Below are 166055 nucleotides of genomic sequence, written 5' to 3' on the forward strand. Positions count from 1 at the left end.
GGCCGGGGGGGGTGGGGTGCGGGGGCCCGTTCGGGTGGGGGGGGGGGGGCGGCGGGGGGGGGCGCCGCGGCCCCCCCCCAACCGGTTTCCGCCGCCGCGCCCGCTTCTCAGTGGGCGGTGCCCGTCTCCGCGCCCGACTCCGCGTCGCCCGAGGCCGGGGCGGAGTTCGAGACGGTGTCGGACGGGGTCCCCGGGGCCTCCTCGCCCGCCGCACCGGCGCCGGGAGCCCCGGGCGACGACGAACCGCCGGGGGTGGCGGACGGCGAGGAGCTGGGGCCGACGCCCTTGAAGTAGCTGTCCGACGGGAAGACGAAGGCACGCAGCGCGACCTCGCCGGTCTTGCTGAAGGAGAAGACGACCTTCTGCGCGTCGCCGTTCTTCGCGGCCTCGCGGCCGTTCTCGATCACGGCGGAGGCGTTGCCCGAGCCGCCGAGCTGGAGCGAGCCGAGCGCCGGAACGGTGACCGGCCCCGACCCCTTGGCGGGCGCGAGCTTCACCGTGGCGCTGGTGCCCGGGAGCTTCACCGAGTCGAGGGTCTGCGCGCTCGTGTCGCTGTTGAAGACGGTGCCGGTGACGACGGCGGGACCCTCCGCGCCGGCCTCGGGCTGCGTGACCACCGTGATGTTCTGGAGGCTGATCTTGTCGACGGACGTGGCGGCGTTGTCCGGCTTGACGCCGAGAGTCTGCGCGTTGTTGCCGGCGCCGCACGCGGTGAGCGGGGCAAGCGAGAACACGAGGGCAGTGGCGGCGAGGGCGCCGCGTCGAAGGCTGCGGCTCACGGCGGCGGCATCTCCTAGGACGTACGGACGGAGGGCTGGGGGACACGGTGGTGCGGGGTACTGCGGGTACTGCGGCGGTACGGGTACTGCGGCGGTACGGGTGCGAGAAGCGAGCCGATGACCTCAAGACGGGCCAAAGGTGCGTCGGCGCCCTCAGGTTACCGAGCCGTCCCCGGCGCCCCGCACCCGACCCGCCTCCCGGCGCCACCGGCCCGTTCCCCCGCCGGCCCCGGGGTTCCGCCGATGATCGATTGACGGTCGATCTTCACCGCGTTTCGCGCGCCGTTCACATAAATCCGGTGATCAATTATCCGGACCGCCCCGCATTCCTTACGAATACCGTGGCACGCGCGGCCGTGATCGAATTCGGATTCCCGCGCACTTCCGTCGTACTTGTGTCGTACCCACGCCACACTTCCGTTCGTACGGGTGACCGGCATCCGAACGCGGAGCGGGAAGTTCCGCTGCCGGAATCCGGCAAAACGGGACGTTAGTCCTCCCTGGAGGGGGTCGCGCGCCACGTAACGTGGGCGTTTCCGCGCCCCCGCGCAGCGGCTCCGACCTGCGAATACCCCCTTCCGGAAGCCGTCCGCAGCACGTTCCTGGCGCTGTTGTCAAGCCCCGAGATGCGCCCTGACCTGCGAAAACGCCATTCAGAAGAAGCCATTCTCGTGTTACCCTGGATAGCCACGGAAGGGGTACCTGTCACATGACGTTCAAGGTTGGCGACACCGTGGTCTATCCCCATCACGGGGCCGCGCTGATCGAGGCCATCGAAACTCGCCAGATCAAAGGCGTGGACAAGACCTACTTGGTGCTCAAGGTCGCCCAGGGCGACTTGACGGTGCGTGTACCGGCGGACAATGCGGAGTTCGTCGGCGTGCGCGATGTGGTCGGTCAGGACGGGCTGGACCGGGTCTTCGAGGTGCTCAGGGCGCCGTATGCGGAAGAGCCGACGAACTGGTCCCGTCGCTACAAGGCAAATCTTGAGAAGCTCGCCTCCGGCGACGTCATCAAGGTCGCGGAAGTCGTCCGGGACCTGTGGCGCCGGGAGCGCGAGCGCGGACTCTCCGCGGGTGAGAAGCGCATGCTCGCCAAGGCGCGGCAGATTCTTGTCAGCGAGCTGGCTCTCGCGGAGAACACGAATGAAGACAAGGCCGAGGCTCTGCTCGACGAGGTCCTCGCGTCCTGAACTGAACGCGACGCACGCAGCACGCGCGATGTGAAGTGAAGCAGTGAATGCCGCGGTGCCCGCTGGCCGGCTTTTGGGGGAAAGCCGAGTCGTCGGGCACTGCGGCATGCCCGTATCGTGTCGCGACATGCTCATGCCCACATCCGCGCGCTTCATGCCCGCGCGTTTCACATCTTGTGCTGCTGCCCATGCGCGTGTCTCTGCCCACGTGCGTGTCTCTGCCCACGTGCCCCTGGATGTGTGGAATGCCGGATGTGTGGATGTCGCGTCGCGCTTCATGCGCGGCGCGTCGTGCGTTCGTACGTCCGACGCCGAGGCCCCCGAGTGGCCGGTGCGGCGATCGTCTCGACCCTGGTCACGGAAGGGTCGGGTCAAGGCGTCCCGCCCGGCTCGCTGAGCCCCTACCCATGTCGGCCGCGGAAACAAACCTGCTGGAACAAAGCCAGAACAAACCCGCCGGAGTGCATGCGATGTCTGAGGAACCCCGCCCCCACCGCACCGCCGCGGTGATCCCCGCCGCAGGCCGGGGCGTACGGCTCGGTCCAGGCGCCCCCAAGGCGCTGCGCGCGCTGGGCGGCACACCGATGCTGATCCACGCCGTCCGCGCGATGGCGGCCTCGCGCGCCGTCTCGCTCGTCGTCGTGGTCGCACCGCCGGACGGCGCGTCCGAGGTGAAGAACCTCCTCGACGCCCACGCCCTGCCCGAGCGCACCGACTACCTCGTCGTACCCGGCGGCGAGACCCGCCAGGAGTCCGTACGGCTCGGCATCGACGCCCTGCCCGAGGCCATCACCAGCGTGCTCGTCCACGACGCGGCCCGCCCGCTCGTCCCGGTCGAGACCGTGGACGCCGTGGTCGAGGCGGTACGGGACGGTGCCCCCGCCGTCGTCCCCGCGCTGCCGCTGGCCGACACCGTCAAGCAGGTCGAACCACGGGAGAAGGGCGAGCCGGAACCCGTCGTCGCCACCCCCGAGCGGTCCCTGCTGCGCGCCGTACAGACCCCGCAGGGCTTCGACCGCGCCACGCTGGAGCGCGCGCACCGGACGGTGCCCCGGGTGGGCGAGGGCGCGACGGACTGCGCCGGTATGGTCGAGCGGCTCGGCGCGCCCGTGGTGGTCGTGCCGGGACACGAGGAGGCGTTCAAGGTGACCAGGCCGCTGGATCTGGTGCTGGCCGAGGCGGTTCTCGCCCGCAGGAGGCTCACCGATGGCTTCTGAGCGCCCTGAAGGAACCCACCCCGCGCCGATGCCGCTGCCGCGGGTCGGTATCGGCACCGACATCCACGCCTTCGAGGAGGGCCGCGAACTGTGGTGCGCGGGCCTGCTCTGGGAGGGCGAGGGCCCCGGACTGGCCGGCCACTCCGACGCGGACGTGGTCGCGCACGCGGCCTGCAACGCGCTCTTCTCCGCCGCCGGCCTCGGCGACCTCGGCGCGCACTTCGGCACGGGCCGCCCCGAGTGGTCCGGAGCGCCCGGCGTCACCCTCCTCAAGGAGGCGGCCAGGATCGTCCGCGCGGAGGGCTTCGCGATCGGCAATGTCGCCGTCCAGGTCGTCGGGGCGCGGCCGAAGATCGGCAAGCGCCGGGACGAGGCGCAGCAGGTGCTCTCCGAGGCGGTCGGCGCGCCGGTCGCGGTCTCCGCCGCCACCTCGGACGGTCTGGGCTTCACCGGGCGCGGTGAGGGGCTGGCGGCGATCGCCACGGCGCTGGTGGTCCGTACGGCCCCGGCGGGCTGAGGCCCGTACCGCCCCGGCGTGGCCCCGTACCGGCGAGGCCACCGTGGCCCCGTACCGCCGAGGTACGCCGCGGGCCCGGGAACGTACAGGCCCGGGAACGCGTCCGGCCGGAGCACCGTCCGGCCGGAGCCGCGGTACCGAACCGCGCGAAATACCGGCGGGAGCGAGCGGGTTGGGCGATGATCGTTCGGTATTCATCCACCGCACGGCAGCAGCACGAAGCAGGAAGGCAGCCATGACAGCCGCACTCTCCGATGGCCTCAAGCAGCTCCTCGACACCCCCGTCTTCGTCAACATCGCCACCATCCAGCCCGACGGAAGCCCGCAGGTGTCACCTGTATGGGTGAAGCGGGACGGGGAAGACGTCCTGATCTCCACCACGGTCGACCGCCAGAAGGAGAAGAACCTGCGCCGCGACCCCCGGGTCACCGTCGTCGTGCAGCCCGCCGACGCCCCGTACACCTACGCGGAGATCCGGGGCACGGCCGCGCTCACCACCGAGGGCGGCCAGGAGCTGATCGACGAGCTGTCCGTGAAGTACACGGGCAAGCGGTACGCCGAGTTCAACCCGAGCGCCGGGGACGACGACACGCGGGTCGTCGTCCGCATCACGCCCCGCAAGGTCGTCGGCAGTCTCTGAACCGCCGCGGACCCGGCCGCCCCGACCTCCGGGGCCCGGCGCATGACCGACGTCATCAATGTCACGCTTCGGTGTCCCCGTGGCCCAAAGGGTCGCGGGGCACTGCCCCGGGCGCACTACCCTTGTCGCGTGACTATTCGGCTGTACGACACCGGCGCCCGGCAGATCCGTGACTTCACCCCGATCGCCCCGGGCTGCGTCTCGATCTACCTGTGTGGTGCCACCGTGCAGGCCGCCCCGCACATCGGGCACATCCGGTCGGGACTGAACTTCGACATCATGCGCCGCTGGTTCGAGCACCGCGGCTACGACGTGACGTTCATCCGTAACGTCACGGACATCGACGACAAGATCATCGCCAAGTCGGCGGACCAGGGCCGCCCGTGGTGGTCCATCGGCTACGAGAACGAGCGCTCCTTCAACTCCGGTTACGACGTGCTCGGCTGCCTGCCGCCCACGTACGAGCCGCGCGCGACCGGCCACATCACCGAGATGATCGAGATGATGCGCGGTCTGATCGAGCGCGGTCACGCGTACGAGGCCGACGGCAACGTCTACTTCGACGTCCGGTCCTTCCCCGGCTATCTGGAGCTGTCCAACCAGGACCTGGACGATCTGCGCCAGCCCTCCGGCGAGGGCGAGACCGGCAAGCGCGACCAGCGCGACTTCGCGATGTGGAAGGCCGCCAAACTCGGCGAGCCCTCCTGGGAGACGCCCTGGGGCCGCGGCCGGCCCGGCTGGCACCTGGAGTGCTCGGCGATGGCCCACAAGTACCTGGGCTCCGCCTTCGACATCCACGGCGGCGGACTCGACCTGATCTTCCCGCACCACGAGAACGAGATCGCGCAGGCCAAGGCGTACGGCGACGAGTTCGCCCGCTACTGGGTGCACAACGCCTGGGTCACCATGAGCGGCGAGAAGATGTCGAAGTCGCTCGGCAACTCGGTGCTGGTCTCCGAGATGGTCAAGAACTGGCGCCCCATCGTGCTCCGCTACTACCTCGGCACCCCGCACTACCGTTCGATGATCGAGTACAGCGAGGAGGCCCTGCGCGAGGCCGAGTCCGCGTTCGCGCGGATCGAGGGCTTCGTCCAGCGGGTCACCGAGAAAGCGGGGAAGTCCGTCGCCGCCGCGGACGAGGTGCCGCCCGCCTTCGCCGAGGCCATGGACGACGACCTGGGCGTCCCGCAGGCCCTCGCGATCGTCCACACCACCGTCCGCCAGGGCAACTCCGCGCTCGCCGCCGACGACAAGGAAGCGGCCGTCGCCCGGCTCGCGGAGGTACGGGCCATGCTCGGCGTCCTCGGCCTCGACCCGCTCGACCCGCAGTGGGCCGGCGAGACCGACCGCGGCGCGGAGCTGCACGGCGTCGTGGACACGCTCGTACGGCTCGTGCTGGAGCAGCGCGAGGCGGCGCGGGGCCGCAAGGACTGGGGCACGGCGGACGCGATCCGCGATCAGCTCCAGCAGACCGGACTGGTCATCGAGGACGGGCCCACGGGTCCGCGGTGGACCCTGGGACCGCGCTGACCTGCTGAAGTGTGCCGCCCGGTGGTCCGGGCGGCACACTTACGTACCCTGACATAAAACGTATGAACGCCGCGCGACCGAAGCGCCGCGTAGCCGCGTAACGAAAGCAATGAAACAGGTAGGTCATGGCCGGGAACAGCCAGCGCAGGAACCGCCGTACGTCCAACAAGAAGGGCGCGCAGGTCGGCAGCGGTGGCAAGCGACGCCGCGGCCTGGAAGGGAAGGGCCCGACACCGCCCGCGTCCGCGCGCAAGGGTCATGTCCAGAACCGCGTCGCCAACGCCAAGGCCAAGCAGACGGCCCGCCGCCAGGTCGCCCGGCGCGGCGGCAAGGGCACCAGCGAGATGGTCGTCGGCCGTAACCCGGTCTTCGAGGCGCTGCGCGACGGCGTGCCCGCCTCGATGCTCTACGTACAGCAGTTCATCGACAACGACGAGCGCGTCCGCGAGGCGCTCCAGCTCGCGGCGGACCGCGGCGGCATCCACCTCATGGAGGCCCCCAAGCCCGAGCTGGACCGGATGACGAACGGCCTCAACCACCAGGGGCTCGTCCTCCAGGTCCCGCCGTACGAGTACGCGCACCCGGAGGACCTGTCGGCCGCCGCCTTCGACGAGGGCGCGGACCCGTTGATCGTCGCGCTCGACGGCGTGACGGACCCGCGCAACCTCGGCGCCGTCGTCCGCTCCGTCTCCGCCTTCGGCGGCCACGGCGTCGTCGTACCGGAGCGGCGCGCCGCCGGGATGACCGCCGGTGCCTGGAAGTCCTCGGCGGGTACGGCGGCCCGTACGCCGGTCGCCCGCTGCACCAACCTCACCCGCACGCTGGAGGCGTACCAGAAGGCCGGTCTCACGGTCGTCGGTCTCGCGGCGGACGGCGAGGCGGAGGTCGGCGACCTCGCGGCGCTCGGCGGCCCGGTCGTGATCGTGATCGGCAGCGAGGGCAAGGGCCTGTCGCGGCTGGTGGGGGAGACGTGCGACATCCGCGTACGGATCCCGATGCCGGGCGGCGCGGAGTCGCTGAACGCGGGTGTCGCGGCGGGTGTGGTGCTGTACGAGGCGGCGCGGCACCGCGCCTGAGACGGGCCACGGGGAGGGTGCGCGGGCGGTCCGGGAGCATCCCCGCACCACTCCCGCACCATCCCCGCGTCACCCCCGTGAGGTCCCTCTTCCCGCCTCCGTACCGTCCCCCGAACGGCCCCGCTTGATGATCTTGACGGGTCTCGGACATATCGCGCGCGTCAAGGCAGTGTCCTAAACACAAGTCACTCGGTTAGATGAGTGTGGACACCAGAACGCCCCGGCCCGGGTTCGACGATCAGCCCCCGCTGAGCATGCTCAAGGTGGACTGCGATCCCGCGCAGGTCATCGTGAACCACGCCAGCTTCCGGGTGAAGCTCGCAACGCCTCAGCGCCCCAGCCCCCTGCGTATCCCCGCACTGGGCGGCGCGGCGGCCGCCACCGGCGGCAGGGCGCCACGGAGGCGGGCGCCCGTCGTCTGGAGCGGGAAGTCGGCGCCGGGCGACCCCGGGGCGACCGGGCTCCTCCAGGCCGTACGGAACTCCGCCCCGGTACCCGCGGGCGGGGCCCGAAGCCCCGGAAGACGGTACGAAGCCGGCGCCACGCAGGTCATCCCCCGGCCCGGCCTAGGCTCCGACACCGAGACGACGATGCCGACCCCCGTCGTCGGCGGCCCCCGTACGGAGGCCACACCGCTGCTGCCGCCCATGCGCCAGGCGGTCGGCGCGTACGACCTGCCCGAGCGGGGAACGGGCGCGGGCCCCGGAGCGTACGCCCGCCACCGTGGCCGCGGCGCCGACGGGGCAGACAGGGCCGAGCGGGACGACTTCGCGGACTTCGACGACTTCGACGACGACCTCGGATACGGCCCCGACGAGGGACCGCGCCTCCAGCGCCACGGCAACGACTCCGTCCGGCACGCCTACTACCCCGGCCGCCGGATGAACCTCGGCGTGGTGCTGCTCCCGCTCCGCGTCTTCCTCGGCTTCATCTCCATCTACGCCGGCATGGGCAAGCTCTGCGACCCCGTCTACTTCGACGGCGGCGAGCGCGGCTCCATGGTCAAGTGGCTCAGCTCGCTGCACCCGTGGGCGCTGGCGGAACCCCTGCGCGACTTCGCGCTCTCGCACCCGGTCGGCGCGGGGCTCAGCGTCGCCTTCCTCCAGATCGTGGTCGGCGTCCTGACCGTCCTCGGCCTCTGGCAGCGGGTCGCCGCCTCCGTCGGGACGCTGCTGTCGGCGACGCTGCTGCTGACGGTGAGCTGGCGGACCGTACCGGCGTACGACGCGCCCGACATCATCTATCTGGCCGCCTGGTCCCCGCTGATCATCGCGGGCGCGCCCGTCTACTCCGTCGACGGGCGGCTGGCGAGCGAGGCGTGGCGCACGCTCGGACCGCGCTCCGAACTCTGGGACCTGCGACGGCGCGTGCTGCGCAGGGGCACGATCGTGGCGAGCGTCGTCATCGGACTGACGCTGCTGATCGGCTCGGTGCTGGGCGGGGCCGTACGCTCCTCCGACCTGGTGCGGGTGCCGGGGCCGGGCGTCGACCCGGTCAACCAGCTCCCGGGTGTACCGCTGCCGCAGCGGCAGCGCGCCACGAGCGGCGCGTCCGGCTCCCCGGAGAGCGGGGGCGCCACCAGCGGTACGTCCTCGGCGCCCTCGGCGACCCGCTCGGGCAGCCCGTCCGCGCCGCAGTCGGAACCGGGCGCCGGTACGACGCCGGAGAGCGGCGGCGCGACCACCGGAGCCGGTACGGGGGCGGGCACCGGCCAGATGAACGGGCGACAGCAGCAGCCCAGCCAGACCCAGGGCACGGTCCAGCAGCCGCCTCGGACGGCCGACCAGGCCCCGCCGCCCTCCAGCAGCCAGGGACCGTCCTCCACGGGCGGTACGGGCGACGGGAGCGGCGGAGGCGGCGGCGACGGGGGCGCGCCCGCCACCGGCTCCTCCGGGGGCTCCTCAGGGGGCGGCGGAAACCGTAACCCCATCGGCGGACTCCTCGGCTGACGCCGCCACCGCGCCCGCTCTCGCCCGCTCCCCGACAAGGGGCGGCCACCCGGACCACGGGTCGGCCGCCCCTTCCTTCGTGCTCTTCTGCCGGTGAGAGGCTCAGCGCGCCCCGCCGGCCAGCTCCTTCGCGGCCTCCGTGAGGTCCTTCGCGGTGTCGATGGCGCGCCAGTACGCCCCGTGCGGCAGCGGGAAGCCCGCGAGACGGCGCTCCCGGGCCAGCCGGGGGAACGTGGTCCGCTCATGGTCGCCGCGGTCCGGCAGCAGCTCGTGGAAGCCCGCGGAGAACACGTACACCCCCGCGTTGATCAGATACGGCGAGGGCGGGGACTCGATGAAGTCGAGGACATGGCCGAACTCGTCGGTCTCGACGGCTCCCCAGGGGATCCGCGGCCGGGCGAGCGCGAGGGTGGCCGTCGCGTCGCGCTCGAAGTGGAAGGCGGCCATCTCGCGCAGCGAGAAGCGCGTCCAGATGTCGCCGTTGGTGGCGTACCAGGGCCGGCCGGGGTCGGGCAGCCCGGCGGCGGCGTGCTTGAGGCCGCCGCCGCGCCCCAGGGGCTCCTCCTCCACCACGGTGGTGACCCGCAGCGGGAGATCGGCGGAGTCCAGCCACTCCTGGAGGACCTCGGCGAGATGGCCGCACGAGACGACGGCATCGGTCACGCCCTCGGCGGCGAGCCAGGCGAGCTGATGGCCGATGATCGGGGTCCCGGTTCCCGGGATCTCGACCATCGGCTTGGGGCGGTCGTCGGTGTACGGCCGCAGCCGCGACCCCTGGCCGCCCGCGAGCACCACGGCCTGTGTCGGATACGTATGCATGCCGTGAACGATAGGCGGGGCGGTCGGGCGGCACGCGGTCAGGGAGCGGGGCGGCCGGTGTCCGGGGGATCAGCTCCCCGCGGCCTGCTCGGAGACGCCGTACGCGAAGGATGTGTCGCACACGGGGCGGGAGAACGACTGCGCGCGCCCCGGTCCGTACGTGGCGACTGCGGCGCGTCCGAGGGCGCGGGCGATCGACACGCAGTGCCGCGCGAGCGAGGGGCGCTCCTCGACCTGCCGCTGAAGGTGCGTCAGGGCGATCCCCGGATCCTTCTCCTGAAGCTCCACGAGGAGCTGGTCGCGCAGAACGTCCTGGGGGGTACGGGACTTGGCCCGGACCGAGGCGGTGTCCGAGGAGGCCGTCAGGACCTGCGACTCGGTGGTGGTGGTCGCCCACGGAACACGGGCGACCGCGAGGGTCCCGGAGAGCACCAGGACGACGGGCAGTACGAATGCGAGAGTTCGGCCGATACGGCGGGCTGTGTGGGTCACGCAGGCGAGCGTAGCGGTCAGTGATGATTTGGCGACATTTAGTCACTCACTTGAGGGACGGTTCGATCGGTTTTTTCGAATCGGAGGTTGACGGGCTCCATCCGAAATGGCCCCTATGGAGCGGTATTTGCGACAGGGCGACAGAATACGCGGACGGCCCCGCACCGGAGTACGGGGCCGTGCGGACGAATTCGGGCGGGAGTCCGGCGCGGGCGCGCCGAACTCCTCCCTTCGTGGTACGGGATCGGGCGGGGTCAGTCGGTGAGGCGCTCGCCCGTGGAGGTCGAGAAGACGTGCGTCTCGCCGGCGCGCGGCACGACGTGCAGCTTGGCGCCCTTGTCCGGCACGGCACGGCCGTTGACGCGGACGACGACCTCCTTGGACTCGCCGCCGACCTCGGCGGTGCCGTACACGTAACCGTCGGCGCCCAGCTCCTCGACGACGTTGACGGTCACGGCGAGACCGGCCGGGGCGTCCTTCGAGAGCGCGCCCGCGGTGCCGCCCTCCTCGACGATGTCGAAGTGCTCGGGACGGACGCCGACCGTGACGGTCTTGTCGCCCTTCTCCGAAGCGGCGGAGAGCGCCTCGCGGGAGACCGGCACGACGCTGTTGCCGAACTTCACACCGCCGTCGGTGATCGGCACCTCGACCAGGTTCATGGCGGGGGAGCCGATGAAGCCGGCGACGAAGAGGTTGTTGGGCCGGTCGTACATGTTGCGCGGCGAGTCGACCTGCTGGAGCAGCCCGTCCTTGAGAACCGCCACCCGGTCACCCATGGTCATGGCCTCGACCTGGTCGTGGGTCACGTACACGGTGGTGATGCCGAGGCGCCGCTGGAGCGAGGCGATCTGCGTACGGGTGGAGACACGGAGCTTGGCGTCGAGGTTCGACAGCGGCTCGTCCATGAGGAACACCTGGGGCTCCCGCACGATGGCCCGCCCCATCGCGACACGCTGCCGCTGACCACCGGAGAGCGCCTTCGGCTTGCGGTCCAGGTACTCGCTGAGGTCGAGGATCTTCGCGGCCTCCTCGACCTTCTTGCGGATGTCCGCCTTGTTCACACCGGCGATCTTGAGCGCGAAGCCCATGTTGTCGGCGACGCTCATGTGCGGGTAGAGCGCGTAGTTCTGGAACACCATCGCGATGTCGCGGTCCTTCGGCGGCAGGTGCGTGACGTCACGCTCGCCGATCCGGATGGCGCCACCATTGACGTCCTCAAGACCCGCGAGCATGCGCAGGGAGGTCGACTTGCCGCAACCGGAGGGACCGACGAGGACGAGGAACTCGCCATCCTCGATCTCGATCTCCAACTGGTCCACGGCGGGCTTCGTGGAGCCCGGGTAGACGCGGGTTGCCTTGTCGAACGAGACAGTAGCCATGGCGATGTGTCCCCTCACCGGCAGGAACGTGCCGGACGATCCGAGTAAAGGAATGGGTCCCCCGCCGAAGAGCGGCGGAAGATGGGTCTAGTCCACCTGGGTGAACTTCAGGTGACGCTACCCGGCCTTCGGCGATCTGTCAGCCCTCCTGCACGCAGCAAATTCCGGCGGACGGGTGATCGGCTCCGGTTACACTTCTCGGACGCGCCTCCTTAGCTCAGCTGGCCAGAGCAACGCACTTGTAATGCGTAGGTCGTCGGTTCGAATCCGACAGGGGGCTCCGCGAAACCCCAGGTCACATAGCCCGTGACCTGGGCTTTTTCCTTTGTGACGGTGGATCATGGAGGGTGGTTCGGCCTGCGGAGGATGACCTGCGTGAGCGATGCGTGAGCGGAGGGCCGGCGAGTCCTACGCCGCGTGCTTCGTCCGCTTGGGCTTCTTCGGGTTCTTCTTGGCGCGCTGGGCCTTCTTCCGGGCCTTCTCCGCCTTTCGGGCGATCTTCTCTGCCTCGGCCTTGCGCTGGAGCGGGACCAGCTTGGCGGTGGCCTCCGCACCGAGCTGCCACATCCACGTTACGGAGAGCTCTTCCGGCTCGAATGAAGCCGGAGCTCAAGCCCCTCATCAGCGGTCCGTCGATGCCTTCGGGCCCGGTGACACCCCCCCCGGATCATCAACAACAGGCGGGGGAAGTCATGCCGGACCCGAAGGCCGGAGGCCCCGTTGCGGAGCCACGAAAAAGGTGACGGAGGGGGCAGCAAGCCATGCCCTGAGTGCGAGGGAGAGAGCGCTCAACGATCGTGGCATACGAGCCCATCGGACTACTCGCAGAACCAAGTGAGTCGGCAAGCGCACAGGCAGCACCGCCTCCGAAGGAGCCGACCCGAGCCGAGCTGGAACGACGAGTCAAGGCCCTGGAGGAGAACGAACGCCTCCGTCAAGCCCCGCGGCTGAATGCGACCCTGGGCCGATCGGTTGCCTCCTCAGGGATCACGGAGATCTCTTGCCGCCTCCACGCGGGGTAGCGTTTCCATGAGGTCGACGGAGAGGACGCTCGCAACCATGCCGATGCCCGCCGGTACCCCCGAACCCACAGCCCCGCGCGGGCTCATCCTGGACTTCGCCGGAGTGCTGACCGCCGATCCCCGGCCGACCCACCGCCTGTGGGCCGAGTCCGAGGGCTTGCACGCGGAGGCGTGGCGGGCCACCCTCAACGACACCGCCGACGGGCGGCGCCTGTACGCGGCGCTGGAGCTCGGGCAGCTCGGGCAGGTCGAGTGGAATGCGCGGACGGCCGCTCTGCTCGGTACGGACGTCGATCCGGTGAACCTGATGGGCCGCGCGTGGTCCAAGGTGCCGGCGGCGGCTCGCATGGCGGCCCTCGCCCGCGCGGCGAAGGAGGCGGGCTACCGGCTCGCCCTCCTGTCGAACAGCTTCGGCCTGGACCCCTTCAACCCGTACGAGCACGTCGGCATCTGGGACCTCTTCGACGTGCACGTCATCTCCGAAGCGGTCGGCCTGGCGAAGCCGGACCCCGCGATCTACCAACTCACCCTGGACCGCCTTGGTCTTCCCGGAACGGTGTGCGTGTTCGTCGACGACCATCCGGTCAACCTTCCGCCCGCCGAGGCCCTGGGAATCACCACTGTCCTCGCGGTGGACGAGGACAAGGCGGTATCCGAGCTGGAGAGCCTGCTCGGGGTGACGGCGGCCGTTCCCGTACAGGGCTGATTTCGGCCGCCGCGTCGGATCCGGGTCGGACGCGGGGTGTCGGCCGCGCGTCAGGAGTCGGTACGGTCCACTCCTGGCGGACCGGAAGAGGATATGGCTGGCATGCAATGGTCGGAGTACACCACCGCCGAGAGGCTCAAAGCGCTCCGCAACGGCACGACGCAGGAGCAGTTGGCCGAAGCCGCCGAGGTGTCGGTCGGCGTCGTGCGGAAGCTGGAGCGCGGCGGCACCGCCTCCCTCCCCTCCCTGCTGGCCATCGCCTCCGCGCTCGGCACCGACATCGCCGTGCTCTTCGGGCAGCAGGAGCCCCGCCGTTCGATGGACCGCGACGAGCGGGCGGCCCTGCGCACGCTCTCGGCCGCGACCCACGACGCCGCCATCGGCTTCTCCTCCGACGCCGAACCTGGGACGGTCGACGAACTCCGAGCCGTCGTCCAGCACGCCGACGCGGCCTACTGGTCGGGGCGGTACACGGAGCTGGGCGCTCTGCTCGGCGCGCTGTTACCCGAGGCCCGCGCACGGTACGACGGTGCGGCCGCACACGAGAAGTCGGCGGCGGCCGGCGTACTGGCCGACACCTTCCAGACCGCCGGCATGGCCGCGAACGTATGGGGCTCGCGGGACCTCGCCTACGCGGCCCTCACCTACGGCCGCCAGATCGCCGTACAGGCGGGCGATGACCTGCGCGACGCGCATCTCGCGGCCACCACGTCCTGGGTCAACCTCCGTGACGGGCGGACGGCACTGGGCTTCTTGCTGGCCGCCGCCCAGGCCGAGCGGATCGAGCCGAAGATGTCGGAGCACGATCCCGACCGTCTCTCCGTGTACGGGCAGCTCGTCACGAACGCAGCCGTGGCAGCCTCGCGCGGCGGGTCCTCGCCGGAGACAGCCCGGGAGTACCTGTCGCAGGCGCATGCCGTCGGCGCTCGTCTCGGTGGCGAACACGCTCGCGGAGAGCACGCCCAGCCCTACGGGCCGCTCTACGCCGCCACTCAGGCCATGAGTATCGCGGTCGCTCTCGGCGATACTCCGGGAGCCCTGCGGCTGATGGACACGGTCAGGCTCGACGACACCGTCCCTCTGGCCACGCGAGCCCGCTACGGCCTGGACATCGCCTTGACCCATGTGGAGTGCCGGCGCTGGGAACGGGCCGCAGACACCCTCGAAGCCGTCTGCGCGATGGCCCCCGGCTGGGTTCAGCACCAGATGCTGCCTGGAGTGATCATCTCCCGCCTGGCCGGGCTGCCGGTCAGCCGGTTGCGCGGTCTGGCTCACGCGGCGAAGGTGCCGCTGGGCGTCCGCTGACCGCCGAGCTGTACGCCGGAAAGCGCTGACTGCCACGCCCCGTAGCAGCGGCGACGGCAGCGGCTGAAACGGCTGCCACGCTCCGTAGCACAGGCCCTCGACGCCGACCGCGTGTGCCGCCACGTGGCATGGCAGCGTGCCGCCCACGCGTCTCTCCCGCAGCCACGAGGCGTGCCTGTCACGCGCCGACCGCCGCCGCCACGCTGGGGGACATGCCGAACACCCCGCTTCGCGGCCTCGGGCAAGCCCCGGTCGCCGTCTACTCCTGTGCCGCCAGCCTGCCCCTCGCGAGCGACGCCGAGCGTCGAGCGCGCGACTACGCCGATGCTCGGCACTGGCTCGTGGCCGGTGTCTGGACCGACGACGACCCGTCCGTACTCCTCGGTGACCGACCGGGCTGGTCGGCCGTGACGGGAGCGCTGTCATCCGGCCTGATCCGCGGGATCGTCGTCGCCGCCGCTTCCCACGTCTCGCTGGACTTGGCGCACTTCGCCGCCCTCGGTGTCTTGGTCCGCGACCGCGGAGGCTTCCTCGCGGAGGCGACGGCCGAGTCACCGCGCCGCACGCCCGGTCAGCATGAGCGTCGTCGGGCGCTCTTCGAGGCCGCAGCCGGATGGATCCCGTACGGCCGCGTCGTCCCTGCGACGCCGTGGTGACCGGCCAACGCGCCGAGGTCGGCGACGTCGTCGAGGACGCCCAGGGCCAGCGGGCGATCGTCACCGACATCCGCCGGAACGAGACCTGGGTCCTGAGACCGCGATGGGGACCGACGACAGTGCAGTGGGAGACCACCGAACCCGACTCTCTCCGGGTCGTCCAATCCCGCGCCGCTCGCTTCAGCAGCGGACAGGACGCCTGGTGAGAGGCCACCGAACCGACGTCGCAGGACCCGTCGCACGGGACGGACGGATGCGCCCGGTCGACCGATTCGGCCACCAGCCCCCTGTCATCGCCCGCAGCTCCGCTCCCGCTCGAAAGGAGGCCCACTCATGTACGCGTTCGGCCTGTGCATCGACCGGAACTACCTCACCCCCGGCCTCGTGACGGTCGCCGCGCTGGCGGACAGCCTCACCCCCAGCGCCCGCCGGGGTACCGCCCTGCGCGTCCTCACCCTCGACCTCGCACCCGCGCACGTCGTCCTGCTCGCCCACCTCGCCAAGCGCGCCGGCTTCGGGTCCTTCGACGCCGCCCGTCGCTCGCCCCTGCGCACTTCGCGGATGGCCGACACCGCGTACATCTCGCTCACGACCTACCTGCGGTTCGAGTTCACGCCCGCCTTCGTCCGCCGCCCGTACCTGATCTACGTGGACGCCGACACGCTCGTACGGGGAGATCTGACCGCTCCCCTCCACGGCCTGCACCAGGGGGAGATCGGCGCGGTGCGCGACGAGTTCAACCCGGCCGTAGGAGCATCCCCCGCCCTGCCCGGAGCCGCCGAGCGCTGGCCCCACCTCAAGGCCGGCCCTACTACAACGCCGGTCTCCTGTGGGCCCGTACCTCAGAATTGGCCGTCCTCCGCGCCGGAGTCCGACGCGCCCTGTCCGAGTACCGCGAGCACATCCTGCACAACGACCAGGACGCCCTGAACCTCTGGCTCCTGCACCACGGGCGCGTCCGCGAAGCGGACCCGAAGTACAACCGGTTCGAGGTCGGCCGGTTCCTCGAACGAGGCGACTGGGTCCGCCGTGTCGTCACCCGCCCTCTTTGCCCGGATCCGGACGCCGCAGTCGTCCATTTCGTCGGCCCCGAGAAGCCCTGGCAGCCGGAGTGCCCAGCGACGGACGACGTCCGCGAGTACCGGGCGCTCCTGGGCCGCACGATGCGGCACGTCCGCGCTCTCGGCGCGGCCCACCCCGAGCCGACGGGAATGCGATGACCAGGCCGCCGACTATGGTCTCCCACGCCTGCGCCACTCTCCTTGGTGTGCCCGCCGACTCGGCGGAGCGGCTGAAGGCCGACTCGCGCAGCGCTGTGTACCGGACCGCACTGCGCGACGGCCGCCCGGTGGTCGTGAAGCTCTACGCGTCCACGGCCATGCGCAACGCCTTCACCGAGGCGACGGTGATCAGGGCTGCCGCAGCAGTCGTACCCGTTCCCGGGGTACTCGGCCGCGGCACCGTCTCCGACGAGGGGGCGACGGCCCTCGTCAGGGGATCCAACTGTCGCCACTTGGCGGATCTCGGGTAAAGCGTCCTTCTGGGTAGGCGTGCCGGATGGCATGTTGTAGCAGTTGTTGCATGGCGGAGCCCCGATCCGGGGTGACAGTGGGCCTTCTTCAGGAAAGGGTGCTCAGCCAGTCCGGCTGAGCACGGTGGAGTGCGTTCACGCCCTTGGTCATACGGTGTCTCCCCAGGGCGATGTGGACCGGGCTGGCCATCTAGCCGAATGCCGCATCGGTGAGGTCCGGTCCCCGCCCGCCGATGATGTCGGGAGTCTTGAGCCCGTGCCCCTCCGCTCGACCGTAGTACGTCGGCTCGCCGGGCTCCGCCTCGACTCCGAGCACGTGGATGAGCTCTTGCAGGGCTGACGCGAGCCGTGGCGCGTTGGCAGCATGGATGGCCGGATGGGGCTCGCCCCGGAAATCACACAGACCCCATATGTCATGGTGGACGGACAGTTCGGCCGAAGGGCCGATCTCGTCGGGTGACACCATGAGTTCGACCAGGCGGTACTCTCTCTGGCGCGTTCCGCTCGCGTCGAACCACGCGCCGGATCCCCGCACAAGGATTCCGCCCATCTCCGCCTGCGGATGGCCGATCGGCCGGCAGGCGCGGAGTTCATCGGGCAATGTTGGATCGTCGAGCGAACGCCTGACAAGGTTCAGGCGGCTATGGATACCGAGGCCGCCCTTTCCGGCCTGGAACCAGTTCCAATCAAGCGCGTCCGGCTCCAGCAGAGCGTGCTTCTGGAGCACCGCACTCATGCGCCCAGCGGTGCTGAGCGCGGACTCCAGACCAGGCTCTACCACGTCGTCCAGGTCCCAGAACCACGAGCCGCACTCTCTCGGCGCGCGCATCAGCATCCCCATCGAACTTCCTTGCCTAAGCGGCCCGTAGGAACACGACCGTGCGAGTGCCCGCGACGGGCGTGACTCAGCCCGCACCGCCTGCGTTCCCTGCGGACCTACGCTGCCGGCCATGAGCGAGATCAAGTACAGCCATGTGTGGGGGCCGGTGAACCGCCCCGAGGCTTACCTTCGGAAGGACCGGGGGCGTTACGGCGGAGCGACAGCCGAAGGAGCTCGGGGAGCCGGCTGCTTGCTGCCCACCTGGCCGCCACGGCGAGCGGAGCTGGTGCGACCGGTCCGTGCAGGTTTGTGGTTGTCCCGACGATCACAAGAGGGCGGAGTGCACACGCGTCGCCAGGACCCAGAACTCCCAGGCCTCGCGGGGTGCGGTGTTATGCGTCGAACTCGCCACGCCAGGCGAAGTCGAGGAGCGCCTCGGGGAGGTAGTCGGACTCGATGTCGAGCGGGAGGTTGTTGGCCTTGGCCAGGCAGGCTATTGCCAGCGGAGCGAGGGCCACGATCCCGTGGATGTGGAGGGCGCGGTCCTCGTTCGCGGTCCAGTACTCCTTGTGCCAGCGGACGGCGTCGGCCAGGGCCTCGTTGAAGCCGGCCACGTCGTTGCGCAGGTAGCGGTAGAGCAGCATGATCGGTGGGTAATGGAGTTTGGTCATGGTCTCCGCGTCGAGGACGCGGGCCTGCTCGGGGGCGCTCAGGTCGACGGCGCGCACCAGGTGGGTGCGCAGGTCGTCGCGGTGGAGCCAGAAGCTCTGGAGGGTCTCCACCCAGGCGTAGGTGTACTCGTCCAGCGTGCCGCCGAAGTCGCGCAGCAGGGACACCGGGATCCGCGCCAGCATGTCGAGGCGGGCTGCTTCACGGCAGATGATCGCGAGGTAGAAGGCGTCGAGCCAGGTGCTCGCGTTGAGGTAGGTCTGCGGCCCGGTGGTGGCGAGGTGGCGCTCCTCCTCGCGGATCTTGCAGGTGACCGTTTCCCCTTCGGGAGCGACGGCGGCGAAGACAGCCGAATGCGTCTGCATGGACAGCAGCCAGGACTCCCAGGTCTCCAGCATCACGGAGCCGGGGTCCCCGACAGAGCGGACCAGAGCGACGTTCAGCGACTCCATGACCGCGCCCGACCTGGAACGGTGGGAAGTCTCGATCCCCTCCAGCGCATCGGACAGCGACTCCTCCATGACGGGAACCACCGCCGCCATCGCGTCCTTCGGATAATCCTGGCGCAGCACGATCACGGACACTGTCTCCTTTGTCAGATCTTGTAGAATTCACCGATACTGTGCACCCCAGCTCGATCGAATTCCATTATCGCCACCAAGGTGGCGTGCTGTCCGCTTGTTATTCGCGATGCCAGTCGCGAATAACATTTCCCTGCTCGTCCCAGGTCGTCTCGTCCCGCAGGCTGTAGATGTCGTCGTCGAAGAATTGCCGCGACTTCAGGACTCCATTGGCATGCCATTCCCTGAACTCGCCCCTGGGCATGCCCTTTCGCACCGTTCCCAGCGACTTCCGGGAACCATCCGGGTGCCACCCCTGTGACAAGCCGTCTCGAACACCTTCGGTGTAGACGTCAAGATAGACCATCTGCTCGTCTCTGTACTCGACAACCTCACCGGTGAACAGTTCGCCCTGGTACAGCATCCGCTGCCCCATATCTGTATCAACATCTGGATCATCGATGTCGATGCGATGTACTGAGTCCATCAGGGATCCCACGCGGTCGCCTTATGTGGGGAATTCGCCGCACCAGTTGCCGGTGAGGAGGGCGGCGGGCAGGTATTCGGACTCGACCTCGATCGGGATGCCCTCGTTCCGGGCGAAGCAGGCCATGGCGAGCGGAGCGAGGGCGACGAGACCCGAGACCCGGGCCGCCCGGCCCTCGTCGGTCCAGTACTCCTTGTGCCACTCCAGGGCTGCGGCGAGAGCACGATCGAAACCGGCGTGGTCCCCGCGAATGACGCGGTGGAACATCTCCATCGGCGGATACATCAGCTTGCTCGCGGCTTCCGGATGAGTGGTGACTGCCGGGTCCGTGCCGTCGATCGCGGCCACCAGCTTCGCACTGAGGCCGTCACCACCGAACCAGTAGGTTTGCAGCGCGTCGATCCAGGCGTACTCGAACGGGTCGAAGTGCGCGTCGTTGTCCCTGAGCAGCGACAGCGGCACTCGGCACAGGGCCGTGATCCTGTCCCGCTCCCGGCACACCACGGCCAGGTAGAACGCCGTCAGCCAGGTGCCCGGTGTCACGTACTGCTGCGGGCCGGTGGCCTGGAGCGTACGGTCTTCGTGCGCTATCCGGCACCGCACCTGTTCCTCCGGCGTGGTCGCGGCGGCGAAGACGGCCGAACCGACCTGCATGGCGTTCACCCAGGCGTCCCACGTGGGAAAGATCGCCCCCCGCGGATCCGTCAGGCAGTGCACCTTGGCCACCAGGAGCGTGGTGTCCAAGGCTTCGCCCAGACCGGTCGAGTCCGCCTCCAGACCACCGATCCACCCTTCCGCGCTCTCCTTGAGCGCGGTGAGCGCTACTTCCGCGTTCTCCGTGGGGAATGGGTGGCGTGGGATGACCGAAACCAAGGCGTTTCTCCTTAGAAGAGCTCGCAGTATTTGAGTACAGCTCCAGCATACTCACCGGTGTTTTCGGAGGCCTGGACGAGGACGTAACGCAGCGTCTTGTTCTTGATGGCGTCCTCGATCTCCTTGATGTACTTGGCCTCGCCCGGTGATTCGGCGATGCGATCCTTCATGTCGGCCACGATGGTGCGGACGTAATCGAGGCTTCCCTGCTTCACCATGTAGGTACCGCCGCTGGGATGATTATTGCTTTGGCGCCATTCCAAGGTTCCCTTGGGGCTCTTGGCCTCGACGATGATGAGGTTGCCGTCCTTGTCACGCCAGAGCTGGTCGAACCTCTTCGAACCGTTCGCTGTCTCCGGCAGGTCGGTCAGCTCGTAAGCTCCTTCGAACTCCACCTGCCGGAGTATGTGTCGACGGGCGGCTTCCTCGCCGAGGGCCTCACCGAGCTTGCTGTTGTTCGCAGCGCCCTCACTGATCGCGTTGAAGTTCTCCTGCGCGTGGGCCAACATTTCGGCGTTGTCGAAGCTCGGGTTCTGCTCGAAGGCCTTCTCCCACTTGGTCAGCTCCATGCCGGCCATGCGCCTGGCCGCGACCCCGTCCAGGTGCGTGAGGTCCTCGGGCGCGACGGTGGACCGGCCCCTTTCCAAGGTGTCGAGGTGGAACCCGCCCGGGTGCGCGTACGGAATGGAGGACGCGGCCATCCAGCCGCCGCCCGGCTTCTCGACCAGTATGGGCAGGAGCTGGCCATCGACCAGTGCCTCCGCGCTGTTCCGTTTGCCGAGCCCCCACTTGTCGTAGTGCTCGGCACGCCAGATGGGGTCCTCGTTCGCCAGCCGGACGTGTTCACGGGTGATCGCCGTGCTTTCTGCGGGCGTTCGATCATTGGCTGGAACCTCACGGGCAGCCTCGTACTCCGCTTGGTGGGCTGCGCGGGTCGCCTCGTCAAGGGGTGCCGAGGGCGAAGGGCCGTCGGGGACGGCACCGCCCGTACCACCGGGACCGTCCGGGTGACCACCGCCTGTGCCGGGGCCGTCCGGGTGGAAGCCGCCTGCGGACGGGCCGTCAGGTCGGCCGACCGGGGACAGATCGTCGGGGCGGGAGTTGCCCCGGGGGGTGTTGTCCAGGTCGTTGCGCGGCGCCCCGTCCGGTGCGTGGCCGCCCGGGGTGTGGTCGCCCGCGCGCCCCGAGGGGGTGGTGTCGAAGCCGCCCCCGTGGGCGCCGTTGTCCACCGCGCCTACCGGGTCGGAGATGTCGCTGCCGACGCGGATGACGTCGTCGGCGCCTCGGCCGCCGACTCCCGCCAGGACCGGGGCCTCCTGGCGGGCAGGGGTCTCCGTTCTGGGGGTGTTCGCGTTCTCGTCGAGCTTCGGGGACGGTTCCGGCCTGGCCTCGTCGGCCTTCTGGTAGAGGCTGCCGTCCTCCTTGTAGAGGTTGCCCGCCTCGTCGGCGTACTTCGCGGGGCCGTCGAAGGGCAGCTTGACCGTGCCCGGGGGCAGGGAGGCGGTGCCCTCGGGGAGCCTGATGGTGTCGTCGTAGACCTTGACGGCCCCCGCGGGGATCGGGGTGTCCTTGGGCAGCCGAATCGTTCCGTCAGGCAGTTCCATGGCGCCCTCGGGCAGGCTGAACGCACCCTCGTCGATCCTGGGAATCTCGAACTTTCCCATGCCCTTCAGACCGGCCATCACATCACCGATCTTCGAGATACCGGCCCCGGCACCCTTGAACACGTATGTCATCGGATCGATCGCGCGACCCGTCTTGCCCGCAAGGGAAATCGCCTTCGCCGCGAGCCCGGCCTTGCCCGCGCCCGCCGCCGCACCACCGGCGCCGCCGGTGAACACCGTCGTCAACACGTTGAACGTGACCGCACCCGCCGCGCGGGAAGGGTTCGAACCCCACTGATCCCACGCGACAAGCGCCTTGCCGGTCTCCTTCATCGCCGTTCGCGAATCACGGATCCATGGCGGCAGATCCTTGTCGTCCGCCATCCAGAACGCCACCGCCGCGGGCGACGCGGTGATCACCAGACCCGTCGCGAGCTTCCCCAGCCCCGTCCACGCCTGCCCCGCCGCGTCCCAGCCGTCGAAGCCGACCAGCGTCCCCAGGCCCTTGACCGTGCCCCACACGCCGTCGACGATCAGGCCCTTGCCGAAGTCCCAGGCGTGCTCCCACACCTGCCACGCCGGAACCGACTCCTCCACCGCGTCGCCCCACGGCAGGGACTTCGCCTGCTTGAGCGCCTCGGCGTCGTAGCCGTACATGTTCTTGGCGTTGGAGCCGTCGTTCACCTTCAGCGGGGTACCGCACACCAGTGCCACGATCTTGTCGTGCGCGCTGCGCTCGGACGCCTGGAACTGCGCCCACACCTCGGCGATCTTGTTACGGCGCTCAAGGTTCTCGTCGATGAGATCGCCGTCCTCGATCCAGTCCTCGTCACGCGAGACCTTCGACCGGAACGACGCCGCCTCCGCCTTCAGCTCCTCCAGCTTCTTCACCAGAGGCCGGATCTCCTGCGAGTACGTGCCCAGGGCCCCCGCGATGGTGCACATGTCGCCACTGAACGACAGCGTGATGTCCGCGACCGGCTTGGTCACCGCGAACAACTGCTCCGCCTCGGGGGCCTGGTAATACGCCGACATCCCGCCGAACGTCGTATGGACCGACGAGCCGGCGTTCGCCAACGCGCCGCCGTCCGCCGAAAGCGCCGTCACCTTCTCGTCCAGTACCGACAACTGCCCCGTGAACACGGGGACTTCGGCGGGATCGACCGGTGCGTTGCTCACTTGGCGCCTCCCGGGGCGTCCTTCAGCAGGTCCAGGCGCACGCTCTTCGCCGCGTCCTGGGCCTCCTTGGCCGCGTCCAGGTCACCTTGGAGGTACTCGTTCGTCGCCTTGGCCGCGCCCAGGAGCGAGGCCTGGATGCGGTCCACCACGGACTTGAGGTCCGTCTGCCTCTTCTCCAGGTACTGGCTGAGCGCGGCGCCCACCGGGCCCGTGCTGCCCCGTTGCGACAACGGCACCTGCCCCGTCGGCACCGGCCCCTGCATGGTGGGTGAGGGCACCGTGGCCGCCGACCCCGGAATCGCCGTACCAGCCGCGTACGCGGCCTCCGACATGTCCGACATCAGCTTGTTCAATGCCTTTTCCAGATCACCCGCCCGCTCACCGGTGAGCTTGAGCTGGCTCTGCACACCCTGTGGCTTGATGTCCCACGACGTCATAGCTCCCCCGAAGCTCCGACAACCCACTCAGCCGATGTTGTCGACCGCGGCCCTGGCCCGCGCCAGCGTCTGCTGCGCCGTCGCGTCGTTCTTCTCCAGCGTCGTCTTGAGCAGCCGGATGATGTTCTTCACCTCTTGCGAGGCGTTCTTCCACCGCAGTTCCTTGGCGTGGTAGTCGTCCGCCACGCCGTCTGCCGCGAAGTCCGACATCGCCGCGCTCACCTGCGCCTCGCGCGCCGCGATCACCTGCTCCAACTGGCCGATGACCACTTGGATGTTGCTCTGTGCCTCGGTCGACGCACCCGCGTCGTAGGACCGACGGTCCGTGTCACCGGCCATCACACAACACACTCCCCGTGTGGTTGAAAGGTCTGAAGAGGGTCAGCGGCCGGAGAACCGGGCCGCGTCGAAGTTGCCCGCGCCCATCTGCGTGCGCGCGTTGTCGCCCTGCTCCTGGTCACCCGACCCGAAGGCCTGCTCCATGCCGGACTGGCCGCCCAGGATGGCCGCCAGTGAGGCGTTCAGTTCCTTCGTGATCCCGTCCGAGCGCAGCTTGAACGAGTCGAACGCGACCTTGCCCTGGCCGTTGAACTTGCCCTCCAGGGGCTGCGCCGCGTTGATCAACTGCTGGATCAGCGTGCCCAGGTCGGTACTTGAGGTCCGCGACCCCGACATCAGGCTCGTCAGAACCTGCGTCCCCATGTCGAACTTCATTCCACTCCCCCGTCTACTCGCCGATCGTAAGTATGTTCATTTTTATCAACTCATATGGCTGACACAGTCGGCAACCGAGTAGCTGTGACGAAGGCCTGACAAACCCGCAGACCGGTCACTCGCCCTTCAGGTGCCGCATCAACCGCTCGAAGTCGCTCCACCCCGAAAGGTCCGAAGGCTCCCCCGGGAACGGGTAGTACAGCGCCGGGCGGGCCTTCGGTCCCAGTGTGACCGGTGGCACTGACAGTGGCGTGCGCCGTGCGCGGTCGCCCGGCATCGCCCGGACCTCCTCGGAGCCCAGGACGAACGCCAACGGCACACCGGGGCCCTCGAAGCGGGCCGGCACCGCCAGGTCACGGCGGGCTTTGCGGAGCTGTACGAGCATGGAGCGCAGGGGGTGGCGGGTGGCGAGCGCCTCCGCGAGCCTCGGCAGCGCGTCCACCGGCGGCTCCTCGTGGGCCCCGTAGCCGAACGCGAGCGTGACGTCCTCCTCCACACCCGCCTTCGTACGGGTCACCCGGACGCCGGCGATGCCCGGCCGCGCCGGGTTCCCGACCACCGCGAACCAGCTGGGCTCGGGCGACCGCCCGTGGGCGACATCGGTCAACCGCGCCGGGGACCAGGGCAGGTTGGCGGGCTCGGCGGTCGCCCAGCCGGCCGGTGCCTCGCCGGTGAGCTCTCGCCAGACCGTCTCCAGGGCGCCGCCGAGGACCAGCCGGTCGTCGGCGGGGTGCACCGTCCGGAAGGAGACGGCCAGTTGGCGTTCGCCGGTGTCCGCGAACTCCCGGAACGAGTCCGCGACCGGGGTGCGCGGATCGTCCTCGGTCGCGTCCGGCCGCACGACCGTCGCGAACATGCCCTCCTGCCAGCGCAGCACGGCGCCCGAGCGGCCGTCGTAGTAGCCGTCCCGTTCGTCCCGCACGACCCAGCGCGAGGGCCAGCCGGCCAGAGCGTCGCGCACGGCGGGGGTGAGGGTGCTGCCCGCCGGGCCGACGATCTGGAGTCCGCGCTCCGAGGCGGCGGCGGCCCGGAAGGCGTCCGAGAGCCAGGCCGTCATCGCGATCACGGGCCGGTCCATGATGACGACGGCGACGTGGTCGGTCAGGACGTCCACGGCGGGTTGCGCGGCGGCCGGCGCGGGGGCGATGCCCACGCCCTCGGACGGGACCACGGCCACGGAGAGCGCGGCCTCCGGCGGCCAGGCCGTGCCACCGGCCAGCGCGGCGACCCGGGCCGCGAAGGTGCCCGCCAGATGCTCGGCCTCCGGGACGCCGGTGGTGGCGCGGGCCTCGGTCCACCAGAACGGCACCGGTGGCTCCACGGCGCCGAACAGCCGCGCGGCCTCGCCGGGGACCTGCACGAGCATCGGCGCCTCGACGGCCACCAGCGGCCGGCCCCGTGCGTCGCAGAGCTGTACGACGGCGCCGTCGCCAGTGGTGTCCACCAGCTTGTCCGGGCCGCCGGAGAGCAGCCCCGCGAGCACGCTCCAGGCGTCGGGCATCCGCGGGGTCAGGGCTATGACGTCCTTGGTCATGAGGTCGTACGGTCCTTAGTGGTGCGGCGGTTTCGTCACTCGGGCGTGTACACGGTCTGGATCAGGCGCCGGCTCTGCCCCCGTCGGACGAGCACACCGCGTCCGGCGGGCTGCTGCGAGGCGTACACACCGGGGAAGAGCTGGCCCTCGCTGCGGTCGCCCGCCATCACCACCGCCGAGGCCCCCGATTCGCGCAGCCCCTGCACCAGCGGCTCGTACATGCCGCGCGAGGCGCCGGCGACGCGGCGGGTCAGCACGAAGTGCAGGCCGATGTCGACCGCCGACGGGACGTACGGCAGGAAGGGAGCGAGCGGCGACTGCCCGGCGGTGGTGAGCACGTCGTAGTCGTCCACGAGGACCACGATCCGGGGACCGCCGCCCCAGCTACCGGGTTCCAGGTCGTCGAGGGGGGCCTTGTCGTCGGGCATCCGCCGTTCCAGCTCGGTGGCGATGCCGACGGCCAGCCCCGTGCACATCTTGGCGTTGTACGCGTAGCCCCCGTTGAACTCCTCGGGGATCGCTCCGCGCAGGGCGCGGCGCGGGTCCATGACGGCGAAGACCAGCTCCTCCTCGCCGTACCGCTCGATGAGTCCGGCCGCGATGGTCTTCAGCAGGTTCGTCTTGCCGCATTCGCTGTCGCCCATGACCAGCAGGTGCTGGTCGTGCGCGAAGAGGTCAAGCAGTACGGGCGCCAGCGCCGTCTGGTCGAGGCCGATGGGCACCCGGCGGGGCTCCGCGGCGGGTCCCGGCAGCAGGTGCGGTTCCAGGACGTGCGGCAGTACCCGTACCGGCTGGGCGGCCTCTCCGCTCCAGGTGGCGCGCACCTGGCGGGCCGTGCGTTCCAGTACGGCGCCCAGGTCCGCCTGGTCGGCGAGGCCGTCCGTGCGGGGCAGCGCGACCTGTGCGAACAGTTTGCCGTCGGTGAGGACCCGGCCGGGCTCGTCGGGCGAGAGGGTCTCGGCGAGCTTGCGCTCGATGCTGGACTCGCTGGGGTCGTTGAGGCGCAGCTCCACCCGGGTGCCGAAGTTCGACTGGGTGGCGATGCGGACGTCGTTCCAGCGGAGCATGCCCGCGACGACGTGGATGCCGTAGCCGCCGCCGCGCTTGAGGATGTCCACGACGGCGTCGTCGAGTTCCTCGAAGTCGTCGCGCAGTGCGCCGAAGCCGTCGATGACGAGGACGATCTCGGCGGAGGCCAGCTGCGGCAGCCGGCCCGCCGCGTGCAGGGTGCGCAACTGCTCGACGGAGTCGATGCCGTGGTCGCGGAAGAGGTCCTCGCGGGCGGCGAGCATGTTCCGTACCTCTTCGACGGTACGGGCCGCGCGCTCGCGGTCGGCGCGGCCGGCGACGCCGCCGACGTGCGGCAGACCCGACAGGGCCTGGAGGCCGCCGCCGACCAGGTCGAGGCCGTAGACGCCGACCTCGCGCGGGGTATGGGTCAGTGCGAGCGAGAGGACGAGGGAGCGCAGCAGGGTGGTCTTGCCGGACTGCGGCCCGCCGATGACGGCCGCGTGGCCGCCCGCGACGGTCAGGTCGAGGTACCACTCGCCCTGCCACTGCCTCGTCGGGTCGTCGAGCAGGCCCAGCGGCACGACGAGCCGGCCGCGCCGCTTGGCGAGTTGCATCCCGCGCGGGCCGGCGTCCAGCGGGCCGGCGACCGTGTCCAGCGCGATCGCGGTGGACAGCGGCGGCAGCCAGATCCGGCGCACGGGTGCGGCGGCGTGCTCCAGTTGGCCGACGATGACGCCCATCTCGGTGGGGCCGGTCTCGCGGCGCCGGGCGGAGGGTTCCTGCGGCCCCTGGTTCTCCGGCTCGGCGAGGGTGTTGAACGCCTCGTACTCCAGGGCGAGGGGGCCGGTGTCCTCCTCCTCGGTCTGTCGGACGGGCCCCCGGTAGCCGCCGGACACATAGCTCGCCTTGAAGCGCTCGTAGTGGCTGGTGTCCACCTTGAGGTAGCCGAAGCCGGGCAGCGGGGGGAGGTGGAAGGCGTCGGTGGTGTCCAGGACCGTGCGGGACTCGTCGGCGGAGAAGGTGCGCAGGCCCAACCGGTAGGAGAGGTAGGTGTCCAGGCCCTTGAGCTTGCCGCCCTCGATGCGCTGGCTGGACAGCAGCAGGTGTACGCCGATGGAGCGGCCGATCCGGCCGATGGACAGGAAGAGGTCGATGAAATCGGGCTTGGCCGTGAGCAGTTCGCCGAACTCGTCGATGACGACGAACAGGTGCGGCAGCGGTTCCAGGTCGGGCCGCCGGTCGGCGCGCAGCGCGGCGTAGTCGCCGATGTCGGCGACGTTGCCCGCGCCCTTGAGGACCTGTTGGCGGCGCTTGACCTCGCCCGCGAGGGAGGCGTGGACGCGCTCGACGAGACCGGCCTGGTTCTCCAGGTTGGTGATGACACCGGCGACGTGCGGCAGGTCCGCGAACGGGGCGAAGGTCGCGCCGCCCTTGTAGTCGACGAGGACGAGCGCGAGGTCCTCCGGCGGGTGCGTGGCGACCAGGGCGAGCACGAGGGTGCGCAGCAGTTCGGACTTGCCGGAGCCGGTGGCGCCGACGCACAGCCCGTGCGGGCCCATACCCAGCTCGGAGGACTCCTTCAGGTCGAGCAGGACCGGCTCGCGGGAGTCGCTGACGCCGATGGGGACGCGCAGGAAGGCGCGCTCGCCGCGCGGTGCCCACAGCCGGTCGAGGTCGAGGCGGGCCACGTCGTCGATGCCGAGCAGGTCGGCGAAGTCGACGGGGCCCGACAGCGGGGCGTCGACCAGGGACTCGGCGGACAGCCGCAGCGGCGCGAGCATCCGGGCCAGGCCTTCGGCGAAGGGGATGCCGACCTCGTCCACGGTGCCGTGGGCGCTGATCGGCTCCTCCTGGCGCAGGTCCTCGATGAGAACCCGGTCTCCTTCGACGGTGATCCGTACGCCGACGTGGCCGGGCTCCTGGATCCGCTGGTCGAGCAGGTGCAGGACGGTGACGCCCATCTCGCGCAGGCCGACGGCGTCGTCCGGGCGCGGCAGCTCGACGGCGTCCTCGCCGTGTCCGTCGGCGACGACGAGCAGCCGGGAGGTCATCGACAGGGCGTCCTTGCCGGACAGGCCGCGACGGACTTCGGCGGCGTAGGAAGCGCGGCGGCGCAGTTCGGGGCCGAGCCGGCGGGCGAGCTGCGCCGCCGAGGGGGCGATCCGCCGGGCGGCGACGGGGCCGTCGAACTGCTCGGTGTCGAGCAGGTGCGGCATCCACTTGGCCCATTCCCAGTCGTCGAGCCGGTCGCCGGGCACGGCCAGGGCGATGGCGACGTCGTCGGGTGCGTGGGCGGCGGCGGTCTGCACCATCAGGGCGCGGGCGACGCGCAGGCAGTCCTCGCGGGGACCGATGACGGAGACGTTGCCGATGCGGTCGAGGGGGACGGTGAGCGGGAGTTCGGTGCCGTTGCGGAACCGGGTGGTCAGGGCCGTGGCCTCGTTGAGCATGAAGAGGTCGGGCGGAGTGAGGACGGTGGAGCCCTGGTCCGCGATCCGCAGGTCGCGTACGGGCATCTCGCCGGTCCCGATGCGCACGCGCAGGAAGTCGGCGTCGGCGCGGCGGCGCTCCCACAGCCGGGCCGGGTCGCGCACGATGTCGTAGAGGGCGTGGGGCTGCGGGTTGAGCACGTCGGCGTGCTCGCCCCGTTCACGTTCCTCGGCGGCGAGTTCCTCGCGGAGGTCCTCCAGGTAGGCGAGGTACGCCTCGCGCTGGGCGCGGCGGGTGCGTTGGGCCTTGCCGCGCTGGGAGAAGACGAGACCGACGGAACCGATGACGGTGACGACGAGGATGAGTGCGCCGAGCGCGGCGAACTGGCTGTTGCGGACGACCGTCATCATCACGACGGACGACATGACACCGGCCACGGGCAGCAGCGACATGGCGATGTTGCCCGCCTTGCCCTCGGGCAGGTTCGGAGGTGCCTCTATGACGCGTGCCTCGGGGGCGGCGGGCGGCCTGACCGTCCGGGCCGGGCGGTGGATCAGTCGGGTGCTCATCTTCGTCGTCCGTCGTCGTCCGTCAGTGGCGCTTCTGGGAAAGCTGGAACGCGTCCGCCGCGATGCGGGCGGCGGCCGTCCTGGTCGCCTGGGCGAGCAGGTCGGTGCGGATCGCGCCGCCGTCCGCGAGATGGCGGTCGTACGGCAGGACGTGGACGCTCGTCCCGGTGGACCGGAGCGTGCGTACCGCCTCTTCGGTGTCGATGCCCGAGTGCGGGGCCTGTTCGGTGAGGACCACGACGGTGCCGCCGATCACGTGCGGGGGCAGGCCCCGCATCCACTGGAGCACCGCGTGCGTGCTGGCGACGCCGTCGAGGGTCGCGGGGGTGGTCAGGACGCAGGCCTGGGAGGCGGTCAGCGCGACGCGGGCCACTTCCGCGGGGAGCGTCTCGCAGTCGACGACCGTGACGCCGAAGTAGCGGCGCAGGGCGACCATGACGCGCTCGTAGGAGCGGAAGTCCAGCATGGCGCCGATCTGGCCCTGGCTGCCGGGCAGCAGCCAGGCGTTGTCGCGGAGCTGGACGAGGTAGCCGGTGATGTCGAGCAGCGACATCTGCGGTTGGACGATGTCGGCGACGTCCCCGGTGGTCCAGCGCAGTGATTCGGCACCGAGACGGATGGGCAGCGAGCCGAGGGCGGGATCGGCCTCGACGAAGAGGACGGGGTCCTGGCGGTAGTGGGCGTACGTGGTGCCCAGCAGGGCCGCGACGGTGGACTTGCCCGCGCCGCCGCGGATGGAGGTGACGGCGATCTGGCGGCCGGTGGTCACCGGCTGTTGGAGCGATTCGGCGGTACGGGAGGCCTCGGCGACCTCGCGGGCCACCGATGAGGAAACGGTCCGCCAGATCGCGCGGGCGGCCCGGACCGGGAAGGGTTCGCCGTTGCGGGGCTTGCGGCTCGCTCCGGCGAGGCTCGGATCGACCGCGGGGCGGGAGCCGGGGGTACGGGGCGTGCGGGCGCCGGCGGGGCCGTGTGCCGGGGCGTCGTTCTCCGGCCGCCGGGCGGCAGGCGGGGCCTGGGGGGCGGGGTGCGGGGGCGTGTGTGGGGTCCCCGGGGCGACGGGCAGCGCGGGATCCGGCCCCGGGCCGGGGGACGCGGGCGCGGTGGCGCCCTGCCCGGCGGGCCCGGCCCCGCCCTGGGGGGCGGGCGGCGGGCCGCCGCCCCTCAGGTCCCGCAGGACGTCACCCTGCCAGTTGTCCGCGTTCGACATGTCTGCCCCCTGACCTCTTGTTCCGGCCTGCTGCCCCGCGTGGAGCGCCTGCGCGTGGACCTCAGAATTTGTCGAGCAACTGCCCGTAGATGCCGAACACTCCGATGGCCAGCGGGAACAACCCCACCACCCCGACGGACTCGACGAAGTCGGCCATGCGCCGCAGCCGTACCTGCACGTGGTCGGACGGCTGGATCGCGAGCCCGAGCAGCGGCAGCAGCGTGGCCACGCACAGCACGGCGAGGGCTCCCGCGCCGCCGCCGTGTCCGATCCACAGCATCACGAGGCGTACGAGGAGCAACCCCGCCGCGGCGATCAGCGCCACGACCTCCGCGACCAGCGGGAAGGCCCGCGCCCTCGACAGCAGCACCACGGCGACGAGCGACGGCAGCACCACGGTCCACACGCTCGGTTCGCCGGCCAGCGTGAGCAACCAGCCGGCCGCCGCGGCGGAGACGGCCGTCGCGATCGTGGCGAGGGCGAGGCCCCGGTGCGTGGCGGCGAGCGCGTTGCCCACCTGGTGCCGGCTCACGGAGGTACCGCCGGAGCGCCGGTCGTCGAGCGCTGTCAGCCCCGACGCCATCAGCGCGAGGCGGGGCAGCAGGCCGAGCAGGACGACGGAGAACACGGCCATGACCGCGCCGAGTCGGGCCGGGTCGTCCTGTACGGAGGCGACCGCCTCCCACACGGCGGTGATCGCGGCGATGGCGGCGGCGCCCATGAATCCGCCGCGACCGAGCGGGGAGAACCAGCCGAGCATGACGAGGGTCAGGACGAGCGCGGCCGCGACGGCGGCCAGTCGTGTGGTCCCCGCCCACTGGTGGGCGTCGGCGGCCGTCCATGCCGTGAGGATGCCGAGTCCTCCGGAGGCGAGCAGGAGAGCCGAGGCCAGGCCCCGGTTTCCGTTCCCGACGCGGGCGCCGAGGGCACCGGCGGCGAACAGGAGGACGGTGACGACGAGCAGGACGCCGGCCAGGACGTCGAGTGCGAAATCGCGGCGGGCGAGCAGTGCGGCGATCACCGCCAAGGCGACGGTCGCCACTCCCGCGCTGCCCCTGCGGGCGGCGGGGCGCCAGCGCCAGGCCTGGAGGTCGAGATCGTCGGCCACCAGGTCGACGACGTCGTGAACGACGGGGGCGGGCGGCGCGGAGTGGGTCCTGACCAGCCGCAGGACCGCGCCGTCGGCCACGCCGGCGCCGGCCAGCGTGCTGTCCTGCGGCAGCGCGGAGCCGTCCGGCGTCACCAACTGGCGTGTCATGGGCCGCGAGGCGGCACGGTCGTCGAGCAACTGCAGGATGTCCGGAAGCAGTTGCCCTATGGGGGTGTCCGAGGGGAGGACCATGTCGGCCCGGCGCCGCTCGCCGACCAGGGTCACCCGGGACAGGTGCCCTCGGGAAGGCGTTGCTGTGCTCACCACTTGCGCGAACCTATCATTGCGGCGTTGCGGCCCTTCAGGGTCAAGGTTTCTACGAATGGGTCGACTTGGGCGACTTCGCCGTCGGCGACGGCGACGGCTGCGCGTACGGTTGCACGAGCCCCTGTTGTCGCTGCCTCTGTTGCTGCTGTTCGGCCTTCTGCTTCGCCAGCGTGGCCTGGATGAAGGACCATCCGACACATCCCGCGCACAGGACGGCCGCGATGGCCATGCCCGCGAACACCTTCCCGAGCCGTTCGTCCGCGGTGCGTCGCGCCCGCCCCGCCCCGAAGAGCAGCGCGTCGCGCATCCTGCGACGGCGTACCGTCACCGACTCCAGTAGTTGACTGTCGTAGTCCCGTGCCATGTGTCGTCCGTCGCCTCCCCCACTGTTTTGCCTGTGCAACATAGAACATCCGTCGGGTCCGGGCACACCCCGGGAGCCCGCGCGTCGCGGTCCGGGGAACGACGGGGAGGGACGGGCCACCCGTTCGGTCAGCTCCACGCGGGCCTGGTCGATCTTCCGGCGGATGTTCTTCTGCTGGGTGACCGCGGCCGGCGGGCTGGTTGTGCCCAGCGGGTGCGGCAACACGGAAAGCCCAGGTCGGAGATGGTCCGACCTGGGCTTTCCGTGTGCTGCGAGGGCTGGCGTCCGGCCGCCGGGATCACAGGAGGCGCTTGCGGCCCCAGGTGAGGACGAAGGCGACGACGGCGGCCGCGATCGTGAGCATGATGCCCGCTCCGAGCCACTGCATCGTCTGCATCTGGGAGATGGGGAGGTAGTCGATGGACCAGCCGATGACGTGCTGGGACTCCAGGCAGGCGGTGTGCGCCTTCTCGTTGTCGATCTGGTCGAGACAGGCGGTCCAGTCCAGGCGCTCTCCGGAGCTGGTGAGGAAGTAGGTGCCCTGTCCCTGCTGCACCGCCTGGGAGGGCAGCTCCGGGAGCCGGGCGTCGGGGCCCACGCCCTGATCGGTGTTGACCGACTGGATGTTCCCCAGGTTCAGTCGGAACCGGTCCCAGACGACCCCGATCGCCACGACGGCGCCGAGGGTGACCACCATCGACACCAGGGTGCGGCGCAGGAGCGTGCCGACCGCCACGCCCACGGCGAACGTGAGCAGGGCGTACGCCACCGGCATGACCCCAGTGACGTCGAAGAGCGCACCGCTGGTCCACTCAAGGGTGTCGGTGCGCCCCTGGGCCGGGCTCCACCACCAGTCGAACACGGCGCCGAGCGTGGCCGTGGACAGGGCGATCAGGGCGGCGGTCATGGCGAGCTTCGTGGTGAGCCACCGCAGCCGGCTGACGGACTGTGAGGTCACCAGCTTGGCCGTACCGGACTCCAGGTCGCCCGCGATGAGCGGGGCACCGAGGAAGACCCCCGCCAGGACCGGGATGTAGCCGAGGTAGCCGCCGAAGCTGAACAGCCGGCCGGTGTACTCCTCGAAGTCGGAGGGCGGACCGCCGGACTTCCCGGCCGAGGCGTCGTACGCGTCCAGGTGGTCCACCATCTGCCCGCGCAGGAAGACCATGGCGAGCGCGGCGAGGACGGTGAGGCCGATGAGGGTCCAGAACGCGGCGCGGTGCTGGCGCCAGACGAGCCAGGCCGGACCGCGCAGCCGGGGGGCGCCCTGACGGGGGGCCCGGCTGTTCCGGGAGCGCCCGGCGGGCGCCGAGTGGGCCGGGTCACGAGTGAGCGTGGTCATGCGGTCACAGCCTTCGTACGGTCGTGGGCGATGATGTCGTGGATGTCGCCGACCCGGGCGCTGGGGGCGATGAGCGCGGGCGCGTCGGGCGAGCGCAGATAGGCGAGCAGCAGCTCCTCCAGGGTGGGCGGCTCGGCCTGGCCGCCGTACTGGATCGGTGCGGCGAGACGCACCAGGAGGCCCGGCCGGCCGTCGCCGCTGCGGGAGTCGATGAGCCGGTGCGGGGCGACGGCGGGGTACGAGCCGTCCGCGGAGGCGGTGAACAGGGCGTGTGCGGCGCGCAGTTCGGTCACCTCGCCCGCGAGGCGCAGACCGCCGTCCGCGATGACCAGGAGGAAGTCGCAGATGAACTCCAGCTCGGAGAGCATGTGCGAGGACACCAGCACCGTCGTGCCGTGTTCGGCGGCCTCCGCCCGCAGGGTCGCCATCAGTTCGCGACGGACCAGCGGGTCCAGGTCGGACATCGGCTCGTCGAGGATGAGCAGTTCGGGGCGCTTCCCGAAGGCCAGCGCGAAGGCGACGCGGGTGCGCTGACCGCCGGACAGCGTTCCGATCCTCGCCCCCATCGGCACCTGGCCCGCGTGGACGATGCCCTCGGCGACCGCCTGGTCCCAGCGCGGGTTGAGTTCCCGGCCCAGCCGCAGGGTCTCGGCCACGGTGAACCGCCGGAACAGCGGCTTCTCCTGGGTCAGGAACGCGGTGCGCAGGACGGACTCCGTCGATCCCGGTGCCGCGCCGAACACCCGCAGGTCGCCGGTTGTCGGCCGGATCATGTGAGTGGCCAGACCCAGCAGGGTGCTCTTGCCGGCGCCGTTGGGGCCGACCAGCCCGCAGACCCGCCCGGCCGGGAGCCGGAAGGACACGTCCCGCAGGGCCCAGCCGCGCCGGTACTTCTTGCCGAGCCCCTGGGCCTCGATCGCGGACCCGCCGGCGCCGGCGGTGCGTGCGAACTCCGTTCCGCTTCCGTGGTGCGTCGCTGCGTGGTCCATGGGTGGCTCCTGTGCGTAAGGGGGGAAGGGAGAAGAAGGCGGCTGTGGGCCGGCGCGGGCGGCGTGTACGGCTGCCACGGTGGCCTGCCGCGCTGTGCCGGGCGGGGCGTCGCCGCGGGGGAGGGCGGTCGGACCGGTCACGTCCACCCCGTGGACCAGGACCACGCGCGGTGCCCCGCGCCCCGGCGGTTTCGCTCGGCGCGCCGCGCTCGTGAGACGGTGAGCGGGGCGGTGAACGGGGCGGTGCCGACGCGGGCTCCGGCGTCCGCGGAGTTCCCCGTCAGGGCGATGTCGGCCGTGATCATGACATGCTCCCTGGATGAGGAATGGCGACTGCCGCCCGATGGACACCACTCTTCTCCGCCGCGTTCCACGGCGGATCGGGCGAAAGACAGATCATCTGTGGCCGGCTCCGACTTTCGGCCGGTCGGAGGGAGGACGGTGAGAGCGATGGCGGAGGCGGCGGACGGAGCGGCCGCGCCCATGACCGCGGGAGGGAAGGGGCGCTCCCGGCTGCTGCCTGTCATGGCGTGGCTTGTGCTGGTCGCGTGCCTGGCCGTGCTCGGCGTGCTGGACGGGGTGGGCGGCTTCTACGCGGTCGAGGAACTCGGCCGCGCCAAGCTGATCGGCGCTGTGCTGGCCTGTGCTGCCGCCGTGCTCTCGCCCCGGCTCGGCAACCGCGCGCTGCCGGCCGTGGGCTGTGCGCTCGCGGTCCAGTCGCTGGGTGTCTCGGCCCTGCTGCGCGGAAGCAGTTCGTTCGGCAGGGAGGCGATGGGATTCGCCGAACCGGCGGCACTGGTGTGGCTCCTGCTGCTGGTCGCCCGGCGGGGGAAGCCGTCGTGGGCGTCGTTGGCCGTGTCGCTGCTCGGCATGGCGATCGTGCTGCGGCCGGTCGCGGCCGTGGCGCGGCAGTCCACCATCATCCTGGCGCTGCTCTTCGCCCTGGCGGCGGTCATGGCCCTGGGTATCGGTCTCGGGATGCGCCTGCTCCAGGTGGACCGGCGGCGGCAGGCGACGGCCCTGCGGTTGGAGCAGCGGACGGAGTTCGCCAGGGATCTGCACGACTTCGTCGCCCACCACGTGACCGGCATCGTGGTCCAGGCACAGGGCGCCCAGGCGATGGCCGAGAAGCGGCCCGACATGCTGCCCCCCGCGCTGCGACGGATCGAGCAGGCGGGCTCGGAGGCGCTGACGTCCATGCGGCACATGGTGGGGATGCTGCGCGACGCCGACGGAGAGGTGGCGCTGACTCCGCTGGCGGGCATCGGCGAAGTGCGTTCGCTGGTCGAGGAGTTCTCGTCCGTCGGCGGCGCCCGCGCCACGCTCGACCTGGAAGGGACCTTCGACGACCTGCCGGTGGAGGTGACGACCACGGTGCACCGTGTGGTGATGGAGGCCCTCACCAACGTACGCAAGCACGCGCACGGATGCACCGAGGTGCGGGTGCGCGTGGACCGCTCCGAGGACCGGGTCACCGTACGGGTCGGCGACGACGGACGGCAGCGCCATCTCTCCCACGGCGGCTTCGGGCTGAAGGGCCTGGCCGAGCGGGTGGGTCTGGTCGGCGGAACCGTCCAGGCGGGCCCGGTCACCGGCGGCGGCTGGGGCGTCGAGGCGGCGCTCCCGGTGTCCAAGGCGAAGGTGGCGGTGTCATGACGATCCGGATCCTGATCGCCGACGACCAGGCCATGGTCCGTGCCGGATTCGCGATGATCCTGGCGGCCGAGGACGACATCGAGGTCGTCGGGGAGGCCACGGACGGGGTGCACGCCCTGGAACTCGCCGAGCGCCACCGGCCCGATGTGGTGCTGATGGACATCCGCATGCCCCGCATGGACGGGCTGGAGGCGCTGCGCCGGCTGACCCGCCCCGGCACCGTGAATCCGCCGAAGGTCGTCGTGGTCACGACGTTCGACGACGACGAGTACGTCCAGCGTGCCCTGAGCGAGGGCGCCTCCGGGTTCCTGATCAAGGACTCAGGACCCGCCCTGCTGGTGGAGGCCATTCGCGCGGCCTACTCCGGTGAGGCGCTGGTGAGCCCGGCCATCACCGTACGGTTGCTGCGGCAGTTCCACGGCTCCGCGCCCGCGCCCCGCAAGCCGGACACCGCGCTCTCCGAACGGGAGAAGGACCTGGTGCGTCTGGTGGCGAGGGGGCTGACCAACGCGGAGATCGCCACCGAACTCTCCATCTCGGTGGGCACGGTGAAGACCCATCTCGGCAACGTGCAGATCAAACTGCCCGCCCGCAACCGGGTGGAGATCGCCGCCTGGGCCTGGGAGTCCGGCCTGGTCGGCGGGAGACGGTGAGCCGCGTGCGGGCGACGCGGGGGCCGGGGCGCCCGTAGGCACCCCGGCCTTCTGTCCGCTCCTCGGTCAGGACGCGGGGAGTTCGCCGCGGACCGTACGGGCGGCGGTGACCAGGTTCTCCAGGGAGGCCATGGTCTCGGGCCAGCCGCGGGTCTTCAGGCCGCAGTCCGGGTTGACCCACAGCCGGTCGGCGGGGATGGCCTTGAGGCCGGCCCGCAGCAGATCGGCGGCTTCCCGTGCGCTCGGTACGCGCGGGGAGTGGATGTCGTACACGCCGGGTCCGGCCTCGCGCGGGTAGCCGTGGGCGGCGAGTTCGTGGGCGACCTGCATATGGGAGCGGGCGGCCTCCAGGCTGATGACGTCGGCGTCGAGGTCGTCGATGGCCTGGACGATGTCGCCGAACTCGGCGTAGCACATGTGCGTGTGGATCTGGGTGTCCGGGAGCACGCCGCTGGTGGTGAGGCGGAAGGACTCGGTCGCCCAGTCCAGGTAGGCGGCGCGGCCGGCGGCGCGCAGGGGCAGGGTCTCGCGCAGGGCCGGTTCGTCGACCTGGATCACCGAGGCGCCGCCTGCCTCCAGATCGGCGACCTCGTCGCGCAGGGCGAGGGCGACCTGGCGGGCGGTGTCGCCGAGCGGCTGGTCGTCGCGGACGAAGGACCAGGCGAGCATGGTGACGGGGCCGGTGAGCATGCCCTTGACCGGGCGTGACGTGAGCGACTGGGCGTACGTCGTCCAGCGCACCGTCATGGGTCCGGGGCGGGAGATGTCCCCGGCCAGTACCGGCGGACGGACATAGCGGGTGCCGTAGGACTGCACCCAGCCGTGCCGCGTGACGAGATAGCCGGTGAGCTGCTCGGCGAAGTACTGCACCATGTCGTTGCGCTCGGGCTCACCGTGGACCAGGACATCGATCCCGGCCTTCTCCTGGAAGGCGATGACCTCCTGGATCTCGGCCTTGATGCGCTCCTCGTACCCGGCGGTGTCGATCCGGCCGGCCCGCAGGTCGGCGCGGGCGGTGCGCAGCTCGTCGGTCTGCGGGAACGAGCCGATGGTGGTCGTCGGCAGCAGCGGCAGTCCCAGGTGGGCGCGGTGCGCGGCGGCCCGCTCCGGGTACGGCTGGGCGCGGCGGCCGTCGGCGTCGGTGACGGCGGCGGTCCTGGCCCGTACGGCCGGGTCGTGGGTGAGGGGGGAATCCGTACGGGAGGCGAGGTCGGCCCGGTTGTCGGCCAGCTCGGCGGTGATGGCGCCGGTGCCCTGGGCCAGCCCCTTCGCCAGGGTGACGATCTCGGCGGTCTTCTGCCGGGCGAAGGCGAGCCAGCGCAGCACCCGCGGGTCGATGTCCCGTTCGGCCGCGGTGTCGAGCGGGACGTGCAGGAGGGAGCAGGAGGCGGCCACATCGACCCGGGCGGCCAGACCGAGGAGGGTGGCGAGGGTCGCGAGGGACTTCTCGTAGTCGTTGATCCAGATGTTGCGGCCGTTGACGACGCCCGCGACGAGCCGCTTGCCGGGGAGTCCGCCCGCGGCGGCGAGGTCGTCGAGGTTGGCCGCGGCGGCGTCGGTGAAGTCCAGCGCCAGCCCCTCGACGGGGGCCTTCGCCAGGACGGGCAGCGCGTCGCCGAGCCGGTCGAAGTACGAGGCCACCAGCAGCTGGGGCCGGTCGGTGCGGTTGCCGAGGTCGCGGTAGGCGCGGGCGGCGGCGTCCAGCTCGGCGCGCGTACGGTCCTGGACCAGCGCGGGCTCGTCGAGCTGTACCCACGCGGCGCCGGCCGCGCGCAGATCGGCGAGGACCTCCGCGTAGACGGGCAGCAGCCGGTCCAGCAGCGTCAGCGGCTCGAATCCGGCGGGCACGCCGGGGGCGGGCTTGGAGAGCAGGAGATAGGTGACGGGGCCGACCAGGACCGGGCGGGCGGTGTGCCCCAGCGTCAGTGCCTCGGTCAGCTCGGCGACCTGCCGGGTGGAGTCGGCGGTGAAGACGGTGTCGGGGCCGAGTTCGGGGACGAGGTAGTGGTAGTTCGTGTCGAACCACTTGGTCATCTCCAGCGGCGCCACATCCTTGGTGCCGCGGGCCATCGCGAAGTAGCCGCCGAGTGCGTCGGCCGCGACGGCCGCCCGGTGCCGCTCGGGTACGGCGCCGACCATGACGCTGGTGTCCAGGACGTGGTCGTAGTACGAGAAGTCGCCGGTGGGCACCTCGTGGACTCCGGCGTCCGCCATCTGCCGCCAGTTGGCCCGGCGCAGACCGGCCGCCGTCTCCCGGAGGGCGCCGGCGGTGACGCGGCCCTTCCAGTACCCCTCGACGGCCTTCTTCAGTTCCCGGTTCTGGCCCTGGCGGGGGTAGCCGTACACGGTGGCCCGTGCTGCCGCGGCCGCGGACTGTGTCGTCACGGAAATCTCCTTCGCGAGATGACTCCTGAACATCCCGGGGACGGGACGTGGGCGCGAAAGGGTGACGAACCCGACGGTCGAGACGGCGCCTCGGGCGCGCTGGTCCGTCCGGTATGTACGCCGACCCGCCCACGAGGTCACCGGGATATCCGCACGCGATCGGTCGCGTACGGGCAACGGGCAGGTCTTCGGACTCGCGGGCACGTCTGCCGGGGCAGACACCTACTGGCCGTCGCTTCCCGGACCCTGTACGTCGGATCCAGTGCGTATGACGGCGGTCGTTCCCGCTCACCGCTGCGGGGCAGTCCCGGATTCCCACCGGGTTCCCTCTTACGACGCGTCTGCCTGGATGGCAGGGCGAACCAGCTACATCCGCCAGGCTAGAGCGTGGGCAACCCGCCGGACGAATGTGTTCACATTCCGGAATGTGAGGTGGATCACGAGCCCGGCGTCTCCGCGAAGATCCAGCGGTTGGCGGCCAGCGCGTCGTCCGGCTCGGGGAGCGGGCCGCGGCCGTGGAGGCGGGTGAAATCGAACGGCGAGCGGACCGAGACCGTCCAGCCCCGCCGGGCGAGCTCGGCGGCCGACGCGGGGCGCGGATCCGGGTCGAAGAGAGCCGGCAGATCGATGTCGATCCGCGCCTTCGTCGTGGTGTAGACGGGACTGGCGCGTACGTCCGCACCCTCCAGGTTCTTGATCTCGTACGCCAGTGTGCTCCCGGGCGCGCTCAGCCGGTCCACCGTCGCGATGAGATTCCGCTCGGCCGCCGCCGGGAGGTACAGCAGCAGCCCCTCGACGAGCCAGGCGGTCGGTACGGCCGGGTCGAGCCCCGCGGCGATCAGCGCGTCGGCCCAGTCGAACCGGAGATCGGCCGCGACCGGTCTGCGCTCGGCCACGGGGACGGCACCCGACCCGTCGAGTACGGCCTGCTTGAAGGCCAGCATCTCGGCGGTGTCGATCTCGTGGACCACACAGCCGGGCGGCCAGCCGAGCCGGAACGCCCGGGAGTCCAGCCCCGCGCCCAGCAGCACCACCTGGCGCACGCCCGTGTCCGCCGTACGGAGCAGATGGTCGTCCAGGACCCGGGTGCGCAGGGCGAAGTACCGGCCGAGGCGGCCCCAGAGCGGGTCGGCGTTCCCGCCGGGGACCTGGTCGGGGCGGACCGGCCAGCCGGCCGAGGCCGGTGCCGCCCGGACGAAGCGCTCCGCGAACTCGTCCCGTGCCAGGGCGTCCGGGCGGTGGGTCTCGATGGCGCGGGCGGCGGCCACCATGAGGGCGGTCCTGCCCACGCCCCCGGCCACCCCGAGGGCCGGCTCCGGTGCCGTACCGGCGGCGGGCGGGGTCACCGGAACAGGCCCGCGGTCAGGTGGTCCCCGGGGATACCGGCCTTCTCGGGGCGGTAGAAGTCCCTGATGGCGTCCGCCCAGATGTCCACCGCGACACGGTCGTCGTCCGTGGGGTCGAGGGCGTCGAACAGGGCGTCGATGTTGGGCTGCCGGAAGCCGACGCCCCTCATCAGGCCACCGAAGACGGGACGGGTGACAAGGCCGTCCTCCTCCAGGGAGCCGAGACCGGCGAACGCCTCGGCGAACGCGTCGACCGTCGACGCGAACCGCTCCGGCGCCAGCACGCAGGCGGTGAACTCCTCCTGGCCGACCCGCCCGTCGCCGTCGGTGTCCAGTTCGGTGACGAGGGTCGTCCAGTACCGCTGGAAGGCGTCGAGCAGCGCGCGTTTCCGGGCGTCGGGTGCCGTGGGCACCGCCGCGACCACCCGGCGTCCCATCAGCTCGAAGTCGGCGGCCTCCAGATAGCCGTTCCCGTCGGCGTCGAACAGCGAGAAGACGAGCTGGACACGGTTGGTCGCCTCAACGGTACGCATGGCGCCCTCCTCTGCTCTCCGGTCTCCGGCTCTCGGGCCGCTTGCCCCTCCACTATCCGGGCGGGGCGGGCGCGGCGATACGGAAAACCCGCACCTGCACACGAACGAGCGCAATGGGCTGGGCGGCGCATGGAAGGCCACGGTTCTGGAAAGTGAGGCGCTCGCTTTGCCCGCACGTAGTATCGACGGGCGCCGCGCCGAGGCGCCGTACGCCGTACGCCGGCCACCGAGACCCGGACCCCCGGCCCCGGACCCCCGGCCCCGGACCCCCGGCCCCGGACCCCGGCCCCGGCCCCGGCCCGAGACCCGAGAGACTTCCACCATGGCATCACGCGCCCTGCTTGCGGATCCGGCCTTTCTCGCGTTCTGGGAGGAGCGGCATCTGTGCCTGCTCGCCACCCGCCGCCCCGACGGCACCCCGCACCTGGTGCCCGTCGGGGTGACCTACGACCCGCACGCCGGGATCGCCCGGGTCATCACCGGCGGCGGGACGGCGAAGGCCAGGAATGTCATCGCGGCAGGACCCGATGCGCCCGTCGCGGTCAGCCAGGTCGACGGAGCCCGCTGGGCCACGCTCGAAGGCACCGCCGTGGTCAACCGCGACCCCGAGGCGGTCGCCGAGGCCGAACGGCGTTACACCCGGCGGTACAAGCCGCCGCGAGTCAACCCGGAGCGGGTGGCGATCGAGATCACCGTGACCAGGGCCATGGGGAACTTCTGAGACCCCAGGGCGTGTTAGGCCCTAGAGCGGAAGCGTGATGCAGATGCTCTTGCCCCCGCCGTCCCCGTCCTGGCGGACGACCGCCGAGCCCGCGAGGCTCGACGTGAGTTCGACGACGGTCGCCAGTCCCGTGCTCGCGGCAGCCACGCCGGTGCCGGCCGTGGTACGCAGGGAGGGCTGATAGGGGTGGCGGTCGTGGACCGCGAAGACGAGGGTGTCGTGGCCGGCCGCGTAGCTGACGGTGAGGCTGGGGGAGACGGACGCCGCGTGCCGGACGCTGTTCGTGACCAGTTCGCTCAGGATCAGCAGGGCCGGATCGACGGCGGGGTGGTGCGGGCTGATGCCCCACTCGGCCAGCAACCGCTGGGTGGTCTCGCGCGCCGTCCGTACGGCGGCGGGCCGGGCGGGCAGCGTCAGCACATGGCGGTGGGGCAGCGGGGCGATACGGCGGCTCACCGCGCGGAGACCTCGGATTCCCGCAGTTCCTCCAGGAGTTGATGCTGACCGGCCAGGAGTTCGGTGAGGATCCGCCGCGCGGCCCGCAGCAGATCCGCGACATCGCCTCCCGCCAACTCGTAGACGACGGTCGGGCCTTCACGGCTGGAGGTGACGATGCCGGAGCGGCGCAGCACGGCGAGTTGCTGGGAGAGCGCGGAGGGCTCGATCTCGATCTCGGCGAGCAGGTCCCGTACGGGCATCGGGCCGTCCTGGAGCAGTTCCAGGACCCGGATGCGCACCGGATGCCCGAGCATCCGGAAGAACTCCGCCTTCGCCTGGTACAGCGGAATCCCCACGAAACCCTCGCTCTCCCTCTCGCCGCACCACCCCCACGGCGTGGCACACGGCCCGTACAGCATCTAGGCAATTGCAGAAGTTTGCAATTCCTGGGGCCATGGAACGGCCGTGCGATGTGTACGGGGTGGAGCGGGCCGGTCCGTACGACGCCGTACGGACCGGTTCCGCGGGCCGGTCCGGCGGACCGGCCGGCCCTGCGGCGGCCGAAGGAGGCTGCCGGATCAGACCCCTTGGATCTCCCGGGCCACTTGGATCACTCGGGCCCCTTGGAACTCCCGGGCGCCTTGGATCTCTCAGTCCTCTCGGGTCTCTCGGACCTCCTGGTCCGCTCAGTCCTGCGAGGACTTCTTCTCCTGAAGGTCTTCGAGGAAGTCCTTCGCCTTGTCGACGCCGGTGTCGAGGTGATCGCTGTACTTGCCGTCGGTCTTGTCGTCGATCACGTCGGCGACCTTCTCCAGCCCGTTCCCGATCATCTCGCCGTGCTCGCTCGCGAGATCCGTGGCCTTGTCCTTCAGGTCCTTCAGTGCGTCAAACATGGGGCCGACCTCCGGTGTGAGCTGCCCAAAGAAGTGGTCGAAGAAGTGGTCGAAGAAAGTGGTCAGCACCGGATCTTAGCGACCCGGGGGCTCAGTGGCCGGCGCAACCGAGCCAGTAGCCGAAGCCCCGGTGGGTGTGGACCAGTGCGGGTTCTTCCCGGTCCACCTTCTGGCGCAGACGGGAGACGAGCTTCTCGATCGCCTGCCCGGCGCGGAACTCGCCCCAGACGTGCCGGCTGATCTGTTTCTTCGACAGCACGCGCTCCGCGTTGGCCATCAGATGGTGCAGCAGCCGGTACTCGGCCGGGGTGAGACCGAGCGGACGGGCCCCGCGCCGCGCCCGGCACGTGACGTCGTCCAGGACCAGGTCGCCGTAGCAGGGCGGCCCCTCGTACCGGTCATGGCGGCGGGCGCCCAGCAGGGCCTGCGCACGGGCCAGCACCTCGGCGATCCGTACGGGCTTGGTGACGTAGTCCTCGGCCCCCGGGCTGAGTTCGGGGGCGAGGCGGGGGAGGGCGTCGCACGCGGCCAGGAAGAGCAGCGGGGGGCGGTCCGCCGGTACGACGCGGCGGCCCCGGGCGAAGGCCGCCAGGTCCGGCAGGGTGGCGTCCCAGACGACCAGGTCGAAGCGGTGCTGCGTGATCCGCACCATCCCCTCGGCGCCGGTGGGCGCCACGCCGACCCGGTAACCCGCCAACTCCAGGGTGGTGGTGAGCAGTTCGTTGATACCGGGATCGTCGGCGACGACCAGGACGTGCTGTCCGTCACCACGGCGGGGCGACAGCTTCTCGTTGAGGCTGCTCTGCATGACAGAACCATTCGTCATAAGGACCGGTCCGCGTGGGACGCGGCTGCGCCGTCAGGCGGAGGGCCGGGCATCGGCACTTTTCTCGGAGCGGGTGGTGAAGTCGTCGACCAGGCGGCGGAAGAGCGTGGCGAACTCCCGCAGTTCCTCGGGCGACCAGTCGGCCAGGGCCTCCTCCACGCTCCGGCGGCTCACCTCCCGTACGCGGTCGATCGCGGCCTGTCCGGCGTCGGTGAGCCGGACGCGCTGCGCGCGGCGGTCGTCCGGGTCGGGGACGCGGACCACGTAGCCGTGCTCCTCCAAGTGGCGCAACTGGCGGGCGACATGGGACGCCTCCACGGAGAGCCGGACGGCCAGCGCCCCGGGGCGCGGCGCCTCGCCGCCGTTGCCGGCCAGGCGCCGCAGGATCGCCACGGCGGCCCGGTCGAGCGGCAGTCCGGACACGGACTTCAGATGCTCGTGGTGCCGGGCCCGGCCGGCCAGGTAGGTGAGGCGGGAGAGGCCCCGTTCGATCTCGTTCAGATCCGTCGGGGCGGGCTGGGGGGCCGCCTCCGGTACGGACTCGGGGGCCGTTCCCGGCAGGGGCGCGGGGGCCGGATCCGGCGTGGGTGGGGGTGTGGGCATGGGAACACCGTAGAGCTGCTTGCCTAAGTCAATCAAGAGTTTAAAGATTGCTTGACTCAAGTAAGGCAAACCTTCCGTCGAGTTCCGGTCACGGTCAAGTAAAGTTGCTTAAGTCAATCAATCGGAATATGGTTGCGTGAGTCAAGCACACCTGAGGGTTCCCACGGAGGCACTTCCATGTCCGACACCCCGCCCACTCCCGCCCGGCCCGTCGCCGGGGGCGCCGCGCCGCCGAGGGCGAACGCCGTGGTGGCGGTCCTGGCCTTCGCCGGGATCGTCGTCTCGCTGATGCAGACCCTGGTGATCCCGATCGTCCCGGAGCTGCCGAAGTACCTCGACGCCTCGGCCTCGAACACCGCGTGGGCGGTCACCGCCACCCTGCTCGCCGCCGCCGTCGCCACCCCGGTCGCCGGGCGCATCGGCGACATGTACGGCAAGCGCCGCATGCTGCTGGTCAGCATCGCCCTGCTGGTGACCGGGTCGGTCGTCTGCGCGCTCAGCGACTCCCTGGTCCCGATGATCGTCGGGCGCGTCCTCCAGGGCATGGCCGGCGCCGTCATCCCGCTCGGCATCAGCATCATGCGGGACGTCCTGCCCGCCGAACGGCTCGCCGGGGCGACCGCGCTGATGAGCGCCTCGCTCGGGGTGGGCGGCGCGCTCGGTCTGCCCTCCGCCGCGCTCATCGCCGACACGTTCAACTGGCACGTGCTCTTCTGGACCTCGGCGGTCCTCGGCGCCGTCGCCGCCGTGCTCGTCGCGGTGCTCGTACCCGAGTCGAAGGTACGTACCGGCGGCCGGTTCGACCTGGTCGGCTCGCTCGGTCTGGCGACCGGACTGGTCTCCCTGCTGCTCGCCATCTCCAAGGGTGGCGACTGGGGCTGGACCAGCGGCACCGTCCTCGGTCTCTTCTCCCTCGCCGTCGTCGTCCTGGTGGCGTGGGGCTACTTCGAACTGCGCACCGCGCAGCCGCTGGTGGACCTCAGGACCACCGCCCGCCGGCAGGTGCTCTTCACCAACCTCGCCTCGGTGGCGCTCGGTTTCTCGATGTTCGCCATGTCCCTGGTCCTCCCGCAGCTCCTCCAGCTCCCCGAGGTCACCGGCTACGGCCTGGGCAAGTCGATGCTCTACACCGGCCTGGTCCTCGCCCCGCAGGGTCTGGTCATGATGGTGATGGCCCCGCTCTCCGCGGGCATCTCCAAGAGCAGGGGGCCGAAGGTCACCCTGATGATCGGCGCCCTGATCGTCGCCACCGGTTACGGCCTCAACATCCTGCTGATGTCCGAGGTCTGGCACCTCGTCCTGTCCTCCTGCGTCATCGGCGCGGGAGTCGGCTTCGCGTACGGGGCCATGCCCGCCCTGATCATGGGCGCCGTGCCCGCGTCCGAGACGGCCGCCGCCAACAGCCTCAACGCGCTGATGCGGTCCATCGGTACGTCGTTCGCCAGCGCCGTCGCCGGTGTCGTCCTGGCCCAGATGACCGTCACCTTCGGCACCACCGCGCTGCCCTCGCAGGACGGCTTCCGGGCGGTCATGGCCACCGGCGCCGGGGCCGCGCTCCTCGCCTTCGTCCTCTGCCTCTTCCTGCCGCGCCACCGCCCGGCCGCCGCGACGGCGGCCCCGGCTGCCGAGCCGGCCGGGGCGACGGCCGGCTGACGTCCCCGCTCGGGTGCGCTCGGGTCCGGCCCCTGGCTTCCTTGACCTGAACCCGGCTTGAGGTCGTAGCGTCCTGGCGTCGTGGCGTACCGATCACCACGAAGGGCCTGACGGCAGACGACAGGAGCGGACCCATGATCCTCGTGACCGGCGCCACCGGGAACATCGGCGGCGCGCTCGTCCGGGAACTCCGGGTGGCGGGCGCGGGCCCGGTGCACGGGCTCACCCGTGATCCCGTACGGGCACGCGCGGCCGGGCTCCCGGACGGCGTCGAGGCGGTCCACGGGGACCTCGCCAGGGCGGAGTCGCTGCGCCCCGCGCTGAAGGGGGTGCGCGCGCTGTTCCTGGTGTCCCGTGTCGGACCGGACGCGGAGATCCTGGCGGCGGCCCGGGAGGCGGGTGTGGAGCGGGTGGTGCTGGTCTCGTCCATCACCGCCCTGACCCACCCGCACCTGGGCCCCGCCCGGGAGAATCTGGCCGTCGAGCGGTCGCTCCGGGACAGCGGACTGGCGTGGACGGTCCTGCGGCCCACCCAGTTCGCCTCGAACACCCTGCTCTGGGCCGGCGCGATCCGCGCCCGGGAAACGGTGCGGGTGCCGTTCGCGGATGTCGGGCTGCCCACGATCCACCCCGCGGACATCGCGTCGGTGGCCCGTGCCGCCCTCACCGGCGCCGGACACGACGGACGTACGTACGAGCTGACCGGGCCGGCGCCAATCACGCCCCGGCAGCAGATCGGCGCCCTCGCGGCGGTCCTCGGCCGGGACGTGGCGTACGCGGAGACCGGTCGGCGGGAGGCGCACCGCCGGCTGGCCCTCCTCCTCGGCGACGAGGCCGCGGACGCGGTGCTCGACGTGACGGGCGGCGACGTCAACGACGAGCTGCTGCGGGTGCGCGACACGGTCGAGCGGATCACGGGGACCCCTGCCAGGACGTTCCGGCAGTGGGCCGGGGAGAACGCCGCCGCCTTCCGCTGAGCCCCGAGCGTCGGGCGCTCGGGGCCCGTATGTCAGATCAGACCGGCGATGCTCGGTGGCGCGAAGAGATGGCGGGCCCGGTGCTCCAGCATGAGTACGGGGGGGAACTGCTTGGCCTTGACATCCGACACACAGCGCTCGCAGCTCTCGTCCACCGCGGGGACGTCCTCCGCGTGGTCGGTGGCGATGTGCCGCGCGAGCCGGATCTGCGTGGAGACCACGGTGTCCATCGGGTCGTAGTCGATACCCGGCTCGCCCGCCGCCCGTGCCGCGTCCACCACCTGGGGGGCCCGCTTCATCGCCTTGTAGAGCACGGTGCACTCCGCGCACCCCCACATCCAGGACGGGGGCAGCGGCCAGTCCCCGGCCGGGGACTCGTCCTTGAGGGGGGCGCGCTCCACCGGTGCGCGCTCGGGGGTTTCGTCCTTGGAGTGCTCGTCCTTGGATTCCATGTGGGAAACGGTAGCGAAGGAACGGGGCGCAGCCAGCAGATCGGCCGAATCTCCCGCATCCGCCGCATCTCCTGGTCAGGCGGACGGCACGCCCGGCCTCAGACGGACAGCGCGCCCGGCGTCACGCGGGCAGCCCGCGCATCGCGATCCGTACCGCTTCGAGCAGGGTGTCCACCAGGTCGACATGGCGCGCCTCCGGGGGTGTCCAGGCGTACGCCCGGAGCGCGAGCTGGAGCGCGGAGAGCAGCATGCCCGCCTGCACCGTGGCGTCCATGCCCGGCTCCGAGCGGCCCGAACGGGCGGCGATGGCGCGGGCGACGACCGGCAGCGCCGCGAAGCTCTCCCGTATCCACAACGCGTGCAGGCTGGGCTCCTCGCGGGTCAGCCGCAGCGCGTCGAGAATGGCGCGCAGGGTCTCCTCGCCGGAGGGGCCCGTCGGCGTCAGCCAGTCCTCGCCGTCGAACGCGTCGAAGGCGTCGATCAGGGGGTGGTCAGGAGGCCAGGTGTCGAGCCGCCGCGCGATCCGCTCCGTACCGTAGGAGAACAGCGGCGTGACGCACTCCTCCTTGGACGGGAAGTGGCTCCACAGCGTGCTGGCCGGGATGCCCGCGGCGTCGGCGATGTCGGCGAGGGAGGTGCGTTCCACCCCTTTCGCCATGAACAGTCCGGTGGCGGCGCGGGCGATATCCAGCCGGTGTCCGGCCCGTACCGGCGCCGTCTGCAGGACCGTCGCTGTCCGACCCGCGTTCATGTGCACACTCCATCGTCCGGGAACCTCGGGGTCAGCGTAGTCGGACCGCCATGACCAGCTCCGTTCCGGGTTACGGACCGGACGTGGTACGGGTGTTGCGCCGGGCGCCGCGGCTCCTGCGGGCCGCGTCACGCGCCGGCGGACGGCATGCGAGACCGATGAGCACGGCCGCGAAGTGCCCCAGGTCGGTGAAGGTGCGCCCGACGATCAGCGGGGTGCCGAAGAAGATCAGAACCACGGCGAGATACGGCAGGTGCCAGGGGCGCGGAATGCGGTACGTGAGGACGGCGATCACCCCCGCGAGCGCGTAACTCACCCCGACGTCCAGGGTGTTGACGGCGGACAGCGGCGCATGCCCGTGGTGGACCGCCCAGCCCAGCACCCCCTCGCTGACCAGCGTCGCGCCGACATGGGCGAGGACGACGACCGCGAGCCAGCGCGCCGTCCCGAGCCACCGCTCGGCCGGGGCGTGGAACACCGTGTAGAGCACGGCGTACGGGAGCCACGTACCGCCGTCGATCCAGAACGCGCTGGCGATGAGGACCCGTACGGGGTCGGTGGACAGTTCATGGATGTTGGTCGAGCGCTGGCGCAGGAAGTCCTCCTCGAAGTCCGGCGACATCCAGTGCAGCGCGACGGTCGTGACGAAGAGCGCGGCGAGCCAGAGATAGGTGCCCGGCGCACTCGTGACCCAGGCGCGGACCGGACGGACCCAGGCGCGGACCGGCTGGAACCGGACGCGGACCGTGTGAAGGATGCGGCGCATGGGGCGATTCACCCATGGTCCTAGGATCGGGGACGTGATTGACATCCCGGAGGAGTTCGCGGAATCACGGTCGACAGGGGACGGCGCGGCGGGCCGGGCGTTCCTCGCGGCCCTGCCGGGGATGGCCGCCGATCTGCTCGCGCGCTGGGAGCTGCGGGTCAACGGCCCTTCGCTGACCGGCAGATGCGCGCTGGTGCTGCCGGTGGAGGGCGCGGACGGCACGCCCGCGATGCTCAAACTCCAGCCGGTGGACGACGAGACGGCCGGCGAGCCGGTGGCGCTGCGCGCCTGGGGCGGCGACGGCGCCGTACGGCTGCTGCGGTACGACGGTACGACGGGCGCCCTGCTGCTGGAACGGCTGCGCACCCGCGACCTGAACGCGACGGAGCCGCGCGAGGCCCTGCCCGTCATCGCCGGGCTGCTGGCGCGGCTGAGCGCGGTGCCCGCCCCGCCGGAGCTGCGCCGCCTCGGGGACATCGCCGCGCGGATGCTCGACGCCACCCCGGCCCTGGCGGCGACCCTGCCGGCCGGGCCCGACCGGCGGCTGCTGCGGGACTGCGCGGCGGCGGTACGGGAGGTCGCGGCCGAGCCCGGCGACCGGCTGCTCCACTGGGACCTGCACTTCGAGAACGTCCTGGCGGCGGACCGGGAACCCTGGCTGGCGATCGACCCGAAGCCGCTGTCCGGCGACCCGGGCTTCGAGCTGATGCCCGCGCTGCGCAACCGCTTCGACCCGGACGACACGCTGTGGCGCTTCGACCTGATGACGGAGACGCTGGCGCTGGACCGCGAGCGTGCGGCGGCCTGGACGCTGGGGCGCGTGCTCCAGAACCTGCTGTGGCGGCTGCGCGAGGGGGACACGGCGCCGGACCCCGTACAGGTGTCCATCGCTCGGGCGCTGCTGGCGCGCGGGACGCGGCGGACGGCAAGCTGAGGGCATGATCCGTACCGCCACACCCGCAGACGTACCCGTGATCCACGCGATGATCCGGGAGCTCGCGGAGTACGAGAAGGCCCTGCACGAGGTGCGCACGACCGAGGAACAGCTCCACGAGGCGCTGTTCGGCGAGCGGCCCGCCGCGTTCGCGCACCTCGCCGAGACGGCGGACGGCGAGCCGGTCGGCTTCGCGTTCTGGTTCCTGAACTTCTCCACCTGGCGCGGGGTGCACGGGATCTACCTGGAGGACCTGTACGTACGCCCCGACCGCCGGGGCGGCGGCCACGGCAAGGCGCTGCTGCGCGAGCTGGCGCGGATCTGTGTGGAGCGCGGCTACGAGCGCCTGGAGTGGTCCGTCCTCGACTGGAACGAGCCGTCGATCGCCTTCTACCGGTCGCTGGGGGCGCTCCCGCAGGACGAGTGGACGGTGTTCCGGCTGACGGACGGGGCGCTGGACGCGCTCGGGCGCGGCTGACTCACCCGGGGCGCCCGGCTCACCTGGCCGGTTGACTCACCCGGGCACCCTCTGTGCCTCCCGCTGCCGCTCCCGCTGCCGGGGCGAGCGGGCCGTGACCAGCACCAGCGCGAGGACCGCCGCCACCACCAGGATGAGCGCCGCCCAGCCGATGGCGACGGTGAAGCCGTGGACCGTGGCCGTGTCGACCAGCGCGGTCTTCTCCGCCGGGGTGATGCCGCCCTGGCGCGCCGCCGCCGCGAGGCGGCCCGTCAGATAGGCGGTGGTGCTGGTCGTCGCCACGGTGTTCAGCAGGGACGTACCGATGGAGCCGCCGACCTGCTGCGCCGTGTTGACCGTCGCGGAGGTCACCCCGGCGTCCTTCGGCGCGACCCCGCCCGTGGCGACCGACATGACGGGCAGGAACGTCAGCCCCATGCCGAGGCCGAGCATCAGCGTGCCGGGCAGGATGTGGCCCGCGTAGCTGGAGTGCGTGTCGATGAAGGTGAGGGTGAACAGCCCGCCCGCCGCGAGCAGCAGCCCCGGCCCCATGAGCAGACGCGGCGGTACGAAGTGCAGCAGCCGGGCGGCGATCTGCGTCGAACCGATGATGATCATCGCGCACATCGGCAGGAAGGCCAGCCCCGTCCTGAGCGGCGAGTAGCCCAGGATGTTCTGGAGGAAGAACGTCATGAACAGGAACAGCCCGAACATGCCGATCGTCGTCAGGCACATCGTGAGGACGGAGCCGCCCCGGTTGCGGTCGTGGATGATGTGCGGCGGCAGCAGCGGGCTCGGCGCGCGCGTCTGCCACCAGGCGAACGCGGCCAGCAGCGCCACCGCGCCGCAGAGCAGGCCGAGGACGAGCGGTGAGGACCACCCGGAGGACTCCGCCTCGCTGAAGCCGTAGACGAGGGCGACGAGCCCGCCGCAGCCGAGGAGGACGCCCGGGATGTCGAGGCGCGACTCCTTGTGCCCGGCCCGGTCGTGCAGCAGCGTGAACGCGCCGAAGACGGCGAGCGCGGCGATCGGCACGTTGACGTACAGGCACCACCGCCAGGACAGGAACTCGGTGAGGACACCGCCGAGCAGCAGCCCGATGGCGGCCCCGCCGCCCGCGATGGCGCTGTAGATCCCGAACGCCTTCGCGCGCTCCCTGCCGTCGCTGAAGGTGGTGGTGAGCAGGGAGAGCGCGGAGGGCGCCAGCACGGCGGCGAACGTGCCCTGGAGGGCGCGGGCCGCGAAGAGCATGGGCGGGTTCTGCGCGGCGCCGCCGAGCGCGGAGGCGGCGGCGAAGCCGATGAGGCCGACGATGAAGGTGCGCTTGCGGCCGACGAGGTCCGCGATCCGGCCGCCGAGCAGCAGCAGCCCGCCGAAGGCGAGGGTGTACGCGGTGATCACCCACTGCCGGTTGCCGTTGCCGAGCCCCAGCTCGCGCTGGGCGGAGGGCAGGGCGATGTTCACGATGGTGGCGTCGAGCACGACCATGAGCTGCGCCATCGCGATGACGGCCAGCCCCCACCAGCGGTGGGCCTCGGGATCGGTGTCGGAGGTACCGGGCCGGACGCCGGGCCCCGCGCCGGGTGTCGCCGGGTCGCTCATCGGGTTCTTCCCTCGCAGTGGCTCCGTGCAGGTCGGAGTGTGGCCGGGCCGGGCCGGGTACGGGCGGGGGCTCCCCGGGCGCCCGCCGTCGGAGCACGCGGCCGGACCTCTGGACAGGACACCACGAATGGGACGTATCCGCCTCTCGTGCCCGCTGCTCGTGCCCGCCTCTCGTGCCTGTTTCCGGGGCCGCCTGGCGGGGCCATGGTGGAGCCTGCTGCACCACTGGTCCGGGAGTGGGCCACCTCGTCGGGGCGCGGGCGCGACGGAAGGGTTGGAGCAGGCGGATCCGCCGCTCCCGACCACGTAAGGAAACGTCATGAAGTCGCTGCTCTCCTCCCGCTCCGTCCTCTGGTTCCTGTTCCTGTTCAACCTTGTCGTCGCGGTGGTCGCCCCCTTCGTCGTCGACGGCGCGCAGGGCGTGGTGACCGCGGTCGGCATGGGCGCCGTCGCGCTCGGGGCGCGGATCGGCCTCCTCCGGGACGACGCGCGGCGTCTAGGAACGGGGCGGTAGGCCGGCGCGTGCCAGGGCGCGTGCCAGGGCGGTGGTTTCCGGGAGGGTGTCGAGCGAGAGGGGCTGTGTGGCGACAGCGCCCTCGTGCAGCACGAAGAGCTGGGTGGCGAGGGTGGCCGGGTGCGAGCAGCCGGCCGTGGCGGCGAGTTCCCTGAACAGGTTCAGCAGCCAGAGTTTCTGGTTCGCGGCGATGCCGTGTGCGGGATGCGAGGGGTCCGGGAGTTCCGCCAGCGCGTTGATGAAGGCGCATCCACGGGTGTGGGTCTCGCTCCAGGTCCGCAGGGCCTCGAAGGGGGCGGTGACGGCCTCGGTGGGGGTGTCACCGGCGTCCACGGCGGCACGGACGAGCGACCGCCAGCGCTGATCGCGTTCCGTGAGATAGGCCGCCACGAGCTGGTCTTTCGAACCGAACTGGTTGTACAGGGTCCGCTTGGTCACGCCCGAGTGCTCGGCGATCAGATCCACGCCGACCGCTGTGATGCCTCGGTTGTAGAACAGCTCTTCGGCGGCTGCCACGATGCGCCGGCCTGCCGGCGTCATGGGCCGCGCTTCCCGCACGACGGGCCCCCTTCGCCGATCGGTGTGTACGGTGGAGACGTTCACAGATCAGTATACCTAGGGGAGGTCCACGCGATGAACGCGTCCCAGTCCATGCGAGCGGTGCGCATCACGAGGCACGGAGGACCGGAGGTCCTTGAACTGACGGAGGTCGCCGTCCCCGCCCCTCGGGCGGGAGAGGCGCTGGTCCAGGTCGGCGCGGTAGCGCTGAACAACACCGACCTGTGGACCCGGGAAGGCGCCTACGGCCGCCCGGAGGACCCGAAGGCGCTGTCGGGCTGGCGAGGCCCGATCGACTTCCCGCGCATCCAGGGCGCCGACGTGGCCGGCCGGGTCGTGGCCGTCGGGACCGGCGTGCCGGGGAGTCTCGTCGGACGCCGAGTGGTCGTCGACCCGGCGATCTACGACACCGAGGGGCCGGACGCCCACCCGGTGGGCCTGATGGGGAGCGAACGCGACGGCGGATACGCCGAGTACGTGACGGCGCCGGTGGAGCGCGTACACGACGTGACGGAATCTCCGCTCACGGACGAGCAGCTCGCGACGCTGCCGACCGCCTACGGCACGGCGCTGGGCATGATCGAGCGGGGCCGGCTGAGGAAGGGAGAGACCGCCCTGGTCTCGGGAGCCTCCGGCGGCGTCGGCCTCGCGCTGGTGCAGATCGCCCGTGCGCGTGGCGCGAAGGTGCTCGCCATCAGCAGCGGATCCAAGATCGACGCCGTGCGCGAAGCGGGCGCGCACGCGGTCGTCGACCGCGCGGGAGACGTCGCCGAGCAGATCCGCGCCGCCGCCCCGGAGGGCATCGACGTCGCACTGGACGTCGTCGCCGGCGAGCTGGTCGGCGAGGGGCTGCCGCTGCTGCGCGAAGGGGGCCGGTGGGTCATCGCCGGCGCCCTCGGCGGATACGGCGTGGCCTTTGACGTACGCCGCCTCTACCTGCACAACGCCCAGGTCATCGGCTCCGCGATGCACACGCCCACGCACTTCGACCTCCTCATGGACCTGGCCCGCCGGGCGGAGGTGCACCCCGTCATCGCGGCGACCTTCCCACTGGACCAGGCCGCTCGGGCGCAGGAAGAACTCGCCCGCAGGGGGCACGTGGGAAAGATCGTCATGCACCCCTGAGTTCCCAGGAGCTGGACGGCCCCGTGGTGGCGGGCCCGCCCGGTATCGTGCCGGGCGGCTGTCGCCGGGAACGAGAGGCGGAGAGACAGTGACCGACTCGCGCGTGGGACGCCTACGCGCAGAGCAAGCCCCAGCGGCGGAAGACCAATGCCAGGGGCGAGGCCACGTGGTTCAACTGGACCCAGTTACCCGGACCACGGCCCCAAGGCCGACGTGCTCGACCTCAGCCCCGGAGACAGCGTGCTCGACCTCGGGTGCGGATCCGGAGGGAACCTCGCGCACCTCGCAACGCTCGGCATGAAGGCCATAGGGGCCGACCTCTCCGCCAGGCAACTCGACAAGGCGCGCGAACGGTGGCCGGGCGTGGACGGCATGGAACTCCACCAGTCCGATGCCCTCAGCTACCTCGAAGACACGTTCACGGTCTTCGACGCGGTCTACAGCGTCTTCGGTGCCGCCTGGTTCACCGATCCGGGGCTACTGCTGCCGGTCATCCACGCGAACCTCAGGCCGGGGGGAGTGTTCGCCTTCTCCCAGCGCCCCCGGTTGAAGGCTGCTACGGCTGCCAGGCGTCGTACATCCCGCGCGGGGCCGATGTGGACCCCGCCGTCGTCAAGCGGTGGGACTACGGCACCGATACCTGGGCGCTGATTCTCCAGGACCACGGATACGTGGACGTGTCGGCCTCCGTCATCGCTCCGCCCCCGGGGACCAGAAGCACGGGAACGCTGTTGGTCCGGGGCGTCCAAGAGGGCTTGTGCTCTGACCGGACAGGGGTTCGCCGGGGTGGGGGCGGCGCGGTTGGATGTGTGGTGACGTCCGTTCCGGCTGAACCGGTGGATCACCTCCCGGACGGTGTCCTCGTCGGCCTGCACCAAGCTGGGCAATCACCGGAACCCGCTTGCCGCCCGCCGAGGCCGGCAGCATCATCGCGTGCCGGTAGCGCACCAAACTGGTGCTGCCCCGGCGCACGATCTGCTCCGGCCTCCGCCCCTCCTGGCCGGTCAGTCCGCGCACACGGACAGGCCCGACCACCGCACCTCCAGGAAGAGCTCCCTCACGTGGCTTGACACGGCGCGGCAGTCTCGGAACTGTCCCGCAACTGCCGCAGGACCGGGGCTCGAAGGGGGTCCGCGATTGAGGAACGATTGTTCTTGACTGATCGTTCCTCAAGTGCCTACTGTGGCGGCCATGGGCAGGCCAAGAGCATTCGACGAGGACGAAGCGGTGCGTGTCGCCGTGGGGCTGTTCGGCGGACGCGCGTATGACGGCGTGTCCGTTGACGACCTCGTCAGCCACCTCGGCGTACACCGCAACAGCCTGTACAAGACGTTCGGCAGCAAGCGCGGCCTCTACCTGACCGCTCTGCGCCGCCACCTCGCCGACGACGTCCGCCCTGTGCTCGACGCCCTCGCCGGCGCATCGGACGCCGCGACCGCGCTGCGGCTCGTCACGTCGGCCGACCTCGACCTGCTTCTCCTCGCGGTGATCGAACGCGCACCGGTCGACGAGGAGGTCGCCTCCGAGGTGAAGGCCGCGTTGGCCGCCGTCGACCGGGCGATCGCCGACGCACTCGGCGTTCCCGCCGACCTGGCCGCCGCCCTCACGGCCGCCGCGCTGGGCATCCTCCTGCGCGGCAACCCCGACAACGCCGCCACCGCGCTGACCCAACGCCTCGACCCCCTCACCTGAAAAGGGAACCGACATGGCAGTGATACGTATCGACGGCGACAACCTCGTCGTCGTGATCGAAGGTCTCGACAAGCTCTGGGCCTTCAAGGGCAGCCTGACCATCCCGCTCGCCCATGTCCGTGGCGCGACCGCCGACCCCGGTATCGCCACCGAACCCAAGGGAATCCGCGCGCCGGGCGCCCGCGTACCCGGTGTGATCACCGCGGGCACATTCCATCAGGATGGTGAAAAGGTCTTCTGGGACCTCAAGGATCCGTCGAAGGCTGTCGTGGTCGAACTCGCCGACGAGAAGTACGCACGCCTGGTTGTCCAGGTCGACGACCCCCGCGCGACTGTTGCCCTGGTCGAGAACGCCCTTGTCTGAAAGGAGGTAGGCCAACGTTTCGCCACTTGGCAGCGGCTTTGATGGCACTGGCCGTCGTCACCGCCACTCCGGCCGAGGCCACGCCCGGTCTCGTGCCTGCCGCCGACCGCGAGGTCGTCTTCACGGCCGACGGTACGACCGCGTACGGCACCCTGCACGTTCCCGAGCATCGTGCCGGGCAACGGCTGCGGGCGGCACTGCTGCTGCCCGGCAGCGGACCCACCGACCGCGACGGCAACCAGCAGCCCGGGTCCGCACCGGACACCCTGGCACAGTTGGCCGACGCGCTCGACAGGGACGGAATCGCCACGCTGCGGTTCGACAAGTACGGCACCGGCCGCACCGGGCTCGGCGCCTACCGGGAGCACCCGGAAGAGCTCGACTACCCGGCGTTCGTCCGCCAGGCCAGGGCCGCCTACGAGTCGTTGCGCGATCAGCCGGAGACCGACCCGCGCGCGCTGCTGGTCGTGGGACACAGCGAGGGCGCGATGACGGGACTGCTGCTGGGCGGCACCGTCCACCCGCGCCCGACCGGCCTGGCGCTCTTGCAACCGCAGGCGATCCGCCTGCTGGACCTGGTCGCGCTCCAGCTCAAGGCCCAGGTCGCCGAGGCGACCCGGCAGGGCCAGTTCACACCGGAGCAGCAACGCGTCGTCAACGCGGCCATCGATGCTGCCGTCACCTCCCTGCGTGAACGCCGACCGGTCGACACCACCGACCTGCCCCCGGCGGTCGCCCAGCTCTTCGAGGCGTTCCAAGGCCCGAGCGCCCGGTTCGTGGAAAGCGACGACGCCGTCTATCCACCGGACACCGCCGCCGCACTCCGGCCGGGGACCAAGGTGCTGCTGACGTGCGGCACGAACGACGCCCAGGTCCCTTGTGCCACAACGAACGCCCTGACGACCGCCCTGCGTCACGCGCACGCCGGCCGACCGGGCCGAGCGGCGCTGCCGGGAGTGGACCATCTGCTGCACGACGCCGACCACCCGAACACGCTCGCGCCCCCCGTGCTCGACGCCCTGCGCCGGTTCGCTCGACACTGACGCCGGCCGAGGACGTCCCGACTTCCGGTGCTCCCCTATCCGTCAGAGCGCTGGAGCAGGTGGTCGGCCTTGCCGGCCTTGATGTCGCGGATGAGGGTGGTGAGGGCTTCGCGGGTGTCGGTGAGGTAGGTGTCTTCCTGGCCGGAGACCGCTATGTAGCCGTTGCCGTTGAGGTCTGTGCCGATGCGGAAGCAGTTGTTGCCCGTGCCGCAGAACGGGTCTTCCCAGGTGATCTCGGGCATGGGGTGAAGTCCTTACAGTTCGCGGATGATGCCGTGAATGACGTCTCGGGAGGCGGGCGAGGACAGGCAGGCCTCATCCATCCAGTCCAAGTGTGCGCGGTACTTGGACAGTTGCTCTGGCGTGTGCATGAATTCCGGGCCGTGCGCCGAATCGAGTTGCACGGTGTCGAGTTGGGGAACGGCTGCCTCGGCATGGAGCAGGTTCTGTCCGGCCCCGGGGAAGCTGCCGCTTTCGATGGGCACTATCCGTACGGTGATGTTGGCCTGCTCGCTTGCGTCGATCAGGGCGCTGAGCTGCTTCTTGGTCGCTTCGCGCCCGCCGAAGCGCATCCGCAGGGCAGCCTCGTGCACGTAACCCGTGTACGTGATGGGCTGTTCGCGGGTGAGCACGCGCCGGCGGTCCATCCGGTGGGCCACATGCAGTTCGACTTCGAGGCGAGGAAGCGGGGGAAGTACCGCGTCGAAGATGCTGCGGGCGTAGTCCTCGGTCTGGAGCAGGCCAGGGATGTGAACCGTCTGGATGGTCTGGATCCGGGGCGAATTCCATTCCAGCTCTGCGATGTCCATGAGTCCGGACGACAGTTTCTTCCGGTACTCGTCCCACCAGTTTCGCTCGGGGACCTTGCCGAGTTCCACGAGGGCGTCCACGTAAGGCTCGTCCGTGCAGCCGCAGTGGGCGGCCAGCGCGCGCAGCCGTTCCGGGCTGATGTTGCGAACCCCCGCCTCGATGTTCGAGATCTTGCCCCGGTCGACGCCGATCAATTCGGCGACGCGCTCGGCGGTCATGCCCGCGGCCATGCGCAACTTCTTGATCTCGGCGCCGAGTCGCTTCTGCCGCTGCGTAGGCGTGGTCCGTGGGGGCATGGAGATCCTTCCTGTCCGATGCTCAGTCTGCCGGGCATCACATTACGGGGCTACTGGTGACGCACTATCCGGGCGTTGGGGTGGCGCATGATGCACTCAGTACCCTACCTTCGGTAGTGCGACGCTCACGCAAAGTGAGCATGGAGAGCGTTGCGCAAGCGTGCCGTACGTGTCCACCGGTACGAAACAACCACCCCACCGCCGAGCGGAGTTGTCATGCCCGAAAACGGAACCGCCCCCGCCGCGTACCCCGTCCCGCGCTTCACCCAGTGCCCCCCGCCCCCGCAGGACCCCGAGGAGCCCGCGCCCGGGAATCTCGCGTACGGGCTCGCCCTGCCCTCCGCCGTCGCCACGCCCTCCATCGCGCGGGAGGCCGCCGAGGTCATCCTCGACGTCCACGGCGTGGCCGACACCCTGATCGACCCCGCCCTGCGCCTCGTTCCGCGCGGCTCCGGCCCCCGCCGCCTGCATACCCATTTCCTCCCGTACGCGGAGGTTTCCGCCCACACCCCTGGGCATCGCCGGGCCGAGGACGGGCTCGGACTCAGGAGTCGCCGACGGGAACCCCGGCCAGCGACTTCAGCGCCAGCGACGCCGCCGTGATCCCGCTGGTGAACGCCACCTCCGAGAGCACCCCGGGCGCCGCCACCTGGTCCCCGGCGAGGAAGACACCGGAGCCGCCCCGGTCGATCCGGGGCCGGTCCCGCCAGGTGGTGCCCGGCGGGTCGACCGCGCCCGTACGGCCGTTCGCCAGGGCCTCGCGCCGCCAGACGGTGCGGTCGCGCCAGCCGGGGAACCCCAGGTCGAGCAGGTGCTCGGCGCGCGCGAGCCCTTCGGCGCGTGGTGCGTCGGGGCCGATCGGGATCTGCCCCTGGACGAGTTGTTCGCCGGCCGGTGCGAGGGACGGGTCCTGGGCGGTGAACCGTTCGAGCCACCCCGGGGCGTCCAGGTCCGAGACGACGAACGGGTCGCCCCGGCGCGTACGGAGGGCCAGGTCGATCAGGACGGTACGGCCGCTCGGCCAGCGCAGCCCGTCGTCCTTGAGGAGACGCCGGGCCGCGTCCAAGGACGTCGCCACGACGACGGGCCCGCCGGGCAGCGTGTCGACCCGGGAGGAGGCCTCGATGCGGACGCCCAGGTTCCAGGCGTGCCCGGCCATCCGCTCGCTGAGCCTGCCCCAGCCGCCGACCGGGTACCGGGCCTCCGGCGGCAGCGCGGCGGCGCGCCGCAGCCGCTCCTGGACGAAGGCGGCGGAGAGCGCCCCCGGGTCGTGGTGGAAGAGGGCCACGGCGACGTAGTGCGCGGCGGCGCGGGCGGTCGCGGGGCCGGCCCGCTCGGTGGCCCAGGTGAGGAAGTCCACGTCGACCGGGGCCTGTTCGGCGCTGCGGCGGGCGAGGGCGAACAGCCCGGCGGGCGGGATACGGCGCAGCGCCCCGCCGTGGTGGAAGCGGAAGCGCGCGGCCTCGTGCAGCGGCGGGTTCGCCAGGGGGCCCAGCAGCCCGCGCTGCCGGAGCCAGTCCCAGTGGGGGCCCCGCCGGTAGAGGGCGTGCGGGCCGTCGTTGAGCGCGTACGGGCCTTCGGCGGTCCTGGCCCGGCCGCCGAGGGTGTGGTGGGCCTCGTGGAGCGTGACGCGGGCGCCCGCCTCGGCGGCGGTGATGGCGGCGGTGAGCCCGGCGAGCCCGCCGCCGACGACGGTGATGCCGGGGCCCGTGTTGCGTCCCGGGGTGGGGCTGTGACCCATGGTGACCTCTCTCCCTCGTTGGTCCGCGTGGTCGCGTGCGGGACCGCACGCGACCGTCGACGCGGTCACTGAGGTGACGGGGGACGGCCTGTCGGATGTGACATCGGGGCGTTGTCAGTGCCGTAGGCCACCATGGGGGCATGGCGAGGAAGACGGCGAAGAGCGGGACGGCTGCGGCGCGGCGGGCAGAGGTGCGGCTCCCGCCGCTGAGCCCGTACGGCGGCGATCTGGAGCCGGACGGGGACTACGACGGCCTGGAGTTCCAGGACCTTGACCTGGGCGGCCGGAGCGGGCCGGGGGCGCGGTTCATCGACTGCGCGCTGCGGGAGTGCGGGCTGGACGGGACGGAGCTGGGGCGGGCGCGGTTCGTCGACTGTGTGCTGACCGGCGTCCGGGGGGTGGGGACGGACCTCGCGGGGGCGTCCCTGCGTGATGTGGAGGTGGTGGACGCGCGGCTGGGCGGTCTCCAGTTGCACGGCGCGGTGCTGGAGCGTGTGCTGATCAAGGGAGGGAAGATCGACTATCTGAATCTGCGCAAGGCGCGGCTGAAGGACGTGGTGTTCGAGGGGTGCGTGCTGGCGGAGCCGGACTTCGGGGGAGCGGAGCTGGAGCGGGTGGAGTTCCGGGACTGTGTGCTCCGGCGGGTCGATCTGAGCGGGGTCCGGATGAAGGACGTCGATCTGCGGACGGTCGCCGAGCTGGACATCGCGCGCGGGCTGGACCGGCTGGCGGGCGCGGTGATCAGTTCGGCGCAACTGCTCCATCTCGCACCGGCGTTCGCGGCCCAGATCGGCGTACGGGTGGAGGACTGACCGCTCCGGCGGTCGGGGGGCCGGGCGTCCTGCCGGCAGGCCGTCATGGCGCCGGGTCGTCATGCCGTTCGGCCAGTCCTGCTGTCCGGGGGTACGCCACGGTCCGGGGGTCCGCCACGGTCCGGGGATACGCCGTGGGCCCCGACCCGGGGGGATAGGTCGGGGCCCACGCGGTACTCCGCAGGCACGCCGTTTCGGTGGGGGGAGGGAAGCGGTCGCCCGCGTCCCCGGCAGTGCCCCGGCAGACTGCATCTGCCCGGGGACGCGCGATGTACGCCTGCGGATGCCCCGGAACCATGAGTGGGCTGTGTGACGACTGTGCGACGACGCTGTGGTGGCTCTGGGGCGCCACGGGCTCCAGGGTGTCCCGGGCTCCTCGGGGGAGCCCGGGACACCCGCTTCAGCAGCGGGGGAAGCGGCTCTGGAGGTCCCAGACGGCAGGGTTGTCGGCCAGTCCGTCGTGCAGGTCGGTGAGGTCCGCGATCAGATCGTGCAGGAAGTCGCGCGCCTCCCGGCGCAGCAGCCGGTGGCTGAAGGTGAGCGGCGGCTCGTCGCCGTGCATCCAGTCGGCCTCGATGTCGACCCATCCGAAGCGCCGCTGGAAGAACATCCGGTCCGCCGACTCCGTGAAGTCCAGCTCGGCGTACTGCGGTGTGGCGGCACGGCTGCCCCGGGGGTCCTGGTCGATCCGCTCGACGATGTCGCACAGGGCCCACGCGAAGTCGAGCACGGGCACCCACCCCCACGCGGTGGCCACCTCACGGTCGGCGGAGGTGTCGGCGAGGTAGACGTCCCCGCAGAACAGATCGTGCCGCAGCTCCTTGACCTCCGCGCGGCGGTAGTCGGTCTGCGGGGGATCGGGAAAGCGCCGGGAGAGGGAGTAGCCGATGTCGAGCACGACCCGATGGTGTCACGTTCGAGTGAATCGCCGCGTTTCCCTGTCCGGGGCCCGGTCCGCGCAGGCAGTGCCGTCAGGTGCGAGGGAGGTCCGCTGTGGCACCGTCCGGTCCGGAGCGCGCATCGTGTGGCTATGAATCGTGCGGCTACTCGTCGCAGTTGGAGAAGGTCCGGGGAAGGGTTCCGGCCTTGGAGGTGGAAGAGGCCTTCGGCGTCTTCACCGCCGTGGCCCCCGAGGGGGGGCGCGTGGAACTGATCGAAGGGCAGATCCACCTGTCGCCTCCGTCCGATGGCCAGCACGCGGAAATCGTCTCGGAGATCGGCGGGCAGGTCTGTGACCGTCAGCACGGCCTTCGGCTACGGGTCTGCACGGAACCACGCAGGGCCCCGGCCGGAGCCGGGGCCTGCGTCGTACCGCCGGTGATCAGAGGCCGGTGATCAGAGGTTGACGCCGAAGTCCGTCGCGATGCCCACCAGGCCCGAGGCGTAGCCCTGGCCGACCGCGCGGAACTTCCACTCCGCACCGTTGCGGTACAGCTCGCCGAAGACCATCGCCGTCTCCGTGGCCGCGTCCTCGCTCAGGTCGTAGCGGGCGATCTCCGCGCCGCCCGCCTGGTTCACGATGCGGATGTACGCGTTGCGCACCTGGCCGAAGTTCTGGCTGCGGGTCTCGGCGTCGTAGATCGAGACCGGGAAGACGATCTTGGTGATCTCCGCCGGCAGGCCCGCCAGGTTGACGTTGATGGCCTCGTCGTCGCCGTCGCCCTCGCCCGTCCGGTTGTCACCGGTGTGGACGATCGTCTGGTCCGGCGTCGCCTTGTTGTTGAAGAAGACGAAGTGACCGTCCGAGAAGACCTTCCCGCCCTCGTTCACCGCGATCGCCGAGGCGTCGAGGTCGAAGTCCGTACCGGTGGTCGTGCGGACGTCCCAGCCGAGGCCGACCGTGACGGCGGTGAGGCCGGGCGCCTCCTTGGTGAGTGAGACGTTGCCGCCCTTGGACAGGCTTACAGCCATGGGATGTCCCTTTCGTTGTCGTGTGCGGGCTTCAGGTGGCCCCGAAGCTACCGTCATCCGACATAACGCGGGCGGAGGTCCCGGAGGTTCCATCCCCCTTTACTTTCTTTACCCGGGGTCGGCACGGCGGCGCCCGCCGCTCAGGGGCCCGCTGTTTAAAGAGGTGACGAGAGGGGCGCGGACACGGGACCATAGGGGCATGCCCGGGCCTCCTCATGTCATCCGTGGTTCGGTCTCCCTGCCGGAGGCCGAACTGATGTGGCGTTTCTCGCGCTCCTCGGGGCCCGGCGGCCAGCACGTCAACACCAGCGACTCCCAGGTGGAGCTGCGCTTCGACCTGGCCGGGACGGACGCCCTGCCGCCCGTCTGGAAGGAGCGCGCGCTGGACCGGCTCGCGAGCCGGCTGGTGGGCGGCGTGATCACCGTACGCGCGTCGGAGCACCGCTCCCAGTGGCGCAACCGCGAGACGGCCTCGGTACGGCTCGCCGCCCTGCTGGCCGAGGCGACGGCCCCGCCGCCGCGCCCCCGCCGCAAGACGAAGATCCCGCGCGGGATCAACGAGCGCAGGCTGCGCGAGAAGAAGCAGCGCGGGCAGACGAAGCGCGGGCGCACCGGCCGCGACTGGTAGACGCCGTACGGAGACCTCGGAGCGCCCGCACGGGCTCCGGCACGTGCGCCGGCGGGCCTTACTCCGGCGGGCCTCAGCCCTGGCCGAACACGGGCTCCGACGCTCCGGCGGGCCTCAGCCCTGGCTCAACTGGCGGTAGCGGCCCTTGAAGTACGTCAGCGGACCGGCCTCCCCGCCCGGCAGATCCGCCGTCAGCACCCGCCCGATCACCAGCGTGTGGTCGCCGGCCTCGACCCGCTGCTCCGTACGGCACTCCAGCGTCGCCAGCGCGCCCTCCACCAACGGCGCGCCGCTCACCGTGCCCCGCCGGTACGGCAGGTCCTGGAAGAGCAGCCGGTCGCTGATCCGCCCCTTCATCGCGAACCGGCCCGCGATGTGCCGCTGGTTCTCCGAGAGCAAGGACGCCGCCCACAGCGGCTGTTCGGCGAGCAGGTCGTCCATCCGGGAGCCGCCCCGGACACTGACCAGGACCAGCGGCGGGTCCAGCGAGACCGAGAGGAAGGCCGTCGCCGTCATGCCGGCGTCCTCGCCGCGCGGTCCGTCCGCGCTCAGGGCCGGTTCATGCGCCGTCACCAGCACCACACCCGCGGCCAGCCGGGCGAGGGCCGCGCGGAACTCGTCGTCGCTCACCCCCTCAGCATGGGGGACGGTTTCGGTACGGGGGGCGGGACTCGTCTGGGACACGGGGGAGACGCTAGTCTCGTCGGTCCCGCGCCCGCATCGGGCCAAGGGACCAGCCAGGTCCTAGGACCACGCCAGGACCCCGCTCCGACCGGCCCCCGGCCGGGACTTGCGTTCCGCAAAGGCGCGGGAGCGCTTCCACCAGGCGTTCTCCCTCTCCAGGGCCGTGTGACTTGAGACACAGAGCGAGGTAATTGTTGACCCTGTGTACCTGGCGAACAGCTCGCTGTGATTCAGTTGCGAGGACAGTGCCACACAAGCGCCGATGAGAATCCTGGAGTTGCTGTCGAGGTCTCGGGGAGAGCGAGCAATGGAGACCGAGTCGGAGCCGTATGTCCGCCTTGCGACCCTGCGGCAGTTGCACGAGGCCGTCGCAGAGCTCAACACCGCCCGCAGTCTGGCGGACACCCTGCAGACCGTCGCCGACGGCGTCGTCACGGGGCTCGGCTATGAACTCGCGTGTGTGAATGTCGTCCAGGCAGACGGCGATCTCGTCGTCGCCGCCTTCGCGGGGAGCGCCGCCGCCGAGGCCCTGATCACCGGCCGGGTCGGCTCCCGTATCTCCTGGGAGCGCCGGCTCTCCATGGGGGAGACCTGGGGTGACCTGCGGTTCATACCGCACACCGAGGGCTGGGTACTGCTGGAGGACGACGTACCGCAGTGGTACACCGAAGGCCCCGAGCCCCGCTTCGAGGACGAGTGGCACCCCGCAGACCGCCTCTACGCCCCGATGTACTCGGCGGCGCGCAAGGACCCGCCGGCGCACGCCGCCGGGCGCGGCGGCGAACTCCTCGGCGTGATATCCGTCGACCGGCCGCGCGGCGGCAGGCGTCCGGGCCCCTGGGGGCAGGAAGCGCTCCAGATGTACGCGTCCCAGGCGGCCATTGCGATCAGTAACGCCCGGCTCCGAGCAAACATGCAGCGCGCCCTCGTCCGGCTGGAACGGGAACAGCAGGCGCTCCGGGCCAGTGAGGAATCCTTCCGCCAGGCCTTCGAGTACGCGCCCAGCGGCATGGCCATCGCCGAGATGGGCGGCGACCAGCACGGCAAACTGCTGCGCACCAATGACGCGCTCTGCCGCCTCCTGGGCCGCCCCGCCGCCGTGATGCGCCGCCACTCCTTCTCCGACCTCGTCCACCCCGAGGACATCGGCACGCTGCTGCGCACCTCCGCCGAGGGGGGCCGCGCCGAACTGCGCCTCGCGCGCCGCGACGGCACGTATGTCTGGGTCTCGCTGCGCAACTCCGTCGTGGCGGACACGGCGGACGGCCCCCGCTTCCTCCTCACCCACGTCGAGGACATCGAGGAGCGCAAGAGCCGCGAACTCCAGCTCGCCCACCGCGCCTCCCACGACTCCCTCACCGGCCTGCCCAACAGCGCGGAGCTGCGCTCCCGCCTCAGCGCCCGGCTCTGTTCGCGCCCGTTCGCCACGCGGGAGAAGACCGCCGTCGAGGCCCTGGACGCGGCGTACGGGGGGTACGAGGGCACGGTCCTGTACGAGCCCGGCTACGACACGTACGGCGGCTACGCGGGCACCCACAACACCGGCGGCCCGGGCGGCCCGGGTGACGCCTACCCCGTCCACGACGGCTACGAGGAGCAGGCGGGCCGGCGTGGCGGCGTACGCGACGGGGGCGTCCCGCCACCCGGCACCGGCCCCTTCGACCACCACGTCCATCTGGTCGCGCCCGCCGAGGGCGAGGCGGACGACGGCACCAAGGGGCTCGCGGTCCTCTTCTGCGACCTCGACGGGTTCAAGTCCATCAACGACCGCTTCGGCCACAACACCGGTGACGAGGTGCTGATCGAGGTCGCGCGCCGGCTCACCACCGGCGTACGCGACGGCGACACGGTGGCCCGGCTCGGCGGTGACGAGTTCGTCGTCCTCGCCGACGGCCTCGGCTCGGCGGACGCCGCCGACCTCGCCGTACGGCTGCGGAACGCGATCATCCCGCCGATCAGGGTCGACGGCAGGGCCGTCCGGGTCGGCGCCAGCTTCGGCATCAGCTGGGCGAGCTGCGGCATGTCCGTCGAGGAGGTCCTGCAATCCGCCGACCAGCGGATGTACGTCGAGAAGCGCTCCCGCAAGCAGGTACAGCGGCGGGCGGGGTAGCGGGGTAGCGGGGTGGCGGGGCGGCATCCCGGGAGGCGGCTCGGGATGCGGACCGAAACCGGTGGCAGACGCGTTTCCCGGGGTACACGGGGGACAGGGCGGCATACCTGCGGCCGGGAGGCGTGGCCGTTCGGGACCGGGCTGGGACATGTCCGCGATCGATTGTTCACCCAAGGGCCACAGACTGGCAGTCACCCGTCAAGACCCGTCCGTAGTCTTGCCCGCACGAGGTAGGCTCGGCCGGTCGGCGACGCTGGCGAGACGGTAAGGAGTGACCACCGATGACGGCCGGGAACAACGGCGCGAACAAGCCCGAGGACGACGACCCGTTCGGCTACCTGTACGAAGACGGACAGGCAGCGGCGGGCGCCGGTCAGCGGCGCCAGGGCGGTTACGGCTACCCGGGCCCGGCCACCCAGCCGGGCGTCCCCAGGACGTCGTACAACCAGGTCAGGACGGTCGGCGAGCGCCAGTACGGCCAGCAGGCGGTGCCGCCGCAGCAGGCGGCCTACGGCCAGCAGCAGGCATACGGTCAGGCTCCGCACAGCCAGCAGGCGCCCCCGGAGCAGTACGGCTCCACCACCGCCACGGTCCCCGCCCAGCGCGGCGGCGGACGCCGCGGCGGCGGCGGCCCGAACACCCGGGGCCTGCTGATCGGCGCGATCGCCGTGGTCGCGGTCGTGGTGATCGGCATCACAGCGGCGCTGCTCTCCAGCGGCGACGACAAGGACGGGAACGACGCACAGTCGTCGGACCCGGGGACGTCGGTCGGACAGTCGACGGACCCGAGCCCGTCCGCCTCCGACAAGGAGAAGGGCAACGGCGGTGACTCGTCCGCGGACGGCATCGAACTGCCCAAGCAGGACGCGGCCACCCTCAAGCTGGGCCCGCCCGCGGCACTCGCCACGGACATCGAGGGGGCCGAGGGCACCAACGGCTCGTATGTGACCGGCTTCAACACGGTCGGCGCCTCGGTGACCTGGACCGCCGACATCAAGGAAGCCGGCAGCTACGCGCTGTCCGTGCGCTACGCCATCCCGGCCAAGGACGCGAACGCCACGCTGACCGTCAACGGCAAGGCGAACAACTCTCCCCTCGGCCTGAAGAACTTCATCAACTCCGACGACCCGGATCTGTCGAAGAACTGGCAGACCACCTGGGCGCCGGTCGACCTCCAGGCGGGCAAGAACACCCTCAAGATCTCCTGCGAGCAGGGCAACCAGTGCGACGCCATCCTCGACTGGCTTGAGGTCACGCCCCCGAAGAGCTGACCGTCACGTCCGCGAAGCCTCCGCGGCGCTGACGACCCGCAGGAACCCCACCACCGTCCCGGCCATCGCCTCACGAGCCGGGACGAGGTATCTCCGGGGGTCGACCGTCGCCGGATGCCCGGCGAGATGGGCCCGTACCGCCTCCGTATACGCCGTGTTGAGCGCCGTGCCGACATTGACCTTGACCATGCCCGCGGCGACCGCCCGGCGGATCTCCTCGTCCGGGACGCCCGAGGAGCCGTGCAGGACCAGCGGTACGGGGACGGCCTCGCGCAGCGCGGCGACCAGCGTGTGGTCGAGGGCGGCCGTGCGGCGGGTCATCGCGTGGGACGAACCGACGGCGACGGCCAGCGCGTCGACGCCTGTCTCGGCGACGAAGACCGCCGCCTCGGCCGGGTCCGTCCGTACGCCGGGCGCGTGCGCGTCCAGCGCGCGTCCGCCGCCGTCCCCGGGGGTGCCGTCGCCCTCCTTGCCGCCCACCGCGCCCAGCTCCGCCTCGATCCAGACGCCGTGGTCATGGCCCCACCGCACCGCCTCGGCGGTCGCCTTCAGGTTCTCCGCGTACGGCAGCTTCGACGCGTCGAACATCACCGAGCTGAACCCCTCGGCCGGTGCGGCGCGCAGCAGTTCGGCGGACTCGACGTGGTCGAGGTGGAGCGCGAGCGGTACGGCGGCGGCGCGGGCCACGGCGGCGGTGGCGGCGGCCACGGCGGTGAGCCGGCCGCCGTGGAACCGCACGGCGTTCTCCGATATCTGGAGGATCGCCGGGACCCCGGCCCGCTCGGCGCCCTCCGCGATCGCCTCCGCGTGTTCCAGGGTGATCACGTTGAAGGCGGCGATGCCGTGGCCCCGGGCGGCGGCGGCCGAGACGAGTTCAGCGGTGGTGACGAGTGGCATGTGGTCCCCTGTTCTCCGGCTCGTTCCGGCTCATTCGGGCTCGCGCCCTCCGGTGCCCGTCACCGTGACGCGCGGCAGCAGCTCCGCGTACCCCCGCGCGTCGAACTCGCCCGCCGCCGGGGCCAGCACCGTCGCCGTCGACAGCGCGACCGCGCGGGAGAGCCTGGCGGGCCACGGCAGGCGCTCGACGAGCCCCGAGAGCAGCCCGGCCACCGCCGAGTCGCCCGCGCCCGTCGGATTGCCCCGTACGGTGTCCGGCGGCGCCGCACGCCACACGCCGTCCGGGGTGACCGCGAGGAGCCCGTCGGGGCCGAGCGAGGCGACCACCGCGTGCGCGCCGCGCCGCCGGGCGTCCTGGGTGGCGCGCTCCGGCTCGCGGGAGCCGGTGAGGCGGGCGAGTTCGTCGGCGTTCGGCTTGACGAGGTCGGGGCGGGCGGCGACGCCCCGGCGCAGCGGTTCGCCGCTGGTGTCGAGGAGGACCGGGACCCCGGCGGCGCGTGCGCGCCGGATCAGCTCGGCGTACGCGCCGACGTGGATGCCGGGCGGCAGGCTGCCGCAGAGCGCCACGGCCTCGGCACCGGTGCGCAGCAGCCGGTCGTAGTGGGAGAGGAAGCCGGTCCACTCGGCGGCGGAGACGACCGGGCCGGGCTCGTTGAGCTGGGTGGTGTCGCCGGTCGAGGCGTCCACGACGGCGATGGTGCGCCGGGTGGCCCCGGCGATCGGCAGCAGCGCGTCGACCGGACGGGCGGCGGGTGAGGGGCCGCTCCGGTCGGCGGGCCGGCCGCTGCCGCCCAGCAGCTCCCGCAGTACGTCGCCGGTCCGGCCGCCCGCGAACCCGGTCACCACCGTCCGGTGCCCCAGCGCGGACAGCACCCGTGCGACGTTCACGCCCTTGCCGCCGGGGCGTTCGACGACCTCGCTGACGCGGTGGGTGGTGTGCGGGACGAGCGCGGGCGTGCGGTACGTGATGTCCAGGGCGGCGTTGAGGGTGACCGTCAGGATCATCCATCCCCCTGCCTGGTACGCGGTCGCGTGGTGGATCGCCGGGTCGTCCCGGTCGTCCCGGTCGTCCGGTCGTCCAAAGGCCGTCGTCGGGCGCCGGAGCGCCAGAGCGCCGGAGCGATCATGTCAAAAAGAAAGCGGTTGGCCCAGCCCCCGGACCGACCGCTTCCGTACCCGCGCCGCCGGGTCAGCCGACGCGGGGGTCGATCACCCATTCGCCCTTGTGCAGCACGCCCTTGAGGGCGAAGTCCGCGTCCAGCACCACCGCGTCGGCGTCCTTGCCCGGCTCCAGCGAGCCGATCCTGTCGTACGCGCCGAGCAGCTTCGCCGGGTTCGCGGAGATCGCCCGGACGATGTCCTCCACCGGCAGCCGGTCCACCGTCGCCGCCCGCCGGAACGCGGTGTCCTGCGTCAGCGTCGAGCCCGCGATCGAGCCGCCGTCCACCAGCCGGGCGACCCCGTCCGTCACCTCGACGGCGAGCGGGCCGAGCTGGTAGCGCCCGTCGCCGAAGCCCGCCGCGTCCATCGCGTCCGTCACGAACGCGACGCGGTCCGCGCCCGCGCGGTGGAACGCCAGTTCCAGGGCGGCCGGGTGCAGATGCGTACCGTCGTTGATCAGCTCGACGGTGACCCGCTCGTCCTCCAGCAGCGCGGCGATCGGCCCGGGCGCCCGGTGGCCGAGCGGCGGCATCGCGTTGAAGAGGTGCGTGGCGACGGTCGCGCCCGCGGCGATGGCCTCGACGGTCTGCTCGTACGTGGCGTCCGTGTGGCCGATCGCGGCGATCACGCCGTGCTCCGCGAGCAGCCGTACGGAGTCGATGCCGCCCGGGAGTTCGGTGGCGAGCGTGACCATCCTGGCCGTGCCGCGCGCCGCGTCGATCAGCTTGCGCACCTCGGCCGGGTCGGGGTCGCGCAGCAGCGCCTCGCTGTGGGCGCCCTTGCGGCAGGGGGAGATGAAGGGGCCCTCGAAGTGGATCCCGGCGAGGTCGCCCTGCTCGACCAGTTCGGACAGGAGCCCGGCGCGCTGGGCGAGGAAGTCCATCTCGCCGGTGACGGCGGAGGCGACGAGCGTGGTGGTGCCGTGCTCGCGGTGCGTGCGGATGCCCTTGAGCACGTCGTCCACGGAACCGGAGGTGAAGGAGGCACCGCCGCCGCCGTGGTTGTGGAGGTCGACGAAGCCGGGGACGAGCCAGTGGCCCGTCAGGTCCAGCGTGGCGGCGTCCGCCGGGGCGTGGCCCGCGATCCGGCCGCCCTGGACGATCACCCGCCCGCCGTCCACGGTCCCGGTGGGCAGCACCACCCGGGCGCCGGTGAGGACGGTGGGTTCGGCGCGTACGGCGGATGTGTCGCGAGCGGCCATCAGGCGGTTACCTCCGGGGCGAGTGACGGGGTGTCGGACGGTCCCGCGTGCGGGGCAGAGGCGGGGGAGGTGGAGGGGGACGAGGGAGGGGCAGGGGCGGCGCCGGTGGGAGGCGAGGTCCCCGCGGCGCCGGCGGCGTCCACCAGGTCCCAGGCGAGCAGCCCCGCCCCCAGACAGCCCGCCGTGTCGCCGAGCGCCGCGGGGACGATCTCGGGGAGCCTCTGGAACGTGATCCGCTCCGCCACCGCGCGGCGCAGCGGCGTGAACAGGGTGTCCCCGGCCTCGGCGAGCCCGCCGCCGATGATCAGGGTGCGCGGGTCCAGCAGGGTGAGCGCGGTGACCAGGCCCGCGGCGAGTGCGTCGACCGCGTCGTGCCACACCCGTACCGCCGCCGGGTCGCCGGAGTCGACGGCCTTCGCGCAGTCCGCGGCGTCCGCCTCCGGGTCGCCGCTCGCCGTCCGCCACGCGCGGGTCACCGCGGCGGCGGACGCCAGGGTCTCCAGACAGCCGCGCTGGCCGCAGCCGCACGCGGGGCCGTCCGGGCGCACCACGACATGGCCGATCTCGCCCGCCGAGCCGTGCGCGCCCGCCTCTATGGCGCCGTCGATGCCGATGGCCCCGGCGATCCCGGTGCCCAGCGGTACGAACAGGAAGCGGTCCGCGCCCCGGCCCGCGCCGAGCCGCCCCTCCGCGAGGCCGCCGGTGCGTACGTCGTGCCCCAGCGCCACCGGTACGCCGCCGAGGCGCGCCCCGAGCAGGTCCCGCAGCGGCAGGTCGCGCCAGCCCAGGTTCGCGGCGTACCGGGCGATCCCGCGCTCGGCGTCGACGATGCCGGGTACGGCGACCCCGGCTGCCACCGCGCTCCCCCCGAAGTGCTCGGCGCCGTACGCGCGCAGCTCCGCGGCGAAGGCGAGGATGGTCTCGACGACGGCGTCGGGGCCGCGCTCCCTGCCGGTCGCGCGCCGCGCCTCGTACAGCAGCGCGCCGTCCGCGCCGACGAGGGCGGCCTTCATCCCGGTGCCGCCCACATCCAGGGCGATGACGTGTCTGGCCTGCCTGTCGGATCTCACGGGGACAGTCTCGCGTGTGAACCCGTGAAAGGTCTAGTCCACTACGCCCGATGCCTGCGGGTCGCGCCCCTGGTGGCCCCGGATTGTTGTCGCCCCATACAAAAGAACAGAACATTCACGCGGTGTGCACCGGGGATATCGGGCGTTGCGGAAGCGCAACCGCCGCCCGGTAGACCTCAAACCTTTGTATGGGGGAAAATCGCTTGCTCGATACCCGACTGATCCGAAACCGGCAGTCGGCGACAGTGCGTCACGGGGGACCGGTCGGGGGCCTTACGCGCAACAACAAGAAACAGCAAAGGCGGGGAACGGACCTGTGCGACCTGTACGAGAGCGCCATCAGGGATATCGCGGTCGCCGGGCCGCGGTGGCGGCGGCCGCCGCATTCGGTATGACGGTGACGCTGGCGGGGTGCGCGGGCGCCTCGGGCAGCGGAGATGTCACGCTCAGGGTGGTCGCCGCGGAGTACGGCACCAACTCCGAGGACAGTTCCCGGAATTACTGGGAGTCCGTGGCGAGTTCCTTCCAGGCGGACAATCCCGGAATCAAGATCGACATAAACATCCGGCCGTGGAAGACGATCGACTCCGATGTCGCGCGGATGGTCGAGGAGGGCAAGGCCCCCGACATCGCGCAAGTCGGTTCGTACTCCCACTACGCCAAGGACGACAAGCTCTACGCGGCCGACGATCTGCTCTCCGTACCCACCCAGGCGAACTTCCTCGACCAGCTCTCCGAGGCCGGCGAGGTCAACCGTATTCAGTACGGGATGCCGTTCATCGCCTCCACCCGGCTGCTCTTCTACAACAAGGAGCTCTTCGCGTCGGCCGGGGTGAGCGCCCCGAAGGACTGGGACGACATCAAGTCCGCCGCCGAGGCGCTCAAGGCGGACGGCGTGACGACCCCGTTCGCGCTGCCGCTCGGCACCGAGGAGGCGCAGGGCGAGGCGCTGATGTGGCTGCTGAGCGGCGGGGGCGGCGTCACGGACAACGCCGACGGCTCGTACAGCATCGACTCGCCGGCGAACGTCGCCACCTTCACCTGGCTCCGGAAGAACCTCGTCGGCGCGGGGCTGACCGGCCCGGTCGCGCCCGGGAAGCTGGACCGGGCCACCGCGTTCAAGGCGTTCACCAGCGGCCAGGTCGGCATGCTCAACGGCCATCCCACGCTGATGAAGGACGCGGTGAAGCGGGGCATCAAGGTCGGCATGGTGCCGCTGCCCGCCGAGGACGGCCCGGCGAAGTCGTCGGTCGGTGTCGCCGACTGGGTCATGGCGTTCAAGCAGAACGGCCACCGCGAGGAGATCGGCTCGTTCCTGGACTACGCGTACGAGGACAGGAACGTGCTCAGCTTCGCCGGCCAGTACGACCTGCTGCCGGTCACCTACAGCGCCAACGAGGCGATGCTCGCCGACCCGGAGCACCAGGACGTGAAGACGTTCCTGACGGCGCTGCCCGAGTCGGAGCTGTTCCCGTACGGTAAGAACTCGTGGTCGCAGGTGAGCGAGAGCTTCAAGAAGAACATCGGCAGGGCGGTCGAGCGCGGTCAGAGCCCGGGGGCGGTACTGGGGCAGATAGCCAGGGACGCGTCGGCGGCGGAGGCGTCCGAGTAGCGTGTCACTGATATGACCACGCCCGCCCCTGACCCCGACCCGGCCCCTGCCCCTGACCCCGATCCTGCCCCTGACGCCGACCCGCTCCCTGACCCCGATCCGGCCGCCGTTCCCGCCCCCGCTCCCGATGCTTCCGAGTCCGGGGCGGCCCCGGGCCTGTCCGGGCGGGACCGCGCCGTACTGGCCCTGGAGCGGCGCGGCTGGCCGGGCCCCGGCGCCAAGGAGCGGGAGATCCGCGAGCGCCTGGGCCTCTCGCCGACGCGCTACTACCAGCTCCTGAACGCCCTGCTGGACGACCCGAGGGCGGCGGAGCACGACGCGGTGACGGTGAACCGGCTCCGCAGGGTCAGGGCCGCGCGCCGCGACCTCCGCTGACCGCGGGAGCGGGCCGGGGCCGAAGACGCGGCCCCGGTTCTTGCCCGTACGGCGGTTGACGTGGATAAGGTCGGACCATGGGCAGCCACGCGTACTCCCTGCCGGAACCGACCACCACCGCCGGAGCCGACGGCCTGGCCGCGCTTCTCGCCCGGCCCGGCGGCGCCGTCGTCGCGCTCGACTTCGACGGCACCCTCGCCGAGATCGTCCCCGACCCCGAACAGGCCCGCGCCCACGCGCGCGCGCTCCCCGCCCTCGCCGCCCTCGCCCCGCGCGTCGCCTCCGTCGCGGTGGTCACGGGGCGCCCCGCCGGGGTCGCCGTACGGTACGGCGGCTTCGCCGGTGTGCCCGGCCTGGAACACCTGGTCGTCCTCGGCCACTACGGCGCCGAACGCTGGGACGCCGTCTCCGGTACGGTCCACGCCCCCGCCCCGCACGAGGGCGTCGCGGCCGTCCGCGCCGAACTCCCCGGCTTCCTCGAACAGTTCGGCGCCTGGCGTGGCACCTGGATCGAGGAGAAGGGCCGGGCGGTCGCCGTTCACACCCGCCGCGCCACCGACCCGCAGGCCGCCTTCGAGGCGCTGCGCGACCCCCTCGCCGCCCTCGCCGCACGCCACGGCCTGATCGTCGAACCGGGCCGCATGGTCCTGGAACTGCGCCCGCCGGGCGTCGACAAGGGCGTGGCGCTGTTGGAGTACGTCCGCGAGATCGACGCCGAGACGGTCCTCTACGCGGGCGACGACCTGGGCGACCTGCCGGCCTACGCGGCGGTGGAGAAACTCCGCTCCGACGGCCACCCGGGCCTGCTGATCGCCAGCGGCACCGAAGTCCCCGAACTCTCCGAACGAGCCGACCTCGTCCTCCCGGGCCCGGCGGCCCTGGCGGACTTCCTGGCGGCGCTGGCGCGCACGGCCGCCCCGTAGGGCCTCGGGCCCTGAGCCCTCGGCCCCCTGGACGAGCTCAGCCCCGCAGCGCCTCCAACTGGTCCAGGAACCACCGCTGCGGCGGCAGCGCCGTCGCAGCGGCGGCCAGGCGCTTGGCGCGGTCCGTGCGGTCGGCCGGGGGCATCGTCAGGGCCTCGTGGAGGGCGGCGGCCGTCGCGTTGATGTCGTACGGGTTGACCACCAGCGCGTCCTCGCCCAGCTCCGCGTACGCGCCCGCCTCCCGTGACAGCACCAGCGCGCAGGCGCGCTCGGAGAGGACCGGGATCTCCTTCGCGACCAGGTTCATGCCGTCGCGGATGGGGTTGACCAGCGCCACGTCGGCCAGCCGGTACGCGGCCAGGGAGCGGGCGAAGTCGTCCTTGACGTGGAGGACGACCGGGGTCCAGCCGGGGGTGCCCAGCTCCGTGTTGATCGCGTCGGCGACCCGCTGGACCTCCTCCGTGTAGGCGCGGTAGATGGCCAGGTCCTGCCGGGACGGGTACGCGAAGGCCACATGGACGACGCGCTCGCGCCAGTGCGGATGGTCGAGCAGGAGCTGCCGGTAGGAGAGCAGGCCCCGGACGATGTTCTTGGAGAGCTCCGTACGGTCCACCCGGACGATCGTCCTGCGGTCGGCCCCGTCCGGTGCGACCCCGATCTGCTCGCGCAGGGCCGCCATCCGCTCGGCCACGTCCGGGCGGTGCGCGCGCTCGCGCAGGAAGTCGCCGTCGGCGCCCAGGCCGTGGACCGCGAGATACGTCCGGCCGCCGGAGGGGCCGTTCTCGTGCGCGTACGTGAGATGGCGCCCGCCGTCCCCTGCCGCGTCCTGCGGCCAGTGCGCCGTCAGGCCCCGGTCCGCCAGCACCGAGCGGGCGCACTCCTTGAACGCCTCCGCCCACCGCCAGGTCAGGAAGCCCAGCCGGTCGGCGCCGAGCATGCCCAGCAGCAGCCGCTCCGCGATGTCGTCGGGCAGCAGCCTGAAGTACTCCGCGGGCGCCCACGGCGTGTGCGAGAAGTGCCCGATCCTGAGGTCGGGGCGGAGCGCCCGCAGCATCCCGGGGACGAGCGCCAGGTGATAGTCCTGCACCAGGACCGCCGCGCCCTCGGCCGCCTCCTGCGCCAGCGCCTCGGCGAAGGCGCGGTTGTACGTCTCGTACGCGGCCCACCGCTCACGGAACTCCGGGCCGAAGGACGGCTCCAGCGGGGTCTGGTAGAGCATGTGGTGGACAAACCAGAGGGTCGAGTTGGCGATGTCGTTGTACGCGGCGGCGTACACCTCGGGGTCGATGCCCAGCATCCGTACCCGCTGCCCGCCCGTGTCGGCCGGGTCGAGGCGGCCCTCCGTACGCCGTACGGCCTCCCGGTCGCCCTCGCCGAGCGCCGCGCACACCCAGACGGCGTCTTCTCCGGAGCCGTCGGCCCCGATGGCCGACAGGCCCGACACCAGTCCGCCGCCGCCGCGCCTGGCCTCCAGCGTGCCGTCGTCGCGCCGCGTGTACGAGACGGGGCCGCGGTTGGACGCCACCAGGACGCGGGCCGGCGCGGGGCTGACGGACTGCTCGGTAACCATGTCGCGAAACCTAGCCCGTCGCGGAAACGCTCAAACGTACGGTGCGTGTGACGTCGGGGACGCGTCCGCTCAGTCGCGCCGCCCGCGCGCCGCGGCCAGCGCGACCACCCCGGCGCCCGTCAGCGCGAACGCCATCCCGCCCAGCAGCCACAGCCGCTCGGCCGTCGACCCGGCCTGCGCCAGCACCCGCGTGAACTCCGAAGCCCTCGAAATCGCCAGATTCATGCCCATGGGGCAGCAATGTAGGCAACCGGTGCGATGATCCGACGTTACGCCGCGCGTCCGGCCGTGTACTCCGCGATCTCCCGCATCGGCGGACGTTCCTCCGTGTCCACCGCGTGCGTCCGCGGCGTGAAACCGTCCTCGCCCCGCTCGAACTGCGTGAGCCGCGGCCGTACGAGATGGCCCCGCTGGAGCCGGAGCTGCGCCGTACGGTAGATCGCCGCGGCCATCCGCCCCAGCGCCCGGTCGTCCTGGTGGCGGTGGAGCCTTACCCCCACGTCCACCTGGGCCAGCGCGTCCAGCCCCACCGTGTGCAGCGCGTCCACCAGCAGGCCCAGCTCCACGCCGTACCCCACGGGGAACGGCAGCCGCTCCAGCAGCGCACGGCGCGCCGCGTACTCCCCGCCCAGCGGCTGGACGAAGCCGGCCAGCCTCGGCCAGTGCAGATTGAGCAGCGGGCGCGCCACCAGCTCCGTCACCCGCCCGCCCTGGCCGGCCTCCCCCTCCGTACCACCGCCCAGCGGGCGGTCGTACATCGCCTTCACGAACTGCACCTCCGGCTCGGTGAGCAGCGGGCCCACGATCCCGGAGACGAAATCCGGCGAGAACTCCCGCAGATCCGCGTCCACGAAGCACACGATGTCGCCGCTCGTCACCAGCAGCGACCGCCACAGCACCTCGCCCTTGCCGGGCAGCGCGGGCAGCCGCGGCAGGATCGTGTCCCGGTGCACCACCCGCGCGCCCGCCGCCGCCGCGACCTCGCCCGTACGGTCGGTGGAGCCGGAGTCGATCACCACCAGCTCGTCGACGAGCCGCACCCGCTCCATCAGCTCCCGCCGCACGACGGAGACGATCGCGCCGACCGTCGCCTCCTCGTCCAGCGCCGGCAGGACCACGCTGACCGTGCTGCCGCGCGCCGCTTTCGCCGCCAGGAGCCGGTCGAGCGTACGGTCCCCCGCCGACCAGGAACGCCTGGTCAGCCAGTGCTCCACCTCTTCCAGCACGTTCGGTACTCCCTGCGCGATCCTTGGCCTGTGCGGTCATCCGCGGGCCGGCGCCGGGTCCCCGTGCGCCATGACGTGATCCATCTCGCGGTGCGGACGACTATCTCAACCCTCCACACCTTCGGTTACAGTCTTGAACAACACGAATGACCACCGCATGCCGGGGTCATCACGTGAACAAACGCACCGGACCCAGGCTCCGGCGCCATAGCGCTCATCCAGAGGGACAGAGGGAACGGCCCGTTGAAGTCCCGGCAACCCTCCCGCCGACCGCGAGGTCACGGTGGGGAAGGTGCCAATTCCGTCTCGTGGCGAAGTACGTCGCGAGGAAGATGAGGAGAAAGGGCCTCGCCACCATGGCTGTGCAGACCGTCCGAAGCGGTACGAACGAGACCGTCGACCTCGGCCCCGCCGCCGCACTCTCGTGCCGCGAATGCGGAGAGCGCTTCGACCTCGGCCCCCTCTTCGCCTGCGCGAGCTGTTTCGGGCCGCTCGAAGTCGCGTACGACCTGCCGAGCGGCAGCCCCGAAGAGCTGAAGAAGCGCATCGCCGAAGGCCCGGACAACATCTGGCGGTACGCGCCGCTGCTGCCCGTCCCCGCCGACGTCGCCTCGAAGCCCAGCATCAACCCCGGTTTCACGAAGCTGGTCAAGGCCGACAACCTCGCCCGTGAACTGGGGATCACCGGCTCGCTCCACATCAAGGACGACTCCGGTAACCCGACGCACTCCTTCAAGGACCGCGTCGTCGCCATCGCCGTCGAGGCCGCCCGCGCCTTCGGCTTCACCACCCTCTCCTGCTCCTCCACCGGCAACCTCGCCGGCGCCGTCGGCGCCGCCGCGGCCCGCGCCGGCTTCCGCTCCTGCGTGTTCATCCCGCACGACCTGGAGCAGGGCAAGGTCGTCATGGCCGCGGTGTACGGCGGTGACCTGGTCGGCATCGAGGGCAACTACGACGACGTCAACCGTTTCTGCTCCGAGCTCATCGGCGACCCGCTGGGCGAGGGCTGGGGCTTCGTCAACGTCAACCTGCGGCCGTACTACGGAGAGGGCTCCAAGACCCTCGCGTACGAGATCTGCGAACAGCTCGGCTGGCGGCTGCCGGACCAGATCGTCATCCCGATCGCCTCGGGGTCGCAGCTCACGAAGATCGACAAGGGGCTCCAGGAGCTGATCAAGCTCGGCCTCGTCGAGGACCGCCCCTACAAGATCTTCGGCGCCCAGGCCGAGGGCTGCTCGCCGGTCTCCACCGCCTTCAAGGCCGGGCACGACGTCGTACGGCCGCAGAAGCCGGACACCATCGCCAAGTCCCTGGCGATCGGCAACCCCGCCGACGGCCCGTACGTCCTGGACATCGCCCGGCGCACCGGCGGCGCGGTGGAGGACGTCGACGACGCGCAGATCGTCGACGCGATCAAGCTGCTGGCGCGCACCGAGGGCATCTTCGCGGAGACCGCGGGCGGGGTGACGGTCGGCGTGACGAAGAAGCTCATCGAGGCGGGCGTGCTCGACCCGTCCCTCACCACCGTCGTCCTCAACACCGGTGACGGGCTCAAGACGCTGGACGCCGTGGCGCCGACGACCGGCCCGACGGCGACGATCCGCCCGAGCCTCGACGCGTTCCGCGCCGCGGGCCTCGCCACGAGCTGACCACCGACACCGAGAAAGGCTTCCCACGATGAGCGTCAAGGTCCGTATCCCCACCATCCTCCGCACCTACACCGGTGGCCAGGCCGAGGTTCCGGCGGAGGGCGCCACCCTCTCCGAGGTCATCCAGTCGCTGGAGACGAACCACCCGGGCATCGCCGGCCGCGTCCTGGACGACCAGGGCAAGCTGCGCCGCTTCGTCAACGTGTACGTGAACGACGACGACGTCCGTTTTGAGCAGGGTCTGGAGACCGCCACCCCGGCGGGCGCGGGCATCTCGATCATTCCGGCGGTCGCCGGGGGCTGACGCGCTCGGTAACGGACACGGTCCCCTCCGCGAGAGAAGCGGAGGGGACCGTTCTACATGGTTGAGCACGGTAGAGTGTGGGAACGCCCCGCCGTCGCCCGCTCCGTACGCGAGCGAGAACGCGACAAGATGAGGGTAAAGTCCTGGAGCCTTTTGCGGCGTATGTACGCTTTGCCCGGCCCGACTTGTCCCGGAACGCAGTGGATTCAGCACTATGCGTGTTCGGCCACGCCCAGAATTCTCGTCCGATTGACCTGTTGCAGAGGGCAGTTGGGCAGATACATTCAGCCGCGGTCGACGCGTTCCGGCGCGAAGTGTGGCCCCGTGCAAGGGCCAGTAATAGGGGAGTTGGCATGGCTCAGGGCACCGTCAAGTGGTTCAACGCGGAGAAGGGCTACGGCTTCATCGCGGTCGACGGTGGTGCGGATGTATTCGTCCACTACAGCGCGATCCAGATGGACGGTTACCGCACCCTTGAAGAAGGTCAGCGAGTGGAGTTCGAGATCTCGCAGGGCCAGAAGGGTCCGCAGGCGGACATGGTCAAGCTCGCCGTCTGATCCCGGCGCGATCGGCCACCGACGCACTCAGGTACTCGGTACGGATTCCGCATCGCACTCACGCATGAGGGGCCCGCATCCCGGACAGGGATGCGGGCCCCTCATGCGTGAGCCCTCGGCGACGCCCCGCGGGCGACGAGCCGGAGGCGCTTGCACTCTCGGGGGTCGAGTGCTAATTATTGCGTTAGCACTCTGCAAGTGAGAGTGACAACTTGGGACCGGGTCGGTGAGGCCCGAAGAGCCGGCGGGGCAAGGAACCGCCGACTCTCAGGCCGTCCGTCGCGGGCGCCAGCGCGGTCCGGAGAAATCCTTCCCCAAGCTCTCAACTGCGTTCGAGCAGGGGAGACCCCATACGTCCGGGAGGACCACTTCACATGGCCAAGATCATCGCGTTCGACGAGGAGGCACGGCGCGGTCTCGAGCGCGGGATGAACCAGCTCGCCGACGCCGTCAAGGTCACCCTTGGTCCCAAGGGCCGCAACGTCGTCCTCGAGAAGAAGTGGGGCGCCCCCACGATCACCAACGATGGTGTGTCCATCGCCAAGGAGATCGAGCTCGAGGACCCGTACGAGAAGATCGGCGCCGAGCTGGTCAAGGAAGTCGCCAAGAAGACGGACGACGTCGCCGGTGACGGTACGACCACCGCGACCGTCCTCGCCCAGGCGCTCGTCCGTGAGGGCCTGCGCAACGTGGCGGCCGGCGCCAACCCGATGGCCCTCAAGCGCGGCATCGAGAAGGCCGTCGAGGCCGTCTCCGGCGCCCTGCTGGAGCAGGCCAAGGACGTGGAGACCAAGGAGCAGATCGCTTCGACGGCCTCCATCTCCGCCGCCGACACCCAGATCGGCGAGCTCATCGCCGAGGCGATGGACAAGGTCGGCAAGGAAGGCGTCATCACCGTCGAGGAGTCGCAGACCTTCGGTCTGGAGCTTGAGCTCACCGAGGGCATGCGCTTCGACAAGGGCTACATCTCGGCGTACTTCGCCACGGACATGGAGCGTATGGAGGCGTCGCTCGACGACCCGTACATCCTGATCGCCAACTCCAAGATCGGCAGTGTGAAGGACCTCCTTCCCCTGCTGGAGAAGGTCATCCAGTCCGGCAAGCCGCTGCTGATCATCGCCGAGGACGTCGAGGGCGAGGCCCTGTCGACCCTGGTCGTCAACAAGCTCAAGGGCACCTTCAAGTCCGTCGCCGTCAAGGCCCCGGGCTTCGGTGACCGCCGCAAGGCGATGCTGAACGACATCGCCATCCTCACCGGCGGCACGGTCATCTCCGAGGAGGTCGGCCTCAAGCTGGAGAACGCCGGTCTCGACCTGCTCGGCCGCGCCCGCAACGTCGTCATCACCAAGGACGAGACGACCATCGTCGACGGTGGCGGCGACAGCGACCAGGTCGCGGGCCGGGTCAGCCAGATCCGTGCCGAGATCGAGAACAGCGACTCGGACTACGACCGCGAGAAGCTCCAGGAGCGCCTGGCGAAGCTGGCCGGCGGCGTGGCCGTCATCAAGGCCGGTGCCGCGACCGAGGTCGAGCTCAAGGAGCGCAAGCACCGCATCGAGGACGCGGTGCGCAACGCCAAGGCCGCCGTCGAGGAGGGCATCGTCGCCGGTGGTGGCGTGGCTCTGCTCCAGGCTTCCTCGGTCTTCGAGAAGCTTGAGCTGACGGGCGACGAGGCGACCGGCGCGCAGGCCGTCAAGCTCGCGCTGGAGGCTCCGCTCAAGCAGATCGCCGTCAACGGTGGTCTTGAGGGCGGCGTCGTCGTGGAGAAGGTCCGCAACCTGACGGTCGGTCACGGCCTGAACGCCGCGACCGGCGAGTACGTCGACATGATCGCCGAGGGCATCATCGACCCGGCGAAGGTCACGCGCTCCGCTCTCCAGAACGCCGCGTCCATCGCCGCGCTGTTCCTCACCACCGAGGCCGTCATCGCCGACAAGCCGGAGAAGGCCGGCGCGGCCCCGGCCGGCGGCGGCATGCCGGGCGGTGACATGGACTTCTGATCGACCTGAGGCCGCCCGGACGCCCGCCGCGTCCCGTCGGCCGGTTGATCGACCGTCCTGAACGGGGGCGGCACCCCTTCTTCGAGCTTCGGCTCGGGAAGGGGTGCCGCCCCCGGGCTTTTTCCGGGCGTACGTCAACGGACGTCAGCGGGTGTAGTCCTTGAGCTTCTCGGTCTCCAGGGTGATGCCCACGGGAGCGGGGAGCTTGACCGTCTCTCCGTACCGGTATGTGTGACGGCTCATGTACGCGCCCTGCCGCGGGTCCGTGTAGACCACCAGTTCTTCGGCATCCCGGTCGATGAGCAGATAGAGGGGGATGCCGGCACCGGCGTAACCGTCACGCTTCTCCCTGCGATCGCGGCGCGCGGTGTCGCGATCGTGAGAAGTGACCTCCAAGGTCATGAGGACACCGTCGGTCGGAGCCCACTCGCCCTGTCCCGCGAAGTGGTCGAGTGGCGTCAGGGCGCCGTCCGGACGGGCGGCCGAAGTCCTCGGCGGTACGGGGCTGTTGACCGGCGGTCGAACGCCTGTCGTAGCCGGTGGGCGCCATCGGGTGAGATGCGGTGGAAGCGGGCGGGGCGGCGTGCGGCGGGCACCGCTCGGCACTAGGCTGGCTGACAGCCATGGAGATCCGGCGCTCCTTCTGAAGAATTTGCCGTTGATCTGGTGGTCAGGCCCTCGCGATGGTGCTCGTAACACCGGCGGGGGCCGTTCCACGTTCTGAGGGCACGCTGAAGCGTCGCCACTCTCTGTAGCAGACCGAACACAAACGGTCATCAGGTCATCAGGGTTGAAGTGACGGGAGGGGGCCCACCACCCGATCCTTGAAAAAACCGCTCCGATCTCAATTCTTGAGCTTCGGGCCGTAAGGATGCGCCGGGCCCATGACATCTATGGGGTGTGGAGACCTTGAAGACCGGGAGCGACCGGGACCGCGCCGCGCGGTTCACCGCCTTGTACATCCGTGACCACCCGCGGGTGTCCGCCTTCGTGCACCGGAGGTCGGGGGACCGGGCGGCGGCCGAGGAGCTGACCGCCGAGGTCTTCCGTACGGCCTGGGAGCGCATGACGGACGGCCAGGAGGTCGGCACGGGCTGGCTGTTCGGCACCGCGCGGAATCTGCTGAACAACCACTACCGCTCGATGGAGCGGCTGACGGAGCTGCACCGGCGGATCGGCGACGAGTTGGGCCGTACGCCCGCCTCCGGCCCGCACGAAGCCGTTCTCGACGCGCTCGACCGGCTGCCGTCCCACCACCGCGAGGTGCTGCTGCTCAGCTACTGGGACGGGCTGAGCGCCGCCGAGACCGGTCAGGCGCTGGGTTGTTCGGCGCCTGCCGTGTGGGTCCGGCTGCACCGGGCCCGCAAAGCGTTCCGTGATGTGTACGACCTGCCCGAGGAGTCAGTGTGATGCGCGTGAAGTCGATGATCCGGAACGCCAATCCGGTACCCGCCCCGGATCCCGGGGAGCTGTCACCGCGTGCGGCGGCCGAACTGGCCGCCCTGGTGGGGCCCGTGGACGAGGGCGCGCGGCCGGTCCGTACGGTGGCTGCCCGCCGGTCGCCCCGGCGCGGCTTCCTGACGACCGTCGTCGCGTGCGGGGCCGCCGCCGTCATCGGCGGCGCCACCCTCTTCCTGCTCCCGGACGATGCGGCGGGCCCCGGCGAGGGCCCGGGCGCCGGACCGGGTGGCGGAGCCGTCGCCGACGAGCCGTACTTCGGGACCACCGCCCGGTTGGAAGGCGTCGCGACCGTGATCGTACGGGCGAAGCTCGGCGCCGGGCGGGAGGAGAACGCCGACGACATCAGGACGACCGTCGCGACGGCGGACGTGGTGGCGACCGCCAAGGGCGAGACCCCGGGCGACTCGATCGAGGTCTCGTACACCACCCCGGGCTCCGGGCCCGAGACGGCCGGGCTCACGGCGGGCAAGGAGTACGTCCTGCTGCTGGAGGAGAGCGGCGACGGGGGGTACGTCCTGGTGAACACCACGCAGGGCTGGTACGGCGTGGGCGGCGACGGCCGGCGGGCGGTCGCCGGGAACGACAACGACGTGGCCCTGAGCCCCGGGGTCCTCAAGGCGCTCCGGCTCGCGGAGTAGAGCGGTGGGGAGTGGGGCGGTGGAACAACGGCGGGGTGTCACGGAGGGCATTGTCCTCCGTGACACCCCACCCGGGTTCGGCTCCGGTGCGGTACGTGACCGTCTACCTGGCGCTGAGCCGCCGCGTCCGGTCGGCGAGCCGGCTGACCGTGCCCGCGTGGTCGAAGCCGCCGCCCGAAACGGCCTTGACCGCACCGCCGGACCCCACGGTGTAGAGCGCCTGCTCCGGGTTGAGCAGGTCGTACGGGTTGGCGGTGCCGTTGTCGGCGAGCATCAGTACGTACTCGGTGCCGCCCCCGGCGAGCGTCGTGGTGTCCCGCTCCTTGTACGTGACGCCCTTGTACGTACCGCCGAGCTGGCTGACCTCGACGGTGTCCCCGACTGCGGCGTCCCCGGCGAGCACCTGGGAGACCTTCACCGTGGAGACGGTGACGACCACCGGGTCGGCCTCCGCCTCGGCCTCGGCCCGCGCGATCTCCTTCGGGGAGAGACCCGCCTGCGGGTTGGTGGCCGGGTCGCCGCCCGCCGATGTCTCGGGCAGCATGGGCTCGACCCGGGAGCCGACCACGGTGCCCTTGACGACGAGGTCGGACTCCTCGATGACCGCGTCGAGCGAGTCGTAGGCGGGGTAGTCCGCGTGGTACGCCACGACGTCCGCCGAGGATCCGGCCCCGGATCCGGCCGCGGATCCGGAGCCGTTCGCGGATCCGCCGTCCGAGGAGCAGCCGACGACGCCGAACGCGGCGAGGGCCGCGGCGCCGGTGACGAGAAGGTTCCGGGTCACTATCACGAGTAGATCCTCTTCACCTCGGACTTGTCGTACGCCAGCGGCTTCTGCACCGTCGCACGATTACGGCTGTGCTTCATGAGTGACGCTTTGCTGGTATTCGGGTTGTCGTCGAGGCTCAGCGCGTGCCCGAGTTCGTGCGTGGTGGTGCTGCGAACCCATTGGTCGTACTTCGAACCGGCATCCCGGTCGAGGGTCCTGGCATTTACCTGGATCTTGAATACCCGATTGGCACGAGAGCCGGACGGCGCGTAAACCCCGTACCAACTCGCGCTGTAGCGGCCCGCCGTGAACGAGGCCTTCGCAGTGGACTTCCGGCCGATCTTCGCCTTTACCCCGGCGTCGTTCCAGTTCTTGCGGCCGGTGTCGAAGTACTTGACCCACTCGTTGTTGATGCCGACGGTCTTGACGTTGAACGACCGCTTCGGCATGCCTCCGCTGTAGTACGTGGCCTGCGCGGATGTCGATCCGGCCAGCGTGCCGGCGACGGCCAGCGCGGTGCAGGAAGTGAGCACGAGCGATGCGCGTGCGAATCTCCGATTCAATTTTTTCCCCGTGAATTGGGCATGCGGCAGCGCGATGCCGCGCGCATGCACGATCGAGAATGAGGACGCGGATATATGTCACGCATCCCTCATGAGCTGAACTTCCCCTTTCGCTCCCCCGGTTGGCTCCCCCGTCGGTCAGCTCACCCGACACATCCGACCCTATGGCCCGTCAGGTCCCGTCGTCAAAGGATATCGACCGCCAAATTCACGTAATAAACAGGGGAGTTGGCTCCGCATGTAAAGAACCACCGGGCGCGTGAGGCGGTTCCGAGGCGCCCGTATGATCACAGCTGTTCGGTATTCCGGCGGCCTCTTTGCGGGGCCGCCACCGGAGAACCTGGGGGGTTCTGATGCGCACAAGAGCGTTCACCACGGCGGCCGTCTGCGCGGCCGCACTGCTCGGTGTCGGCGGTGTGACACCGGTCGCCGCCGCCGACCGTACGGGCCCGGTGGGGGGAGCCGGGGCGGACTTCAACGGCGACGGCTACCCGGACCTCGCCATCGGCGCGCACACCGCGACCGTCGACGGCGTGCGGCGGGCCGGCGTCGTCACCGTCGCGTACGGCTCGGCCACCGGTCCGAGGTACGACACGGCCTCCGTCATCAGCCAGGCCACGCCCGGCGTCCCCGGCGACCCCGCCGAGGACGGTACGTGGCGCGCGGTGAGCGCCCACGGGGACCTCGACGGTGACGGCTACGACGACCTGGTCGTCAACTGGGCGGAGCGGAACACCGTGCTCTGGGGGAGCGCCGCGGGCCTCACCGGCGGGGGCACCGCGGGCGGGGGCACCACCGTCACCCCCGGCACCTACCGGGCCCACGACCCGAAGGTCCTCGGCGGCACCGTCGGCGTGGGCGACGTCAACGGCGACGGGGTCGACGACTTCATCACGCGCGGCCACAACGGCACCGCGTACGGACTCTCCGTACGGCTCGGCCCGCTCGACCGTACGACGGGCGCGTCGGCCGGTGTCTGGTTCCGCGACACCGGTTCCCTGGACAAGCTGGGGACCTCCGTCGTCCATGTGGGCGATCTGACCGGCGACGGGATCGACGACATCGTCGTCAGCGGCGGCGTCGTCCTCGGCAACGGAACGCCCGGGGGTGTGGTGCTGAAGGGCTCCGCCACCGGCCTCGCCAAGGGCGGCGGCTTCGGCGGACCGCACGCGTACAGCACGTTCTACCCCTCGGCCTTCGGCGACCTGAACAAGGACGGCCACCAGGACCTGGTGACGGGCCACCCGGAGGACAACAGGATCTACGTGGCCTACGGCGGCCCGAACGGCATCGCCGCCACCCCGAAGGCCCGCTCCTACACCCAGGCCAGTGCCGGCGTCCCGGGACTGGACGAGGAAGGCGACCGCTTCGGCTCGGCCCTGGCCGTCGGCGACACCGACCAGGACGGCTACGACGACGTGATCATCGGCGCCTCGTACGAGACCGGCGCCGACCCGGCGACCACCACCGCCTCGGGCGCGATCACCGTGCTGCGCGGCGCCGCCGCCGGGATCACCACCGCCGGCGCGAAGTCCCTCACCCAGAACAGCAAGGGCGTCCCCAGCGCCTCGGAGAACAACGACCACTTCGGCTCGGCCCTGGCGGTGGCCGACACCGACCTGGACGGTGCCCCGGAGATCTATGTGGGCGGCAACGGCGAGGACGGCTACAAGGGCCGCGTCTGGAAGCTCCCGGCCGGCGCGTCGACCGGCGTCACCGGCGTCGGATCCACCAGCTTCCACCTGGGCACGCTGGGCGGCTCTCCGGGCGGCGGGAACTTCGGTTACCGCATGATCGGCTGACCGGATCGGCCGGGCCGTGCACGGGGGGGGGCGGACGCCCGCTCCTCGTGCACGGCCCGAATGGCCGGTCGCGGGCTCGTGGTCAGGTGCCGGGCGCGTTCCGGTAGGCCCGGTAACCCGCCTCGGACAGCATGGTGTTGACCCTGTTCGTGACTGCCTCGGCGTTTCTTCCGGCGGCGATCAGCTCACGCAGCGAGGTGAAGAAGAGGTCGTGGTCCTCCTGCTTCAGGGCGCGTTCGCAGTTCATGCTGCCTCTCTGCGCCAGGGTGCCGAGGGTGTGCCAGGCCGCCTGGGCCTCGGGATCCGGCACCCGAAAGTAGGCGCCGTTCACCCAGCCGGCGATCCTGCCGAAGTCGGCGCAGGTGGGCCGGAGCCGTGCCAGGTAGGCCATACCGGTGTTCTCGGTGTCCAGGGCCGAGCGCACCACGGCATTGATGTGGTGGAAGTCGGCCGCGGCATGCTCCAGCAGGTAGCGGCCACCGAGGCGGTGCCAGGCATGGACCTGCCGTGCCCTGGTGCTCGTGGACACCGGTACGGCAGGGACGTTCGCCCCTTGCCGGGTCACCGACTGCTGCGTCGCTGCGTCGGGGACCATGGTGTGGAATCGCGCCAGAGCGACCGGCACCATGACGGCGACCCCCACCGCCGCCGAGGCGCACACGGCCGCTGCCCCCAGACGTACGCCGAAGTGCCGGGCGCCTGCCGCCCGCCCGCCGCGCCGAGCGCTCCCGCCGTCCACCGCACGTGTCGGCCGCCTCCGCCGTGACCGTACGCGTGCGCCGAGCGACCCGGCAGCGGCCACCAGGAAGGCGGTGATGGCCGCGAGCGTGAGGGTGCCGTTGACCAGATACGCCAGTGACCACCGGAGCGACTGCCAGGCCGGTTCCCAGGAACAACTGGTCTTCAGGGTGTTCAGCGGCGCGACGCAGCCGTCCGAGGTGACGAGAAGGACCATTCCCGCCAGCCCCAGCAGAGCCGCCGTCTCCGCCGCGATCAGGGTGCCGGCCAGCCGGCGCTCCCGGTCGATCCGCGTCCCCGCGACGACGGCTGCCACCACCGTCGCCCCCACCAGGACCACGAACGTCCAGACCAGGTAGCGGACTTCGTAGACTCCGCCATCGCGCCCCCGGCCGGGCCGCGACGTGTGCAGGTAGGCCTGGACACCCGCGAGCCCGAGCCAGCACACCGCCCCGCCCAGCAGCCCCGGACCCAGGACCCGGCGCAGCGGCGGAACCGGCGGTATCGTCGGTACCGGCGCCCGGCCTGCGCCCCCCGGCAGGGCAGCGGCCACCCAGCGGGGAGTGCCCGGGGCCCCGCCGATCGCCCAGGCGGCCAGCGGCAACAGCCACAGCACCGCGACCGCTGCGGGAATCAGCGGTGAGGCGATGAAGCCGTTCAGTACCGGCCGTGTGATGGCGACGACCGAGACCACGGCCGAACGCGTCGCGTCGCCGCCCGGTTGCCCCGCGCCCGAGCCGGGCACCATCTGAAGGACCGCCTGACGTGCACCGCTGCTGCTGTACGACGCCCCGGCCGCCCACGACCACCCGTCCATGGTCCACCAGGCGAACCATGCGGACAGCGCCAGTGTGGCGCAGGTCAGGCTGATCAGCAGCGGCGGACGGAGCGAGCGCCCGCGCCAGGTAGCGGCCCACAGTTGGGCGCACCGGGAGAGCCACCAGGTGAAGGCGACCCCGGCCCCGAGGACCAGGATCAGCACCGCCGGCCGCTGGGGCAGCCATTCGGCGCCGCCCGTGCCGTATCCGGTGAACAGCCCGCCCGCGCCCAGTCCGACGCCCAGCCACAGCCCCGTCCGTCTCCCTGAGGGCACCGGGCCGCCCGTCAGGACCGCGTACGCCACCGTCCGCCACAGCGCCGTCCCGATCACCACGGCGACCAGCACGGCGGGGGCCAGCGCGACCAGTTGGATGCGCCACAGGCTGTACAGGTTGTACGTCGACAGATAGGTCAGCAGGTGAGAGTTGACCATCGAGGCCGCCGCTCCGGTGAGAAGGACCGGCACGGCACGGACACCGAACAGCGGCTTCGGGTCCGTCAAGGCGTGACGACGCTCCTCCCCACGCGGATGCGTGCCCCAGTGCTCACGCAGCGAACCGAGCACATGGCGCCATCCGCCGCCCTCCGGTGCCCGGGCGGTGGTGTCCCACCCTCGCGGGTCCGCGCCCCAGCGCACCGCTGCCAGGTCCGCGTACACCTCCCGGCTGCGCAGCACGTCCGAGCGTGCGAGATGGACGAGCGCGACGGTCATCACCGGGAGCAGCAGTCCGCGGGCCACACTCGGCGCGTCGGTCGACCACGACCACCCCTTGAGGACGTCGTGGACCCGTACGCTCTCCCAGACCAGATAGGGCGCGAGCACCAGGGCGAGGAACACCCGCCAGAGGGCGATGGTGCCGTAGGTGACGGTGACGTCCCGGTTGGCGATGTGGGCGAACTCGTGCAGCACCACCGCCCGGAAGCGCTTCGGGACGCTGTCCCGAAGGGCGAGCAGGCCGCCGTACAGACAGACGACCGGCCGCCGATTGCGGCCGAAGACCACCGCGCCGGCCGAGAGCGAGGACCGGTCCACGACCACGCGCGGCAGCCGGGCCAGGCCGGCGGTCCCCGCCAGCTCCGACAGCCGGACGCGGATCTCGCCGTCCGGGTCCACGGACTCCAGCGGAACGGCGCGGCGTCGCCGGGCCTTCCAGGCCGGCAGCAAGGCGAACAGCAGGGCGGCCGCGACGGACAGCAGCACCGGCCAGCCGTAGATCTGCCACGGCGCGGGAGGTGAGGCGTACTTGGCCATGCACGCCTGGTACGGCACCGCTTGGCTGAGGGCGTTGACCGCCGATGCCATGTCCCCGGACCGGTCCGGGTCGATGCCCAGGGCGAGTTGGCAGCCCACGCGGTCCCTGCTGTGCAGCGAGGTGACGACGGGCAGCATGATGGCCCCACTGGCGGCCAGGAGCAGGACAATCAGCAGCGCGAAGCGCGCGGTCGTACCCGCGCCCATCGCCCGTTCGTCGATCTGGGACCGAGAGGCGGGCGTACCCATCGCCGCCTCAGTCCTCTTGAGTGGTACCGGTGACGGCGGGGTTGTCCGGTCTGCCGGGGGCCGGGGCGGCCGGCTCCGCCAGCACCAGCCGGGCGACCACCGAGTCCGCGACCTCCGAGGCCCGCTGGGCGGGGAGCCCGCGCTGCTCCGCGCACTCCAGCACCAAGCACCGTACCTCGGCGAGCTGTTCGCGGGTCAGCGGGGGCATCGTGACCGGCGGCCGGCTCCTGCGGAACAGCCGGCGCAACAGCTCGGTCGACCGTTGCGACGTCACTTCCACGGCGGTGTCGGCGAAGCGTCTGGCAGCCTGGTCCAGCGTCAGCCAGATCACGGGCGTGATCAGCACCGAGATCTCGCCGATGCCGAATTCCAGAGGCTCACGACGGCTCCTCTGTCCCCTCAGACGCCGGACGGCCGTGGCGTCATCGACGTCCAACAGACCGTCAACCAGCGGCAGTTCATGCGGATGTAGGTCGGCGACCGCCTCGCGGACCAGGTCGCGTACCCGGCGTTCACCGGACAATCCTGCTTCTGAATCCATGTCATCCCCCAGAGATCACGTGAACGGTCGGTGCGGTCGGGGCGGTCTTGACCCCCGTGACGAAAACGGACCACGCCGGCGCTGGGAAGGCGAGGCCCGGCGCGTGCGGGGTCTTGGAGTCGCGGACGGGGACCATACCGGTCAGGCCGTCGGCCACCTCCAGACAGTCTCCTCCGCTGCCGCCGCTGAAGGTGGACTTCCGCCAGGTGGCCGCGCCGGGGAACTCCCTGGCGATTTCGAGGCAGTTGCCGCCGGTGCCTCCGCTGTAGCTCGACTTGTGCCAGGTCGCCGCGCTCAGGTCGTACTCACGGCTGCTGCTCGTCACGTGCGTAGTCCTCCGCCACTGATTCGACCAGGGCCAAGGATGCTCTCGGTGACAGTGCGGTGGCCCCCAGTAGATCGTAAGTCAGTTCGTATCGGGTGACCGTTGCCGGATCGTCCAGCAGTTGGCCCGATCCCGTGCTCTGGAGATAGACGAGCGGAGGCGCGTCCTCGAAGGTCATCAGCTTGAGGGCGCCCTCCATCGCCGCGTGCGCGCCGGCCCCGAAAGGCAGTACCTGGACGAGGATCCGGTGGCGCCGCGCCATGGCCGTCACATGGCGCAGCGCCTCCGCCATCACGGCCGGACTCCCCACGGGTCTGCGCAGTACCGCCTCGTCGAGCACCGTCCAAACCATCGGTTTTGTTGGGTCCTTCAACAACACGGCCCGCTCCAGCCGCGCCGTCAGCAACTCCTCCATGGCATCCTCCGGAGCCGTCGGGTGGTACGCGCGGAAGACCGCCGTCGCGTACGCCCCCGTCTGGAGCAGGCCCGGGATGAGCTGCGGCGCGTACTCGCGGATCATCGTCGCCACCGCCTCGGCCTCCGCCGCCTCGGCGAAGTGGTCCGGGTACTTGGACTTCTTCAGCGCCTCGCAGTTGCGGAGGAAGAAGCCGTCCGTCTTGAATGTCTGGTCGAAGTGGGTCGCGTACTCGGGCTGCATCCTGCGCGTACCCGCCTCCAACTGCCCGATGAACGAACCGCTGACGAACAGCGCCGCGCCCAACTCGTCCTGGGACATGTTCGCTTCGGTCCGCTGGTGCCGGAGCTCCGCGCCGAGCATGGCGCGGGGCGACGAGGAGGGATCGAGCGGTTTCGGGCCAGGCATGGGGAACTCCCGGTTCGGACAGGTGGCGCTGTTGGGACGCCTGCTCTGTTCAGGCTAACCACTCTCGGACACGCTGTGTGCACGTAACCGGTACAGAGCGTGGGAGTGGACATTGAACGCGACACGGGTCACCAGAGTCATGGATGCGACGCCCCGGACGGGCGAGACCCTGCACCGGTTCCGGCTGATCCACTGCCAGGCCGAGGGCGCGCCGGACTGCTACGCCCCGCGCTACGAGGTGCTGCGGGCCGATCCGCCGCAGGGGTGTTCGGTCGAGTGTTTCGGCGACTACTTCTGCCTCCGCTGCGAGCGTCCCGGCACCACCCTGCTCGCCGCCGTGGCGCCGCTGTGCGCGGAGATCCGGGAGGATTACGGGGTCCTCATGAACGACCTGGGGATCGAAGGGCTCTGGGACTGGACAGCCGACGGCACGGACGGCCGCGGTGCGGAGATCGTGGGGCAGTTGCTGCTGATGGCCGCCGAGCGGGGGCCGCTGCTCGGGTACGACGTGGACGACCTGGTGGAGTTCCTGCGTACGGCCGCGGGCGGGTGAGGGCCCGGCTGTTCGGGGCGTCAGATCGCGGAGGGGTTCGCGTGGGGTCGCGGCGGCGGGGACATGGGCGCCGACGCGGGTGCGGTGGTCGTGGGCGGGGGGCCAGGTGTGTTGAGGTCGGTCAGTATCGTTCGGGTGAAGCCGAACCAGTACGTGGCGGCGAACCCCGTGACATATCCGGTCAGCAGCCCGCCCCCGTACACCGCGAGCGCCGCGCCCGGACCCCGGTCGCCGGCCAGCAGCGGGAGGAGCGCCCAGCCGGACGGGCCGATCGCCGTCGAGCCGACCGCCGTGCCGAACTGGTGGAACAGGCCCACGAATCCGCCGCCGGCCGCGCCACCCGCGCACGCCGTCACGAAGGGGCGGCCCAGGGGGAGCGAGACACCGTAGATCAGGGGTTCGCCCACTCCGAGGAGGCCCGCGGGGAGGGCGGAGCGGATGGTGCGGCGCAGGGAGGCGTTGCGGGGGAGGCGTACGTAGACCGCGGCCGCCGCGCCGACCTGGCCCGCGCCCGCCATCGCCAGGACCGGGAGCAGCACGGTGTAGCCCTGCTGCTCGATGAGCGTCGTGTGGATGGGGATCAGCGCCTGGTGCAGACCCAGCATCACCAGCGGCAGGAACAGCCCGCCCAGTACCAGTCCCGCGCCGGAACCGCCGTACGTCAGCAGCCAGTTGGCGAAGTGGCCGATGGCGGTGGCGACGTGGCCGGCCACGTACATCAGGCCGTACAGCGTGGCCAGTCCGGCGACGAGGACGGTCAGGGCCGGGGTGACGAGGACGTCCAGCGCCTCCGGGACCCGCCTGCGGCACCACTTCTCGACGCGCACCGCGAGGACCGCCGCGGCGAGCGCGCCCAGCACCCCGCCCTGGCCCGGCGCGAGTTGGCGGCCGAACACATCGACATGCGCGACGCCGGGGAAGACGATGACCGCGGCGACGGCGCCGCCCAGCACGGGGGTGCCGCCGAACACCTTCGCCGTGTTGTGGCCGACGAATACCGCGATCAGCGACATGAATCCGGCGGAGAGCGCGGCCAGCGCGGGAGCCAGCGAGGGCAGCCAGCGCAGATTGGTGAGCAGCCCGCCCAGGCCCGCGATGATGCCGCAGCCGATCAGGGCGGGAATCAGCGGGACGAAGATGTCGGCGATCCGGCGCAGGAGGAGCCTGACCGGGGTGGCGTTCCTCGCCTTCCGCGACACCCTGATCGCCTCGCCCTTCGCCGCCAGGACGTCGGCGGTCGACGGCGTACGGGACGGCCGTGTCAGCAGCGCCTCGAACTCCGGGGTCACCCGCGCCACCGTCCCCGGACCCAGCACGATCTGGTACGTGTCGTCCTCCACCACCCCGAGCACCGCGGGCAGCGCCCGCAGCTCCGCCTCCCGCACCAGGGAACGGTCGTGCAGTCCGAGGCGGAGCCGCGTCATGCAGTGGGCCACGGAGGCGACGTTCCCGGCGCCTCCGACGAGCGGGAGGAGCGCTTCCGCTGTGGCGCGGTTCTTGTCCATGGGCCCTGTCTTCGTGCTTCAGGAGGTCAAGGGGTGGGGGACGGGCGGGTCCGCAGCAGCGCCGCGCGCAGGTGGCCGTCGTGCTCGGTCAGCAGCCGGGCGGCCGTCGGTCCGTCGACGGCGCCGAGGATGAGCAGGATGGCGTTCTTGACCTCGCCGCCGGTGGCGGCGAGCGCCGACTCGATCTCGTCGTCGGACGCGCCCGTGGCGAGCGAGACGATCCGGCGGGAGCGGGCGCGCAGCTTGTCGTTGGAGGCGCGGACGTCGACCATGAGGTTCCCGTACGTCTTGCCGCGCCGGATCATCGTGATCGTCGAGAGCATGTTGAGGACGAGCTTCTGCGCCGTACCGGCCTTGAGACGGGTGGAGCCCGTGAGCAGTTCGGGCCCGACGACCACCTCGATGCCGTGTTCGGCCGCCGCCGCGAGCGGGCTGCCCTCGTTGCAGGAGAGGCCGATGGTGAGCGAGCCGAGGGAGCGGGCGTGCTCGACGGCGCCGACCGCGTACGGGGTACGGCCGGAGGCGGAGACACCGACGACCGTGTCCGCCGAGGTCAGCTTTATCGCCGTCAGATCGGCCGCCGCCAGTTCCCCGGAGTCCTCGGCGCCCTCGACCGAGGTGACCAGCGCGCCGGGGCCGCCCGCGATCAGGCCGACGACCTCGCCCGGGTCGGTGTTGAACGTCGGCGGGCACTCACTGGCGTCCAGCACACCGAGGCGCCCCGCCGTGCCGGCACCCGCGTAGACCAGCCGGCCCCCGCGTGCCACCCGCTCGGCCGCGGCGTCGATGGCGGCGGCGATCCGGGGGAGCTGGGTGGCGACGGCGGCGGGGACGGTGGCGTCCTCGCCGTTCATGATCCGTGCGATGTCGAGCGTGGGAAGCCGGTCGATCTCGGCGAGTTCGGGGCGGAACGCCTCGGTGGTGAGGCCGTCGAGCTGGGCGCGGAGGTCGCCGTACGCGCCGCCGTACGCGCCGTTTTCCGTGTGGTGCGTGTGGTGCGTGTGGTTCATGTCGTGCGTGGAGGACATGGGGAAGCGGCTCTTTCTTTCCGGGGGTACGGGCGCCGGTTTCCGGGGGTGCGGGTGCCGGGTGAAGGAGGTACGCGGGCGGGGCTGCCTGGACCGGGGTGTCAGCGGGTGCTGCTGCGCGGCCGGTGGCGGTGCGCGAGCGCTTCGTACGACGCGGAGAGCGCGGGCGCGGCCGTCTCGTACGTACGCTGCGCCACGCCTATGAACAGGCAGTCGACGACGAGGAGCTGGCTGGTCCGGCTGGACATGGCGGCCGGGCGCAGCTCGCTCTCGCGGGCGGTGGACGTCGTCAGCACATGGTCGGCGTACTGCGAGACCGGACTGTCCGGGCGGCCGGTGATCGCGACCGTTGTCGCGCCCCGGTCGAAGGCGACGCGGAGCGGTTCGATGACATCGCCGGTGGAGCCGGAGTGCGTGATGGCGACGGCCACATCGCCGGGCTGGAGCTGGACGGCGTTGGTGACGGCGAGGTGCGGGTCGCTGTGGGAGTGCGCGATGAGTCCGATACGGAGCAGTTTCTGCGCCAGGTCCATGCCGACGAGGGAGGACGCGCCGACGCCGTAGATGTCGATCCTGCGGGCGGCGACGGACGCGGCGACGACGGCGCCGAGCTGGACGGTGTCGAGCCCGGCGGCGGTGTCGGCGAGCGTCTGCTGTTCGTCGTAGGCGAGCTTGGCGACGACGTCCCCGATGGGGTCGTCCACGGCTATGTCGGCGGTGACGGAGGGCGCGCGGCCGGACTGCTGCTGGGCGGCGAGGCCGGCGAGGGCGAGGCGCAGATCGCGGTAGCCGGGGTAGCCGAGGAGCCGGGCGGTGCGGACGACGGTGGCCTCGCTGGTGCCGGTCAGTTCGGCGAGGCCGGTGACGGTGAGTGCGGCGCAGCCGGCGGGGTCACCCGCGACGGCTTCCGCGACGAGCTGCATGGAGCGGGTCATGGTCGGCGCGAGGGTCCGCACCTTGGCGGCGAGGGCGGCGGGGGCGGGGGGAGCGTCACCGCTGAAACTTTCCTTCACGTCATGGGTCACCCTTGAAAGATATTTTCGTCATATCGGACCGTCAACCCCCTCGGGCGGGGCGGGGCCGGCGTCCGGGTGACAATGACGGAATGGACGACGAGACCCCGGCCCCGGAGCCGGACCGGCCGGACGCGACCCCGGCCCCGAGCCCTGATCCGCTGGAGAGGGCGCTGCACGCGGCCCGCGCGCTGGTTCTCGCGGACCTGGCCGCCGGGGACGTGGCGCGCCCCGAGGTCGTCTCCCTGGTCGAGGAGTCGGTCTCGCACCGCCGCTGGTGGGTCGGGCAGTGGCCGGAGGGCGTGGAGTTCGTGGCGGGGCTGGTCGCCCAGGACGTCCAGGACGCGCTGATGGAACGGTACGGTCGCTGGCCGCTCTGCCCGGTCTGCGCGGAGGCCGAGCCGCACGCGCTGGAGGTGGAACCGGAGCTGGGGCCCGACCCGCACTGGGTGTGCGGGAAGGCGGGGGTGGTGGTCGCGGCGGTCGGCGCGCTGGGCGGGGCGGACGGGGCCGGTGGGCCGGACGGGGCCGGCGGGGCGGGGCCCGTATGACCGTGTACATCGACCCGCCCACCTGGCCCGGTCATGGCCGGATGTGGTCGCACCTGGTCAGTGATGTCTCCTTCGGTGAGCTGCACACCTTCGCCGCCTCGATGGGCTGCCCGCCACGTGCCTTCGAGCGGGACCACTACGACATACCGTCGGACCGTTACGGCGACGCCGTGCGGGCGGGCGCGGTGGAGATCGGCCCGAAGGAACTCGTCCGCCGGATCACCGAGGCGGGTCTGCGCCGCCCGAAGCACCGCGCGATTCCGTGATAGCCTCTAATTATATCTTGATGGTGTAGTTGTCCGGTACGGAAAAGGCTTCGGTACGGAAGAGGCGTGGAAAGGCGGCCTGCCATGACGGACACGGGCACGAAGACCCCGCGCGAGCGCTACCGCGCCCAGGTGCGCGCGGAGATCAAGGAACGCGCCTGGGAGCAGATCGCCACGGCGGGCGCGTCCGCGCTCTCCCTCAACGCGATCGCCAAGCTGATGGGCATGAGCGGCCCCGCGCTCTACCGCTACTTCGCCGGCCGCGACGAGCTGATCACCGAGCTGATCAGGGACGCGTACCGGAGCCTCGCCGACGCCTTCCACGCGGCCGTCGCGTCCGGCGCCGATGTGACCGGGCTGGCGCACGTACTGCGCGAATGGGCCCTGGCGGATCCCCACCGGTACCTCCTCATCTACGGCACGCCCGTCCCCGGCTATCACGCGCCCGACGACATCACCGCGATCTCCTCGGAGATCATGGGGATGCTGCTCGACGCGTGCGGTGAGCTGCCCCCGGCGGCCCCGGCGGCCCCGGCGGCCCCGGCGGCCCCGGCGGCCCCGGCGGCCCCGGCGGCCCCGGCGGCCCCGGCGGCGGAGTTCGACGGTCATCTCGCGGACCACCGGGGCTGGGCGGGCGCCCACCCCGCCCCGGACGTCATCCTGCACCGTGCCCTGACCTTCTGGACCCGGCTGCACGGCGTGCTGTCCCTGGAACTGGCGGGTCATTTCACCGGGATGACGTTCGACCCGGCCCTGCTGTTCACGGCCGAGCTGACAGATCTCGTCCGTCCGCGGCCCGCTCGCTGACCCCGCCCGGACCGGCGGACGGGCCGACGGCCGAAACGGTGGCCGAACCGACGGCGGAGTCGACGGCGGAGTCGACAGCCGCGCACGCCGCCGAGCCGGTCACCACCCGGCTGGCCGTCGCGCGGTGGAAGCGGAGCGAGAGTGCCGCCAGGCCGATCGCGACCACGGTCATCGCCGCGCCCGCCCACGCCGTCGAGGCGAAGCCGAGGTCCGCGTCGATCACGGTGCCGCCGAGCCAGGGGCCGCCCGTGTTGCCGAGGTTGAAGGCGGCCGTCGTGGTGGCGCCCGCCAGAGTGGGGGCCGCGGCGGCGATGTTGAACATACGGGCGTTGAGCGCGGGCGCCGTGTAGAACGCCGAGACCCCGAGCAGGAACGTCAGGACGACGACGGCGACCGGGTGCGCGGCGGTCAGCGCCAGCAGCGCGAGCAGCACCGTCGACGCGGTGACCCCGCTGATCAGGACGCCGAAGAGGTGCGCGTCCGCGTACCGGCCGCCCAGCGCCGTACCGACCAGCGCGCCGATGCCGAAGAGCGCGAGCACCGTAGGGACCCAGCCGCTGTCCAGGCCCGCCACATCCGTGAGCAGCGGGGCGAGGTAGGAGAACGCGCAGAAGACACCACCGGCCGCGAGCGCGGTGACGGCGATGGCGAGCCAGACCTGACGGTCCCGGTAGATGGCCAGCTCCCGCCCCAGCCGCGGCTTCTCGGCGGGCAGCGGGATGCGCGGGATCAGGGTCGCCACACCGACCAGCGCGACCGCCGAGGCCGCGCCGACCGCCCAGAACGCCGAACGCCAGCCCAGGTGTTCCCCGAGGAACGCGCCGGCTGGGACGCCGAGCACATTGGCGATGGAGAGCCCGCCGATCATGACGGCCATCGCGCGGGCGCGCGCGTTCGGCGCGACCATGGCGATGGCGACGGCCGCGCCGACCGCCCAGAACCCGGCGCACGCGAACGCGCTGACCACCCGGGACACGAACAGCACCTCGTACGAGGGGGCGAGCGCGCCCGCGACCTGACCGAGGCCGAAGACCGAGATCAGGGCGATGAGCGTGGTGCGGCGGGGGAGGCGCAGGGTGGCCACGGCGAGCAGCGGGGCGCCGACGACCATGCCGATCGCGAACGCGGAGATGAGCAGTCCGGCGGTCGGGATGGACACGTCCATGTCGGCGGCGAGCGGCGGCAGTAGCCCGGAGAGCATGAACTCGCTGGTGCCGAGCGCGAAGACCGAGAGGCCGAGGATGTAGACGGCCAGCGGCATACGGTCTGCGGGCTGCTCGGCCACGGAAGGCGGTGCGGACACGGAGGGCGGTGCGGCCACCGGAGACGCTGCGGAAGCGGGAGCGGAAGTGCGGTCGGGGGCGCTGGTCGGGGCCGGGGAGCCGGGATCGGCGGAGTCGGGCATGCCAGGTGCAACCTGTGCCGTCGGCCGTGACATTCCGGCGCTCATCATCTGTTCAGATGGTGAGACCGCGAAGCTCCGCCGCCATGTTCGCGCGCGCCCGCGCCTCCCACTCCCGGACGCCGTACGGGGTACGGAACAGGTCCGGCAGCGCGAGCAGTTGCTCCAGCACGGCGGCCCGGCCCGCGCGGAACTCCGGGGCGGGGACGAAGCCGTACTCCTCCCGTACGGCTGTGGTGTACGCGGCGTACACGTCCGGTGCCGAGGCCAGGACGGCGAGGTCGGCATCGCACAGGACGGCGCCGTTCCGGTCGCCGGGGCCGGTGGCGTGCCCGGCGGTGAGCCGGACGAGCCGGGCGACCTCGGCCGTCCCCTCCGCGCTCAGCCCGGCCTCGGCCAGGGCGCGTTCGGCGAGCCGGGCGGAGCGCTCCTCGTTCTCGGAGCGGTCCGGCCGGTAGACCGCGTCGTGGAACCAGGCGGCGAGCCGGACGAGCGCCGGGTCGTCCGCGTACTCCGCGAGCGTGTCGACCCGGTCCAGGACGGCGGCCAGATGGTCGGTGGTGTGGTACCGGCGCTGCGGCTCGGCCCAGCGGGCGAGGAGATCGTCGGCGTACACATACGGGTCCGGGACGCTCGCGGCGGTCGCCTCGCCCGGGAGCAGGGACCGGAGGGTGATCGCGAAGCGGTCGCGAAGAGCGGGATCGGGCATGCCGAGAGCCTAGGCCAGTCACGGCCCGGGCCCCCGGCAGCGGGGGGCGGCGCGGTCAGGACGCCTTGAAGCGCCTCAGCCGCAGGCTGTTCCCGACGACGAAGACCGACGAGAACGCCATCGCCGCGCCCGCGATCATCGGGTTGAGGAGTCCGGCGGCGGCGAGCGGCAGCGCCGCCACGTTGTACGCGAAGGCCCAGAACAGGTTCCCCCGGATCGTGCCGAGCGTCCGGCGCGCCAGGCGGATCGCGTCGGCGGCCACGCGCAGGTCGCCCCGTACCAGCGTGAGGTCGCCGGCCTCGATCGCGGCGTCCGTGCCGGTGCCCATCGCGAGGCCCAGATCGGCCTGGGCGAGGGCGGCGGCGTCGTTGACACCGTCACCGACCATCGCCACGGACCGGCCCTCCGCCTGGAGCTTCCTGACCGCCTCGGCCTTGTCCTCGGGCATGACCTCCGCGATCACCCGGTCGGCGTCGATACCGACCTCGGCGGCCACGGACGCGGCGACCGCCCGGTGGTCACCGGTGAGCAGGACCGGCGTCAGACCCAGCGCGCGCAGCCGCCGTACGGCCTCCGCACTGGTCTCCTTCACCGCGTCCGCCACATCGAGCACGGCCCGCGCCTCGCCGTCCCAGGCCACCGCGACGACCGTACGGCCCGCCGCCTCGGCCTCCGCCTTGCGCAGCGCCAGCTTCTCGGGCAGGTGGATCTCCCACTCCGCGAGCAGCTTCGTCCGGCCCACGAGGAGCGCGTGGCCCTCGACCACACCCCGCACACCGAGCCCGGGAACGTTCGCGAACTGCTCGGGCGTGGGCAGCGTACCGACGCGCTCGGCGGCGCCCTGCGCGATCGCGCGGGCGAGGGGGTGCTCGGAGGCGTGCTCCAGGGCACCCGCCAGCCGCAGCACCTCCTCGTCGGTGGTGCCCTCCGCGCTGTGCGTGGCCAGCAGGGCCATCTTCGCGGTGGTGACGGTGCCGGTCTTGTCCAGCACGATGGTGTCCACCCGCCGCGTCGACTCCAGCACCTCGGGCCCCTTGATCAGGATGCCGAGCTGCGCGCCGCGCCCTGTACCGACCATGAGTGCGGTGGGCGTGGCCAGGCCGAGGGCGCACGGGCAGGCGATGATCAGTACGGCGACGGCGGCGGTGAACGCGGCCGTCAGCCCGCCGCCCGCCATCAGCCAGCCGCCGAGCGTGGCCAGCGCGAGCACGATCACGACCGGTACGAAGACGGCGGAGATCCGGTCGGCGAGGCGCTGGACGGACGCCTTGCCGTTCTGGGCGTCCTCCACCATGCGCGCCATACGGGCGAGCTGGGTGTCGGAGCCGATACGGGTGGCCTCCACGACGAGCCGGCCGCCCGCGTTGAGCGTCGCTCCGGTGACGCCGTCGCCCACGGCGACCTCGACCGGGACGGACTCGCCGGTGAGCATCGAGGCGTCGACGGCGGAGGAGCCCTCGACGACGGTGCCGTCGGTGGCGATCTTCTCGCCGGGCCGTACCAGGAAACGGTCGCCGACCTGGAGTTCCGCCGTGGGGACGGTGGTCTCCCGGCCGTCGCGCAGGACGGTGACCTCCTTGGCGTCGAGGTCGAGCAGCGCGCGGAGGGCGGCTCCGGCCTTGCGCTTGGAGCGGGCCTCGAAGTAGCGGCCGGCGAGGAGGAAGGCGGTGACGCCGGCGGCGGCTTCGAGGTAGATGTTCCCGGAGGCGTCGCCGCGGCTGATCGTCAGTTCGAAGGGGTGGGTCATGCCGTGCATGCCCGCCGTGCCGAAGAAGAGCGCCCACAGCGACCAGAGGAACGCGGCCGAGGTGCCGACCGAGATGAGGGTGTCCATCGTGGCCGCGCCGTGCCGGGCGTTGGTCCAGGCGGCGCGGTGGAAGGGCCAGCCCGCGTAGGTGACGACGGGGGCGGCGAGGGTGAGGGACAGCCACTGCCAGTTGTCGAACTGGAGCGGCGGGATCATGGCCATCGCGATGACCGGCACGGAGAGGAGAACGGCGGTGATCAGGCGCTGGCGCAGGGTCCGCAGCTCGGCGTCGTCCTCGCCGTGCCCGGCGTCTTCGGCGTCCGTGTCGGCCTTCTTCTCGCCGGACCCGTCTCCCGCCGGCTCGGGGCGTACGGGGCGTACGGGGCGGGCGGCCGGGGGCTCTTTCGCCGTGTAGCCGGTGGCCTCCACGGTGGCGATCAGATCGTTCACTGACAGCCCGTCGGCGTAACTGACCTTGGCCTTCTCGGTCGCGTAATTGACGGTGGCCTCGACCCCGTCCATCCGGTTGAGCTTCTTCTCGACACGTGCGGCGCAGGAGGCGCAGGTCATGCCGCCGATCATGAGTTCGACCTCGGCGGTGGAGCCTGAGCCGGGGGCTGGGCCGGTCGGGGTGCCGGTGGTCCGGTTGGTGCTCATGGGCGGCGGCTCCTTCTCTCTTCGGTCTCGCTCGACGGCCTCGCTCGGCTCTTCGACCGAGTTCCATCGTACCCCCTAGGGGTATGAGCTTCCTCCCTGTATACCCCCTGCCCGTATCTAATTCAAGGGCTGGCCGTGATCGGTCCGGCCCCTTAGGCTTGAATATTGGACTAGACCTATCTCCCCGTCCCCTCCCCGACGAATGAGGTCCCCACTCATGAGCAAGCGCGCAGTCCTGGAGGTGATCGCCCTCGACGCGGAGGACGCGATCGCCGCACGGAACGGAGGTGCGGACCGCCTCGAACTGGTCACCGACATGGCGGCGGACGGACTGACCCCGGCCACCGCGACCTTCGCGAAGATCCGCGCGGCCGTCCCGATCCCCCTGCGGGTGATGCTCCGGCTCACGGACGGATTCGCCGCGGGCGGCCCGGACGGCGCGGCGGCGCTGGTCGCGGCGGCGCGGGCGCTGCGGGCCGAGGGCGCGGACGAGTTCGTCCTCGGCTTCCTCGACCCGGACGGCACACCTGACCTGGTCACGGTCGAGCGGCTGATCGCCGAACTGGACGGCTGCCGCTGGACCTTCCACCGGGCGATCGACCACGCCGCCGACCGCGCCGCCCTGCGCAGGAGCCTCGCGGATCTGCCCGGCCTTGACACGTACCTCACGGCGGGCTCCCCGGCGGGCGTCACCGAGGGCCTGCCCACCCTCCAGGCCGAAGCGGCGGCGACCGCCCGCGGCGAACCGGGCTACGGGGCCCGCCTCATGGCCGGCGGCGGCCTGCGTCTGTCCCACGTCCCGGTCCTGCGCGCGGCGGGCGTGACGGCGTTCCACATCGGCGGCGCGGCCCGCCCCTCGGGCTGGTCCGCGCCGGTCTCGGCGGCATCGGTACGGGAATGGCGGGCGACGCTCGACGCGGTGACGGCCGACAGGTAGCGCCTGGGCGCGTAGTGCGTAGCGCGAGGGGTTCGGAGCCGGGCCCGGACCGCGGCGGGCGCGGGCCCGCCCCCCCCGGCCCCGCCCTCAGCCCCCGCCCTCAGGCGGCAGCGGTGGCGGTGAGCTGTTCCGGCAGGGCTGCCGCGTGGACCACGACCAGCCCCGAGACCGCTCGGGTGAGCGCCACGTACAGCCGGCGCAGACCCGTCCGTTCGTCCGGTTCGCCGTCGACCACCGCCGCCGGCTCGTCCAGCACCACGTAGTCGTACTCCAGGCCCTTCGCCAGCGACGCCGGTACGAGCGTCAGGCGCGCCGTCGATGTCGTCTCCTCGCCCGGTGCGAGATACCCGAGCCCCGCCGCCGTCAGCGCCTGCGCCAGCGCCGGGATCCGGGCGTCCGCCGCGATCAGGCCGATCGAGCCCTCGTGCGCCAGCGACTCCCGGCAGGCCGTGACCGTCGCCGCGGCCAGCTCCGCGGCGTCCGGAACCGCCCGTACCGCCAGCGACCCCGGCGACTCCCGTACGGAGGCCACCGGCGCCAGCCCCGGCGAGATCGCGGGCAGCAGCCGGGACGCGTACGCGATCACCTCGCGCGGTACGCGGAAGCCCGCCGTCAACTCCTCGACCAGCGCCTCCGGTTTACCGAGGTGGTGCAGCGCGTCCGCCCAACTCGACGTCGCCCACGGTGTCGTACCCTGCGCCAGATCGCCCAGCACCGTCGCCGAACCGGTCGAGCAGCGGCGGCCCACCGCGCGGTACTGCATGGGCGAGAGGTCCTGCGCCTCGTCGAGCACGACATGGCCGAGCGAGTGCGTACGGGCGATCAGGTCGGCCGCCTCGTCGATCAGTACGGCGTCCGCCGGGGACCACTTCGCGGACTTCACACTCCGCGCCGGCTTCGCCCACAGGATCGTCTTCTGCTCGTCGGCGCTCAGCACCCCGTCCGCGTGCGCGGCCAGGAACTCCGCGTCGGAGAGCAGCCGCAGCACCAGCTTCGCCGGATCCACCTGCGGCCAGACGGACTTGACCGCCGCCTTCACCGCCGGGTTGCGTGCCACCGCGTTCTGCACCCGGTCGTCGGGCGCCTCGCCCGCCTCCTCCATCCGTACGAGCACGGCGTGCGCGATGCGCTGCGGCAGGGCCTCGTGCGCCGCGCCGTACCGCATGTCGCGGGCGAGCAACTGCTCGACCATCTCGACGAGTTCGTACACCGGAACCCGCCAGCGCCGCGAGCCGCGCACCACCACGACCGGCTCGGTCGGCAGCGTGACGTGGGACCGCACGGCCCGCCGCAGCACCTCCGCCATCCGGGCGTCGCCCTTGATGACGGCGGCGTCGGCCGGATCCGTACCGCGTACCTCCGTACCGGCCGCGACCAGATCCGCGACCGTCGCCTGCTTCACCTCCAACTCGCCCAGCGTGGGCAGCACTTGCTCGATGTAGTGGAGGAAGGAGGCGTTCGGCCCGATGACCAGCGTGCCCGTACGGGCCAGCCGCTCGCGGTGCGCGTACAGCAGATACGCGACCCGGTGCAGACCGACGGCCGTCTTCCCGGTGCCAGGACCGCCCTGCACACACACCGTGCCGCCCAGCCCGCTGCGGACGATCTCGTCCTGCTCGGGCTGGATCGTCGCGACGATGTCCCGCATGGGGCCGACGCGCGGGCGCTCGATCTCGGCCTGGAGCAGCTTGCTGGAGGTGTCGGCCTCCGTCGGATCGGAGAGGTGCTCGTCCTCGTACGCGGTCAGCTCACCGGCCGTGTAGCCGAAGCGCCGCCGCAGCGCCACATCCAGCGGCTTCCCCCGGGACGCCTGGTAGAAGGGCTGCGAGACGGGCGCGCGCCAGTCGATCACCATGGGGTCGCCCTCGGCGTCGTGGACGTGCCGCCGCCCGATGTAGAAGGACTCGCCCTCGGCGCCCTCGGCCTGCTCCGCCCCCACTGCGTGCAGATAGTCGAGCCGGCCGAAGAAGAGCGGGGTGTGGGCGAGATCGGCGAGCGCCTTGACGCGCTCGTCGATCTGGGACTGGAGGACGGCCGCGTTGACCCAGTTCGCGGTGACGTCGCGGATGTCGAGCGCCTGCACGTCCTCGCGCATGGCGCGCAGTGCGGAGCGGGAGGCGCTGAGATGGGCGCGTTCGCGCGACAGGGGGCCAGGGGGGTCGAGGGGCGCGGTCACGGTGGTGCCTCCGGGGCTGTACGCACACCGGCGGGCCGCGCGCTCCTGCCGTCCGTCCGTACACGCGTCGGTACCTGTGGGCGTACCTGTGGGTGTACGTGCGGGACGGCCGGACGGCGGGCTCCGTTCCGGCGTGGCTCACGTCATGGCGGTCGGCCGTCCGGTTTCCGTCCGGACGACGGCGCTCCCAGCGGAGGGAGGCGGGCAAGGTCCAGGATTGTAGCCAGTCGGTGACGACCGGGCGAATGCTTTTCCTCCGTCGCCCGGCCCGGGGGTCGGCGGCACGCGAGGTCCATCCTTCAGGGGACCCCGCCCGACCGAAAGTCGTACGGCGGCGCGCATGAGGTTCACGCCGTGGGCCGATGTCATCCACAGGCCCCGGAGAGACCATGGATACATGAGCACAGCAGCCTTCACCCCGGCCCACGCCCCGCACAGCGCGCCGCTTCCCGGTGCGACCGCGACGGGCTCCGTCCCCCACCCGGGCCACCCGGTCGGCAACGCGCTGCGGGCGGCCAGGGTCTTCCTGACCACGGCGTTCAACGTGGCCGTGATGGGGGAGTACGCGGAGGAGGCGGGCATCAAGCGCCGTCACTGATCCACTAGGGTCGCGGCCGTGACCTACCGGACCGTGACCTCCCGCTCACTCATCGCAGTGGGCGCGCTCGTCCTCTCCCTCGCCGCGTTCGCCGCCGTCTGCGTCACCCGGCCCGTCCCACTGGCCGACACCCGCGTCTACCGCGCGGAAGGCGCCGCCGTCCTCGGGGGGACCGACCCCTACGGGACCGAGCTGTACGGCACAGGCCCCCACGCACCCGGTACCGGCATCGACGCGTCCCGTCTCGACGCGTCCGGCCTCGACGGAACCGCGTACCCGCCCTTCGCGGCGATCCTCTTCGTACCGACCACCTGGCTCTCCGCCGACGCCCTCAAGGTGGCTTTCGTCCTCGGCAACCTCGCGCTGCTGGCACTGCTCGTACGGCTGTCCCTGCGCCTGGTGACCCGCACCGTCGTCCCCCCGCCCGCAGCGGCAGGAGCAGCGGCCGTGGCCGTGGCCCTCGGGCTCTGGCTCGAACCCGTCGCCCGGACCATCCTCCTCGGCGAGATCACCCTCGCCCTCGCCTGCCTCGTCCTGTGGGACCTGGCGCGCCCCGACCACGCCCTCGGCAAGGGCTTCGCCCTCGGTATCGCGGCGGGCATCACCCTCACCCCGGCCCTCTTCATCGCCTATCTGCTGCTCACGTCCCGGGTACGGCAGGGGCTGACCGCCCTCGCCGCGCTCACCGGCACCGTGCTGCTCGGGATGCTCGTCCTCCCGTACGCCAGCGACGAGTTCTGGACCAGCCGGGTCTTCGAGACCGACCGCACCGGCGCCGCGTGGGCCGCGGGCAACCAGTCCCTGCACGGCCTGCTGGCCCGCCTCCTGCACACGCCCGACCCGGGCGCGGTCTGGGCGGCCCTGGCCCTGCTCACCGCGGCCGCCGGACTCTGGACCGCCCGCCGCGCCGTCGTACGGGCGGGGTCGGAGACCTGGGGGGTCCTGCTCACCGCCCTGACCGCGCTGCTCGTCACCCCGGTGAGCTGGTCGCACGAGTGGGTCTGGTGCGTACCGCTGCTGGCGGCCCTGCTCGCCGAGGGCCGCCTCCGTACGGCGGCGCTGGCCGGGGCGGTCTGGACGGCCCGCAGCTTCTGGGCCGTACCGTACGAGGGCGAGCCGGCCCTGCGCCTGCCGTGGTGGCAGCAGCCCCTGATCTCGCCGTACGCGCTCTGCGCCCTGGCGCTCCTGGCCCACGCGGCCTGGCACCGCACCCGGGCGCCCGCCGGCGACGGGCCCCCGCTCCCCCGGGAGACGCCGGCCGCGACGGACCGGTCCCCCCGGGGCCGGCCCCTCACCCCTCGGTGAGGAGTTCGTCGGCGTCGACGATCCGGTACGCGTACCCCTGCTCCGCCAGGAAGCGCTGCCGGTGCGCCGCGAAGTCCTGGTCGATGGTGTCGCGCGCGACCACCGAGTAGAAGCGCGCCTCGTGACCGTCCGCCTTCGGGCGCAGCACCCGGCCGAGCCGCTGGGCCTCCTCCTGGCGGGAGCCGAACGTGCCGGAGACCTGGATCGCGACCGTCGCCTCGGGCAGGTCGATCGAGAAGTTCGCGACCTTCGACACCACCAGCACCGAGATCTCGCCCTGCCGGAACGACTCGAACAGCTTCTCGCGCTGCGCGTTGCTCGTCTCGCCCTTGATGACCGGCGCGTCCAGATGCTCGCCCAACTCGTCGAGCTGGTCGATGTACTGGCCGATGACGAGCGTCTGCTCGCCCTGGTGCCTGCGCACCAGCGCCTCCGTCACCTTCCGCTTCGTCGCCGTCGTCGCGCAGAAGCGGTACTTCTCCTCCGTCTCGGCGGTCGCGTACGCGAGGCGCTCGCTGTCGGTGAGGTTGACCCGTACCTCGACGCAGTCCGCGGGAGCGATGTACCCCTGCGCCTCGATCTCCTTCCACGGCGCGTCGAAACGCTTCGGCCCGATGAGCGAGAAGACGTCCGACTCGCGGCCGTCCTCCCGTACGAGCGTCGCGGTCAGGCCGAGCCGCCGCCTGGCCTGGAGATCGGCGGTGAACTTGAAGACGGGCGCGGGCAGCAGATGCACCTCGTCGTAGACGATCAGCCCCCAGTCGCGGGAGTCGAACAGCTCCAGGTGCGGGTAGATGCCCTTACGGCGCGTCGTCAGCACCTGGTACGTGGCGATCGTGACCGGCCTGATCTCCTTCTTCGTACCGCTGTACTCGCCGATCTCGTCCTCGGTCAGCGACGTGCGCTTCACCAGCTCGTGCTTCCACTGGCGGGCCGAGACGGTATTGGTCACCAGGATCAGCGTCGTCGCCTTGGCCTGCGCCATCGCGCCCGCCCCGACCAGCGTCTTCCCGGCCCCGCAGGGCAGCACGACCACACCGGAACCGCCGTGCCAGAACCCCTCGACGGCCTGCTTCTGATACGGCCGCAGCGCCCACCCCGACTCGTCCAGCTCGATCGCGTGCGCCTCGCCGTCCACATAACCGGCCAGGTCCTCGGCCGGCCAGCCCAGCTTGAGCAGCGTCTGCTTGATCTGGCCGCGCTCGGAGGGATGCACGGCGACGGTGTCCGGGTCGATCCGGTTGCCGACCAGCGGCTGGACCTTCTTGGAGCGGAGGATCTCCTCCAGCACGGGCCGGTCGGTGGAGGTCAGGACCAGGCCGTGGGTGGGGTGCTTGGAGAGGGTGAGCCGCCCGTAGCGGGCCATCGTCTCGGCGACGTCCACGAGCAGGGCGTGCGGCACGGGGTAGCGGGAGAACTCCACCAGCGCGTCGACCACCTGCTCGGCGTCGTGCCCGGCGGCGCGGGCGTTCCACAGACCCAGCGGGGTCAGCCGGTAGGTGTGGATGTGCTCGGGGGCGCGCTCCAGTTCGGCGAAGGGCGCGATGGCACGACGGCAGGCGTCGGCCTGGTCGTGATCGACTTCGAGCAGCAACGTTTTGTCGCTCTGGACGATGAGCGGTCCGATCACGGTTGCGCCCTTTCTCTCATTCGCCGGGGCTTGGCGGATGCCAAACGACCAGTGTCGCGCATCGCGCGCCGATCCGGCACCCGCGCCGATCCGGCACCCGGGGTATCGGGGATCTGAGGGTGCCGGGGCCGCGTATCCCCGCGGGGTGGGGGCATCAGGGGGCTATGACCGCTGAGACGGAAAGGACCGGGCCGGCGAGTGCCGCGCGCCGGGGTGTGTCGTGGGGCCGGAGCATGTTACGGGTGGCGATCATGGGGGTCGCCTTTCTCGCCCTGGTGGGGTTCGCCGCCGTGCTGGCCGAGATGACGTTGACGCCGTCCCCGGTCTCCGCCGACCTCGCGGGGTCCAATCTCCGGCCCGGGCACTCGCTGCGGCAGTACGCCGAGGACTACACGTTCCTCGCCGCGTGCAAGCAGATCGGTGGGAACCTGCTGATGGGGGCGCCCTTCGGGGTGATCCTTCCGTTGCTCTTGCCGCGCAGGCTGCGAATGGTGCGGGTGGTGGTGCTGACCGTCGTGGTGATGGCGCTGGTGGAGCTGGCGCAGGGGGCGATGGTCGAGGGGCGGGCCTTCGACGTGGACGATGTGATCCTGAACACGGGCGGCGCGCTGATCGCGTATCTGGTGCTGGGGCGGCGGGTCTCGCGCCGGTTCCACATGCTCGACGCGCCGCAGCCGAAGCCGCAGCCGAAGCCGAAGCCGCGGCCACGCACCCGGCCGGAGCCGGAGCCGGAGGCTGCGCCGGGGGCGGAGGTGTCCTTGGTGAAGCCGGGCGGGCGGGTGTCCGACCGGCTGCTGCTCCGGCTGCGGCGGCTCAGGCCGGGTCGTCGGCCAGCTCCGCCACTCCCGTGATGCGGTGCAGCGGGTACGTACGGACCTCGTCGGCCGTGTGGTCGTACGCCGTGACGTAGCCGCCCTCGACCCGGACCGGCGCGATGACGCGCTGGCTGGCCGCGCCGTCCGCGTTGACGTAACCGATCCAGACCGCCGAGCCCGTCATGGCGGCGGCCTGGACCGTCGCGAGCGTTTCGGCGGATGTCGTGCGGGGCAGCGCGCCGTTCGCGCCGGCCGGGGAAGCGCCGGCCAGCGCCGCCGCCGCCGACAAGGCGGCCGATCCGGATGCCATCGGCTCGGGCACCGGCCTGCGGACCACCGTCGCCGCCATGTCGCCGGCCCGGATCGCCCGTACCGCGGCGCTCAGCAGCGTTCCGTCCGGCGTGGGCGGCCCGTCCTGGACCGGCGCGGGCGCCGCGCGGGGCGGGGTGCGGTGGGCGTGGGCGCGGGTGATCATCACATCGCCGTCGGCGGACTCGGCGGCGGGCGCGAAACCCATCGTGCGCAGCCCTTCGAGCAGCGCCCCCGCGTCCGCGTGGGCCGCGAGCACGGTCGGCGCGAGGCGGCGCAGCCGCAGGCTCTGGGAGCGCTTGTCGGCCAGGATCTCGTCGAGCACGGCCTCGTCGTCGCACCGTACGTACGCGGAGGCCACGCCGACCCGCAGATGGCCGTGCTTCCGCGCCACATCGTCGATGAGGTAGGCGAGCGGCTGCGGTACGGGCGTACGGCTGTGGTTCTTGAGGAATTCGTGCAGGTCGGAGGCGGACTGTCCGGCGTCCAGGGCACGGCGTACGGAGCCGGGCGTGAAGCGGTAGACGGTCGCGCCGCCCTTCGACTCGACATCGGCGGCGACGGACAGCAGCTCGGCGAGGGGGCGCAGCAGCGGACCGGGAGCCACGGCGGTCAGGTCGGCCTGGAGGAGTACGTGGTCCAGGGCCTCGGGCAGCAGCGGCGCGAGGGCGCGGGCGGCGCGGAGCCCGGCGGGGGAGAGGCCGGTAGCCGGCTGGACAGGGGCCCGGTCCGTGCCGGTGTCCGTACCCCCACCCGTACCCGTGCCGTTGCCGTCCAGGAGCGCCCGGGCGTGGGACGACAGCGCGCCCCGGCCCGTGATCCCCAGCATCTCCGCCTCGTTCAGCGTCCATGCGGCGAGGCGCCCGCGCAGGTCGTCCGAGCGGCCGGCGGCGGACGCACCGCGCAGGGGGCGTTCCCAGCGCAGCCGGGCGAGCAGCGACTCCGGGTCGGGGGCGGTGCCCTCGGGGAGGGTGGCGAGGAGTTCGAGGACCCGCCGCCGTACCTCCGGGGCGGGGCCCCGGTCCAGGTCGGGGCCGAGCGCCGCGAGCGTACGGCCCTTGGAGTCCTGGCTGCCGACCAGCCCGGCGGTGCGGGTCGCCGTCAGCCAGGCGGTGGCGAGGCGGGCCCAGCGCTCGGGGGCGGGCAGCTCCTGCCAATCGTCGTAGGCGGGGGTCGGCGCGTACCGTTCGTCCGTCTCGCCGTCCGACGCCAACAGCCCTGCCGCGTAAGCGAGTTCGACCCAGAAAGCGGCGATGGGCTCGGTGACGTCCAGGGCGGTGGCGGTGCGCTTGAGGTCGCGTACGGAGAGGCCGCCGGCCCGCAGGACGTTCGGGCCGCCCTCGTTCCAGTCCTTGGCCAGCTCCTCGACCGTGGCGAGCGCGGTGAACGCCTGGCCCGCCGCCGTACTGTCCACCACCTGTGGACGGGCGGTCTCCGGCCGGGCGGCCGGGGACAGGGCCGGGGACAGCGGACGGCCGGCCCGGGCACGCGCGGCGGCCGATCCGGCAGCAGCCCCCTCCGTGCGCGGCGCGATCGCGGGCGCGGCCGGCTCCGGCCTGCGGTGCGCGCGCCCGGCGCGCAGATGGAGCGCGGCCTCGCGCGGCAGCACGACCGTCCGGGTGGTCGCGGGCAGCAGCAGCCCCCGGTCGCGCAGCCAGCGCACGGGCGGCGTCGGGCTGGACGTCACCTCGCCGTACGGCGGCCCCCACACCAGCCGGTCCAGCACCGACAGCGCCTCCATGGGCGCCGTGTCGAGCAGCGCCGCCATCCGCGTCCGGTCGGTGAAGAGCGCGGTGAGCGCGGCGACGGCGGAGACCGGGTCGTGAGTGGAGGGCAGCCCCGTCGCGGTCAGGATCTCCTGGAGCCGGCCCGGCGACATTCCGGCCGTGGCCTCGGCGACGGTCGGGCCGAGCCCGGTCGGCGAGGGGTGCGTGGGGGACGGCGCCAGCAGCTCGCGTGCGGTACGGACGAGGCGCAGCCGGTCGTCGGCGCCCCAGATCAGCGCCTGGTCACGCAGGGTCGCCACGGCGGTGGGCAGCGCCGCCTCGATCCGCTCGTCGCCCTCGTCGCCGGTCAGCAGCGCGCGCAGCGTGTCGTACGGCGCGGGCTCGGGCGCGACGGCGAGCGCCTCCGCGGTCTGGAGGGTGAACCGGTCGAGCCGTTCCAGCGCCCGTACGACGGACGCGCGGGTTCCGGCGCGGGTCGCGAGCTGGGAGAGATCGCCCGGCACCGGGTTGAGGAGATCGGGCCTGGCACGCAGCAGGGCGGCGAGCGAGTCGTCCCCCTGGGCGCGCAGGGCCTCCGCGAGCGTGCGCGGTGGCGTACCGCCGGTTCCTTCGGACACGTGCGCCTCCTGCTCAGCCTTCGCGGGTCCCCATCCGTTCCACGTTAGCCCGTGAAGGCCCCGCCGCTCGCGTCCCAGGGGTGGGGCGGGGCGCGGGTTTTCCGGGCCGGGGTGGATTCCGGCGTTCTTCGTACCGGAAGAACGTGCTGGACGGCGAGGTGGACGGGGTGGACGCACGGGGGAGGAGTTCGACACCATCGCGCTGTGGCCGCCGTGGTGGCGGTGGCCGCGCCTGCCCGGGGTGTGCGGTGCGTGTGTGCGGAGGACAGTGTGGGGATCGAGAGCGACCAGCTCGTCTACGACTACCTGAGTCGTGTCGGGGACGCGGCCCAGCAGCAGCACCTGCCCTCGGGGGACCGGATGCGGCTGGTCTCGACGCTGCGGAACGAGATCGACAAGCAGCGCGGGAAGTTCGGCACCGACAGCCCGGCCGCGGTCCGCCGGATCCTGGGACGGCTGGGGGAGCCGCACGCGCTGGTACGGGAGGCCGCACGGCGGGGCGGGAACGGGGACGGGGGTACGGCGGCGGCGCGGGCCCCTGAGCCGCCGGAGGTCGCGGTACCGGTGCAGCGGACGGGGCTGACGAAGGGGTTCGGCCTGCTGGGGGCGAAGGGGGCCAAGGGCTCCAAGGCACCGAAGGCATCGGAGGGGCCCGGGGCGGCCGAGCCGGCAAGGCCCATGGAGCCGCGAGGGTATGCGGAGCCGGAGCAGACGGAGAAGCCGGAGCAGCCGGAGAAGCCGGAGGAGCCGGAGGTCTGGACCGTCACCCCGATGCCCTTCGCCCCACCGCCCGCCGCCCCGCCGGCCGTCCCTCCCTCCGCGGCGGAAGCGGGGCCCAGGATCCCCGCGCAGGCGTCGGAGTCCCCCGTACCCCCCGAGGACTCCGTACCCCCGGCGGCCTCCGCTCCCTCCGCGCCGAGGACGCCGCCCCGGGCCCGCCCGGGGCCCGACTGGTGGCGGATCGACTCCGGGCCCGCGGGCATGGGCGGCATGGGCGGCACGACGATGGGGCCGACGCACGGGTTCGTGGGCGGGGTCGAGATCCCCGACATGCTCAGGCCGCCACCACCGCCGAAGAAGACGGCGGGCCCGGCGGACGCGACCGATCCGGAGTCGGCGGCGGACGGCGCGGACGGCACCGGCACGGAGGCCGCCGGGGTCCCGGACGACGCGGCGAGCGGCACACGCCCCCGCCGGAGGTTCCGGCTCCGCGCCCGGCCCCGCGAGGCCAAGGCCAACGGTCTGTCCAACCCGTTCCTGCTGCTGGCGGCCGCCCTGCTGGTCGCGGGCGCGTTCCTCGGCTCCTGGCTGGCCCTCGGCGGCGGCTGGCTCCTCGCGTACGCCTCCCGGACCCTCTCCCGCGCCGAGGCGAAGTGGGCGGTCTTCGGCCTCCCGGGCGTGTCGGCGGCCGGCGGCCTGGTCTGGATCTGGGGCCGGACGGACGGCCGCTGGGGCGAGGTGATCCCGAAGGACGGGATGGCGGACGCGCTGTCCGGGGTCTGGCCGGTGGTGCTCCGTACGGCGGCGGTGTCGTCCGCGCTCTACCTGGTCTGGCGCGCCCGGCGGAAGCGGGCGGGATAGGCCCCGGCGCGGGACTTCTCGGCGCGGACGTGGGCGGCTACCGCAGGGTGATCGCCTGTACGGGGCAGGTCGCCACGGCCTCGCGGACCGCCGCGTCGTCCCCGTGGTCCGGATCCCCGGCGTCGTCCGCGTCGCCCGGCAGCAGTTCGGCCACGCCGTCGTCGTTCTGGGTGAACACGGCGGGCGCGTGCAGTACGCACATCGCCGCGCCGATGCACCGGTCGGTGTCGATGTCGACAGGAATGCCGAGGGTCATGGCGGGCGCGCTACCAGGCGACCGGCAACTCGGCCACGCCGCCCAGCAGCGCGTGCGGGACGCTGCCGCGTACCTGCTCCGGGGAGACGGACAGCCGGAGGGACGGAACACGGCGCAGCAGCGTGTTGAGGGCGATCTCCATCTCGGCGCGGGCCAGGTTCTGCCCGACGCACTGGTGGATGCCGTAGCCGAAAGCGACATGGCGGCCCGCCTTGCGGCGGATGTCCAGGACGTTCGGATCCTCCCAGGCGTTCGGGTCCCGGTTCATCAGCATCGTCGAGATGATCACGCCGTCGCCCTTCCTGATGGTCCGTCCGGCGATCTCGATGTCCTCCGTCGCCACCCTCTGGAGCGCGTCCGTGACCGAGATCAGCCGCGTCAGCTCCTCGACCGCGCCCGCGGTCAGCGATGCGTCGTTCCGCAACGCGGCGAGCTGGTCCGGGTGTTCGAGCAGGGCCAGGACGGAGGTGGCGATCGTGCTGGACGTGCTCTCGTTGCCGCCGACCATCAGGACCGAACAGATCGTCACCAGCCCCTCCAGATCCACGCCGCCCGGATCCGCGCCGTCCCGGTTCCGGGCGCTCGCGATCATGTCGTCGATCAGCCCGTCGCCGGGCACCCGCTCCCTCCGCGCGATCAAGTCGCGTAGATAGTCGAGAATGTCCTGGAACGCCTGCGCGGGCGAGTCCGCGTCGGCCGCGTCGGCCGGGAAGAGCGCGCGCCGGGACCACGCGTCGAGCTGGGGACGGTCCTCCTCCGGTACGCCCAGCAGCGCGAAGGTCGAGTCGGAAGCGAGGGGCAGGGTGTAGGCGGTCACCAGGTCCGCCCGGTCGCCCCCGCCGACCATCCGGTCGAGCAGCGCCTCGGCCGTCCGCTCGATGTACGGACGCAGGGCGGCGATCCGGCGGATGCCGAAGCCTGAGGTCAACAGCTTGCGCTGGTGGGCGTGTTCGGGGTCGTCCGTGCCGATCAGGGGGAGGGCGTCGAACCGTTGGGAGGCGAGGCGTTCCGTCAGGAAGGGGAAGTCGGGGCGGTCGGTGTCGGAGGAGAGCCTCGGATCGGGCAGCAGAGCGCGGCCCTCGGCGTTCCCGGAGACCAGCCAGACCAGCCGGCCGTCGTACAGGGCCACCTGCGACAGCGGCCCGGACTCGCGCAACCGGTCGTATCCCGGGGGCGTTTGATACGGGCAGGCGCGCTCCATCGGAAAGCCGGGAGCCCGGACCGCCGGACCCGTCTGATCCGTCTGTTCGGCGGTCGATGTCGAAGGGGTGTCGGCCGGGGTGCCGGCGGTAGCTGTCACGGTCTTCCTCGCCATCCTCGGGTTCCGTGCTCGCCCGGGAGCGTTCGGTTCGCCCGGGAACGTTCGCCCGGGGACAGCCTGCCGATCAGCGGCCCCCGGCGCCTCGGGAAGAGCGCGGATTCATCCGTACGTGGCTGCACGTGTTCACGTGTACGTGCGCCGCCCGGGCGCCCGGGGCGTTGCTCCCGGCCCCTGCGCCTCGTTGTTCCCGGTGTCCCGCGAACGGGCCCAGGTAAAGGCGGCAGACTGTGAGCAACGGAACGATCGACCACGAGGAAGCCGTACGGGGCGGCGCACGTCTCATGGAGATCGCGGCGGGCGGCTGCGCCTCGCGCGTGCTGGCGGTGGTGGCCAGGCTGCGCGTCGCCGATGTCCTGGACGGCGGGTTCCTGCCGGCGGACGAGATCGCCGAGCGCACCGGCGCCGACCCCGACGTACTGCCGCTCCTTCTCCAGGTGCTCGTCCCGTGCGGGATCTTCGAGCGCGACCGGCACGGGGCGTTCGGGCTGGCGGCGGGCTTCGCCGCGCTGCGGAGCGATCACCCGGGATCCCTGCGGAACTTCCTCATCCTGCTGGGCGAGACGTATGACGACGCCCTCGGCGGGCTGCTCGGCACCGCCCGTACCGGACGGTCCGGGTTCGAGCAGGTCTTCGGCGTTCCGCTCTACGAGTACCTGGGCCGCAACCCGGAGGCGGAAGGCGTCTTCGACGCGGCGATGGCGGAGTTGGCGGTTCCGGCGGCTGCCGCGCTCGTGGAGCGGTTCGACTTCTCCGGGGTACGGCGGGTGGTCGATGTCGGCGGCGGCGACGGCACGATGGTCACGTCGATCCTGACGGGCAACCCGCACCTGGAAGGCGTGTGCGTCGACCGGCCGAGCGTCTGCGAGCGGGCGAGCGCCCGGCTGGCCGCGACCGCCGGGCACCCCCTCGCGGGCCGGCTCAGGTTCCATCCGTCGGACATCTTCCAGGAGGTGGCCGAGGGCGGTGACCTGTATCTGCTCAAGAACGTCCTGCACGACTGGTCCCACGAGGGCGGCGTCCGCATCCTCGGCGCGGTGCGCCGGGCGATGACCCGTACCGCGCAGAGGCGCGCCCCGGGTGTGCCGCGCCCCCGGCTGATCGTGATGGAACCGCTTCTCGGGGCGGAATCCGACGCGGCCCACTCGCTCTTCCAGACGGTGATCTGCGGGAAGGCGACGCGGGGCTTCGAGCGCCATGACGACCTGCGCGCGCTGCTGAGCGCGGCGGACTTCGGTGTGCTCTCCGTCGAGAGGCTGTCCAGCGGGCATCACGCCTTCGAGTGCGCGACCGGCTGACCGAGCGACCGAGCGACCGGCGGAAACGGCTCCTCGGCCGCTCCGGAGGCCGACGTGACCGGCTGTCAGTCGCTGCGCCCGCCCTCCCGGCCGGAGCGGCCCCCGGCGGCCACGGTCTTCCCGTCCGCCGCCGTCGCCGCCGTCGACGCCGCCGTCCTCGCCCGCGCCCCGTCCGCCGCCGTACCGTTTCCCTCCGGGCTGTACGGCGCCCCCGGCACCACCAGCGGTGACCCCGTCACCGGGTCGGGGACCACCACCGACTCCAGCCCGAAGACCTCCCGTACCAGCTCCGCCGTGACGATCTCCCCCGGCGCACCCTCCGCCACGATGCGGCCCGCCTTCATGGCGACCAGGTGATCCGCGTACCGGGCCGCCTGGTTGAGGTCGTGGAGCACGATCACGACCGTGCGGCCCTGCTCGTGGTTGAGGCGGCGTACCAGGTCGAGGACCTCCACCTGGTGCGCGATGTCCAGGAAGGTCGTCGGCTCGTCCAGGAGGAGCAGTTCCGTCTCCTGGGCCAGCGCCATCGCGATCCAGACGCGCTGGCGCTGCCCGCCCGACAGCTCGTCCACCGGCCGGTCGGCGAGCGCGGTCACGTCCGTACGGGCCATCGCGTCGGTCACCGCGCGCTCGTCCTCGTCCGACCACTGCTGCCACCAGTGCTGGTGCGGCTGCCGGCCGCGCGCCACCAGGTCGGCGACGGTGATCGCCTCCGGTGCGGCCGGCGACTGCGGCAGCAGCCCGATCGACCGGGCGATCCGCCGGGTCGGGATGCGCGCCAGTTCCGTACCGTCCAGCAGGACAGAACCGCCCTTCGGCCGCAGCAGCCGGCCCAGCGCGCGCAGGGTGGTCGACTTGCCGCAGGCGTTGGGGCCGACGATGACCGTGACCCGCCCGTCCGGGACGGCCAGGTCCAGTTCGTGGACGACCGTACGGTCCTCGTAGGCGAGCGTCAGCTCACGCGCGACGAGCTTGCTCATCCCTTGCCTCCCGTGCCGGTTCCCGCGGTACGTCCGCGGACGATCAGCCAGATCAGATACGGGGCGCCCACCGCCGCCGTCAGCACCCCCACCGGCAGTTCGGTCGGCGAGAGCAGCCTGCGCGCCAGCAGATCCGCCAGGACGACGATCACCGCGCCCATCAGCGCCGAGCACGCCAGCGGGATCTGCGCCGTACGCGTCATACGCCGCGCGATCTGCGGCGCCAGCAGCGCCACGAAGTCGACCGGGCCCGCCGCGCCCGTCGCCACCGACGCCAGCACCACACCGAGCAGCACCAGACCGAGCCGGACGCGCCCGAGCCGTACGCCGAGCGCGGTGGCGGTGTCGTCGTCCATCGAGACGGTGCGCTGCGCGTACGCCGCCCATGCCACCGCGGGCAGGGCCGCCAGCAGCACCCAGCCGAGCGGGGCGGCCACGTCCCAGCCGCGCCCGTTGAGCGAGCCCGTCATCCAGACCTGGGCCTGCTGGGCGACCAGATAGTCGCCCTTGGTCAGGAAGAGCGTGGTGATCGAGCGCAGCGCGATCGCGAAGCCGATGCCGATGAGGACGAAACGTGTGGCGTGCAGTCCGCCGCGCCACGCGAAGACGTACACCAGCCCCGCCGCCACGATGCCGCCGGTGACGGAGAGGTAGGGGAGTACGGAGAAGGACGTCACCCCGTACGTCATCGCGCCGACCGTGAGCGCGCTCGCGCCCTGGCTGACGCCGATGATGTCGGGGCTGGCGAGCGGGTTGCGGGCGACGGTCTGGATCAGCGCGCCCGCGACCCCGAACGCGAGCCCGACGAGCAGCCCGACCACCATGCGCGGCAGCCGCAGCGTCCCGACGACCAGTTCCTGCGAGGACGGCTGTCCGGTGAGGACCTTCAGCACCTCGGCGGGGGGTACGAAGCTCTCGCCCACGCTCAGATACGCGACACAGGCGGCGGCGAGGACGGCGGCGAGCCCGGCGGCGACGACGGCGGAGCGCCGGTGCAGCAGGAACGATCCGCGCGCGGCCCGTATCCGTGTGTACCCGGCGGGCCGTATCCCGGACCGGGGCGGAGCCGGAGCGTCGTCCACGAGGGACTTCGCGGTGGTCGTCACGCGGGCACCGCCTTCCGCCGTACGAGCGTGACCAGGAACGGCACCCCGATCAGCGCCGTCATCACCCCTGCCGGAACCTCACTCGGCGGGAAGACGATCCGGCCGATCACATCGGAGACCAGCAGCATGACGGGGCCGATCAGCGCGGCCATCGGGAGCACCCAGCGGTGGTCGGTGCCGACGAGCGCGCGGGCGATGTGCGGAACGGCCAGCCCGATGAAGGCGATCGGGCCCGCCGCCGCGACGCCCACACCGGTCAGCACGGTCGCGCCGACGCCGCCCAGGATCCGTACGGCCGCGACGTTCTGGCCCAGCCCCTTCGCGACGTCCTCGCCGAGCGCCAGCGCGTCCAGGCCGCGCGCCACGGAGACCACCAGGACCGTGCCGGCCAGCAGGAACGGCCAGACCTGGGCGGCCACTTCGGAGCCGCGGCCGGCGAGCGCCCCGACCTGCCAGAAGCGGAACTCGTCCAGCGTCGCCGCGCTCGTCGTCAGGACCGCCATCGTCACCGACACCAGCAGCGCGTTGATCGCCGCGCCGCCGAGGGCGAGTTTGACGGGGGTCGCGCCGCCGCGCCCCCGGGCGGCGATCGCGTACACCGCGACCGAGGCGACGCCCGCGCCCGCGAACGCGAACCAGACGTAGCCGCTGAGGGTGTGCACCCCGGCGAAGGCGATGGCCAGGACGACGCCCACCGAGGCGCCCTGGCTGACGCCGAGGATGCCGGGGTCGGCGATCGGGTTGCGGGTGATGCCCTGGAGGGCCGTACCGGCGAGGGCGAGCGCGGCGCCGACCATCAGCCCGATCAGGGTGCGCGGGACGCGCAGTTGGCGGATCACCTCGGCGTCGTCCCCGTGCCCGGAGCCCAGCAGGGCGTCGACGACGGCGGACGGCGCGACGGCCCGCGCCCCGACGGCGAGGCTCAACAGGACGGCGAGCAGGACGGCCACGACGCCCGCCACCGTCCAGCCGACTCGGCGGACGACGAGTCCGCCCCTGGCGGTACGGGACGGGGTCGTCGGGACGACGGCGGCTGGCATCGGAACCCATCGGAGGCGGTCGGGGCGGGCGGCGGGCGCGGCGGAGAGGAGGTCGAGAGGCGGAAGAGACGAAGCGACGGAGCGACGGAGCGGCGGAGCAGTGGTAAGGCTTGGCTAAGTCTAAGCATCCGGTTCAAGCCATCCCACGGGGCCGACCGGTGGCCGGGCGGCCCGGGCAGAATGGCCCGCATGGCACCCTCCACGACATCGGTGACAACGACGGCATCCACCACATCCACGGCACCGCGTACGGACCGGCCGGGCCCGGTGGTCGGCTTCGACCTCGACATGACCCTCATCGACTCCCGGCCCGGTATCCACGCCGTCTACCAGGCGCTTTCCGCCGAGACCGGGGTGCACATCGACGCGGACCTCGCCGTCAGCCGGCTCGGACCGCCGCTCGACGAGGAACTGGCGCACTGGTTCCCCGAGACACGGATCGCGGAGATGGGCGACCGGTACAGGGAGATCTATCCCACATTCGCGATCGCCCCGGTCCTGGCGATGCCCGGCGCCCGCGAGGCGATAGCCGCCGTCCAGGCGCTCGGTGGCCGCGCGATCGTCGTCACCGCCAAGCACGAGCCGAACGCGAAGCTCCACCTCGGCCACCTCGGCATCGAACCGGACGCGGTCATCGGCCGGCTGTGGGCCGAGGCCAAGGGCGAGGCGCTGCGCGAGCACGGGGCGTCGGTGTACGTCGGCGACCACACGGGCGATGTGCGCGGGGCGCGTACGGCGGGGGCGCTCTCCGTGGCCGTACCCACGGGGCCGTGCGGCGAGGAGGAGTTGCGTACGGCGGGGGCGGACGTCGTCCTGACGGACCTGACGGCGTTCCCCGCCTGGCTGGAGGGGTACGTGAAGGGCGCGGCCCAGCTCTGACGGAGCCCGGCCCCGCGCGGGCGGCCCTACGCCCGCTGTGCCGGGCCCGGACCGGACGGAACGGCCCTACGCCCGCTGGGCCTTGTCCCGGTTGCGCTGCGCGGCGACCGAGCGCAGCACGCCCGCGCCGGCGACGGCGAACCCGACGCCCATCAGCATGGACACGGCGTAGGCGATCGTCGGGAACGGGTCCGAGCCGAGGAACAGCGGTGTGACCGTGACGAGCGTGGCCACGGCGCCGACGATGAAGACGATCGCGCCCGCCCGGACCAGCCCGTCGCCGGGCCCGGCCTCGTCGCGCGCGGTACCCGTCGGCCGGCCTGTTGATCGGGGTGCAGGAGTAGCAGTCACCTCACCAGGGTAGTTCCCTGCGGAAGGCAGCGGACAGGAACCGTCCGGCAACGTCTTGTCACCAGCCCCTGGGCCATTAGCCTTGGGTGTGGCGGGTCGACGACCCGCTGTAGTGCTATCCAGAGCCGTTTCGCGCGCGCCAGCGCCCCAACGAGTACAAGGACGAGGACAGACGTGCCTACCGGCAAGGTCAAGTGGTTCAACAGCGAGAAGGGCTTCGGCTTCCTCTCCCGCGACGGCGGCGGCGACGTCTTCGTGCACTCGTCGGTCCTCCCCGACGGAGTCGACGCCCTCAAGCCGGGCCAGCGTGTGGAGTTCGGCGTCGTCGCCGGCCAGCGCGGTGACCAGGCGCTCTCCGTGACGGTCCTCGACCCGACGCCCTCGGTGGCGGCGGCCCAGCGCCGCAAGCCGGACGAACTGGCCTCGATCGTGCAGGATCTGACGACGCTGCTGGAGAACATCACCCCGATGCTGGAGCGCGGCCGCTACCCCGACAAGGTCCACGGCGCGAAGATCGCGGGCCTGCTCCGCGCGGTGGCGGACCAGTTGGACGTCTGACCGGCGGCCGCCTCACGCCGGTCCCGAGAAGGCCGGAGCGCGCACGTCACGCCATGTCCCGTCCGACACGGCGTCACGTCCCCGCCTCCGGCCTTCTTCCGCGCCTCCACGGTCCTGCCCGCGGCCTCTGCCTCGGTGCGGGTCCGGGGCTCAGGCGAAGTCCAGCGCGCCCGTCGGGAGGGCCGGGACCAGGCCCTCCGCCGCCGCGCGGGTCAGCAGGCCGCGGATGGCGGCGTAGCCGTCCTCGCCCAGGTCCGCCGTGAACTCGTTGACGTACAGGCCGATGTGCTGGTCCGCGACGCTCGGGTCCATCTCCTGGGCGTGTTCCCGTACGTACGGACGCGACGCCTCGGGATCGTCCCAGGCCATCCGGACCGACCGGCGGACCGACTCGGCCAGCAGCCGCAGCGTCTCCGCGCCCAGGGAGCGCTTCGCGACGATCGCGCCCAGGGGGATCGGCAGGCCCGTCGTGGACTCCCAGTGCTCGCCCAGGTCGGCCAGGCTGTGCAGCCCGTAGTTCTGATAGGTGAAGCGCGCCTCGTGGATGACCAGTCCGGCGTCCACCTTGCCGTCCCGTACCGCCGGCATGATCTCGTGGAAGGGCAGCACGACGATCTCGCCCACGCCGCCGGGCACCACGTCCGCCGCCCACAGCCGGAAGAGCAGATAGGCCGTCGAGCGCTCGCTCGGTACGGCGACGGTCTTCCCGGTCAGATCGGCGCCCGCCTCCTTGGTGAGGACCAGGGGGCCGCAGCCGCGGCCCAGCGCGCCGCCGCAGGGCAGGAGCGTGAACTCGTCGAGGATCCAGGGCAGTACGGCGTACGAGACCTTCAGTACGTCGAACTCGCCGCGCTCCGCCATGCCGTTGGTGATGTCGATGTCCGCGAACGTGACATCGAGCTCCGGCGCCCCCGCCACCCGGCCGTGCGCCCAGGCGTCGAAGACGAAGGTGTCGTTCGGGCACGGCGAGAACGCGATCCGCAGCGGCTGAACGGCGGGGGAGGGCGTCATGACGGCTCCTCGAAAACAGGGGTGAGCAGGGTGAACGCGGTCCGCAGCGACTCCAGCGCCTGGCCGATCCGCCACGACGCGCGGTCGCGCGGGCCGATCGCGTTCGAGATCGCGCGGACCTCCGTACACGGTACGCCGTGGACGGCGGCGGCCTCCGCGACCCCGTACCCCTCCATCGCCTCCGCCGCGGCCCGCGGGTGACGCGCGGCCAGCTCCGCCGCGCGCGCGGCCGTGCCGGTCGCGGTCGAGACGGTCAGGACGGGCGCGAGGAGCGTGGGGAGCGCGGGATCGGCGCCGAGCACCGCCGCCATCCTGGCCGCGAGTTCCGCCGGCGGACGGTGTACGGAGCGGCCGAAGCCCAGTTCGTCGACGGCGGCGAAGCCGTCGGGGGAGTCCGCGCCCAGATCGGCCGCGACCATGGCGTCCGCGACGACGAGCGAGCCGATCGGTGCCCGCGGCAGGAAGCCGCCACCGATCCCGGCCGAGACGACCAGATGGTACGGAGGGTCGTACGGGGAGGCCGCGAGCGCCGTCGCCGTGGCGACCGCGGCGGCCGTCGGCCCGACCCCGCCCGCGAGCACGTCCACCACCGGTATCTGCACGGAGCCGGGGCGCGGCGTGTACTGGGCGTGGCCCGTCATCTCGTACCCGCCGGTCAGCTCCCGTACGCCACTGGCCGCGTACCGGCCGAGCCCGGCGGCCACGGCGTCGGCCTCCGCCGCCACGGCCGTCACGACGAGTACACGCACGGCGGAACCTCTCGAAGCGACGGTCGGGGTCGGGTCAGGGTCGGGTCAGCGCTGTTCAGGAACTCTTCTTGAACGCGAAGTGCCAGACACCGGTCAGCGACTTGCCCGTCGTCTCGACCACGCTGACCTGCGTCTCGTTGGTCGTCTCACCGGTCTGGCTGGAGAAGAACGCGCTGGCCGGGATGGACCGGTACGTCTTCTTGTACGGCTCCTGCTCGGCGGGCTGGCCGTTGATGAAGAGCGTCCAGCCGCGCTCGGCGATCTCCGGGTCGACACCGAAGCGGATCTTGTCGTCCACGGCGACCGTGATCGTCTTGTCGGCCTTCTTGTTGAGGCAAGGCTGCATGTCCGCCTCCTTGACGGCCTTGCCGTCGTTGTAGCAGGCGGCCTCGGTGTTGACGGAGTCGCTGTTGACCGTCACGGTCGCGAGCGGCGTCGGCTTGTCACAGGCGGCGAGGACGAGGAGTCCGGCGGACACCGCGCCGAGAGCCACGCCGGCCCGGCGGTACCTACCAGAGAAGAACGCAACGGTCATGGGCGGAAGGCTATCGGTCGCCCCCGTTCACGCCACACGCGGGTGCGGCGAGCCGCGCCGCGCCGTGGTCAGCAGCCCCCGTACGGCCACGAGCGCCCCCAGCGCCAGGATGCCCGCCGCCACGCCCAGCCCCAGCGCCCCGTTGAGCGGCAGCGCGATACCGATCGCGCCCCCGACCACCCAGGACATCTGGAGCAGCGTCTCGGAGCGCGCGAACGCGGACGTCCGCACCTCCTCCGGCACGTCGCGCTGGATCACCGCGTCCAGGGACAGCTTCGACAGCGCCTGCGAGAACCCGGCGACCGCGCACAGCACCGCCATCATCACGCCGCCGAAGAGCAGCGCCGCCAGGACCGTGGCGGACAGGGCGATGCCCAGCATCGTGGCGATGATCAGCTCGGGGGCGCGCGCCTTGAGCCACGCGCCGACCGTCGTACCGAGCGCGTTGCCCGCGCCGGCCGCGACGCCGACGATGCCGAGGGAGACGGCCGCGTTCTGGCCCGCGATCGGGTGTTCGCGCAGGAGGAAGGCGAGGAAGAAGGTCAGGAAGCCGGAGAGGAGGCGGTGCGAGGCGTTGGCCTGGAGGCCGTGGAGCACGGCGGGCCCGACCGTCCGCAGCGTGGGCCGCCGCTCCTTCTCCCGGCGGCCGTTCCTGCCGTGGTCCACGGTGACCAGCCGGGCCTTGCGCTCCCCCTTGGCCGAGTCCACCGTGGGCGGCAGCGTGAACGCCAGGACCGCACCGCCCAGGAAGATCACGCACGCCCCGTACAGCGGCCCTCGCGGCCCGATCAGATGCAGCCCCGCGGCGATCGGCGCCGCCACGCCGGTGGCCAGCAGACCGGCGAGCGTGACGCGGGAGTTGGCGCGTACGAGCGAGAAGCGCGGCGGCAGCAGCCGGGGCACGACCGCGCTGCGGACCACCCCGTACGCCTTCGACGCGACCAGCACCCCGAGCGCCGCCGGATACAGCTCCAGGCCCCCGGTGATCACCGCCGTCGACATGGCGATCGCGAGGACGGCACGGGTCAGCATGGCGGCGGCCATGGCGGCGCGGCGGCCGTGCGGCAGACGGTCGAGGAGCGGGCCGATCACCGGGGCGAGCAGCGTGAAGGGCGCCATGGTGACGGCCAGGTAGAGCGCGACCCGGCCGCGCGCCTCGTCGGTCGGTACGGAGAAGAAGACGGTCGAGGCGAGCGCGACGGTGATCATGACATCGCCCGCGCCGTTCACGGCGTGCAGCTCGATCAGCTTGCCCAGCCCCGACTCGCCCGCGCCGTGTGCGTGGGTCGCCTTCCTGATCCCGCGCGCGGAGGCGGTGAACGGCAGACGCACGGCGCGGCCGACGGCCCGCCCGGTCCTCCGGAGCGGGCCGCCGGACGCGTACGCGTCGGACGACCTTACGGCTGCCACCCCGTCATAGTGCCCCAAGGGCCTCTGGCGCGAACCGATCCGGCGCATGACGGGGCCGTGACGGTCCCATGACGGAGGAGCCGGCGCGGGCCGCCGGAGGGCCGGATGCTGTTCACGCGGTGGCGCCTGCCCTCGGTCGGGGCCGGGTACACGTACACCTGGTGCGGATACACCCGGGTGGCGGACGGCTGGGTCCGGGGCCGGCGCACCTCCCGCCCTCAGGGCCGCGCACCTCCCGTCCCCGCGCCGCGCCCGTACCGTACGGCGCCGGGGGGCTCGCCCGTACGGGCACGGGAGGGTCCCCGCGCAGTTCACCGTGGGGGTCCACTCGGTTACGGCCAGGTTGCGGAGTGGCCCGAAGTGCGGGAAAGACGACGCGCAGGTGGGCGGCGGGCGGCGGAGGGGGTAGCGTGCGTAGCGCGCCACCGGCGGTTGTTCTCGGCCGCGCGCCTCTTTGGCATCCCGCAGAATGGATGACAGTAGGCGTGCCCGAGGAGAGATCGGGCGTGGACGTCGATGCGGCCCTCTGGTCCGCTCCGCCCTCGGCTCGTACATCGCGATTCGGCCGGCGCACCCGTGAGACGGCGTAGGAGAGAAGCGAGACCTGTGAGTGCTGCGACGACGCGAAGCCGAATCCCTGACCGTCTGTGCGCCGAGGCGGTAGACCTCGCCCGGTCGGCTGCCGAGGAGGCCGCCGCACCCGGTGTGGTCGGGGAGCATGTCTCGGCGGTGGCTGACGGGGACAGGGTCGTCACCCACTTCTTCGAGTGCAAGGAGCCCGGTTACCGGGGCTGGCGCTGGGCGGTGACGGTCGCCCGCGCCTCCCGCGCGAAGAACGTCACGCTGGACGAAACGGTGCTGCTGCCCGGCTCGGACTCCCTGCTGGCCCCCGAATGGGTGCCCTGGAGCGAGCGGCTGCGCCCCGGCGACATGGGCCCCGGCGATCTGCTGCCCACCGAGGCGGAGGATCTGCGCCTGGAGCCCGGCTACTCGGGCGAGGACATGCCCCCGCCGAACTCCGTGGTCCCCGAGGTCACGCCACGGAACCTCGCGGACCTGGTCGAGGCGGAGGACGCCGCCGAGGTCGCCGCCGATCTGGTCGAGCCGGGGGAGCCCGGGGCGCCCGGGGAGCCCGGGGAGCCCGGCACCGTACCGGTCCGCGCCACGATCGCGGCGGTCGCGGAGGAGCTGGGCATGCGCCGGGCGCGGGTCCTCTCCCGCTACGGGCTGCATGTGGCCGCCGACCGCTGGGACGAGTCCTTCGGCGCGAAGACCCCCATGGCCCAGGCGGCGCCCGCCCCCTGCGTCTCCTGCGGCTTCCTGCTGCCCCTGGCGGGCTCGCTGCGCCAGGCCTTCGGTGTCTGCGCGAACGAGTTCTCCCCTGCGGACGGCCACGTCGTCTCCCTGGCGTACGGCTGCGGCGGTCACTCGGAGGCGGCCGTCATGCCCAAGCCGCTGCGCCCGGCGCCCCCGGTCCTGGACTCGGTCGGCACGGACGCCTTCCCGCTCCGCCCGGCACGGGACAGCGGCTCGGTCCTGACGGGCGCGGTGACGGACGGCGACACGGAGGACCTGGGGCACTCGTAGCCCGGCGGACGACTCGGCGCGGGCCCGCTCCTCCTGGGGTGCGGTTCCCCCGCTGCCCGCGCACGCACGGCTGCCCCCGCCGCTCCGGCACCGGTGCCCCGAGCGTCCGGGGCCGTCCGGGGGCGTGCTGCCCGGGGGCCCGCACGGCACCCCGGCGCGGGCCGGGCCGGGCGGGGCGGCAGCGGCGCACGGGGTCCCGGGTCGAAGGCCATGCCCGTACGTTCGTACGGAACGTCCGTCTCCGTACCTCTGTCCCCCGAACCGAGATCGGACCGTGCCCGGCCCGGTGCCGCCTACCGCCCACACGAGGCGGCGCGGGGCCCCGCCGCACGGGATGGCTACCGAGTGGCGCCGTCAGGCCAGAGCACGGTGACCGGTACACCCACACGCTCGGCGTGGGCCACGACATCGGCGGTGCCGCCGTAGCCGCGTGCGGGCAGGCCGTCCCAGACGGCGAGCACGAGGTCGGAGAGGCCGACCAGGATCTCGCTCCCGGCCTGGTGGGCCTCCGAGGTGGATTCCTTGAGGCCGGTCCGGTGTGTGCCGGTGGCTCGGGACAGGAACGAGTCGTAGTCGCGGTGGTGCCAGTCAGGCAGTCCGGCGCGGTATTCGTCCGCCGGGATGACCACTTCGAGACGCCCGCCGACGGCGAGAACGGCCTGGGCCCACCAGGCGTCGGGCCCGTCCGCGATGCAACTCACGCCGACGAGGTCTGATGCGTCGAAGGCCGCTGCCCGTTGGGTGAGCAGTGCCTTCACCTGGAGCTCGACGGCAGGCGGCAGCCCACGGTGCCCGGTGATGCCGACGCGCATGGAGGGTTCCTCCTACAGGTACACGAAGACGGGTGACGAACTCGTGCAGCGGGATGAGTCGCGGTGACAGCTACGGCTAGCGCAGGTAAGTGCGTTGCCAGTCGATCGAGGACATGCCCTGTGCGGCGTCGGCGAGTTCGATGGCTGAGGCGGTCTTGAGCTTTGCGCGGGTGCTGTCTACCCATTCCTGGGCGTTGCGGTAGCCCTGTTCGAGGTACTCCAGGCCCTGGATCATGCACTCCAGCTTGTCCGCGTCATGGGCGACCACGACTTCCAGGGAGTCGCCGTTCTCGTAGTCGTCGACGATGGCCTGTACGCCTGCTGCCACGGCGGGGTGGGCGTCGGCCACCTGGTCGGCGGTAACGGTCTCGTTCTTCTTCGCGTCGAGGTAGCGGCGGCCGATCCACGGGATGTCGCCGACTCGTGTCTCCTGGGTGTCGTGGAAGGTGCACAGCAGTGCAACGCGTGCGGGGTCGGCCCCCTCCATCATGGCGAGTATGGAGCCGATGACCGCGGTGCGGAAGCTGTGCTCGGCAATCGTCTCGGGGTCCTTCACTCCGACGATCCACCAGCCCGACCGCTTCGAGCGCTTCAGGGCGCCCATCTCCATCAGGTAGCTCACGGAACCCTTGGCGTGCCGGTCATCGCTCATGCGGCGGTGACCAGTTCGCGGGCCCGCTCGTTGAAGTCCGCGACGAGCCGGTGGTTGCCGAACGGCCGCATGCGCCGCTGGAGGTCCTGCACCGCCTCCACGCAGCGTGAGGATTTCACCTGGCGCGAGAGCGTCAGCGTTCGTACGCCTGCCGAGTAGGCCGATTCGAGGTCGCTTCGCTGGAGATGCGCGACGGCGAGCGCGGCGTGTGACATCGCGCCCCGCCTGGCTCGCCTCTGCTTCTTGGCGTGGGCGATGGACCGGCGTGCGTGTTCTTCGGCCGCCCCGGAGTCGCCCAGGTCCCGGAAGGTGTTCGCGTGTTCGCCGTGGAGATACGCCGGGTCGATGAAGGCGGCCCACTCCTGTTCGGCCTCCGGCCGTGCCCGCTCGAACGCCTTTTCCGACTCCGTCACCGCGTGCGCCGCAGCCGCCTTGTCCCCGAGGACGGCGAGAGCCCGCGCCTCCAGGCACCACAGGTCCGCCAGGCAGGCCGGAGAGTCCGTCCTGGAGAGTCCGTGGCGCCCGGCCTGGGCCAGCCGGCGGCCTTCAGCGGGATCACCGAGCAACGTCGCCTGATCTGCCATTCCGGCGAGGACATGCGCGCCGAGCCCTGGATTTCCCGACTCCTCCGCGAGGCGGAGTGACTGGATCAGGTAGCGCTGCGCTGTGCCGTGTTCGCCGTTGTCGTAGGCCATCCATCCCAGGAGGTAGGTCTGTTCGGCCGCCGCTTCGCACAGGGCGCGGCGTACGTCTGCGCCGTGGGTACGGCGCAGCAGCGGATACACGTGCTGCGACATGTATTCGGCCAGCACGAGGCGGCCCGAACCGCCGCCCTGGAGTACGTCCATACGCTGGAAGGTGGAGAACATGTTCCGTACGGCGGAGACGTCTTCGAGCCGCACACGGGGTCCCGGCTGCGGCTGCTGGTCGAGGGTGTTCATCAGCCAGTCCCGCGAGGGGCCCACTCCTGCGACGGCGGTGAAGGGTGCGGCGGAAAGGAACTTGCGTCGGTCCACGTCAGCTCTCCCCAGGTCTGCGACGACTTCCACGGTAGCCGTGTACGAGGAGTTGTACATGAGCGCCGCGTCCGTGGAACTGCCGTCACCGAGCCCGAGATCGTAGGTCGTGACGCGGAATCCGAAGTGATCGGAGAAGACTGCGGCGAGGATGTCCGGGATCGGCGTCCGAGGCGTTTCGCCTTGGAGCCAGCATCTGATACGGGTCGTATCCGGCGAGATATGGGGCTGTTGCCAAGCGATGGCCTTGGATTTGACGCGTCGAGATAACTCTCCACGGCTCATCATGGAGCGATCGAGCCACTGTGCGAACTTGTCGTTCGGCGTCCTCATGCTCACCACTTTCTACGACGGGGAGTAGCGGAAGCGACACTCTTCGACACCCCTGGGGACGGTACCCGCACCCGGCGTTCCCGTGTTCTCTGTTCACAGGAACCGATCGGTCACGGGGAGTTATCACCATGACGAACGAAGCGCGATACGGCAACTCACCGAATCCTCGGGCCGGGGAGCCTCGTACGGCCTGCGTCCCGCCAGGCGCGTTACGCGCCTGCCGCTGCCGGCCCTTACCCGGGATCCCCGTGCAGGCTATGTTTCCCAGCGCCCCGGAAGTCGTCTCGGCCGCCCGGGACTTCGTCCGCGACGTACTGGCCCAGGAGGCACCCGGCCTCCATGACCAGCAGATGGACGATGTCCGGCTGATCGTCTCGGAGTTGGTGACGAACGCCGTGCGGTACGGGACCGAGCCCGGGGATTCGGTGCTGGTCGTGCTGGCGGTCACGGATACGCGGGTGCGGGTGGAGGTGCGGGATCCGGTGCGGCGGCGGCCCCGGTTCCGGGTGGCGTCCCAGGAGCGTGACCGGGGCAGGGGGCTGATCATCGTGGAGGCGCTGGCGGAGTGCTGGGGTGTGGCCGATCGGCCGTTCGGGAAGGCCGTGTGGGCCGAGGTGGCCCGGTGAGCGGGCCGTCCGGCGGTCAACCGGGCGCCGCCGGTGCGGTGTTCGTGGCCGAGGGTTCCGCGCCCGTGCCGTATGCCGCTGCGGGCGCGTCCACGTACCGGCATCCCCGGCCCGAAGTGCCCGTCCTGCGGGACTTCCGGCCCACCCAGCACGTACGACGGCGGAGTGCGGGGCGCCGGGTGACGCCCAGGCTTCGGCGTCCTGCGCCGGTGCTCGTGCTCGCTTCGGCCGCGCTGGTCGTGCTCGTCCTGAGCCTCGTCGGCGCCCACCTCGGCCGGTAGGCCCGCCGGGCGCACCGCTCCGCTTGGCCGGTGGGCCCTGCCGGGACCGTACGCCTCCCGCTGCCCCTCGAACCCCCGCTCCGGCCGGTACTCCCGGCGAAGGAACGACCGGCCGGAACGGGACAGGGCCCGGACAACCGGGCCCGGCAACTGCACCCAACGGCACAGGAGGCCAACGATGCGACACCCCACCGGCCCGGTCAAGCACGGCGGCGACGACACCGACAGCGGCGGCGACGACACCGGAGGCTCCAGCTCCTCCGGTGGCTGCGGCGACGGCGACGGCTGCGGGCGCCGATAACAGCAGCGTCAGTACGACACGGCGGCCCCGGCCTTGCCCGGACGGGGCCGCCCCCGAGGAGTCCCCATGCCACCCCACCACCACGCCTACCTCTGGCTCGGCCACGGCACCGTCCTCGTCAAGCCCGGCGATGCCCACCGCCGCCCCGGTCACCCCGAGTTCCCCGCCGCCCCCGTCATGCCCCTCGAAACCGCCGACTGGCTTCTCAAGGCGTCCGCCCATGTCCGGGCGACCTTCGCCCGGCCCGCCGAGGCGGCCGCCTGGTACGCCGATCAGCTCCGGCGGCACTCCGGGATGCTCGTGGGCACGTACGCGCCCACGCCCGGCCCGGCCGAGATCATCCGGCGCCTCGCGGCCCGCGACGACCTCGTCGGGGGCTGGTGGGCCACCGGGGGGCGCTTTCTCCACCTCGGCCTCGTCGCGTGCGGACCGCATCCCTTACGTCCCCGCCACCCCTGCCCCCTGCCGCGACCGTAGGGCCGTTCGTACCGGCGGCGCCCGGCGACGTGCGGATGGCTCAACTGCCGATGGACGGGTCGGCGGCGGCCGTCCGCGTGGTCAGGTCGGCGTCCGTGATGGCGCGGAGCGTGCGGCAGGGCGTTCCGACCGCGACCACCATGGGCGGGATGTCCCTGCTGACGACGCTGCCCGCGCCGATCACCGATCCGTAACCGATACGGACGCCCGGCAGGACGACGGCGTTGCTGCCGATCCACACCTTGTCCTCGATGACGATCGGCTCCGAGAACCGCCCGAAGTCGGTACGGCGCGCCGGATGGACCGGGTGGCCCGTCGTCGTGAGCGTCACGTTGGGGGCGATCATGACGCCGTCCCCGATGCGGATCTCGACATCGTCGACGAACGCGAGGTTGACGTTGCCGAAGAAGTCGTCGCCGATGTGGACGTTGCTGCCGAAGCCGGCGCTGAACGGCGCGTTCAGGATGGTGCGCTCCCCGACCGAGCCGAGGATCGCGACAAGGAGCGCTCTTCGCGTGTCGGTGTCGCCCGGCGGGGTGTGGTTGTACTCGAAGATCAGGTCGGTCCGTCGCAGCGGGGCCTGGAACGCCGCCTCGGACTCCGTGTGGACGAGGCCCTGCCGTATGCGGTCCAGGACCTCCTTCTCGTCGCTCCCCAGCACGTCAGTGCTCCCCTCACCCGTACGGACGGAACCGGCGGCGCCTGACGTTAGCGGCTTCGGCGACGGCACCACAACGAAGGGTGAGACGCCCGTCACATCCGCCGATGTCACATCCCGCCGCGCCGCCCCGTCCAAGGGGTGTCAGCGCAACGACGGCCGCACGACAACGGCCGTACGACAACGGCTAAGGAGCGCATCATGAACGCCCGTCTGAACCCCCTCTCCTTCCCCGCCTCGGCCAAGGCCCTCAAGCATGTGGTCGCGGCGAGCAGGGCGCTCGCGGAGTCGGACCTGCCGAACGCGACGAAGGAGCTGGTACGGCTCCGCGCCAGCCAGATCAACGGCTGCGCGGGCTGCATCGACATGCACACCAAGGAGGCCGCGCACGCCGGGGAGACCTCCGTGCGCCTGAACCTGGTCGCGGCGTGGCGGGAGGCCACCGTCTTCACCGATGCCGAGCGGGCCGCGCTGGAGCTGGCGGAGCAGGGCACCCGGATCGCCGACGCGGCCGGTGGCGTCCCCGACGAGGTGTGGGCGAACGCCGCCAAGCACTACGACGAGGAACAACTCGCCGCACTGGTCTGGGACATCGCCCTCATCAACGCCTTCAACCGGCTGAACGTCATGACCCAGCAGCCGGCCGGCGACTACCAGCCCGGCCAGCACGGATAGCGGGGAGCGCTGGGGGAGGGTGGGGCGGGGCCGCCGGCCCGCCCCACCCGGCGGCGTCGGTGTCAGCCGTGCAGCCTCAGGCCCTTGATGATCTTGTCGATCGTGGTGCGCGGGCCGTGGACCGCCAGGCCCACCAGGTCCAGCGCGTCCGCCGGTACCGCGCGGACCGCCGCCCGGTTGTCCTCGTCGTTGCCCGTGGCGAACATCTCCGCCGTGTAGAGGGCGGTAGGGACGGCGCGCGAGAGGGCGCGGGCGTGGCTGCGGGTCAGGGCGGGGGCGTCGGCGGTGAAGCAGAGGACCGGTTCGCGCAGCAGCGCGAGGTAGTCGTTGCCGGAGGCGTCCTCGTACCGCTTGCCCATGATGTCGTCGCGGGCGTGCGCGATACCGCTGGCCAGGAAGGCCGTCACGTTCAGCTTCTGCCATACGGCCAGGTCCTCGCGGACGATGACGGCGATCTTGGTGTCGAAACGGAAGGGCGCTCCGGCGGAGGGGGTCGCGGAGGAGGTCCCCGAGGGGGTTCCGGAGGTCTCGGGCGTGCTCGTTGTCATGCCGTGAGTCTGTCCGGTGGGTGGAACGCCGTCTTGAACGCTCGTGCGCCCCGGCACACTGGACGTATGAGCGGGTACGAGGGTCAGGCGGACGGGGGCGACGACTGGGCCAGTTACTGGCGCGATCCGCACCGGCCCCTGGAGGCCATGCACGCCCACTTCGTCCGCCATGTGTTCCACCTGCACAGCCACGACGCGTACTCCTTCGCCGTCACCGAGTCCGGCGCCCAGCGCTTCCGCTGCCGGGGCGGCGGGCACACCAGCAGCACGGGGATGATCATGGCGTTCAACCCGGACGACCCGCATGACGGGGAGTCCGCGGAGGAACTGGGTTTCACGTACCGGATCATGCACATCGGGCCCGAGGTCGTCCGGGACGTGCTCGACGACATCACCGGTGGCCGCGCCCGTATGCCTCTCTTCGACCGGCCCGTGGTCGACGACCCGGTGCTCGCCCGCGCCCTGCGCCGACTGCACCCCGCGCTCGTCGGCGGCGCGGATCCGCTCGTACGGGAGGAACGGCTGACCGCGGCCGTGACGGCGATGGTGCGGCGCAACGCGTCCTCGGGCACGGGGTCCGCCGCGCCCCGCGAGCTGTCCGGCGGCGGACAGACCCATGCGGCCCGCCGGGTGCGGGCCCTGCTGGACGAGGCGTACGAGCGTGATCTCACCGCGCAGGACCTCGCGGACGCCGCCGGGTGCAGCCGGTTCGCCCTGTACCGGGCCTTCCGCGCCGTGTACGGGATGCCGCCCAGCGACTACCAGCGCCTGCTCAGGCTGCGCAAGGCCCGTGGGCTTCTCGCCGCGGGCCACTCGGCCGCCGACGCCGCCGCACTGTCCGGCTTCGCCGACCAGGCGCACTTCCACCGGTGGTTCGTCCGGTCGTTCGGGGTGACCCCCGGCATGTTCGGGCGCGCGGACGGTGGGACGGGCGCGCGCCCGCGCGTGCACGCGTGAGTCAGGCGAGCCAGTCGGCGTAGTGGGTGGGGGCGAGGTGGGCGTTCCTGTCGGTGAGGACGTCACCCTTGACGGCGGCGAACATGCCGGCGGCGGGGTCGGTGACGACGGTGCGGTGGTCGCCCGTACGGGACAGGGTGATCCGGCCCAGCTCGTCCAGGGGGAAGACCTCGGGGCCGGCGATCTTGTGCATGCCGTTCAGCGGGGGGCCCGCGGCGACCTCCGCCACCGCGGCGGCCACGTCCTTGGCGGCGATGGGCTGGATCGGTGTGGCGGGCAGCCGGACGGTGTCGCCGTCGGTGGTCATGGCCAGGACGGCGCCCATGAACTCCATGAACTGCGTCGCCCGGACGATCGAGTAGGGGACCGGCCCGGCCGCGAGGATGTTCTCCTGGAGCGTCTTGGCCCGGTAGTAGTCCAGCTCGGGTACGCGGTCGGTGCCGATGATCGAGAGGATGACGAAGTGGCCGACGCCGCCCTTGGTGGCCGCGGCCAGGAGGTGGTCCATCGAGGTCCGGAAGAAGTCCGGGGAGGCCTCGTCGAAGGTCGGGGAGTTCGTCAGGTTGACGAGGACGTCCGCTCCCGCCGCGGCCTCGTCCAGTCCCTGGCCGCTGATGACATCGACTCCGGTGGACTGCGAGTGCGGTACCGCTTCATGCCCCGCGGCGTTCAGGATCGTGACGACCTGCGACCCGATCAGCCCGGTACCGCCGATGACAGCGAACTTCATGACATGCCTTCCTTCGGTGATGTGCGGGAAATGCGAGTTACACGAGTTATGTGAGGTGTGTGAGGTGCGCTGGGGCCAGCATGGGGGCGCGGATCGGGCCACGCCACAGGGGGCGCGCGTCCGAAGCATCGGCCGGCCGTGGGGGAGCCGGCGGTGGTCAGGAACCGTCGACGAACGTGACCGTCTCGTCGAGCCGGGCCCGGCCGGTACGGGCGTCATCCACCGTGACGTCCTCGAATCCGATCGACATGCCGCAGAAGAGGATGAGCTCGTCCGGGGGTGACAGGACCTCCGCGACGGTCCTGTGGTACTTGGCCCATGCCATCTGTGTGCAACTGTGCAGACCTTCGGCGCGGAGCAGCAGCATGACGGTCTGGAGATACATGCCGACGTCGGCCCATTGGGCCGAGCCCATGTCGCGGTCGATGTAGCAGAACAGGGCGGCGGGCGCGCCGAAGCACTGCCAGTTGCCGGCGGCGGCCCTCTGGCGTGCCTCGATGTCCTCGCGCGGAATGCCGAGGGCGCCGTAGCGCTGCTCGCCGAAGGCGGCCCGGCGTTCGCGGTACGGGGACTTCAGTGCGGGCGGGTACTGCTCGTACTCCGGCTCGTCCCAGGGGTCGCCCGAGGCCACGCGCTCGCCGGCGCGCTTCTTGAGCTCGGTCAGCGGTTCGCCGGTCAGTACGTGGACGTGCCACGGCTGGAGGTTCGATGCGGACGGTGCCCAGGCCGCGGCGGACAGTACGCGCTCCAGTGCCTCCCTCGGGGCGGGGCGGCCGGTGAATCCGCGCACGGCCCGTCTGCTCCTTACCGCCTCGTAGACATCCACGGTCATCTGCCTCCGTCCGCCCGGTGCCACCTTCGTTGTGATCGTAACAGTATCATTTGATACTGTCTTGAGCGTGACTATCGTCGCGTAAGCGTCCTCGGCCCCCGGCGACCCGCCTCGGGCCCCGTTCTTCGGGAGAGATCCATGACCACGCTGCTGCACATCGACTCGTCCGCGTATCCCGGCGAGGCGTCCTCGTCCCGTTCCGTCGGGGGCACCTTCCGCACGGCATGGGAGGAGCAGAACCCCGAAGGCACGGTGATCTACCGCGACCTCGCGGCCCGCCCCGTCCCGCACATCACCGCCGACGCCCACGCCGCCGGTCTCCTCGCCCCGTCGGAGCGCACCCCGGAGCAGTCCGCCGCGTTCGCCGCGCGCGTGGCGCTCATCGAGGAGCTGGAACGGGCGGACGCCGTCCTGATCGGCGCCCCGATGTACAACTACTCGATCCCGTCGACCCTCAAGGCGTGGCTCGACAACGTGATCCTGTTCGGCCGCACCGCGGGAGAGGCCCCCTCCGCCCAGGGCACCCCGGTCGTCGTTGTCGCCAGCCGTGGCGGCTCCTTCGCGCCGGGCACCCCGCGCGAGGGCTACGAGTTCGTACAGAACTACCTGGAGGCAGTCCTCAGGAACACCCTCGGTCTGGATCTCGACTTCATCGTCCCGGAACTCACCATGGCCCCCCGCAACCCGGCCATGTCCGAACTGGTCCCTCTCTACGAGGCATCCCGCAAGCGCGCGTTCGAGGACGCGAGCGCCAAGGCCAAGGAGGTCGCGGGCGCGCTTACGCCTCGCCGTCCGCGTGACCGGTGAACCGGGTCAGCAGATCCGCCAGCCGCTCGGCCTCGCCGGGCCCCAGACCGGCGACCAGCCGCTCGGACAGCGGCTCCGCCGCCGCATGGGCCGCGTCGAAAAGCTCGACACCCTCAGGTGTGATCTCCACGGCCCGTGCCCGCCGGTCCCCCGGAACGGCCTTGCGTACGGCCAGCCCCTTACGCTCCAGGTCGTCCACGACCCGCATGATCCCCGCCTTGTCCGACCCCGTCGCCACCGCCAGGTCCCGCTGCACCGTGGGCCCGCGGTCCATGAGGACGATCAGCACGGCGAAATGCCGCAACTCGATGCCGAGCGGCCGGAGCGCCTCCGTCATCACCGTGGCCGCGTGCCAGTGCGCCCGGCGCAGCAACAGGCCGAGAGCGAAAGGCGAGGCGTCCCCCGGGCGGCCGGTCGCACGCGAGGTGGTGGTCCTGTGGGGAACGTCGGCGGTCATGAGGTCACACTACAGCGATCGTTTCGGTCGATACGGTGTCAATTGAGACGTGACGGCCGAGGTGACGGCTGAGATCTGTCGCCCGGATCCGGGACGCCCTCGGGCGTGGCCCTCCGCCCCGCACCCCCACCGGCCCGCGCCGCGCGGTACGTTCGGGCCCGTACGCGGAGACAGTGCGCGGGCCAGCGGCGGACAGCACAGAGCGGAGTCACAGCGTGAGCGGCGTGAGCGTCAGGACGACCGAGGGGGCCGACCCGTTCGGGACGGCGCGGCTGCGGCGAGGAGTGCTGGACGCGTGGGGGGCCGGCCCCGCGCGGTTCCGTGAGGACGCCAACGCCGAGGAGGACCTGGCCCTCGGCGGCTACCGGGACCGGCTCGTCGTCGAGCTGGCCCAGAACGCCGCCGACGCCGCCGCCCGCGCCGGGGTCGAGGGCCGGCTCCGGCTGACCCTGCGGCCCGCGACCGCCGACGGGCCCGCCGTACTGGTGGCCGCCAACACCGGCGCGCCGCTCGACGCGACCGGTGTCGAGTCGCTGTCCACCCTGCGCGCCTCCGCCAAGCGCGAGGGGCACGAGAGCGCCGTGGGGCGGTTCGGCGTCGGCTTCGCCGCCGTGCTCGCCGTCAGCGACGAGCCCGCCGTCATCGGCCGGCACGGCGGCGTCCGCTGGTCCCTCGCCGAGGCCCGCGAACTGGCCGGGGCGACCGCGCAGGCCAGCCCCGGCCTCGGGGACGAACTGCGGCGCCGCGACGGCCACGTACCGCTGCTGCGGCTGCCGCTGCCCGCCGAGGGCACCGCCCCGGACGGATACGACACCGTCGTCATCCTGCCGCTGCGCGACGGCGCCGCGACCGCGCTCGTGGAGCGGCTGCTCAGCGGGGTCGACGACGCGCTGCTGCTCACCCTCGCGGGGCTCGCCGAGGTCGTCGTCGAAACGCCCGAGAGGGAGCGGGCGGTACGGCGTACCCAGGACGGGGCGTACGTCGTCGTGCACGACAGCGCGGGCGGTGCGGGCACCGGCGGCGAGGTACGCCGCTGGCGGGTCGTCAGCCGCCACGGCGCCACCGGGGCAGCCCTCCTCGAAGGGCGGCCCGTGGAGGAGCGGCTGCGCCCGCACTGGGCCGTGACCTGGGCCGTTCCCGTGGACGACGAGGGCGCCCCGGTCCGGCCGCGCACCGCGCCCGTCGTGCACGCCCCGACGCCCACCGACGAACCCCTCGGCGTGCCCGCGCTGCTGATCGCCACCCTGCCGCTGGACACCACACGCCGCCATCCCGCGCCCGGCCCGCTCACCGACTTCCTCGTCGCGCGGGCGGCCGAGGCCTACGCCGAACTGCTCGCCGCCTGGGAGCCCAACTCCACCGGCCTCCTCGACCTCGTGCCCGGCCCCCTCGGCAAGGACGAACTGGACGGCAGCCTGCGTGCCGCGATCCTGGAACGGCTGCCGCGCGTCGCCTTCCTCACCCCCGCGGTCCCGGCCGGCCCGGACGACGACCAGGAGGAGGGGGGACCGGCCGCGCTGCGCCCCTTCGAGGCGGAGGTCGTGGAGGGCGCGGGCGCCGACACCGTACGGGTACTGGCCGAGGTGCTGCCCACCCTGCTGCCCGCCGGGCTCGAACGGCGCCCGGAGCTGCGTACGCTCGGGGTCGGCCGGCTGCCCCTCGGCGACGCCATCGAGCGCATCGCGGGCGTCGAACGGCCGCCCGCCTGGTGGCACCGGCTGTACGAATCCCTCGCGGGCGTGGACGCCGACCGGCTCTCCGGGCTGCCGGTGCCGCTCGCGGACGGGCGTACGACGATCGGGCCGCGCCAGGTGCTGCTGCCGCTGCCCGGCGGGGAGGACGGAGCCGAGGGGGCCGGTTCCGCCGATCTCGCACGGCTCGGGCTGAAGGTCGCCCACCCCGAGGCCACCCACCCCCTGCTGGAGAAGCTGGGCGCGCTCCCGGCCACACCGCGCGCCATTCTGACGACTCCTCAGGTACGGGCGGCGGTCGCCGCCTCGCTCGACGCGGGCGAGGTGTGGGACGAGGACGCCACCACCCCGGACGCCGAGGAACTGGCCGAGCTGGTGCTCACCCTCGTACGGGACGCGGGACTTGAGGCGGGCGACGAGCCGTGGCTCGGCGCCCTCGCGCTCACCGACGAGGACGGCGAACTGGCCCCAGCCGGTGAACTCGTCCTGCCGGGAAGCCCGTTCGCCTCCGTACTGCGCGCCGACGAACTCGCGTACTGCGACGCCGAGCTGGCCGAACGCTGGGGCGAACAGCCCCTCGCCGCCTGTGGAGTACTCGCCGGCTTCGCCCTCGTACGCGCGACGGACGTCGTCCTCGACCCCGACGAACTGGAGCCCAGGGACGGCGACTTCGCCGAACCCGACGACGCCGGACTGCTCGACGCCGTCGACGTCTGGTGCGAGGACGTCCTGGACCGGCTGCCCGACACCGCCGTACCGCCGGTCGCCACCGAGATCGTCGCCGTACGCGACCTGGACCTGGTGGACGACGAGGCGTGGCCACAGGCGCTGACACTGCTCGCGCGGCCGCCGCTGCGCGACGCGCTCGTCCAGCCCGTACGGGTCCTGCTCCCCGACGGGACGACGGAGAGCGTGCGCTCGTACACGGCGTGGTGGCTGCGCGACCACCCCGTGCTGGACGGACGGCGCCCCGCAGGACTGCGCTCCGCCACCGGGGACCCGCTGCTCGCCGGGTTGTACGACGCGGTGGACGCGACCGGCTTCGACGACGCGCAGGTGCTGCGCGCCCTGGGTGTACGGACCTCCGTCGCCGCGCTGCTGGACGAGCCCGGTGGCGCGGCCGAACTGCTGGGCCGGCTCGCGGACCCGGAGCGGCGGGTCACGGCCGGGCAACTGCACGCGCTCTACACGGCGTTGGCCGAACTCGACCCGGACCAGGTGACCCTGCCGGACGAGTTGCGCGCGGTGGTCGACGGCGAGGTGCGGGTGGTCGACGCGGCGGACGCGGTGATCGCCGACGCCCCCGACCTGCTGCCGCTGACGGCCGGGCTGCCGCTGCTGCCGGTCGCGCCGGCGCGCTCGGCGGAGCTGGCGGAACTGCTCCAGGTGCGGCGGCTCAGCGAGACGGTCGTCGCGGAGGTGACGGGTGAGGCGGCGGCCGGCGGCGAGGAGCACGAGGTGCCCGACGCGGTCCGCGCCCTGCTGGGCCCGGCCACGCCCGCCACGTACCGGGAACACGAGGAACTGGTCGCGGGCGGCGCCGAACTGGACTGGCGCCGCACCCCGGACGGGGTACTGCACGCGGCGACGCTGGAGGGCGTGGCGGCGGGTCTCGCGTGGGCGGCGGGGCAGTGGCCGCGACGGTTCGAGGTGGCGGCGCTGCTGGAGGACCTGTCGCGGACGGAGGAGCTGGCCAGGGACCGCTGGTTCGACTGATCGGCCGATCTTCCCGTCTTCGCAAAAAAGTCATTATTCCGTACAACTATTCACATGCGTACCTCGTCTGGTCTGTCGAGTCACCAGGCTCACAGACCAGACGGGCCCCGCCGTACGAACGACGCACCGCGGGGCCCCTTCTCCACTTGGGGAACGTATGCGTATTCGTGCCACTGTTGCCGCGGTCTCCGGCGCCCTGGCCCTGTCCGCTCTCGCCGTACCGGCCTCCCAGGCCGCGCAGTCCGGCGCGGCCGGCGGCGAGCGCCCGTCCGCTCCGGACTACGGCTTCTCGGCCCAGCACGGCGCCGCCGCCGCGCCGAAGGCCAGGACGAACGGTCTCACCGCCACGGCGAAGGCCGCCGCCGCCCCGGTCATCACCAGGACGGTGGTGAACGGCGGCAAGCCGATCGTCGTCGGCACCACCGCCACCAAGAAGGTCACCGTCGCGATCACCGCGACCCACGCCTCGGGCATCGCCGACGCCGGCACGCTCCTCTGGATCGGCAAGAACCTCGACGACGACGACGCCTTCGGCTTCGGTCAGAACGAGGACAAGGCCACGTGCAAGGCCGCCAACGCCACCACCTCGACCTGCACGCTCACCGTCACGGTCGACCCCGGCCTGCTGATCAACACGGACGCCACCTACTGGAACGTCGGCGCCGCCGTGCTGGCCAAGGGCGGGACGGACGTCCAGAACGACAAGTTCACCAAGATCCGCTTCCAGCGGCTCTCCAAGCTGACCGTCGACGCCTCCCCGGAGCCCGTGAAGAAGGGCAAGACCCTCACGGTCACCGGCAAGCTGTCGCGCGCCAACTGGGAGACCGCCACCTACAAGGGGTACGCCACCCAGACGGTGAAGCTCCAGTTCCGTAAGAAGGACAGCAGCACCTACACCGACGTCAAGACCGTCAACACCTCCAGCACCGGCACGCTGAAGACCACGACGACCAGGACGACGGCCTCCGGCTACTGGCGCTGGAGCTTCGCCGGTACGGCCTCGACTCCCGCGGTCAACGCCATCGGTGACTACGTCGCCGTGAACTAACGCGGGAGAGGCCTTGGGAGAGGCCTTGGCGGCCGGAGCGCGCCCCGGCGTGCACACCGGGAATACCCGGCGTGCACGCCGTACCGGCCGTGTATCCCCGCCACGCGGTCGGCACCACGCGTGCGTGCGACGGCCGGGGGTAGGCGCGGTGCATGACTGTCGCGAAGAACAGTGTTCTCATCCTCGACTGCGCCGAACCCGCCGAACTGGCCGGGTTCTACGCGTCCTTCCTCGGCGCCGAGACCCGCGTCGGCGTGGATCCGGACCTGGTGGAGATCGTCGGCCATACCGGGATCCATCTCGCGATCCGGCGGGACCACGGCCACGCACCGGCGAGCTGGCCGCGCCCGGAGAGTTCCCAGCAGGCGCATCTGCGGATCACGGTGTCCCAGGGGGAGATCGACGAGGCGGAGCGCGAGGCGATCGCTCTCGGCGCCCGGCCCCTCGACACCAAGGACAACGGCGGACCGTGGGACTCCCGGGTCTACTCGGACCCGGCCGGGCACCCCTTCACGCTGGCCGTCCTGCGCTGAGACCGCTACGAGGCGGGGAACCTGCGCCCCACCCACCGCCAGCACATCTCCAGCGCCACCGACGCCACCACCGCGATCCCCACCGCGGCCCACGGCACCGTCGTTCCCACCAGCTTCAGCGCGAAGAAATGCTGAAGCGCCGGTACGGCCAGCACCACCAGGAACGCCAGCCCCATCGACACCACCAGGCAGATCCGCCACCACGTGTACGGGCGCGCGACGATCGCCAGCACCCACATGGAGACCAGGAACAGTGTGAGCGTGGCCGCGCTGGTCTCCGCGCCGAGCGAGTCGGAGCCGTTGTAGGAGTGCCGGGCCAGCAGATACGTGGCGAACGTGGCGATGGCCGCGATGATCCCTGAGGGCACCGCGTACCGCATCACCCGCCGTACGAAGTGGGGCTGGGCACGCTCCTTGTTGGGGGCCAGTGCCAGGAAGAACGCCGGGATGCCGATCGTCAGCGTCGAGAGCAGCGTGAGGTGGCGCGGCAGGAAGGGGTACTCGACCTGGAAGCACGCCACCAGGATCGCCAGCAGCACCGAGTAGACGGTCTTCGTGAGGAAGAGCGTCGCCACCCGTGTGATGTTGCCGATGACGCGGCGGCCCTCCGCCACCACCGACGGCAGCGTCGCGAAGCTGTTGTTCAGCAGCACGATCTGCGCGACGGCCCGTGTCGCCTCCGAACCCGAGCCCATCGAGACGCCGATGTCCGCGTCCTTCAGCGCCAGGACGTCGTTGACGCCGTCCCCCGTCATCGCGACCGTGTGCCCGCGTGACTGGAGCGCGCCGACCATGTCGCGCTTCTGCTGCGGGGTGACCCGGCCGAAGACCGCCCCCGCGTCGAGCGCGTCGGCCATCCCCTCCCGTTCGGCGGGAAGATGCCGGGCGTCGACGGTCCGCTCCGCGCCCGACAGGCCGAGCTTGCCGGCCACCGCGCCGACGGAGACCGCGTTGTCGCCGGAGATGACCTTGGCGGCGACATCCTGGTCCGCGAAGTAGGTGAGGGTGTCGGCGGCGTCGGGCCGCAGCCGCTGCTCCAGTACGACGAGGGCGGTCGCCCGGGCGGCGGACGCGGCTTCGGGGGAGTCGAGGCCGGGACCGCCCGTACTCACCCCGTCCGTACCCCCGGCGCCCGGAGGGACGTGGGCGAGCAGCAGGACGCGCATCCCCTGGCGGTTGAGGTGGTCGACCTCGGCGAGCGCCGGATCGTCCGCGGGCAGCAGCACATCGGGCGCGCCGAGCAGCCAGCGGGAGAGACCGTCGCCGCTCCCGGTCCCGGCGGCGCCGTTCTCCTCGAACGCGGCGCCGCTGTACTTCCGTACGGACGAGAAGGGCAGCGCCGCCGCCACCGGCCACCGCCCGCGCTCGCCCCGGTACGCGTCGATGATCGCCTGGAGGCTGGGGTTGGGGCGCGGATCGGACTCCCCGATCGCGCCGAGCACCTGCCGTACGTACGACACGTCCGCGCCCCCGAGCGGGCGCAGCTCGCTGACGTCCATGCCGCCCTCGGTGAGCGTGCCCGTCTTGTCGAGGCAGACGACATCGACGCGCGCCAGCCCCTCGATGGCGGGCAGCTCCTGGACGAGGACCTTGAGCCGGCCGAGCCGGACGACCCCGATCGCGAAGGCGACGGAGGTCAGCAGCACCAGGCCCTCGGGGATCATCGGGACGATCCCGCCGACGGTCCTGGCGATGGAGTTCTTGAAGTCGTTCTGCTTGACGACGAGCTGGCTGAGGATGAGCCCGATCGCGGTCGGGATCATCATCCAGGTCACGTACTTGAGGATCGTGCTGATGCCGTTGCGCAGCTCGGAGTCGACCAGTGTGAAACGGGACGCCTCCTCGGCGAGCTGCGCGGCGTAGGCGTCGCGCCCGACCTTCGTGGCGTGGAACGCGCCCCCGCCGACGACCACGAAGCTGCCCGACATCACGGGGTCGCCGGGACGTTTCAGCACCGGGTCCGCCTCGCCGGTGAGCAGCGACTCGTCGATTTCGAGGCTGTCGGCCTCGGCCACCACCCCGTCGACCACGACCTTGTCGCCGGGGCCCAGCTCGATCAGGTCGCCGAGGACGATCCCGGAGGTGGAGATCTCGGCGGCGACCCCGTCGCGCCGTACGGTCGGTCTCGCCTCGCCGATGACCGCGAGACCGTCGAGGGTCTTCTTGGCGCGCAGCTCCTGGATGATGCCGATACCGGTGTTGGCGATGATCACGAAGCCGAACAGGGTGTCCTGGATCGGCGCGACGAAGAACATGATCACCCAGAGCACGCCGATGATCGCGTTGAAGCGGGTGAAGACGTTCGCCCGGACGATCTCGGTGGTGGACCGGCTGCTGCGCACGGGGACGTCGTTGACCTCCCCGCGCGCCACATGCGCCGCCACTTCGGCGGCGGTCAGCCCGGTGTGCCGGCCGGCGGGCCGGCGGGGCGGCGTCATCGGGTGCACGGGGTCCAGCTCGGCGCCCGCGTCGATGGCGGGCGTGGTGGGGGCCGGGGCGCCGCTCGGCCGGGAGCCGGGCGGTGCCCCGGCCCCCGGCCGGGAGCCGGGCGGTTCCGGGCCGTCGGCGTTGATCTTCGCCCGCTGCGTCATGTTCCGACGGTACGGCGGGGAGGGCCCGTTCACCCGCCGACCGGGGCGAAGATCAGACCCGGGGACGACGGATCGGGCACGGAATCGTCCCTGGGCAGTACGGCCCCGGAGCTCTCTCAGGGCCCGTCAGGGGTTGGGGGTGCGCGGACCGCCGGGGTGCTCGGAGCCCTCCGGGCCCTCAGGGGTTCCGGCGGGTGAATCGGCGGCGGCCGCACGCTTGAGCGCCGCGTCCCGCCCCCGTACGTACCAGATCCCGATGAGTCCGAGCCCGGTGCCGGCCAGGCAGGTCCAGATCCACCAGGCGTGTCCGTGGTCGCTGTACCAGCCGTAGAACGGGAGCTGGACGAGGAAGAGGGCGAACCAGATGATCGTGCCGCCCGTGACGGTGCCGACGACCGGCCCCTCCAGAGGCTCGGGCGCGGCGCGCTGGGGCGTAGGACCGGTCATGGGATCAGTGTAAGTGGGAGTGGGCGGGGCGACGGAGGGCAGGCGGCTCAAGGGTCTACGCGCGGAGATAGCGATCTTTCTGTGATCTGTTCATACTGAAACGGTTTGCGGGTGGCTGGTTTTGTTCGTTTGAACATCCAATGGAAACCCTATGAACACATCAGTCTGATCAAGTTTCGCCGCAGTCCCCGCCCCGCCCCGTCCTCTCCCTCGTCTGACGTCTGAGGTCTCGCATGCCTTCCTCGGCCACCGCTCCGGTCGGTTCCGACGCCCAGCCGCCGACCCCCGGGCAGTCGTCCGGCGGACTCGACGGCTTCTTCAAGATCTCGGAGCGCGGCTCCACGATCGGCCGTGAGGTACGGGGCGGCCTCGCCACCTTCTTCGCGATGGCCTACATCATCGTGCTGAACCCGATCATTCTCGGCAGCGCGAAGGACATGTACGGGCACCAGCTCGACAACGGCCAGCTCGTCACCGCGACCGTGCTGACCGCCGCCTTCTCCACGCTCCTGATGGGCGTCATCGGCAATGTGCCGATCGCCCTCGCGGCCGGCCTCGGCGTCAACACCGTCGTCGCCCTGCAACTCGCGCCCCGGATGAGCTGGCCGGACGCGATGGGCATGGTCGTCCTCGCGGGCCTGCTGGTGATGCTGCTGGTCGCCACCGGCCTGCGCGAGCGCGTGATGAGCGCCGTACCGCTCGGGCTGCGCAAGGGCATCGCGATCGGTATCGGCCTCTTCATCATGCTGATCGGGCTGGTCGACTCCGGGTTCGTCTCCCGTATCCCTGACGTCGCCCGGACCACCGTGCCCCTCCAGCTCGGCGGGAACGGTCATCTGCACGGCTGGCCGGTCCTCGTCTTCGCCCTCGGTGTGCTGCTCACCCTCGCGCTGATCATCCGCAAGGTGCCCGGGGCGATCCTGATCTCCATCGTCGCCATGACCGTCCTCGCGGTGATCATCAACGCGGTCACCACGGTGCCGAGCTGGGGCCTGACGGTGCCGAAGTGGCCCGGCAACCCGGTCGCGAGCCCGGACTTCGGCCTGATAGGCCAGGTCAGCCTCTTCGGCGGCTTCGAGAAGGTGGGCGTCCTCACCGGCGTGCTGTTCGTCTTCACCGTGCTGCTGTCGTCCTTCTTCGACGCGATGGGCACGATCCTCGGCGTCGGCGACGAGGCCAAGCTGATGGACAAGAACGGCAACCTCCCCGGGATGAACAAGGTCCTCTTCGTCGACGGCATCGCGGTCGCCGCGGGCGGCGCGGGCTCCGCCTCGGCCAACACCTGTTACGTGGAGTCCACGGCGGGCGTCGGCGAGGGGGCCAGGACCGGGCTGGCGTCGGTGGTGACGGGCCTGCTCTTCACGGTGGCGCTGTTCCTCACCCCGGTGGCGACGATGGTCCCGTCCCAGGCGGCGACGCCCGCGCTGATCGCGGTGGGCTTCCTGATCCTGGCCGGTTCCGTACGGGACATCGACTGGAGCGACTTCACCATCGCCGTGCCGGCCTTCCTGGCCATGGTGATGATGCCGTTCACGTACTCGATCACCAACGGCATCGGGATCGGCTTCATCACCTTCAGCGTGCTGCGCCTGGCGACCGGGCGGGGCCGCGAGGTGCCGACGGCGCTGTACGTCGTCTCGGCGGTCTTCGTCTTCTACTACGCGATGCCGGCGCTGGGCCTGACCTGATCCGATCCCGTCGGGTGCGCTGGCCGCGCCTGTCACTGCACGCCGTAGAACCGCTCCGTCTCGTCGACGGCCGCCTTGAAGCGTTCGTCGAAGTCGTCACGGATGAGCGTCCGGGTCACATAGTCCTGGACGCTCATTCCGCGTATGGCGGCATGGTGGCGGACCCGGTCGAGCAGCTCACCGTCGATCCGCAGGCTGAGCACTGTCGATCCCATACGCACCAGGGTCGGGGGCGCACGACGCCCGGCGGGTCGCTTTCTGCCTCGATCTCACTCGTACGAGTGATCTGTCCTGCTGCTGATCCGCATCGATCCGGCCCGCTGGACCGGCCTGCGATCCGGCTCGGAGTCATGCTGCGCCCCGGTGGTATTTAGCTTGGGTAATGAGTTAAGCTAAATACATGCCTGACCTGCCCCACGGTGACGAGCATGAGAACGACGCCGCCGTGAACGCTCTCCGCTCCGCCGTCATGCGGCTGGGCCGGCGACTGAAGCACCAGCGTGTGGACGAGTCGCTGTCCCCGACCGAGATGTCGGTCCTGGGTACGCTCGCGCGCTGTGGCTCCGCCACGCCGGGCGAACTGGCCCGCAAGGAGCATGTGCAGCCGCCGTCGATGACCCGCATCGTCGCGTTGCTGGAGGCGAAAGGTCTTGTCAGGCTTGAGCCACATCCCGACGACCGTCGGCAGAAGGTGGTCAGCCAGACCGAGCGGGCCGAGGCGATGCTCGAAGAGAGCCGCCGAAAACGCAACGTCTGGTTGGCGACCCTTGCCGCGGGCCTGGACGAGGACGAGTGGGCGAAGCTGCGCGCTGCCGCTCCCGTGCTGGAGAAGCTCGCCCATTTGTAGACCGCGCGCTGTAAGGAGGCGAACCCCCATTGAGTACGGGATCCGGAGCAGACTCCGCCCCCGCACCACAATCCACCCACGACAGCACCACCCGCGTCAGCACCACGCCTGACGCCGCCCTACCCGTCTCCACCCTCCCCGAGGCGGACGACCCGGACGCCATAGGCTCCACGGACGGCACCGGCCCCCTCGGCCGCACCGAACCGCTCCCTCCTCCCGCCGACCCGACGGGCCCCGGCACCGGCCCCGTTCCCGGCCCCGGTCACCCGACCGGCCGTACGGACCCGACCGGCCGTACCGACTCGACCGGGCCCGCCGACCCGACCGGCCGCACCGACACCGGCACGGGCGCGACCGGCTGTGACGACTCCGCCGGGAGCGAGCCGGCCACCGGCGGAACCTTCTCCTCGCTGAAGATCCGCAACTACCGCCTGTTCGCGACGGGCGCCGTCGTCTCCAACATCGGTACATGGATGTCCCGCGTCACCCAGGACTGGCTGGTCCTGAGCCTCACCGGCTCCTCCGCCGCCGTCGGTATCACGACGGCCCTCCAGTTCCTGCCGATGCTGCTCTTCGGCCTTTACGGCGGCGTCATCGCCGACCGCTACCCCAAGCGCCAGCTCCTGCTCTTCACCCAGGCCGCGCTGGGCCTGTGCGGTGTCTCCCTCGCCGTGCTGACGCTCTCCGGACATGTCCAGGTCTGGCATGTCTATCTGCTCGCGTTCCTGCTCGGCATGGTGACGGTCGTCGACAACCCGACCCGTCAGTCCTTCGTCTCCGAGATGGTCGGCCCGGACCAACTGCGCAACGCGGTCAGCCTCAACTCGGCCAACTTCCAGTCCGCCCGGCTGGTCGGCCCCGCGGTCGCCGGTGTGCTGATCACCACCGTGGGCAGTGGCTGGGCGTTCATGCTGAACGGCCTCTCCTTCCTGGCCCCGCTCATCGGACTGCTGCTGATGCGCCCGCACGAGCTGCACCGGTCCGTCCGCGTACCGCGTGCGAAGGGACAGCTCAGAGAAGGGCTCCGCTACGTACGCGGCCGTCCCGACCTGATCTGGCCGATCGTCCTCATCGGCTTCATCGGTACCTTCGGCTTCAACTTCCCGATCTGGCTGACGGCCTTCGCACACGAGGTCTTCGAGGGCGGAGCCGGGCTCTACGCCTTCTTCAACATCCTGATGGCCGCCGGCTCCCTCGCCGGTGCCCTGCTCGCCGCCCGCCGCCGCTCCAGCCGCGTCCGGCTGCTGATCCTGGCGGCGATGGCCTTCGGCCTGCTGGAGATCGTGGTCTCCTTCTCGCCGTCCGTCTGGATGTTCTCGCTGCTGCTCCTGCCGATCGGCATGATCGGGCTGACGACCAACATCAGCGCCAACACGAGCGTCCAGATGGCCGCGGACCCGGAGATGAGGGGCCGCGTGCTGAGCCTCTACATGATGGTCTTCGTCGGCGGCACCCCCATAGGCGGCCCGCTCCTCGGCTGGGTCACCGACACGTACGGCGCCCGCGTCGGCTTCGCCACGGGCGGCGTGGTCTCCCTGCTCGCGGCGGCGGCGATCGGCCTGATCCTCACACGGGTGGTGGGGGTACGGCTCAAGGTCGACCTGCGCGGCGGACGGCCGCACATGGAGTTCGTACCGAAGAAGCAGCGCGAACAGCTCGCGACGGCCGCGTGAGCGTGCGCCGTGAGTCGTGAACCGTGAGCGACGACGGTGGTTCCGGTCGGCGGGTGCCTGCCGGAACCACCGTGCACGTCAGTCGCGGGGGAACTTGTCGGTCTTGAGGATCAAGCCCAGCGTGGTGGTGCTGAGGTCGATTTCGCTCCCGAACGTGACGGTCAGCTCAGTGGCGTAGTCGTCGCCCTTCGGGTCGGTGTAGACGCGGCACCTGCCGGTGTAAGGGTCGGCGACCAGGTAAACGGGGACACCGGCCGTGGCATACGTGGCCTTCTTGGCGCCGTAGTCGTTGGCGGCTGTGCCCTTGGAGATCACTTCAGCGATGAACTCGACGTCTTCGGGGTCCCACCGTCCGTCAGCGTCCTGCGTAGCGTCATCGGCCAATTTCGCCACATCGGGGCAGAACCCGTTGAGGCGTCCGGGGAAGTCGATTCGCACGTCGGACATCACCACGACGTCCATGCCGAATTTGTCCTCCAAGGCCCGCACGATACGGCGGATGATCTCCCAATGGGCCCGGCGCTGCGGCGACATGAAGATGTTCCCCTCGACAATCTCGACCTTCACTCCCTCGGGGACGGGCATCTTCTCGAGCGCGCCGAACAGCATGTCCAACGTCAGCTCGGAGCTCTCCTCGGCCATGTCGATCCTGTCGGTGTCGATCTCGGTCTCTACGACCCTGTCGGTCTCTACGACGGTCATCCTGGCGCTCCTCCCCGCTCCCGCGTGGATACGGCAGCCGCCAGTACAACGATACGCACGGTAATCGGGTCAGGCCCTGTCTGTCATATGACAGCTTATGGCTGGAACACTCACCCTCATGAGCATGAGACTGTTCGCCGCCGTCCTGCCGCCCGCCGCTGCCGCCGTCGAACTGGCCGATGCCGTACGGCGGCTGCGCGATCTGCCCGGGGCCGACCGGCTGCGGTGGACCGGGCAGGAGGGGCGGCACTTCACGCTCGCCTTCATGGGGGAGGTGGACGAGGCGCTGCTGCCCGAGCTGACCGGACGGCTGGAGCGGGCGGCGTACCGGAACGAGCCGTTCCGGCTCCGGGTCCACGGTGGCGGGCACTTCGGCGGCCGTACGCTGTGGGCCGGCGCCGCCGGGGGCATCGACGAGCTGCGGCTCCTCGCGGAGCGCGCCGGCGCCGCCGCGCGCCGGGCCGGGGTGCCGATGGACGAGCGGCACCACCCCTACCGCGCGCACCTCACGCTGGCCCGGGGCGCCGCCGGCGACGGTGTCGATCTGCTGCCGTACGTCGAGGCCCTGGCGGGGTTCGAGGGCCGGGCGTGGGACGTGTCCGAGCTGGTTCTCGTACGGAGCCGGCTGCCCGTCTCGGGGGTGGCGGGGGAGCGGCCGCGGTACGAGGCGATCGCGCGCTGTCCGCTCGGCCGGGGCCGTCGGGAGCACCCGGGCGGCGGTTCTGTCGGACCCGGCGGTTAGGCTCGGCCCGTGGACCCGAAAACCCGAAACCGCATCATGGCCGCCGTGCTCGTCCTGATGTTCGCGATCATCGCCGTGGCGGCCGCGGTCGGCTGAGCCCTGTTCGGCACAGGACCCGGCCGACCGCCACCGCCGTACGCACGGCTTCAGCGGCCTGAGCCGGTCACCACCGGCCTGCGCCGGGAGCTACCAGTCCTGCCGCCGGGAACTACCAGGCGAAGGCCTCCGGCGACGGCCCCGGGCCCGGGAAGATCTCGTCCAGCGCCGACAGGACCTCCTCGGAGAGCGTGAGGTCGACGGCGCGTACGGCCGATTCGAGCTGTTCGAGCGTGCGCGGGCCGACGATCGGGCCCGTCACGCCCGGACGGGTGAGCAGCCAGGCCAGCGCCGCCTCGCCCGGGTCGATGCCGTGCTTGTCGAGCAGGTCCTCGTACGACTGGATCCGCGCACGGGTCGCGGTGTCGGCGAGGGCGTCGGCCGCCCGGCCCGCGGCGCGCCGCCCGCCCTGCACCTCCTTCTTGATCACTCCGCCCAGCAGACCGCCGCCGAGCGGCGACCACGGGATGACCCCGAGCCCGTACTCCTGCGCGGCCGGGATGACCTCCATCTCGGCGCGGCGCTCGACCAGGTTGTAGAGGCACTGCTCGCTGACCAGGCCGTACGAGCCGAGGCGGCGGGCGGTCTCGTTGGTCTGGGCGATCTTCCAGCCGGGGAAGTTGGACGAGCCCGCGTAGAGGATCTTGCCCTGCTGGATCAGGGTGTCGATGGCCTGCCAGATCTCCTCGACCGGGGTGGAACGGTCGATGTGGTGGAACTGGTACAGGTCGATGTGGTCGGTCTGGAGCCGCTTGAGGCTGGCGTCGACCGCGCGGCGGATGTTGAGCGCGGAGAGCTTGTCGTGGTTGGGCCAGACATCGCCGTCGCCCGCCATGTTCCCGTAGACCTTGGTGGCGAGGACGACCTTGTCGCGGCGGTCGCCGCCCTTGGCGAACCAGGTGCCGAGGATCTCCTCGGTGCGGCCCTTGTTCTCGCCCCAGCCGTAGACATTGGCGGTGTCGAAGAAATTGATGCCCGCGTCGAGCGCGGCGTCCATGATGGTGTGACTGTCGGCCTCGTTGGTGAGCGGTCCGAAGTTCATCGTCCCGAGGACGAGTCGGCTGACCTTGAGTCCGGTGCGTCCGAGCTGCGTGTACTCCATGACCCACAGCCAACGCGTTCGAGCGCACTCGAAGCAACCCCCGAATCTTGGCGTGATGCGTTCGGTTGACGCGGTGGGGTGGTGTGGAACGGCTCGGGCGGCGGTGCGGCTCAGTCCGCGAACGCGTCGATCGCCGCCCGCACCGCGCGCTGTCCCTCGGCGCTCCCCTGGTGGCCCGCGTCGTCGATCACGATCAGCCGGGCGTCCGGCCACGCCCGGGCCAGTTCCCAGGCGGTGCCGAGGGGACCGGCCAGGTCGTGCCGCCCGTGGACGAGGACCCCGGGGATGCCGGCCAGCCGGTGCGCGTCGCGCAGCAGGGCGCCCTCTTCCAGCCATGCTCCGTGCGCGAAGTAGTGCGCGCAGATCCGGACGAACGCCTGCTGGTCCAGCGGTGGCCGGTTGGCGTACGGGGTGGCGGCGCCGCCCGGCTCCTGGGAGAGCACGGCGTCCTCCCAGGCGCACCAGTCGACGGTGGCCCGCTCCCGTACGGCGAGGTCGGGGCTCTCCATCAGACGGGCGTAGGCGGCGACGAGGGAGGGAGCGGCCGCCGTACGGTGGTCCATCCCCACGGGGACGGCGGCTGGTTCCCCGCCCGCCGGTCCCCCTGCTCCCGGCTGCCCGGCGCCGTCGCGGAAGCGGTCCCACTGCTCGGGGAAGAGCCGCCCGGCGCCCCCGTACAGCCAGGCGATCTCCGAGCGCCGGGCGGCCGTGACGCCGGAGATGACGATCCCGGAGACGCGCTCGGGGTGCCGCTCCGCGTACGCGAGGATCAGCGTGGAGCCCCATGAACCGCCGAACAGCAGCCAGCGCTCGATCCCGAGGTGGCCGCGCAGCCGCTCCATGTCGGCGAGGAGATGATCCGTGGTGTTGTGCCGCAGGTCGGCGGCGGGATCGCTCGCGTGCGGGGTGCTGCGCCCGCAGTTGCGCTGGTCGAAGAGGACGACGCGGTGGCGCTCGGGGTCGAAGTACCGGCGGGTGTACGGGTGACTCCCCGACCCGGGGCCGCCGTGGACGACGAGCGCGGGCTTGCCCCGCGGGTCACCGCTGACCTCCCAGTACAGGTGGTTGCCGTCGCCGACGTCGAGCAGCCCGTGGTCGTAGGGCTCGATGGGCGGGTGGACGGGCGAGGCGGCGGGGACCCTGGTCATGCCGCACCACGTTACGCGGGGTGGCAGGCTGGGGGAATGCGTTTTCCTTCGCGCGGTCGTGGCCGCCGTTCCGGAGCCGTCGTCGCCCTGCCGGCCCTGCTCGTGTCCCTGTCCGTGTGGGGGCCGGCCACGGCTTTCGCCGCCGACGACGGGAAGCCCGACCAGAGCTTCACGATCAGGGACGAGCGGATCACCGAGTCCAGTGGACTGGCCGCCAGCCGCCTTCACCCGGGCGTCTACTGGACGCACAACGACAGCGGTTACGGGCCGCAGATCTACGCCGTGGACTCCCGTAACGGCGAGACCGTCGCGACGATCACCATGCGGGGCGTCGGCAAGCCCCGGGACGTCGAGGCCATTTCCATCGGGTCGGACGGGAACGTCTACGTCGGTGACATCGGCGACAACCTCAACGGCACCTGGGACCACGTCTGGATCTACCGCTTTCCCGAGCCGAAGCAGCTCAAGGACGCGACGGTGCGGGCCACGCAGTTCGACGTCCAGTACGCCGACGGGGCGCGCAACGCCGAGGCGATGATGGTCCACCCCAAGACCGGCCGCGTCTACATCGCGTCGAAGAACGAGGACGGTGGCGGGCTGTACGAGGGCCCGGCGGAGCTGTCCCCGTCCGGTACGAACACCTTCCGGCGGATCGGCGAGGTGCCGTGGGTGACGGACGGGGCGTTCTCGCCGGACGGCGAGGAGTTGACGCTCCGCTCGTACTTCAGCGCCCGCGCCTACGCCTGGAAGAACGGCCGGCTCGGCGCGGACCACCGGGTGCGGGCGCCCATCCAGCGACAGGCGGAGTCGGTGACGTACACGACGGACGGCAGCGCGCTGATGTTCGGCTCGGAGGGCGCTCAGAGCGATGTCGTACGGGTGGATCTGAACAAGGGGTCGGGCGGCAACGCATCGTCCGGAGGCGGAAGTTCCTCGTCCGGCGACAGCGGTACGGGGGACGCCGCCTCCGGGAGCGAGAAGACGGGGAACGCCACGTTCGGGGCCATCGTGCTCGCCGCGGGGGCCGTTCTGTACCTCGGCTACAAGCGGCTGCGGCGCAAGGGCTGAGACGCAAGGACTGGGACCGGGACCGAGGAGCGGGCCCCGGCGCACAGAGCGCCAGGGCCCGCGAGGGTTACGGGAACCGCCGTAGCGGCAGGGGCAGCGGCGGTGTCAGAGGCGCTCGATGACGTAGTCGACGCATGTTGTCAGGGCCTCGACGTCCGCCGGGTCGATCGCCGGGAACATCGCCACGCGGAGCTGGTTGCGGCCGAGCTTGCGGTACGGCTCCGTGTCGACGATGCCGTTGGCGCGCAGCGCCTTCGCCACCGCGCTCGCGTCGATCTCGTCGTCGAAGTCGATCGTGCCGATGACCTGCGAGCGCTTCGCCGCGTCGACCACGAACGGGGTCGCGTACTTGGACGCCTCGGCCCAGCCGTACAGATTCTGGGAGGAGGCGGCCGTACGGCTCACCGCCCAGTCCAGACCGCCCTGCGAGTTGAGCCAGGTGAGCTGCTCGTCGAGCAGGAAGAGCGTGGCCAGCGCCGGGGTGTTGTACGTCTGGTTCTTCAGCGAGTTGTCGATCGCCGTCGGCAGCGAGAAGAACTCCGGGACGTGCCGGCCCGAGCCGTGGATACGGGCGGCGCGCTCCAGGGCGGCCGGTGAGAAGACGGCGATCCACAGGCCGCCGTCGGCGGCGAAGGACTTCTGCGGGGCGAAGTAGTAGACGTCCGTCTCGGTGATGTCCACCGGCAGACCGCCCGCGCCGGACGTCGCGTCGACCAGGACCAGCGATCCCTCGTCGGCGCCCGCGACCCGCTTGACGGGGGCCGCGACGCCCGTGGAGGTCTCGTTGTGGGTGAAGGCGTAGACATCCGTGCCCGCCTCGGCCACCGGGTCCGGGTGCGAGCCGGGGTCGGCGGAGATGACGGTCGGGTCGGCCAGCCACGGCGCGAGCTTGGCCGCCTTGGCGAACTTGGAGGAGAACTCACCGAAGGAGAGGTGCTGCGACTTGGCGTCGATCAGTCCGTGCGTCGCGATGTCCCAGAAGGCGGTGGAGCCGCCGTTGCCCAGGATCACCTCGTACCCCTCGGGCAGCGAGAAGAGGCTGCTCACCCCGGAGCGTACGGAGCCGACCAGGTTCTTCACCGGGGCCTGCCGGTGGGACGTGCCGAGGAGAGAGGTACCGGTGGCGGCGAGCGCGTCCACCGCCTCCGTCCGCACCTTGGAGGGGCCTGCGCCGAAACGGCCGTCGGCGGGCTTGATGTCAGCGGGAATCTGGATATCGGCCACGGGCCGGAGCCTAGCCGTTCACGAATCGGGACGGAAACGTGTCCGTCGGATGAGACACCCCTGCTCGCACTTCCGTTCGCCTGCCCGTGCCCGCCGTGGTCGGGCTCCTGGTCGCGCTCCTCGCTCATACCGCCGTCAGGTTCACCGGGAGGTCGAACAGATCGTTCTGGGTGACCACGGGCTTGTTGCGGAGGTCCGTCGCCGGTACGGCCAGGCCCAGGCCGGGGAAGCGGGCGTACAGCGCGGGCAGGGCCACGGCCGCCTCCAGACGGGAGAGGGCCGCGCCCGGGCAGACGTGCGGGCCGTGGCCGAAGGAGATGTGGCGGTTGGGGGTGCGTGTCGCGTCGAAGGCGCCGGCCGTCGGGCCGTACTGCTGTTCGTCCCGGCCGATCGCCCCGTAGGACACGATCAGCGCCTCACCCTCGGGGAGGACGGTGTCACCGACGGCGATGTCCTCGGTCGCGAACCGGAAGAGGACGTGCGAGGTGGGGGACGACCAGCGCAGGGTCTCCTCGATCACGTTCTCCCACGGGATCGTGCCCGCCAGTACGAGCGCGCGCTGTTCGGGGTGGGTCTCCAGGGCCACCACGGCGTTGACGATCAGGGTGATCGTCGTCTCGTGGCCGGCCGCGACCATCACCATCAGGGTGTTCAGGATCTCGTCCGCCGTCAGCCGGTCGCCGTCCTCCGACGCGGCGATCAGCGCGCTGGTCAGATCGTCGCCGGGCGCGGTGCGCTTGGCGTCGACCACCCGCGTGAACAGCTTCTGGAGGTCCGCCATCATCGTCGGGACCTCGTCCGGCGGGGTCTGCGTGGAGAAGAACTTCTCGTACAGCTCCTTCAGCCGGGGATGGTCCGCCGGGTCGACGCCCATCAACTCGCTGACGACGCTCATGGGCAGGCGGTACGCGAACTCCGCCTTCAGGTCGACCGGCCCCCGCGACCGCCGGGCGAGGCGGTCCAGCAGGCCGGACGTCAGCTCCTCGATCCGGGCGCGCAGCCGCTCCACCCTCCGTACGGTCAGCGCCTGCGCGACCAGCGCCCGCAGCCGGCGGTGGTCGGGGCCGTCCACGGTCAGCAGGGAGCGGCCCGGGTTGGCGAGCCCGATCAGCGCCCAGTCCGGCGGGATCTCGCCGCGCTGCCAGGCGCCCCAGACATCGATGTCCTTGACCAGCCGGGCATCGGTGAGGAGCCGGCGCGCCTCGGCGTGGTGCGTCACCGCGTAACAGGCCACGCCGCCGGGCAGCACGACGCGCGCCAGCGGGCCGGCCGCCCGGAGCGCGGCGCTCTCGGCGTTCAGGTCGGCGACGAGCGGATCGAGGACGACCGGGGCGGGACCGGTCCGGTGTGCGTGGGGACAGTTCATGCCGTGCCTCCGTGAGCGGTCCGTCAGCGACAAGGGTCGGGGGGTCAGTCCGCCGGGCCGTACGCCGGGGTGGGGCTGAACAGCACCGGCAGCTCCGCCAGCCCCCGCTGCCAGGGCGACTGACGCCAGGTCAGTGCGTCGGCGGGGACGGCGAGGTCGATGTCGGGGAGCCGGTCGAGCAGGACCTCGATGCCCGCGCGGGCCACGATCTCGGCGATCTCCTGGGCCGGGAAGGGGCAGCGGTGCTCGCCGTGGCCGAAGGAGAAATAGGCGTTGTTGCCGCCGGTGAGCGTGGAGCTGTCCGTACGGACCTGGGGGTCGTAGTTGGCGCCCGCGATGCCCAGGAGCAGCATGTCGCCCGCCTTGATGAGGCGGGTGCCGAGGCTGGTGTCGCGGGTGGCCCAGCGGCCCGCGACGTTCTGGGTCGGGGCGTCCTCCCACAGGACCTCGTTCATGGCCTCGGCGACGCTGTGCCGGCCGCCGGAGAGGGAGGCGGCGAACCGGTCGTCGGTGAGCATCAGCCGCAGCGAGTTGCCGATCCAGTCGGCGGTGGGCTGGTGGCCCGCCACCATCATCACCATCAGGTCCTCGGTGATCTCGGTGTCGGTGAAGCCGCGGTCGTTGCGGAGCATCCGGGAGACGACGTCCTGGCCGCCCGCGACATGCTTCTCCCGCAGCAGCGTGGCCACCGACTCCGCGAGGAAGCGCTGGCCCGAAAGGGCCTCCTCGCTGCCGTCGGTCAGAGCGTTGAGCGCCTTGACGATGGCGGGGCCCTGCTCGTCGGGGAAGCCGTAGATCCTGGCGAGGACCCGGACCGGAAGGAGCTCGGCGTACTGGGAGATGATCTCCGTACGGCCCTCCGTGCAGAAGGCGTCGATCAGCTCGTCGGCGAACTCCTCGGCGTACCGCTTGAGGACGAACGGGTCGACCGCCTCCAGTGACTCGCTGATCATCCCGGCGCGTCGGCGGTGCTGTTCACCGACGGTGTAGAGGACGGACTGCTGGTCGCGGCCGATCATGGGCGCCATGGGCCAGTCGGCGGGGACGCGGTCCCACTGGTTCCAGAGGGCGGAGTCCCGGCTGAAGAGCACCGGGTCGCCGGTGACCTGGTGCAGCTCGCGGTAGCCGAGGACCAGCCAGGCCGGCAGGCCGCCGTCGAGGAGTACGGGGGCGACGGGGCCGTGGTCGCGCCGCAGTTCCCGGTAGAGGCCGGTGGGGTCGTTCCGGTGGCGGGGGCTGCCGAGGGGGACGGCGCCGTCCCCGAACCGGCCGCACCCGGTCCCGCCGCCGGAGCCCTGGTCCGTCGTGGTCACGGCGTGCCCTCCGGGGACGGGCCGGACGGGTCGGTCGGGTCGGACGAATCGGTCGGGGCGGTCGCGTCCGCCGCCGCTGCCGCGTCCTTCTCGGCCAGGGCGGACAGGGTGTGCAGATGCTCCACGAGCGTGATCAGCACGTACTTGCTGGACGAACGGTCCCGCGCGTCGCACTCCACCATCGGCACGTCCTGCGTGATGTCCAGCGCCTCGCGGATCTGCTCCTCCGTGTGGAGGGGCCCGCCGAAGTCGTTGCACGCCACGATGAACGGTGTGCCGTGGTGCTCCAGCCGGTCGATCGCGTACCAGGAGTCCGCGAGCCTGCGGGTGTCGACGAGGACGACCGCGCCGAGCGTTCCGGAGAACAACTGGTCCCAGAGGTACCAGAAACGTTCCTGCCCGGGTGCGCCGAACAGATAGAGCACCGACCGCTTGTCCAGGGATATCCGGCCGAAGTCGAACGCGACCGTGGTCGAGGTCTTCCGGCTCAGCCCGTCGAGGTCGGCGAGCTCGTCGATCCCCTCGCCCGCGCGGGTCATCGTCTCCTCGGTGTTGAGGGGACGGATCTCACTGACGGAACGGACCATGGTGGTCTTCCCGACGCCGAAACCACCGACGACGACGATCTTCAGACCGTTGTCGGCGGTACTGGCGAGGGACGGACCGGCCGGCGACGGGCCGGTGGGCCGTTCAAAGGTTGCGGAGTCCAACGAGCACCTGCTCCAGGATGTGGGGATCGGGCAGCCGGCCGGCCGAGCGATCCGTACGGGGATGACGAGCGCTGATCCGGCCCGTGTCGAGCAGATCGGCGAGCATGATCCGGACGATGCTGCCCGGCAGCCGGAGCTGGGCGGCGATCTCCACGACGGCCGTCGGGGTCCGGCACATGCGCAGGATCGTGACGTGCTCCGACTGCATGCCCGGGGTCGGATCGGACTCCGCGACCACCAGCGTCACCAGGTCGAACGTGTCGGAGTCCGACCGGCTGCGCCCTCCGGTGAGGGTGTACAGCCGGTCGGGGGAGTCGTCCCGGCCGGGGCGCCCCGGGCGCCCGGAGTGGCCGCCGGGACCGGGGCCGCTCATACGGAGCCCGTGGCGCCCGTGCCCGTGGTACTCGGTGTCGGGGGCGCGGACGGCGAGCGCGGGGGCGCGCTGAGGTACGCACCGAGCTGCTCGACGAGTTCGCTCATGTTGTGCCCGACCAGGCCGACATCGGAGTCCTCGGCGGCGACGACGGCCAGATGGGCGCCCTCCCCGGCCTCCACGATCAGCAGGAGGCCGCCGTAGAACTCGGCCATGGCGGACCGTACGCCGCCCTGCCCGTTGCCGAACTCGACGGACGCGCCGTGCGACAGGCTCTGGATGCCGGCCGCGATGGCGGCGAGCTGGTCGGCCTGGTCGACGGAGAGTTCGGGCGTACGGCACAGCTTGAGGCCGTCCCGGGACAGGACCAGCGCATGGCGGGCGCCGGGGGTGCGCTGGAGCAGGCTGTCCAGCAGCCAGTTGAGCTTCTCGTCGGTGGTGGTGCCGTTCATCGGGAATCGCCTTCCGGGTCCGGGTGCGTGGTCGTGGCCGGGCGTTGCGGGTTGTCCCGTACGGCCTTGCGGAAGCTGCTGAACCGGGCCGCCTGGACGGCCGGGCTCGTGGCGGGTGCGGGGGGTGGGGTGGTGCGGGCGGCGGACGAGCTCTCGCCGGTACGGCGCATCGAGGCGGCGAGCGTACGGCCCCGGCGCCGCTTGGGCAGCCCGCTCTCGCCCAGCTCGGGCGGGGGTTCCGAGGCCGGTTGCGCGGCGGCGGCGCGGGCCGGCCGGGGGGAGTCGCCGGGGGCCGGGGCGTCGGCCGGGGTACGTACGGGCCGGGCGGCGGGCCGGGGCGCGTCCGCGGCGGGGACCGCTGTCGCGTCCGTGTCCGCACCCGCACCCGCGCCCGTGTCCATGTCCGTGGCTGTGCTCGCGGCCGTGCTCGCGGTCGCGTCCGCCGCCGTGCCCGCGGTGACGTCCGCGCCCGTACCTGCCGCCGTACGTGCGGTCGCTGTCGCCTTCTCAGCCTTCTTACGGGGCGGTGCGGTCGGGGCCGCCACATCCGGGGCCGGTCCCGGCGCTCCCGGGCGCAACTGCGTGATCAGGTCCTGCGGCAGCATCATCAGCGCGCCCGTGCCGCCCCGCGCCGACGGCCGGAACGACACCGTCAGCCCGTGCTTGCGCGCCAGCCGGCCGACCACCGCGAGCCCGAGCCGGGTGCCCGAGAGCCCGCTGAGGTCCGAGGGCACCGCCGTGACGGCCTGTTCGGCGCGGCGCAACTGGACGTCGCTCATCACCAGCCCGCTGTCCTCGACGGTGATGACGATCCCGGCCGGCACCTCCTCCACGTACACATGGACCTCGGCGGTCGGCGGCGAGAAGTTGGCCGCGTTGTCGAGGAGTTCCGCGAGCGCGTGCATGACGCCCTCGGCGGCGTGGCCCGCGATCGCGACCTGGCTCGTCGAGTGCAGCCGTACCCGCTGGTAGCCGCTGATCCGGCCCATCGCGCCGCGCAGGATGGACTCCATCACGATCGGCTTCGCCCAACGCCGCCCGGAGCGCGCGCCGGTCAGCACGGCGAGGGAGTCGGCGAGCCGGCCCGCCTGCGCGGTGCGGTGGTCGAGATGGAGCAGGTCGCCGAGGACGTCCTCGGCGGTGTGACGGTGCTCCATCTCGCGCAGGTCCGCGAGCATGCTCGTCGCGAGCGCCTGCATCCGCCCGGCCGCGTTGGCGCAGGCGGAGATGGCGGCGGCGCGGTGGGACTCGCTGCGGGAGGCGGCGTCGGCGCCGCGCCGCGCGTCGGCGGCGGCGTGCCGTACGTCCGCCGCGGCCCGCTCGGCGTCGCTGTTGAGCTGCTCGATACGCGCGGCGAGCACGGCGTTCCGCTCGCGCAGCTGCTCACGGGCGGCCGTGAGGTGCGCGACGGCGGTGACGGCGGCGACAAGCGCCGCGGCGCCGCCCCAGGCGAGCGGCGTCCGTACGGAGGCGGGGGCATCGGAGACGGCCCACAGGCACAGGAGGCCGCTGACGGCAGCCGATATCAGCAGGGCCGGTGCGGTGAACCGGAGTGAACGGCGCAAATTCGGCTACCTCGTAGACGGAGAGGCGGGGGAGGAGCGGGTGAAAGGCGGGACGTGGGGGGACGGGGGCGGTGTGCGGCGGCCGGGCGTACCCCTCAAGGGAACCATCCGGGGAACCCGGGGGACCCCGAGGGACCGCTCGGAGGACTACGTAACGTGCTCAAACGGTGGCCACTATATGAGAATTGACGATCAGATTGGGAGGTTCCTGGCGGCTTTTTCTCCCGGTCAGGTGTGGTGGAGATCGAAAGCTGCGATCCGCACGCACTCCGGGGGCATCCTGGAGACATGGCCGATCAGGTTGAGCAGCGGGAATCGAAAGCAGCGACGCTCTATACGTCCACCGCCCTCGCACAGGAGCTGAAATCAGCCATGCGGGGCGAGGTGGACTTCGGGGCCGCCACACGGGCGCTCATGACCATGGACGCGTCCAACTACCGCAGGGTTCCGGTGGGAGTGGTCGCGCCGCGCGACACGGCGGACGTGGCGGCCGCCCTCGCGGTGTGCGCGGAGCACGGCGTACCGGTGGTCCCGCGCGGCACGGGCACCTCCATCGCCGGGCAGGCCACGGGCGTCGGGGTGGTCCTCGACCTCACCCGCCATCTGCGCTCCGTCGTGTCGGTGGACGAGCGGGCCCGTACGGCGGTCGTCCAGCCCGGCGTCGTCCTGGACGACCTGCGCGCCGCCGCCCGCCCGTACGGTCTGACCTTCGGCCCCGACCCGTCCACGCACAGCCGGTGCACGCTCGGCGGGATGATCGGCAACAACGCGTGCGGCTCGCACTCGGTGGCCTGGGGCACCACCGCCGACAACATCCGCGAACTCTCCGTCCTGACATACGGCGGCGAGGCGCTGCGCCTGGGCCGCGGCTGGGGCCCTGGCGAGGTCTCCGGCCCGGACTCCCCGCCCGCCGGCGCGCCCGCCGGGCTGCGCGCGCTGGTGGACCGGAATCTGGCGCTCCTGCGCACCGGCTTCCCGCCCGCGATGCCCCGCCGGATCTCCGGCTACGCGCTCGACGCGCTCCTCCCCGAGAACGGCACCGACCTGGCCCGCGCCTTCTGCGGCAGCGAGGGCACCCTCGGCGTCGTCACCGAAGCGACGGTGCGGCTCGTCGAAGCGCCCGCCGCCCGCGCGCTCGCCGTACTCGGTTACGCCGACGAGAGCGCCGCCGCCGAGGCCGCCGCCGGGCTGCTCCCGTACGGTCCGCTCACCGTCGAGGGCATGGCCGAGGACCTGGTGCGCGGCGCCCACGACCTGCCGCGCGGCGGGGCCTGGCTCTTCGTGGAGACCGGCGGCGCGACCTCCGCCGAGGCGCGCGCCCGCGCCGAGGAGATCGTGCGCGCGGCCGACGCACTCGACGGCGCGGTCGTGACCGACCCGGCGGGGCAACGGGCGCTGTGGCGCGTACGGGAGGACGCGGCCGGCACGGCGACCCGCATGCCGGACGGCAGTGAGGCATGGCCCGGCTGGGAGGACTGCGCGGTCCCGCCCGCCCGACTCGGCACATATCTCCGGGAGTTCAGGTCGTTGCTGACCGAACACGGGCTGCGGGGCACGCCGTACGGACACTTCGGCGACGGCTGCATCCATGTCCGTATCGACTTCGACCTGTTGAGCGAGGACGGCGTACGCCGCTTCCGCCGCTTCTCGCAGGAGACGGCTGAACTCGTCGTCGCGCACGGCGGATCGCTCTCGGGCGAACACGGCGACGGGCTGGCCCGCGCGGAGCTGCTGCCGAAGATGTACGGGGAGGAACTGGTCGGCCTCTTCGGCGAGTTCAAGGACGTCTGGGACCCGAAGGGCGGTCTGAACCCGGGCGTACTGGCCCGCCCCGCCCGCCTCGACGACAACCTGCGCTTCTCGGTGCTGCCGCGCGAGCCCGTCGACGTCGCGTTCGGCTACCCGCACGACGGACCGGCGGGCGGCGACTTCTCCGCGGCAGTACGGCGTTGCGTGGGCGTCGCCAAGTGCCGTGTGGCCGGCCCGAGTTCGGGTACGGGCGTCATGTGCCCCTCCTTCCGTGCGACGGGCGACGAACAGCACTCGACACGCGGGCGCGCCCGGCTGCTCCACGAGATGCTGGCGGGCGAGGTGGTCACGGACGGCTGGCGCTCCACGGAGGTGCACGACGCCCTCGACCTGTGCCTGTCCTGCAAGGGCTGCCGCAGCGACTGCCCGGTGGGCGTCGACATGGCCACGTACAAGGCGGAGTTCCTGCACCACCACTACGCGGGCCGGCGGCGCCCGGCGGCCCACTACGCCATGGGGTGGCTGCCCCGTTGGCTCCGTCTGGCGGCGCCCTTCGCACGCGTACTGAACGCGGCGGCGCGGGTACGGCCCTTGGCGGCGCTCGCGAAACGGCTCGGCGGGATCGCCCCCGAGCGCCCGATCCCGGCACTGGCACCGGAGACGTTCGGACGGTGGCTGCGCCGCAGGCGGCGGGACGCGGCGCAGGACGCGGCGCGGGACGCGGCGCGGGGCGGGCCGAGGGTGGTGCTGTGGCCGGACACCTTCACGGAGCACCTGTCGCCGTCGGTCGGACAGGCGGCGGTCCGGGTGATGGAGGCGGCGGGCCTCGACCTCGTGACACCGGGTGACGGACCGGGCGACGGGAGCGGCGGGCGTGACAGGGGCGGCAATGGTGGCAGGGGCGGCAAGGTCTGCTGCGGGCTCACATATGTCTCCACGGGCCAGCTCGACCGCGCCCGCACGGTCATGCGCCGCACCCTCGACGTGATGGAACCGCTGCTCGACGCGGGGCTCCCGGTCGTCGTCCTCGAACCGAGCTGCGCCGCCGCGCTCACCACTGACCTCCCGGAACTCCTCACCGACGACCCCCGCGCGCCCCGCCTCGCCGCGTCCGTCCGCACCTTCGCCCAGGCACTGGAGGAGTGCGCCCCGCAGTGGAGGCCCCCGCGCCTGGACCGCCCGGTCGCCGGCCAGACCCACTGCCACCAGCACGCGGTCCTGGGCGACGCGGCGGAACGCCGCCTCCGTGAACGGGTCGGCCTGACGGGCGAGCTGAGCGGCGGATGCTGCGGCCTGGCGGGCAACTTCGGCTTCGAACGAGGCCATTACGACGTCTCGGCGGCCTGCGCCGAGGACCAACTGCTCCCTGCCGTACGGGCGGTGACCGGCGGTACGGAGATCCTGGCGGACGGCTACTCCTGCCGCACACAACTGGCCCAACTGAACGGCACCCGGGCCCGCCACCTGGCGGAGGTCTTGGCGGAAGCGCTGGAGGGTGCGCCGGAGGAGTCGGGCTGAGTGATGGCGGGGACGGGCCCACTGGGGAACACGCCTGTGCCTTTGGTGGGTTGCCGGGGTGGCGGGCCGGTTGGCCCTGCGGGGCGCGCAACAGTGGTGTGGGGTGGTGACGGGCTTCGTCAAGCGGCTGCCGACCGGATGCGGGCTGAGATTCATGCCCCGCTGGTCACTGTCGGGTGGTGGGTGCGGGTTCGGGCGGGGCCTGTCGGGGCGGGCCGGGGGTGTTTCATGGCGGGCGGCCCGCCCCCTCCAGCTCTGATGATCGCGGCTCCAGGGTGCGCGTCAAGGGCGCTCCTTCGTCGCGTCGGCTTCGCCGATGTCGCTGCGCTCCACCCTTGACCCGCACCCTTGCGCCGCTGGGAGAGCTTTTTCGGGAGGGGGCGGGGGGGAAGGGTCCACTGGGAAACACCGGTGCACTTGCGGTGGGTTGCAGGCTTGCGGGCCGGTTCGCCCTGCGGGGCACGCGGTCGTGGAGTGGGGCGGTGACGGCTTTCGTCAAGCGTCCGCCGACCGGCCATGCGCTGGGCTTCATGCCCCGCTGGTCATTCGCCGTGGGTGGGGCCCGGGGGTGAGTGATGGGGCCTGACCTGGCCGGGCCCGACTCGGCGGAGCAGGGTGCGGTGCGGTGTCCGGGGGCCGAGGCCACCCCCTCCCCAGAGCACGCCCTGCGCCCTATCCACCCCTTTTGTGGGCATTCGATTGCCTGCTGTTCCCTTGCTCTGGACCGAAAGCTCCCCTATCCGGGACTCTCGGTCCACGCACCCCCCTCCG

General features: G+C 71.8%; 165 protein-coding genes, 1 tRNA gene, 1 pseudogene and 2 riboswitches. Of the genes and pseudogenes, 72 read left to right on the plus strand and 95 right to left on the minus strand.

Translation table 11 applies throughout. The features are described 5' to 3' along the window. Positions 1–107: 107 nt before the first annotated feature. Entirely contained in the window at positions 108–779 is a 672-nt protein-coding gene (locus tag ACIQ7D_RS16580; RefSeq protein WP_403938079.1) for a DUF461 domain-containing protein, read from the minus strand. A 709-nt stretch (positions 780–1488) separates the two neighbouring features. Between ACIQ7D_RS16580 and ACIQ7D_RS16585 the strand changes: the two genes are divergently transcribed. The 7 genes from ACIQ7D_RS16585 (at position 1489) to ACIQ7D_RS16615 (ending at position 8900) form a co-directional block, all read left to right on the plus strand. Then, positions 1489–1971, plus strand: coding sequence for a CarD family transcriptional regulator (locus tag ACIQ7D_RS16585; RefSeq protein ID WP_003953493.1), 483 nt, complete (start codon positions 1489–1491; stop codon positions 1969–1971). A gap of 470 nt (positions 1972–2441) precedes the next feature. After that, complete coding sequence (ispD, locus tag ACIQ7D_RS16590; protein WP_403938081.1) at positions 2442–3188, plus strand: 2-C-methyl-D-erythritol 4-phosphate cytidylyltransferase; 747 nt, start codon at positions 2442–2444, stop codon at positions 3186–3188. Further along, positions 3178–3705, plus strand: a complete 528-nt coding sequence (ispF, locus tag ACIQ7D_RS16595) for a 2-C-methyl-D-erythritol 2,4-cyclodiphosphate synthase (RefSeq protein ID WP_403938083.1) — start codon at positions 3178–3180, stop codon at positions 3703–3705. The genes ispD and ispF overlap by 11 nt, the downstream gene beginning before the upstream one ends. A 235-nt stretch (positions 3706–3940) precedes the next feature. Further along, positions 3941–4345, plus strand: a complete 405-nt coding sequence (locus ACIQ7D_RS16600) for a PPOX class F420-dependent oxidoreductase (RefSeq protein ID WP_403938084.1) — start codon at positions 3941–3943, stop codon at positions 4343–4345. Between the two features lie 129 nt (positions 4346–4474). Then, positions 4475–5875 (plus strand): cysteine--tRNA ligase, encoded by a 1401-nt coding sequence (cysS, locus tag ACIQ7D_RS16605; protein ID WP_403938086.1) that lies wholly within the window; start codon positions 4475–4477, stop codon positions 5873–5875. A 125-nt stretch (positions 5876–6000) separates the two neighbouring features. Then, on the plus strand, positions 6001–6951 hold the full coding sequence (gene rlmB, locus ACIQ7D_RS16610; RefSeq protein ID WP_403938088.1) for a 23S rRNA (guanosine(2251)-2'-O)-methyltransferase RlmB: 951 nt from the start codon (positions 6001–6003) through the stop codon (positions 6949–6951). Positions 6952–7148: 197 nt separating this feature from the next. Continuing rightward, positions 7149–8900, plus strand: coding sequence for a DoxX family protein (locus ACIQ7D_RS16615; protein WP_403938090.1), 1752 nt, complete (start codon positions 7149–7151; stop codon positions 8898–8900). Between the two features lie 102 nt (positions 8901–9002). On the opposite strand, the gene ACIQ7D_RS16620 is transcribed toward ACIQ7D_RS16615, so the two are convergent. The 3 genes from ACIQ7D_RS16620 to ACIQ7D_RS16630 form a co-directional block, all read right to left on the minus strand. After that, positions 9003–9719 carry an NDP-sugar synthase gene (locus tag ACIQ7D_RS16620; protein WP_384999074.1) on the minus strand — a complete coding sequence of 239 codons (717 nt, stop codon included), beginning with the start codon at positions 9717–9719 and terminating at the stop codon, positions 9003–9005. A gap of 69 nt (positions 9720–9788) precedes the next feature. Then, positions 9789–10211: a hypothetical protein gene (locus ACIQ7D_RS16625; protein WP_403938092.1), complete on the minus strand. Its 423-nt coding sequence runs from the start codon at positions 10209–10211 to the stop codon at positions 9789–9791. 254 nt (positions 10212–10465) lie between these two features. Continuing rightward, the gene (locus ACIQ7D_RS16630) at positions 10466–11590 is read right to left on the minus strand and encodes a sn-glycerol-3-phosphate ABC transporter ATP-binding protein UgpC (RefSeq protein WP_329824843.1); all 1125 of its coding nucleotides are present in this window, start codon (positions 11588–11590) and stop codon (positions 10466–10468) included. Between the two features lie 206 nt (positions 11591–11796). Here ACIQ7D_RS16630 and ACIQ7D_RS16635 point away from each other — a divergent pair. Then, positions 11797–11870, plus strand: a tRNA-Thr gene (locus ACIQ7D_RS16635). 128 nt (positions 11871–11998) lie between these two features. On the opposite strand, the gene ACIQ7D_RS16640 is transcribed toward ACIQ7D_RS16635, so the two are convergent. Further along, entirely contained in the window at positions 11999–12157 is a 159-nt protein-coding gene (locus tag ACIQ7D_RS16640) for a hypothetical protein (protein ID WP_403938094.1), read from the minus strand. Between the two features lie 492 nt (positions 12158–12649). Between ACIQ7D_RS16640 and ACIQ7D_RS16645 the strand changes: the two genes are divergently transcribed. The 7 genes from ACIQ7D_RS16645 (at position 12650) to ACIQ7D_RS16675 (ending at position 16810) form a co-directional block, all read left to right on the plus strand. Continuing rightward, a complete protein-coding gene (locus tag ACIQ7D_RS16645) occupies positions 12650–13318 on the plus strand; it encodes an HAD-IA family hydrolase (protein ID WP_403938096.1) in 669 nt (222 codons plus the stop codon). 102 nt (positions 13319–13420) lie between these two features. Continuing rightward, the gene (locus ACIQ7D_RS16650; protein ID WP_403938098.1) at positions 13421–14623 is read left to right on the plus strand and encodes a helix-turn-helix domain-containing protein; all 1203 of its coding nucleotides are present in this window, start codon (positions 13421–13423) and stop codon (positions 14621–14623) included. A 212-nt stretch (positions 14624–14835) separates the two neighbouring features. After that, positions 14836–15279 (plus strand): recombinase family protein, encoded by a 444-nt coding sequence (locus tag ACIQ7D_RS16655; protein ID WP_403938100.1) that lies wholly within the window; start codon positions 14836–14838, stop codon positions 15277–15279. Further along, entirely contained in the window at positions 15276–15485 is a 210-nt protein-coding gene (locus ACIQ7D_RS16660; protein WP_403938101.1) for a hypothetical protein, read from the plus strand. The genes ACIQ7D_RS16655 and ACIQ7D_RS16660 overlap by 4 nt, the downstream gene beginning before the upstream one ends. A 127-nt stretch (positions 15486–15612) precedes the next feature. Next, on the plus strand, positions 15613–16209 hold the full coding sequence (locus ACIQ7D_RS16665; protein ID WP_403938103.1) for a glycosyltransferase: 597 nt from the start codon (positions 15613–15615) through the stop codon (positions 16207–16209). Next, on the plus strand, positions 16128–16499 hold the full coding sequence (locus ACIQ7D_RS16670) for a glycosyltransferase (protein WP_403938104.1): 372 nt from the start codon (positions 16128–16130) through the stop codon (positions 16497–16499). The genes ACIQ7D_RS16665 and ACIQ7D_RS16670 overlap by 82 nt, the downstream gene beginning before the upstream one ends. A gap of 47 nt (positions 16500–16546) precedes the next feature. Further along, complete coding sequence (locus ACIQ7D_RS16675; RefSeq protein ID WP_403938105.1) at positions 16547–16810, plus strand: hypothetical protein; 264 nt, start codon at positions 16547–16549, stop codon at positions 16808–16810. 190 nt (positions 16811–17000) lie between these two features. Here ACIQ7D_RS16675 and ACIQ7D_RS16680 read toward each other — a convergent pair whose 3' ends face one another. The 16 genes from ACIQ7D_RS16680 to ACIQ7D_RS16755 all read right to left on the minus strand — a co-directional run bounded on the left by ACIQ7D_RS16680 (position 17001) and on the right by ACIQ7D_RS16755 (position 35324). Then, positions 17001–17645: a hypothetical protein gene (locus ACIQ7D_RS16680; RefSeq protein ID WP_403938338.1), complete on the minus strand. Its 645-nt coding sequence runs from the start codon at positions 17643–17645 to the stop codon at positions 17001–17003. Between the two features lie 377 nt (positions 17646–18022). After that, positions 18023–18877, minus strand: a complete 855-nt coding sequence (locus tag ACIQ7D_RS16685; protein ID WP_403938106.1) for an immunity 49 family protein — start codon at positions 18875–18877, stop codon at positions 18023–18025. Positions 18878–18980: 103 nt separating this feature from the next. After that, positions 18981–19358, minus strand: coding sequence for a toxin-antitoxin system YwqK family antitoxin (locus ACIQ7D_RS16690; RefSeq protein WP_403938107.1), 378 nt, complete (start codon positions 19356–19358; stop codon positions 18981–18983). Positions 19359–19367: 9 nt separating this feature from the next. After that, on the minus strand, positions 19368–20219 hold the full coding sequence (locus tag ACIQ7D_RS16695; protein ID WP_403938108.1) for an immunity 49 family protein: 852 nt from the start codon (positions 20217–20219) through the stop codon (positions 19368–19370). An 11-nt stretch (positions 20220–20230) separates the two neighbouring features. Beyond that, complete coding sequence (locus ACIQ7D_RS16700; protein ID WP_403938109.1) at positions 20231–23002, minus strand: hypothetical protein; 2772 nt, start codon at positions 23000–23002, stop codon at positions 20231–20233. Continuing rightward, positions 22999–23439, minus strand: a complete 441-nt coding sequence (locus ACIQ7D_RS16705; protein ID WP_403938110.1) for a DUF6507 family protein — start codon at positions 23437–23439, stop codon at positions 22999–23001. The genes ACIQ7D_RS16700 and ACIQ7D_RS16705 overlap by 4 nt, the downstream gene beginning before the upstream one ends. A 27-nt stretch (positions 23440–23466) precedes the next feature. After that, positions 23467–23778 carry a pore-forming ESAT-6 family protein gene (locus ACIQ7D_RS16710; RefSeq protein WP_384999040.1) on the minus strand — a complete coding sequence of 104 codons (312 nt, stop codon included), beginning with the start codon at positions 23776–23778 and terminating at the stop codon, positions 23467–23469. Positions 23779–23820: 42 nt separating this feature from the next. Then, positions 23821–24153, minus strand: coding sequence for a hypothetical protein (locus tag ACIQ7D_RS16715; RefSeq protein WP_403938112.1), 333 nt, complete (start codon positions 24151–24153; stop codon positions 23821–23823). A 115-nt stretch (positions 24154–24268) separates the two neighbouring features. Further along, positions 24269–25687 carry a DUF6177 family protein gene (locus ACIQ7D_RS16720; protein WP_403938114.1) on the minus strand — a complete coding sequence of 473 codons (1419 nt, stop codon included), beginning with the start codon at positions 25685–25687 and terminating at the stop codon, positions 24269–24271. Positions 25688–25722: 35 nt separating this feature from the next. After that, a complete protein-coding gene (eccCa, locus tag ACIQ7D_RS16725; protein WP_403938115.1) occupies positions 25723–29697 on the minus strand; it encodes a type VII secretion protein EccCa in 3975 nt (1324 codons plus the stop codon). Positions 29698–29719: 22 nt separating this feature from the next. Beyond that, complete coding sequence (locus ACIQ7D_RS16730; protein ID WP_403938117.1) at positions 29720–30907, minus strand: CpaE family protein; 1188 nt, start codon at positions 30905–30907, stop codon at positions 29720–29722. A 61-nt stretch (positions 30908–30968) separates the two neighbouring features. Further along, a complete protein-coding gene (gene eccD / locus ACIQ7D_RS16735; RefSeq protein WP_403938118.1) occupies positions 30969–32324 on the minus strand; it encodes a type VII secretion integral membrane protein EccD in 1356 nt (451 codons plus the stop codon). 49 nt (positions 32325–32373) lie between these two features. Then, on the minus strand, positions 32374–32688 hold the full coding sequence (locus ACIQ7D_RS16740; RefSeq protein WP_403938120.1) for a hypothetical protein: 315 nt from the start codon (positions 32686–32688) through the stop codon (positions 32374–32376). 298 nt (positions 32689–32986) lie between these two features. Beyond that, positions 32987–34030 carry an ABC transporter permease gene (locus ACIQ7D_RS16745; protein WP_403938121.1) on the minus strand — a complete coding sequence of 348 codons (1044 nt, stop codon included), beginning with the start codon at positions 34028–34030 and terminating at the stop codon, positions 32987–32989. Next, positions 34027–35019: an ABC transporter ATP-binding protein gene (locus ACIQ7D_RS16750; RefSeq protein ID WP_403938123.1), complete on the minus strand. Its 993-nt coding sequence runs from the start codon at positions 35017–35019 to the stop codon at positions 34027–34029. Before ACIQ7D_RS16750 ends, ACIQ7D_RS16745 begins: the two co-directional genes overlap by 4 nt. 137 nt (positions 35020–35156) lie before the next feature. Next, positions 35157–35324 carry a hypothetical protein gene (locus tag ACIQ7D_RS16755; RefSeq protein WP_403938125.1) on the minus strand — a complete coding sequence of 56 codons (168 nt, stop codon included), beginning with the start codon at positions 35322–35324 and terminating at the stop codon, positions 35157–35159. A gap of 178 nt (positions 35325–35502) precedes the next feature. Between ACIQ7D_RS16755 and ACIQ7D_RS16760 the strand changes: the two genes are divergently transcribed. Together ACIQ7D_RS16760 and ACIQ7D_RS16765 are read left to right on the plus strand one after the other, a co-directional pair. Then, the gene (locus tag ACIQ7D_RS16760) at positions 35503–36675 is read left to right on the plus strand and encodes a sensor histidine kinase (protein WP_403938127.1); all 1173 of its coding nucleotides are present in this window, start codon (positions 35503–35505) and stop codon (positions 36673–36675) included. Then, positions 36672–37328: a response regulator gene (locus tag ACIQ7D_RS16765; protein WP_403938129.1), complete on the plus strand. Its 657-nt coding sequence runs from the start codon at positions 36672–36674 to the stop codon at positions 37326–37328. The genes ACIQ7D_RS16760 and ACIQ7D_RS16765 overlap by 4 nt, the downstream gene beginning before the upstream one ends. A gap of 66 nt (positions 37329–37394) precedes the next feature. Here the strand turns inward: ACIQ7D_RS16765 and metE are convergent, their stop codons facing one another. From metE to ACIQ7D_RS16780, 3 genes are all read right to left on the minus strand, one after another. Next, positions 37395–39713, minus strand: a complete 2319-nt coding sequence (metE, locus tag ACIQ7D_RS16770) for a 5-methyltetrahydropteroyltriglutamate--homocysteine S-methyltransferase (protein ID WP_403938131.1) — start codon at positions 39711–39713, stop codon at positions 37395–37397. A 161-nt stretch (positions 39714–39874) separates the two neighbouring features. After that, positions 39875–40077: riboswitch (cobalamin riboswitch) on the minus strand. 73 nt (positions 40078–40150) lie between these two features. Further along, positions 40151–41059: an SAM-dependent methyltransferase gene (locus tag ACIQ7D_RS16775; protein ID WP_403938133.1), complete on the minus strand. Its 909-nt coding sequence runs from the start codon at positions 41057–41059 to the stop codon at positions 40151–40153. Next, the gene (locus ACIQ7D_RS16780; protein ID WP_403938135.1) at positions 41056–41592 is read right to left on the minus strand and encodes an EF-hand domain-containing protein; all 537 of its coding nucleotides are present in this window, start codon (positions 41590–41592) and stop codon (positions 41056–41058) included. The genes ACIQ7D_RS16775 and ACIQ7D_RS16780 overlap by 4 nt, the downstream gene beginning before the upstream one ends. Before the next feature lie 322 nt (positions 41593–41914). Between ACIQ7D_RS16780 and ACIQ7D_RS16785 the strand changes: the two genes are divergently transcribed. After that, a complete protein-coding gene (locus ACIQ7D_RS16785) occupies positions 41915–42313 on the plus strand; it encodes a pyridoxamine 5'-phosphate oxidase family protein (RefSeq protein WP_403938137.1) in 399 nt (132 codons plus the stop codon). A gap of 21 nt (positions 42314–42334) precedes the next feature. Here the strand turns inward: ACIQ7D_RS16785 and ACIQ7D_RS16790 are convergent, their stop codons facing one another. The 5 genes from ACIQ7D_RS16790 to ACIQ7D_RS16810 all read right to left on the minus strand — a co-directional run bounded on the left by ACIQ7D_RS16790 (position 42335) and on the right by ACIQ7D_RS16810 (position 45073). Beyond that, positions 42335–42769, minus strand: coding sequence for an ATP-binding protein (locus tag ACIQ7D_RS16790; RefSeq protein ID WP_403938139.1), 435 nt, complete (start codon positions 42767–42769; stop codon positions 42335–42337). Beyond that, complete coding sequence (locus tag ACIQ7D_RS16795; RefSeq protein ID WP_384915157.1) at positions 42766–43107, minus strand: ArsR/SmtB family transcription factor; 342 nt, start codon at positions 43105–43107, stop codon at positions 42766–42768. The genes ACIQ7D_RS16790 and ACIQ7D_RS16795 overlap by 4 nt, the downstream gene beginning before the upstream one ends. Positions 43108–43437: 330 nt before the next feature. Continuing rightward, entirely contained in the window at positions 43438–43713 is a 276-nt protein-coding gene (locus tag ACIQ7D_RS16800; RefSeq protein WP_403938141.1) for an antitoxin, read from the minus strand. Positions 43714–43735: 22 nt separating this feature from the next. Next, the gene (locus tag ACIQ7D_RS16805) at positions 43736–44452 is read right to left on the minus strand and encodes a response regulator transcription factor (RefSeq protein WP_403938143.1); all 717 of its coding nucleotides are present in this window, start codon (positions 44450–44452) and stop codon (positions 43736–43738) included. 51 nt (positions 44453–44503) lie between these two features. Beyond that, positions 44504–45073: a MarR family winged helix-turn-helix transcriptional regulator gene (locus ACIQ7D_RS16810; protein WP_403938145.1), complete on the minus strand. Its 570-nt coding sequence runs from the start codon at positions 45071–45073 to the stop codon at positions 44504–44506. Between the two features lie 177 nt (positions 45074–45250). On the opposite strand from ACIQ7D_RS16810, the gene ACIQ7D_RS16815 reads away from it, so the two are divergent. After that, positions 45251–46726 (plus strand): MFS transporter, encoded by a 1476-nt coding sequence (locus ACIQ7D_RS16815; RefSeq protein ID WP_403938147.1) that lies wholly within the window; start codon positions 45251–45253, stop codon positions 46724–46726. A gap of 134 nt (positions 46727–46860) precedes the next feature. After that, positions 46861–47703: an NAD(P)H-binding protein gene (locus ACIQ7D_RS16820; RefSeq protein WP_403938149.1), complete on the plus strand. Its 843-nt coding sequence runs from the start codon at positions 46861–46863 to the stop codon at positions 47701–47703. A 32-nt stretch (positions 47704–47735) separates the two neighbouring features. Here ACIQ7D_RS16820 and ACIQ7D_RS16825 read toward each other — a convergent pair whose 3' ends face one another. From ACIQ7D_RS16825 to ACIQ7D_RS16835, 3 genes are all read right to left on the minus strand, one after another. Beyond that, on the minus strand, positions 47736–48155 hold the full coding sequence (locus ACIQ7D_RS16825) for a hypothetical protein (RefSeq protein ID WP_403938150.1): 420 nt from the start codon (positions 48153–48155) through the stop codon (positions 47736–47738). 121 nt (positions 48156–48276) lie between these two features. Continuing rightward, on the minus strand, positions 48277–48906 hold the full coding sequence (locus tag ACIQ7D_RS16830) for a TetR/AcrR family transcriptional regulator (protein ID WP_403938152.1): 630 nt from the start codon (positions 48904–48906) through the stop codon (positions 48277–48279). Positions 48907–48976: 70 nt separating this feature from the next. Further along, positions 48977–49672 carry a rhomboid-like protein gene (locus ACIQ7D_RS16835; protein ID WP_403938154.1) on the minus strand — a complete coding sequence of 232 codons (696 nt, stop codon included), beginning with the start codon at positions 49670–49672 and terminating at the stop codon, positions 48977–48979. Between ACIQ7D_RS16835 and ACIQ7D_RS16840 the strand changes: the two genes are divergently transcribed. Then, the gene (locus ACIQ7D_RS16840) at positions 49671–50606 is read left to right on the plus strand and encodes an aminoglycoside phosphotransferase family protein (RefSeq protein ID WP_403938156.1); all 936 of its coding nucleotides are present in this window, start codon (positions 49671–49673) and stop codon (positions 50604–50606) included. The genes ACIQ7D_RS16835 and ACIQ7D_RS16840 overlap by 2 nt on opposite strands. Before the next feature lie 4 nt (positions 50607–50610). Further along, positions 50611–51084, plus strand: a complete 474-nt coding sequence (locus tag ACIQ7D_RS16845) for a GNAT family N-acetyltransferase (RefSeq protein WP_403938158.1) — start codon at positions 50611–50613, stop codon at positions 51082–51084. 36 nt (positions 51085–51120) lie between these two features. On the opposite strand, the gene ACIQ7D_RS16850 is transcribed toward ACIQ7D_RS16845, so the two are convergent. Then, positions 51121–52665 carry an MFS transporter gene (locus tag ACIQ7D_RS16850; protein ID WP_403938159.1) on the minus strand — a complete coding sequence of 515 codons (1545 nt, stop codon included), beginning with the start codon at positions 52663–52665 and terminating at the stop codon, positions 51121–51123. 319 nt (positions 52666–52984) lie between these two features. Between ACIQ7D_RS16850 and ACIQ7D_RS16855 the strand changes: the two genes are divergently transcribed. Beyond that, positions 52985–53179, plus strand: a complete 195-nt coding sequence (locus ACIQ7D_RS16855) for a hypothetical protein (protein WP_403938161.1) — start codon at positions 52985–52987, stop codon at positions 53177–53179. Here the strand turns inward: ACIQ7D_RS16855 and ACIQ7D_RS16860 are convergent. Continuing rightward, positions 53162–53719, minus strand: coding sequence for a TetR/AcrR family transcriptional regulator (locus ACIQ7D_RS16860; protein ID WP_403938162.1), 558 nt, complete (start codon positions 53717–53719; stop codon positions 53162–53164). The genes ACIQ7D_RS16855 and ACIQ7D_RS16860 overlap by 18 nt on opposite strands. A 93-nt stretch (positions 53720–53812) precedes the next feature. On the opposite strand from ACIQ7D_RS16860, the gene ACIQ7D_RS16865 reads away from it, so the two are divergent. Both ACIQ7D_RS16865 and ACIQ7D_RS16870 read left to right on the plus strand, forming a co-directional pair. Further along, complete coding sequence (locus tag ACIQ7D_RS16865; protein ID WP_403938164.1) at positions 53813–54862, plus strand: zinc-binding dehydrogenase; 1050 nt, start codon at positions 53813–53815, stop codon at positions 54860–54862. Between the two features lie 213 nt (positions 54863–55075). After that, positions 55076–55513, plus strand: coding sequence for a class I SAM-dependent methyltransferase (locus tag ACIQ7D_RS16870; RefSeq protein WP_403938165.1), 438 nt, complete (start codon positions 55076–55078; stop codon positions 55511–55513). Between the two features lie 167 nt (positions 55514–55680). On the opposite strand, the pseudogene ACIQ7D_RS16875 reads toward ACIQ7D_RS16870, so the two are convergent. After that, positions 55681–55897, minus strand: a pseudogene (locus ACIQ7D_RS16875) (IS630 family transposase); the annotation flags it as partial. A 156-nt stretch (positions 55898–56053) separates the two neighbouring features. Between ACIQ7D_RS16875 and ACIQ7D_RS16880 the strand changes: the two are divergent. Genes ACIQ7D_RS16880 through ACIQ7D_RS16890 form a run of 3 tightly spaced genes read left to right on the plus strand, consistent with a single transcriptional unit; the run spans position 56054 to position 57961 of the window. Next, complete coding sequence (locus ACIQ7D_RS16880) at positions 56054–56554, plus strand: TetR/AcrR family transcriptional regulator (RefSeq protein ID WP_403938167.1); 501 nt, start codon at positions 56054–56056, stop codon at positions 56552–56554. Between the two features lie 13 nt (positions 56555–56567). Beyond that, positions 56568–56918, plus strand: coding sequence for a hypothetical protein (locus ACIQ7D_RS16885; protein ID WP_403938168.1), 351 nt, complete (start codon positions 56568–56570; stop codon positions 56916–56918). A gap of 41 nt (positions 56919–56959) precedes the next feature. Then, positions 56960–57961, plus strand: a complete 1002-nt coding sequence (locus ACIQ7D_RS16890; RefSeq protein ID WP_403938340.1) for an alpha/beta hydrolase family protein — start codon at positions 56960–56962, stop codon at positions 57959–57961. A 35-nt stretch (positions 57962–57996) separates the two neighbouring features. Here ACIQ7D_RS16890 and ACIQ7D_RS16895 read toward each other — a convergent pair whose 3' ends face one another. Then, positions 57997–58203: a hypothetical protein gene (locus ACIQ7D_RS16895; RefSeq protein WP_403938170.1), complete on the minus strand. Its 207-nt coding sequence runs from the start codon at positions 58201–58203 to the stop codon at positions 57997–57999. A 12-nt stretch (positions 58204–58215) separates the two neighbouring features. Then, positions 58216–59067: a helix-turn-helix domain-containing protein gene (locus ACIQ7D_RS16900; RefSeq protein ID WP_403938171.1), complete on the minus strand. Its 852-nt coding sequence runs from the start codon at positions 59065–59067 to the stop codon at positions 58216–58218. A 216-nt stretch (positions 59068–59283) separates the two neighbouring features. On the opposite strand from ACIQ7D_RS16900, the gene ACIQ7D_RS16905 reads away from it, so the two are divergent. Continuing rightward, positions 59284–59670, plus strand: coding sequence for a hypothetical protein (locus tag ACIQ7D_RS16905; RefSeq protein WP_403938173.1), 387 nt, complete (start codon positions 59284–59286; stop codon positions 59668–59670). On the opposite strand, the gene ACIQ7D_RS16910 is transcribed toward ACIQ7D_RS16905, so the two are convergent. Then, a complete protein-coding gene (locus ACIQ7D_RS16910; protein WP_403938175.1) occupies positions 59612–60808 on the minus strand; it encodes an FAD-dependent oxidoreductase in 1197 nt (398 codons plus the stop codon). The genes ACIQ7D_RS16905 and ACIQ7D_RS16910 overlap by 59 nt on opposite strands. Positions 60809–60948: 140 nt before the next feature. On the opposite strand from ACIQ7D_RS16910, the gene ACIQ7D_RS16915 reads away from it, so the two are divergent. After that, positions 60949–61620 carry a pentapeptide repeat-containing protein gene (locus ACIQ7D_RS16915; RefSeq protein WP_403938177.1) on the plus strand — a complete coding sequence of 224 codons (672 nt, stop codon included), beginning with the start codon at positions 60949–60951 and terminating at the stop codon, positions 61618–61620. Positions 61621–62020: 400 nt separating this feature from the next. Here ACIQ7D_RS16915 and ACIQ7D_RS16920 read toward each other — a convergent pair whose 3' ends face one another. After that, positions 62021–62518, minus strand: a complete 498-nt coding sequence (locus ACIQ7D_RS16920) for a hypothetical protein (protein WP_385008167.1) — start codon at positions 62516–62518, stop codon at positions 62021–62023. 437 nt (positions 62519–62955) lie between these two features. Beyond that, entirely contained in the window at positions 62956–63531 is a 576-nt protein-coding gene (locus ACIQ7D_RS16925; RefSeq protein ID WP_403938178.1) for a TerD family protein, read from the minus strand. Between the two features lie 199 nt (positions 63532–63730). Here ACIQ7D_RS16925 and arfB point away from each other — a divergent pair, with 199 nt between their 5' ends. Further along, positions 63731–64159, plus strand: a complete 429-nt coding sequence (gene arfB, locus ACIQ7D_RS16930; protein ID WP_403938180.1) for an alternative ribosome rescue aminoacyl-tRNA hydrolase ArfB — start codon at positions 63731–63733, stop codon at positions 64157–64159. 114 nt (positions 64160–64273) lie between these two features. Here the strand turns inward: arfB and ACIQ7D_RS16935 are convergent, their stop codons facing one another. Further along, complete coding sequence (locus ACIQ7D_RS16935; RefSeq protein WP_403938181.1) at positions 64274–64843, minus strand: flavin reductase family protein; 570 nt, start codon at positions 64841–64843, stop codon at positions 64274–64276. Positions 64844–65150: 307 nt separating this feature from the next. Between ACIQ7D_RS16935 and cdgB the strand changes: the two genes are divergently transcribed. Together cdgB and ACIQ7D_RS16945 are read left to right on the plus strand one after the other, a co-directional pair. Further along, positions 65151–66953: a diguanylate cyclase CdgB gene (cdgB, locus tag ACIQ7D_RS16940; RefSeq protein ID WP_403938182.1), complete on the plus strand. Its 1803-nt coding sequence runs from the start codon at positions 65151–65153 to the stop codon at positions 66951–66953. 281 nt (positions 66954–67234) lie between these two features. Continuing rightward, positions 67235–68224, plus strand: coding sequence for a CBM35 domain-containing protein (locus ACIQ7D_RS16945; protein WP_403938184.1), 990 nt, complete (start codon positions 67235–67237; stop codon positions 68222–68224). A gap of 3 nt (positions 68225–68227) precedes the next feature. Here ACIQ7D_RS16945 and ACIQ7D_RS16950 read toward each other — a convergent pair whose 3' ends face one another. The 4 genes from ACIQ7D_RS16950 to ACIQ7D_RS16965 form a co-directional block, all read right to left on the minus strand. Beyond that, positions 68228–69121 (minus strand): ketose-bisphosphate aldolase, encoded by an 894-nt coding sequence (locus ACIQ7D_RS16950; RefSeq protein WP_403938186.1) that lies wholly within the window; start codon positions 69119–69121, stop codon positions 68228–68230. Positions 69122–69151: 30 nt separating this feature from the next. Continuing rightward, positions 69152–70126, minus strand: a complete 975-nt coding sequence (locus ACIQ7D_RS16955) for a 1-phosphofructokinase family hexose kinase (protein ID WP_403938188.1) — start codon at positions 70124–70126, stop codon at positions 69152–69154. Positions 70127–70310: 184 nt separating this feature from the next. After that, positions 70311–71483: an N-acetylglucosamine-6-phosphate deacetylase gene (gene nagA / locus ACIQ7D_RS16960; protein WP_403938189.1), complete on the minus strand. Its 1173-nt coding sequence runs from the start codon at positions 71481–71483 to the stop codon at positions 70311–70313. Continuing rightward, the gene (locus ACIQ7D_RS16965; protein WP_403938342.1) at positions 71483–72496 is read right to left on the minus strand and encodes an ROK family protein; all 1014 of its coding nucleotides are present in this window, start codon (positions 72494–72496) and stop codon (positions 71483–71485) included. The genes nagA and ACIQ7D_RS16965 overlap by 1 nt, the downstream gene beginning before the upstream one ends. Before the next feature lie 448 nt (positions 72497–72944). Between ACIQ7D_RS16965 and ACIQ7D_RS16970 the strand changes: the two genes are divergently transcribed. From ACIQ7D_RS16970 to otsB, 3 genes are all read left to right on the plus strand, one after another. Continuing rightward, positions 72945–74165: an extracellular solute-binding protein gene (locus ACIQ7D_RS16970; RefSeq protein WP_403938343.1), complete on the plus strand. Its 1221-nt coding sequence runs from the start codon at positions 72945–72947 to the stop codon at positions 74163–74165. Positions 74166–74177: 12 nt separating this feature from the next. Continuing rightward, a complete protein-coding gene (locus tag ACIQ7D_RS16975; RefSeq protein ID WP_403938191.1) occupies positions 74178–74540 on the plus strand; it encodes a DUF3263 domain-containing protein in 363 nt (120 codons plus the stop codon). 77 nt (positions 74541–74617) lie between these two features. Beyond that, entirely contained in the window at positions 74618–75463 is an 846-nt protein-coding gene (gene otsB / locus ACIQ7D_RS16980) for a trehalose-phosphatase (RefSeq protein WP_403938193.1), read from the plus strand. A gap of 37 nt (positions 75464–75500) precedes the next feature. On the opposite strand, the gene ACIQ7D_RS16985 is transcribed toward otsB, so the two are convergent. From ACIQ7D_RS16985 to ACIQ7D_RS16995, 3 genes are all read right to left on the minus strand, one after another. Then, complete coding sequence (locus ACIQ7D_RS16985) at positions 75501–77033, minus strand: trehalose-6-phosphate synthase (protein ID WP_403938195.1); 1533 nt, start codon at positions 77031–77033, stop codon at positions 75501–75503. Between the two features lie 69 nt (positions 77034–77102). After that, positions 77103–77264, minus strand: a complete 162-nt coding sequence (locus tag ACIQ7D_RS16990) for a hypothetical protein (protein WP_403938197.1) — start codon at positions 77262–77264, stop codon at positions 77103–77105. Between the two features lie 38 nt (positions 77265–77302). Then, positions 77303–78259: a glucosyl-3-phosphoglycerate synthase gene (locus ACIQ7D_RS16995; protein WP_403938199.1), complete on the minus strand. Its 957-nt coding sequence runs from the start codon at positions 78257–78259 to the stop codon at positions 77303–77305. Between the two features lie 211 nt (positions 78260–78470). Further along, positions 78471–78598: riboswitch (SAM riboswitch) on the plus strand. A 17-nt stretch (positions 78599–78615) separates the two neighbouring features. Between ACIQ7D_RS16995 and thrC the strand changes: the two genes are divergently transcribed. The 4 genes from thrC to groL all read left to right on the plus strand — a co-directional run bounded on the left by thrC (position 78616) and on the right by groL (position 82769). Further along, positions 78616–79908, plus strand: coding sequence for a threonine synthase (gene thrC, locus ACIQ7D_RS17000; protein WP_403938201.1), 1293 nt, complete (start codon positions 78616–78618; stop codon positions 79906–79908). Between the two features lie 28 nt (positions 79909–79936). Continuing rightward, the gene (locus ACIQ7D_RS17005; RefSeq protein ID WP_329824902.1) at positions 79937–80212 is read left to right on the plus strand and encodes a ubiquitin-like small modifier protein 1; all 276 of its coding nucleotides are present in this window, start codon (positions 79937–79939) and stop codon (positions 80210–80212) included. Positions 80213–80565: 353 nt separating this feature from the next. Beyond that, entirely contained in the window at positions 80566–80769 is a 204-nt protein-coding gene (locus tag ACIQ7D_RS17010) for a cold-shock protein (protein ID WP_005315736.1), read from the plus strand. A 374-nt stretch (positions 80770–81143) separates the two neighbouring features. Then, on the plus strand, positions 81144–82769 hold the full coding sequence (gene groL, locus ACIQ7D_RS17015) for a chaperonin GroEL (RefSeq protein WP_385007689.1): 1626 nt from the start codon (positions 81144–81146) through the stop codon (positions 82767–82769). 144 nt (positions 82770–82913) lie between these two features. Here the strand turns inward: groL and ACIQ7D_RS17020 are convergent, their stop codons facing one another. Beyond that, a complete protein-coding gene (locus tag ACIQ7D_RS17020) occupies positions 82914–83660 on the minus strand; it encodes a Uma2 family endonuclease (protein WP_403938204.1) in 747 nt (248 codons plus the stop codon). A 9-nt stretch (positions 83661–83669) separates the two neighbouring features. Here ACIQ7D_RS17020 and ACIQ7D_RS17025 point away from each other — a divergent pair, with 9 nt between their 5' ends. Together ACIQ7D_RS17025 and ACIQ7D_RS17030 are read left to right on the plus strand one after the other, a co-directional pair. Beyond that, positions 83670–84179 carry an RNA polymerase sigma factor gene (locus ACIQ7D_RS17025; RefSeq protein WP_403938205.1) on the plus strand — a complete coding sequence of 170 codons (510 nt, stop codon included), beginning with the start codon at positions 83670–83672 and terminating at the stop codon, positions 84177–84179. Beyond that, complete coding sequence (locus tag ACIQ7D_RS17030; protein ID WP_403938207.1) at positions 84179–84868, plus strand: hypothetical protein; 690 nt, start codon at positions 84179–84181, stop codon at positions 84866–84868. The genes ACIQ7D_RS17025 and ACIQ7D_RS17030 overlap by 1 nt, the downstream gene beginning before the upstream one ends. 103 nt (positions 84869–84971) lie before the next feature. Here ACIQ7D_RS17030 and ACIQ7D_RS17035 read toward each other — a convergent pair whose 3' ends face one another. Further along, a complete protein-coding gene (locus tag ACIQ7D_RS17035) occupies positions 84972–85652 on the minus strand; it encodes a hypothetical protein (protein ID WP_403938209.1) in 681 nt (226 codons plus the stop codon). A gap of 2 nt (positions 85653–85654) precedes the next feature. Beyond that, positions 85655–86251, minus strand: coding sequence for a hypothetical protein (locus tag ACIQ7D_RS17040; protein WP_403938211.1), 597 nt, complete (start codon positions 86249–86251; stop codon positions 85655–85657). Positions 86252–86553: 302 nt separating this feature from the next. Here ACIQ7D_RS17040 and ACIQ7D_RS17045 point away from each other — a divergent pair, with 302 nt between their 5' ends. Continuing rightward, the gene (locus ACIQ7D_RS17045) at positions 86554–88002 is read left to right on the plus strand and encodes an FG-GAP and VCBS repeat-containing protein (protein ID WP_403938212.1); all 1449 of its coding nucleotides are present in this window, start codon (positions 86554–86556) and stop codon (positions 88000–88002) included. Between the two features lie 82 nt (positions 88003–88084). On the opposite strand, the gene ACIQ7D_RS17050 is transcribed toward ACIQ7D_RS17045, so the two are convergent. Genes ACIQ7D_RS17050 through ACIQ7D_RS17065 form a run of 4 tightly spaced genes read right to left on the minus strand, consistent with a single transcriptional unit; the run spans position 88085 to position 92749 of the window. Then, complete coding sequence (locus ACIQ7D_RS17050) at positions 88085–91060, minus strand: M48 family metalloprotease (RefSeq protein WP_403938214.1); 2976 nt, start codon at positions 91058–91060, stop codon at positions 88085–88087. Between the two features lie 7 nt (positions 91061–91067). Next, entirely contained in the window at positions 91068–91601 is a 534-nt protein-coding gene (locus ACIQ7D_RS17055) for a hypothetical protein (RefSeq protein WP_403938216.1), read from the minus strand. A gap of 1 nt (position 91602) precedes the next feature. Further along, positions 91603–91926 carry a DUF397 domain-containing protein gene (locus tag ACIQ7D_RS17060; protein WP_403938218.1) on the minus strand — a complete coding sequence of 108 codons (324 nt, stop codon included), beginning with the start codon at positions 91924–91926 and terminating at the stop codon, positions 91603–91605. Then, positions 91907–92749, minus strand: coding sequence for a helix-turn-helix domain-containing protein (locus ACIQ7D_RS17065; protein ID WP_403938220.1), 843 nt, complete (start codon positions 92747–92749; stop codon positions 91907–91909). The genes ACIQ7D_RS17060 and ACIQ7D_RS17065 overlap by 20 nt, the downstream gene beginning before the upstream one ends. 139 nt (positions 92750–92888) lie before the next feature. Between ACIQ7D_RS17065 and ACIQ7D_RS17070 the strand changes: the two genes are divergently transcribed. Next, positions 92889–93302, plus strand: a complete 414-nt coding sequence (locus tag ACIQ7D_RS17070; RefSeq protein ID WP_403938222.1) for an amidase — start codon at positions 92889–92891, stop codon at positions 93300–93302. A 20-nt stretch (positions 93303–93322) separates the two neighbouring features. Here the strand turns inward: ACIQ7D_RS17070 and ACIQ7D_RS17075 are convergent, their stop codons facing one another. The 3 genes from ACIQ7D_RS17075 to ACIQ7D_RS17085 form a co-directional block, all read right to left on the minus strand. Beyond that, complete coding sequence (locus ACIQ7D_RS17075; protein ID WP_403938224.1) at positions 93323–94807, minus strand: PTS transporter subunit EIIC; 1485 nt, start codon at positions 94805–94807, stop codon at positions 93323–93325. Between the two features lie 26 nt (positions 94808–94833). After that, on the minus strand, positions 94834–95835 hold the full coding sequence (gene murQ / locus ACIQ7D_RS17080) for an N-acetylmuramic acid 6-phosphate etherase (RefSeq protein ID WP_403938225.1): 1002 nt from the start codon (positions 95833–95835) through the stop codon (positions 94834–94836). 101 nt (positions 95836–95936) lie between these two features. Beyond that, complete coding sequence (locus ACIQ7D_RS17085; protein ID WP_403938227.1) at positions 95937–96860, minus strand: MurR/RpiR family transcriptional regulator; 924 nt, start codon at positions 96858–96860, stop codon at positions 95937–95939. 80 nt (positions 96861–96940) lie between these two features. On the opposite strand from ACIQ7D_RS17085, the gene ACIQ7D_RS17090 reads away from it, so the two are divergent. The 3 genes from ACIQ7D_RS17090 to ACIQ7D_RS17100 all read left to right on the plus strand — a co-directional run bounded on the left by ACIQ7D_RS17090 (position 96941) and on the right by ACIQ7D_RS17100 (position 98472). Then, on the plus strand, positions 96941–97399 hold the full coding sequence (locus tag ACIQ7D_RS17090) for a hypothetical protein (protein ID WP_403938228.1): 459 nt from the start codon (positions 96941–96943) through the stop codon (positions 97397–97399). Next, positions 97396–97665, plus strand: coding sequence for a DUF4031 domain-containing protein (locus ACIQ7D_RS17095; protein WP_403938230.1), 270 nt, complete (start codon positions 97396–97398; stop codon positions 97663–97665). The genes ACIQ7D_RS17090 and ACIQ7D_RS17095 overlap by 4 nt, the downstream gene beginning before the upstream one ends. A gap of 84 nt (positions 97666–97749) precedes the next feature. Next, positions 97750–98472 carry a TetR/AcrR family transcriptional regulator gene (locus ACIQ7D_RS17100; protein ID WP_403938231.1) on the plus strand — a complete coding sequence of 241 codons (723 nt, stop codon included), beginning with the start codon at positions 97750–97752 and terminating at the stop codon, positions 98470–98472. Here the strand turns inward: ACIQ7D_RS17100 and ACIQ7D_RS17105 are convergent. The 3 genes from ACIQ7D_RS17105 to ACIQ7D_RS17115 form a co-directional block, all read right to left on the minus strand. Then, positions 98426–99733: a Cmx/CmrA family chloramphenicol efflux MFS transporter gene (locus ACIQ7D_RS17105; protein WP_403938345.1), complete on the minus strand. Its 1308-nt coding sequence runs from the start codon at positions 99731–99733 to the stop codon at positions 98426–98428. The two genes, ACIQ7D_RS17100 and ACIQ7D_RS17105, sit on opposite strands and share 47 nt — an antisense overlap. Positions 99734–99929: 196 nt before the next feature. Then, positions 99930–100583 (minus strand): hypothetical protein, encoded by a 654-nt coding sequence (locus ACIQ7D_RS17110; protein WP_403938233.1) that lies wholly within the window; start codon positions 100581–100583, stop codon positions 99930–99932. A 55-nt stretch (positions 100584–100638) separates the two neighbouring features. Then, positions 100639–102987: a heavy metal translocating P-type ATPase gene (locus ACIQ7D_RS17115; RefSeq protein ID WP_403938235.1), complete on the minus strand. Its 2349-nt coding sequence runs from the start codon at positions 102985–102987 to the stop codon at positions 100639–100641. 217 nt (positions 102988–103204) lie between these two features. On the opposite strand from ACIQ7D_RS17115, the gene ACIQ7D_RS17120 reads away from it, so the two are divergent. Continuing rightward, complete coding sequence (locus tag ACIQ7D_RS17120) at positions 103205–103924, plus strand: copper homeostasis protein CutC (RefSeq protein WP_403938237.1); 720 nt, start codon at positions 103205–103207, stop codon at positions 103922–103924. A 100-nt stretch (positions 103925–104024) separates the two neighbouring features. Here ACIQ7D_RS17120 and ACIQ7D_RS17125 read toward each other — a convergent pair whose 3' ends face one another. Continuing rightward, positions 104025–106100: a HelD family protein gene (locus ACIQ7D_RS17125; RefSeq protein WP_403938239.1), complete on the minus strand. Its 2076-nt coding sequence runs from the start codon at positions 106098–106100 to the stop codon at positions 104025–104027. 397 nt (positions 106101–106497) lie between these two features. On the opposite strand from ACIQ7D_RS17125, the gene ACIQ7D_RS17130 reads away from it, so the two are divergent. Together ACIQ7D_RS17130 and ACIQ7D_RS17135 are read left to right on the plus strand one after the other, a co-directional pair. Further along, positions 106498–106698: a hypothetical protein gene (locus ACIQ7D_RS17130; protein WP_403938240.1), complete on the plus strand. Its 201-nt coding sequence runs from the start codon at positions 106498–106500 to the stop codon at positions 106696–106698. Between the two features lie 18 nt (positions 106699–106716). Further along, positions 106717–108003: a glycosyltransferase 87 family protein gene (locus tag ACIQ7D_RS17135; RefSeq protein WP_403938242.1), complete on the plus strand. Its 1287-nt coding sequence runs from the start codon at positions 106717–106719 to the stop codon at positions 108001–108003. Here ACIQ7D_RS17135 and ACIQ7D_RS17140 read toward each other — a convergent pair. After that, on the minus strand, positions 107990–109633 hold the full coding sequence (locus ACIQ7D_RS17140) for a DNA repair helicase XPB (protein WP_403938244.1): 1644 nt from the start codon (positions 109631–109633) through the stop codon (positions 107990–107992). The genes ACIQ7D_RS17135 and ACIQ7D_RS17140 overlap by 14 nt on opposite strands. Positions 109634–109884: 251 nt before the next feature. Between ACIQ7D_RS17140 and ACIQ7D_RS17145 the strand changes: the two genes are divergently transcribed. After that, positions 109885–110484 carry a VanZ family protein gene (locus ACIQ7D_RS17145; protein WP_403938347.1) on the plus strand — a complete coding sequence of 200 codons (600 nt, stop codon included), beginning with the start codon at positions 109885–109887 and terminating at the stop codon, positions 110482–110484. Here the strand turns inward: ACIQ7D_RS17145 and ACIQ7D_RS17150 are convergent. Next, the gene (locus ACIQ7D_RS17150) at positions 110447–113101 is read right to left on the minus strand and encodes a helicase C-terminal domain-containing protein (RefSeq protein WP_403938246.1); all 2655 of its coding nucleotides are present in this window, start codon (positions 113099–113101) and stop codon (positions 110447–110449) included. The two genes, ACIQ7D_RS17145 and ACIQ7D_RS17150, sit on opposite strands and share 38 nt — an antisense overlap. Before the next feature lie 270 nt (positions 113102–113371). Here ACIQ7D_RS17150 and ACIQ7D_RS17155 point away from each other — a divergent pair, with 270 nt between their 5' ends. Continuing rightward, entirely contained in the window at positions 113372–114682 is a 1311-nt protein-coding gene (locus ACIQ7D_RS17155) for a hypothetical protein (protein ID WP_403938248.1), read from the plus strand. A 37-nt stretch (positions 114683–114719) separates the two neighbouring features. Here ACIQ7D_RS17155 and ACIQ7D_RS17160 read toward each other — a convergent pair whose 3' ends face one another. Continuing rightward, on the minus strand, positions 114720–114938 hold the full coding sequence (locus ACIQ7D_RS17160; protein WP_403938249.1) for a ferredoxin: 219 nt from the start codon (positions 114936–114938) through the stop codon (positions 114720–114722). A 10-nt stretch (positions 114939–114948) separates the two neighbouring features. Next, positions 114949–116238, minus strand: a complete 1290-nt coding sequence (locus ACIQ7D_RS17165) for a cytochrome P450 (protein WP_403938250.1) — start codon at positions 116236–116238, stop codon at positions 114949–114951. Positions 116239–116486: 248 nt separating this feature from the next. Here ACIQ7D_RS17165 and ACIQ7D_RS17170 point away from each other — a divergent pair, with 248 nt between their 5' ends. Beyond that, on the plus strand, positions 116487–117554 hold the full coding sequence (locus ACIQ7D_RS17170) for a methyltransferase (protein ID WP_403938251.1): 1068 nt from the start codon (positions 116487–116489) through the stop codon (positions 117552–117554). A gap of 65 nt (positions 117555–117619) precedes the next feature. On the opposite strand, the gene ACIQ7D_RS17175 is transcribed toward ACIQ7D_RS17170, so the two are convergent. From ACIQ7D_RS17175 to ACIQ7D_RS17185, 3 genes are read right to left on the minus strand one after another with little or no spacing between them, the layout of a single operon-like run. Next, a complete protein-coding gene (locus tag ACIQ7D_RS17175; RefSeq protein ID WP_403938253.1) occupies positions 117620–118534 on the minus strand; it encodes an ABC transporter ATP-binding protein in 915 nt (304 codons plus the stop codon). Next, positions 118531–119640 (minus strand): FecCD family ABC transporter permease, encoded by a 1110-nt coding sequence (locus tag ACIQ7D_RS17180; protein ID WP_403938255.1) that lies wholly within the window; start codon positions 119638–119640, stop codon positions 118531–118533. The genes ACIQ7D_RS17175 and ACIQ7D_RS17180 overlap by 4 nt, the downstream gene beginning before the upstream one ends. Continuing rightward, complete coding sequence (locus ACIQ7D_RS17185; protein WP_403938257.1) at positions 119637–120680, minus strand: FecCD family ABC transporter permease; 1044 nt, start codon at positions 120678–120680, stop codon at positions 119637–119639. The genes ACIQ7D_RS17180 and ACIQ7D_RS17185 overlap by 4 nt, the downstream gene beginning before the upstream one ends. A gap of 180 nt (positions 120681–120860) precedes the next feature. Between ACIQ7D_RS17185 and ACIQ7D_RS17190 the strand changes: the two genes are divergently transcribed. Further along, positions 120861–121559, plus strand: coding sequence for an HAD family hydrolase (locus ACIQ7D_RS17190; protein WP_403938259.1), 699 nt, complete (start codon positions 120861–120863; stop codon positions 121557–121559). Between the two features lie 66 nt (positions 121560–121625). On the opposite strand, the gene ACIQ7D_RS17195 is transcribed toward ACIQ7D_RS17190, so the two are convergent. Next, the gene (locus ACIQ7D_RS17195; RefSeq protein WP_403938261.1) at positions 121626–121910 is read right to left on the minus strand and encodes a hypothetical protein; all 285 of its coding nucleotides are present in this window, start codon (positions 121908–121910) and stop codon (positions 121626–121628) included. A 174-nt stretch (positions 121911–122084) separates the two neighbouring features. Here ACIQ7D_RS17195 and ACIQ7D_RS17200 point away from each other — a divergent pair, with 174 nt between their 5' ends. After that, positions 122085–122468, plus strand: coding sequence for a cold-shock protein (locus ACIQ7D_RS17200; protein WP_384915336.1), 384 nt, complete (start codon positions 122085–122087; stop codon positions 122466–122468). Between the two features lie 150 nt (positions 122469–122618). On the opposite strand, the gene ACIQ7D_RS17205 is transcribed toward ACIQ7D_RS17200, so the two are convergent. The 4 genes from ACIQ7D_RS17205 to ACIQ7D_RS17220 are packed head-to-tail and all read right to left on the minus strand — an operon-like array spanning position 122619 to position 126173. Further along, positions 122619–123479, minus strand: a complete 861-nt coding sequence (locus ACIQ7D_RS17205) for a 1,4-dihydroxy-6-naphthoate synthase (RefSeq protein ID WP_403938263.1) — start codon at positions 123477–123479, stop codon at positions 122619–122621. Next, positions 123476–124228 carry a futalosine hydrolase gene (locus ACIQ7D_RS17210; protein ID WP_403938265.1) on the minus strand — a complete coding sequence of 251 codons (753 nt, stop codon included), beginning with the start codon at positions 124226–124228 and terminating at the stop codon, positions 123476–123478. Before ACIQ7D_RS17210 ends, ACIQ7D_RS17205 begins: the two co-directional genes overlap by 4 nt. A gap of 55 nt (positions 124229–124283) precedes the next feature. Next, positions 124284–124763, minus strand: a complete 480-nt coding sequence (locus tag ACIQ7D_RS17215; RefSeq protein WP_403938266.1) for a DUF2771 domain-containing protein — start codon at positions 124761–124763, stop codon at positions 124284–124286. 27 nt (positions 124764–124790) lie between these two features. Further along, on the minus strand, positions 124791–126173 hold the full coding sequence (locus tag ACIQ7D_RS17220; RefSeq protein WP_403938267.1) for an MFS transporter: 1383 nt from the start codon (positions 126171–126173) through the stop codon (positions 124791–124793). A 606-nt stretch (positions 126174–126779) separates the two neighbouring features. Between ACIQ7D_RS17220 and ACIQ7D_RS17225 the strand changes: the two genes are divergently transcribed. Beyond that, entirely contained in the window at positions 126780–127760 is a 981-nt protein-coding gene (locus ACIQ7D_RS17225; protein ID WP_403938269.1) for a DUF3027 domain-containing protein, read from the plus strand. Positions 127761–128098: 338 nt separating this feature from the next. On the opposite strand, the gene ACIQ7D_RS17230 is transcribed toward ACIQ7D_RS17225, so the two are convergent. The 3 genes from ACIQ7D_RS17230 to ACIQ7D_RS17240 form a co-directional block, all read right to left on the minus strand. Further along, complete coding sequence (locus ACIQ7D_RS17230; RefSeq protein WP_403938271.1) at positions 128099–128572, minus strand: hypothetical protein; 474 nt, start codon at positions 128570–128572, stop codon at positions 128099–128101. Positions 128573–128648: 76 nt separating this feature from the next. After that, entirely contained in the window at positions 128649–129224 is a 576-nt protein-coding gene (locus tag ACIQ7D_RS17235) for an HD family hydrolase (RefSeq protein WP_403938272.1), read from the minus strand. Then, positions 129221–130573, minus strand: coding sequence for a transcriptional regulator (locus tag ACIQ7D_RS17240; protein WP_403938274.1), 1353 nt, complete (start codon positions 130571–130573; stop codon positions 129221–129223). Before ACIQ7D_RS17240 ends, ACIQ7D_RS17235 begins: the two co-directional genes overlap by 4 nt. Positions 130574–130830: 257 nt before the next feature. On the opposite strand from ACIQ7D_RS17240, the gene ACIQ7D_RS17245 reads away from it, so the two are divergent. From ACIQ7D_RS17245 to ACIQ7D_RS17260, 4 genes are all read left to right on the plus strand, one after another. Further along, positions 130831–131199, plus strand: coding sequence for an ATP-binding protein (locus tag ACIQ7D_RS17245; RefSeq protein WP_403938276.1), 369 nt, complete (start codon positions 130831–130833; stop codon positions 131197–131199). After that, a complete protein-coding gene (locus ACIQ7D_RS17250; protein WP_403938278.1) occupies positions 131196–131480 on the plus strand; it encodes a hypothetical protein in 285 nt (94 codons plus the stop codon). Before ACIQ7D_RS17245 ends, ACIQ7D_RS17250 begins: the two co-directional genes overlap by 4 nt. A gap of 178 nt (positions 131481–131658) precedes the next feature. Further along, positions 131659–131781: a hypothetical protein gene (locus ACIQ7D_RS17255; protein WP_403938280.1), complete on the plus strand. Its 123-nt coding sequence runs from the start codon at positions 131659–131661 to the stop codon at positions 131779–131781. Positions 131782–131847: 66 nt separating this feature from the next. After that, positions 131848–132258: a hypothetical protein gene (locus ACIQ7D_RS17260; protein ID WP_403938281.1), complete on the plus strand. Its 411-nt coding sequence runs from the start codon at positions 131848–131850 to the stop codon at positions 132256–132258. Positions 132259–132298: 40 nt separating this feature from the next. On the opposite strand, the gene ACIQ7D_RS17265 is transcribed toward ACIQ7D_RS17260, so the two are convergent. Beyond that, positions 132299–132919, minus strand: coding sequence for a sugar O-acetyltransferase (locus ACIQ7D_RS17265; protein ID WP_403938283.1), 621 nt, complete (start codon positions 132917–132919; stop codon positions 132299–132301). A 198-nt stretch (positions 132920–133117) separates the two neighbouring features. Here ACIQ7D_RS17265 and ACIQ7D_RS17270 point away from each other — a divergent pair, with 198 nt between their 5' ends. After that, complete coding sequence (locus ACIQ7D_RS17270) at positions 133118–133591, plus strand: carboxymuconolactone decarboxylase family protein (protein ID WP_403938284.1); 474 nt, start codon at positions 133118–133120, stop codon at positions 133589–133591. A gap of 62 nt (positions 133592–133653) precedes the next feature. Here the strand turns inward: ACIQ7D_RS17270 and ACIQ7D_RS17275 are convergent, their stop codons facing one another. Further along, positions 133654–134139, minus strand: coding sequence for a DUF2000 family protein (locus ACIQ7D_RS17275; protein WP_403938286.1), 486 nt, complete (start codon positions 134137–134139; stop codon positions 133654–133656). A 66-nt stretch (positions 134140–134205) separates the two neighbouring features. Between ACIQ7D_RS17275 and ACIQ7D_RS17280 the strand changes: the two genes are divergently transcribed. Then, the gene (locus tag ACIQ7D_RS17280; RefSeq protein WP_403938287.1) at positions 134206–135096 is read left to right on the plus strand and encodes an AraC family transcriptional regulator; all 891 of its coding nucleotides are present in this window, start codon (positions 134206–134208) and stop codon (positions 135094–135096) included. A 1-nt stretch (position 135097) separates the two neighbouring features. Here ACIQ7D_RS17280 and ACIQ7D_RS17285 read toward each other — a convergent pair whose 3' ends face one another. After that, positions 135098–135826 (minus strand): SDR family oxidoreductase, encoded by a 729-nt coding sequence (locus tag ACIQ7D_RS17285; protein WP_403938289.1) that lies wholly within the window; start codon positions 135824–135826, stop codon positions 135098–135100. Positions 135827–135983: 157 nt separating this feature from the next. Further along, the gene (locus ACIQ7D_RS17290) at positions 135984–136652 is read right to left on the minus strand and encodes a nitroreductase (RefSeq protein WP_403938349.1); all 669 of its coding nucleotides are present in this window, start codon (positions 136650–136652) and stop codon (positions 135984–135986) included. 144 nt (positions 136653–136796) lie between these two features. Between ACIQ7D_RS17290 and ACIQ7D_RS17295 the strand changes: the two genes are divergently transcribed. Next, complete coding sequence (locus ACIQ7D_RS17295) at positions 136797–137465, plus strand: FMN-dependent NADH-azoreductase (protein WP_403938291.1); 669 nt, start codon at positions 136797–136799, stop codon at positions 137463–137465. Here ACIQ7D_RS17295 and ACIQ7D_RS17300 read toward each other — a convergent pair. Then, on the minus strand, positions 137437–137922 hold the full coding sequence (locus tag ACIQ7D_RS17300) for a MarR family winged helix-turn-helix transcriptional regulator (protein WP_403938293.1): 486 nt from the start codon (positions 137920–137922) through the stop codon (positions 137437–137439). The two genes, ACIQ7D_RS17295 and ACIQ7D_RS17300, sit on opposite strands and share 29 nt — an antisense overlap. A gap of 224 nt (positions 137923–138146) precedes the next feature. On the opposite strand from ACIQ7D_RS17300, the gene ACIQ7D_RS17305 reads away from it, so the two are divergent. The 3 genes from ACIQ7D_RS17305 to ACIQ7D_RS17315 all read left to right on the plus strand — a co-directional run bounded on the left by ACIQ7D_RS17305 (position 138147) and on the right by ACIQ7D_RS17315 (position 142910). Further along, positions 138147–141329 carry a sacsin N-terminal ATP-binding-like domain-containing protein gene (locus tag ACIQ7D_RS17305; protein WP_403938294.1) on the plus strand — a complete coding sequence of 1061 codons (3183 nt, stop codon included), beginning with the start codon at positions 138147–138149 and terminating at the stop codon, positions 141327–141329. Positions 141330–141486: 157 nt separating this feature from the next. After that, a complete protein-coding gene (locus ACIQ7D_RS17310; protein ID WP_403938296.1) occupies positions 141487–142377 on the plus strand; it encodes a DUF5707 domain-containing protein in 891 nt (296 codons plus the stop codon). Between the two features lie 152 nt (positions 142378–142529). Further along, complete coding sequence (locus ACIQ7D_RS17315) at positions 142530–142910, plus strand: VOC family protein (protein WP_403938298.1); 381 nt, start codon at positions 142530–142532, stop codon at positions 142908–142910. Between the two features lie 5 nt (positions 142911–142915). On the opposite strand, the gene ACIQ7D_RS17320 is transcribed toward ACIQ7D_RS17315, so the two are convergent. Together ACIQ7D_RS17320 and ACIQ7D_RS17325 are read right to left on the minus strand one after the other, a co-directional pair. Next, entirely contained in the window at positions 142916–145501 is a 2586-nt protein-coding gene (locus ACIQ7D_RS17320) for an HAD-IC family P-type ATPase (RefSeq protein ID WP_403938300.1), read from the minus strand. Positions 145502–145627: 126 nt separating this feature from the next. Beyond that, entirely contained in the window at positions 145628–145948 is a 321-nt protein-coding gene (locus tag ACIQ7D_RS17325; protein ID WP_403938301.1) for a DUF2530 domain-containing protein, read from the minus strand. A gap of 233 nt (positions 145949–146181) precedes the next feature. On the opposite strand from ACIQ7D_RS17325, the gene ACIQ7D_RS17330 reads away from it, so the two are divergent. Then, positions 146182–147636, plus strand: coding sequence for an NCS2 family permease (locus tag ACIQ7D_RS17330; RefSeq protein WP_403938303.1), 1455 nt, complete (start codon positions 146182–146184; stop codon positions 147634–147636). Between the two features lie 32 nt (positions 147637–147668). On the opposite strand, the gene ACIQ7D_RS17335 is transcribed toward ACIQ7D_RS17330, so the two are convergent. Next, positions 147669–147851, minus strand: a complete 183-nt coding sequence (locus ACIQ7D_RS17335) for a ribbon-helix-helix protein, CopG family (protein WP_403938304.1) — start codon at positions 147849–147851, stop codon at positions 147669–147671. Between the two features lie 185 nt (positions 147852–148036). On the opposite strand from ACIQ7D_RS17335, the gene ACIQ7D_RS17340 reads away from it, so the two are divergent. Further along, entirely contained in the window at positions 148037–148483 is a 447-nt protein-coding gene (locus ACIQ7D_RS17340; RefSeq protein ID WP_403938306.1) for a MarR family winged helix-turn-helix transcriptional regulator, read from the plus strand. A gap of 410 nt (positions 148484–148893) precedes the next feature. Further along, positions 148894–150156: an MFS transporter gene (locus tag ACIQ7D_RS17345; protein ID WP_403938350.1), complete on the plus strand. Its 1263-nt coding sequence runs from the start codon at positions 148894–148896 to the stop codon at positions 150154–150156. Positions 150157–150234: 78 nt separating this feature from the next. Here ACIQ7D_RS17345 and ACIQ7D_RS17350 read toward each other — a convergent pair whose 3' ends face one another. Then, a complete protein-coding gene (locus ACIQ7D_RS17350; RefSeq protein WP_403938308.1) occupies positions 150235–150858 on the minus strand; it encodes a Uma2 family endonuclease in 624 nt (207 codons plus the stop codon). A 124-nt stretch (positions 150859–150982) separates the two neighbouring features. Between ACIQ7D_RS17350 and thpR the strand changes: the two genes are divergently transcribed. Then, on the plus strand, positions 150983–151600 hold the full coding sequence (thpR, locus tag ACIQ7D_RS17355; protein WP_403938351.1) for an RNA 2',3'-cyclic phosphodiesterase: 618 nt from the start codon (positions 150983–150985) through the stop codon (positions 151598–151600). A gap of 208 nt (positions 151601–151808) precedes the next feature. Here thpR and ACIQ7D_RS17360 read toward each other — a convergent pair whose 3' ends face one another. Together ACIQ7D_RS17360 and ACIQ7D_RS17365 are read right to left on the minus strand one after the other, a co-directional pair. Beyond that, positions 151809–152798 (minus strand): aldo/keto reductase, encoded by a 990-nt coding sequence (locus tag ACIQ7D_RS17360; protein ID WP_403938310.1) that lies wholly within the window; start codon positions 152796–152798, stop codon positions 151809–151811. Between the two features lie 110 nt (positions 152799–152908). Continuing rightward, positions 152909–153946 (minus strand): alpha/beta fold hydrolase, encoded by a 1038-nt coding sequence (locus tag ACIQ7D_RS17365; RefSeq protein WP_403938312.1) that lies wholly within the window; start codon positions 153944–153946, stop codon positions 152909–152911. A gap of 36 nt (positions 153947–153982) precedes the next feature. Between ACIQ7D_RS17365 and ACIQ7D_RS17370 the strand changes: the two genes are divergently transcribed. Beyond that, positions 153983–155014 carry a WD40 repeat domain-containing protein gene (locus ACIQ7D_RS17370; RefSeq protein ID WP_403938314.1) on the plus strand — a complete coding sequence of 344 codons (1032 nt, stop codon included), beginning with the start codon at positions 153983–153985 and terminating at the stop codon, positions 155012–155014. A 105-nt stretch (positions 155015–155119) separates the two neighbouring features. On the opposite strand, the gene serC is transcribed toward ACIQ7D_RS17370, so the two are convergent. The 7 genes from serC to ACIQ7D_RS17405 form a co-directional block, all read right to left on the minus strand. Next, positions 155120–156238, minus strand: a complete 1119-nt coding sequence (gene serC / locus ACIQ7D_RS17375; protein WP_403938316.1) for a phosphoserine transaminase — start codon at positions 156236–156238, stop codon at positions 155120–155122. 124 nt (positions 156239–156362) lie between these two features. Further along, positions 156363–157604 carry a cytochrome P450 gene (locus tag ACIQ7D_RS17380; RefSeq protein ID WP_403938318.1) on the minus strand — a complete coding sequence of 414 codons (1242 nt, stop codon included), beginning with the start codon at positions 157602–157604 and terminating at the stop codon, positions 156363–156365. Positions 157605–157648: 44 nt separating this feature from the next. After that, positions 157649–158917: a cytochrome P450 gene (locus ACIQ7D_RS17385; protein WP_403938320.1), complete on the minus strand. Its 1269-nt coding sequence runs from the start codon at positions 158915–158917 to the stop codon at positions 157649–157651. After that, a complete protein-coding gene (locus tag ACIQ7D_RS17390) occupies positions 158914–159627 on the minus strand; it encodes a GTP-binding protein (protein WP_403938322.1) in 714 nt (237 codons plus the stop codon). Before ACIQ7D_RS17390 ends, ACIQ7D_RS17385 begins: the two co-directional genes overlap by 4 nt. Beyond that, a complete protein-coding gene (locus ACIQ7D_RS17395; RefSeq protein ID WP_403938324.1) occupies positions 159608–160000 on the minus strand; it encodes a DUF742 domain-containing protein in 393 nt (130 codons plus the stop codon). The genes ACIQ7D_RS17390 and ACIQ7D_RS17395 overlap by 20 nt, the downstream gene beginning before the upstream one ends. Beyond that, the gene (locus ACIQ7D_RS17400; RefSeq protein ID WP_403938326.1) at positions 159997–160452 is read right to left on the minus strand and encodes a roadblock/LC7 domain-containing protein; all 456 of its coding nucleotides are present in this window, start codon (positions 160450–160452) and stop codon (positions 159997–159999) included. Before ACIQ7D_RS17400 ends, ACIQ7D_RS17395 begins: the two co-directional genes overlap by 4 nt. Then, a complete protein-coding gene (locus tag ACIQ7D_RS17405) occupies positions 160449–162017 on the minus strand; it encodes a sensor histidine kinase (protein ID WP_403938328.1) in 1569 nt (522 codons plus the stop codon). The genes ACIQ7D_RS17400 and ACIQ7D_RS17405 overlap by 4 nt, the downstream gene beginning before the upstream one ends. 288 nt (positions 162018–162305) lie before the next feature. On the opposite strand from ACIQ7D_RS17405, the gene ACIQ7D_RS17410 reads away from it, so the two are divergent. Next, on the plus strand, positions 162306–165284 hold the full coding sequence (locus ACIQ7D_RS17410; RefSeq protein WP_403938330.1) for an FAD-binding and (Fe-S)-binding domain-containing protein: 2979 nt from the start codon (positions 162306–162308) through the stop codon (positions 165282–165284). The last annotated feature ends 771 nt before the right edge of the window (positions 165285–166055 follow it).

This window comes from Streptomyces sp. NPDC096310 (assembly GCF_044763125.1).
In the GTDB taxonomy this organism is placed as follows: domain Bacteria; phylum Actinomycetota; class Actinomycetes; order Streptomycetales; family Streptomycetaceae; genus Streptomyces.

What these genes read in the sequence shown, in the direction of transcription:
- cdgB (WP_403938182.1), top strand. Translation starts at nt 65,151, where the DNA reads ATGGAGACCGAGTCGGAGCCGTATGTCCGCCTTGCGACCCTGCGGCAG.
- ACIQ7D_RS16720 (WP_403938114.1), bottom strand. Translation starts at nt 25,687, where the DNA reads ATGACCAAGGACGTCATAGCCCTGACCCCGCGGATGCCCGACGCCTGG.
- ACIQ7D_RS17230 (WP_403938271.1), bottom strand. Translation starts at nt 128,572, where the DNA reads ATGCGCGTCGGCATCACCGGGCACCGTGGGCTGCCGCCTGCCGTCGAG.
- arfB (WP_403938180.1), top strand. Translation starts at nt 63,731, where the DNA reads ATGCCCGGGCCTCCTCATGTCATCCGTGGTTCGGTCTCCCTGCCGGAG.
- ACIQ7D_RS16990 (WP_403938197.1), bottom strand. Translation starts at nt 77,264, where the DNA reads ATGGGCATGAATCTGGCGATTTCGAGGGCTTCGGAGTTCACGCGGGTG.
- ACIQ7D_RS17315 (WP_403938298.1), top strand. Translation starts at nt 142,530, where the DNA reads ATGACTGTCGCGAAGAACAGTGTTCTCATCCTCGACTGCGCCGAACCC.
- ACIQ7D_RS17310 (WP_403938296.1), top strand. Translation starts at nt 141,487, where the DNA reads ATGCGTATTCGTGCCACTGTTGCCGCGGTCTCCGGCGCCCTGGCCCTG.
- ACIQ7D_RS17005 (WP_329824902.1), top strand. Translation starts at nt 79,937, where the DNA reads ATGAGCGTCAAGGTCCGTATCCCCACCATCCTCCGCACCTACACCGGT.
- ACIQ7D_RS17240 (WP_403938274.1), bottom strand. Translation starts at nt 130,573, where the DNA reads ATGAGGACGCCGAACGACAAGTTCGCACAGTGGCTCGATCGCTCCATG.
- ACIQ7D_RS16830 (WP_403938152.1), bottom strand. Translation starts at nt 48,906, where the DNA reads ATGAACGCGGGTCGGACAGCGACGGTCCTGCAGACGGCGCCGGTACGG.
- ACIQ7D_RS17160 (WP_403938249.1), bottom strand. Translation starts at nt 114,938, where the DNA reads ATGACCCTCGGCATTCCTGTCGACATCGACACCGACCGGTGCATCGGC.
- ACIQ7D_RS17100 (WP_403938231.1), top strand. Translation starts at nt 97,750, where the DNA reads ATGACGGACACGGGCACGAAGACCCCGCGCGAGCGCTACCGCGCCCAG.
- ACIQ7D_RS17285 (WP_403938289.1), bottom strand. Translation starts at nt 135,826, where the DNA reads ATGAAGTTCGCTGTCATCGGCGGTACCGGGCTGATCGGGTCGCAGGTC.
- rlmB (WP_403938088.1), top strand. Translation starts at nt 6,001, where the DNA reads ATGGCCGGGAACAGCCAGCGCAGGAACCGCCGTACGTCCAACAAGAAG.
- ACIQ7D_RS16655 (WP_403938100.1), top strand. Translation starts at nt 14,836, where the DNA reads ATGCCGAACACCCCGCTTCGCGGCCTCGGGCAAGCCCCGGTCGCCGTC.
- ACIQ7D_RS17235 (WP_403938272.1), bottom strand. Translation starts at nt 129,224, where the DNA reads ATGAGCGATGACCGGCACGCCAAGGGTTCCGTGAGCTACCTGATGGAG.
- ACIQ7D_RS16910 (WP_403938175.1), bottom strand. Translation starts at nt 60,808, where the DNA reads ATGGGTCACAGCCCCACCCCGGGACGCAACACGGGCCCCGGCATCACC.
- ACIQ7D_RS16975 (WP_403938191.1), top strand. Translation starts at nt 74,178, where the DNA reads ATGACCACGCCCGCCCCTGACCCCGACCCGGCCCCTGCCCCTGACCCC.
- ACIQ7D_RS16890 (WP_403938340.1), top strand. Translation starts at nt 56,960, where the DNA reads ATGGCACTGGCCGTCGTCACCGCCACTCCGGCCGAGGCCACGCCCGGT.
- ACIQ7D_RS16715 (WP_403938112.1), bottom strand. Translation starts at nt 24,153, where the DNA reads ATGAAGTTCGACATGGGGACGCAGGTTCTGACGAGCCTGATGTCGGGG.
- ACIQ7D_RS17205 (WP_403938263.1), bottom strand. Translation starts at nt 123,479, where the DNA reads ATGACGCCCTCCCCCGCCGTTCAGCCGCTGCGGATCGCGTTCTCGCCG.
- ACIQ7D_RS16915 (WP_403938177.1), top strand. Translation starts at nt 60,949, where the DNA reads ATGGCGAGGAAGACGGCGAAGAGCGGGACGGCTGCGGCGCGGCGGGCA.
- ACIQ7D_RS17065 (WP_403938220.1), bottom strand. Translation starts at nt 92,749, where the DNA reads ATGCCTGGCCCGAAACCGCTCGATCCCTCCTCGTCGCCCCGCGCCATG.
- ACIQ7D_RS16945 (WP_403938184.1), top strand. Translation starts at nt 67,235, where the DNA reads ATGACGGCCGGGAACAACGGCGCGAACAAGCCCGAGGACGACGACCCG.
- ACIQ7D_RS17190 (WP_403938259.1), top strand. Translation starts at nt 120,861, where the DNA reads ATGGCCCGCATGGCACCCTCCACGACATCGGTGACAACGACGGCATCC.
- ACIQ7D_RS17320 (WP_403938300.1), bottom strand. Translation starts at nt 145,501, where the DNA reads ATGACGCAGCGGGCGAAGATCAACGCCGACGGCCCGGAACCGCCCGGC.
- ACIQ7D_RS16925 (WP_403938178.1), bottom strand. Translation starts at nt 63,531, where the DNA reads ATGGCTGTAAGCCTGTCCAAGGGCGGCAACGTCTCACTCACCAAGGAG.
- ACIQ7D_RS17010 (WP_005315736.1), top strand. Translation starts at nt 80,566, where the DNA reads ATGGCTCAGGGCACCGTCAAGTGGTTCAACGCGGAGAAGGGCTACGGC.
- ACIQ7D_RS16885 (WP_403938168.1), top strand. Translation starts at nt 56,568, where the DNA reads ATGGCAGTGATACGTATCGACGGCGACAACCTCGTCGTCGTGATCGAA.
- ACIQ7D_RS16805 (WP_403938143.1), bottom strand. Translation starts at nt 44,452, where the DNA reads ATGCAGAGCAGCCTCAACGAGAAGCTGTCGCCCCGCCGTGGTGACGGA.
- ACIQ7D_RS16645 (WP_403938096.1), top strand. Translation starts at nt 12,650, where the DNA reads ATGCCGATGCCCGCCGGTACCCCCGAACCCACAGCCCCGCGCGGGCTC.
- ACIQ7D_RS17260 (WP_403938281.1), top strand. Translation starts at nt 131,848, where the DNA reads ATGCCACCCCACCACCACGCCTACCTCTGGCTCGGCCACGGCACCGTC.
- groL (WP_385007689.1), top strand. Translation starts at nt 81,144, where the DNA reads ATGGCCAAGATCATCGCGTTCGACGAGGAGGCACGGCGCGGTCTCGAG.
- ispD (WP_403938081.1), top strand. Translation starts at nt 2,442, where the DNA reads ATGTCTGAGGAACCCCGCCCCCACCGCACCGCCGCGGTGATCCCCGCC.
- ACIQ7D_RS16600 (WP_403938084.1), top strand. Translation starts at nt 3,941, where the DNA reads ATGACAGCCGCACTCTCCGATGGCCTCAAGCAGCTCCTCGACACCCCC.
- ACIQ7D_RS16630 (WP_329824843.1), bottom strand. Translation starts at nt 11,590, where the DNA reads ATGGCTACTGTCTCGTTCGACAAGGCAACCCGCGTCTACCCGGGCTCC.
- ACIQ7D_RS17340 (WP_403938306.1), top strand. Translation starts at nt 148,037, where the DNA reads ATGCCTGACCTGCCCCACGGTGACGAGCATGAGAACGACGCCGCCGTG.
- ACIQ7D_RS16865 (WP_403938164.1), top strand. Translation starts at nt 53,813, where the DNA reads ATGAACGCGTCCCAGTCCATGCGAGCGGTGCGCATCACGAGGCACGGA.
- ACIQ7D_RS16745 (WP_403938121.1), bottom strand. Translation starts at nt 34,030, where the DNA reads ATGACCACGCTCACTCGTGACCCGGCCCACTCGGCGCCCGCCGGGCGC.
- ACIQ7D_RS17130 (WP_403938240.1), top strand. Translation starts at nt 106,498, where the DNA reads ATGAGCACAGCAGCCTTCACCCCGGCCCACGCCCCGCACAGCGCGCCG.
- ACIQ7D_RS17270 (WP_403938284.1), top strand. Translation starts at nt 133,118, where the DNA reads ATGAACGCCCGTCTGAACCCCCTCTCCTTCCCCGCCTCGGCCAAGGCC.
- ACIQ7D_RS16970 (WP_403938343.1), top strand. Translation starts at nt 72,945, where the DNA reads ATGACGGTGACGCTGGCGGGGTGCGCGGGCGCCTCGGGCAGCGGAGAT.
- ACIQ7D_RS17360 (WP_403938310.1), bottom strand. Translation starts at nt 152,798, where the DNA reads ATGGAGTACACGCAGCTCGGACGCACCGGACTCAAGGTCAGCCGACTC.
- ACIQ7D_RS16950 (WP_403938186.1), bottom strand. Translation starts at nt 69,121, where the DNA reads ATGCCACTCGTCACCACCGCTGAACTCGTCTCGGCCGCCGCCGCCCGG.
- ACIQ7D_RS17050 (WP_403938214.1), bottom strand. Translation starts at nt 91,060, where the DNA reads ATGGGTACGCCCGCCTCTCGGTCCCAGATCGACGAACGGGCGATGGGC.
- ACIQ7D_RS17020 (WP_403938204.1), bottom strand. Translation starts at nt 83,660, where the DNA reads ATGTCATGGGCCCGGCGCATCCTTACGGCCCGAAGCTCAAGAATTGAG.
- ACIQ7D_RS16845 (WP_403938158.1), top strand. Translation starts at nt 50,611, where the DNA reads ATGATCCGTACCGCCACACCCGCAGACGTACCCGTGATCCACGCGATG.
- ACIQ7D_RS17325 (WP_403938301.1), bottom strand. Translation starts at nt 145,948, where the DNA reads ATGACCGGTCCTACGCCCCAGCGCGCCGCGCCCGAGCCTCTGGAGGGG.
- ACIQ7D_RS16785 (WP_403938137.1), top strand. Translation starts at nt 41,915, where the DNA reads ATGGCATCACGCGCCCTGCTTGCGGATCCGGCCTTTCTCGCGTTCTGG.
- ACIQ7D_RS16985 (WP_403938195.1), bottom strand. Translation starts at nt 77,033, where the DNA reads ATGGTTACCGAGCAGTCCGTCAGCCCCGCGCCGGCCCGCGTCCTGGTG.
- ACIQ7D_RS17090 (WP_403938228.1), top strand. Translation starts at nt 96,941, where the DNA reads ATGGACGACGAGACCCCGGCCCCGGAGCCGGACCGGCCGGACGCGACC.
- ACIQ7D_RS17335 (WP_403938304.1), bottom strand. Translation starts at nt 147,851, where the DNA reads ATGGGATCGACAGTGCTCAGCCTGCGGATCGACGGTGAGCTGCTCGAC.
- ACIQ7D_RS17410 (WP_403938330.1), top strand. Translation starts at nt 162,306, where the DNA reads ATGGCCGATCAGGTTGAGCAGCGGGAATCGAAAGCAGCGACGCTCTAT.
- ACIQ7D_RS17300 (WP_403938293.1), bottom strand. Translation starts at nt 137,922, where the DNA reads ATGACCGCCGACGTTCCCCACAGGACCACCACCTCGCGTGCGACCGGC.
- ACIQ7D_RS16615 (WP_403938090.1), top strand. Translation starts at nt 7,149, where the DNA reads ATGAGTGTGGACACCAGAACGCCCCGGCCCGGGTTCGACGATCAGCCC.
- ACIQ7D_RS16665 (WP_403938103.1), top strand. Translation starts at nt 15,613, where the DNA reads ATGTACGCGTTCGGCCTGTGCATCGACCGGAACTACCTCACCCCCGGC.
- ACIQ7D_RS16840 (WP_403938156.1), top strand. Translation starts at nt 49,671, where the DNA reads ATGGGGCGATTCACCCATGGTCCTAGGATCGGGGACGTGATTGACATC.
- ACIQ7D_RS17255 (WP_403938280.1), top strand. Translation starts at nt 131,659, where the DNA reads ATGCGACACCCCACCGGCCCGGTCAAGCACGGCGGCGACGACACCGAC.
- ACIQ7D_RS16965 (WP_403938342.1), bottom strand. Translation starts at nt 72,496, where the DNA reads ATGAAGGCCGCCCTCGTCGGCGCGGACGGCGCGCTGCTGTACGAGGCG.
- ACIQ7D_RS17370 (WP_403938314.1), top strand. Translation starts at nt 153,983, where the DNA reads ATGCGTTTTCCTTCGCGCGGTCGTGGCCGCCGTTCCGGAGCCGTCGTC.
- ACIQ7D_RS17145 (WP_403938347.1), top strand. Translation starts at nt 109,885, where the DNA reads ATGGGGGTCGCCTTTCTCGCCCTGGTGGGGTTCGCCGCCGTGCTGGCC.
- ACIQ7D_RS17070 (WP_403938222.1), top strand. Translation starts at nt 92,889, where the DNA reads ATGGATGCGACGCCCCGGACGGGCGAGACCCTGCACCGGTTCCGGCTG.
- ACIQ7D_RS17110 (WP_403938233.1), bottom strand. Translation starts at nt 100,583, where the DNA reads ATGCCCGATCCCGCTCTTCGCGACCGCTTCGCGATCACCCTCCGGTCC.
- ACIQ7D_RS16900 (WP_403938171.1), bottom strand. Translation starts at nt 59,067, where the DNA reads ATGCCCCCACGGACCACGCCTACGCAGCGGCAGAAGCGACTCGGCGCC.
- ACIQ7D_RS17245 (WP_403938276.1), top strand. Translation starts at nt 130,831, where the DNA reads ATGTTTCCCAGCGCCCCGGAAGTCGTCTCGGCCGCCCGGGACTTCGTC.
- ACIQ7D_RS16825 (WP_403938150.1), bottom strand. Translation starts at nt 48,155, where the DNA reads ATGGAATCCAAGGACGAGCACTCCAAGGACGAAACCCCCGAGCGCGCA.
- ACIQ7D_RS16740 (WP_403938120.1), bottom strand. Translation starts at nt 32,688, where the DNA reads ATGGCACGGGACTACGACAGTCAACTACTGGAGTCGGTGACGGTACGC.
- ACIQ7D_RS17115 (WP_403938235.1), bottom strand. Translation starts at nt 102,987, where the DNA reads ATGAGCACCAACCGGACCACCGGCACCCCGACCGGCCCAGCCCCCGGC.
- ACIQ7D_RS17350 (WP_403938308.1), bottom strand. Translation starts at nt 150,858, where the DNA reads ATGACCGTCGTAGAGACCGACAGGGTCGTAGAGACCGAGATCGACACC.
- ACIQ7D_RS17395 (WP_403938324.1), bottom strand. Translation starts at nt 160,000, where the DNA reads ATGAGCGGCCCCGGTCCCGGCGGCCACTCCGGGCGCCCGGGGCGCCCC.
- ACIQ7D_RS17215 (WP_403938266.1), bottom strand. Translation starts at nt 124,763, where the DNA reads ATGACCGTTGCGTTCTTCTCTGGTAGGTACCGCCGGGCCGGCGTGGCT.
- ACIQ7D_RS17075 (WP_403938224.1), bottom strand. Translation starts at nt 94,807, where the DNA reads ATGGACAAGAACCGCGCCACAGCGGAAGCGCTCCTCCCGCTCGTCGGA.
- ACIQ7D_RS16835 (WP_403938154.1), bottom strand. Translation starts at nt 49,672, where the DNA reads ATGCGCCGCATCCTTCACACGGTCCGCGTCCGGTTCCAGCCGGTCCGC.
- ACIQ7D_RS17295 (WP_403938291.1), top strand. Translation starts at nt 136,797, where the DNA reads ATGACCACGCTGCTGCACATCGACTCGTCCGCGTATCCCGGCGAGGCG.
- ACIQ7D_RS16810 (WP_403938145.1), bottom strand. Translation starts at nt 45,073, where the DNA reads ATGCCCACACCCCCACCCACGCCGGATCCGGCCCCCGCGCCCCTGCCG.
- ACIQ7D_RS16780 (WP_403938135.1), bottom strand. Translation starts at nt 41,592, where the DNA reads ATGCGTACCGTTGAGGCGACCAACCGTGTCCAGCTCGTCTTCTCGCTG.
- ACIQ7D_RS17055 (WP_403938216.1), bottom strand. Translation starts at nt 91,601, where the DNA reads ATGGATTCAGAAGCAGGATTGTCCGGTGAACGCCGGGTACGCGACCTG.
- ACIQ7D_RS16730 (WP_403938117.1), bottom strand. Translation starts at nt 30,907, where the DNA reads ATGTCGAACGCGGACAACTGGCAGGGTGACGTCCTGCGGGACCTGAGG.
- ACIQ7D_RS16860 (WP_403938162.1), bottom strand. Translation starts at nt 53,719, where the DNA reads ATGACGCCGGCAGGCCGGCGCATCGTGGCAGCCGCCGAAGAGCTGTTC.
- ACIQ7D_RS16680 (WP_403938338.1), bottom strand. Translation starts at nt 17,645, where the DNA reads ATGCTGATGCGCGCGCCGAGAGAGTGCGGCTCGTGGTTCTGGGACCTG.
- ACIQ7D_RS17045 (WP_403938212.1), top strand. Translation starts at nt 86,554, where the DNA reads ATGCGCACAAGAGCGTTCACCACGGCGGCCGTCTGCGCGGCCGCACTG.
- otsB (WP_403938193.1), top strand. Translation starts at nt 74,618, where the DNA reads ATGGGCAGCCACGCGTACTCCCTGCCGGAACCGACCACCACCGCCGGA.
- ACIQ7D_RS17120 (WP_403938237.1), top strand. Translation starts at nt 103,205, where the DNA reads ATGAGCAAGCGCGCAGTCCTGGAGGTGATCGCCCTCGACGCGGAGGAC.
- ACIQ7D_RS17365 (WP_403938312.1), bottom strand. Translation starts at nt 153,946, where the DNA reads ATGACCAGGGTCCCCGCCGCCTCGCCCGTCCACCCGCCCATCGAGCCC.
- ACIQ7D_RS16750 (WP_403938123.1), bottom strand. Translation starts at nt 35,019, where the DNA reads ATGGACCACGCAGCGACGCACCACGGAAGCGGAACGGAGTTCGCACGC.
- ACIQ7D_RS17105 (WP_403938345.1), bottom strand. Translation starts at nt 99,733, where the DNA reads ATGCCGCTGGCCGTCTACATCCTCGGCCTCTCGGTCTTCGCGCTCGGC.
- thpR (WP_403938351.1), top strand. Translation starts at nt 150,983, where the DNA reads ATGAGACTGTTCGCCGCCGTCCTGCCGCCCGCCGCTGCCGCCGTCGAA.
- ACIQ7D_RS16815 (WP_403938147.1), top strand. Translation starts at nt 45,251, where the DNA reads ATGTCCGACACCCCGCCCACTCCCGCCCGGCCCGTCGCCGGGGGCGCC.
- ACIQ7D_RS17275 (WP_403938286.1), bottom strand. Translation starts at nt 134,139, where the DNA reads ATGACAACGAGCACGCCCGAGACCTCCGGAACCCCCTCGGGGACCTCC.
- ACIQ7D_RS17030 (WP_403938207.1), top strand. Translation starts at nt 84,179, where the DNA reads ATGCGCGTGAAGTCGATGATCCGGAACGCCAATCCGGTACCCGCCCCG.
- ACIQ7D_RS17095 (WP_403938230.1), top strand. Translation starts at nt 97,396, where the DNA reads ATGACCGTGTACATCGACCCGCCCACCTGGCCCGGTCATGGCCGGATG.
- ACIQ7D_RS17185 (WP_403938257.1), bottom strand. Translation starts at nt 120,680, where the DNA reads ATGCCAGCCGCCGTCGTCCCGACGACCCCGTCCCGTACCGCCAGGGGC.
- ACIQ7D_RS16880 (WP_403938167.1), top strand. Translation starts at nt 56,054, where the DNA reads ATGGGCAGGCCAAGAGCATTCGACGAGGACGAAGCGGTGCGTGTCGCC.
- ACIQ7D_RS16895 (WP_403938170.1), bottom strand. Translation starts at nt 58,203, where the DNA reads ATGCCCGAGATCACCTGGGAAGACCCGTTCTGCGGCACGGGCAACAAC.
- ACIQ7D_RS16760 (WP_403938127.1), top strand. Translation starts at nt 35,503, where the DNA reads ATGACCGCGGGAGGGAAGGGGCGCTCCCGGCTGCTGCCTGTCATGGCG.
- nagA (WP_403938189.1), bottom strand. Translation starts at nt 71,483, where the DNA reads ATGGCCGCTCGCGACACATCCGCCGTACGCGCCGAACCCACCGTCCTC.
- murQ (WP_403938225.1), bottom strand. Translation starts at nt 95,835, where the DNA reads ATGTCCTCCACGCACGACATGAACCACACGCACCACACGCACCACACG.
- ACIQ7D_RS16955 (WP_403938188.1), bottom strand. Translation starts at nt 70,126, where the DNA reads ATGATCCTGACGGTCACCCTCAACGCCGCCCTGGACATCACGTACCGC.
- ACIQ7D_RS16850 (WP_403938159.1), bottom strand. Translation starts at nt 52,665, where the DNA reads ATGAGCGACCCGGCGACACCCGGCGCGGGGCCCGGCGTCCGGCCCGGT.
- ACIQ7D_RS16710 (WP_384999040.1), bottom strand. Translation starts at nt 23,778, where the DNA reads ATGGCCGGTGACACGGACCGTCGGTCCTACGACGCGGGTGCGTCGACC.
- ACIQ7D_RS16640 (WP_403938094.1), bottom strand. Translation starts at nt 12,157, where the DNA reads ATGTGGCAGCTCGGTGCGGAGGCCACCGCCAAGCTGGTCCCGCTCCAG.
- eccCa (WP_403938115.1), bottom strand. Translation starts at nt 29,697, where the DNA reads ATGAGCACCCGACTGATCCACCGCCCGGCCCGGACGGTCAGGCCGCCC.
- ACIQ7D_RS16820 (WP_403938149.1), top strand. Translation starts at nt 46,861, where the DNA reads ATGATCCTCGTGACCGGCGCCACCGGGAACATCGGCGGCGCGCTCGTC.
- ACIQ7D_RS17280 (WP_403938287.1), top strand. Translation starts at nt 134,206, where the DNA reads ATGAGCGGGTACGAGGGTCAGGCGGACGGGGGCGACGACTGGGCCAGT.
- ACIQ7D_RS17175 (WP_403938253.1), bottom strand. Translation starts at nt 118,534, where the DNA reads ATGAGCAAGCTCGTCGCGCGTGAGCTGACGCTCGCCTACGAGGACCGT.
- ACIQ7D_RS16650 (WP_403938098.1), top strand. Translation starts at nt 13,421, where the DNA reads ATGCAATGGTCGGAGTACACCACCGCCGAGAGGCTCAAAGCGCTCCGC.
- ACIQ7D_RS16765 (WP_403938129.1), top strand. Translation starts at nt 36,672, where the DNA reads ATGACGATCCGGATCCTGATCGCCGACGACCAGGCCATGGTCCGTGCC.
- ACIQ7D_RS16855 (WP_403938161.1), top strand. Translation starts at nt 52,985, where the DNA reads ATGAAGTCGCTGCTCTCCTCCCGCTCCGTCCTCTGGTTCCTGTTCCTG.
- ACIQ7D_RS16905 (WP_403938173.1), top strand. Translation starts at nt 59,284, where the DNA reads ATGCCCGAAAACGGAACCGCCCCCGCCGCGTACCCCGTCCCGCGCTTC.
- ACIQ7D_RS16705 (WP_403938110.1), bottom strand. Translation starts at nt 23,439, where the DNA reads ATGACGTCGTGGGACATCAAGCCACAGGGTGTGCAGAGCCAGCTCAAG.
- ACIQ7D_RS16585 (WP_003953493.1), top strand. Translation starts at nt 1,489, where the DNA reads ATGACGTTCAAGGTTGGCGACACCGTGGTCTATCCCCATCACGGGGCC.
- ACIQ7D_RS16620 (WP_384999074.1), bottom strand. Translation starts at nt 9,719, where the DNA reads ATGCATACGTATCCGACACAGGCCGTGGTGCTCGCGGGCGGCCAGGGG.
- ACIQ7D_RS17400 (WP_403938326.1), bottom strand. Translation starts at nt 160,452, where the DNA reads ATGAACGGCACCACCACCGACGAGAAGCTCAACTGGCTGCTGGACAGC.
- ACIQ7D_RS16755 (WP_403938125.1), bottom strand. Translation starts at nt 35,324, where the DNA reads ATGATCACGGCCGACATCGCCCTGACGGGGAACTCCGCGGACGCCGGA.
- ACIQ7D_RS17380 (WP_403938318.1), bottom strand. Translation starts at nt 157,604, where the DNA reads ATGAACTGTCCCCACGCACACCGGACCGGTCCCGCCCCGGTCGTCCTC.
- ACIQ7D_RS17330 (WP_403938303.1), top strand. Translation starts at nt 146,182, where the DNA reads ATGCCTTCCTCGGCCACCGCTCCGGTCGGTTCCGACGCCCAGCCGCCG.
- ispF (WP_403938083.1), top strand. Translation starts at nt 3,178, where the DNA reads ATGGCTTCTGAGCGCCCTGAAGGAACCCACCCCGCGCCGATGCCGCTG.
- thrC (WP_403938201.1), top strand. Translation starts at nt 78,616, where the DNA reads ATGGCTGTGCAGACCGTCCGAAGCGGTACGAACGAGACCGTCGACCTC.